At 68.4% G+C, this 228,175-nt stretch carries 215 protein-coding genes, 2 tRNA genes and 4 riboswitches (2 of these 221 only partly in view); of the genes, 127 read left to right on the top strand and 90 right to left on the bottom strand.

What is annotated here, in order from left to right; translation table 11 throughout:
* Positions 1-562, top strand: the 3' portion of a protein-coding gene (locus tag ACX80J_RS10020) for a thymidine kinase (RefSeq protein WP_459344678.1). The gene continues 224 nt to the left of window position 1, outside the view; only the last 562 of its 786 coding nucleotides appear in the window; its start codon lies off the left edge, out of view; its stop codon occupies positions 560-562.
* 220 nt (positions 563-782) lie between these two features.
* Here ACX80J_RS10020 and sepH read toward each other — a convergent pair whose 3' ends face one another.
* Positions 783-2,198 (bottom strand): septation protein SepH, encoded by a 1,416-nt coding sequence (sepH, locus tag ACX80J_RS10015; protein WP_459347652.1) that lies wholly within the window; start codon positions 2,196-2,198, stop codon positions 783-785.
* Between the two features lie 212 nt (positions 2,199-2,410).
* Between sepH and ACX80J_RS10010 the strand changes: the two genes are divergently transcribed.
* Positions 2,411-2,710, top strand: a complete 300-nt coding sequence (locus tag ACX80J_RS10010; RefSeq protein WP_459347651.1) for a DUF4193 domain-containing protein — start codon at positions 2,411-2,413, stop codon at positions 2,708-2,710.
* A 56-nt stretch (positions 2,711-2,766) separates the two neighbouring features.
* Here ACX80J_RS10010 and ACX80J_RS10005 read toward each other — a convergent pair whose 3' ends face one another.
* Positions 2,767-3,243, bottom strand: a complete 477-nt coding sequence (locus ACX80J_RS10005; RefSeq protein WP_459344675.1) for a DUF3093 domain-containing protein — start codon at positions 3,241-3,243, stop codon at positions 2,767-2,769.
* Between the two features lie 143 nt (positions 3,244-3,386).
* On the opposite strand from ACX80J_RS10005, the gene dut reads away from it, so the two are divergent.
* The 4 genes from dut to ACX80J_RS09985 all read left to right on the top strand — a co-directional run bounded on the left by dut (position 3,387) and on the right by ACX80J_RS09985 (position 5,941).
* A complete protein-coding gene (gene dut, locus ACX80J_RS10000) occupies positions 3,387-3,884 on the top strand; it encodes a dUTP diphosphatase (protein WP_459344674.1) in 498 nt (165 codons plus the stop codon).
* 94 nt (positions 3,885-3,978) lie between these two features.
* A complete protein-coding gene (locus ACX80J_RS09995) occupies positions 3,979-4,812 on the top strand; it encodes a DUF3710 domain-containing protein (protein WP_459347650.1) in 834 nt (277 codons plus the stop codon).
* A gap of 6 nt (positions 4,813-4,818) precedes the next feature.
* The gene (locus tag ACX80J_RS09990; RefSeq protein WP_459347649.1) at positions 4,819-5,184 is read left to right on the top strand and encodes a hypothetical protein; all 366 of its coding nucleotides are present in this window, start codon (positions 4,819-4,821) and stop codon (positions 5,182-5,184) included.
* On the top strand, positions 5,123-5,941 hold the full coding sequence (locus ACX80J_RS09985; protein ID WP_459347648.1) for a DUF3159 domain-containing protein: 819 nt from the start codon (positions 5,123-5,125) through the stop codon (positions 5,939-5,941). Before ACX80J_RS09990 ends, ACX80J_RS09985 begins: the two co-directional genes overlap by 62 nt.
* On the opposite strand, the gene ACX80J_RS09980 is transcribed toward ACX80J_RS09985, so the two are convergent.
* Both ACX80J_RS09980 and ACX80J_RS09975 read right to left on the bottom strand, forming a co-directional pair.
* Entirely contained in the window at positions 5,938-6,615 is a 678-nt protein-coding gene (locus tag ACX80J_RS09980; protein WP_459344670.1) for a potassium channel family protein, read from the bottom strand. The two genes, ACX80J_RS09985 and ACX80J_RS09980, sit on opposite strands and share 4 nt — an antisense overlap.
* A complete protein-coding gene (locus ACX80J_RS09975) occupies positions 6,612-7,286 on the bottom strand; it encodes a potassium channel family protein (RefSeq protein ID WP_459344669.1) in 675 nt (224 codons plus the stop codon). Before ACX80J_RS09975 ends, ACX80J_RS09980 begins: the two co-directional genes overlap by 4 nt.
* Before the next feature lie 102 nt (positions 7,287-7,388).
* On the opposite strand from ACX80J_RS09975, the gene ACX80J_RS09970 reads away from it, so the two are divergent.
* The 28 genes from ACX80J_RS09970 to ACX80J_RS09835 all read left to right on the top strand — a co-directional run bounded on the left by ACX80J_RS09970 (position 7,389) and on the right by ACX80J_RS09835 (position 43,622).
* On the top strand, positions 7,389-9,365 hold the full coding sequence (locus ACX80J_RS09970; RefSeq protein ID WP_459347647.1) for an APC family permease: 1,977 nt from the start codon (positions 7,389-7,391) through the stop codon (positions 9,363-9,365).
* A gap of 10 nt (positions 9,366-9,375) precedes the next feature.
* Positions 9,376-10,737 (top strand): class I SAM-dependent RNA methyltransferase, encoded by a 1,362-nt coding sequence (locus ACX80J_RS09965; protein WP_459344667.1) that lies wholly within the window; start codon positions 9,376-9,378, stop codon positions 10,735-10,737.
* 125 nt (positions 10,738-10,862) lie between these two features.
* Positions 10,863-12,836, top strand: a complete 1,974-nt coding sequence (gene dxs, locus ACX80J_RS09960) for a 1-deoxy-D-xylulose-5-phosphate synthase (protein ID WP_459347646.1) — start codon at positions 10,863-10,865, stop codon at positions 12,834-12,836.
* A 436-nt stretch (positions 12,837-13,272) separates the two neighbouring features.
* Positions 13,273-16,635, top strand: coding sequence for an Rne/Rng family ribonuclease (locus ACX80J_RS09955; RefSeq protein WP_459347645.1), 3,363 nt, complete (start codon positions 13,273-13,275; stop codon positions 16,633-16,635).
* 176 nt (positions 16,636-16,811) lie between these two features.
* Positions 16,812-16,924: riboswitch (TPP riboswitch) on the top strand.
* Complete coding sequence (gene thiD, locus ACX80J_RS09950) at positions 16,916-18,478, top strand: bifunctional hydroxymethylpyrimidine kinase/phosphomethylpyrimidine kinase (RefSeq protein ID WP_459347644.1); 1,563 nt, start codon at positions 16,916-16,918, stop codon at positions 18,476-18,478. (Overlaps the previous riboswitch by 9 nt.)
* Positions 18,479-18,631: 153 nt before the next feature.
* Entirely contained in the window at positions 18,632-18,940 is a 309-nt protein-coding gene (gene rplU / locus ACX80J_RS09945; protein ID WP_087073581.1) for a 50S ribosomal protein L21, read from the top strand.
* A gap of 57 nt (positions 18,941-18,997) precedes the next feature.
* A complete protein-coding gene (gene rpmA / locus ACX80J_RS09940; RefSeq protein WP_087073579.1) occupies positions 18,998-19,258 on the top strand; it encodes a 50S ribosomal protein L27 in 261 nt (86 codons plus the stop codon).
* Positions 19,259-19,374: 116 nt separating this feature from the next.
* Positions 19,375-20,958, top strand: a complete 1,584-nt coding sequence (gene obgE, locus ACX80J_RS09935) for a GTPase ObgE (protein WP_459344663.1) — start codon at positions 19,375-19,377, stop codon at positions 20,956-20,958.
* Positions 20,959-20,964: 6 nt separating this feature from the next.
* On the top strand, positions 20,965-22,122 hold the full coding sequence (proB, locus tag ACX80J_RS09930; RefSeq protein WP_301228342.1) for a glutamate 5-kinase: 1,158 nt from the start codon (positions 20,965-20,967) through the stop codon (positions 22,120-22,122).
* A gap of 48 nt (positions 22,123-22,170) precedes the next feature.
* The gene (locus tag ACX80J_RS09925) at positions 22,171-23,517 is read left to right on the top strand and encodes a glutamate-5-semialdehyde dehydrogenase (protein WP_459347643.1); all 1,347 of its coding nucleotides are present in this window, start codon (positions 22,171-22,173) and stop codon (positions 23,515-23,517) included.
* Positions 23,518-23,627: 110 nt separating this feature from the next.
* Positions 23,628-23,861: a hypothetical protein gene (locus ACX80J_RS09920; protein ID WP_459347642.1), complete on the top strand. Its 234-nt coding sequence runs from the start codon at positions 23,628-23,630 to the stop codon at positions 23,859-23,861.
* An 83-nt stretch (positions 23,862-23,944) separates the two neighbouring features.
* Entirely contained in the window at positions 23,945-24,601 is a 657-nt protein-coding gene (gene nadD, locus ACX80J_RS09915) for a nicotinate-nucleotide adenylyltransferase (protein WP_459347735.1), read from the top strand.
* Positions 24,602-24,698: 97 nt separating this feature from the next.
* The gene (locus ACX80J_RS09910; protein ID WP_459347641.1) at positions 24,699-25,604 is read left to right on the top strand and encodes a hypothetical protein; all 906 of its coding nucleotides are present in this window, start codon (positions 24,699-24,701) and stop codon (positions 25,602-25,604) included.
* Positions 25,605-25,631: 27 nt separating this feature from the next.
* Complete coding sequence (rsfS, locus tag ACX80J_RS09905) at positions 25,632-26,042, top strand: ribosome silencing factor (RefSeq protein WP_087073567.1); 411 nt, start codon at positions 25,632-25,634, stop codon at positions 26,040-26,042.
* Complete coding sequence (locus ACX80J_RS09900) at positions 26,039-26,719, top strand: histidine phosphatase family protein (RefSeq protein ID WP_459347640.1); 681 nt, start codon at positions 26,039-26,041, stop codon at positions 26,717-26,719. Before rsfS ends, ACX80J_RS09900 begins: the two co-directional genes overlap by 4 nt.
* A 95-nt stretch (positions 26,720-26,814) precedes the next feature.
* A tRNA-Ala gene (locus tag ACX80J_RS09895) sits at positions 26,815-26,887 on the top strand.
* 267 nt (positions 26,888-27,154) lie between these two features.
* The gene (locus tag ACX80J_RS09890; RefSeq protein WP_459347639.1) at positions 27,155-27,778 is read left to right on the top strand and encodes a GNAT family protein; all 624 of its coding nucleotides are present in this window, start codon (positions 27,155-27,157) and stop codon (positions 27,776-27,778) included.
* A gap of 306 nt (positions 27,779-28,084) precedes the next feature.
* Complete coding sequence (locus ACX80J_RS09885) at positions 28,085-28,969, top strand: hypothetical protein (RefSeq protein WP_459347638.1); 885 nt, start codon at positions 28,085-28,087, stop codon at positions 28,967-28,969.
* A gap of 1,491 nt (positions 28,970-30,460) precedes the next feature.
* Positions 30,461-30,907: a tRNA-dihydrouridine synthase gene (locus ACX80J_RS09880; RefSeq protein ID WP_459347637.1), complete on the top strand. Its 447-nt coding sequence runs from the start codon at positions 30,461-30,463 to the stop codon at positions 30,905-30,907.
* Between the two features lies 1 nt (position 30,908).
* The gene (locus ACX80J_RS09875) at positions 30,909-32,084 is read left to right on the top strand and encodes a glutathionylspermidine synthase family protein (RefSeq protein WP_459347636.1); all 1,176 of its coding nucleotides are present in this window, start codon (positions 30,909-30,911) and stop codon (positions 32,082-32,084) included.
* 6 nt (positions 32,085-32,090) lie between these two features.
* Positions 32,091-33,572: an APC family permease gene (locus ACX80J_RS09870; protein ID WP_459347635.1), complete on the top strand. Its 1,482-nt coding sequence runs from the start codon at positions 32,091-32,093 to the stop codon at positions 33,570-33,572.
* An 853-nt stretch (positions 33,573-34,425) separates the two neighbouring features.
* The gene (locus ACX80J_RS09865; protein ID WP_459347634.1) at positions 34,426-35,565 is read left to right on the top strand and encodes a hypothetical protein; all 1,140 of its coding nucleotides are present in this window, start codon (positions 34,426-34,428) and stop codon (positions 35,563-35,565) included.
* A gap of 204 nt (positions 35,566-35,769) precedes the next feature.
* Positions 35,770-39,120 carry a S8 family serine peptidase gene (locus ACX80J_RS09860; RefSeq protein ID WP_459347633.1) on the top strand — a complete coding sequence of 1,117 codons (3,351 nt, stop codon included), beginning with the start codon at positions 35,770-35,772 and terminating at the stop codon, positions 39,118-39,120.
* A gap of 140 nt (positions 39,121-39,260) precedes the next feature.
* The gene (locus ACX80J_RS09855) at positions 39,261-39,866 is read left to right on the top strand and encodes a helix-turn-helix domain-containing protein (protein WP_459347632.1); all 606 of its coding nucleotides are present in this window, start codon (positions 39,261-39,263) and stop codon (positions 39,864-39,866) included.
* A 7-nt stretch (positions 39,867-39,873) separates the two neighbouring features.
* The gene (locus tag ACX80J_RS09850) at positions 39,874-40,602 is read left to right on the top strand and encodes a B3/B4 domain-containing protein (RefSeq protein WP_459347734.1); all 729 of its coding nucleotides are present in this window, start codon (positions 39,874-39,876) and stop codon (positions 40,600-40,602) included.
* Positions 40,589-41,488: an EamA family transporter gene (locus ACX80J_RS09845; RefSeq protein ID WP_459347631.1), complete on the top strand. Its 900-nt coding sequence runs from the start codon at positions 40,589-40,591 to the stop codon at positions 41,486-41,488. The genes ACX80J_RS09850 and ACX80J_RS09845 overlap by 14 nt, the downstream gene beginning before the upstream one ends.
* Before the next feature lie 27 nt (positions 41,489-41,515).
* Positions 41,516-42,412, top strand: a complete 897-nt coding sequence (locus ACX80J_RS09840) for a dihydrodipicolinate synthase family protein (protein WP_459347630.1) — start codon at positions 41,516-41,518, stop codon at positions 42,410-42,412.
* A gap of 25 nt (positions 42,413-42,437) precedes the next feature.
* The gene (locus ACX80J_RS09835) at positions 42,438-43,622 is read left to right on the top strand and encodes an MFS transporter (protein ID WP_459347629.1); all 1,185 of its coding nucleotides are present in this window, start codon (positions 42,438-42,440) and stop codon (positions 43,620-43,622) included.
* A gap of 31 nt (positions 43,623-43,653) precedes the next feature.
* Here ACX80J_RS09835 and ACX80J_RS09830 read toward each other — a convergent pair whose 3' ends face one another.
* The 6 genes from ACX80J_RS09830 to ACX80J_RS09805 form a co-directional block, all read right to left on the bottom strand.
* Complete coding sequence (locus tag ACX80J_RS09830) at positions 43,654-43,905, bottom strand: hypothetical protein (protein WP_459347628.1); 252 nt, start codon at positions 43,903-43,905, stop codon at positions 43,654-43,656.
* A complete protein-coding gene (locus tag ACX80J_RS09825; protein WP_459347627.1) occupies positions 43,902-44,588 on the bottom strand; it encodes a hypothetical protein in 687 nt (228 codons plus the stop codon). The genes ACX80J_RS09830 and ACX80J_RS09825 overlap by 4 nt, the downstream gene beginning before the upstream one ends.
* A 119-nt stretch (positions 44,589-44,707) precedes the next feature.
* Positions 44,708-47,404 carry a LuxR C-terminal-related transcriptional regulator gene (locus ACX80J_RS09820; RefSeq protein ID WP_459347626.1) on the bottom strand — a complete coding sequence of 899 codons (2,697 nt, stop codon included), beginning with the start codon at positions 47,402-47,404 and terminating at the stop codon, positions 44,708-44,710.
* Positions 47,405-47,530: 126 nt separating this feature from the next.
* A complete protein-coding gene (locus ACX80J_RS09815) occupies positions 47,531-49,009 on the bottom strand; it encodes an MFS transporter (protein ID WP_459347625.1) in 1,479 nt (492 codons plus the stop codon).
* A gap of 68 nt (positions 49,010-49,077) precedes the next feature.
* Positions 49,078-49,929 carry an HNH endonuclease gene (locus ACX80J_RS09810; RefSeq protein ID WP_459347624.1) on the bottom strand — a complete coding sequence of 284 codons (852 nt, stop codon included), beginning with the start codon at positions 49,927-49,929 and terminating at the stop codon, positions 49,078-49,080.
* Between the two features lie 139 nt (positions 49,930-50,068).
* On the bottom strand, positions 50,069-50,422 hold the full coding sequence (locus tag ACX80J_RS09805; RefSeq protein WP_459347623.1) for a hypothetical protein: 354 nt from the start codon (positions 50,420-50,422) through the stop codon (positions 50,069-50,071).
* Between the two features lie 176 nt (positions 50,423-50,598).
* Between ACX80J_RS09805 and ACX80J_RS09800 the strand changes: the two genes are divergently transcribed.
* Positions 50,599-51,738, top strand: coding sequence for an App1 family protein (locus ACX80J_RS09800; protein ID WP_459347622.1), 1,140 nt, complete (start codon positions 50,599-50,601; stop codon positions 51,736-51,738).
* A 32-nt stretch (positions 51,739-51,770) separates the two neighbouring features.
* Positions 51,771-52,673: a methylenetetrahydrofolate reductase gene (locus tag ACX80J_RS09795; RefSeq protein WP_459347621.1), complete on the top strand. Its 903-nt coding sequence runs from the start codon at positions 51,771-51,773 to the stop codon at positions 52,671-52,673.
* 57 nt (positions 52,674-52,730) lie between these two features.
* Here the strand turns inward: ACX80J_RS09795 and ACX80J_RS09790 are convergent, their stop codons facing one another.
* Positions 52,731-53,777, bottom strand: a complete 1,047-nt coding sequence (locus ACX80J_RS09790; RefSeq protein ID WP_459347620.1) for an SDR family oxidoreductase — start codon at positions 53,775-53,777, stop codon at positions 52,731-52,733.
* A gap of 95 nt (positions 53,778-53,872) precedes the next feature.
* Positions 53,873-54,826, bottom strand: coding sequence for a LysR family transcriptional regulator (locus ACX80J_RS09785; protein WP_459347619.1), 954 nt, complete (start codon positions 54,824-54,826; stop codon positions 53,873-53,875).
* Between the two features lie 408 nt (positions 54,827-55,234).
* Between ACX80J_RS09785 and nrdH the strand changes: the two genes are divergently transcribed.
* From nrdH to nrdF, 4 genes are all read left to right on the top strand, one after another.
* Complete coding sequence (gene nrdH / locus ACX80J_RS09780) at positions 55,235-55,480, top strand: glutaredoxin-like protein NrdH (RefSeq protein ID WP_087073531.1); 246 nt, start codon at positions 55,235-55,237, stop codon at positions 55,478-55,480.
* Between the two features lie 38 nt (positions 55,481-55,518).
* Positions 55,519-55,992, top strand: coding sequence for a class Ib ribonucleoside-diphosphate reductase assembly flavoprotein NrdI (nrdI, locus tag ACX80J_RS09775; protein WP_459347618.1), 474 nt, complete (start codon positions 55,519-55,521; stop codon positions 55,990-55,992).
* Positions 55,989-58,148: a class 1b ribonucleoside-diphosphate reductase subunit alpha gene (gene nrdE / locus ACX80J_RS09770; RefSeq protein ID WP_459347617.1), complete on the top strand. Its 2,160-nt coding sequence runs from the start codon at positions 55,989-55,991 to the stop codon at positions 58,146-58,148. Before nrdI ends, nrdE begins: the two co-directional genes overlap by 4 nt.
* 97 nt (positions 58,149-58,245) lie before the next feature.
* Positions 58,246-59,220 carry a class 1b ribonucleoside-diphosphate reductase subunit beta gene (nrdF, locus tag ACX80J_RS09765; RefSeq protein WP_459344632.1) on the top strand — a complete coding sequence of 325 codons (975 nt, stop codon included), beginning with the start codon at positions 58,246-58,248 and terminating at the stop codon, positions 59,218-59,220.
* A 558-nt stretch (positions 59,221-59,778) separates the two neighbouring features.
* Here nrdF and ACX80J_RS09760 read toward each other — a convergent pair.
* The 4 genes from ACX80J_RS09760 to ACX80J_RS09745 all read right to left on the bottom strand — a co-directional run bounded on the left by ACX80J_RS09760 (position 59,779) and on the right by ACX80J_RS09745 (position 63,277).
* The gene (locus ACX80J_RS09760; protein ID WP_459344631.1) at positions 59,779-59,976 is read right to left on the bottom strand and encodes a helix-turn-helix domain-containing protein; all 198 of its coding nucleotides are present in this window, start codon (positions 59,974-59,976) and stop codon (positions 59,779-59,781) included.
* Positions 59,977-60,310: 334 nt separating this feature from the next.
* Positions 60,311-60,553 (bottom strand): YegP family protein, encoded by a 243-nt coding sequence (locus ACX80J_RS09755; RefSeq protein WP_459344630.1) that lies wholly within the window; start codon positions 60,551-60,553, stop codon positions 60,311-60,313.
* A 472-nt stretch (positions 60,554-61,025) separates the two neighbouring features.
* Positions 61,026-62,441 carry an HNH endonuclease gene (locus tag ACX80J_RS09750; protein WP_459347616.1) on the bottom strand — a complete coding sequence of 472 codons (1,416 nt, stop codon included), beginning with the start codon at positions 62,439-62,441 and terminating at the stop codon, positions 61,026-61,028.
* Between the two features lie 395 nt (positions 62,442-62,836).
* The gene (locus ACX80J_RS09745; protein WP_459344628.1) at positions 62,837-63,277 is read right to left on the bottom strand and encodes a hypothetical protein; all 441 of its coding nucleotides are present in this window, start codon (positions 63,275-63,277) and stop codon (positions 62,837-62,839) included.
* A 186-nt stretch (positions 63,278-63,463) separates the two neighbouring features.
* Between ACX80J_RS09745 and ACX80J_RS09740 the strand changes: the two genes are divergently transcribed.
* A complete protein-coding gene (locus tag ACX80J_RS09740) occupies positions 63,464-63,700 on the top strand; it encodes a hypothetical protein (RefSeq protein WP_459344627.1) in 237 nt (78 codons plus the stop codon).
* On the opposite strand, the gene ACX80J_RS09735 is transcribed toward ACX80J_RS09740, so the two are convergent.
* The 9 genes from ACX80J_RS09735 to ACX80J_RS09695 form a co-directional block, all read right to left on the bottom strand.
* The gene (locus ACX80J_RS09735; protein ID WP_459344626.1) at positions 63,682-64,536 is read right to left on the bottom strand and encodes a sigma-70 family RNA polymerase sigma factor; all 855 of its coding nucleotides are present in this window, start codon (positions 64,534-64,536) and stop codon (positions 63,682-63,684) included. The genes ACX80J_RS09740 and ACX80J_RS09735 overlap by 19 nt on opposite strands.
* 171 nt (positions 64,537-64,707) lie before the next feature.
* Positions 64,708-66,255: an amino acid permease gene (locus tag ACX80J_RS09730; RefSeq protein ID WP_459347615.1), complete on the bottom strand. Its 1,548-nt coding sequence runs from the start codon at positions 66,253-66,255 to the stop codon at positions 64,708-64,710.
* Between the two features lie 9 nt (positions 66,256-66,264).
* Positions 66,265-67,680, bottom strand: coding sequence for an aspartate ammonia-lyase (locus tag ACX80J_RS09725; RefSeq protein ID WP_459347614.1), 1,416 nt, complete (start codon positions 67,678-67,680; stop codon positions 66,265-66,267).
* Between the two features lie 8 nt (positions 67,681-67,688).
* On the bottom strand, positions 67,689-68,747 hold the full coding sequence (locus ACX80J_RS09720; RefSeq protein ID WP_459347613.1) for an asparaginase: 1,059 nt from the start codon (positions 68,745-68,747) through the stop codon (positions 67,689-67,691).
* A 60-nt stretch (positions 68,748-68,807) separates the two neighbouring features.
* Positions 68,808-69,536 (bottom strand): FadR/GntR family transcriptional regulator, encoded by a 729-nt coding sequence (locus ACX80J_RS09715; RefSeq protein ID WP_459344622.1) that lies wholly within the window; start codon positions 69,534-69,536, stop codon positions 68,808-68,810.
* 145 nt (positions 69,537-69,681) lie between these two features.
* Positions 69,682-70,536, bottom strand: coding sequence for an ABC transporter permease (locus tag ACX80J_RS09710; RefSeq protein ID WP_459347612.1), 855 nt, complete (start codon positions 70,534-70,536; stop codon positions 69,682-69,684).
* Positions 70,537-70,545: 9 nt separating this feature from the next.
* Entirely contained in the window at positions 70,546-71,442 is an 897-nt protein-coding gene (locus ACX80J_RS09705; protein WP_459347611.1) for an ABC transporter permease, read from the bottom strand.
* A 34-nt stretch (positions 71,443-71,476) separates the two neighbouring features.
* On the bottom strand, positions 71,477-72,673 hold the full coding sequence (locus ACX80J_RS09700; protein WP_459344619.1) for an ABC transporter substrate-binding protein: 1,197 nt from the start codon (positions 72,671-72,673) through the stop codon (positions 71,477-71,479).
* Positions 72,674-72,708: 35 nt separating this feature from the next.
* Complete coding sequence (locus tag ACX80J_RS09695; RefSeq protein WP_459347610.1) at positions 72,709-73,776, bottom strand: ABC transporter ATP-binding protein; 1,068 nt, start codon at positions 73,774-73,776, stop codon at positions 72,709-72,711.
* 134 nt (positions 73,777-73,910) lie between these two features.
* On the opposite strand from ACX80J_RS09695, the gene ACX80J_RS09690 reads away from it, so the two are divergent.
* The 3 genes from ACX80J_RS09690 to ACX80J_RS09680 all read left to right on the top strand — a co-directional run bounded on the left by ACX80J_RS09690 (position 73,911) and on the right by ACX80J_RS09680 (position 75,819).
* Positions 73,911-74,663, top strand: coding sequence for a FadR/GntR family transcriptional regulator (locus tag ACX80J_RS09690; RefSeq protein WP_459344617.1), 753 nt, complete (start codon positions 73,911-73,913; stop codon positions 74,661-74,663).
* A 4-nt stretch (positions 74,664-74,667) separates the two neighbouring features.
* Positions 74,668-75,357, top strand: coding sequence for a cache domain-containing protein (locus ACX80J_RS09685; protein WP_459344616.1), 690 nt, complete (start codon positions 74,668-74,670; stop codon positions 75,355-75,357).
* Between the two features lie 123 nt (positions 75,358-75,480).
* Positions 75,481-75,819 carry a nuclear transport factor 2 family protein gene (locus tag ACX80J_RS09680; protein WP_459347609.1) on the top strand — a complete coding sequence of 113 codons (339 nt, stop codon included), beginning with the start codon at positions 75,481-75,483 and terminating at the stop codon, positions 75,817-75,819.
* On the opposite strand, the gene ACX80J_RS09675 is transcribed toward ACX80J_RS09680, so the two are convergent.
* Positions 75,738-76,091: a glutamate-cysteine ligase family protein gene (locus tag ACX80J_RS09675; protein WP_459347608.1), complete on the bottom strand. Its 354-nt coding sequence runs from the start codon at positions 76,089-76,091 to the stop codon at positions 75,738-75,740. The genes ACX80J_RS09680 and ACX80J_RS09675 overlap by 82 nt on opposite strands.
* A 35-nt stretch (positions 76,092-76,126) precedes the next feature.
* On the opposite strand from ACX80J_RS09675, the gene ACX80J_RS09670 reads away from it, so the two are divergent.
* From ACX80J_RS09670 to ACX80J_RS09660, 3 genes are all read left to right on the top strand, one after another.
* Positions 76,127-76,753 carry a TetR/AcrR family transcriptional regulator gene (locus ACX80J_RS09670; RefSeq protein ID WP_459347607.1) on the top strand — a complete coding sequence of 209 codons (627 nt, stop codon included), beginning with the start codon at positions 76,127-76,129 and terminating at the stop codon, positions 76,751-76,753.
* Positions 76,750-78,366: an MDR family MFS transporter gene (locus ACX80J_RS09665; protein ID WP_459347606.1), complete on the top strand. Its 1,617-nt coding sequence runs from the start codon at positions 76,750-76,752 to the stop codon at positions 78,364-78,366. The genes ACX80J_RS09670 and ACX80J_RS09665 overlap by 4 nt, the downstream gene beginning before the upstream one ends.
* A 233-nt stretch (positions 78,367-78,599) precedes the next feature.
* Complete coding sequence (locus ACX80J_RS09660; RefSeq protein WP_459344611.1) at positions 78,600-78,794, top strand: YegP family protein; 195 nt, start codon at positions 78,600-78,602, stop codon at positions 78,792-78,794.
* A 138-nt stretch (positions 78,795-78,932) separates the two neighbouring features.
* Here ACX80J_RS09660 and ACX80J_RS09655 read toward each other — a convergent pair whose 3' ends face one another.
* The 5 genes from ACX80J_RS09655 to ACX80J_RS09635 all read right to left on the bottom strand — a co-directional run bounded on the left by ACX80J_RS09655 (position 78,933) and on the right by ACX80J_RS09635 (position 81,586).
* Entirely contained in the window at positions 78,933-79,715 is a 783-nt protein-coding gene (locus tag ACX80J_RS09655) for an SRPBCC family protein (protein WP_459347605.1), read from the bottom strand.
* A 126-nt stretch (positions 79,716-79,841) separates the two neighbouring features.
* Complete coding sequence (locus tag ACX80J_RS09650) at positions 79,842-80,132, bottom strand: alpha/beta fold hydrolase (RefSeq protein ID WP_459347604.1); 291 nt, start codon at positions 80,130-80,132, stop codon at positions 79,842-79,844.
* Positions 80,132-80,656: an alpha/beta fold hydrolase gene (locus ACX80J_RS09645; protein WP_459347603.1), complete on the bottom strand. Its 525-nt coding sequence runs from the start codon at positions 80,654-80,656 to the stop codon at positions 80,132-80,134. Before ACX80J_RS09645 ends, ACX80J_RS09650 begins: the two co-directional genes overlap by 1 nt.
* Before the next feature lie 46 nt (positions 80,657-80,702).
* Positions 80,703-81,104 carry a VOC family protein gene (locus ACX80J_RS09640; protein ID WP_459347602.1) on the bottom strand — a complete coding sequence of 134 codons (402 nt, stop codon included), beginning with the start codon at positions 81,102-81,104 and terminating at the stop codon, positions 80,703-80,705.
* 122 nt (positions 81,105-81,226) lie between these two features.
* Positions 81,227-81,586 carry a hypothetical protein gene (locus ACX80J_RS09635; protein ID WP_459344607.1) on the bottom strand — a complete coding sequence of 120 codons (360 nt, stop codon included), beginning with the start codon at positions 81,584-81,586 and terminating at the stop codon, positions 81,227-81,229.
* A 91-nt stretch (positions 81,587-81,677) separates the two neighbouring features.
* On the opposite strand from ACX80J_RS09635, the gene ACX80J_RS09630 reads away from it, so the two are divergent.
* Positions 81,678-82,268, top strand: a complete 591-nt coding sequence (locus ACX80J_RS09630) for a hypothetical protein (RefSeq protein WP_459347601.1) — start codon at positions 81,678-81,680, stop codon at positions 82,266-82,268.
* Positions 82,269-82,341: 73 nt separating this feature from the next.
* Here the strand turns inward: ACX80J_RS09630 and ACX80J_RS09625 are convergent, their stop codons facing one another.
* Positions 82,342-83,235 carry a ribonuclease Z gene (locus tag ACX80J_RS09625; protein WP_459344605.1) on the bottom strand — a complete coding sequence of 298 codons (894 nt, stop codon included), beginning with the start codon at positions 83,233-83,235 and terminating at the stop codon, positions 82,342-82,344.
* Between the two features lie 270 nt (positions 83,236-83,505).
* Here ACX80J_RS09625 and ACX80J_RS09620 point away from each other — a divergent pair, with 270 nt between their 5' ends.
* Together ACX80J_RS09620 and ACX80J_RS09615 are read left to right on the top strand one after the other, a co-directional pair.
* Complete coding sequence (locus ACX80J_RS09620; RefSeq protein WP_459344749.1) at positions 83,506-84,276, top strand: CPBP family glutamic-type intramembrane protease; 771 nt, start codon at positions 83,506-83,508, stop codon at positions 84,274-84,276.
* 21 nt (positions 84,277-84,297) lie between these two features.
* Positions 84,298-84,909 carry a DNA alkylation repair protein gene (locus tag ACX80J_RS09615; protein WP_459344604.1) on the top strand — a complete coding sequence of 204 codons (612 nt, stop codon included), beginning with the start codon at positions 84,298-84,300 and terminating at the stop codon, positions 84,907-84,909.
* 18 nt (positions 84,910-84,927) lie between these two features.
* Here the strand turns inward: ACX80J_RS09615 and ACX80J_RS09610 are convergent, their stop codons facing one another.
* The 3 genes from ACX80J_RS09610 to ACX80J_RS09600 all read right to left on the bottom strand — a co-directional run bounded on the left by ACX80J_RS09610 (position 84,928) and on the right by ACX80J_RS09600 (position 87,616).
* On the bottom strand, positions 84,928-85,689 hold the full coding sequence (locus ACX80J_RS09610) for a glycosyltransferase family 2 protein (RefSeq protein ID WP_459344603.1): 762 nt from the start codon (positions 85,687-85,689) through the stop codon (positions 84,928-84,930).
* Between the two features lie 43 nt (positions 85,690-85,732).
* Positions 85,733-86,638 (bottom strand): KPN_02809 family neutral zinc metallopeptidase, encoded by a 906-nt coding sequence (gene ypfJ / locus ACX80J_RS09605; protein WP_459347600.1) that lies wholly within the window; start codon positions 86,636-86,638, stop codon positions 85,733-85,735.
* A 72-nt stretch (positions 86,639-86,710) separates the two neighbouring features.
* Entirely contained in the window at positions 86,711-87,616 is a 906-nt protein-coding gene (locus ACX80J_RS09600; RefSeq protein ID WP_459347599.1) for an SGNH/GDSL hydrolase family protein, read from the bottom strand.
* A gap of 364 nt (positions 87,617-87,980) precedes the next feature.
* On the opposite strand from ACX80J_RS09600, the gene ACX80J_RS09595 reads away from it, so the two are divergent.
* Positions 87,981-88,838 carry a Rieske (2Fe-2S) protein gene (locus tag ACX80J_RS09595; RefSeq protein WP_459347598.1) on the top strand — a complete coding sequence of 286 codons (858 nt, stop codon included), beginning with the start codon at positions 87,981-87,983 and terminating at the stop codon, positions 88,836-88,838.
* A gap of 95 nt (positions 88,839-88,933) precedes the next feature.
* Here the strand turns inward: ACX80J_RS09595 and ACX80J_RS09590 are convergent, their stop codons facing one another.
* Entirely contained in the window at positions 88,934-90,487 is a 1,554-nt protein-coding gene (locus ACX80J_RS09590; RefSeq protein WP_459347597.1) for an MDR family MFS transporter, read from the bottom strand.
* A gap of 248 nt (positions 90,488-90,735) precedes the next feature.
* On the opposite strand from ACX80J_RS09590, the gene ACX80J_RS09585 reads away from it, so the two are divergent.
* The 7 genes from ACX80J_RS09585 to ACX80J_RS09555 all read left to right on the top strand — a co-directional run bounded on the left by ACX80J_RS09585 (position 90,736) and on the right by ACX80J_RS09555 (position 96,580).
* A complete protein-coding gene (locus tag ACX80J_RS09585; protein ID WP_459347596.1) occupies positions 90,736-91,512 on the top strand; it encodes a thioesterase family protein in 777 nt (258 codons plus the stop codon).
* Between the two features lie 122 nt (positions 91,513-91,634).
* Positions 91,635-91,919, top strand: a complete 285-nt coding sequence (locus tag ACX80J_RS09580) for a DUF427 domain-containing protein (RefSeq protein ID WP_459347595.1) — start codon at positions 91,635-91,637, stop codon at positions 91,917-91,919.
* A 122-nt stretch (positions 91,920-92,041) separates the two neighbouring features.
* The gene (locus ACX80J_RS09575) at positions 92,042-93,070 is read left to right on the top strand and encodes an aldo/keto reductase (RefSeq protein WP_459347594.1); all 1,029 of its coding nucleotides are present in this window, start codon (positions 92,042-92,044) and stop codon (positions 93,068-93,070) included.
* Between the two features lie 104 nt (positions 93,071-93,174).
* Positions 93,175-93,273, top strand: a riboswitch (TPP riboswitch).
* A gap of 38 nt (positions 93,274-93,311) precedes the next feature.
* Positions 93,312-94,157 carry a hydroxyethylthiazole kinase gene (gene thiM / locus ACX80J_RS09570; RefSeq protein WP_459347593.1) on the top strand — a complete coding sequence of 282 codons (846 nt, stop codon included), beginning with the start codon at positions 93,312-93,314 and terminating at the stop codon, positions 94,155-94,157.
* Complete coding sequence (gene thiE, locus ACX80J_RS09565; RefSeq protein ID WP_459347592.1) at positions 94,157-94,816, top strand: thiamine phosphate synthase; 660 nt, start codon at positions 94,157-94,159, stop codon at positions 94,814-94,816. The genes thiM and thiE overlap by 1 nt, the downstream gene beginning before the upstream one ends.
* Positions 94,817-94,961: 145 nt before the next feature.
* Complete coding sequence (locus ACX80J_RS09560; RefSeq protein WP_459347591.1) at positions 94,962-95,762, top strand: alpha/beta hydrolase; 801 nt, start codon at positions 94,962-94,964, stop codon at positions 95,760-95,762.
* 83 nt (positions 95,763-95,845) lie between these two features.
* On the top strand, positions 95,846-96,580 hold the full coding sequence (locus ACX80J_RS09555; protein ID WP_459347590.1) for a lipoate--protein ligase family protein: 735 nt from the start codon (positions 95,846-95,848) through the stop codon (positions 96,578-96,580).
* A gap of 30 nt (positions 96,581-96,610) precedes the next feature.
* Here the strand turns inward: ACX80J_RS09555 and ACX80J_RS09550 are convergent, their stop codons facing one another.
* The 3 genes from ACX80J_RS09550 to ACX80J_RS09540 all read right to left on the bottom strand — a co-directional run bounded on the left by ACX80J_RS09550 (position 96,611) and on the right by ACX80J_RS09540 (position 98,675).
* On the bottom strand, positions 96,611-97,240 hold the full coding sequence (locus tag ACX80J_RS09550) for an MBL fold metallo-hydrolase (RefSeq protein ID WP_459347589.1): 630 nt from the start codon (positions 97,238-97,240) through the stop codon (positions 96,611-96,613).
* Positions 97,240-98,325, bottom strand: coding sequence for an S-(hydroxymethyl)mycothiol dehydrogenase (locus tag ACX80J_RS09545; RefSeq protein ID WP_459347588.1), 1,086 nt, complete (start codon positions 98,323-98,325; stop codon positions 97,240-97,242). Before ACX80J_RS09545 ends, ACX80J_RS09550 begins: the two co-directional genes overlap by 1 nt.
* A 92-nt stretch (positions 98,326-98,417) precedes the next feature.
* Positions 98,418-98,675 carry a mycoredoxin gene (locus ACX80J_RS09540; RefSeq protein ID WP_301228099.1) on the bottom strand — a complete coding sequence of 86 codons (258 nt, stop codon included), beginning with the start codon at positions 98,673-98,675 and terminating at the stop codon, positions 98,418-98,420.
* A gap of 148 nt (positions 98,676-98,823) precedes the next feature.
* On the opposite strand from ACX80J_RS09540, the gene ACX80J_RS09535 reads away from it, so the two are divergent.
* From ACX80J_RS09535 to pgsA, 4 genes are all read left to right on the top strand, one after another.
* Entirely contained in the window at positions 98,824-99,126 is a 303-nt protein-coding gene (locus ACX80J_RS09535) for a chorismate mutase (RefSeq protein WP_459347587.1), read from the top strand.
* Between the two features lie 240 nt (positions 99,127-99,366).
* Positions 99,367-101,361: a threonine--tRNA ligase gene (gene thrS, locus ACX80J_RS09530; RefSeq protein WP_459344748.1), complete on the top strand. Its 1,995-nt coding sequence runs from the start codon at positions 99,367-99,369 to the stop codon at positions 101,359-101,361.
* A complete protein-coding gene (locus tag ACX80J_RS09525) occupies positions 101,361-101,972 on the top strand; it encodes an HIT family protein (protein ID WP_459344588.1) in 612 nt (203 codons plus the stop codon). Before thrS ends, ACX80J_RS09525 begins: the two co-directional genes overlap by 1 nt.
* Positions 101,972-102,592: a phosphatidylinositol phosphate synthase gene (pgsA, locus tag ACX80J_RS09520; protein WP_459347586.1), complete on the top strand. Its 621-nt coding sequence runs from the start codon at positions 101,972-101,974 to the stop codon at positions 102,590-102,592. Before ACX80J_RS09525 ends, pgsA begins: the two co-directional genes overlap by 1 nt.
* A gap of 33 nt (positions 102,593-102,625) precedes the next feature.
* On the opposite strand, the gene ACX80J_RS09515 is transcribed toward pgsA, so the two are convergent.
* Positions 102,626-103,081 carry a DUF7793 family protein gene (locus tag ACX80J_RS09515; protein WP_459344586.1) on the bottom strand — a complete coding sequence of 152 codons (456 nt, stop codon included), beginning with the start codon at positions 103,079-103,081 and terminating at the stop codon, positions 102,626-102,628.
* A 230-nt stretch (positions 103,082-103,311) separates the two neighbouring features.
* Between ACX80J_RS09515 and ACX80J_RS09510 the strand changes: the two genes are divergently transcribed.
* Positions 103,312-103,530 (top strand): hypothetical protein, encoded by a 219-nt coding sequence (locus ACX80J_RS09510; protein ID WP_459347585.1) that lies wholly within the window; start codon positions 103,312-103,314, stop codon positions 103,528-103,530.
* A gap of 48 nt (positions 103,531-103,578) precedes the next feature.
* On the opposite strand, the gene ACX80J_RS09505 is transcribed toward ACX80J_RS09510, so the two are convergent.
* A complete protein-coding gene (locus tag ACX80J_RS09505) occupies positions 103,579-104,832 on the bottom strand; it encodes an acyl-CoA dehydrogenase family protein (RefSeq protein ID WP_459347584.1) in 1,254 nt (417 codons plus the stop codon).
* 107 nt (positions 104,833-104,939) lie between these two features.
* Positions 104,940-105,560, bottom strand: coding sequence for an AmiS/UreI family transporter (locus ACX80J_RS09500; protein WP_459347583.1), 621 nt, complete (start codon positions 105,558-105,560; stop codon positions 104,940-104,942).
* Between the two features lie 37 nt (positions 105,561-105,597).
* A riboswitch (SAM riboswitch) is annotated at positions 105,598-105,710 on the bottom strand.
* 293 nt (positions 105,711-106,003) lie between these two features.
* Here ACX80J_RS09500 and ACX80J_RS09495 point away from each other — a divergent pair.
* From ACX80J_RS09495 to ACX80J_RS09485, 3 genes are all read left to right on the top strand, one after another.
* Positions 106,004-106,507 carry a universal stress protein gene (locus ACX80J_RS09495; RefSeq protein WP_459347582.1) on the top strand — a complete coding sequence of 168 codons (504 nt, stop codon included), beginning with the start codon at positions 106,004-106,006 and terminating at the stop codon, positions 106,505-106,507.
* Between the two features lie 26 nt (positions 106,508-106,533).
* Positions 106,534-107,346: a universal stress protein gene (locus ACX80J_RS09490; RefSeq protein WP_459347581.1), complete on the top strand. Its 813-nt coding sequence runs from the start codon at positions 106,534-106,536 to the stop codon at positions 107,344-107,346.
* A 275-nt stretch (positions 107,347-107,621) separates the two neighbouring features.
* On the top strand, positions 107,622-108,473 hold the full coding sequence (locus ACX80J_RS09485) for a hypothetical protein (protein ID WP_459347580.1): 852 nt from the start codon (positions 107,622-107,624) through the stop codon (positions 108,471-108,473).
* Between the two features lie 117 nt (positions 108,474-108,590).
* Here ACX80J_RS09485 and ACX80J_RS09480 read toward each other — a convergent pair whose 3' ends face one another.
* The 10 genes from ACX80J_RS09480 to ACX80J_RS09435 form a co-directional block, all read right to left on the bottom strand.
* A complete protein-coding gene (locus ACX80J_RS09480; RefSeq protein ID WP_459347579.1) occupies positions 108,591-109,388 on the bottom strand; it encodes an MFS transporter in 798 nt (265 codons plus the stop codon).
* A gap of 27 nt (positions 109,389-109,415) precedes the next feature.
* On the bottom strand, positions 109,416-110,093 hold the full coding sequence (locus ACX80J_RS09475; protein WP_459347578.1) for an MFS transporter: 678 nt from the start codon (positions 110,091-110,093) through the stop codon (positions 109,416-109,418).
* 27 nt (positions 110,094-110,120) lie between these two features.
* Entirely contained in the window at positions 110,121-111,233 is a 1,113-nt protein-coding gene (locus ACX80J_RS09470) for an MFS transporter (RefSeq protein ID WP_459347577.1), read from the bottom strand.
* A gap of 201 nt (positions 111,234-111,434) precedes the next feature.
* Positions 111,435-112,253 carry an NADPH-dependent F420 reductase gene (locus ACX80J_RS09465; RefSeq protein WP_459347576.1) on the bottom strand — a complete coding sequence of 273 codons (819 nt, stop codon included), beginning with the start codon at positions 112,251-112,253 and terminating at the stop codon, positions 111,435-111,437.
* A gap of 58 nt (positions 112,254-112,311) precedes the next feature.
* Complete coding sequence (locus tag ACX80J_RS09460) at positions 112,312-112,851, bottom strand: flavin reductase family protein (protein ID WP_459347575.1); 540 nt, start codon at positions 112,849-112,851, stop codon at positions 112,312-112,314.
* On the bottom strand, positions 112,848-114,191 hold the full coding sequence (locus tag ACX80J_RS09455; protein ID WP_459347574.1) for an NtaA/DmoA family FMN-dependent monooxygenase: 1,344 nt from the start codon (positions 114,189-114,191) through the stop codon (positions 112,848-112,850). Before ACX80J_RS09455 ends, ACX80J_RS09460 begins: the two co-directional genes overlap by 4 nt.
* 54 nt (positions 114,192-114,245) lie before the next feature.
* Entirely contained in the window at positions 114,246-114,641 is a 396-nt protein-coding gene (locus ACX80J_RS09450; RefSeq protein WP_459344574.1) for a MerR family transcriptional regulator, read from the bottom strand.
* Between the two features lie 407 nt (positions 114,642-115,048).
* A complete protein-coding gene (locus tag ACX80J_RS09445; RefSeq protein WP_459347573.1) occupies positions 115,049-115,249 on the bottom strand; it encodes a hypothetical protein in 201 nt (66 codons plus the stop codon).
* A 69-nt stretch (positions 115,250-115,318) separates the two neighbouring features.
* A complete protein-coding gene (locus ACX80J_RS09440) occupies positions 115,319-115,777 on the bottom strand; it encodes a hypothetical protein (protein WP_459347572.1) in 459 nt (152 codons plus the stop codon).
* 588 nt (positions 115,778-116,365) lie between these two features.
* Positions 116,366-116,719: a hypothetical protein gene (locus ACX80J_RS09435; protein WP_459344571.1), complete on the bottom strand. Its 354-nt coding sequence runs from the start codon at positions 116,717-116,719 to the stop codon at positions 116,366-116,368.
* A gap of 285 nt (positions 116,720-117,004) precedes the next feature.
* On the opposite strand from ACX80J_RS09435, the gene ACX80J_RS09430 reads away from it, so the two are divergent.
* Positions 117,005-117,238, top strand: coding sequence for a hypothetical protein (locus ACX80J_RS09430; RefSeq protein ID WP_459347571.1), 234 nt, complete (start codon positions 117,005-117,007; stop codon positions 117,236-117,238).
* Positions 117,239-117,380: 142 nt separating this feature from the next.
* Here ACX80J_RS09430 and ACX80J_RS09425 read toward each other — a convergent pair whose 3' ends face one another.
* Entirely contained in the window at positions 117,381-118,283 is a 903-nt protein-coding gene (locus tag ACX80J_RS09425) for a LysR family transcriptional regulator (RefSeq protein WP_459347570.1), read from the bottom strand.
* 159 nt (positions 118,284-118,442) lie between these two features.
* Between ACX80J_RS09425 and ACX80J_RS09420 the strand changes: the two genes are divergently transcribed.
* Positions 118,443-119,354, top strand: a complete 912-nt coding sequence (locus ACX80J_RS09420) for a DMT family transporter (RefSeq protein WP_459347569.1) — start codon at positions 118,443-118,445, stop codon at positions 119,352-119,354.
* 54 nt (positions 119,355-119,408) lie between these two features.
* Here ACX80J_RS09420 and ACX80J_RS09415 read toward each other — a convergent pair whose 3' ends face one another.
* Positions 119,409-120,008, bottom strand: coding sequence for a DUF1349 domain-containing protein (locus ACX80J_RS09415; RefSeq protein ID WP_459347568.1), 600 nt, complete (start codon positions 120,006-120,008; stop codon positions 119,409-119,411).
* Between the two features lie 152 nt (positions 120,009-120,160).
* On the opposite strand from ACX80J_RS09415, the gene ACX80J_RS09410 reads away from it, so the two are divergent.
* Complete coding sequence (locus ACX80J_RS09410) at positions 120,161-120,583, top strand: GNAT family N-acetyltransferase (RefSeq protein ID WP_459347567.1); 423 nt, start codon at positions 120,161-120,163, stop codon at positions 120,581-120,583.
* 125 nt (positions 120,584-120,708) lie between these two features.
* Here ACX80J_RS09410 and ppk2 read toward each other — a convergent pair whose 3' ends face one another.
* From ppk2 to ACX80J_RS09390, 4 genes are all read right to left on the bottom strand, one after another.
* The gene (gene ppk2 / locus ACX80J_RS09405; protein ID WP_459347566.1) at positions 120,709-121,563 is read right to left on the bottom strand and encodes a polyphosphate kinase 2; all 855 of its coding nucleotides are present in this window, start codon (positions 121,561-121,563) and stop codon (positions 120,709-120,711) included.
* A gap of 1,693 nt (positions 121,564-123,256) precedes the next feature.
* Entirely contained in the window at positions 123,257-123,967 is a 711-nt protein-coding gene (locus ACX80J_RS09400; RefSeq protein ID WP_459347565.1) for a hypothetical protein, read from the bottom strand.
* A 347-nt stretch (positions 123,968-124,314) separates the two neighbouring features.
* The gene (locus ACX80J_RS09395; protein ID WP_459347564.1) at positions 124,315-124,572 is read right to left on the bottom strand and encodes a hypothetical protein; all 258 of its coding nucleotides are present in this window, start codon (positions 124,570-124,572) and stop codon (positions 124,315-124,317) included.
* A gap of 167 nt (positions 124,573-124,739) precedes the next feature.
* Positions 124,740-125,252 (bottom strand): DUF4145 domain-containing protein, encoded by a 513-nt coding sequence (locus tag ACX80J_RS09390; RefSeq protein WP_459347563.1) that lies wholly within the window; start codon positions 125,250-125,252, stop codon positions 124,740-124,742.
* A gap of 403 nt (positions 125,253-125,655) precedes the next feature.
* Between ACX80J_RS09390 and ACX80J_RS09385 the strand changes: the two genes are divergently transcribed.
* Positions 125,656-126,231 (top strand): recombinase family protein, encoded by a 576-nt coding sequence (locus tag ACX80J_RS09385; protein ID WP_459347562.1) that lies wholly within the window; start codon positions 125,656-125,658, stop codon positions 126,229-126,231.
* Positions 126,232-126,288: 57 nt separating this feature from the next.
* On the opposite strand, the gene ACX80J_RS09380 is transcribed toward ACX80J_RS09385, so the two are convergent.
* A complete protein-coding gene (locus ACX80J_RS09380) occupies positions 126,289-127,164 on the bottom strand; it encodes a sigma-70 family RNA polymerase sigma factor (protein WP_459347561.1) in 876 nt (291 codons plus the stop codon).
* Between the two features lie 81 nt (positions 127,165-127,245).
* Here ACX80J_RS09380 and ACX80J_RS09375 point away from each other — a divergent pair, with 81 nt between their 5' ends.
* Together ACX80J_RS09375 and pdxS are read left to right on the top strand one after the other, a co-directional pair.
* A complete protein-coding gene (locus ACX80J_RS09375) occupies positions 127,246-128,022 on the top strand; it encodes an SDR family oxidoreductase (RefSeq protein WP_459347560.1) in 777 nt (258 codons plus the stop codon).
* 146 nt (positions 128,023-128,168) lie between these two features.
* On the top strand, positions 128,169-129,083 hold the full coding sequence (gene pdxS / locus ACX80J_RS09370; protein WP_087073377.1) for a pyridoxal 5'-phosphate synthase lyase subunit PdxS: 915 nt from the start codon (positions 128,169-128,171) through the stop codon (positions 129,081-129,083).
* 71 nt (positions 129,084-129,154) lie between these two features.
* Here the strand turns inward: pdxS and ACX80J_RS09365 are convergent, their stop codons facing one another.
* The 3 genes from ACX80J_RS09365 to ACX80J_RS09355 form a co-directional block, all read right to left on the bottom strand.
* Positions 129,155-129,964, bottom strand: a complete 810-nt coding sequence (locus ACX80J_RS09365; protein WP_459347559.1) for a MerR family transcriptional regulator — start codon at positions 129,962-129,964, stop codon at positions 129,155-129,157.
* Positions 129,965-130,094: 130 nt separating this feature from the next.
* Positions 130,095-130,811: a GNAT family N-acetyltransferase gene (locus ACX80J_RS09360; protein ID WP_459347558.1), complete on the bottom strand. Its 717-nt coding sequence runs from the start codon at positions 130,809-130,811 to the stop codon at positions 130,095-130,097.
* A gap of 25 nt (positions 130,812-130,836) precedes the next feature.
* The gene (locus ACX80J_RS09355) at positions 130,837-132,846 is read right to left on the bottom strand and encodes a M3 family metallopeptidase (protein WP_459347557.1); all 2,010 of its coding nucleotides are present in this window, start codon (positions 132,844-132,846) and stop codon (positions 130,837-130,839) included.
* 145 nt (positions 132,847-132,991) lie between these two features.
* On the opposite strand from ACX80J_RS09355, the gene ACX80J_RS09350 reads away from it, so the two are divergent.
* Positions 132,992-133,372 (top strand): VOC family protein, encoded by a 381-nt coding sequence (locus ACX80J_RS09350; RefSeq protein WP_459347556.1) that lies wholly within the window; start codon positions 132,992-132,994, stop codon positions 133,370-133,372.
* 253 nt (positions 133,373-133,625) lie between these two features.
* Here ACX80J_RS09350 and ACX80J_RS09345 read toward each other — a convergent pair whose 3' ends face one another.
* From ACX80J_RS09345 to ACX80J_RS09335, 3 genes are all read right to left on the bottom strand, one after another.
* A complete protein-coding gene (locus tag ACX80J_RS09345; RefSeq protein ID WP_459344556.1) occupies positions 133,626-134,024 on the bottom strand; it encodes a RidA family protein in 399 nt (132 codons plus the stop codon).
* A gap of 66 nt (positions 134,025-134,090) precedes the next feature.
* Entirely contained in the window at positions 134,091-134,861 is a 771-nt protein-coding gene (locus tag ACX80J_RS09340) for a type 1 glutamine amidotransferase (RefSeq protein WP_459344555.1), read from the bottom strand.
* Positions 134,861-136,132: a MurT ligase domain-containing protein gene (locus ACX80J_RS09335; protein WP_459347555.1), complete on the bottom strand. Its 1,272-nt coding sequence runs from the start codon at positions 136,130-136,132 to the stop codon at positions 134,861-134,863. The genes ACX80J_RS09340 and ACX80J_RS09335 overlap by 1 nt, the downstream gene beginning before the upstream one ends.
* 112 nt (positions 136,133-136,244) lie before the next feature.
* Between ACX80J_RS09335 and pdxT the strand changes: the two genes are divergently transcribed.
* The 9 genes from pdxT to ACX80J_RS09290 all read left to right on the top strand — a co-directional run bounded on the left by pdxT (position 136,245) and on the right by ACX80J_RS09290 (position 146,337).
* Positions 136,245-137,078 (top strand): pyridoxal 5'-phosphate synthase glutaminase subunit PdxT, encoded by an 834-nt coding sequence (gene pdxT, locus ACX80J_RS09330; protein WP_459347554.1) that lies wholly within the window; start codon positions 136,245-136,247, stop codon positions 137,076-137,078.
* A 2-nt stretch (positions 137,079-137,080) separates the two neighbouring features.
* Complete coding sequence (locus tag ACX80J_RS09325; protein WP_459344552.1) at positions 137,081-137,839, top strand: YebC/PmpR family DNA-binding transcriptional regulator; 759 nt, start codon at positions 137,081-137,083, stop codon at positions 137,837-137,839.
* Between the two features lie 36 nt (positions 137,840-137,875).
* Positions 137,876-138,445 (top strand): crossover junction endodeoxyribonuclease RuvC, encoded by a 570-nt coding sequence (ruvC, locus tag ACX80J_RS09320; RefSeq protein ID WP_459344551.1) that lies wholly within the window; start codon positions 137,876-137,878, stop codon positions 138,443-138,445.
* A 123-nt stretch (positions 138,446-138,568) separates the two neighbouring features.
* Complete coding sequence (ruvA, locus tag ACX80J_RS09315; protein ID WP_087073363.1) at positions 138,569-139,198, top strand: Holliday junction branch migration protein RuvA; 630 nt, start codon at positions 138,569-138,571, stop codon at positions 139,196-139,198.
* Complete coding sequence (gene ruvB, locus ACX80J_RS09310; RefSeq protein WP_459344550.1) at positions 139,195-140,310, top strand: Holliday junction branch migration DNA helicase RuvB; 1,116 nt, start codon at positions 139,195-139,197, stop codon at positions 140,308-140,310. Before ruvA ends, ruvB begins: the two co-directional genes overlap by 4 nt.
* Positions 140,311-140,410: 100 nt before the next feature.
* Positions 140,411-140,971 carry a preprotein translocase subunit YajC gene (gene yajC, locus ACX80J_RS09305; protein WP_459344549.1) on the top strand — a complete coding sequence of 187 codons (561 nt, stop codon included), beginning with the start codon at positions 140,411-140,413 and terminating at the stop codon, positions 140,969-140,971.
* 84 nt (positions 140,972-141,055) lie between these two features.
* The gene (secD, locus tag ACX80J_RS09300) at positions 141,056-142,795 is read left to right on the top strand and encodes a protein translocase subunit SecD (RefSeq protein WP_459344548.1); all 1,740 of its coding nucleotides are present in this window, start codon (positions 141,056-141,058) and stop codon (positions 142,793-142,795) included.
* Positions 142,792-143,808 carry a protein translocase subunit SecF gene (secF, locus tag ACX80J_RS09295; RefSeq protein WP_459347553.1) on the top strand — a complete coding sequence of 339 codons (1,017 nt, stop codon included), beginning with the start codon at positions 142,792-142,794 and terminating at the stop codon, positions 143,806-143,808. The genes secD and secF overlap by 4 nt, the downstream gene beginning before the upstream one ends.
* Positions 143,809-143,910: 102 nt before the next feature.
* Entirely contained in the window at positions 143,911-146,337 is a 2,427-nt protein-coding gene (locus ACX80J_RS09290) for a RelA/SpoT family protein (protein ID WP_459344546.1), read from the top strand.
* Here the strand turns inward: ACX80J_RS09290 and ACX80J_RS09285 are convergent.
* Together ACX80J_RS09285 and ACX80J_RS09280 are read right to left on the bottom strand one after the other, a co-directional pair.
* Positions 146,304-146,993 (bottom strand): hypothetical protein, encoded by a 690-nt coding sequence (locus tag ACX80J_RS09285; RefSeq protein WP_459347552.1) that lies wholly within the window; start codon positions 146,991-146,993, stop codon positions 146,304-146,306. The genes ACX80J_RS09290 and ACX80J_RS09285 overlap by 34 nt on opposite strands.
* A gap of 96 nt (positions 146,994-147,089) precedes the next feature.
* A complete protein-coding gene (locus tag ACX80J_RS09280) occupies positions 147,090-148,733 on the bottom strand; it encodes a DUF349 domain-containing protein (RefSeq protein ID WP_459347733.1) in 1,644 nt (547 codons plus the stop codon).
* A 486-nt stretch (positions 148,734-149,219) separates the two neighbouring features.
* On the opposite strand from ACX80J_RS09280, the gene hisS reads away from it, so the two are divergent.
* On the top strand, positions 149,220-150,548 hold the full coding sequence (gene hisS / locus ACX80J_RS09275; RefSeq protein WP_459344544.1) for a histidine--tRNA ligase: 1,329 nt from the start codon (positions 149,220-149,222) through the stop codon (positions 150,546-150,548).
* An 18-nt stretch (positions 150,549-150,566) separates the two neighbouring features.
* Here hisS and ACX80J_RS09270 read toward each other — a convergent pair whose 3' ends face one another.
* Positions 150,567-151,817, bottom strand: coding sequence for an APC family permease (locus tag ACX80J_RS09270; RefSeq protein ID WP_459347551.1), 1,251 nt, complete (start codon positions 151,815-151,817; stop codon positions 150,567-150,569).
* Between the two features lie 211 nt (positions 151,818-152,028).
* Between ACX80J_RS09270 and aspS the strand changes: the two genes are divergently transcribed.
* The 9 genes from aspS to hisF all read left to right on the top strand — a co-directional run bounded on the left by aspS (position 152,029) and on the right by hisF (position 160,010).
* Entirely contained in the window at positions 152,029-153,795 is a 1,767-nt protein-coding gene (gene aspS / locus ACX80J_RS09265; protein ID WP_459347550.1) for an aspartate--tRNA ligase, read from the top strand.
* Between the two features lie 160 nt (positions 153,796-153,955).
* Positions 153,956-154,097: riboswitch (FMN riboswitch) on the top strand.
* A gap of 110 nt (positions 154,098-154,207) precedes the next feature.
* A complete protein-coding gene (gene pnuC / locus ACX80J_RS09260) occupies positions 154,208-154,891 on the top strand; it encodes a nicotinamide riboside transporter PnuC (protein ID WP_459344541.1) in 684 nt (227 codons plus the stop codon).
* 35 nt (positions 154,892-154,926) lie between these two features.
* On the top strand, positions 154,927-155,970 hold the full coding sequence (gene ribD, locus ACX80J_RS09255) for a bifunctional diaminohydroxyphosphoribosylaminopyrimidine deaminase/5-amino-6-(5-phosphoribosylamino)uracil reductase RibD (RefSeq protein WP_459347549.1): 1,044 nt from the start codon (positions 154,927-154,929) through the stop codon (positions 155,968-155,970).
* Between the two features lie 38 nt (positions 155,971-156,008).
* Positions 156,009-156,662, top strand: a complete 654-nt coding sequence (locus tag ACX80J_RS09250; protein WP_459344539.1) for a riboflavin synthase — start codon at positions 156,009-156,011, stop codon at positions 156,660-156,662.
* Between the two features lie 38 nt (positions 156,663-156,700).
* Complete coding sequence (gene ribB / locus ACX80J_RS09245) at positions 156,701-157,408, top strand: 3,4-dihydroxy-2-butanone-4-phosphate synthase (RefSeq protein WP_459347732.1); 708 nt, start codon at positions 156,701-156,703, stop codon at positions 157,406-157,408.
* Positions 157,409-157,506: 98 nt separating this feature from the next.
* Positions 157,507-157,989 (top strand): 6,7-dimethyl-8-ribityllumazine synthase, encoded by a 483-nt coding sequence (gene ribH, locus ACX80J_RS09240; RefSeq protein WP_459344537.1) that lies wholly within the window; start codon positions 157,507-157,509, stop codon positions 157,987-157,989.
* Positions 157,990-158,060: 71 nt separating this feature from the next.
* Positions 158,061-158,324, top strand: coding sequence for a phosphoribosyl-ATP diphosphatase (locus ACX80J_RS09235; protein ID WP_459344536.1), 264 nt, complete (start codon positions 158,061-158,063; stop codon positions 158,322-158,324).
* A 57-nt stretch (positions 158,325-158,381) separates the two neighbouring features.
* Positions 158,382-159,227 carry an ATP phosphoribosyltransferase gene (gene hisG, locus ACX80J_RS09230; protein ID WP_459344535.1) on the top strand — a complete coding sequence of 282 codons (846 nt, stop codon included), beginning with the start codon at positions 158,382-158,384 and terminating at the stop codon, positions 159,225-159,227.
* Positions 159,228-159,239: 12 nt separating this feature from the next.
* Positions 159,240-160,010: an imidazole glycerol phosphate synthase subunit HisF gene (hisF, locus tag ACX80J_RS09225; protein WP_087073328.1), complete on the top strand. Its 771-nt coding sequence runs from the start codon at positions 159,240-159,242 to the stop codon at positions 160,008-160,010.
* Positions 160,011-160,111: 101 nt separating this feature from the next.
* Here hisF and ACX80J_RS09220 read toward each other — a convergent pair whose 3' ends face one another.
* Positions 160,112-160,753 carry a TIGR03085 family metal-binding protein gene (locus ACX80J_RS09220; protein ID WP_459347548.1) on the bottom strand — a complete coding sequence of 214 codons (642 nt, stop codon included), beginning with the start codon at positions 160,751-160,753 and terminating at the stop codon, positions 160,112-160,114.
* 81 nt (positions 160,754-160,834) lie between these two features.
* On the opposite strand from ACX80J_RS09220, the gene hisI reads away from it, so the two are divergent.
* From hisI to pyk, 11 genes are all read left to right on the top strand, one after another.
* Positions 160,835-161,275, top strand: a complete 441-nt coding sequence (gene hisI, locus ACX80J_RS09215; RefSeq protein ID WP_459347547.1) for a phosphoribosyl-AMP cyclohydrolase — start codon at positions 160,835-160,837, stop codon at positions 161,273-161,275.
* A gap of 4 nt (positions 161,276-161,279) precedes the next feature.
* Positions 161,280-162,833, top strand: coding sequence for an anthranilate synthase component I (locus ACX80J_RS09210; RefSeq protein WP_459347546.1), 1,554 nt, complete (start codon positions 161,280-161,282; stop codon positions 162,831-162,833).
* Complete coding sequence (locus ACX80J_RS09205; protein WP_459347545.1) at positions 162,830-163,651, top strand: Trp biosynthesis-associated membrane protein; 822 nt, start codon at positions 162,830-162,832, stop codon at positions 163,649-163,651. The genes ACX80J_RS09210 and ACX80J_RS09205 overlap by 4 nt, the downstream gene beginning before the upstream one ends.
* Before the next feature lie 172 nt (positions 163,652-163,823).
* Entirely contained in the window at positions 163,824-164,072 is a 249-nt protein-coding gene (locus ACX80J_RS09200; protein WP_459347731.1) for an HGxxPAAW family protein, read from the top strand.
* Positions 164,073-164,900, top strand: coding sequence for an indole-3-glycerol phosphate synthase TrpC (trpC, locus tag ACX80J_RS09195; protein WP_459347544.1), 828 nt, complete (start codon positions 164,073-164,075; stop codon positions 164,898-164,900).
* 128 nt (positions 164,901-165,028) lie between these two features.
* Entirely contained in the window at positions 165,029-166,393 is a 1,365-nt protein-coding gene (trpB, locus tag ACX80J_RS09190; RefSeq protein WP_459347543.1) for a tryptophan synthase subunit beta, read from the top strand.
* Positions 166,394-166,473: 80 nt separating this feature from the next.
* On the top strand, positions 166,474-167,274 hold the full coding sequence (gene trpA / locus ACX80J_RS09185; protein WP_459344746.1) for a tryptophan synthase subunit alpha: 801 nt from the start codon (positions 166,474-166,476) through the stop codon (positions 167,272-167,274).
* Positions 167,271-168,470: a prolipoprotein diacylglyceryl transferase gene (gene lgt, locus ACX80J_RS09180; protein WP_459347542.1), complete on the top strand. Its 1,200-nt coding sequence runs from the start codon at positions 167,271-167,273 to the stop codon at positions 168,468-168,470. Before trpA ends, lgt begins: the two co-directional genes overlap by 4 nt.
* 324 nt (positions 168,471-168,794) lie before the next feature.
* A complete protein-coding gene (gene gltB, locus ACX80J_RS09175) occupies positions 168,795-173,417 on the top strand; it encodes a glutamate synthase large subunit (protein ID WP_459347541.1) in 4,623 nt (1,540 codons plus the stop codon).
* Positions 173,410-174,867, top strand: coding sequence for a glutamate synthase subunit beta (locus tag ACX80J_RS09170; RefSeq protein ID WP_459347540.1), 1,458 nt, complete (start codon positions 173,410-173,412; stop codon positions 174,865-174,867). The genes gltB and ACX80J_RS09170 overlap by 8 nt, the downstream gene beginning before the upstream one ends.
* 48 nt (positions 174,868-174,915) lie before the next feature.
* Entirely contained in the window at positions 174,916-176,406 is a 1,491-nt protein-coding gene (pyk, locus tag ACX80J_RS09165) for a pyruvate kinase (RefSeq protein WP_459347539.1), read from the top strand.
* Positions 176,407-176,515: 109 nt separating this feature from the next.
* Here pyk and ACX80J_RS09160 read toward each other — a convergent pair whose 3' ends face one another.
* Complete coding sequence (locus tag ACX80J_RS09160) at positions 176,516-177,118, bottom strand: ANTAR domain-containing response regulator (RefSeq protein WP_087073309.1); 603 nt, start codon at positions 177,116-177,118, stop codon at positions 176,516-176,518.
* 137 nt (positions 177,119-177,255) lie between these two features.
* On the opposite strand from ACX80J_RS09160, the gene ACX80J_RS09155 reads away from it, so the two are divergent.
* Positions 177,256-177,337 (top strand) — tRNA-Leu (locus tag ACX80J_RS09155).
* Between the two features lie 34 nt (positions 177,338-177,371).
* Here the strand turns inward: ACX80J_RS09155 and arfB are convergent.
* Complete coding sequence (gene arfB / locus ACX80J_RS09150; RefSeq protein ID WP_459347538.1) at positions 177,372-177,794, bottom strand: alternative ribosome rescue aminoacyl-tRNA hydrolase ArfB; 423 nt, start codon at positions 177,792-177,794, stop codon at positions 177,372-177,374.
* Between the two features lie 66 nt (positions 177,795-177,860).
* On the opposite strand from arfB, the gene ligD reads away from it, so the two are divergent.
* From ligD to ACX80J_RS09135, 3 genes are all read left to right on the top strand, one after another.
* Positions 177,861-178,883, top strand: coding sequence for a non-homologous end-joining DNA ligase (gene ligD / locus ACX80J_RS09145; protein WP_459347537.1), 1,023 nt, complete (start codon positions 177,861-177,863; stop codon positions 178,881-178,883).
* Between the two features lie 143 nt (positions 178,884-179,026).
* On the top strand, positions 179,027-179,641 hold the full coding sequence (locus tag ACX80J_RS09140; protein WP_459347536.1) for a hypothetical protein: 615 nt from the start codon (positions 179,027-179,029) through the stop codon (positions 179,639-179,641).
* 78 nt (positions 179,642-179,719) lie between these two features.
* Positions 179,720-180,103, top strand: a complete 384-nt coding sequence (locus ACX80J_RS09135) for a response regulator transcription factor (protein WP_459344520.1) — start codon at positions 179,720-179,722, stop codon at positions 180,101-180,103.
* A gap of 80 nt (positions 180,104-180,183) precedes the next feature.
* Here the strand turns inward: ACX80J_RS09135 and ACX80J_RS09130 are convergent, their stop codons facing one another.
* From ACX80J_RS09130 to ACX80J_RS09110, 5 genes are all read right to left on the bottom strand, one after another.
* Complete coding sequence (locus ACX80J_RS09130) at positions 180,184-180,675, bottom strand: hypothetical protein (RefSeq protein WP_459347535.1); 492 nt, start codon at positions 180,673-180,675, stop codon at positions 180,184-180,186.
* Positions 180,675-180,854, bottom strand: a complete 180-nt coding sequence (locus tag ACX80J_RS09125; RefSeq protein ID WP_459310553.1) for a hypothetical protein — start codon at positions 180,852-180,854, stop codon at positions 180,675-180,677. The genes ACX80J_RS09130 and ACX80J_RS09125 overlap by 1 nt, the downstream gene beginning before the upstream one ends.
* Before the next feature lie 128 nt (positions 180,855-180,982).
* Positions 180,983-182,284 (bottom strand): alpha/beta hydrolase, encoded by a 1,302-nt coding sequence (locus tag ACX80J_RS09120; RefSeq protein WP_459347534.1) that lies wholly within the window; start codon positions 182,282-182,284, stop codon positions 180,983-180,985.
* Positions 182,281-185,010 carry a bifunctional lysylphosphatidylglycerol flippase/synthetase MprF gene (locus tag ACX80J_RS09115; protein ID WP_459347533.1) on the bottom strand — a complete coding sequence of 910 codons (2,730 nt, stop codon included), beginning with the start codon at positions 185,008-185,010 and terminating at the stop codon, positions 182,281-182,283. The genes ACX80J_RS09120 and ACX80J_RS09115 overlap by 4 nt, the downstream gene beginning before the upstream one ends.
* A gap of 165 nt (positions 185,011-185,175) precedes the next feature.
* On the bottom strand, positions 185,176-185,664 hold the full coding sequence (locus ACX80J_RS09110; protein WP_459347532.1) for a hotdog fold thioesterase: 489 nt from the start codon (positions 185,662-185,664) through the stop codon (positions 185,176-185,178).
* 172 nt (positions 185,665-185,836) lie between these two features.
* On the opposite strand from ACX80J_RS09110, the gene polA reads away from it, so the two are divergent.
* The 3 genes from polA (at position 185,837) to rpsA (ending at position 191,626) form a co-directional block, all read left to right on the top strand.
* Positions 185,837-188,485, top strand: a complete 2,649-nt coding sequence (gene polA, locus ACX80J_RS09105) for a DNA polymerase I (RefSeq protein WP_459347730.1) — start codon at positions 185,837-185,839, stop codon at positions 188,483-188,485.
* Between the two features lie 72 nt (positions 188,486-188,557).
* Positions 188,558-189,859: a GNAT family N-acetyltransferase gene (locus ACX80J_RS09100; protein WP_459347531.1), complete on the top strand. Its 1,302-nt coding sequence runs from the start codon at positions 188,558-188,560 to the stop codon at positions 189,857-189,859.
* A 294-nt stretch (positions 189,860-190,153) separates the two neighbouring features.
* On the top strand, positions 190,154-191,626 hold the full coding sequence (gene rpsA, locus ACX80J_RS09095; RefSeq protein ID WP_104117334.1) for a 30S ribosomal protein S1: 1,473 nt from the start codon (positions 190,154-190,156) through the stop codon (positions 191,624-191,626).
* 128 nt (positions 191,627-191,754) lie between these two features.
* On the opposite strand, the gene ACX80J_RS09090 is transcribed toward rpsA, so the two are convergent.
* The 3 genes from ACX80J_RS09090 to ACX80J_RS09080 are packed head-to-tail and all read right to left on the bottom strand — an operon-like array spanning position 191,755 to position 193,567.
* The gene (locus tag ACX80J_RS09090) at positions 191,755-192,894 is read right to left on the bottom strand and encodes a class I SAM-dependent methyltransferase (protein ID WP_459347729.1); all 1,140 of its coding nucleotides are present in this window, start codon (positions 192,892-192,894) and stop codon (positions 191,755-191,757) included.
* A gap of 27 nt (positions 192,895-192,921) precedes the next feature.
* Complete coding sequence (locus ACX80J_RS09085) at positions 192,922-193,323, bottom strand: hypothetical protein (RefSeq protein WP_459347530.1); 402 nt, start codon at positions 193,321-193,323, stop codon at positions 192,922-192,924.
* A 10-nt stretch (positions 193,324-193,333) separates the two neighbouring features.
* Positions 193,334-193,567, bottom strand: a complete 234-nt coding sequence (locus tag ACX80J_RS09080) for a hypothetical protein (protein WP_459347529.1) — start codon at positions 193,565-193,567, stop codon at positions 193,334-193,336.
* Positions 193,568-193,802: 235 nt separating this feature from the next.
* Here ACX80J_RS09080 and ACX80J_RS09075 point away from each other — a divergent pair, with 235 nt between their 5' ends.
* Complete coding sequence (locus tag ACX80J_RS09075; protein WP_459347528.1) at positions 193,803-193,985, top strand: hypothetical protein; 183 nt, start codon at positions 193,803-193,805, stop codon at positions 193,983-193,985.
* Positions 193,986-194,099: 114 nt separating this feature from the next.
* On the opposite strand, the gene ACX80J_RS09070 is transcribed toward ACX80J_RS09075, so the two are convergent.
* Entirely contained in the window at positions 194,100-195,767 is a 1,668-nt protein-coding gene (locus tag ACX80J_RS09070) for a RecQ family ATP-dependent DNA helicase (protein ID WP_459347527.1), read from the bottom strand.
* Positions 195,768-195,886: 119 nt separating this feature from the next.
* Here ACX80J_RS09070 and coaE point away from each other — a divergent pair, with 119 nt between their 5' ends.
* The 3 genes from coaE to ACX80J_RS09055 all read left to right on the top strand — a co-directional run bounded on the left by coaE (position 195,887) and on the right by ACX80J_RS09055 (position 200,450).
* Positions 195,887-196,921, top strand: a complete 1,035-nt coding sequence (gene coaE, locus ACX80J_RS09065; RefSeq protein WP_459347526.1) for a dephospho-CoA kinase — start codon at positions 195,887-195,889, stop codon at positions 196,919-196,921.
* An 82-nt stretch (positions 196,922-197,003) separates the two neighbouring features.
* Positions 197,004-199,079 (top strand): excinuclease ABC subunit UvrB, encoded by a 2,076-nt coding sequence (uvrB, locus tag ACX80J_RS09060; RefSeq protein WP_459344507.1) that lies wholly within the window; start codon positions 197,004-197,006, stop codon positions 199,077-199,079.
* Between the two features lie 252 nt (positions 199,080-199,331).
* Positions 199,332-200,450: a TerC family protein gene (locus ACX80J_RS09055; protein WP_459347525.1), complete on the top strand. Its 1,119-nt coding sequence runs from the start codon at positions 199,332-199,334 to the stop codon at positions 200,448-200,450.
* Positions 200,451-200,619: 169 nt separating this feature from the next.
* Here the strand turns inward: ACX80J_RS09055 and ACX80J_RS09050 are convergent, their stop codons facing one another.
* The 4 genes from ACX80J_RS09050 to ACX80J_RS09035 form a co-directional block, all read right to left on the bottom strand.
* Positions 200,620-201,936 carry an alpha/beta fold hydrolase gene (locus ACX80J_RS09050; RefSeq protein ID WP_459347524.1) on the bottom strand — a complete coding sequence of 439 codons (1,317 nt, stop codon included), beginning with the start codon at positions 201,934-201,936 and terminating at the stop codon, positions 200,620-200,622.
* The gene (locus ACX80J_RS09045; RefSeq protein ID WP_459347523.1) at positions 201,933-202,409 is read right to left on the bottom strand and encodes a GNAT family N-acetyltransferase; all 477 of its coding nucleotides are present in this window, start codon (positions 202,407-202,409) and stop codon (positions 201,933-201,935) included. Before ACX80J_RS09045 ends, ACX80J_RS09050 begins: the two co-directional genes overlap by 4 nt.
* Positions 202,410-202,474: 65 nt before the next feature.
* On the bottom strand, positions 202,475-205,018 hold the full coding sequence (locus tag ACX80J_RS09040; protein ID WP_459347522.1) for a DEAD/DEAH box helicase: 2,544 nt from the start codon (positions 205,016-205,018) through the stop codon (positions 202,475-202,477).
* Between the two features lie 39 nt (positions 205,019-205,057).
* Positions 205,058-205,696, bottom strand: a complete 639-nt coding sequence (locus tag ACX80J_RS09035; protein WP_459347521.1) for an MBL fold metallo-hydrolase — start codon at positions 205,694-205,696, stop codon at positions 205,058-205,060.
* Between the two features lie 27 nt (positions 205,697-205,723).
* Between ACX80J_RS09035 and ACX80J_RS09030 the strand changes: the two genes are divergently transcribed.
* From ACX80J_RS09030 to secG, 13 genes are all read left to right on the top strand, one after another.
* Entirely contained in the window at positions 205,724-206,188 is a 465-nt protein-coding gene (locus ACX80J_RS09030; protein WP_459344501.1) for a GntR family transcriptional regulator, read from the top strand.
* An 85-nt stretch (positions 206,189-206,273) separates the two neighbouring features.
* Positions 206,274-209,183, top strand: a complete 2,910-nt coding sequence (gene uvrA / locus ACX80J_RS09025; RefSeq protein ID WP_459347520.1) for an excinuclease ABC subunit UvrA — start codon at positions 206,274-206,276, stop codon at positions 209,181-209,183.
* A gap of 97 nt (positions 209,184-209,280) precedes the next feature.
* On the top strand, positions 209,281-209,982 hold the full coding sequence (locus ACX80J_RS09020) for an HAD hydrolase-like protein (RefSeq protein ID WP_459347728.1): 702 nt from the start codon (positions 209,281-209,283) through the stop codon (positions 209,980-209,982).
* Complete coding sequence (locus ACX80J_RS09015) at positions 209,969-210,637, top strand: lysophospholipid acyltransferase family protein (protein WP_459344498.1); 669 nt, start codon at positions 209,969-209,971, stop codon at positions 210,635-210,637. The genes ACX80J_RS09020 and ACX80J_RS09015 overlap by 14 nt, the downstream gene beginning before the upstream one ends.
* A gap of 101 nt (positions 210,638-210,738) precedes the next feature.
* Complete coding sequence (gene uvrC, locus ACX80J_RS09010) at positions 210,739-212,766, top strand: excinuclease ABC subunit UvrC (protein ID WP_459347519.1); 2,028 nt, start codon at positions 210,739-210,741, stop codon at positions 212,764-212,766.
* A gap of 100 nt (positions 212,767-212,866) precedes the next feature.
* The gene (rapZ, locus tag ACX80J_RS09005; RefSeq protein ID WP_459344496.1) at positions 212,867-213,766 is read left to right on the top strand and encodes an RNase adapter RapZ; all 900 of its coding nucleotides are present in this window, start codon (positions 212,867-212,869) and stop codon (positions 213,764-213,766) included.
* A complete protein-coding gene (locus ACX80J_RS09000) occupies positions 213,766-214,788 on the top strand; it encodes a gluconeogenesis factor YvcK family protein (protein ID WP_459347518.1) in 1,023 nt (340 codons plus the stop codon). The genes rapZ and ACX80J_RS09000 overlap by 1 nt, the downstream gene beginning before the upstream one ends.
* 10 nt (positions 214,789-214,798) lie before the next feature.
* On the top strand, positions 214,799-215,779 hold the full coding sequence (gene whiA, locus ACX80J_RS08995) for a DNA-binding protein WhiA (RefSeq protein ID WP_459310582.1): 981 nt from the start codon (positions 214,799-214,801) through the stop codon (positions 215,777-215,779).
* Positions 215,780-215,897: 118 nt separating this feature from the next.
* A complete protein-coding gene (locus ACX80J_RS08990; RefSeq protein WP_087073821.1) occupies positions 215,898-216,527 on the top strand; it encodes a superoxide dismutase in 630 nt (209 codons plus the stop codon).
* A gap of 280 nt (positions 216,528-216,807) precedes the next feature.
* Positions 216,808-217,818, top strand: coding sequence for a type I glyceraldehyde-3-phosphate dehydrogenase (gene gap / locus ACX80J_RS08985; RefSeq protein ID WP_459344494.1), 1,011 nt, complete (start codon positions 216,808-216,810; stop codon positions 217,816-217,818).
* Between the two features lie 12 nt (positions 217,819-217,830).
* Positions 217,831-219,081, top strand: coding sequence for a phosphoglycerate kinase (locus ACX80J_RS08980; protein ID WP_459347517.1), 1,251 nt, complete (start codon positions 217,831-217,833; stop codon positions 219,079-219,081).
* A 133-nt stretch (positions 219,082-219,214) separates the two neighbouring features.
* Positions 219,215-220,030, top strand: a complete 816-nt coding sequence (tpiA, locus tag ACX80J_RS08975) for a triose-phosphate isomerase (protein ID WP_459344492.1) — start codon at positions 219,215-219,217, stop codon at positions 220,028-220,030.
* 52 nt (positions 220,031-220,082) lie between these two features.
* Positions 220,083-220,334, top strand: coding sequence for a preprotein translocase subunit SecG (gene secG / locus ACX80J_RS08970; RefSeq protein WP_459344491.1), 252 nt, complete (start codon positions 220,083-220,085; stop codon positions 220,332-220,334).
* A 71-nt stretch (positions 220,335-220,405) separates the two neighbouring features.
* Here secG and pgl read toward each other — a convergent pair whose 3' ends face one another.
* The 6 genes in view from pgl to tkt are tightly spaced (at most 59 nt apart) and all read right to left on the bottom strand, a layout consistent with a single transcriptional unit that may run on beyond the window.
* Positions 220,406-221,218 carry a 6-phosphogluconolactonase gene (gene pgl / locus ACX80J_RS08965; RefSeq protein ID WP_459344490.1) on the bottom strand — a complete coding sequence of 271 codons (813 nt, stop codon included), beginning with the start codon at positions 221,216-221,218 and terminating at the stop codon, positions 220,406-220,408.
* The gene (locus tag ACX80J_RS08960) at positions 221,208-222,152 is read right to left on the bottom strand and encodes a glucose-6-phosphate dehydrogenase assembly protein OpcA (protein WP_459347516.1); all 945 of its coding nucleotides are present in this window, start codon (positions 222,150-222,152) and stop codon (positions 221,208-221,210) included. Before ACX80J_RS08960 ends, pgl begins: the two co-directional genes overlap by 11 nt.
* Positions 222,149-223,693 carry a glucose-6-phosphate dehydrogenase gene (gene zwf / locus ACX80J_RS08955; RefSeq protein ID WP_459344488.1) on the bottom strand — a complete coding sequence of 515 codons (1,545 nt, stop codon included), beginning with the start codon at positions 223,691-223,693 and terminating at the stop codon, positions 222,149-222,151. The genes ACX80J_RS08960 and zwf overlap by 4 nt, the downstream gene beginning before the upstream one ends.
* A 2-nt stretch (positions 223,694-223,695) precedes the next feature.
* Positions 223,696-225,345 (bottom strand): glucose-6-phosphate isomerase, encoded by a 1,650-nt coding sequence (locus ACX80J_RS08950; RefSeq protein ID WP_459347515.1) that lies wholly within the window; start codon positions 225,343-225,345, stop codon positions 223,696-223,698.
* Between the two features lie 5 nt (positions 225,346-225,350).
* Complete coding sequence (gene tal / locus ACX80J_RS08945) at positions 225,351-226,460, bottom strand: transaldolase (RefSeq protein ID WP_459344486.1); 1,110 nt, start codon at positions 226,458-226,460, stop codon at positions 225,351-225,353.
* A 59-nt stretch (positions 226,461-226,519) separates the two neighbouring features.
* A protein-coding gene (gene tkt / locus ACX80J_RS08940; protein WP_459344485.1) for a transketolase crosses the window boundary here: on the bottom strand, positions 226,520-228,175 show its 3' portion. The gene runs 531 nt beyond the window's last position; the window shows 1,656 of its 2,187 coding nt (coding positions 532-2,187); its start codon lies off the right edge, out of view; its stop codon occupies positions 226,520-226,522.

Here is a 228,175-nt window from a genome sequence, read left to right as displayed (position 1 = left end):
CATGGGGGCGCGGATCGACTACGTGATCTGCGACGAGGCCCAGTTCTACACGGTGGACCAGATCGACCAGCTCGCGCGCGTCGTCGACGAGATGGACATCGACGTCTTCAGCTTCGGCATCACGTCGGATTTCCGCACGCGCCTCTTCCCGGGTTCGCAGCGGCTCATCGAGCTCGCGGACCGCGTCCAGGTCCTGCAGGTCGAGGCGCTGTGCTGGTGCGGCAAGCGCGCCACGCACAACGCACGCACGGTCGACGGCGTCATGGTGGTCGAGGGCGACCAGATGGTCGTAGGGGATGTCGACCAGCCCCTCGACCAGGCCCTCGACCAGCCCCTCGACATGGACGGAGGGCCCGCGAGGGGACAGGAGCCGGGTGCGAGCCCGGCTCCGACCGTCGGCTACGAGACCCTCTGCCGGCGGCACCACATGCGCCGGCAGACGTCACGGACGTCGCCGTCGCTCTTCTCCAACGAGGTGCCGCTGCCCTTCGAGGAGAGGCCGGCCGGTCAGCACGGGACCAGGGGCCAGCTGCAGGGTGCGGAGCCCGGCGCCCGCTCCTGAGCTCCGCCCACCAGGGGGCACGGTCGTCAGGCGACGCGGGACATCAGGTAGCTCGGGACATCAGGCGGCGCAGGACATCAGGGGACATCAGGTGGCGCGGGACATCAGGGGACATCAGGTGGCGCGGGACATCAGGGGACATCAGGTGGCGCGGGACATCGCGTAGCGCCGGCGTCCGTTAGGGTAGCTCCGCCGTGGCGCCGGGCAGGTCCGTTGCCCGCTACTCGCCCTTGCGTCCGAAGACGATGTCGTCCCAGCTGGGGACGCTGGACCGCTTCGGCTTGACGCGGCGCTCCGGGCTCGCCTCTGCGCCCTTGCCGGTCTCCGTGCCGGAATCACCGCCCGTATCCTTGCCGGAGTTCCTGCCCGCTGGGCGGCTCCCGCCGGCGGATACCCCGCCACCGGACATCCCGCCGCCGGACATCCCGCCGCCGGACATCCCGCCGCCGGCCCCTCCGTCGGCTCCTTGTCGTGCTGCCGCAGGGGGCTGCAGCCTGCGGGCGGGCTGCGCGAAGATGCTGATCTCGCGCGTCTCCGTGCTGACACCGTCATACAGCCTCGGCGTGCCGTCGTCATGGAGCGTGGGGTCGGAGGCAGCGCCCTCGAGCACGTCGCCATCGTCTCCAGCGTTGACCACGCCGTCGTCGTTACCGCTGTCATTGCCGCTGTCGTCGTCCCTGCCGGCCGCCGACGACGGGGCGAGCGCCAGACCCTGGACCGCGTCGTCCTGGTCCTCCGCTCCGTCCTGGCCTGTGCCGTCCTCGTCCCGAGGGTGCGCGGCAGGGATCCCGCCCCGCGACAACAGCGCAGCAAGGGCGTCGTCGCCTTCCTCGTCGGCGCCCAGGCGCTGCCCGCGCCGCGACCGGAGGACGTCCAGCAGGCCGTCCTGGTCGGCAGGAGTCCCGTCCGGCGTCTCGTCCGCCTTCTCCGCCTCGAAATCGAAGACGCGGTCGGCCACCGCGCTGAGCCGGCGGGACGGCAGGGGGGTGTCGAGCGGCTCGAGCTCACTGAGCACCTGCGCCCACCGGTTGCCGTTGGTGACGGTCTTGCGGGTCGGGTTGTAGGTCCACTGGGCGGGTGGCTGCTCGCCCAGATCCACCTTGGAGCCCTCGGGGAGGTCGAAGGACGCCTCGACGTGCCATGAGCCGTCAGGACGGCGCCACGAGTCCCACTCGAGGGATCCGAGGTCCACCCCGTAGCTCTGCACCCGGAACGCGACCATGTCCCCGAGCAGGGCGGGGCTGTCACCGAAGGCGGATCGGTAGCCGTCGTGGCTCGGTAGCGGCGACGCCACCTCGACGCGCTGCGCGAGGTAGGCCACGTAATCGCGCTCGGCGCGGACCGGACCCTCGTAGCGCTGCACGTGCGCCAGGTCGAGGCCGGACTCGGCGGCGACCTGTTCCGCCGTCGCGCCGGAGCGGATGCGTGCCTGGATGTCCCGGGGCGTCAAGTGGACCGGAGGTTTCGGGGGTTTCCGGCGAGGTTCCTCCGGGACTGCGGGGGACGGCGCTTCCGGGCCGGCCGGGGTGCTCGCGGCCCGCAGCTCGTCGTCGATGGGCAGCCGGTAGGACGCGCCCTGCTCGCCGCTCAACAGCAGATGCTCGCCATCCACACCCACCAGGCGTAACTCCTGCATCTATTCCTCCAGCCGACAATGATTCCTAGGTGAAACTCTGCCACTGAATGGCAGCCATTCCTACTACGAGGGAAGGTGTGGCGGCCGTCGCCGTGGCAGCGGGCACAAATTCCGGGCTCCCGGCGTTATGGGAGCCGTGGAGGTACGTTGCAGGATGGCCCCACATGTGGCCGAATGGATGGCCGGAGATCAGGGAGTGGAAGAGAACAGGTATGGCGACAGACTACGACGCGCCGCACACGACGGCGGGTGACGAGGGCGACACCCAGCTCGACGAGTTCAAGGGGCACCTTCCGGTCCTCCGGACGGCACTGATCGACGAGGACGAACTGGCAGCGGCTGACTCGTTCGACCTGCCGGGGGCGGATCTTTCCAGCGAGGAGATCTCGGTGGAGATCCTGGCGGCGCAGGCGGACGAGTTCACCTGCGCCTCGTGCTTCCTCGTACGCCACCGCTCACAGATCGCGCTGAACAGGGGCGGGCAGCTGTATTGCATGGACTGCGAAGGCTGAGGGCCGCGCCCCGTGCCGCCCGGTAGGGGGCGCCGGGGCGGAACGCCCGCGAGGCGTCAGGCCGCGAGTGCTGCCGCGAGCCGCTCGGGGTGTCGTGACGAGACCAGCCAGTAGGGCGTGCGGTCTTCCGGGTCCGTGACCTCGATGCGGACCACGGGTGAGATCCAGCCGCGGATGCAGAGGTACGCGAGGCCGTTCAGGCCCGGGCCGCGCTGCTGGGTGGCATCCTCCCCGGTGAACCATTCGACGGACCCCAGGTACGTCCGTTCGATCGTCGCGCGGCCCACGGTCAGCGTTGCCGCGGTCACCGCGATGCGCGGCGTGGACAGGACCAGCAGCGTGAAGACGATCACCGCGACGACGGCGGCTGCCCCGTACCCGACGGCCATCGAGATCGGCGCGAACATCACGATCACGGCGGAGGAGAAGCCCGCCGCGATGAGCCAGACCCAGAACGACGGCCAGAGGCGCTCCTCGTACAGGACGGCCTGGTCGGGTGTGTTCTGGGGGGCTTCCCCTGGAGCGCTGGACATGGAACCAGCATTCCACCATTTGCGGACCGTCTCATCCCGGCGGGGGCCGGAAGGGGCCGGTCGAGGTCGGGCGGGACTGTCAGGTAGGCCTCGGGCAAAGGCGCTAAAGTGGGGGGCTGGTAACCGGATAGCTTGCGTGGGAGATGCGGTCAATGGGTACACAGCAGGACCTCCCGGTCCAGATCTTGATGCTCGACGACGGTCTCGAGCCGCCCGCCTATGCCACCGAGGGTGACGCCGGCGCGGACCTGCGGACCGCCGTCGACCTCGTCCTCGAGCCCGGCGAGCGGGCACTCGTGCCCACCGGAGTGGCGATGGCCCTGCCGCACGGCTATGTGGGCCTGGTCCATCCGCGATCCGGTCTCGCCGCGCGCCACGGCGTGACGATCGTCAATGCGCCGGGTACCGTCGACGCCGGCTACCGGGGCGAGATCAAGGTATGCCTCCTCAACACGGACCGGCATGAGGCCGTCACGTTCGCGCGGGGTGACCGGATCGCGCAGCTGGTCATCCAGCGCGTGGAGCGCGCCGCATTCGCCGTGGTGGACGACCTGCCCGAGAGCGTCCGGGGTACGGGCGGTTTCGGCTCGACCGGTGGGTTCGGCCCGCTCGATGCCACACCCGCGGTTGCCGGCGGCTGACCCGCCCGGCGCCGCACGGCACCACACCACTTTCCCCTCAGGGATCGCAGAAACGTCAGATACCTCGGACATGCCAGAAGGAAAGGGACCCGCCATGGCTTTTGGGCGCCTCAGGAAGAAGAAGCAGGACGACGCCGACGCGTCGGTGCAGCAGGAACCGGACGAAGCGGCAGGACCGGTCGACGAAGCCGTCGAATCCCCGGGCACGCCGGCTTCCGCCGACGCGGTGGCCGGTGGCCCTGCAGCGGACAGCGTCGGAGAGGCTCCGGCCGTACCGTCCGGCCACGTGTCCAGCACCGACTACGACCGGGCCGGACTGGGACCGTTCGACGTGTCGGAGAAGGACACCGACTCCGGTTACATCGATCTGGGAGCCCTCCGTATCCACGCCGCCGAGGGGCTCCAGCTGCGCCTCGAGGTCGAGGAACGCAGCAAGCGTGTCATCGCCGTGACCCTGGATCTCGGCGGTTCCACGCTGCAGCTCCAGGCCTTCGCTGCGCCGAAGACCGAAGGGCTCTGGGACGAGATCAGGGAGCAGATCGGCGCCTCCGTGGGGTCGCAGGGCGGAACGGTCGAGGAGCGCCCGGGTCGCCTCGGCACCGAACTCCTCGCCAAGCTGCCCGCACAGACGCCCGACGGCCAGGCCGGGTTCCGAGTAGCCCGTTTCGTGGGGGTCAACGGACCGCGGTGGTTCCTCCGCGGCGTCTTCGGCGGCCCGGCCGCCCTGGAGCAGGGCGCTGCGGCGGACGTCGAGAAGCTCTTCCGCAGCGTCGTCGTCGTCCGCGGCGACCACCCCCTCCCGCCGCGCGAACTGCTGCCGCTCCGGTTGCCGAAGGATGCGACCGCCGGCACGCCCTCCGCTCCCGCTCCCGTTCGTCCGGACCTGAACCCGCTGGAGCGCGGTCCCGAGATCACCGAGACCCGCTAGTCCGCCATGCCCGCCCGGCAGTACGCACCAGGTTCTGCCGACCCCTCGGGGCCGGTGGGCCGGCCCGCACCCGAGGCAGCTGCCGGACTGGCTGCCGCACTGCCCGAGCGCGGCAGGATCAAGGCGCGCGGCGTCATCGACAGGATCACCATCGCGCCCGTGACGTCCTCGCCGTCGTTCACCGTCCTCGCGAGGATCGACTGGAACGGTGCGGAGGAGAACGTGCGCATCGTCTGGATGGGCCAGCGCCGCGTCCCCGGCATCGAAGCCGGGGTCTCCCTGCGGTTCGAGGGCATGCTGAGCCGGGTCGATGGCACGCCCACCGTCTACAACCCCCGCTACGAGATCATCGGCCGCCCCGAGGAGTACTAATGAGGAACCCGACATGAGCCACCCGGCGAACGATCCCGGTGCCCGCCCCGAGCCCGAGGACGGCGTCGGCCGCCCGGCCGCCGGCAAGGCGGCCCCGACGGCGGCGGACCTGGCGACGCAGTACGCTGCGAAGTCCGGTGTGCGGCGCAACGATGCCGGCCAGATCGACGTCCTGTCCTCGATCGGCGGCGTGCAGGGACTGGCGGAGAGCATCGCGCCCGGGCTCGTCTTCACGATCCTCTTCACCATCACCACGGACCTTCCGGTGTCACTCGTGGCGGCGCTGGCGGTGTCCGCAGTCTTCACCGTCATCCGGCTCGTCTCACGGACGCCGGTCACCCAGGCCCTCGCCGGGCTCGTGGGCGTCGCCTTCTGCGCCTTCGTCGCCCTGCGGACGGGGAACGCCGAGGACTTCTTCCTCCCCGGTTTCTTCATCAACGGTGGCTACATCATCGCGATGGCCGCATCGGTGGTCTTCCGCTGGCCCTTCGCCGGGCTGCTCTTCGGCTTCCTCCGGAACGAGGGCATCGAATGGCGCAGGGACGCTGCCCGCGTCCGCGCGTACTCGATCGCCACCTGGATCATCGTCTCGGTGCTGGCCCTGCGACTCGTGGTGCAGGTACCCCTCTACCTCATGGAGAACGTCGCGGCCCTCGGCTCGACGCGCGTGGCCATGGGGCTGCCGCTCTACGCGCTCGGTATGTGGCTCGCGTGGATCGTCTCGCGCCCGCCCGTCTCCCCGGCCACCGGCTCCTAGCGTCCGGTGCCGTCGTTGCGGGCCGACAGTGCGACCCGCAGTTCGTCCTCGGCCGCGATCGCCGCGAGGAAGAACATCTCGTCGCCGCCTTCGACGACGTCGTCGGGACTCGGCGTGATGGGGGAGTCGTCCCGGAGCACGGCCACCACCGCACAGTCCTCGGGCAGGCGGATCGCGCCGATCGTCCCGCCGACGAGGGGGGAATCCTGCGGCACGGTGAACTCGACGATCGAGGAGACCCCCGTCTGCAGCGTCAGCAGGCGCACCAGGTCGCCGATCTCCACGGCTTCCTCCACGAGGGCCGTCATGAGCCGCGGCGTGTTGACGGCGACGTCCACGCCCCAGGAGTCGTCGAACATCCAGTCGTTCTTCGGATTGTTGACGCGACCGACGGTGCGGCCCACGCCGAACTCGCTCTTGGCGAGGAGTGAGACCACGAGGTTCACCTTGTCGTCGCCCGTCGCCGACACCACCACATCGGCCTCGTCCAGGCGCGCGTCCTTGAGCGTCGTGAGTTCGCACGCATCGCCGATCAGCCACTTGGCTCCCTTGAGCCCGCTGCGCCCGATCACCTCGGGCTTCTCGTCGATGAGCAGGATCTCGTGCTTGTTGCCGAGCAGTTCCCGTGCGATCGAGGAGCCCACGCTCCCGGCGCCGGCGATGACAACCCTCATTGGACTTCCTCTTTCGGTGCGGCGGCAAGGATGCGCCCGATCTCGTCGGTCGCCGTCGTCTTCATCATGGCGTGCAGGATATCCCCCTGCTGGTAGCTCGTCTCCGCCGTCGGCAGGATGCCCTCGCCGAAGCGGGTGATGTACGCGATCCGGACGCCGCTCGCGGCCTCGATACTCCTGAGGGACCTGCCGAGCCAGGCGTCGCTCAGTGCCAGTTCACCGAGGATGAGCCGCCCCGAGGTCTCGCGGAAGTCGCCGTTGATGGCCTGCTCGGGCAGGATCCTGCGCAGCACCTGGTCGGCGCTCCAGCGCACCGCCGCAACGGTGGGGATGCCGAGCCGCTGGTAGATCTCGGCGCGTCCCGGGTCGTAGATGCGCGCGACGACGTGGGGTACGTGGAAGGTCTCCCGGGCGACGCGGGTTGCGAGGATGTTGGAGTTGTCCCCGCTCGAGACCGCGGCGAAGGCGTAGGCGTTCTCGATCTCCGCGTACTTGAGCGTCTCGCGGTCGAAGCCCACTCCGGTGACCTTGCGTCCGCCGAAGGAGGAACGCAGGCGGCGGAAGGCACGGTCGTCCTGATCGATGATCGCCACCGAGTGGCCGGAATCGTCGAGCGTGTGCGCGAGGCTGACCCCCACCCTGCCGCATCCCATGATCACAAAATGAGCCACCGAGGGCACCCCTGATTCCTGCTGTAGATCCTGCTGTCCCGAGCCGTACCAGCATCAAGCCTAGTGGCTGGCGGGAGGCGCGGACGCGCTAGTCTGAGGCCTGTGCTGACTTTTCTCGAGGCCGTCAAGCGGGTGCTGGTGGGCAAGCCGTTCGCCAGCGACAGGCTGAGGAACAGGAGCCTGCCCAAGCGCCTCGCCCTGCCCGTCCTCTCCGCGAGTGCGCTCTCCTCGGTGGCCTACGCCCCGGACGAGATCCTGCTGACCCTCGCCCTGGCGGGAGTGGCGTCCGTCGCCATCTCGCCCTGGGTGGGACTCGCCGTCATCGCAGTGCTCCTCGTCGTCGTCGCCTCCTACCGTCAGGCCGTGCGTGCGTACCCGTCCGGCGGCGGGGACTACGAGATCGCCAAGCGGAACATCGGCCCGATCGCAGGCACCACCGTCGCCTCCGCGCTCATGATCGACTACCTCCTCACCGTGGCCGTCTCGGTCTCCGCCGCGGCCCAGTATCTCGTCTCGCTCGCCCCGGCGCTGGAGGACCTGCGCATCGCCCTCGCCGTCGCGGGTGTCGCGGTGCTCGTCCTGCTGAACCTGCGTGGCATCACGCGCGGCGTCCGTGCCCGCGCCGTCGTCACCTATGCCTTCCTCGCCGGGATCTTCGCCCTGTGTGCCACCGGGATGGTCCAGGCCCTCTCGGGGACGCTCGCGCGGGCACCCAGTGCGCAGTTCGAGATCGTCCCGGACGCCGCTCTCGATGCCGGGCTGGTCGGTCTGGCCGGCGCACTCCTCATCCTCCGGGCGTTCTCCGCGGGTGCCGCGGCGCTGACCGGCCTGGAGGGGCCGGCGTCCAACGTCCCGCGCTTCGAGGCGCCGCAGGGCCGGAACGCCGCGACCACGCTCCTGATCCTCGGCGTCGTCTCCTCGGCCATGCTCGCAGGCGTCCTCTACCTCGCGAACGCGACCCGCGTGCACGTGGTGCAGGACCCCGCCGCGCAGCTGCTGCTCGACGGTCGCCCCGTTCCCGACGGCTACATCCAGGCGCCCGTGGTCAGCCAGCTGGCGAGGACCGTCTTCGACGCCGGCTCTCCCGCCTTCTACCTCGTCGTCGCGGCGACGGCGCTCATGCTGATGCTCGCCGGTCACGCCGCCTTCAACGGCTTCCCCGTGCTCGCCTCCATCCTCGCGACCGACGGCTACCTGCCGCGCCAGCTCCGCACCCGGGGAGACAGGCTGACCTTCAGCAACGGGATCCTCGCCCTCGGCCTCGGCGCCGTCGTGCTCATCCTCGTGTTCCGCGCGGACGTCACCGCGCTCGTGCAGCTGTACATCGTGGGGGTCTTCGTGTCCTTCACCGGCGGCCAGCTCGGGCTGATCCGGCACTGGAACCGGATCCTCCACAGAACGGTGGGCAAGCAGGACCGCTGGAGGGTCCGCAAGTCGCGGGCCATCAACACGCTCGGCTTCGGCCTCACCGCGGCGGTCCTCGCCGTCATCCTCGTCACGAAGTTCGGGCACGGCGCCTGGATCGCGGTGCTCGCCATGGCGATCCTGTTCGCCGTCATGCGCAGCATCAAGAAGCACTACGACACGGTGGCCGAGGAACTCGCGATCGACGACGCCGTCCGGCTGCGTGCCCTCCCGTCCCGCGTGCATGCCGTGATCCTCGTCTCACACGTGCGCAAGCCGGTCCTGAGGGCGCTGGCCTTCGCGCGCGCCTCGCGCCCGTCGCGCCTGGATGCCATCACGGTCGACGTCGACCCCGAGCAGACCCGCCAGACGCTCGCGGACTGGGAGAAGCACGAGATCCCGGTGCCGATCACCGTCCTCGCCTCGCCCTACCGGGACACGATCACCCCGATCCTCGAATACATCCGGACGATCCGCAGGGACGCCCCACGGGACCTCATCGTGGTCTACATCCCCGAATACGTGGTGGGAAAATGGTGGGAGCAACTGGTCCACAACCAGACCGCCCTCCGCATCAAGACACGCCTGCACTTCGTGCCCGGCGTGATGGTCGCCAGCGTGCCGTGGCAGCTCGCGTCCTCCGACGCGGCCCAGATCTACCAGGACCTGAAGTAGGAAGACACCCATGACCGACGCCGTACCAGCCGCCGCCCCCACGACCACAGGGGCGGAGGAGCCCGCAGCACCCGGCAGCACGGCCGAGCTGACCATCGGACGGCCGGCGCACGGCGGCCACTTCGTCGCACGGCACGAGGGTCGCGTGGTCTTCGTCCGGCACGCACTGCCGGGCGAGGTGGTCCGGGTGCGCTTCACCGAGACGGACGACGACGCCAGCTTCTGGCGGGCCGACGCCGTCGAGGTGCTGCAGGCCTCGCCGCACCGGGTGGCCCACCCGTGGCCCGTCGCCGATGCCCTCAAGGCCTCGGCCAGGGGCCGCTCGGCGGTCGGCGGGGCCGAGTTCGGCCACATCGACCTTGCGGAGCAGCGCAGGCTCAAGGCGCAGATCTTCGAGGAGCAGCTGTCCCGCCTGGCGAAGACCGACCGGACGGTGACCGTCGAAGCCGCGCCCGGTGAGGCGGCGGACGGGCTGGCCTGGCGCACCCGGGCGGCCTTCGCCGTCGACGCCGCCGGGCGTCTCGCGATGCACCTGCACCGCTCGCACGCGGTCCTCCCGGTCCGGGACATGCCCCTGGCCGTCGCGGCGATCAACGACCTCCGACTGTGGACGCTGGACTTCACCGGCATCGAGCGGGTCGACGTCGCCGCGCCCTCGGGCGGGGGAGAGCCCCTCGTGCTGCTCGTTCCGGCCGCCGGCACGACGCCGCGCCGCGTCGCGGCCGTCGCGTCCTCCATCGACGGCGCCTCGGTGGGCGTGCTCGATGCGGAGTCCGGTCAGGTCCAGCGACTGAAGGGCCGGACGTGGCTCCAGGAGAGCGTCCTCGGCATCGACTACCGCGTGACCGGGGCCGGCTTCTGGCAGATCCACCGGGGCGCGCCGGAGGCCCTGGTCACGGCGGTGCTCGACGGGGTGCAGCCCGCGGCGGGGGAGCGCATCGCGGACCTCTATGCCGGAGCGGGCCTGTTCACCGTGCCGCTCGCACGCGCCGTCGGACCGGACGGCGCGGTGCTGTCGGTGGAGGGTTCACCCGGGACCAGCCGAGACGCCCGGCGCAACCTCCACGGGCAGGACCACGTGTCCATCGTGCAGGGCCGAGTGGACGCCGTGCTCGGCCGATGGACCGAACCACTCGACGCCGTCCTGCTCGACCCGCCGAGGGCTGGAGCAGGCAGGAAGGTCGTACGGCAGATCGTGCAGGCCCGCCCCCGCGCCGTCGGCTACGTGTCCTGCGACCCGGCGTCGTTCGCGCGCGACCTCGGCTACTTCCTCGGCGCCGGGTGGTCCCTCGACGCGCTGCGCGTCTTCGACCTGTACCCGCACACGCACCACATGGAGTCCTTCGCGCGGATCCTGCCGCCTCCGGCCTGAGCGCGCCGCGGGGCTCGAACCCGGCGGGAGCAAGCTGTGGATGGCACCGCTCCGAATCCCCGACGTTAGAGTTAACGGGATCGAGGGCGACGACCCGCCACACCGAACGAACCGAGGAGGCGCCGATGGGACTCTTGGAGACGATCCACGGCCCACAGGACCTGAGCAAGCTCAGCCATGCGCAGCTGACAGCACTCGCGAAGGAGATCCGCGCCTTCCTGGTCAGCAACGTCTCGCGCACCGGCGGGCACCTGGGACCCAACCTCGGGGTGGTCGAGCTGACCCTCGGCATCCATCGCGTCTTCGACTCGCCGCGCGACAGCATCATCTTCGACACCGGCCACCAGTCCTACGTGCACAAGCTCGTCACCGGACGGCAGGACTTCAGCACGCTGCGCCAGCAGGGCGGGCTGTCCGGCTACCCGTCGCGGGCGGAGTCCGTGCACGACGTCGTCGAGAGCTCCCACGCCTCGTCCTCCCTCTCCTGGGCGGACGGCATCTCCCGGGCCCGCGTTCTGGGCGGCGAAGGTGACCGCTACACGGTGGTCCTGGTCGGAGACGGCGCGCTCACCGGCGGCATGGCCTGGGAGGCGCTGAACAACATCGCCGCGGACAAGCGGCGCAGGGTCGTGATCGTGGTCAACGACAACGGCCGCTCGTACGCCCCGACCATCGGCGGCGTCGCCGACTACCTCGCCTCGCTGCGTCCTACCCTCGACTCCGTGCGCACCCACCGCGTCTACGAGCGCACCCTCGACTGGTTCAAGCAGCGCATGCAGACCGGCGGCCCCGTGGGCGAGTTCAGCTACAAGAGCCTCCATGCCATGAAGAAGGGCATCAAGGACTGGTGGGCGCCCCAGGGCCTCTTCGAGGACCTCGGCATGAAGTACGTCGGTCCCGTGGACGGCCACGACCAGTCGGCCGTCGAACAGGCGCTCCACCTCGCCAAGAACTACGAGGGCCCCGTGATCGTGCACGCGATCACGGAGAAAGGCCACGGCTACGCGCCCGCCCGCGCACACGAGGCCGACCAGTTCCACGCCGTCGGCATCATCGACCCGGAGACGGGCGAGCCGGTGGACGCGGCGGGCCAGCAGTCCTGGACGTCCGTGTTCGCCAACGAGATCGCGGACATCGCGGACGAGCGGCCGGACATCGTCGGCATCACCGGGGCCATGCTGATCCCCGTCGGACTGCACCGCTTCGCCGCACGGCATCCGGAGCGCGTGTTCGACGTCGGGATCGCCGAGCAGCACGCCCTCACGAGCGCCGCCGGCTTGGCGTACGGCGGGCTGCACCCCGTCATCGCCCTCTACGCGACGTTCCTGAACCGCGCGTTCGACCAGCTCCTCATGGACGTCGCCCTGCACAAGGCCGGCGTGACGATCGTCCTCGACCGGTCAGGGGTCACCGGGCCCGACGGCGCAAGCCACCACGGCATGTGGGACCTCGCGATGCTGCAGGCCGTTCCGGGGCTCCACCTCGCTGCTCCGCGCGACGCCACCCGGCTGCGGGAGGAACTGCGGGAAGCCGTCGCCATCTCGGACGCCCCGAGCGTCGTGCGCTACTCCAAGGGCTCCGTCGGCGCCGAGGTCGAGGCTGTCGAACGCCTGCAGGACGGGGTGGACGTCCTCTCCCGCAGGCCTGCCGGCTCGCGCTCCAACGACGTCCTGATCATCAGCGTGGGTGCTATGAGCGAACTGGCACTCGACGTGTCCAACCGGCTCGGCGCGCAGGGCATCAGCTCCACGGTCATCGACCCCCGCTGGCTCCTGCCGGTCCGCCGCTCGGTGATCGACCTCGCCTCCGAACACCGCATCGTGATCGTCATCGAGGACGGCGTGCGCGCCGGTGGCGTCGGGTCGAGGATCCGGCAGGAGATGCGGTCGGCGGGCGTCGACACCGCCCTCAACGAGGTGGGTCTCCCCGTCGAGTTCCTCGACCACGGCTCACGGAACCAGGTCCTCGAGCGGGTCGGCCTGACCGCCCAGAAGATCACGCACGACGTCGTTGCACAGGTCCTCGGAACGAAGGTGCCCGTCGCACGGCCCCTCGCCGGTGACCAGGCGCCCGCGACCGGTCAGATCCCCAAGCTCTAGTCCCAAGCTCTAGTCCCGAGCCGCCGTCCCGAGCCTTGATCCCGAGGCCCGATCCCGGGCGGGTCCGGTGCGGGTCGGGAGTCCCTTTCGAAGGGTGGTGTGAGACAATGGCGAAGGCTGGCGGGGGAACCACATTCCCACGCCGGTCCAGTGACAGGCTTCCGTTCCGAGAGCGATGCTTCCGTCCTACCGAGTCCGCCCCGTCGGCGGAAGTAGGCGGAATCCGCTGGCGGGACCCACCGTCGACAAGGGCGGCTGAGTTGGAAAAGCGCCACTGGTCTCCGAGTGATTCCGCACCCCAATGACGGTGTGACCCCGGACGACATGACAACGACTTCCGGTCAGCCGCCGGGCGAAGGGCCCGCGGCGGTCCGACATACCGCCCTGGAGGGCGCTGGAATGTGGCCGGTGCCGCAGGGGCTTGGAGCAGGCACCTATGGATCAGTCAGAACAGCTGGGGAACGAACAGAACGCACCGGAAGCATCAGCTGCCGGGCAGGACGCCCAGGAGCAGGCCGCACCGGTGAAGGCGCCGAGGAAGCGCCGTACCGCCAGCGCACCGGCCGGAGCGCCTCCCAAGGCGCCGGAGCCGTCACCCGAGGCGGCAGCGGCCGCCGAACCCGTCCGCAAGAGGGCCACCCGGGTCCGCAAGCCGGTCGTCGTCACCGACGAGACCGCAGCCGAGGCACCAACCCCGTCCGGGTCCGACGTGCCGATGGACGGCACGGCCGGTTCGCAGACCGTGTCCCCTACCGACGCCGCGCCCGCCCGCGCGCCCCGCACCCGCCGTCGTGCCGCGACGGCCGAAGCGGGCCCCGCTCGCCCGGTGGAGCAGCCCGCCCCCGCGGAGACCACCCCCACCGATGCGCTCGCCCCCGTGACCGCATCCGACGAGGCGGCGGTCGGGACGGCCCCCGCCGAAGCCCCGGCAGTACCAGCAGACGGCGCCGGGAATGCGGCCGGCACCGAGGCCGACTCGCCCGCCGAGGAGAAGCCGGCCCGCGCGCGCCGCACGACCAGGACCCGCAGCCGCCGGGCCTCCGAGCCCGTGCAGGTTGACGAGCCCGTGCAGGTCGATCAGTCCGCGCAGGCGGACGACGCGGAAGCAGCGGACGCCGGAGCAGCGACGACCCCCGCCGCGGGTCCCACGTCGACCGCCGCCACGGAACCCCAGGAATCGCCCGGCGCCGCGCCCGAGGACTCGGCGCAGGAGCACGAGCCGGCGGCCGAGAACCGCTTCGACCCCTTCGCCATCCCCGAGTCACCGCTGTCCCTCCTGTTCCACGCCCCGGACCTCAGCACCGTCTCCGTGCCGTCCGTCAAGATCACCCCACCCAGCGAGGAGGACAGCGAGGAGGAGGATTCCGAGGAGTCCGGTCGCCGTTCACGCCGCAGCCGCCGTAGCCGGAACCGCACCCGCGATGCCGCCCCCGCCGAGGCCGGCACGGACGACGCCGAAACGGAGGACTCCGACGACCGGTCCCGCTCCAACGGGCCCGAGGAGGGTGCGGGCGTCACCTCACGCCGTCGCCGCCGTCGTCGCCGTGGCGACCAGGACCTCGAGCTGACCGGCGGCGAGGACGATGATCCGCCCAACACCGTCACGCGGGTCCGGGCTCCCCGGCAGGCCAGCGAGCCCGTCTCCGACCGCGTGACCAGCGTCCGCGGATCCACGCGCCTCGAGGCCAAGAAGCAGCGCCGTCGTGAATCCCGCGACACGGGCCGTCGCCGCCAGGTCATCACCGAGGCCGAGTTCCTCGCACGCCGCGAATCCGTGGACCGCCAGATGATCGTGCGACAGCGCGACGACAGGATCCAGATCGGCGTGCTCGAGGACGGCATCCTGGCCGAGCACTTCGTGTCCAAGACGCAGCAGGACTCGCTGATCGGCAACGTGTACATCGGCAAGGTCCAGAACGTGCTGCCGAGCATGGAAGCCGCCTTCGTCGACATCGGACGCGGCCGCAACGCCGTCCTCTACGCAGGCGAGGTCAACTGGGACGCCGCCGGCCTGGAGGGCCAGCCGCGCCGCATCGAACTCGCGCTGAAGTCCGGTGATCCCGTCCTGGTCCAGGTCACCAAGGATCCCGTGGGCCACAAGGGTGCGCGGCTCACGAGCCAGATCTCCCTGCCCGGCCGCTACCTCGTGTACGTCCCGGGCGGCTCCATGACCGGCATCTCCCGCAAGCTGCCCGACGTCGAGCGCAACCGCCTCAAGCGCATCCTCAAGGACAGGCTCCCGGAGAACGCCGGCGTGATCGTCCGGACCGCGGCCGAAGGCGCCAGCGAGGAAGAGCTGACGCACGACATCAACCGCCTGCGTGCCCAGTGGGAGGAGATCGAGCGCAAGGCCGGCTCCACGAAGACCCTCGCACCCGAGCTGCTGTACGGCGAGCCCGACCTCACCATCAAGGTGGTGCGTGACGTGTTCAACGAGGACTTCTCGAAGCTCGTCGTCTCGGGCGAGGAGGCCTGGGACACCATCGAGGCCTACGTCATGTACGTCGCTCCGGACCTCGTCGGCAGGCTCGAGAAGTGGACGAGCGAGGAGGACATCTTCGCCGCCTCACGCATCGACGAGCAGATCTCGAAGGCCCTGGAGCGCAAGGTGTTCCTGCCGTCGGGCGGCTCGCTCGTGATCGACCGCACCGAGGCCATGACCGTGGTCGACGTCAACACGGGCAAGTTCACCGGCAGCGGCGGCAACCTCGAGGAGACCGTCACGAAGAACAACCTCGAGGCGGCCGAGGAGGTCGTGCGCCAGCTGCGGCTCCGCGACATCGGCGGGATCATCGTGATCGACTTCATCGACATGGTGCTCGAGGCGAACCGCGACCTCGTGCTGCGCCGCCTCGTCGAATGCCTCGGCCGGGACAGGACCAAGCACCAGGTCGCCGAGGTGACCTCGCTGGGCCTCGTCCAGATGACCCGCAAGCGCATGGGCACGGGCCTGCTCGAGGTCTTCGGAGAGGACTGCGAGCACTGTGCGGGCCGCGGCGTGGTCACCCACATGGAGCCCGTGGAGCACCGCAGCCACACCGCCGTGCCGGATACCCAGCAGCCGGCGCGCCAGGACAGGGTGTCGCGGAGCGAGCGCAAGCGGAACCGGGGCCGCGGCGGCCAGCAGCAGGACGAGAACGGGGTCCAGCCGGTGGCTCCTGTCGCGGACAGCCCCGACCGTGCGGCGAAGGCGGAGGCCGCACGTGCCGCCCTCGCCAGCATCGCTGCCGCTACGCACCACCATGAGGAGGAGCACCCTGCCGCGGTCGCCGACATCCAGGTGACGGAGGCGGTCCTGACGATCAACGGCGAGACGGTGACGCTGCCCCGCGCGGACAACCGCCGCCCGGCCGTCCAGGAGAGCCCGGAGGTGCCGGCAACCCGCCTGACGCTCGACAGCCTGAGCGAGGCCTTCAACAGGAGGCCCGCTGGCGACGATGCTTCAGCCGGGGGAGCCGACGGATTCCAGGCGCCCGAGGGTGGCAGTGAGGTCCGAAGTGAGGGTGGCGATGAGGGACGCAGTGAGGGCGGCAGCGCAGACAGCGCGCCGGAGACACCCGTCCGCACCGAGGTCCCCGTCGCGGAGGCGCCGGCCCGGCGAAACCGCCCGCGCCGTCGCGTCGCCCGCAGCGCGCAGGGCGCCGCGGACACCACGATCGAGACGCAGACCGCCGAGTCCGCCGCGCAACCCTCCGGCACCCGGCATGTCGCCAGGGCCCAGGCGCCTGTGCGGAGGCCGGAGGCCTCGGCGTCCGAGCCGCTCATCTTCGGCGTAGGTGTACCCGCCTCGGAGCTGTAGCAGCCAGGTGCCGGTGCATCCGGCGCGCGGAAGGCCGGAGTCCCCGCGGACTCCGGCCTTCCGCGTTCCCGTGGACGACCGGCTGCGTGGACGACCGGGTGCGTGGACGCCCGGCTGCCTGGACCCGCGGCTGTCCGGCCCGCGGCTGCCTCGACCTGCCCGGCTGCGCTAGGCTTGATCGCGACACGGGGTGCCCTGCCGGATGCAGGGCTGAGATCAAACCCGTCGAACCTGATCTAGCGGGCGCGTGCGCCCGACGCCTAGCGGAGGGATGTCACCCATGCATACTGCGGTTCCCACACCCACGTCCGGAATTCCCAATATCCTCAGCATCGCCGGCTCGGACCCGAGCGGCGGAGCCGGGATCCAGGCGGACATCAAGAGCATCAGCGCCAACGGTGGCTACGCGATGGCCGTCGTGACCGCCCTGACGGCGCAGAACACCCGGGGCGTCACCGGCGTGCACACCCCTCCCGCGGAGTTCCTCCGGCAGCAGCTCGACGCCGTCGCCGAGGACGTGTCCATCAGCGCCGTGAAGATCGGGATGCTCGGTTCCGCCGACATCGCGCGCTGCGTGGCGGGATGGCTCGACGACGCTCGCCCGCCCGCCGTGGTGCTCGACCCGGTCATGGTGGCCACGAGCGGAGCCCGGTTGCTCGACGACAATGCCGTACGCGCCGTGATCGACGTCGCCCGTCGCGCGTCGCTCGTCACCCCCAACATCGCGGAACTCGCCGTACTCGTCGGAGCCGAGCCGGCGACCTCCTGGCCGGAGGCACTCGCCCAGGGGAGCACCCTCGCGGCGCGGCTCGGCACGCGTGTCCTGGTGAAGGGTGGGCACCTGCCGGGGGAGCGGTGTCCCGACGCCCTCCTCCCCCCGCCGGGAGGTCCCGACGACGCGCTGGTCCTCGACGGGCGGCGCGTGGCGACGGTGAACACGCACGGCACGGGCTGTTCGCTGTCGTCGGCGATCGCCAGCCGGTACGCCGCCACCGCCGACTGGCCCACGGCCGTCCGCGAAGCGAAATCCTGGCTCGAGGGGGCACTCGAGGCCGCGGACCTCCTGGACGTGGGAGCGGGCAGCGGACCCGTCCACCACTTCCACTCCGCGGTCGACCCGCGCATGCACCACCGCTTCACCGACCTGGCCTGGCGGGACACCACGGCGGTCCGGAACGAGATCCTCGCGCTCCCCTTCGTCACCGGCCTGACGGAGGGGACCCTGCCCGCCCACGATTTCGCCTACTACCTGCAGCAGGACGCGCTCTACCTCCGCGAGTACTCCCGCGTGCTCGCCGCCGCCGCCGCCCTGGCTCCTTCGGAGGACGACCAGCTGTTCTGGCTGACGGCGGCGACGTCGTGCCTGCAGACCGAAGCGGAGCTGCACCGCACCTGGCTGGCGAGGGAAGCCGGGGCCCGCTTCGGCGAGGGCGAGGCGGGCCCCGTCACGCGGGCGTACTGCGACCACCTCGCTGCGGCCGCCGGACGCGGCTCGTACGCGGAACTCGTGGCCGCGGTGCTGCCGTGCTTCTGGCTCTACGCCACCGTCGGGGATCACGTGCAGGAGAAGGTGGGCGACGGCGTTCCGTCCGGCCCCCACCCCTACGCGGACTGGATCGCCACCTACGCCGATCCTGGCTTCGCCGCAGCCACCGCACGTGCGCAGCAGATCGCGGACGATGCCCACCGGCGTGCCTCGCCCGCGGAGAGGAACGCCATGCTCGCGGCGTTCAGGTGGTCCGCCACGTACGAACGGGACTTCTTCGACGCTCCGCGCGTTCACGGCCCCGGCGCTGGGCGGCGCGAGCCCGCTGATTTGCAGGAAGATGCTGTTCTGGCGTAATCTAGACCCTCGGTGCACTCGCCTGTTAACCGGCATGTCCGGCAGCAACGGTGCGGGATTTCCGGCACGAAGAGCAACCTCCAGGTTTGCTGCCGAGGCGCACCCAGGTTTTTTCATCAGAAGTCAAGATTGTCGAGAGAAGTGAGTTCCCAAGTGGTGTACGCGATTGTCCGCGCAGGCGGCCGCCAAGAAAAGGTTTCTGTAGGAGACCTCGTTACCCTTGACCGCGTCACCGGTCAGGCAGGAAGCACGTTCAAGCTTCCCGCCCTCCTTCTGGTAGACGGCGCCAAGATCACCTCTGCAGCGGAGGACCTCGCGAAGGTCACCGTCACTGCCGAGATCGTCGAGAATCTTCGTGGACCGAAGATTGTCATCCAGAAGTTCAAGAACAAGACCGGCTACAAGAAGCGCCAGGGTCACCGTTCGGAACTGACCCGCGTCAAAATCACAGGCATCGCGTAGTCCCTTCGGGCTATCGATCGGTCACGTACGAAACTTCAGCGAAGGCAGGCATAACTCATGGCACATAAGAAGGGCGCAAGCTCCACTCGCAACGGCCGCGACTCGAACGCACAGTTCCTGGGCGTCAAGCGCTTCGGCGGCCAGGTCGTCAAGGCCGGCGAGATCATCGTCCGCCAGCGCGGCACCCACTTCCACCCGGGCGCCAATGTCGGCCGCGGCGGCGACGACACCCTGTTCGCACTCGAGGCAGGAGCCGTTGAATTCGGTACCCGTCGCGGACGCAAGGTCGTCAACATCGTAGGTGCGGCAGCAGAGTAAATCTGCCTGCACACGATGCACAAGCATTCGGGTGGGGTGAGCCTCTACGGCTCGCCCCACCTTCTTTTAAGCCGGTTAGACTCGGCACAGTGAAGCATTTGTAGAAGGAGACCAACGTGGCGAGCTTCGTTGACCGCGTAGTCCTGCACGTATCCGGAGGCACTGGTGGCCACGGCTGCGTCTCCGTCCACCGCGAGAAGTTCAAGCCCCTCGGCGGGCCCGACGGCGGCAACGGCGGCGACGGCGGCGACGTCATCCTCCGCGTCGACCACCAGACCACCACCCTCCTCGACTACCACCACGCCCCGCACCGGCATGCCACGAACGGCGGCAACGGCATGGGTGACTGGCGCGGTGGCAAGAGCGGGGAGACCCTGATCCTTCCCGTCCCGGACGGCACCGTCGTCAAGACGAAGGACGGTGAGGTCCTCGCGGACCTCGTCGGTGAGGGCACCGAGTTCGTCGCGGCCGCCGGTGGTCAGGGCGGCCTCGGCAACGCTGCGCTGTCCTCCCAGAAGCGCAAGGCCCCGGGCTTCGCACTGCTCGGCATCCCGGGCGACGAGCGGGACGTCGTCCTCGAACTCAAGTCCATCGCGGACATCGCCCTCGTGGGCTTCCCCTCCGCCGGCAAGTCCAGCCTGATCGCCGCGATGTCCGCTGCCCGCCCGAAGATCGCCGACTACCCCTTCACCACCCTCGTGCCGAACCTGGGCGTCGTCGAAGCGGGTTCCACGCGCTTCACCATCGCGGACGTTCCCGGCCTCATCGAGGGCGCGAGCGAGGGCAAGGGCCTCGGCCACCACTTCCTGCGCCACGTGGAGCGCTGCGCCGCCCTCGTGCACGTGCTGGACTGCGCCGCCCTCGAAACCGACCGCGATCCGCTGAAGGACCTCGGCATCATCGAGCGTGAACTCGAGAAGTACTCGGTCGACATGAGCTACGCCGGGCCCGACGGTGACGTCGTCCCCCTGAACGAGCGCCCCCGCCTCGTCGCCCTCAACAAGGTGGACGTGCCGGACGGACGGGACATGGCGGACTTCGTACGTCCCGAACTCGAGGCGCGCGGCTACCGTGTGTTCGAGGTGTCGGCCTCCAGCCACGAGGGACTGCGCCAGCTGGGCTTCGCGATGGCCGAGATCGTCGAGAACGCGCGCAAGGCCGTCGCCAGCGCACCCCCGAAGGTCGCTCCGCCGGTGCTGCGCCCCCGCGGCGTCAACGCCGCACCGTTCAGGATCCGCCTCGAGGAGAAGGACGCCCTGCCCCTCTTCCGCGTGCTCGGCGAGAAGCCGGAGCGCTGGGTCAAGCAGACCGACTTCACGAACGACGAGGCCGTCGGGTACCTCGCGGACCGCCTGGCCAAGGTCGGTGTCGAGGAGGAACTCTTCAAGGTCGGCGCCAAGCCCGGCGACACCGTGGTGATCGGCGAGGGCGACGGCGTCGTGTTCGACTGGGAACCGACGATGATGGGCGGCGCGGAGCTGCTCGCCGGGCCGCGAGGCTCCGACCTGCGCCTCGCGGAGTACGTCCGGCCCACGCGCGAGCAGAAGCGCGAGGAGTACCAGGAGCGCAAGGACGCGAAGGCTGCGGCCCGGGCCGACCTCGAGGCCGACCGCAAGGCCGGCATCTGGACCGAGTCCGTGCAGAACCGCAAGCAGCCCGCTCCTGCCCAGCGGGAAGCGGACGCCGAGTCCCGGGACTAGGCGCCCGTGGCCCAGGAACAGTCGCAGCATCCGCTGGCGTCCCGTGCCGGCCTGCCCGCCGCGGGACGGATCGTCGTCAAGGTCGGTTCGTCGTCGCTGACGTCGGTCTCCGGTGGGATCTCGAGTGAGGCCCTCGTCGGCCTCGCCGATGTCCTCGCAGAGCGGCGGTTGGCCGGGACGGAAGTGATCCTGGTGTCCTCCGGGGCGATCGCCGCAGGGCTCGCGCCCCTGGGCCTCGCACGGCGGCCTGCGCAGCTGTCCACGCAGCAGGCGGCGGCGAGCGTGGGGCAGGGCCTGCTCATGGCCCAGTACTCGCAGGCCTTCGCCGCCCACGGCGTCACGGTGAGCCAGATCCTGCTGACCGCGGAGGACCTCGTCCGGCGGTCCCACTACGCCAACGCCCACCGTGCCATGGAACGGCTCCTGAACTTCGGCGTCGTGCCCATCGTGAACGAGAACGACACGGTCGCCAGCCATGAGATCCGCTTCGGCGACAACGACCGGCTGGCCGCCCTCGTCGCCCACCTCGTCAAGGCGGAGGCACTCGTGCTCCTGTCCGACGTCGACGCCCTCTACGACGGACCGCCGAGCGCGGGTGCGAGCCGGATACCGCTCGTCACCTCACCCGCAGACCTCGAAGGGGTCACGATCGGGCGGGCCGGCAAGGCGGGTGTCGGCACGGGCGGCATGGTCACGAAGGTCGAGGCCGCCACCATCGCGGCGTCCTCCGGAATCCCCGCCCTCGTCACGTCGACGGCGAACGCCGCCGCCGCGCTGCGCGGGGAGGACGTCGGCACCTGGTTCACGGCGACCGGCAAGCGGCAGCCCATCCGCCTGCTCTGGCTGGCACACCTCGCCCGGGTCCTCGGTACCCTCGTGCTCGACGACGGCGCCGTGCACGCCGTGGGGGAGCGGCGGCGTTCCCTGCTGCCGGCGGGAGTCGTCGGACTGTCGGGCGTGTTCGAGGCGGGCGATCCGGTGCAGCTCGTGAGCGGTGACGGAACCGTCGTGGCGCGGGGCCTAGTCAACTACAGTTCCGCGGAGCTCCCCCGAATGCTCGGACGCTCCACGCATGACCTCGCGGAGGAACTGGGCGCCGAGTACGAGCGCTCGGTGGTGCACGTGAACGACCTCGTGGTGCTGCAGGCCGCCGCCGCGTCATGAAGGACAGCGCCTGAGGCCCGGCGCCCTGCTTCTCGCTAGAATGCTGGGATGACCGACCTGAAGGCTGAGACGACCACCGGAACGACTCCTGGAACGACTCCTGGCCGGACCGACGCCGCTCCGGCGTTGTCCCCGGAGCAGCTCACGGAGGCCGTCCACGCGATCACGGACAGGGCGCGCGCCGCGTCCCGCATCCTCGGCAGGGCCAACCGCGCCCGCAAGGACCGCCTGCTCCTCGCCATCGCCGACGCACTGGTGGCACGGCGTGACGTCGTCCTCGCCGCCAACCGGACCGACGTCGAACGCGGCCGCGCCGCCGGGACCTCCGACTACCTGCTGGACCGCCTGAGCCTCGACCCGGAGCGCATCGACCGGCTCGGGGAGGCACTGGCACAACTGGCCGCACTCCCTGATCCCGTCGGGACCGCCGTGCGCGCCGAGACCCTCCCAAACGGACTCCGGATGCGGCAGGTCCGTGTGCCCCTCGGTGTCGTCGCGGCGATCTACGAGGCGCGCCCGAACGTCACGGTCGATATTGCCGGCCTCGCTCTGAAGAGCGGCAACGCCGTCATCCTCCGGGGCGGCAGTGCGGCAGCCGCCACCAACGCCGCCCTCGTGGGCATCATCCGCGACACGCTGGACGCGCACGGACTGCCCGACGACGCCGTGCTCACCATCGATGAGTTCGGCCGGGAGGGCGCCCAGGTGCTCATGGCGGCCCGTGGGCGGATCGACGTCCTGATCCCGCGTGGCGGGCGTGACCTCATCCAGTCCGTCGTGACCACCGCACGGGTTCCCGTGATCGAGACGGGGGAGGGGAACGTGCACATCCTCCTCGACGAGAGCGCCGACGAGGACATGGCCATCGACATCCTTCTCAACGCGAAGACCCAGCGTCCCAGCGTCTGCAACACGGTGGAGACACTCCTCGTGCATGCCGGCTCCCAGGCTGCTCCCGGCGTCCTCGCGGCGCTCGTGAGGGCCGGGGTGACACTCCACGTCGACGACCGGTCGCGTGCCCTCCTGCCCGAGGGCGTGGACGCGCTGCCCGCCACCGACGACGACTGGGGACGCGAGTACATGCAGCTCGACCTCGCGGTGCGGACCGTCGACAGCGTCGACGAGGCGCTTCGCCACATCCGTCGGTGGAGCACCGGACACAGCGAAGCCATCATCACGAACAGCCTGGCGTCGTCGGAGGAGTTCGTAGCGGGCGTCGACTCCGCCGCCGTCCTGGTGAATGCCTCCACCCGGTTCGTCGACGGCGGGGAACTCGGACTTGGTGCCGAGGTGGGGATCTCCACGCAGAAGATGCACGCGCGGGGACCGATGGGGCTGGCGGAGCTCACGACGACCAAATGGATCGTGCAGGGTGAGGGGCAGATCCGTCGCTGACCCCGGCCGGCAGGCTGGGGAGCGCGCGTCCCTTTACGCGTACCATTGGAAGAAATGCCCGCGCCGGGCCGAGACGGACCGGCGGAACCTGACCTGACAGAGGAACCACGATGCTCTACTCCCTCGGCAGCGCGCTGCTGGCGAACGAAGCCCTGGAACACACCGAGCTGCCCATGCCGGCCATCGCGTACGCGCTCATCGCCATGGGGGCCCTGCTCACGCTCATGATCGTGGCCCTGTCCTTCTCCAACGTGCGCAACCGCCACGAGGCCGTCGAAGAGCACCTCGACCCGCACAAGCAGCACGCCAACAACCACGACCACGGCGAAGCGAACCGACACTAGCAGTCCCGGTGGCGGACAGGATCGAGCGGGACGTGATGGGTGGCCTGCGGCATCGTGACGGGTCGCCCTGGCGCCTCGGGGTCATGGGCGGTACCTTCGACCCCATTCACCACGGCCACCTCGTGGCCGCGAGTGAGGTCGCATCGGTGTTCGATCTCGACGAGGTCGTCTTCGTCCCCACGGGCCAGCCCTGGCAGAAGGCGGACAAGGACGTCACGGCAGCCGAGCACCGGTACCTGATGACGGTTATCGCGACGGCGTCGAATCCGAGCTTCACGGTCAGCCGGGTGGACATCGAGCGCCCGGGCCCGACGTTCACGATCGACACCCTGCGCGATCTGAAGGTGCAGCGGCCCGACGCCCAGCTGTTCTTCATCACGGGTGCGGACGCCATGGCGCAGATCCTGACGTGGAAGAACGCGGAGGAGCTCTGGTCCCTGGCGCACTTCATCGGGGTGACGCGGCCGGGCCACGAACTGAACGGCCGCGGGCGGGACGTCAGCCTGCTGGAGGTACCGGCGATGGCCATCTCCAGCACCGACTGCCGGCGCCGGGTCGGTGAGGGCAAGCCCGTCTGGTACCTCGTACCGGACGGTGTGGTCCAGTACATCGCCAAGCACCGGCTGTACCGGGTGCCACTGGAGGACAGCCTGTCCTCGCGCGTCGAGGACGGGAACGTCCTGTCGACGGAAGGGGAGCACGGGGGGAACCCGAGCTCCGTACAACAACCAACTGGGTGAATCAGCAATGGGCAAGGCAGACGACAACGCACGGACTCCCGTGCCTTCGGACCGCGGCGACCGGGATGCAACGGGTCCGGTCGAAGGGGCGGTCCGCGTGGAGACCCCTACCCGCCGCCAGTTGCGGCTGCAGCAGCCGCAGGGCCGGGTAGCCGCGCCACCGGCCGGTTCGCTCGGCGAGCCGCTGCCCGGTGGGCGCAGGGACCGCCGGCGCCAGCTGACGACGCAGCTGGCAGCTGTCGGAGCGGCAGCGACGCCACCCGCAGGTGCCACAGCCGCGACAAACGGGGGTGCCACGGCCGCGACGGACGCAGGTGCCACGGCCGTGACGGACGCAGGTGCCACGGCCGCGACGGACGCAGGTGCCACAGCCGTGACGGACGCAGGTGCCACAGCCGTGACGGACGCAGGTGCCACGGCCGCGACGGACGCAGGTGCCACAGCCACCGCGAAAACAGGGCGTACGGCCGATGACATGAGCATCGAAGAGGCCCTAGCGGCACGCACGGCGCTCGTCGGGGACGCAGGAGGGCAGGCCGACGGCTCGCCGAGCGCCTTCCCGGTGGATCCGGCAGTGCTGGCGCAGCAGAAGGCGCTGGCCGAGCGGGCTGCTGCCCTCACTTCCCGCGCACGCCGTGCACAGGAAGTGTCGGAGCAGCAGGAGCAGAAGCCCGCGCCGAACGACCCTGCTGCGCCGGACAACCTGTCGATCGTCGCGCCGCCGGAGTTCGTCAAGCCTCCGGGTGCGATGTACGCCGTGCTGCGGGCGCCGTCGACCTCGCTCATACCCATCGTCCTGCCGGAGGCCCGGCAGGGTTCGGCCGAGAGCGAGGGGACGCCGCTCGGGGCACGGGATGCGTTCGGCCTGGAACCGCTCGACGCCATGACTGCTGGGCTGGGACGGCTCCGCCGCCTCCGCTACATCCAGTATTCGCTGCTCGGTGTGGGCGCGGCCGCGCTCGCAACCGGGATAATAATGACAGTCAGCTCCCTCAATGGGTGAAAATGCTGGCACCACACAAGGAGATCAGTGAGCGCTACCGAACAGTCCATTGGAATTGCCCGCACCGCGGCGCACGCCGCAGTGGACAAGATCGCCCAGGACATCGTCGCCATCGACGTGAGTGACCGCCTCGCCATCACGGACATCTTCGTGATCGCGTCGGCGCCGAGTGAGCGGCAGGTCAATGCGATCGTCGACGGCATCGAGGAGGAACTGTCGAAGCAGGGCCTGAAGCCCGTGCGGCGCGAAGGTCGCAGTGAGGGCCGCTGGGTCCTCCTCGATTACGCCGAAGTGATCGTCCACGTCCAGCACGAGGAAGACCGGGTCTTCTATGCCCTCGACCGACTCTGGAAGGACTGCCCGTCCGTGGACCTCCAGCTCGAGGGCGCGCTGCAGACCTCACCTCGGACCGCAGCGTCCGACGACGTCGCGGAGTGACGCGGTACCCCCACGCGGACCCCGCTGCCCGCCGCATCATCTTCTGGCGCCACGGGCGCACGGAGTGGAACCGCTCGGGACTGTTCCAGGGCCAGGAGGACATCGACCTCGATGAGATGGGTCGCGAGCAGGCGGTGCGGGCGGCGGAGGTGCTGGCGACCCGGCAGCCGTCGATGATCGTCTCCTCCGACCTGCGCCGTGCCGCCGACACCGCGGCGGCACTGGGTGAGCTCAGCGGCGTCGAGGTGTCCTTCGACGCACGGCTCCGCGAGACGGATGCGGGTGCGTGGCAGGGCTTGTCCTTCGCCGACATCGACGAGAAGTTCGCCGACGACAACGCGGCCTGGCGCGGGGGAGACCCCGAGGTGCGGGCGGGCGGTGCCGAGAACCGGCTGGAGGTCGGGGAGCGCATGCTCGCCGCCGTGACCGACGCCGTCGCCCGCATCGAGCCGTCGGAGACCCTCGTGGTTGTCAGCCATGGTGGATCCATTCGGGCGGCCCTGGCGGCCCTCATGGGGTTGCCCCCGCAGCGCTGGGGTGCCCTCGCCGGACTCTCGAACTGCCACTGGTCGGAAGTGCACGAGGTGGTGGGTAGGGCCGAGGCTCGCTTCTCCTGGCAACTGACCGAGCACAACGTCGGTCTGGGCTCGCTGCCGGTGGAGCCACTGGAAGGCTGAGGGCACCGGGCGCCCGATTTGGCGAAGCTCCCAGAATTTACTACACTGATCAAGTTGCTTCGGCGGGGTGAAGACCCCGGGAAGCGGCGAAGTACGGGGCTATGGCGCAGCTGGTAGCGCACCTGCATGGCATGCAGGGGGTCAGGGGTTCGAATCCCCTTAGCTCCACAACGAACCGCTGGAACACAGGGCAAAGGCCCTGATCCGGCGGTTTTTTGTTGCCTTCAGAGCGTACATGCCATCGTTTTGAGGACGGATTCCTTTGCTCCGATCCTCGTGCGGAGCTTCCTTAGCTGAGTCCGAATGGTGGGGGAAGGGACCTGACAGCGGCCCCGTGCTTATCATGGCGTAGCTCCGGCCCATCTTCGTGGCGCCCAGTAGCGGACCAAAGGTGCATAATCCTTCCGTTCATCCGGCTTTGGTTGGTCCCTCAGAGTGGGAGCGGGTCATCGAAACGGCCGGCGAGGAGAAATACCAATCGGCGCCGAGACCCAAGCTCTGACGTTCCGGCGGCAAGGCCCGTCCTTGTGTCGTCCCCTCAACCGCCTATTGGCATCCCGACCTCCGATTGTTTACCTAGGTTGCGCAGCTGAAGGTGAAGCTTCACAAAGACCTGAGCAGAGCAGATTTCGCCGCTCTCCGGCAGAGTTTCATGTCCTCGGCTTCCGAGGAACAGCGGTGGCGGCGCACGTCGGTTTCCAACGCCGCGTTATTTCGGTCGGCGGAAGTGACGTCCTGGTGGCAGGGACAGGAGGCGTGCCCGTTGATGAGCAGTCACGCGGCACTGGGCTCGGCGGTGGAGCGATGCGACACGCTCAACAGGCGATACGCGATGAAGGTCGGGTCGACTTCGGCTTCCTCGGATGCAGGCAAGAGGTGGTGCCGTTCTACGAATCGGCGGGGTGGATTCAAGTTCACGCGACGGAGCGCTCCTTGTCCCGCTTGGACCAGACTTCTGTCATCGTTTCCGACGGTTGGCCGGATCTTGTCTGCTCCGCGATGTGTGATGCGAGCGGGTGGCCGCAGGGCGACATGGACCTACGTGGAACGCGCTGGTAACCCAGCATCGCATCATTCCATCGGAGGATCGCTGAGCGTACCGGACTGGTGGGACGTTGTGGTGGTTTCCTCCTGCTTAGCCAACGTCGCCACCCGTAGGGTGGGCGAATGGATATCGGCGCTGATGTGCTGCTCGTAGGACCTCGTGGACGACGTCTGTGCCTGGAACTGGTGATGGAGTTGAACCCGTCGATCAGGTCCGCCGTCTTCTGGCTTGCCCACTATTTGGATCCCGGCAAGGGGACATCCCGGGTGCTGATAACCGCTACCTCCGATGGGGGCGCTGACCGGCCACCGAGACCGTCCATGATGGACCTCATCACGAGCTTTGCCTCGCTCGATGTGACACGGATCGCCGGTGGTGTGATCGACCGGGCGTTGGCCGCGGCGGTCGATACGTCTCGGCCCTGGCAGGAGCCGGACGGGGAGGACGTTCTGGCAGCGCTTCCCGAGGTGAAGGCCGCCCTTGCCCCGATCGCGCAGCACGTGATGACGGTGTCCCCCATGCAGTGGTGGTCGCAGGGCCGGCAGGTCGAGCAGTGGGCCATTGACTGGCGACCGGCAGATGATCCTGCGCCCCTGCCCAGGAACCCAGCGCGCGCCCTGTCCACGTGGGCCCGCGACACCCGTGCGGAGGAGGTCCGGGCAGAGAAGGAACGCCCCCGGGATCCTCGCGCCTCCTGGTCGGGGACGTGGTGGTCCTTCGCACACGGAAGCCTGCAAACGATCGGACGGGTACCCCTGGGACTGGACCTCATCGAGGACTCCTTCGGGGAGGAGCACGCCACGGTCATCCCCGTCCGCGGCGTCGGCCGCACCTACGAGATCCGCACCGCGGACGAGTGGGTATCACTGTGCCGCGAGTACCCACTGGAGGTCACGGCATCCCGGCGCCATGACTGGTTCCGGTGTACCGGTCACGACGGCAGATGGGTCATCCCGGACTGGGAGAAGGTCGCACAGCGGTGGGACGCGGTGCACCTGACCGCTCTGGCCTACCTCACTGGCGCTAATCGTGCACTGCAGGTCGACGCCGACGTCCACACGGTCCTCGCAGGGTGGAATCCCGATACGACAATATGGCTGACCGATGTCGCACGCGAATGGGAGGGCCCACGCCAGCACTGGCAACGCTCCACCTACGAGGAGGCCTGGACCAAGATTCTGGAGGATCCGATAAGTCACTCCTAAGCCTGTCCCGCTGATGGATCCCTCTGCGCTTCGCGTAGAGGGATAATGTAGAGGGATAATGTAGAGGGACAATGCGGCAGGTGTGGGACTGTAACCTATGTCTTCATTCCTTCGCGTGCTACCTGGCTTGGCAGCGCTGACGCTGTCCTTCCTTTCAGGGTATGTCTGGATGTTCGCAGGGCCATACAGTCCTTCCCTTTTCCCCATCGCTCACGCCGGCTTCGCGATTCTCTGTGCCGCTGTTCCTTTCGGCTTCGGCGTGATTGGTCGCAGGACACCGATCGGCGGACTTAAAGAGCCCATTTGACCATCCGTCAACGGACGCAAAGAGGTATCGGACTCGGCGCCGTAGATCCGCTTGTCGCCCTTGCAGTCAGATCAATTTTGAATACTGAAAATTTCTCGGAGCCAGGGGCATGCGGCGCGGCGCGATGGATCGTTGCTGCCACCCTTCCTTCTACGATGCCGCGGCTTTTAGTGTTCGGTTTCGAACTATCCGCCCCCAAGCGACCCCCGCGGATGCTCCTGCGAGAAAACCTCCGAACCAGGCGTATCCGGCCGTGCCGAGTGCGAACCACACGGCGATGAACGACACGAGCACGACAGAATTCATCCACCGCCGAGACACACCAAAACGCACCAACACGGCCCCCGCCAGCAATCCGGCAATCAGGACCGCAACCTCCAGCGGTACCTGCTCCGTCGGCACAAACACCATCACTGAAATTGAGGCCAACAACACCAGCCCGCTGAAGATCAACGCGCCCTTCCAAGGACGCCGAGGACTGCTTCTCATGAATTACCAGCTTCCAAAACTTGCTCTGTCAGTAACCAGGTCCGTTCCGAAAAATAGGTCCCCAAATTCGGCGGCGCCACCTGCACAAGCGTATCTACGGCGTGCCGGCGATCTGGGTCGCCGCGATCGTCTTGTTCTACTGGCTGAGGGGAAGGGCCGGCGACAACCCGGAGCGCCAGAAGGCAATGGAGCGCTGGAACCCCGTCGTCATCGGGGCGCGCATCGGCTTCTGCGCTGGGCCTGCTCTGGAAGGGTGCTCGAGCCGCCGTGCGGTAGGGCGGGGTGGCTTCCTCTAGTCACCGCACACATGGTGCTTACGCCCGGGCGACCGAGCATCCGAAGCTCGGGAAAGCGCACCCCGAAGGACAGACAGGGGAGCGGGTCGGCACCCGTTCACCTGGTTCTAGGCGGATGGCGGCCCCTTGCGGGTCCCGGGTTCGACCCCCGGCGATGGACTAAAGGCCCGGAAAGGGTCTTCCGGAACTAGCCGACGGGTGAGAGGGGATTAGCTGAGAGTGTGAGGCACACTACCGGTCCTCGGACCGGGCGGGTTCGAATCCCGGCGGGCCACCTCCTTCAACATAAGGAGGTGGCAGGCTCATCGATCAGCTTGCCGCCTTTTCTTTGCACGGGGAGACTTCACGATGTACCTGCACACATCCTGACCGAGCATCGACCTACCATCGAGAGTGACCATGAACAGTACCCAGAGCCCGACCGTGGGCACAACGAACCGCATCCGGCGTTCGGGTTCGCTCGCCCTTGGCGTCACCGCGCTGCTTGCCAGCGCCCTCCTCACAGGCTGCACTCCGGAGGGGGACGTCATTGACGAGGACTATGCCCAGGTGTGTCAGGACAGGACCACGCAGGAGCGCGTTGAGGACAGCAAGTGCAGTGAGGCGGGCCGTTCCAGCGGGACTTTCGGCTGGTACTTCCTGCCCATGATCATCAACAACTCCGGCCGCAGCACTGTCATTCCGCGCGTTGGGTCCCGGGTCTCGGGCGGCATCACCAATATCCCCTCGGGGGCGACCGCCAGAAGCGGGTTCTCCAGCGAAGGCCAGTCCGTTACACGCGGCGGCTTCGGCAACAGCGCGAAGTCCGGCGGCAGCGGCGGACGCTCCGGAAGCATGGGAGGCTGACGTGAAGCGCTTGCTGTCTACCCCGCGCCCGGACTGGAAGGAAAAGATCGCCAGCCAGGGCCTGCTCTACTCGACGACGATCATGCCCGACGGCTCGGAGATCGACTACTGGCACGAGGGCGCCTACTACCAGTTCGACCTCGCAGAGGTCGAGATGCTGGAGAAGGTCACCGAGGAGCTGCACGGCATGTGCATCGAAGCGGCCCGCTACCTTGCCACCGGCGCCATGGGCAACATCGGCATCAGCGCCGAAGCGATGCGGCTTGCTGCCGGTTCTCTGGCCCGCAGTGAGCCTGCCGTCTACGGCCGCTTCGACTTCTCCTACGACGGCGTGAACCCGCCGAAGATGCTCGAGTACAACGCCGACACCCCGACCGGTCTCATCGAGGCGTCCATCGCCCAGTGGTTCTGGCTGCAGGACGTCAAGCCCGAGAACGACCAGTGGAACGGCATCCACGAAGCCCTCGTCGCCGCATGGGACAAGCAGCGCTTTGGAATCGAGGGCCCGAGGCTGCATGTTGCGCACATCGAGACCGAAGAGTCAGGCGAGGACTGGATGACGGCCGCCTACATGCGCGACGTCGCCTCGCAGGCCGGTTGGGAGACCGTCGGTATCAACATGAGCGACATCGGTTGGGACGCCCGTCAGCACCGCTTCGTGGACCTCGACAACAAAGCGATCAGCACCATCTTCAAGCTCTACCCGTGGGAGATGATGATGAAGGAGGAGTTCGGTCAGAAGATCCTTGACTGGCCCGTGATGACCCGCTGGGTCGAGCCGGCCTGGAAGATGTTCCTGTCCAACAAGGCCCTCCTGGCCGCCCTCTGGCACCTCTACCCGGACCATCCCAACCTGTTGCCGTCCTACCTCGACGGACCGAACGGTATGGAGGAGTGGGTTGCCAAGCCCCTGCATGGCCGCGAGGGCGACAACATCCGCATCCACGCCAAGGGCGTCGAGATCGAGCAGCCCGGCGACTACGGAGCCGAAGGCTGGTGCTACCAGGCGTGGAGCCCGCTGCCCGACTTCGACGGCAACCGGCCGGTCCTCGGTGCATGGGTGGTTGACGGCGAGTCCGTCGGCGTCGGCATCCGGGAATCCGACGGCTACGTCACCGACTACTTCTGCCGGTTCGTGCCCAACATCATCGACGCGCCCGCGCCGAGCAACGGTTAGGCGACCATGACCATCTCACCCACGGGATCCGCGGTGCAGGGCAAGGGACTGTCCGCCGGGGACCTCGGCCTCGTCGGCAGTGTCTCCGTCGGCCTGTCCTCCACGGCGCCTGTCTACTCGCTGGCCGCGACGCTCGGCTTCATCGTCCTGGCCGTCGGCGTACAGGCCCCTGCGGCGCTCATCGTCGCCTTCGTGCCCATGCTGCTGATCGCCTACGCCTACCGCGAGCTCAACAGGGACACCCCTGACTGCGGGACGACATTCACCTGGGCGTCACGCGCGTTCGGGAAGTTCGCCGGCTGGATGGGCGGCTGGGCCATGGCCCTTTCCGGCATCGTGGTGCTGGCCAACCTGGCTCAGGTCGCCGGGCAGTACCTCTGGCGCCTGGTAGATCCTGAGATGGGCGACAACGTGCCGCTCGTAACCGCGACTGGCGGGGCCTTCATCGCCTCCTTGACGTGGACGAACTACCGCGGGGTGGACATCTCCGAGAAGATGCAGCGCACCCTGATCGCCCTCCAATACGCCGCTCTGGCGCTCTTCACCGGGTTCGCTGTGTACCGCATCTCCGCAGGGGAGGCCTTCGACTTCACCGCAGTGAGCCTCGCCTGGTTCAACCCGTTCGCCGTCGAGTCCTTGTCCGCCTTCACCTACGCCATCCTGCTGGCCCTGTTCATCTACTGGGGCTGGGACACCTGTCTGGCGCTGAATGAGGAGACATCCAACCCGCGGAAGACACCCGGGCGGGCTGCGCTCATCTCATCGGTCATTCTGCTCGCCACCTACGTCGGTGTCAGCGTCGTCGTCATGATGTTCGCCGGCACCGGAAGTGAGGGGCTCGGGCTCGGCAACGAGGACAATGCCGCTGACGTGTTCTACTCCGTCAGCGAGGCCGTCATGGGTGACTGGGCGTGGGTCGCCGTGCTCGCCGTCCTGATCTCCGCGGCCTCATCCACGCAGACGACGATCCTCCCGACGGCGCGCGGAACCCTGTCCATGGCAGCCCACCGGGCATTGCCGGAGCGATTCGCGACCGTCCACGCGAAGTACCTGACGCCCACGTTCTCCACCGTCCTGATGGGAGTGGTGGCGTCGGCCTACTACGTCGTCATGACACTGGTCAGCGAGGACTTTCTGGCCGACTCGATCGCGTCCCTGGGCCTGTTCATCGCCTTCTACTACGGGCTGACCGGCTTCGCCTGCGCCTGGTACTTCCGCCGCACCCTGCGCTCGAGCACCCGCAACCTGATGTTCCGAGGCGTACTGCCGCTGCTCGGAGCGCTGATGATGACGGCCGCGTTCATCCTCTCTGCTGTCGACATGCTCGATCCTGAGTACGGGAGCACTGTGTTCGCCGGTGTCGGCGGCACATTCGTCATCGGTGTCGGGGCGATGCTGCTCGGCGTCGCACTCATGGTCCTCTGGTACGCCAAGGCTGGACGCCGAAAGGCAGCCGACGAAGCCATTGCCGAGTACACCGCCGCCTAGCCAACATCATCGTCGCGACCGCCGGTTTGCCCTAACCGCCAAGGGCAGGAATAACCGGCCGCTTCGCTTCTCGCCCGGAGCCGCGGACCAGTGCACCGAAGTCCCACCAGTGCTGTTCGGGGAGCTTCCCGTCCCGCGCAACGGTCTGAGGCGGGCCCCCGAGGTTGACGGAGCGACGGGGCGGACGTGGACCGCAACGGCTGCGACACGCGCAATGATGTACTCAAAGAGACCTGACGGAGGTTGCTCTCACGAACGCCACACGAGGAGGCTCCCGCAGCGCCCGGTGACGAGGTCTCCTATGCCAGCTGCGTCGAGGTGACGGCCGCCGCACCGATGCACGCCGGGAACCCCGACTTCAAGGACTCACCCGACCCCGACGGGGGCGGCGTAGGATGCACGTCATGACGACGGGGGAGAAGTCAGGCAGGTTAAGGTGATCGAGGTCCTCGGGCTGGTCGCGCGCGTTGCTTTCGAAATTCTGCTCGAGGTGATGTGGTTCTGGGAGCCTCCCAGACGCAGAAGGTACGACGCTTACGTCCGGTCACTGCCCCCGGGTGAGCAGCCCCTGGCCCGCAAGCAGTGGAAGGCTGCTGACCGCGCGGGCAGCCCCGGACCAGGAAACAGCGGAACATGAGCCGTCTGTCGGACCTGCTCCACGATGCGAATACTGACAATCCGTCAGCCCGCCGGCTCCAGGCAAGCGAGACCGTCCTGCGCACCATCCGGGTCTTGCTCGACGAGTAGGGGCGACGCCACTGTGCGTGACCGCGGCCACGGGCAGTGCCCCGGCCCCTACGCGCACAGCCAGCCGGACTGCTGTTACTCTGGCGCCACCGGACCAAGGAGCACAGTGCCACCGACCATCGACCCGCAGGACCTGACACCGAAGCAGATCGAGCTGATCAACGAAGGCCGGAAGCTCGAGGGCATCGATCTCACCATGTTCGGCTACTTCGGAGGTCCCGAACTCCAGGGTGCGTGCATCGGCCGGATGCAGCTCGACGAGGACGGCCAGCTCCCGGCGTCCAACTACGACTCGCCCGAGGATCGGCTGGAAGCCCTGGTGATCGCGCAGCTCCTGCGCGGCGCCCTGCGCCAGGCGATTCCGATCGTGCTCGACGGGCTCTTCGACGACGTCTTCGCGATGCGTACGATCGAGGCTGCCGGCGGGGATCTGCAGGAGTACATCTCCTCGGCCGGAGCGAAGGTGGTCGATATGCTGCCGCCGGCATACCGGCACCACTACACCGCGGCATTCCTGCAGCGCTTCGCCGTCGTCGCGGCCGAGGTCGCTTCCGAGTTCGAACTGGGCTGGCACAGTGCCCGCACCTTTGCGCACGAGCTCGCCGTGTACTGCATCGCTAAGAAAGGTGTCCGGAACGCCGACACCGAGTACGGCGCGAACCTCGGAGCGGTCAACCTGGACCGGGCGACGGTCGGCCTTCTCGAGGACCGCACGGTGCTCGAACAGGCATACCACCCTGTACCGGATGGCGAGGAGCCCGAAGCGCCGGCCTGGTTCGTGCCCTACGATCCGGCGTCCCGCGTCAACGCCTACCTCTATCCGCAGGGCATGCCCACCACCGAACAGGTCGACCTGCTCGAGCACCAGGTCACGAGCGAGGTGCCGGAGAAGTACCCCGGCACTGCACGCCAGCGGGCGCTTCGTACCGGCGACCTGGTCGACATCAGCCCGTACGCCTCCCGCCAGTACTTCCTGTGCCCCGTCGCCGTCGAGAAGGAGGTTCTGGAAGTCCTCGGGTTCACGGACCTGCCGGACGAGGCCGAGTGGGAGGACCTGCTGCTGCACATCGCCTGGCACGGCGCCGCCGAGCACCCGACCTGGAAGAGCTACGACTACATCGCTCCGGGTTTCGATGGCGAGCACGCGTACGTCGCCCTGGTCGCCGGCACCGACGAGATGCACAGCCCGGTCCTGACGATCCAGTACCTCGGTGAGGTCGGCGACGAGACGGACTCCGAGGAGTGACCGCGCGCTAGCGCTGGTGTCCCTGGCAGCCCCACTCGGAGCGGCCCGGTCACCGATACGCAAGCTCCTGCCGCTGACCTGCGGAAACACTGCGGATTCATGCCGGTAGGACGGTGTCGTCTCCCGGATAGGCTTCGGCGGGGGACAGCATTCGGACTTCCCTGCCGCTGCCCACCATCGGTGGGATGACCACCGAGGACGCGCATGTTCACCCGCCCCCGCCGTATCACCCGAGGAGCGGCAGCGGCCACCATTGCCGCCCTGCTCGCCGGTCCGCTTCTGGCAATTCCGGCGTCCGCAACGGAAGCACCACCGGAGCCGATCGCCAACCCGGAAGTCCGTGGCACCGCGGTGCAGCAGCCGGTCGACCGCTTCATCGTGAAGTTCAAGGACCAGGCGCAGGCGAGCTCCAAGTCCCGCGGCAACGCCTACGGGGTGAAGGTCAAGGAGCTCGGCATCGCCGTCAGGGAGCTCAAGGTCATGGGCACCGGGGCGACCGTCGTGGAGACGAGCCGCGAACTCGAAACCGGTGAGGCCGAAGCGTTCGTCGCGTCCCTCGAAGCCAACAACTCCGTCGAGTACGCCGAACCGGACCAGATCCTGCAGGTCACCTCGCTCTCGCCGGTTGACCCGCTCTACAGCTACCAGTGGCCAATATTCGATCCTCTGGCCGGCATTGACGCCGAGGGCGCGTGGGGTGCCACGACCGGTAGAGGCATCACTGTCGCCGTCATCGACACCGGCATCACTCCACACGTCGACCTGAACGCTAATGTGCTGCCCGGCTATGACATGATCTCCGATCCGGCCAAGAGTCGCGACGGCAACGGGCGCGACCCCGATGCCACCGACGAGGGCGACTACGGCGAATCGGGGGAGTGCGGTACAGCCTCCTCCTCGTGGCATGGCACCCACGTTGCCGGCACCATCGCCGCGGCAGCTAACGACCAGGGTGTCGTCGGCATCGCACCAGGGGCGAAGATCCTCCCCGTAAGGGCTCTCGCCGAATGCGGTGGCTGGATGTCCGACATCGTGGACGGGGTTACCTGGGCTTCCGGAGGAGCCGTGCCAGGAGCGCCGGCAAATCCGAATCCAGCCAGGGTCATCAACCTCAGCCTCGCTGGCAGTGGACCATGTACCACCAGCTGGCAGAGCGCCATCAACGGGGCTGTCGGCCGCGGGTCGGTCGTTGTCGCGGCCGCTGGCAACGACAGTCAGGACGCCCTTCTCACCAGCCCGGCCAACTGCGAGCATGTCATCGCGGTCGCTGCATCGGGCCCGGATGGCGGCAAGGCCCCCTACTCGAACTACGGGGACATCGTCGACGTCGTTGCCCCCGGCGGCAACATGGACGTCGACACTCTCGGCGGCATCCTGTCCACCTTCAACATGGGCTCCAGCGGTCCGGTCGAGGACTACAGCGACCAGGCCTACGCTTTCTACCAGGGCACTTCGATGGCAGCGCCGCACGTCGCTGCTACCGCCGCCCTCATGCTCGCACTCAACGGCACCCTGAGCCCGGCGAGCGTTGAGAACATCCTCAAGGGCACGACCAGGCCGCTGCAGATCGAGTGCGAGTGGGGCTGTGGCACGGGCCTGATCAACGCGCGAGCAGCTGTTCAATCTGCAGATGTGGGCGAACTACCGCCCCCGGCTGAGCCCGGCACCGTCATCGACCCCGGACCCGTCGTCATCACGGGCACTCCGGCAGTCGGTGGGACTCTCACCGTAGAGATCGGCGCCTGGGAGCCCGCTCCGGTGGAGGTAAGCGTTCAGTGGTACCGTGACGCCGACCTCATTCCCGGAGCGACCGGCACCACCTACAATCCCACCGCAGCCGACGCCAGCCGGTCGCTGCACGTCGTCGCCACCGGTACCAAGCCCGGCTACTCTGACGCCACCAGAAAATCGGCATCCACCGGATTGGTTCAGCTCGGCAGGCTTATTTCTCTGTCGCCGCGCGTCAGTTCGACCGGCGCATACGTCGTCGGCACCACCCTGACGATCAACGCCGGCACCTGGCAGCCGGCGCCGGTCGCGATCCGCTACCAGTGGTACCGCGGCGCCGAGCAGATCCCGAACGGCACCAACGCCAGCTACACCCTGTCCACCGCGGACATCGGCAAGTCCGTCTGGGCAAACGTCACCGGAGAGAAGGCCGGCTACCTGCCGGTCACCCACGATACGGTTCACTCGGTCCCCGTCCAGACCGGCGGCCTCACGGCCGGCATCCCGACTATCACCGGGAACACCAGCGTCGGTCAGACCGTGACTGCGACCACCGGGGACTGGTCGCCTGTGCCGGAGTCATTCCTTTACGAGTGGCTCGCCGATGGCCAGTCCATCCCCGACAGCGGTAGCGGCAAGACGTACACGCTCCAGCCCGGAGACGTCGACAAGCACGTCAGCGTCAGGGTCACGGGCCTCAGGAGCGGTGCCATCCCCGCCTCGGCAACCTCAGCTGCAACCGCGCCGGTCAGTCGAGGAGCCCTGACAGGGACGGCGCCCGCCATCAAGGGAACACCCACCTTCGGTCAAACCCTCACGGTTGATGCAGGGATCTGGACCACAGGCACGGCGTTTGAGTACAGGTGGTTCCGCGACGACGGTCTCCTGGCCGACAAGACCGGATCGACCTATGCGATCACCCTCGAGGACCTCGGGCACAGGGTCTCCGTTCAGGCAATCGGGACCAAGCTCGGCTATGACGTACTGACGAAGGTTTCCGCTCCGACGGCGGCTGTCACCGCCGCATCTCTCACGGCCCCCGTGCCCACGGTCGCCGGAATAGCCAAGGTAGGCTCAACGCTCACGGCCACCACGGCAGCATGGACCGCCGGAACCACTCTGAAGTACCAGTGGTACCGCACCGGCGTCCCCATCACCGGGGCAACCGGCGCTACTCTCGCGCTGACCGCTGCCGACCTCGGCCAGACGATTACCGTCGGCGTCACCGGCTCGAAGACGGGCTACACCAGCATCACGCAATCCTCGGCACGCACGGCCGCGGTCGCCGCCGGCACTCTGTCAGCCACAAAGCCCACCGTCACCGGCACGACCAAGGTCGGATATACCCTCACGGCGAACACGGGCACCTGGACCTCGGGGGCGACCTTCACGTACCAGTGGTTCCGCACCGGCGTCCCCATCACCGGAGCCACCGGAAAGACGTACGCGCTCACCGCGGCCGACCTCGGCAAGAACATCAGCGTCGGGGTGACCGGCTCCAAGGCCGGCTACACCAACGCGACCGTGTACTCGGTGCGGACGGCGGCCGTTGTAGCCGGCACCCTGACCGCCCCGAAGCCGACCGTCTCGGGCACGACCCGGATCACTTACACGCTGACGGCCAACACGGGCACCTGGACCGCCGGGACGACGCTGCGGTACCAGTGGTACCGCACCGGGGTTGCGATCACGGGTGCTACCGCGAAGACCTACAAGCTCACGAGCGCGGACCTCGGCAAGACCATGAGCGTCGGCGTGACCGGCTCCAAGGCCGGCTACGCCAACGCGACGGTGTACTCGGTACGGACCGCGGCTGTCACCCGGTAGGAACATCGAGCATGAAGGCGGGTCCGGGCTCCCGGGCCCGCCTTCTTCGTCCGCTCGGCTCGCCGGTTCCAAATACAGGCCGACCCGTCTGGTGACTTGAAGCATTGAATACTGCACTCCTAGTGCAGTATGATGCACTTATGGAGGAAAGCACATCGGCCCTGGCCACGGCGATCGGTGATCGGGTGAAGGAGCAGCGGCAGTCGAGGCGCTGGACGCTCGACCAGCTGGCGGAAGCGGCGGGGGTGAGCCGGCGGATGGTCGTCAATGTCGAGCAGGGAGCGGTGAACCCGAGCGTGGGTACGCTGCTGAGAATCGGGGACGCGCTGGGCGTCGGGCTGCCGGCATTGGTCGAGTCACCGCGACCCAGGCCCGTGGCGGTCACCCGGACGGGTGAGGGTGCGGTTCTCTGGAGGTCGGAGGCCGGTGGCCGGGGTGTACTGGTGGCCGGAACGGAAGTACCGGATGTGGCGGAGCTCTGGGACTGGACGCTGGGTCCAGGGGATCGGCACGGAAGCGAGGCCCACTCGGAGGGCACGAAGGAACTGCTGCAGGTCTGGCAGGGGTCTGTCACCGTGGAGGTGGGGGACGAGTCGTTCGTCCTCGAGGAAGGCGACGCCGTGTCGTTCCCCGGCGACGTCGCCCATGCCTACGCCAACGGAGGCCTGGAACCGGCAAGGTTCTCCCTGGCGGTCTTCGAGCCCGGAGCAGGGTCAGGACACGGAGTGGAGGTAACCGGTGCGTGAGACAGGGATGCTCCAGGAGTTCCTGGACAGTGCTCGGGTGGACTCTTCAGTGTTCTCACTCCGGCCCGACTACCGCGCCGTCCTCCTGGCGGTGGACGGGCTGCTGCCGGGTCCCAGCGACGAGTCCAGTGACCTGCTGCTCCAGGCAGCGGAAACCTCGGCGCGGAAAGCGCTGGAGGAACTGCCGGTGGAAAACCTGCCTCAGGTAGCTGCCTGGCGTGAGGCCTACAAGTCGTTCGGGGCGAAGCCGCAGCGCACGCGCAACAGCCTGGAGTCGCTGCTGCGCCGCGCAGGGTCCGGGCTGCCCCGGGTGAACCGACTGACCGACATCTACAACGCGGTGTCGGTCCTGCACCAGGTTCCACTGGGCGGCGAGGACCTGGCCGGCTACACCGGTCCGCCCGGACTCATCCGTGCCACGGGCGTCGAGCCCTTCGACACCGTCGCCGGGGGCGATGAGGTGGTCGAGCACCCGGACCCGGGAGAGGTCATTTGGTGTGATGAGGCGGGCGTGACCTGCCGTCGCTGGAACTGGCGTCAAGGCCGCCGTACCCAGCTCACCGACGGCACAACCACGGCTCTGTTCATCCTCGACGCCCTGGCGCCCCTGACCGATGATGCCCTCACCGCAGCTGCCGACGACCTGACCGGCCACCTGATGGATCTCGGACCCGACGTCACCGTCGTCGGCCGCTTCATCGCCGAGGACGGGGAGCGCCGGCATGAGCGGTCCTAGGGCGGGTGCCGGGGTGCCGCCGTGGGGGCTCGCCGTAGCAGCGATCCTTTCCGTGCAGCTGGGATCGGCCCTCTCCGTGGACCTCATCCGGGAGGTAGGTGCCGGAGGTACCGCATGGCTTCGGCTGAGCATGGGCGCCGTGATCTTCCTGATCATCGCCAGACCACCCCTGTCGCGCGTGCGGCGGAGCGATGTCCCGGTGCTGCTGGGACTGGGGATCACCACCGGGCTCGTGACAGTCGGGTTCCTCGCGGCGATCGAACACATCCCGCTCGGCACGGCGGTCGCCATCGAATTCCTCGGCCCGCTGACCGTCGCCGCCCTGCAGAGCCGTTCCCTGCGTGCGTTGATCTGGCCCGGTCTCGCCCTGTGCGGCGTTCTCCTCCTCACCGAGCCCTGGCACGGCGCGGTCAACCTGACCGGCATCCTGTTCGCCGGACTGGCCGCCGTCGGGTGGGGCATCTACATCACGCTCACCCAGCGCATCGGCGACCGGTTCACCGGCATCTCCGCGCTGTCCCTGACGATTCCGGTCGCGGCCGTCACCGCCGCGGTCATCGGTATCCCGCAAGCGGTGGGGCACCTCAGCCCCGGTATCCTCGCCGCGGCAGCCGGTTTGGCCATCCTCCTGCCCGTGCTGCCCTTCGCCCTCGAGATGCTGGCGCTGCGCCGGATGACAGCGACCGCTTTCGGGACCCTCATGGCACTGGAACCTGCCATGGGCCTGGTGCTCGGGATGATCGTGCTCCACCAGCAACCCTCTGCCATCCAGTTCCTCGGGATCCTCCTCGTCGTCCTCGCTGGCGCCGCAGCACAACGCGGAGGCCGACGGCGAAGTCCCGCCGAGCACTTGCCCGGCGGGTCGACGCTGGACCCCATTCCCTGACGCCTCACCCATCATCGGAGCCGCTCCATGTTCACCGGCCTCAGCGCCTTCCCCCTCACCCCACTCGTCGACGACGAGGTCGACGAGACAGCCTTCGTGCGCCTGGTCGAACGTCTCGCGACAGCCGGCGTCGATTCCATCACGGCGCTCGGATCCACAGGCTCCTACGCGTACCTCACTACCGAGGAGAGAAGCCGCGTCGCCCAGCTGGCTGTGGAACACGCCGCCGGCACCCCTGTGGTCATCGGCATCGGAGCAGTACGGACCTCGCAGGTCCTCGCCAACGCGGCCAATGCGGAGAAGGCCGGGGCAACGGGCCTGCTCCTGGCGCCGATGACGTATCAGCCCCTCACCGAGGACGACGTCGTCGCGCTGTTCCGGACCGTCACAGGGCACTCCTCACTGCCCGTCATCGTGTACGACAACCCGGGCACCACCCACTTCACCTTCACCCCCGAGCTGTACGGGCGCATCGCCGAACTGCCCGGAATAGCCTCCATCAAGATCCCCGGCGTACCCGCCGAACCGGCGGAAGCTCGAACCCGGGTCGGGGAGATCCGGGCCGTCATCCCCGACCACGTGACCATCGGTGTCTCCGGCGACGCCCGCGCGGCCGCCGGACTGGCCGCCGGTTGCGATGCCTGGTACTCGGTCATCGGAGGGACCCTGCCGGTCCTCGCCCTGGGGATCACCCGGGCGGCCCGGGAAGGGCGGTTCTCCGATGCCATCGCCGAGTCGGAACGGCTCGCCCCGTTGTGGAACCTGTTCTCCGAGTTCGGTGGGAGCATCCGCGTCGTGGCCGCCATCGCCGAACACCTGGGGCTGGTGACCACATCCAGCCTGCCGCTGCCCCTTCAGGGCCTGCCCGAGGCCCAACGTCATCGTGTCGCCGCGGTGATCGATGAACTCGGCCTCGACCGGTAACCCTGGCGCCCGGGTGCCGGTGCGGATGAATCGTCGTCGCGGGGCGCTGGGCCGCTACGTCTTCGCTGCGACACTGGTCCGGAGTGCCGACGGCGGTGCCGTCGTCGCCATCGTCCTCCTCGCTCATGCCTCCGGGCTACCCGGGTGGCTGGCGGGAGTGCTGGGAGCATCCATCACCGCCCCCCACCTCCTCGGGCCCTTCATCGCCCGCCGGCTGGACACCGCCCGCGACGGACGCCGGGTCATCGCGTTCTCCGCCGTCCTCCACGGGCTGCTCCTTGCCGGCGCGGCACTGCTCATCCCCGTCACCTGGGCGCTCTGGCCGGCCGTTCTCCTGTTCGTCTCCGGGGTCTTCGGGCCGATGCTCACCGGCGGGATCAGCAGCCGCCTGCCTTCCATCGCCGGACCGGGGAAGCGCGACCAGCGCAGGGCACAGAGCTGGGACGTGGCGAGTTACGGGATCAGCGGCACCCTCGGTCCCGCGGCGGTGGCCTGGATCGCTGCTACATCCGATGCGCTGACGGCACCCTTGGTCCTCGCTGGAGCGGCGGTCCTCGGTGCCGGAGCGGTCCTCGTGCTTCCCCGCCAGGAACCACCCGATTCGGCGGTAGCGGTGCCGTCGCCGGGCCGGACACTCCGGCAGATGGGGAGAGACGGTCCTCTGCGGCGCACGCTGGGCCTCACCGTCACGGTCGCTTTTTCGGTTGCCGCGTTACCGATCTACGCGGTCGCCATCGCTCCCGCCCTGGGCGGCGCTTCGACGGCCGGACTCCTGGTCGCCGCGTACGGGGTGGGTAATCTCCTCGGGTCAGCAGGACTGATGGTCCGGCCGCTACGCGGCGACGCGGACCGGCTTATGAGCTCCCTGGCCGTCCTCGTGGCAGCAGCCTTGATCCTGGTGATTCTCGCCCCCTTTCTCGAGGCCTCCCTGGCGGCGTTCTGCCTGGCCGGAGTGGCCAACGCGCTGTTCTTCGCGGCAACATTGGCCGCCCGCAGCGAGTACGCACCCATCCGGTCCCGCGGCCAGATCTTCATCTGGGTGGGTGCCCTCAAGATCGCCGCCGGGTCAGCGGGAACCGCCATCGCCGGTGCAACGACATCCCCCGCAGCCTGGGCGCCACTCGTCCTCGCGGTAGCACTCACCGCACTGGCGACGACCGCCAGCGTCATCGACAGACGCCGGCTGCCGTTCCGTCGTGAGCAGGGGTAGTACCTGTCCGCCTGCTGATCGGGGCCCCCGGTCATGGTGCGTCCTCGTCGGCAGGTGGTGCGGACAGGGTGCCGTCGACGTCGTCGTGCAGGATGGCGATCGAGAGCAGGACCACTCCCAGATCGCCTACCCGTCGAAGCACCCCGTGGAGGGCGGCCTGATCGACGACGGCCCCGGTGAGCACGGTGGAGCATCCCGCACCCTGCGTGAGCGTGAAGCCCTCGAACCAGGAACCCCATCCCGCATCGAGCTGCGCTGCCAGGCGGATCTCGTAGCGGTTCATCGCACCAGGTGGCCGATGCCTTCGTCGTCCGCTCCCGCGCGCGACACCGATCCGTTCCGCTGCTCGGACCAGAGGGAGTAGCCGAGCCAGATCAGGGCGAGGCCCATGGGGACGGCAGCCATGCGCTCGAGCGCGTGGGGCAGGAACGCGCCGGCGATCGGCGTGGCCGCCGCGGCGGCGATCAGCAGGATGCCCGCTCCCCGCGACAGTACCCGGGCGCGGATGACGGCGATACCGAAGAGCAGCGCGCCACCCACGTACAGCAAGGCTCCGACGTTGGGGAGTGCGGCCAGCGGGCCCAGATCGGTCACGGCCTCGTACCGACCGAACAGCCCGACGATATCCACGGAGACCTGGGGCGCGTCGGCAACGAACAGGGGCGCGATGAACGCTTCGACGAAGGTGAACGAGGACTGCAGGATGAAGAAGAAGCCGAACATCAGGTACCCGATGAGCCCGAGCACCCCGAAGCGCCGTACCTGCCGCAGATAGATGGCTGTGATTCCGACGACGGCGAGCACCGCTTCCGCGAAACTCAGGATGTGGACGACCGCCCAGCGTTGCGTGGACAGCGAAGCGACCACGTCGGAGGGGTGGATGAATTGGATGACGATGTAGGCGAGTCCCGCCAGGACGGCGGCGATCGCGCCTCCGCGGGTAAGGGTGGACGGCGTGATGCTCATGGTGCGCTCCTCGTGTTCCGTGGCCGGGCGATCCGGCCACACCCGAAAGCTACGCAGCGATGTGGTGACGCGGCATCACCACATCCATGGATCTTGGGGTGATACCGCTGCAGGCGTCGCTAGATCAGGTCCAGCGATTCGGCCCGGCGGACGGCGGAGGCCCGGCTGCTGACCTCGAGTTTTCGATAGATGTGTTTCGTGTGGGTCCGCATCGTGTTGAGCGAGACGTAGAGTTCCCGGGCGATCTCCGGACCCGACAGCCCTGTGGCGAGGAGCCTCAGCACGTGGAGTTCACGGTCGCTCAGCGCCTCGGCGGGGTGCTCCGGGGCCAGGGCAGGGTCCGTATCGCGGAGTGCCTGGCTGAGCCGACGGACGTACCCGGGGCTGATGCCGGCGCCGGCCGCGGCGCGCAGGAGGGCCAGCATCGGTGCGCCCTCGTCGACGAAGAGCCGGAAGCCGCCCTCGGGTTCGGCCTGGACGAGGGCGCGTTCGAGGGGTCCGAGTGCGAGCGCCGTCTCGCCCTGCGCGTGGAAGGCGAGAGCCTGCAGCACGAGGATCTCGCTCAGGGTACCCATGCGCCCACCGCGTTCCGCCGAAGCCGCCAGCCTGCCGAGCAGGTCCTGCGCGTCGTCGAGTGACCTGCCCGGGGGAGTGACGGGGTGCTCCGCGATCAGCAGCCGGGCGAGGGTTACGTAGCCGAACTCGCGAAGATAGTCCGGCGCATCCGTGGACGCCAGCCCCTGCTCGTCCACCCAGGCCCGTGCCTCGGGAAGGCGCCCCAGTGTGATGAGGACGCGGGCGCGGAGCCCGCCGATGGGGCGGACATCGGGGAAGAACCCACGGCGGTAATGCTCTTCCGCGCGCGCCAGCGACTCGAGAGCGGGATCCGGTTCACCGTCGGCTTCCTGCACTCTCGCCATCGCCACGAACCACCGGTAGCGATGCTCGTGCGAGAGGGCGGTGTCGCCCAGGTCCGTGCTGGCCGCCAGGTGACTCCTCGCGGTCGCGAGGTCGTTGCGCTCGCGGTACATCTCGCTGATGCCCGCGTGGAGGTCCGCTGTCGGCTGACCGCCGTTGCAGTGCTCGATGGACTGCTGCAGCGCGGTCTCGTAGAGCGTCCGGGCCTCCCGCAGCCGGCCGAGCGGCAGCAGCATGTCGGCGATGACCATGGTGGTGCTCAGGGCGTCGGTCAGGTTGCCGGCAGCCTGGAGGCTCCTCGCGGAGTTCCCGAAGGCGGTGACGCCGGCCTCGAGGTCGCCGTCGGCCCACAGGACGATGCCCACCATACCGGCCGCGGCGCCCCGCCCCAGGTGGTCCTCGGGTTCCGCTGCGTCCAGCGCGCGCCGGGCATGGAGGGACATCCCGGCCTGGTCTCCCCGCGCCAGAGCGAGGGAGGCACGGTAGAGCGCGATCGTGACGGGCAGGGCCCGGAGTTCCTCGCCGGGCTCCGAATCGTGCCGAGGTGCTGTGCCGTCGCCGTCGTTCGCGAGGAGACGTTCTGCCTCGGTCAGTCGGCGATCGGCGGACGCGAGGTCACCGGCGACGAGCGAGGACCATGCGGAGAACACCCGGAGAACGGGCCTGCGCTTCTGCGCGTTCTCCGGGATCCTCACCAGCCAGCCGAGGAGGGTGGCATCCTGCCGGCTCCTGCGGACGCCGGGGATGGTTGTCTCGATGACCCGCGCGGCCCGCGGGAAGTCGGCGGCCTCGAACGCATGCCGGATTGCCTCGTCGGGCGACCCGTTGGACTCGTACCACTCACTGGCCAGGGTGTGGAGCTCCGCACTGTGTCCCGGGCCGCGCGCGAGCAGCCGCGAGCGCAGCACGTCGGCGAACAGGTGGTGGTATCGGTACCACTGCCGACTGTCGTCCAGGGGAACGATGAACAGGTTGGCGCGCTCGAGCGACTCCAGCATCTGGAGGCTGTCGGTCCGTCCGGTCACCGCGTCGCACAGCGGACCGCTGAGCCGGTCGAGGATGGCGGTCTGGAGGAGGAACTCGCGCACGGGGAGCGGCGCGTGCCGGAGAACCTCTTCGGTGAGGTAATCGATCACGAAGCGGTTGCTGCCGGTGAAGGCGTCGATGAAGCCGGGGACGTCGGTGCTGTCGCGCAGGGACAGTGCCGCGAGTTGAAGCCCTGCGATCCAGCCCTCCGTGCGCGTCGCGAGCGCTGTGACGTTCTCGTGCGTGAGGGGGAGTCCCATCACCCCGGTGAGGAACGCGGTCGCCTCATCGGGGGTGAAGCGCAGGTCGGCGGCGCGCACCTCGGTCAGGTCGCCGCCGGCCCGTCGCCGTGCCAGGGGCAGGAGCGGATCGGAACGGCTCGCGATGGCGACGTGCGTGGTAGGCGGCAGATGGTCGAGCAGGAAGACGACGGCCTCGCGGACGGACGGGTTCTCGATGACCTGGAAGTCATCCAGGAAGAGGATCATCGGCCTCCCGCAACGGGACAGGTTATTGATGAGCGCGGTGAGGGCCGCTTCGGCCGACGACCGCACGTCGTGCTCCTCCGGGCCGACGTCGGGGTCGGCGTCATGGAGTGCCGCAGTCAGGTAGGTAAGGAAACGGACGGGATCGTTGTCACCGTCGTCGAGTGACAACCACGCGACGCGCATCCCCGGCTGCTGCCGACGCAGCTGTGCGATCCACTCGGCGAAGAGGGCCGTCTTGCCGAACCCGGCGGGCGCAGAGACGAGGGTGAGACGTCGTCCTGCCTGGAGTGCGGCGGTCAGCCGGCCGGCAAGGCGGGGCCGGGAGATCGCCTGCGGGCGCGGGGACGGCACGAAGAGCTTCGTCGCCAGGACCTCCATCACCATGGGCTCATCCTAGGATGCGGGGACTGCGCGCCGGGATCGGCCGCGCAGGCCGCCGGTCGAGGGCCGCCGGCACGACGACGACCTACCGGAGGTGCGATGCGAGCGGCCGTTCCTCGCCACGCAGGGTCACGGAAGGGGAGCCGCTGCGGCCGCCCGCGCGTACGACGCCGAGATTCGGCGGTAGACCGGAGTCCCGAAGGCCACCAGTGCCGCGGCGATGATGATGATCCCCGCGGCCAGGAAGACCAGAGCGATGCCCCGGGAGGTGCCTTCACCGAGCAGCGGGGCCAGGTGGGCGCTGCCTGCCGTCGACCGGGCGTACGGGATGATCCAGAACTGGGCGATCGGCGCGATCAGGAACGCCGTGACCGGCGCTGCCGCGGATTCGAACGCCATGGCGAAGCCGAACACGCGCCCCTGCCGGTGCAGGGGAACGACCTGCTGGATGACCGTCTGTTCGGCGGCCTCGACGAACGGCACCAGGACCAGGTAGAGCCAGATGCCGAGGACGTACAGCCATGCCCATTCCCGAACCGTGAACAGCGCACCCACAATGCCTATCAGGACGGCGGCGATGAGCATGGTGCGCAGTGGGTTGGACCCGAGGCCGAATTTGCCGATCAGGGTGCCGCCCACGATGAACCCGGTGGCGCCGAGTGCGAAGTAGGTTCCCCACAGCTCGACGGAGAACATTTCCAGGCCGTAGGGATCCATCAACGCCATGTAGACGCCGCCCACGAAGTTGTTGAAGGTGGAGAACACGATCAATGCGAACAGTCCCGGAATCACCAGGATCGCCGCCACGGAGCCGCGGAGGTCGAAGCCGCCATGCGCGTCCGTCGCAGCCGCGCGCACCTCCTCGGGCATGCGCAGCGTGAGCAGGTGCGCGAACGCCAGCGCCGTCAGCACGAGGGCGACGACGATCGTCCAGCCCATCCCGACCAGCCCGACCGACAGCCCGGAGAGCACCGAGGTGATGACGAACATCAGTCCCTGCACCATGCCCACCAGCCCGTTGGCGTTGGCCCGCCGATCCGGCTCGATGAGGATGGTGACCGTGGTGGACAGGGCGATGTTCCGCAGGTTCTCCACGACCCCGCCGATCAGGATGATCAGGGTGAAGACCCAGAACCATGGCTGCCCCAGATCCATCAGCTCGACGGCGGGTGTCAGCAGGAACAGGACCCCGGACAGCGCGAACATCGCCAGCGTGAAGCCGGCGGCGAAGCGCATCACGGCCAGCTTGCGGTAGCGGTCCACGAAGGTGCCGAAGCTGATGCTGGACAGGGCGATCAGCAGCATGTAGGCCCCACCGATCACCCCGGTGGCGATCACGTTGCGCGTCTGCAGGTATGCCCAGAACGTCAGGGCGAACCACAGGTAACTGGTCGTGATGTTCGCGAGGCCGGTGTTCACCAGGATGCCCAGGAAGGCGCGGGACCGCTCCGCCGGACTCCGCAGGGACGTGTCGATGGCGCCATCGTCGTCCGGGTGCCGCACGGCATCGCCCGCGTCCTGCAGGAAGGGGACGGGCAGATCCTCGGGGAGGCCCGCGCCGCCTGGAACCGCAGCGGCCCTGGGCAGGGCCGGATCCTGCCCGGTCATGCGCCCCAGTGTACTGACAATCCGCGGGCACGGAAACGGCCGCGCTCGGCAGGATCAGGGGCCCAGGATCAGGGGCCCAGCATCCGGGTGGCGGACGCCTCTGCCTCGAGCTGCTCGTCGGTCAGCACGGATCCGCGCAGGAATCCGCTGGTCCGCAGCCGGGTCCTGATCTCCTCCACGGTGAGCGGTTCGGGCCAGCGGCTGTGGGCCACGACGTGGCAGTTCGGACAGAGGGGGATCAGATCGACGAGCGGATCGACCTCGTACCTGGAGTCCACGAGCTCCAGCGGTGTGATGTGGTGGACCTGGATCAGATCCGCGGCCACGCCGTAACCCTGTTCGAAGTCCATGCCGCACGCATGGCATGCGGAGCCTCGGTGGGCCACCGCCACCCGGCGCAGCTCGGGGTCGCGCTCGAAGCGGTTGACCACCACACGCGTGACCGCCGTCGACGGCAACGCTCCTGGGACGGGATCGAGTGAGCCGGGCTCAGGGGAACCGGCGGCCGCCCAGAGCGAGCGCACCGCCACCTCGGTCCCGCCGTCGACGGCGAGCACACCGAAGCCCCCGGTCAGGGCGGGGAGCCGCTCGATGAGCGTATCCAGCGGTACCTGGTCGCCGTGGGAGAGCAGGCTGTCGAAGTCGACCTCGATGCAGGATGCCGGCTCGTCGGGGACCGGTGCAGCCGCCGCGTCGGATGGAAGGCCCGCAAGGGTCCCATGCCCGATCAGCCCCCGCATGGCAGGACGCCGGCCGGTGACGGTCAGCCAGACATCCATGCCGGGGTCCAGCGGCGTCCCTGCCGGAACCATCCAGCGCTGTCGGACGACGCCGGTGCTCCGGACGGTACCGACGTCCGAGGCGTACGTGCCGCTCCACTCCGGCCGCTCGGGGTCCCACTCGATGATCAGTGCCGTCATGGCATCGAGTGTCCCACGGCCGGTGCGGCGGGCTCGGGGTCAGTCCCGCAGCAACCGGCGGATCGACTCGTCCCGGTCCAGAAGAATCGGAACGTCGTCGGAGGCCGGGGACGGCAGACCTGGTACCCCGGTCCCGTTGTCAGAGGGTCCAGGCCGGCTGGCCGTCCCACAGCCCGTATCCGTCGAAGGTGCCGATGATCTGCCGGATGCCGGGCGCCAGGACGGGGACGTTGTCCTCCACCGTGATCAGGGGGCCGTAGTGCCGCAACTCGGCCATCTCATTGGCGAAGTGGAGCGCCCTGGCGTGGTCGGCGGTGAGCGTGGCTCCGCCGGCCGCCACCGCCTCGAGGGCCGATTGGGCCTTACCGAAGCGGATGGCATGCGCCAGATCGGCCGCGGTGGTGCGGGGGTCGTGTTCCGCGCAGGTATCCCAGTCGTGCAGGACCCTTTCCTCGACGAGGCGCACACCCTTGTATTCCCAGCCTAATGCCATGACATCCCCACTGATCGTTCGCCTGATAGAACGTCCAGCGTCCCAGCCGCTCCTGGCCGCTACAAGATCGTCCCCGGCTGAAGTCGGAGTTGTTAGACGCCTGTGACCTGTTCCCCCGTCCTGCGCGACCAGCGGGAGGGCTCGTCCCCGGGGTGCCGCCATGCCAGACTGGGGGCATGTGTCCACGATCTGCGAAGTCGCACACCCCGTCCGCCGGCCCCAGAAGCAGTAATCCCGCGAAGCCGGGGCTCGAAGACCGCCACCTCGCGGTGCGCCTCGACGACGCCTGGCTCAAGTTCCAGACGCGCCTGGCGGTGCGGCGCGGCAGGGTCGACACCGTCATCCCGTACACCGGGTACGGCACGACGTCGTGGGTGCGGGTCCTGGCACGCGTCGTGCTCGGTGATCCGAGGGATGCGGGGCGGGCTGCACAGGCCGGCCCGCTCAAGCCCCTGAAAGAAGGCATGCGCGGCTGGCGCAACTTCACGAGCGCCCCCGTGGCCCACGCCGTCGTCCATGTCACCATCGGCGACACGGTGCACGACGTCGAGGCCGACCGCGGCGGTGTGGTCGATGCGCGCATCCCCGTGACGCTCGACGCCGGCTGGCACACCATCACCGTGCAGTCGGGCAATTCCCGCGTGGTGGATGCCCCGGTGCGGATCGTCGCGGACACGACGGATTTCGGCGTCGTCTCCGACATCGACGACACGGTGATGGTGACGGCCCTGCCACGCCCCTTCCTCGCCGCATGGAACACCTTCGTGCTCGACGAGCACGCGCGGACACCGACCCCCGGAATGGCCGTGCTGTACGAGCGGATCGTGCGGACGCTTCCGTCGGCGCCGGTGCTCTACCTGTCCACGGGCGCCTGGAATGTCGCGCCGACACTCTCCCGCTTCCTCTCCCGCAACCTGTACCCGGCAGGGCCCAAGCTCCTGACCGACTGGGGGCCGACGCGCGACCGGTGGTTCCGCAGCGGCCAGGAACACAAGCGGACGTCGCTCGAGCGGCTGGCCGAGGAGTTCCCCGGCGTCAAATGGCTTCTGGTGGGTGACGACGGCCAGCACGACGAGGCGATCTACTCCGAGTTCGCGCAGCGCCACCCGCAGAACGTCCGCGCCATCGCGATCCGCCAGCTGTCCGTCGGCGAAGCGGTGCTCGCGGGCGGACGCTCCAAGACCGGCGTCCAGCCCACACCGGGCATCCCGTGGATCTACGCGCCCGACGGGGCCGGGATGTCGGAGAAGCTCGAGGAGCTCGGCATCATCCACAGCGAGGTACGCTCGGCCGATTCACCGGAGGAAACGGACTGACCGATCCTGCGGCACCTACGAAGAGGACCCAGATGTCGCCACCCACCTATCCCGCCCTGTCCTACGAGTTGTACCCGCCCCGGAACGCCGAGGCAGAGGACTCCCTGTGGACGACCATCCGCCGTCTCGAGGGGACGCGCCCCGATTTCGTGTCGGTCACCTATGGTGCTGCCGGCAGCAACCAGGAGACCGCGATCGACCTCCTGCGGCGCCTGTTGACGGAGACGACGCTCAAGCCGCTGGCGCACCTGACCTGCGTCGGGACCAGCCGCGCCGACCTGACGGAGATCGTCGACCGGCTCATCGGCGGCGGGGTCCGCGGTATCCTCGCCCTGCGCGGTGACGCGCCCGAAGGACGGGAGAGCCGGCCAGGCGACGTCGAGCACGCGGACGAGCTCGTGCGGCTGATCCGTGAGGTCGAGGCGCAGCGGGTCGCCCAGCTGGCAGCCGGCAAGGTATCGGTCGGGGTGGCGGCCTACGCGACCCGGCACCCGGACTCGCCGAGCTTCGACCAGGACATCGAAGTGCTGCTCGCCAAGGAAGTGGCAGGGGCCGACTTCGCGATCACCCAGGTGTTCTTCCAGGCCTCCGACTATTCGCGGCTCGTGACGCGCGCACGGCGAGCCGGCGTCACCATCCCGATCATCCCCGGCGTCATGCCGATGACGAGTACCCGGCGCCTGAAGAAGCTGAGCGGGCTCGCGGGGATCGACGTCGACGAGGCCCTGTGGGGACGCCTGGAGGGCGCCCGCACCGACGAGGAACGCCTCCGGGTCGGCGTCGAGGCGACCGTGGACCTCGCACGGGCAGCGCTCGACGACGGCGCGCCGGGGCTCCACCTCTACACCTTCAACGAGCACTCCGCCGCGCTCGACGTCCTGGATGCCCTCGAGCTGGAGCGCCCACCGGAGGCCGGACTCGCAGCCTCGATGTAGCCACCGGATGTGGCCGGCCAGCAGTCGACCAGCGCTCGCGGACCTGCGCTCGCGGGTCTAGGAACCCTTGCCCGCGGCCTTGACGGCCTGTCCCACCGTCCCCGCGGCCCCTGCGACCACGGGGAGGGCGCCCTTGAGCTTGTCGCCGAACACGACTGCGCCCGCACCCACCAGGGCAGTGCCGAGGACCATCCGCTGCGCGGTGCGCCGTTTACCGCTCCAGCCACCCGTCACAGCGGCATTCGCCGGGTCCAGGGAGGGCCCGTACAGGTTGCCGGTCGAGTCCTCGGCCGGTTCCTTTTTGGACAGATGGCTGTTCTCCACCTGCACGGCCATCAGCTTCTCAAGCCGGGCCGGCATGAGGCGGTGCTGCCGGACCATGGAGCGGCCGATCCGGCCGACCGCCACCTCCCGGGTCGGTACCTCGACGACGTCGAGGATGGCCTTCGCGACGCGGTCCGCGCTGTAGACGGGCGGCATCGCCACCGCCCGGCGGCCGGTGTAGTTCGCGGCGTGGTTGAAGAACGGCGTGTCGATGGTGGGCGGGAGGACCGTGCACACGTGGATGTGCCTCTTCCGGTCCAGTTTCAGCTCGGACCGGAGGCTGACGCCGAGGGCGCGGACGGCCGCCTTCGACATGGAGTAGGCGGAAGTGTAGGGCTGGGGGATCTCCCCGACGATGGACGCGACATTGACGAGGACGCCGGAGCCCTGGTCCTGCATGCGCTCCAGTGCGGCACGGGCCCCGTAGACGTAGCCCATCACGTTGACGTCGATCACCCGCTCGAAGTCGCGCAGGGGCACCTCGAGGAACGGCGAGAAGAACGAGACGGCCGCGTTGTTCACCCAGACGTCGATGCGCCCGAACTCCTCGACGGCCCTGCTCGCGAGCTCCTGGACGGCCGCGTGCTCGGATGTGTCGGTGGGAACGGCGATGGCTCGCGAGCCCAGCGCAGTGCACTCGGCGACGAGTGTCTCGAGCGCTTCCACCCGCCTGCTGGCGAGGACGAGGTTCGCGTGGCGACGGGCGAACCGAAGGGCCGTGGCCCGGCCGATGCCGCTCGCCGCCCCGGTGATGACGACCACGCTGTTCTTGATCCGCATTGGGTTCCTCCTCGGAAGATCACGGGAAAACCAGCGGACCGGTGCCCGCTCCTGACCCGAAGGTACGGACAGTGCCGGACGGGCGCAACGGGAATTCAGGAGCCGGAGGGGCGTGCGTAGCCGGGAGCGGTGTGCTTGGGACCGATGCTCTGCCCCCGCAGGATATCTGCGAGCTGGTCCATGAAGAGCCGCACGCGTGCGTCGTCCGCGTCGCCCGTGCGCAGGGCGAAGATGCTGCGGGCCAGCCGGATCTCCGGGACGTCGAGCGCCACGATGCCCTCGGGCCGGTTGACCATGGCGAGTTCGGGCACCAGTGCTGCTCCGAGGCCCGCCGCGGTGAGCTCGAGGCTGGCATTGAAGTCGTCGCAGTAGGCCGCGATACGGGGATGGAGGTTGCAGCTCGCGAAGAGACGTTCGATGACCGTCGCGTCCGCGGTGCCGGGGTGGTGCATGATCCACGGCATGTCCGCGAGCTGGTCGGCGGTGACGCGCGAGCCGCTACGTATGCCCCAGCTCGCGGGCAGGATGACCCGGAAGTCGTCGTCGCCGATCCACTGGCGGCTCAGGGTCGACGGCCAGGCGAGTCCGGCCTGCCCGACCTGGTACACGAGCGCGAGGTCGAGATCGCCCCCGGTGCGCAGCCCCTGGATCGTGTGCGCCGGTTCCCCGACGAAGACGCGCAAGGACACGCCGAGCCGCTGCCATTCCGGCATGCGCAGCAGCCGAGGGAGTGCGAACGTCGCGAGGCTGGGGAAAATGCCGAGCCGGAGCTCATGGGCGGGACCGGTGCCGGCACGGGCGGTCGAGGCGAGCAGCGCATCGATATCGGTCAGGACCTTCGAGGCATGCCGGGACATCGCGAGGGCGGCGTCCGTAGGAATCGCACTGCGGGCGGCCCGCGTGAAGAGCGTGGCGCCCGTGTCCCGTTCCAGTGCCGACATCTGCTGGGATACCGCGGACGCCGTGTAGCCGAGGCTCGTGGCGGCGCCGCTGAAGGACCCGTGGCGGATGACCTCGAGCAGTGTCCGCAGGTGGACCGGGTTGACCACGTCGTACTCTCCTCGTCGGCTGATTCCTTCGCCCCAGTCTTCTACACGCGGCTGCCGCGACACGCCAGGGAAACGCGACACGGAAGTTTTTCAGCCTGTGCGGAAGTACTCCACAGCGTGTGGACCAGGTGCCTTTTCCGGCCCCGGATCGGCTCGTTTCCGCGCTTTCCGGAGCCCCGGATCTGTGGACATCGTGTGGACTACTCGCTCCCGTAATGACATACTTGTAATACATCATCTAGGGGTACGCACGAGTTGGTCGCACTAGATGTAGTATCGAGGGACAGAACAACCGCTGGACGGGCATGGGCCCGGAGGCGCGGAAATCCCCGGATTTCCTTCCCCTTTCCGGGGCCGCGCACCACCCATGACACAGCATGACAGCAGTAGAGAAAAGGGGACCAAGACATGACCGTTACGGTTTACACGAAGCCGGCGTGCGTACAGTGCAACGCCACCTACCGGGCTCTGGACAAGAAGGGCATCGCCTACCAGAGCGTCGACATCTCGCAGGATCCCGCGGCACTCGAGCGCGTCCGCTCGATGGGCTACATGCAGGCTCCGGTCGTCATCACGGACAACGACCACTGGTCCGGATTCCGTCCCGACAAGATCAACTCGCTCGCCGACTCCGTCGTGAGTTCGGTAGCCTGAACGGTTCCCCTCGGGGATCCGCTGGTGTGGCATCGGACATGGCCACGATTGCCGTGGAGGACCGGGCCGACTACCCCGATCCGGCACAAGCCGGAGGCGGGGAGGGTCCGGTCACCGATGCCCCGCTGATCTACTTCTCGTCGGTCTCCGACAACACCCACCGCTTCGTCGAGAAGCTGGGGGTCCGGGCCGCCCGCATGCCACTGCTCACCAGGGAGCCGACGCTGCGGGCGCTCAAGCCCTACGTGCTGGTCCTTCCCACCTACGGGGGGATCACCGGCAAGGGTGCCGTACCCCGCCAGGTGGTGAAATTCCTGAACAACGAGCAGAACCGCAGCCTCCTCCGGGGGGTCATCGGGGCCGGTAACACCAATTTCGGTGAGACCTACTGCCTTGCCGCCGACATCGTCGCCGCCAAATGCAACGTCCCCGTCCTATACAGATTTGAAGTCATGGGCACGTCCGAGGACGTAGACCGAGTTACCAGAGGATTGGAAGAGTTTTGGACATGAGTGTTGCAGAGACGGAGACGGGCACACCCGCAGCCGCGGTCAGCCGATTCAAGGACATGGGCTACCACGAGCTCAACGCAATGCTGAACCTGTACGGGCCGGACGGGGAGATCCAGTTCGACGCCGACCGCGAGGCCGCGCACCAGTACTTCCTGCAGCACGTCAACAACAACACGGTCTTCTTCCACGACCTCGAGGAGAAGCTCGACTACCTCGTGAAGAACGAGTACTACGAGCGCGAAACGCTGCACCAGTACTCCATGAACTTCATGCGCGACCTCTACAAGCGCGCGTACGCCAAGAAGTTCCGCTTCGAGACCTTCCTCGGCGCCTTCAAGTTCTACACCTCGTACACGCTGAAGACGTTCGACGGCAAGCGCTACCTCGAGCGCTACGAGGACCGCGTGTGCATGGTCGCGCTGCACCTGGCCCGCGGCAACGAGGAGCTCGCCATCCAGATGGTCGACGAGATCATCGACGGCCGCTTCCAGCCCGCCACCCCGACCTTCCTCAACGCCGGCAAGCGCCAGCGCGGCGAGCTGGTCTCCTGCTTCCTGCTCCGCATCGAAGACAACATGGAGTCCATCGGCCGCTCCATCAACTCGGCCCTGCAGCTCTCCAAGCGCGGTGGCGGCGTCGCGTTCGCCCTGACGAACATCCGTGAGGTCGGCGCTCCGATCAAGCAGATCGAGAACCAGTCCTCCGGCGTCATCCCCGTGATGAAGCTCCTCGAGGACAGCTTCTCCTACGCCAACCAGCTCGGTGCCCGCCAGGGCGCCGGCGCCGTGTACCTGCACGCCCACCACCCGGACATCAACCGCTTCCTCGACACCAAGCGCGAGAACGCCGATGAGAAGATCCGCATCAAGACGCTGTCTCTCGGCGTCGTCGTGCCCGACATCACCTTCGAGCTCGCCAAGCGCGACGAGGACATGTACCTGTTCTCGCCCTACGACGTCGAGCGCGTGTACGGCATGCCGTTCTCCGACATCTCGGTCACCGAGAAGTACTACGAGATGGTGGACGACGCCCGCATCAAGAAGACCAAGATCAAGGCGCGCGAGTTCTTCCAGACCCTCGCGGAGATCCAGTTCGAGTCCGGCTACCCGTACATCATGTTCGAGGACACCGTGAACCGGGCCAACCCGATCGACGGCAAGATCATCATGTCCAACCTGTGCTCCGAGATCCTCCAGGTCTCCGAGCCCACGACGTATCACGAGGACCTGTCCTACGACCAGGTAGGCAAGGACATCTCCTGCAACCTCGGCTCGCTGAACATCGCGAAGACCATGGATTCGCCCGACTTCGGCCGGACCATCGAGACCGCGATCCGTACCCTCTCGGCAGTTTCGGACATGAGCCACATCAGCTCGGTGCCCTCGATCGCCAAGGGCAACGACGCCTCGCACGCCATCGGCCTGGGCCAGATGAACCTGCACGGCTACCTCGCCCGGGAGCGGGTCCACTACGGCTCCGAAGAGGGCCTAGACTTCACCAACATCTACTTCTACTCCGTGGTGTATCACTGCATCCGGGCGTCGAATCTGATGTCGATCGAGACCGGTCGCCGCTTCGCCGGCTTCGAGAAGTCCAAGTACGCCAGCGGCGAGTTCTTCGACAAGTACACCGATCAGGTATGGGAGCCGGCGACGCCGCGCGTGCGTGAGCTGTTCGCCGACGTGCACATCCCCACGCAGGAGAACTGGCGTGCCCTGAAGGCCTCGGTCATGGAGCACGGCATCTACAACCAGAACCTGCAGGCCGTCCCGCCGACCGGTTCCATCTCGTACATCAACAACTCGACGTCCTCCATTCACCCGGTGGCGTCGAAGATCGAGATCCGCAAGGAAGGCAAGCTGGGCCGCGTGTACTACCCGGCGCCGTACCTGACCAACGACAACCTGGAGTACTACCAGGACGCGTACGAGATCGGCTATGAGAAGATCATCGACACCTACGCGGCTGCGACCCAGCACGTGGACCAGGGCCTGTCCCTGACGCTGTTCTTCAAGGACACCGCCACCACACGTGAGATCAACAAGTCGCAGATCTACGCCTGGCGCAAGGGCATCAAGACCGTCTACTACATCCGCCTCCGCCAGCTCGCGCTGGAAGGGACCGAGGTCGAGGGCTGCGTCAGTTGCATGCTTTAGGCAAGTAACGTCGCCAGGCCGGGCAGTTCGCCCGGCCTGGCACTCCAAGCACCACCGGTATCGCCGGCATTACTTACACCCAGACAAGGAACACACCATGAGCGAGAAGCTGAAGCTCGTCGACCAGGTCCAGGCCATCAACTGGAACCGCATCCAGGACGACAAGGACGTCGACGTCTGGAACCGCCTGGTGAACAACTTTTGGCTGCCCGAGAAGGTGCCGCTGTCCAACGACATCCAGTCGTGGGCGACGCTCACGCCGGAGGAGCAGCAGCTCACCATGCGCGTCTTCACGGGCCTCACCCTGCTCGACACCGTGCAGGCCACCGTCGGAGCCGTCAGCCTCATCCCCGACGCCGTTACCCCGCACGAGGAGGCCGTGCTGACGAACATCGCGTTCATGGAGTCGGTGCACGCCAAGAGCTACTCGTCGATTTTCTCAACGCTGGCCTCCACCAAGGAGATCGACGAGGCGTTCCGCTGGTCCACCGAGAATGTGAACCTGCAGAAGAAGGCGAACATCGTCACGGACTACTACCGCGGCGATGATCCTCTGAAGCGCAAGGTCGCCTCGACCCTTCTCGAGTCCTTCCTGTTCTACTCCGGCTTCTACCTGCCCATGTACTGGTCGTCGCGCGCCAAGCTGACGAACACGGCCGACCTGGTGCGCCTGATCATCCGGGATGAGGCCGTGCACGGGTACTACATCGGGTACAAGTTCCAGCGCGGTCTGGAGGGCGCCACGCCAGAGCGCCGCCAGGAGATCAAGGACTACACGTTCGAGCTGCTCTTCGAGCTGTACGAGAACGAGGTCCAGTACACGCACGACCTCTACGACTCCGTGGGCCTGGCCGAGGACGTCAAGAAGTTCCTGCACTACAACGCCAACAAGGCGCTGATGAACCTGGGCTACGAGGCGATGTTCCCGTCGTCGGTCACCGACGTGAACCCGGCGATCCTCTCCGCACTGTCCCCGAACGCCGACGAGAACCACGACTTCTTCTCCGGCTCGGGCTCCTCGTACGTAATCGGCAAGGCCGTGAACACCGAGGACGAGGACTGGGACTTCTGACAGTTCAGTGACAAGTCGGTTGGCTGGGCGCGCTGCGAGACGCGGGCTTAGTTGAAGGAAAGCGGAGAGCCGAGTTGGACGTCGTCCAGCTAGGCTCTCCGCTTTCTGCCCCACAAGGCATGCGCAATCGCTCCATCCGCTGTGTGGATGGACTACCATCTCGCCGTGGACAGCGAGGAGACCCGGAACGGCGGAGTCCGGGGTGCGGCCACGAGGGCCTCGGTTCAGGCCGCCGGCTGGAGGTTCAGAGCGCCGGCTGGACACTGCCGGAAGCCATGACAGGCCGGGGGTGAGCCCGACGAAAGCGGCGGTCGGGGACAAGCCGGTCTTCGCCTACATCGCCAGCCTGCCGCAACCTCAGCGCGGCATCGCCGAAGCGGTCGATTCCCTGGCGGCCAAGACGCTCCCGCACCTGCAGCGGTGCGTGAGGTGGGGCAGCGGCCCTCCGTCGAGGCGGACCCGTGAACGTCGTGTCCGGACACTCCACCCCCGCTACCGACGATGGCGACTCCCGATGCGCGGGTATCGCGCGCCCCGAGTTCGGCGACGAGCGGTGGATCAGTGCCCGGAGTTGACGTCCTCGAGGTACTGCTGCACGGCCGATTCGGTCACCCGATAGGAGCGGCCGAATCGGATTCCAGGCATTGCCCCGGACTGCACCAGACGGTACACCGTCATCTTCGAGACCCGCATCCGGGCCGCGATCTCCGCAACTGTCAGCAGGTTTTCCGTTGAATTGTTCTGCACCATCATCATGTCTGCTCCTTGCGCCTCGCTGAACACTTCCGTGTCTCTATCAACAGTGACCGCCGCCAGCGTGTCCTGCCTGAGTAGGTATTACTTGTTCCCTGGTCCACGCTGCAAGTAATTGCCAAAAGTGGTGAACGTGTACGTTCAGCCATTCTCGGCGGCCGCGCGTCTGGGCGGGACATTCCTCCCCGCAAAGAGGCAGAAATCAGATCTCGAAGCGGTTTGTCGTTCCGCAGCTCCGGCATATCTTGGCCGGGCGCTGCGAGCGCTTCAAGGATCAGACAATCTGGCCCCTATTGGGCATCGCCCTTCGCAGGCGGCCACACTTGGACTGAAGAATTTATGACGCGTCCGAGTACGCCGGTGAGGGGGCCCGCCTCGTTACTGCCTGACGGGACATCGGTGGGCAAAGGTCCGTGATCAGCCCCGTCCCGGCGCACTCACGGACCACGCGAATACCCTCGACCGCTGACGCTTTGTCCGGGAACTGCCCGGACACGGCTACGACCGTCCCATCGGACCCTTTCAGCCTGAATCTGAAGGAAACGCCTCCGTCCTGGAAAAGCTCGAACGTTCCAGCCATAACTACCCCCTAATCACCAGGCAGAGGAACTGCCCGGGTCGTTCATTGAATCCGGAACTCAACGCTGCGTTCCGGCTGGCCCGGAAACGGGATAGGGCTTGCCCTATGTGACCCCAGCCACACCCAATGCACACATAGTAGGGGCCTTATTTCGTACTGGCGAGTAATAGCGGTTGGGATTGATCGGCGCAAGCGCTTTCTCGGAGTTGATTACTAAGTAGCCTAGGGTTATTGCGCCGTTATTTGCTAAGCAGCCTAATCTTTCCAGTCGTTTTCGCTAAGCAACCTAGCATTTTGCTTTCTTGATTCTGTGCGTTTTCTCTACTTGCGTTCGACGGGTAGTGTCACGAGGAAGGAGGTATTCACTACTGTTGTTTGTATACTCTTCCGTTCCTTTACGGACGCAGGAGCAGTACTTGTCAGGAGGGGCTACCGGTTCCACGGCCCGAGCAGTCGTATGCCGGCGCGTGCGTCAGGCGGCGAGCTTGTCCAGCCGATGGGCGCGGAGCGCCTTGATGTGTCGGCGCATCAGCCGTCGGTACCGCCGCAACGACACATCACCCGCTTTGCCGCTGCTCCCAGGCGGAGGAGGAGCTGTCGATCTGTACAGGTGGCCGGTGGGAGTGCGGACGTCGATCGCGTGCCGGACAGCGGGGACGGCCTTCACCATCCAGCCTCGGAGCTCCTTTGTGTGGTCACAGGCTTCGCAGAGGCCGGCGCCGTTGGAAAGACTCGTGGGTCCGCCGTCGTGCCAGGGGACGATGTGATCGTAGTGGCGGATAGGCGCGTCACAATAGGGCGTTCTGCAAGAGGAGTCCCGAGCCTCGATGAACCGGCGCTGGCCTGCCGAGAAGAGCCGGGCCCGGGAGTCGACGGCGAGGAGCTCGCCGCTTCCGGGGGCGGTGTACAGGCGCCGGAGCCAGGTTCGGAAGTCCTCCCTGGAATCGGACAGGTGCGGAGTCACCAGCGTCCGAGCCCAACCGCTTGGAACGACGCCGTACCCGGCGAGCCGAGCCGGTTCGCTGCCTCCCTGGAAGAGCGTGCGGTCAGTCATGACGAGCTGGATCTCCACTCCGGATATGCCGCCCGGCGTACCGGTGGTCCATTCGACCAGCGCATCCGCCATGACCTGACCTCGGCTACGGGCATCCCCGTCGGAACGTAGGGAATCTGCGTGCCGGGAGAGCTCCGCGTACACCGCCACGCCTTCGGTGACGGGCAGCAGTGCTGTCAGGTAGGCCATCGTGTCGGGCGCGGGGCGCAGACTGACGTGCCGCTCACCGGCTGCGCGGCGCGCACGGTCCGTCACCGAGCGAGGATCCCTACGGTACGACGCCGTCCGGGCCGCGGCGACAATTACCCGGTCGCCGGCACCGATGAAGGTTCCCGTATCGGCCGACAGCTCGTCATCCACCGCACAGCGATCCGAGGCGCTGAGGCACGCCGTCTCCCTGACCAGGAGCGTCGCGCGCCATTCGTTTAGCCGGCCTGTCTCCAGCGCGGCCAGGGTATGCGGCATCTCCGTGGCGAGCGCCTTGGCCAAACCCAGCAGGCGGCTCCCGCGGGACGGGGACTCCCGGCGGGCGAGGGCGATCTGCGCGCCGACGCCCTGGCCCTGCTCCGCTGCGGGAACGCCCGCCTCGGCCTGGGTACGGCGCTCAGCCACATCGAACGCGACGGCGAGCCTGGCCTGGAGTGCGGCGACGGCAGACTTGAGGTCCTCGAGATCACGCACCTGGTCGATCAGCTCCGCGCTTCCGCTGCCGGGCCGAATGGACGCTACCGCGTCGATGACATCCCGCACGCCGAGCTGACGAACAGCGGAGCCTGATCCAGCGCCACAGCGAAGTGTGGCTGCCTGCCTCAGTGGTTCCTCGCTGCCGTCCATGTCCTATTTTCCCGCGTGCCACTGACATTTTGAGGTCCTCAGAGCAGCTGGCCGGCCGGGTCGGGTGCCGCGGGGGAGCCCGTCGTCGGACTGATGCCGACGAGCAGAGCGACATGGACTTCGATGAGGGCCGATGAAGCCGCCGGTCAATACAGTGATCCCATGCAGCGAGTCGTCGCCCTGGCCTTCGTGATCGACTGCACGGGCTGCTCCATTGTCCGACTCCTGTTTAGGGCCCGACCTCCGGGCCACAGGAGTAACACTGGCTGGTCGCGGCCCCGCAGAAGAGTAGTAAAAACGCCCACCACCGATAGAATCCGGCCACAGGAGCTCCCGCCGGCTCCCCAGAGAGGTGCGGCACCTGTCGTCGTGCCCTGCGTGTCCCTGCTGACGGTCTATCGGAGAAGGGAATCCACGGTGTCCTGGGAGTAGGGGAGGACTCCGTCGAAGGGCGTCAGGGTGAACCACTCGCCCTCGTGCCGGTTCGCGAAGATCAGCACGTCGGACGCCGTGTCGAGCGGATCGCCCTCGGGATACTGGCTGCCCGCGGTGCAGGTCACCGGCATCGACGAGATCCGTACTGTCCCACTCGGCAGATCGCCTTTCAGCACCTCGGCCACGTCCACCCGGTAGGAGTGCGCCTCGGCATCGTAGATCGACTCGGTCCCATCCCGTTCCGTTCCGACCCCGACGATCACCAGCTCCGCCTGGTCGAACCTCTCCTGCAGCGTCTCGAAGCGGACCCAATCGACGCAGGTCGTGCCCGAAGGGTAACCACAGCCGGCGAGGCCGGGGAGGAACAGAGCGATGCCGAGACTTATCGCGATAGCTCGCATGTGCAGAGGATATAGAGGGATGTGTCCCCGGAGCGGCGAGCCCTGAAATCGTGATGGAACAGTGCCGCACCGACACCGCTGCTGGCTGTCCGCGATCGGTCACATTTCCCCCTCGCCACTCGTCATACAAGTGCAGGGCATCGGAGCCCTGCCGGGGAAGCCCGCCTCAACCGAAGGATGATCACCATGAAGACGATGACCTGCAGCCAGCTCGGCGGCCCGTGCGACCACGCCCTCCGGGGTGACGACGCCGACGCGGTGATCAAGGCCCAGGACCGCCATCTCCGCGATGCCGTCCGGGCCGGCGACACCAGCCATGCGCCGGCACATGAGGAGATGAAGAGCCGGTGGCGTAGGCCGCTCGCCGCGATGGGCTGGTACCGCGACACGAAGAAGGCCTTCGCTCAGCTGTCGGAGGACTGAGCCGGTCCGTCCGCATGGCGGCGCTGCACCGCGGCCAGTGCTTCGGGGGCGGCCCGGAAGGTGATTCCGCTGACCCGGCCGCCGGCGACGGTGAAGTCGAAGACCACTTTGACCTCGCCGCGGTGGATCCACGCCGCACCTGGGCGCGAACCGAGGAACACCGCGAACGCCGTCTTGGCGGCGCCGTTGAAGAAGGAAGCCACTTGCTGGCGCCCCGCCATCCTCTGCGGGGTGCCCAGCGCGACAGCGGCGTCGTCGCCCGTGACGATCACGTCGGGAGCCAGCAGTTCGAGCAGGCGGCCGAAGTCACCTCCGCGCGCGGCAGCGAGGAAGGCATCGACGACCTGCCAGTCCGGCATTCTGGCGGGGGAGGGGCGGGCGACCTTGGCACGAGCCCGCGAGGCGAGCTTCCGGGCCGAGTCGGGGCTGGCGTCGAGGATGGTAGCGATGGTCGCGAAGTCGACGTCGAAGCTCTCGTGAAGGACGAACGCCACCCGCTCTCGAGGCGTCAGGCGTTCGAGCACCACCTGCAGGGCGAGGCCGACAGTGTCAGCCAGGGCCACCTCGTCGGCCGGATCCGGCGAGGTTTCGGCGGAATCGTAATCCTCGAGTTCGTCCTGAGGCACGGGCGTCTTCGCCCTCAGCCTGTCGAGGCACAGCCGGGTGGTGACGGTGGTCAACCAGGCCGGGACATGGTCGATGTGCTCAACGGACGACAGGCGCAGCCACGCCTGCTGGACGATGTCCTCCGCTTCGGCGTGGTCGGAGAGAATCCGCTCGGCCAGGCGGAGGAGCCGCGGGCGCTCGCCCTCGAACATCGCCGTCTGCTCGTGCATATCGACACGCTTTCTCCTCGTCCTTCGACATCCTAGGGAGAAAAGGGCGCCGTGGCACGAGCTGCAGCAGCAGGAAGGGCGACGTCGCCACCGGGGGGAAGCACGAACGGACGCAGAGTCCCCCGCGGTGCGCGGGTTCCTCTGCGTCCGTTCGCTCCAGCGATGCCGGATCTAGTCGCGGGCCTTCGCGCCAGGACCGGGACGGTTCGCCACCAGAGGGTAGGGGCCGGTGTGGCCGTCACGGACTGCCGCGAGTTCCAGCACGCGGTCACGGCACAGCCGCCAGCCGAGCATCAGCAGGGGGATGATGACCACCAGGGAGCCGATGGTCCACGTGCCCACCGGCGAGTCGAAGGCCATCAGGACCAGCACCGCCAGGAGGAAGGCGAGGGTGATCCACCCGGTGACGGGAGCGCCGGGCATGCGGAAGGCGGGGCGCAGCAGCTCGCCGCGCTTGGCCAGCCGTGCCAGCTGCATCTGGCACAGGACGATGACGCCCCAGGTGCTGATGATGCCGAGGGATGCGACGTTCAGCACGATCTCGAACGCCTGGGCGGGAACCACCGCGTTGAGGACGACGCCGAGAAGGGCGACGGCCGCGGTCAGGGCGATGCCGCCGTACGGAACGCCTGCCTTGTTCATCCGTGACGCGAACTTCGGGGCGGAACCTGCGACCGACATGGAGCGCATGATGCGGCCCGTGGAGTACAGGCCGGCATTGAGGGAGGACAACGCCGCAGTGAGGACCACCAGGTTCATGATGGCGTCCACGCCGTTCACCCCGATGGAGCCGAAGAACGTCACGAACGGGCTCTCGCCGGCCTTGTAGGAGGTGTAGGGCAGCAGCAGCGAGAGCAGGATGAGCGACCCGACGTAGAACACCGCGATGCGCACGATCACCGTGTTGATGGCCCTGGGCATGATCTTCTCGGGGTTCTCGGTCTCGCCCGCCGCGGTGCCGATCAGCTCGATCGAGGCATAAGCGAACACGACACCCTGCATCACCACGACGGCGGGCAGCAGGCCGTTGGGGAACATGCCACCGTTGTCCGCGATGAGGCTGAAGCCGACCTCCTGGCCGTCCACGGGAGTCCCGAAGATCACGAAGTAGATGCCCACGACGAGGAAGGACACCAGGGCGACCACCTTGATCAGCGCGAACCAGAACTCGAGTTCCCCGAACACCTTGACGCTGATGAGGTTCAGGCCCAGCACCAGGATCAGGGCGGCCAGGGCCCAGGCCCACTGCGGCACGTCCGCGATCGGCGCCCAGTACTTCCGGAAGAAGTTCATGTAGAGCGCGACGGCCGTGATGTCGACGATGGCGGTCATGGCCCAGTTGAGCCAGTACAGCCAGCCCGTGACGAAGGCGGCCTTCTCGCCGAAGAACTCGCGGGCGTAGGAGACGAACGAACCGGAGGAGGGCCGGTGCATGACCAGTTCGCCGAGGGCCCGGAGGATCATGAAGGCGAAGAAACCGCAGACCGCGTAGCTGAGGATGAGCGCGGGCCCTGCCGCGGCGAGGCGGCCGCCGGCACCCATGAAGAGGCCGGTGCCGATGGCGCCACCGATAGCGATCATCTGGACTTGCCGGGGCTTCAGGCCCTTGTGGTAGCCCTCGTCCTCGCGGTGGAGGGTCGCCTCGGAGGCGTGGGCGTGTACGGGGATCGTGTGGTCGGAGATGGCCGGTTGCTGCGTGGCCGGTTGTTGCTGTGTCATGACGGTCCTTTACTTGCTCAGGTTGGCGAGGCGCCGCGGGCTGAGGAGTTCGGTGAGCTGCTCGCCGGTGAGCAGCCCGTGTTCGAGTACGAGTTCTGCAACGCCCTTGCCGGTGGCGAGGGCTTCCTGGGCGATGGCTGTTGCGGTGGCGTAGCCCAGTTGCGGGTTGAGGGCCGTGACCAGGCCGATGGATTGTTCCACGGTGAGGCGGAGGTGCTCGGTGTTGGCCGTAATGCCCCGGACACAGCGGGCCGCGAGGGTGCGGCAGGCTGCTTCCAGGTGGGAGATGCTCTTGTGGAGGCTGTGGACGATGATCGGTTCGAAGGCGTTGAGCTGCAGCTGGCCTGCTTCCGCAGCCATGGTGATGGTGACGTCGTTGCCGATGACCTCGTAGGCGACCTGGCTGACCACCTCCGGGATGACCGGGTTGATCTTCCCGGGCATGATCGAGGAACCGGACTGCACCGCGGGGAGGTTGATCTCACCGAAGCCGGCACGCGGGCCGGAGGAGAGCAGCCGCAGGTCGTTGCAGATCTTGGACAGTTTCACGGCGACGCGCTTGAGCACGCCGGAGAGGTGCACGAAGGCGCCGACGTCCTGCGTCGCCTCGATCAGGTCCACGGCCGTGACGAGCGGCAGGCCGGTGATCTCCGCAAGATGCCGGCAGGCGGCCTCGGCGTACCCGGCGGGGGCGTTCAGGCCCGTGCCGATCGCCGTCGCGCCGAGGTTGATCTCATGGATCAGCAGGTCGGCTTCCGCCAGGCGGAGCCGATCCTCGCCGATCGTCACGGCGTAGGTGCCGAATTCCTGGCCGAGAGTCATGGGGACTGCATCCTGGAGCTGCGTGCGGCCCATCTTCACGACCGTGCGGAACTCGAGGGCCTTGGCAGCAAAGGCGTCTTCGAGCTCGGTGAGCGCTTCGAGCAGCTCGCGGGCGGCGAAGATCGTGCCCAGCTTGACCGCCGTGGGATACACGTCGTTCGTGGACTGGCTGAGGTTGACGTGGTCATTGGGGTGCAGCCGCGCGTAGTCGCCCTTCGGGTGCCCGAGGATCTCCAGGGCCCTGTTGGCGATCACCTCGTTGGCGTTCATGTTCGAGGACGTCCCGGCACCGCCCTGGATGACGTCCACCACGAACTGCTCGCTGAGCCGGCCCGCCATGATGTCGGCACATGCTTCCTCGATGGCCCGGGCGCGCTCGCCGTCGAGCAGGCCGAGCTCGTGGTTGGTGCGGGCGGCGGCGAGCTTCACGGCGGCCAGGCCCCGGACCAGATGCATGTTGGAGGACAGGGGCTGGCCGGTGATGGGGAAGTTCTCCACCGCGCGCAGCGTGTGGACCCCCCAGTACGCCTGGGCGGGGACGTCCCTGTCGCCCAGGAGGTCGTGCTCGGAGCGGAACGGGGCAGTGGAGTAGGAGTCGGTCATCGTGGTCCTTAGGGGGCTTCGTCGGCGGGCGTGGACAGGAAGTCGAGGGCCTGGAGGGTGCCGACGGTCCGGCCTCCGCCGAGCACCGCGGTCCGGGCGATCGGGGCCAGCGGTCCCGTGTCGACGCCGAGCGCTTCCAGTGCGGCGACGGCGACGGGCATGCGGGCGCTGTCCCCGCCGTCGGAGATCTTGACCGCCACGGCCCGGCCGTCCGGCAGACCGATCAGCTGGACGCCCTGGAAGCCGTCCTTCGCCACGGCACCGGGGACGAGCCGCATGAGCTCCGTGACGTCACGGTGCTCGCCGGCCACCATGTCGGGGTGCCGTTGCATGGCCAGTCCGACGGCGGCTTCCGCAGTCGGCGTGCCCACCGCTCCCTCCGCTTCCGCGGCAGCGCGGGCAAGAACGCCGAACGCGCGGGCCATGCCGCGGAGGGTCAGGGCGAACAGCGGGGTTCCGCAGCCGTCGGTGGACAGTTCCGAGGGCTGTTCATCCGTCAGGTCGGCGACGGACTCGGCCACCAGCCGTTGCAGGGGGTGGTCGGGATCGAGATAGCCCGTAACCGGCCAGCCGTTGATCACGCAGGTGGCAGCCATGGAGGCGTGCTTGCCCGAGCAGTTCTGGGTCAGCTGCGTCGCCGTCCCGCCCGCGCGGAGCCACTCGTCCCGCTCGGCGGTTCCGTACGGGAGGTCGGAGCTGTTGTCCAGCACGTCCGGGGCCAGTCCGTGCATCGCCAGGATCCGTCGGACACCGTCGACGTGCTGTGGAGCGCCGGAGTGGCTGGCCGCGGTGAGGGCGAGCAAATCGGCGGGAAGATCGAGCCCGGCACGCACCAGGGCGACGGCCTGGAGCGGCTTGAGCGCGGAGCGCGGGTAGAAGGGAGCCAGCGGATCGCCCGCTGTGAGGAGGGTCCGGGTGCCCGTGCCTTCCTCGGCGGTGGCGATCAGCGAGCCGTAGTGGATGCTCTCCACGAGCCCGTCGCGGGTCTGCGCGGCGAGGGGCACGTGCTGCGGAAGGTGATGCAACGCCGGTTCCGGGGCGGGGTCGGCTAGGGCAGGGAAGGGCATGGAGTCCTCGGGGGTGACGTTTTGGCGGTCGACTACAGGGTGACGGGCACGCTGGGAGACTTACGGACTGAGAATGGAGTCGAGGGCGGCGCCCACCGCGTGGAGGTGGCGGCTCATGGCGGCGCAGGCCTCCTCGGCGTCGCCCGCCTCCACGGCGGCAAGGATCTGCTGGTGTTCGCGGTCGGACGCGTGCTGACGGTCGGTCACCATGTTGAGGGTCTCCGACTGGTGCGCCAGCGCATCGCGGATGTTGGAGACGACGTCCTCGAAGACCTGGTTGTGGCTGGCCCGGGCGATCGCGACGTGGAAGCCGGAGTCGAGGGCGACCCAGGCTTCGGGATCGTCCTCGGCGGCCATGGCGGCCACGATGTCCCGTAGGGCTTCGAGCTCGTCAGGGGTGCGCCGTTCCGCGGCGAGCCCTGCCGCGGGTACTTCGATGTGGGGACGGGCCTCGGTGAGGTCCAGGGCGGAGTACTGGCCGAGCACCAGGTCCTTGGCCACGTGGTTCGCCAGCACGAACGTGCCGCGTCCCGTCCTGGTCACGGTCAGTCCGAGGGCGTTACAGGAGCGCAGGGCCTCCCGGACCACCGACCGGCTCACGCCGTAGCGCTGTGCGAGGGCGGCTTCCGAACTGAGCTTCGCACCCACCTCCAGCGCTCCGCTCTCGATGTCGCTGCGGAGAGCATTGAAGACGGCCTCGGCGGCACTGACGCGGGCCAGCGGATAGCTCGTGGCGGCCGGCGGATCGGCGGGCTGCTGTCCGGCTGTCCGGCTGTCTGACAGGTTCACACGAGAAATATGGCACACATCACACGCCCACGTCAATGCGGCCCGGGCGTACCGGCCTGCGAGGTCACCGCGCATGACGGAAACGGAGGTGCTTGCGCTCAACCCGCCTCCGAGGCCGCCGCCCGGGAGCCGAAGGGTACCTTCGTCAGCGTGCCGTCGAGGACGCCTTCGTGATGCCGGGCGACGCCTTCTTGCGGCTCCGGGTCGTCCCGATGGCATCACCGGACAGGCGCTGTGCGAGCCAGACCGGGACGACGGACGCGATGATCAGGACGACGGCGACGACGTTGACCACGGGTGCCTGGTTGGGACGGAAGAGATTGTTGAGGATCCACACGGGGAGCGTCTGCTGGCCGGCTCCGATGGTGAAGGTGGTGACGATGATCTCGTCGAAACTCAGCGCGAAGGCGAGGAGGCCACCGGCGACCAGGGCCGAGCGGAGCTGGGGGAGCGTCACGAGCCGGAAGGTGGTAAAGATGCCGGCCCCGAGGTCCGAGGATGCTTCCTCGAGGCTGCTGTTCGTCCTGCGGAGCCTGGCGATCGCGTTGTTGAACACGGTGACCATGCAGAAGGTGGCGTGGGCGATGATCACGGTCCAGAGGCTGAGGGAGACCCCGAGCACCGTGGTGAACAGGTTGTTGAGGGCGATGCCGGTGACGATGCCCGGGAGGGCGATCGGCAGGATGACGAGAAGGTTGATGACGTCCTTGCCGAAGAAGTCGTGCCGCTGCAGCGCCAGGGCCAGGAGGGTCCCGAGGACCAGTGAGATGGCCGTGGAGATGAGGGCCACCCACAGGGAGGTGGCGAGGGCTTCCCGGACGCCCTCGGACTGGAAGGCCCGCGACCACCATTCCAGGGTGAAGCTGCGCGGCGGCCACCCGAAGCTCCGGTCGCTGTTGAAGGAGTTGACGACCACCAGGAGCAGCGGCACGTAGATGAAGAGCAGGACCACCGCCGTGAGGGTACCGAGGGTGATGCGGGCACTTCGGGACAGTTTCACTCCGGGCTCCTAGAGATTGTTCAGGGCGCCGGTGCGCCGCACGATGAGGAGGTAGGCCATGATGACCGCGATGGGGATCAGTGCGACAGCAGAGGCCAGCGGCAGGTTGTTGGCGGCGCCGACGTTGGCGTAGACGACGGTCCCGAGCATCTGTGTCGTCCCGCCGACGATCTGCGCGGTGATGTAGTCGCCCAGGGTGAGGGCGAAGGTGAAGATGGTGCCGGCGATGATGGAGGGCACGAGGATCGGGAGGATGACCAGCCGGAGCGTGGCGAGAGGCTTTGCGCCGAGGTCGCTCGAGGCTTCGAGCAGGGAGTCCGGCACCCGTTCGAAGCCCGCATGGATCGGCAGGATCATGTAGGGGAGCCAGATGTAGGACAGCGCGATGATGACGGCCGCCTCACTGTAGCCCGGACTGTTGATGCCCAGCCATTCGAGCAGACCGCCCTCGGCCAGGACGTTGCGCCAGGCGTAGGCCTTCACGAGGTAGCTGGCCCACAGCGGCATCAGGATGGCGACGACGAGGACACCCCGCCAGCGCGGCGAGGCGACCTTCGCGATGAAGAAGGCGATGGGGAGCGCGAGCACCATGTCGATGAGGGTCACGAGGACAGCGATCCGCAGCGTCCGGAGGGCGATCGTCTGGTAGACGGGATCGGTGGTGACCTGGATGAGGTTGTCCAGGGTCCACGTGGTGGACACCTTCCCGGTGAAGGTGTCCACCGTCCACAGCGCGGTGATGAGCAGTGCGCTCAGCGCCGCGATGTAGACCAGGATGAGCCAGGCTGCCGGGGCGGTCAGGAGACCGGCGAGGCGCAGGCGCCCCCGCCGATACAGCAGTGCGGACAGTGCCTGCCGTGCGGGTCTCCCCGGGGCGGCGTCAGCTGGGCGTGTGTCGACGGACATGTCCCGACTCTTCCTTTCCTGTCGTCGTTCGGGGTCAGCCCTTGATTTCGGTCCAGGCCTTGGTCCACTCGGAGTAGTCGGTGCACTCGACATCCGTGCGGCCGTCGATGCAGTCGGCCACGGGCGTGGTCCAGTACCAGATCTGGCTCGCGTAGTCCTCATCGCCGGAGTGGTAGGTCTCGCAGTGCGACGTGTCCTTGGTCAGCTCGCAGGCGGCGGGGGTAGCCGGTGATTCTCCGAAGTACTCGGCCACCTGCGCGTTGATCTCGGGGCTGGCGATGTGGTCGAGCCACTTGTAGGCGCAGTTCTTGTGCTCGGACTCGGCGCCGATCATCCAGGTGTCGGACCAGCCGGTGGCACCCTCTTCCGGCAGCACCGTCTTCACATCGGCGCCGTCGGCCTGCGCGATGTTCGCGCCCACCTGCCAGGTGGTGCCGATGACACTGCTGCCGCTGGCGAAGGACTGCACTTCCTTGACGACGTCGGACCAGTATTCGCCGACGTGCTCGCGCTGGGCCTTGAGGAGGTCGACGGCAGCGGCCAGCTGATCGGCGTCGAGCGCGTAGGGGTTGGTGATGCCGAGGTCGGGATTGTGGGCCATCAGGTAGACGGCCGCGTCCGCGATGTAGATGGGGGAGTCGTAGGCGGTGACTTTCCCGGAGTTCTGTTCGGCGTCGTCGAAGACGCTCCGCCAGGAGGTGGGGGCAGGTGTCACCTGGTCCGCCCGGTACATCAGCACGTTCGCTCCCCAGCCGTGGGGAACGCCGTAGTTGACGCCGTCGACGGTGTTCCAGAGCTGGTCCTTCAGGAAGGGGTAGATCCCCTCGTAGCTTTCGACCAGGTCCACGTTCACGGGTTCCACATCGCCGCCGGCGATGAGCCGCAGCGACGCGTCGCCCGACGCGGAGACGACGTCGTACTGTCCGCTCCGCATCAGCGTCACGGCCTCGTCCGAGGTGCCGAAGGGCTTGAAATCGACCATGCAGCCCGTCTCCTCCTCGAACGAGGACACCCAGTCGACGGCCGGATCATTGGTGCCGTCCTCGACGTAGCCGGGCCACGCAAGGATCGAGAGGCTGCCTTCGCCCTCGCCGACCTCGGACTGCGCCGTGAGTTCGGGGGCGGATCCCTGGCCCTCGGTGGAGCCGTTGCTGGTGCCGCAGGCGGTGAGGGCGAGCAGGGTCGCCGTCGTGAGGCAGAGAAGGGGCAGGGATGACTGGGTGCGTGCCATGAAGGTGCCTTTCGGGTTGGGGAGGAGGGAGTGGGTCAGGATGCCGGCGGGAGCCAGACGACGTCCTGCTGGTTCCAGGACAGGACTGCCGGCTGGCCGACGGCGAAGTCTCCGCCTCTGCCGGCGGTCACGGGGATGAGTGCGACGGCGGTCGTCCCGTCGTCGAGGGTGCCCCGGACCTGCGTGGCGTGGCCCAGGTAGACCAGGGCGGTGACCGTCATCGCGATCCCCGTCCCGGGCCCCTCCGGGGGGAGGGTGCGTAACTGGATGCGCTCGGGCCGCACGGAGAACCGGTCGTCCCGGCCGTAGAGGGACCGGGCCAGGGTGCCGGGGAAGATGTTGGACGTCCCCACAAAGTTGGCCACGAATGATCCGTTGGGCCGTTCGTAGATCTCCTCGGGAGTACCGACCTGCTCGATCCTGCCCTTGTTGAACACCCCGATGCGGTCGCTCATCGTGAGCGCTTCCTCCTGGTCGTGGGTGACGAAGATGAAGGTGATGCCGAGCTCCTGCTGCAGCTCCTTCAGCTCGACCTGCATCTGCTGGCGCAGCTTGAGGTCGAGTGCACCCAGGGGTTCATCCAGCAGGAGCACTTTCGGCCGTACGACCAGCGCCCGGGCCAGGGCGACCCGCTGCCGCTGGCCACCCGACAACTGGGACGGGCGCCGGTCGAGGAAACCCCCGAGCTGAACCTGCTCCAGTGCTTCCGCCGCCCGCTGCCTGCGGACCGCCTTGTTCACGCCCCGGACCCTCAGTCCGTACGCCACGTTCTCCAGCAGGCTCATGTGCGGGAAGAGGGCATAGTCCTGGAAGACGGTATTCACATCCCGCTCGAAAGGGGCCCGCGCGGACACGTCCTTGCCCTCGAGTTCGATGACTCCTGCGGTCGGCAGTTCGAAGCCGGCGATCAGACGGAGGACTGTCGTCTTTCCCGATCCCGAGGGGCCGAGCATGGAGAAGAACTCCCCGGACCGAATCTCGAGGTCCACGGAGTCCACGGCGGTCGTCTCGCCGAACCGCTTGGAAAGGCCTACGAGCCGGATGGCCGGCCCTGCAGGCGCAGTCTTCCTGCGCGAGGTCTGAGGCATGGCTGCCGAGGTCATCCGAGGCCCTTTCTCTGCTGCCGAGGCGGCTGCTTCCGTGTGAAGCCCGTCACAAGCAAGGCGTCCGAGAAAGACTATAACTTCATATCTATTATGTATATACGAGTGTGTTAACTTCTCGTTACAGTGAAGCCATGGACCATCATCGGGCGTCGTCGAGGGGCTTATCGGCCGTCTTCGCACCGATCAGGACCGGAGGCCTCGCGGAAGAGGTCACCCGGCGGATCGAGCAGGCGCTCGAGACGGGCCTTCTGAGGGGCGGCCAGCGGCTGCCGCGGGAAGTCGAGCTCGCAGCGGCCCTCGGAGTCTCTCCCGTCACCGCGCGGGAGGCGCTGTCCATCCTCCGCGAGCGCGGGCTGATCACGACGGTCCGCGGCCGCAACGGGGGCAGCTTCATCATCGACGGCTACCTGCCCTCCACGGACCTGGCGCTCCAGAACCTGCAGGCGACGACGCGACTGCAGATCAACGACCTCGGGTTGCACTACGAGGCCATCGCCTCGGCCTGCGCGGGCATCGCTGCGCGTCGCGCCGATGCCGCCGACCTGCACCGCCTGCACCAATACCTGCGCCCGCACGAGGACACGCTGCTGTCCTGGCGCCTGGTCGATTCGGAATTCATGCTGGAGGTCGGTGCCATTGCCCGTTCGGCCCGCCTCGGCAGGGAGTTGGTCCGCATGCAGGCGGACCTCGGGACGCTCACGGTACTGCCCTACACCGACGACGTCTTCCGTGAGTCCTCGGTGGAGCACAGGAACGAGGTGGCAGGGGCCATCGGTGAGGGAGATGTCCTCGCCGCCCAGAACGCGACCAGGGACCTCATCCATTCGATGGTTTCCTGGCTACTCAGGCGGAGGGCACGTGAGCTTCCGATGACGAAAGGGTGAGGACGTGACGACGGAGCTGCTGCCCGCGGTGACGCGGATCCGCGCACGGATCGATGGCGTGCAGTCCGGTCTGGCCGCCTGGGCCGTCGAGTTGGGGCACCACCTGGCCGACGTCCGGGGCAAGGTCCACGGATCTGCCATCGATGCCCTCGCCCTCCCTGCCGTCGAGGCGATGCTGGGCGACGCCGACCGCTACATCACCGGGGCGGGATTCATCGCGGGGTCCGGCCTGGTCGCAGCCGACCGAAGCTACATCGCCTGGTGGCAGGGCCCGGACCTCGAACGGGTCGACGCCCTCGCCAACTTCAGCACGAGCTCCATGGACCGTTACCTCAGGGCGGAGTGGTTCCGTGTTCCCTTCGAGACCGGGGAACCGCATGCCACGGGCCCCTACATCGATTTCCTGTGCACGGACGAGTACGTCATGACCTTCACGCACCCCGTCGTCCTCCAGGCAGGCGGACCCGTTGCGGGAATCGTCGGGGCGGACATCTCGGTGCAGTCACTCGAAAGGATGCTGCTGGGATCGCTGACCGCCCTCGGACCCACGGCGACGCTCGTCAACAAGGGCGGACGCGTGATCGTGTCGGCCGCGGACGAGGTGGAACCCGGCGACCTCGTCGCCGAGGGCGATCTCACCACCTCGCTCGATGTCGGTGACCACCTCGTCCTGCTGCTGGACCCCGTCACCTGACAGGCGCCGCGGCCGTCCAGCCGCGCCTGGGACGATGACGCCGGCACCGGGACCCCGAGCGGATCCCGCTTGTCCGAGGGCGCCGGTCTGGACAGCCGCCGGTGGCATGGTCAGGATCAGTACATGGTGCTTCCACCCCGCGAGGCGGTTCTCCGATTCATGCGCGCGTTCCATCAGCAGGAGCGGGACGTCGCCGAGTCGATGATGGCCGACGACTTCGTCTTCACCAGTCCCCAGGACGACCACATCGACAGGAGTGCCTGGCTGGAGCGGTGCTTCCCGTCGGCGGGCCACTTCGACGGGCCGGCACGGACCCTGCAGATCATCGACGTCGACGGCATCGTCCTGCACCGGTACGAGTACGACGTCGCCGGCCGCACCTACCGCAACATGGAGGCGATCCGGGTACGGGACGGCATGATGTGCGAGGTCGAGGTGTACTTCGGGGGAGCTGTCACGTAATCGGGCCCCGCGGTCGGCCATCTGTTCCAGGCCTGGAAACGATAGCTGGCGAACCCCGAGTCGGCGGCGTTCCAGTACGGCGAATTGGCGGTGATGGCCAGGAGGGGCGGGAGCCACACCCGGATGCGGTCAGGGACGGCCACGCCTTCCTCCTCCGACTCGATCTCCACGTGCATGTGGCAGCCGCAGGTCAGCTGCTCCACTGCGGTGAGCCCGAACCGCTGCACCGTCTGCTCGGAGACGATCCGGTAGAGCACCAGCGTCCGGTGCATTTGTGCACCATTTGCAGTTGCGCAAGAATAAGGGCATGACTGAGAGCTCCGCCCCGTCGCTGCGGGAGCGCCAGAAAGCAGAAACATGGCTGGCCCTCCATCATGCAGCCGTCGCATCGGTCCTGGAGCGGGGTCTGGAAAGCTCCACCATCGAGTCCATCACCGAGCGGGCCGGCGTGTCACAGCGCACCTTCTTCAATTACTTCCCGTCCAAGGAGGATGCTGTGCTAGGCCTGCGGGCCCCCGTGCTGGATCCGGTGCTGCTGGAGGGTTTTTCCTTCGCGGGGGACGTGCTGGGCCAGGTCTCGCGCCTCCTCCTGGCGGTCGCGGGCAGTTCACACGAGGGGGTGGACCAGGTCCGGCGCCGTGAGCTGACCCGGCAGTACCCCCACCTGATCCACCGCCTGATCGAGCGCATGAACGAGGCCGAGACTCTGGTGCGCGGCGCTCTGGCCGGCCTGCTGGCCGACAATCCGGAGTGGGTCGCGGGGATGGAGGAGAGTGGCGTGGACGACGTCGCCCGCATCACCGTCATGACCGCCGCCATTCCCTTGCGCTTCACCGTCGCTTCCGGCGCCTACAGCCCCGCAGCCGGCCTGGCGCCCGAGGATCTCGGGCCCGCTCTCGCACTTTTCCATTCCGTACAAAGGAAACTTCTATGACACCTCCAGCCGTCCCCGCCGCGGCACCGGCCGAAGGAAAACAGCACATGGTGCTGCTCTTCATCGGCCTGATGCTCTCGATGCTCCTGGCCGCGCTCAACCAGACCGTGCTGAGCACGGCGCTGCCCACGATCGTGGGCGAACTCCACGGTGTCGACGAGATGCTGTGGGTCATCACCGTGTTCATCCTCGCCTCGACGGTGACCATGCCCATCTACGGCAAGCTCGGGGACCTGATGGGACGCAGGGCCCTGCTGATGGCCGCCATCGTGCTGTTCATGATCGGTTCGGTCGTGGGCGCCCTGGCGAACGACATGGCCGTGCTCATCACGGCCCGCGTCATCCAGGGCCTCGGCGGCGGCGGTCTGATGATCCTGTCGCAGGCGGTCATCGCCGACGTCGTTCCGCCTCGGGAACGCGGCAAGTACATGGGAATGATGGGCGGCGTCTTCGCCATCGCCTCGGTCGCCGGCCCCTTGCTGGGCGGCTGGTTCACCGAGGGGCCCGGCTGGCGGTGGGTGTTCTGGATCAACATCCCCCTGGGGCTGCTGGCACTGGCTGGTGCCGTGTTCTTCCTCAAGCTGCCTCGGCACTCCGGCAGGCCCCGCCTCGACCTGGGCGGCATGGTGCTGCTGGCGATCACGACGACCTGCCTGGTGCTCTTCGCCACCTGGGGCGGCAGCAAGTACGCGTGGAGCGACCCGATCATCCTCGGGCTCATCGCCGGCACGGTCCTCGGCGCCGTCGCGTTCGTGCTCGTGGAGCGACGGACCGCCGAGCCGATCATTCCGCTGCACCTGTTCAGGGACCTCAACTTCAACCTCGCCACGATTGCCGGTCTCTTCATCGGGGTGGCCATGTTCGGGGCGATCGGCTACCTGCCGACGTACCTCCAGATGGCTTTCAGCGTCAACGCGACCAAGTCCGGCCTGCTCATGATCCCGATGATGGGCGCACTCCTGGTGGCATCGGTGGTCTCGGGCCAGCTGGTCAGCCGCACCGGCCGCTACAAGTGGATGCCCATCGCCGGCGGCGTGCTGGTCGCCGTCGCCCTGGTGCTGCTCTCCACCCTGAAGCCCGGGTCGCCGCTCTGGGAGATCTGCGCCTATCTGGCCGTCATGGGCCTCGGGCTGGGCCTGAGCATGCAGATCATGGTGCTGATCGTGCAGAACTCGTTCCCGCTCCGCGAGGTGGGTACCGCTACCGCGTCGAACAACTTCTTCCGCCAGATCGGCGCGACGCTGGGCTCGGCAGTCGTCGGAAGCCTCTTCGCCCACCGGCTGGCCGACCTGCTGGTCGAAAGGCTGCCCGCCGCGGCCGCCGGGGGCGGGGCTCCGGGAGGATCGAACTCACTCACCCCGGCCCTGGTCGGCCAGCTGCCGGCGCCGATCAGGGAGGCCGTCATCTCCTCCTACAACGACGCCCTGACCCCGATCTTCGTCTGGATGGTCCCGCTGGCGCTGATCGCCGCCGTGCTGATGTGCTTCGTCCACGAAAAGCCGCTCGCTACCGCCGTCGAACACGACGTACTGTCCGAATCGATCTCCGAGGGCAGCATCCTGATCACGGCGGACGACGACGCGCCCGTCCCGGCCACCCGGTCGGCGCGCTAGCCGGGCGGAGCACTGGCCGGACTGGGCGAGGCGTCCAGCGGCGGCCGCGGCCCGTCCGGATCTGCCCCGCTGGAAGGGGGGATCAGGCCGTGAGTCACAAGGGCGGGAACGGACGGGTTTGCTGTTGCCTAAACGAACGGCAGCAGGTGTTAAAGGGGTGGCGCGCATTCCGCGGGGGCCCTCGGTCACCTGTTCCGGCAGGCTGGCCGTGCTTCAGGACAGAGGAGGCACACGTGGCAGGACGATTCGAGATCTATCACGAGGACGGGGAGAAATTCCGGTTCCGGCTCACGGGGGACGACGGGGCCACCCTGGTGACGAGTGAACCCTATGACGACAAGGACACCGCGGTGGCGGGGATCAACGGGATTCGGGACTGTGCCGCTTCGGCACTGATCGCCGACCTGACACTGGGACAGCCGTCCTGAGTCCCACGGGGCTCGTGCCCGGGGGACTCAGGACGGCGCCGGGGGTGGGTAGCTCGGGCGGGCGACCACCGGACTGCCGGGCTCCTGCAGAAGGAGCCCGGCAGCAACCGGTGCGTGCTCGCCGCGGGTGACCTGGGGTTAGAGCGCCCCGCCTGTCGTGCGGTTCCTGTCGGTCACGGACGCGTCGGTCTCGTCCACAGGGCGGAGCGTCTCCGTGGTGCCCGGTGAGAGACTCTCGTCCGGGCCGGTGTAGACCTCGGGGGTGCCACCATCGACGGGGGTGATGGTGACGTCTGCTGAGACGCCCTCGGTCTTCTCGGAGTTCTTCTTGCTCGCGGCGACACCGGCGACTGCTGCTGCAGCTGCGAGACCGACGCCCGCGGCGACCTTGCCGGACACTCCGGCCTTACCGCTGTCCCCACGTGAGGCCGCAGCAGCGTCAACGCCGGGCTGACCGACGGTGGAGCCGGCTCCTATGGACCCACGCCAGGCGCCTGTCGCATAGCCCTCGTCCTCGATGAACGCCTTGAAGCGTTCCAGGTCAGCCTCGGCCTGGTTCTCCACGACATTGAGCTTGTCGCCGATCTTCTCGACCAGGCCCTCCGGCTCGTACTCGAGCACGAGGTTGATCTGCGTCTGCCCGCCGCCGAGGTCCTCGAAGGACACAGAGCCAGCGTTCGTCGCACCCTCCGTCGCAGCCCACGACACCCGCGTGTCCGGCACCTGCTCCAGGATCCGGGCCTCCCACTGGCGACGCACGCCGCCGATCTCGGCAACCCAGGTCTGGCGCTCGTCATCGAGCTGCGTGATCGATTTGACCCCGCCCATGAAGTGGGGGAACTCCTCGAACTGGGTCCACTGGTTGTAGGCCACACTCACCGGTACGTTGACGAGGATTCTCTTTTCAACCTTCGTGCTCATAGCGACTCCTTCGGTTGTTGCATGAAACGGAGAACAGGAATGAGACATCATCCCAATTCATCAGCATGCTTAGCATAACGTCCGGAATCGATTGTTGGCGAGGCCCGGCGTAAAGGACCGCCGTCGTCAGTCTGTGAAGAACTCGATGAGGTGCGGTGCCACCGCCTTCTCGGAGACCTGGTGGGTCTGGCCGTCGAGGACGCGGTGCTGGGCCCCCGGAATCGTCTCCGCGACCGTCCGTTGGGCTGCGGCCATGGCGGGAGCTGCCTTTCCGCCGACCATGACCAGCGTGGGCACCGATATCGTGGCCAGCCGCTCGACCGGGGCATCGAAGTTGTTGGTGACCCTCGTCTCGTACGGCAGCGTGTTGGCAGCTGCGGTCTGGGATTTCCAGACTCCGGGAATGACGTGCAGCATCAGTGGAACGAAGGCCGGAGGCCGATCATCTTGACCAGGAAGTAGGACACCATCGCTCCGCGCCTGTTGTCGGCGAGCATCTGCTCGAGGCGGGCCGCGTGGTCCACGGGAACCCCGTCGGCTCTTCCGATGCCGGTGTAGGGTGCTTCGAAAATCGCCAGTTTACGGATCGGGATACCTGAGGCCGCCGTTTCGAGCGCCAGCGCGGCGCCGGAGGAGATGGCGTACACGTAGGGATTTCCTCCGGCCGCGGTCATGACGGCGGCGAGGTCCTCGATCTCCCGCTGCACGGCATAGGGTTTCGTGTCGCCGCTCCCGCCGCGGCCGCGACGGTCGTAGAAGAACACGGTGAACGACGAGGCCAGTTCCTCGGCGAGCTTGCGCGCGGGTCCGAAGGAGCGGCCGCAGAACGCTCCGTCCACCAGGACCACGCTCGGTCCGGTTCCGGTCCTCTCGTACGAGATCGGCGTTCCGTCCGCCGACCGAACCTCTGCAACGGTCGTGCTGTCCGTGTTCTGCTTCATGACGAGGGCCTTTCGATGAGAAGTCCCGGTGAGTGCAGGGCTTGTGCTAACTGAGCCAGTCGCTGCGGTTCCGGATCTCCTGCACGGCCCAGCCGTTGCCGTCCGGATCCGAGAAGTAGATGAAAGCGGACGCGTCGCCGTCTCCCATCCTCGTGACGGGAGCGACGTCGACTCCGCGCTCCAGCAACTCCGAGCGGGCTGCTTCGACATCCCGCACCACGAGCTGGAGACCGGAGACGGGCGGGCTTCCATCGGAACCCATTCCCTCCATGACCACCACGGAGCAGGATGATCCCCTAGGTGTGAGTTGGACGATCCGGACCCCCGGCGCGGGGGACACGTCATGGTCCAGGACGAAACCGACCTGGTCCCGGTAGAACGTCAACGAGCGGTCGATGTCGCTGCTGGGCAGGACGATCACTTCGAGTTTCCATTCCAGGGCGGTCATACCGGAACCCTACAGCCACTCTCACCGTCTGAACCGGGGATCGGGGCGAATATCGCCCTCCCGGACCGCCGACCGGAATTCTTCGAATGCAGCGCACACAAGGGCGAATGGCCGGGTCGGCGTCACTGGCCGGCCGTGCCGGCGTCGGACCAGCGGACCTGGCTGGTCGCATGGTGGGCCCGCACCAGCGTCCGATGCAGCTCGGCGGCCTGGCATGCGGCGGTCTGCAGCTCGAAGGCCGCCTCGAGCACGCCGTCCACGCTCTGCCTGTCGTCGGCATACTGCGAGCCCGCCTGCAGCTGCTGATGCCACCTCCCCAACCGGTCCAGCACATGCGCGATCCTCTCCTGCACGTGCACCAGTTCCCCCAGGGCGTCCGGTCCTTCGGAGGGGACGGCGAAGGCGGTGCCGGACGAAGCAAGCTCGCGGGCAGCGACGTGGAGCGCCAGTGCGCGTTCATATGTGCCGGGCTTCCTGTCCATCAGAACCCTCCCTGAAAGTGCTGGCCTAATCCTGGCTATGACCTTACTGTCGACCTCAAGGGGCGCCGTCCGCGCCCGTAGGCGGTAGGACATGCTGGTCTTCAAGGTCCATGTTGAAGCGGCTGAGGATGGGTTCGTCGTGACCTGTCCGGATGTCCCTGCGCTTCATCACCGGATCGCCTCGCTCTGGGACGCGTGCGACGTGCGGACCGTCCTCGCCGGGCTCAACGGGGTTCCCGATGATCTCGTGTGGTTGCAGATCAGGGCGCAGATCGGTGCAGTCACCGTCGTCTCCGACGTCCATCCACTGCACTGGGTCGCCTTCCACTCCGTTGCACGGCCGGCGCATCCCTCCTTCGATCGCGGGACCCTCGTCTTCGACCATGCCCTGACCGCCCTGCAGCACGAGGCCGATCAGGCCGATCGGGAAGGGCGTGCCCATGCCAGGGTCAAGGTGATCGTGTCGTTCCTGGACGGCACGAAGGTCCAGGTGCCCCGGGCAGGGGGCTACCCCCTCTCCGATGTCATGGACGGCACCCGTGCGACGCGGGACTTCAGCGGATGGCTCAGGTCCCAGCTGACCGGCCAGGTACACGCGGCGTCGAACTGGCATGCTCCTGTCGTCGGCCTGCAGGTGGGTGTCTTCGCTCCTGAAGCCGCCGATGCCCGGCGCTACCGCTGAACCGGGAGCACCGGGGGAGGCCCGTTCTGTCGTGGGGCCCCGCTGCCACCGCGTTCCCCGTGCACGGGCCCGCTCAGGCGACGGCAGCGCGGCGCGGAGGAAACGCGATACGGTCCAGGTCCGAGGCCGCGATGACGTCCGCGGCGCCCGCTGCTGCCCTCGCCTGATCCGCCAGCACGGCGACGTCGTCGTACCGGGACGAGAAGTGCGTGAGCACGAGTGTGCCCGCCCCGCCGGAGCCTGCTAGAGCACCCGCCTGGCCCGCGGTGAGGTGGAGGTACTGGTCGGCGAGTGCGGCGTCGTCGTTGCTGAAAGTGCTCTCCATGACCAGGAGGTCCGTGCCGTCGGCGAGCGCGGCAGCGCCGTCGCACACCGCCGTGTCCATGACGAAGGCGAAACGGCGCCCCGGGCGATGAATGCTCACGTCCTCCAGCCGCACGCCGACCAGGCTGCCCTCGCGCTGCAGGCGTCCTACATCCGGACCGGCGATGCCGGAGGCCGCGAGGCGCTCGGGCAGGAACGTCCGTCCGTCGGGCTCGGTCACCCGGTAGCCGTAGGCTTCGATGCGGTGGCGCAGCGGCTGCACGTCGATCCCGGGAGCGATCGGTCCCGCCGCACTGTGGGGGCGGAGCCGCAGATCGAGCCCCGGCGTCGCGAGGGAGACCAGCGCGCGCACCACGTCCTCGCCGGACGCGGGGTAGTGGAGGTCGACGGGGGAGCCGACGCCGTCGAGCACCATCCGGGACAGCACACCGGGCAGGCCGAAGCAGTGGTCGCCGTGGACGTGGGTCAGGCAGATCCTGGTGATGCGGCTCGCCGCGACGCCGGCCAGGGTCATCTGGCGCTGGGTGCCCTCGCCGGGATCGAACAGGATGCCCTCGCGCTCCCACCGCAGGAAGTAGCCGTTGTGGTTGCGGGTCCGGGTGGGCACCTGGGACGCCGTGCCGAGGATGACGAGCTCACGCATCACCCCAGTCTTGCACCGCGGGCCCTGCGTCGCCGTCCTGCGGTGCGGCCTTGCACGCGCTGGAATCCGGGCGCGGTGGGAAACACCGTACGGACGGGGCGGTCAGTGGACCGGGGAACGACCGGGCGAAAGAATAGGCGGACGACGACGAAGGGGCATGGTCACGTGGAGCAGCGCGGGCATCCGGCGGCGCCAGACCTGTCGGCCGGGCGCTCTCCGCGAACGGGCCGGGACTGGCAGCAGGGCGCATGGAACACGCCGTCGCTCGGGCTGGTGCCGGCCGCACTGGTGTCCCTCGCGGGCTTCACCCTGTTCGCGCTCCATCAGCCGCTGATCGGATATCCGCTGCTGCTGGTGGCCCTCGTGCTGGCCGTCCTCGTCTCCAGGGTGCTGTTCCGGGACCTCCTGCTGGTGGCATTCGGCGTGGCGGTCATGAGCCTGGTCCCGATCACTACCGACATCAGTCCCGTGCACATGGTCGTCATGGGCACGGCCATGATCCTCGCCGTCGGCGTCCCCTACGCCGTCTCCCGCTTCGCCTACCGGGACCGTGCCATCACCTTCCCGGTCCGGACCGGCCAGCGGTGGAGCCGCGCCGAGAGGTGGTACCTGCCCGCCGTCGTCGTCATGGGGTACGCGCTGCTCCCCGTCTACATGCTCTCCACCGGCGTGTACCGCAACTGGCCGGCGGCGTCGGAACCGGACGACGTCGTCCGCTTGTTCGTCGGCACCAACGGGCTCGGCATCTGGGACGAGCTCTTCTTCGTCTGCACCGTGTTCGCGCTCCTGCGTCGACACCTGCCCATGGCGCAGGCCAACGTGCTGCAGGCCGTGCTCTTCACCTCCTTCCTCTGGGAGCTCGGCTTCCACGCCTGGGCGCCGGTGTTCATCTTCCCGTTCGCCCTGCTGCAGGCCTTCACCTTCACGAGGACGCGCTCCCTCTCCTACATCGTCTGCGTCCACCTGCTGTTCGACCTCGTCCTGTTCCTCGTCCTCCTCCACGCCCACAACCGTGCGTGGATCGACATCTTCGTCTACTGACAGCCTGAGGACAGGAGCACCATGAGCGACCCCGCCGACTTCATCGACGAGTCCCTCCGGTACGAGGGCTCGGAGGAGCGTGCGGAGGACTACGAGCAGCGCCTCGGGACCGGTTTCGAGTACTACGGTGCGTCGGTGGGCGCCGTGCGCGGCACCATCCGCAACGCGGGACGCCGGTACCCGGACCTCGGGCACGACGACATCACCGCCCTCGCCTCCGAGCTGTGGTCCAGTCCGGTCTTCGAGCGCCGCCTCGCAGCCGTGGTTCTGCTGCAGTCATCGGTGCGCCTCCTGCGCCACTCCGACCTGACCCGCATCGAAGGCTTCCTCCGGTCCGCGCACCTCGAGGACCTCGTGGACCCGCTGGCCGTCGACGTCGTCGGGCCCCTGCTGCTCCGCCTTCCGGGACAGGACGGCGTCCGGGCCCGCGTGGTCCTGGAGCGGTGGGCGACGGCGGACGACGTGGAGCTGCGCCGCGCCGCCGTCCTGGCGCACCTGCCCGCCTTCCGGGCCGGGGCGGGGGACGACGCGTCCTTCCGGCGCACCGTCCGGCTGGTCTCGGGGGCACAGCGGGGCCGGGTGACGGCCGTCGAGGACGCGGTGGCCCGCGTGCGGGCGAGCGGTGCAGGCTAGCGACTCCTGCAGGACGCGCTAGCGCACGTCGATGGTGCGGATGAGCTTTCCGCGCAGGGCCGGCACGAGGTGGTGCACGCCCATCATGCTGATCCCGTACCGTCGTACGCGCCGCATCGACGTGGCCACCTTCAGCTGCGGGTCGATCCGCACCGCGGCGTACCCGAGGCGGTGGGAGACCCGGACGGAGAAGTCGATGTCCTCGTCGCGCCGATCGATCGACGTCCGCTCGAACCCGCCCGTGGCGACGTAGGCGGACGCGCGGACCGCCATGTTGTGGCCGGCGACGAAGCGCAGGTAGGCGGGGTCCAGGTGGGTGACGGCCATCAGGATCCTCAGGAACCGGAGGGCCCCGGACATCAGCAGGTCATCGCTCCACCGGTAGTACCGGTCGCGCAGGGGGAGGCTGGTGCCGCCCAGGAGTTGCACGGCGGCGTCCCGGGAGAACGTGGTACGGATCCGGGCGGCCCAGTCCTCCGCCGGCTCGCTGTCCCCGTCCGTCCGGGCCACCACGGTGAAGCCGTCGGCGATCGCGGCCCGGAACCCCGTGTCGCAGGCAGCCCCGGTGCCTTTCTGGGGCTCCGAGAGGATCCTGACGGCCAGGTCCGGATGGTCCGCGGCGAAGCGTTCCACCCGCTGGACGGTGTCATCGCTGGAGCCGTTGTCCACGACGTAGACGGAGAGGTGGGCGCTGTCCCGCTGTCGGCGCAGCGCCTCGAGGGCACGGGCCACGTCGGGTTCGTTGAAGACGGGGACGACGACGGCGAGCCGGTCACTCACGGGACTTCCTTCCCGTCCTCGAGCAGTGCCGCGGGAACGTGGGTCAGGGGTTGTCGAGGTCGGCTGCGGCGAGGGTGTCGCACGATCTCAGGTCGCCGGTCTCGTAGCCCTGCGAGAACCAGGCCTGCCGCTGCGCGCTGGAGCCGTGCGTCCAGCCCTCGGGGTTCACTCGTCCCGTGGCCGCTTCCTGGATGCGGTCGTCGCCCACGGACGATGCGGCGGACAGGGCGTCCTGGAGGTCCGTGGTCGAGAAGGGGATGAGGAACGGCTCACCGGACTCGGGGTCCGGCACGGACGTGGCGTGCGCGGCCCACATGCCGGCGAGGCAGTCCGCCTGCAGTTCCACCCGGACGGCGCCGGACTCGGCTCCCTGCGGGTCCTGCTGGGCGGCCCCGAGCGTGCCGATCAGGTTCTGGATGTGGTGCCCGAACTCGTGCGCCACCACGTACTCCTGGGCGAGCGGACCGCTGGAGGACCCGAAGCGCGTGACCAGGTCGTCGAAGAACGCCGTGTCGTAGTAGGTCTGCTGGTCCGTGGGGCAGTAGAACGGTCCGACGGCGCTGGTCGCGGTGCCGCAGCCGGTATCGGTGCTGCCCGTGAACAGCACCACGCCCGGCTGCGTGTAGGTGACGCCGAACTGGTCGAGGTAGGGCTGCCAGAAACTGTCGAGGCTCTCCGCCGTGCCGAGGATGCGGCAGTCCAGCTGCTCGTTCGCATCGGCGCCGGTCTGGCATGCGTTGATGGCGTCGACGGAACCACCGTCCTGTTGCTGCGTGGTTCCCGCGCCTTCCTCGAGGCCGAGCTGGTTCACGACATCGGGCCCGAAGATCAGCGACAGGATGAGGAGGAGGCCACCACCGAGACCGCCCCCGACGGCGGCGCCGCGTCCCCGTCCCCGCCGGTCGCTGACGCGGGAGGGATCGAAGCGGGCGTTGTCATTGAAACTCATGGCTCAACAATAAGCGGACTTAGCGTTGTCGTGGGCCACGACCCGGCGGGGTTGTGCTCCTCGAGCGGCCCGCTACTCGAGGGGCCGGCGTTCCCGGGGCCAGTGGAGCAGCGGGTCGACGGAGGTGTGCGCGACCCCCAGCTTCAGTGCCCTCAATTCCTGCTCGAGCACGCGTGCCGCCCGCTGGTGACCCGCAGACCCGAGGTGCACGTCGTCGGCAAGGAAGGCCTTCAGCTGGTGGGTGGTCAGCCAGTCCCCGGCCGATACGAAGGGGATGGCGCGCTTGTCGGCCAGGTCGGCGAGCAGGGCGTCGACCTCGTACCGGCGCCCGCCGCCGTCCCGGGCACTGCGGCTCAGGGTGCCGATCATCACCATGCGTGAGGACGGATACGTGCGTCCGAGTTCCAATACCAGGGCATTGGCGCTGGCGAGGATGTCGTCGTCGGATACGCCACGCGCGGCGTCGTTGCCTCCGCCCTGCACGACCACGAGTGCGGGATCCCCGTGCGGCAGCACCCAGTTCCCGCGGGTGAGTGAATCGTAGTAGTTCGCGTCGCCAGCGCCGTTCGCGGCGGCGAAGCCTGTTCCGCCTGCGCCCTCGAACTTCACGGAATAGCCGAGGTTCCGCAGGGCGATCTGTGGCCACGTATCAACTCCGCCGGCCTGTGAATCACCGATGAGGACGGCGGTGCGCCGAATGTCGGGCACCACGACTTCCGGGCGTCCCGTTCCGGGATTCCTGGCGAGACTGCCGGCCGGCAGCTGTGCGGGCTGCTGTGCCGGCTGCGTCCGGGCCCGCATCCTCGCCCTGGTCGGCTCCGTGGGGTTCCTCCCCGGGGCCTCCTCGCTCGCAGCATGCGCGGAGATGCCCGGAGGAGCGCCGGCGGGGGAGGCCAGGGCGTGACGGGTCTGCGCCGAGGTGGGCGACACGCAGCCTGCGAGGAGAGTGAGGGACACCCCGAGGGTCAGGAGAACCACGCGCGGTGAACCCCTCGGACGTGCCGGCGGAGGCCCGAGGACCCCGGTCGTCGTGCTGCAGTGCATTGCCATCCCCGTGCCCCCTCGGACTCCCCTCCAAGTCCTGCGCCAAGCTTACAAGCGCGCGAGGCGTGGAGTCGTCCTTGATCCGGCGGCGTTCCGGCACTAGCGGTACATCAGGGGCGCCACGCCGGGATGCGGGCCGGGCGGGATTCTCGCACCGAAGTGCGCGCAGGCCAAGACAAACCTCGCCGCGCCGCGCCGGGTTGTCAGGTGTAGGAGCTGCTGGAACGGTGGGGACCGGGCGGCGCCGCGGTCAAATCCCGTCGGCTGGCCTGCCGTCCCGGACCAGAAGGAGCAAAGGATGAACATCCTGCACGTAATGCTGGACGGACTCGAGCACGCGAAGTCGCTCGACAAGGTCGCCGACCCGATCGCGGCAGCAGTCAGCAAAGCCGTCAAGCCTCGCATGATCCGGAACGTGCTCAGCGGTACGGCCATCGGCCACCACCTCCATCCCATGCTGGTCGTCGTCCCGTCGGGTGCCTGGAGCATGGCCTCGTTCCTCGACCTCGCCGGGGGCAGGAGCTCCCGCAAGGCGGCCGACCTCCTCGTCGGCGTCGGCATCCTCTCCGCCGTACCGACCGCTATCGCGGGCCTGCACGACTGGTCCGACACCCAGGAGAAGGAACGCCGCGTGGGGATCGTCCATGCTGCCGGCAACTCGCTGGCCCTGACGCTGTACACCGCCTCGACGGTCGCGAGGGCCAGGGACAGCCGCACCCTCGGCGTCCTGCTCGGACTCGGCGGCCTCGGGTCGATGCTGTTCAGCGCCTACCTCGGCGGGCACCTGAGCTACGCGAATGCCGTCAACGTGAACCGGACCGCCGGGCACGAGGGACCGAAGGACTGGACGCGGGTGGCCAGCGACGCCGACATCGTCGAGGGCGGGCGGCAGCTCGTCGAGGCGAACGGCGTGCCGATCCTGCTGCTGCGCCACGGCGGCAGGCTGACGGCCATGGACAGCGTCTGCAACCACCTCGGCGGCCCCCTGCAGGACGGCCCCATCGAGGACGGCTGCATCACGTGCCCGTGGCACCAGAGCATGTTCCGGCTCGACGACGGCAAGAACTACCGCGGACCCGCTGCCGTCCCGCAGCCCGTCTACGAGACGCGAGTCACCAGCGACGGCTCCATCGAGCTGCGCCAGCCCGCGTCCTGACGCTCCGACCGACGCCCGATCCACGCTCCGACCGCACCGACGACGAAGCCCCACCGGGAGGACCCGGTGGGGCTTCGTCGTGGAGCAGCGGGCTCCTAGTGCACGGGCGCGGGAGCATCCCCGGTCACCTGGGGCGTGCGCACGAAGAACGAGGCGACGACGGCGAGCAGGAAGATGACCGCCCCGTACAGGAACGCCGCCCGGATACCGCCGGCCATCGCCGGAAGCTGCGCGGCGCCTTCGGCCGCCAGTGCCGTCGACTGGAGGGTCATCACCGAGATGAAGAGCGCGGTGCCCGCAGCGCCTGCCAGTTGCTGCGCCGTTCCGAAGACCGCACTGCCGTGCGAGTACAGGTGCGGCCTGACGGACCCGAGGGCCGAGGTCATCAGCGGGGTGAACATGAGGGCAAGCCCCACGCTGAGCAGCACGTGAGCCACGAGGACGAGGTGCGCGGGCGTCGTCTCGGTGACCCGGGTCATCGACCAGAACACCGCGCTGACCAGGAGCGCACCCGGGACCAGGAGGACCCGGGGCCCGCGGCGGTCGTAGATCCGGCCGACGACGGGGCCGAGCAGGCCCATGGCGAGGCCGCCGGGGAGGAGCAGCAGCCCGGACACCAGCGGATCCAGGCCGAGGACGCTCTGGACGTAGATCGGGATCAGGATGATGGTGCCGAAGAGGGCCATCATGCTCACCGCGATGGCGACGATCGAGATGGTGAAGTTGCCGGACGTGAACACCCGCAGGTCGAGCAGGGCCGCGTCCCGCCGCTGCAGCACGAGCTGGCGGGAGATGAAGGCGGCGAGTCCGACGATGCCGGCGACCAGGGGAATCCACGCAGGGAAGGCACTGCCGGCCGCGGCCTCCCCGAGCTCGCTGAGACCGTAGATGATGCCGCCGAAGGCCCCGGCGGAGAGGATGACCGACGGCACGTCGATCGACGATCGCCGCGGCTCGGTGACGTTCTGCATCCTGGCCGATCCGATGACCAGGGCAGCGAGGGCGATCGGCAGGACCAGCCAGAACATCCAGCGCCAGTCGAGCACGCTGAGGATGGCTCCGGAGATGGTGGGGCCCAGCGCGGGCGCCACGGAGATCACGATCGAGATGTTGCCCATGATCTTGCCGCGCGATGCGGGAGGCACGAGCGTCATGACCGTCGTCATCAGCAGCGGCATCATGATCGCCGTGCCGCTCGCCTGGACGACGCGGCCGACCACGAGGACGGCGAACCCCGGGGCCAGGGCGGCGATGAGGGTGCCGAGGCTGAACAGGCCCATGGCGGCCATGAAGACCGGGCGCGTGGTGAAGCGCTGGAGGAGGTAGCCGGTCACCGGGATGACCACGGCCATGGTCAGCATGAAGGCCGTGCTCAACCACTGGCCGGCACCGACGGTGATGCCGAGGTCCTCGACCAGGCGCGGGATGGCCACGCCCATGATCGTCTCGTTGAGGATCACCACGAACGCGGAGATGAGCAGGATGGTGATGACCAGCCTGTCGCGTGCCGGGAGGGCGCCCTCACCGGTGGCACCCGAGGAGGCAGTGCCGGAGGAGGCCGTGCCGGGCGAGACCGCAGGGCGGGAGGGCGCGACGCCTGCTCGGCTCGGAGTCGCGTCTGATACGCGGGACGGGGGACTGGAGGTCATGGGAATCCGCTCGGTTCGAAATGCTGTGCGGCGCCGTCGGATGTCCTCCGCGCGGCCGCGTTCGGCACCGGGCCCTTAAAGGTTGACCCGGTCAATCATTGAACCCCCGGCGTCCGGATCCTATTCCGGGACGCCCTTCCCGGTTCCACTAGCATGGGGCGGGTGCGTGCCCGGGACCGATGTCCAGGGCCTTTCCTCCGCTCACCGCGCAGGACGCGATCCCGGCCCGTCCGACGAAGGAGACTTCCGTGCCCGATTCTTTCTACCGTGATCTCGGCGGCGGGAGGTTCGAATCGACGATCCACGCCCAGGGCGCCTGGAACCCGGAAGAGCAGCACATGGCACCGATCTCGGGCCTCCTGACCCAGTGCCTGCTGGACTGCCAGCCACGGGACGGCATGCAGCTCGGCCGCCTGAGTTTCGACATCCTCGGGATGATCCCGGGCGGTGAATTCGAGGTCAGCACAGCCGTCGTCCGGCCCGGACGGACCATCGAACTGCTCGAGGCACGCATGGAAGCCGGCGGCAGGACCGCGATCGTGGCGAAGGCATGGCGCCTCGCCACCCAGGACACGGCAGCCGTCGCCGCCGTCGAGGACCCGATGATGCCGGGACCCGAGGCCGCGGGTCCGCACGAGGGCATGACGGCGTGGCCCGGAGGGTTCATCCGGTCCCTGGAGGTCCGGGTGGTACCGGGACACCGTCCCGGGCGGGGGCAGGTCTGGATCCGGAACACCTACCCGATGGTGGAGGGCAGGACGAGCGCCGACGTCGTGCGCCTCGTGGGCATGATGGACGCGGCCAACGGCATCGCCTCGCGTGTGGCACCCGGTGGCGACAGCTGGATGTTCCCGAACGTCGACCTGCAGATCCACCTCCACCGCCTGCCCGCCGGCGAGTGGCTCGGCCTCGATACGCGCGTCACGTTCGGCGCGAACGGCGTGGGACTCACCTCCAGCGTGGCGCACGACCTCGACGGTCCCTTCGGGCGGATCGAGCAGATCCTCACGGTCCGCAAGCTCTGACCGCCGCGCCCGGAATGCCCCGGCGCTCGCCGGGGTTGCACCGGGTACGGACGCCCTCGCCGCCGTCGGCAGGGAGCGGACAGCCTGCCCGCGCGACCTCACGTCCCCGAGGAAGAGGAACCATGCCGAAAGCAATCTGGAAAGACAGGGTCGTCGCGGAGTCGGCGGACACCGTGATGGTCGAGGGGAACCACTACTTCCCGCCGGGTTCCATCTCCCAGGAATTCTTCGTCCCCACGGAGACGCACACCGTGTGCCATTGGAAGGGCACGGCGAGCTACTACACCCTGGTGGTGGACGGCGAGCAGAACAGGGACGCCGCCTGGAGCTACCCGGAACCGAAAGAAGCGGCGGAGAACATCCGCGGTTACTACGCTTTCTGGAAGGGCGTCACCGTCCGCGAGTGAGCATCGGAGGAGGGGCGCCGTCCCACGACGGCGCCCCTTGCCATGCCGGTCGCAGGACAGCTGCGCCCGGTTCAGGATCCAAGGACACGGCGCCACACGGCGCACAGCAAAGGAGCAACCCCATGGAGTACCGGAAACTCGGTAACAGCGGCACCTCGGTGTCCCACCTCGCCCTCGGCACGATGACCTTCGGGGCGGAGTCGGACGAGGCGACGTCTCACGCCATCCTGTCCGACTACGCCGCGGCAGGCGGCAACCTGATCGATACGGCGGACGTGTACTCCGCCGGCACCTCCGAGGAGATCATCGGCCGCTGGCTCGCGAAGAACCCGGTGGAACGGGACCGTATGGTGCTCGCCTCCAAGGGCCGCTTCCCGATGGGCGCCGGCCCCAACGACCTCGGCCTGTCGAGGCGCCACCTCCGGCGAGCGCTCGACGCCTCGCTGGCCCGGCTCGGGGTCGACCACATCGACCTGTACCAGGTGCATGCGTGGGATCCGCTGACCCCGCTCGAGGAGACCCTCGGCTTCCTCAACGAGGCGGTCGTCCAGGGCAAGATCGGCTACTACGGGTTCTCGAACTACACCGGCTGGCAGCTCACGAAGGCCGTGATGACCGCCCGCCAGCGTGGCTACTCACTGCCGGTGACGCTGCAGCCCCAGTACTCGCTGCTCGTGCGTGACATCGAAGCCGAGATCGTCCCCGCCGTGCTCGACGCGGAGATGGGCATGCTGCCGTGGTCCCCGCTCGGCGGCGGCTGGCTGACCGGGAAGTACTCCCGTGACGCCGAGCCGACGGGCGCCACCCGGCTCGGGGAGAACCCCAAGCGCGGCATGGAGGCCTGGGAGAAGCGCAACGCGGACCGGACATGGGACATCGTCGACACCGTGACCGGCATCGCGGCCGAGCGTGGCATCAACGCCTCCCACGTCGCACTCGCCTGGGTCGCCGCGAAACCCGCCGTGACCTCCGTGATCCTCGGCGCACGCACGCAGGACCAGCTGGCCGACAACCTCGCGTCGTCGGGCGTCGTGCTGACGCCCGAAGAGCTCGAACGACTCGACGAGGTCAGCGCCCCCACCTTCGGGGACTACCCCTACGGGGCTCCCGGGCAGGAGCAGCGCAGCCGCAAGATCGAGGGCGGCCGCTAGCCAGGCGCAGCTGCCCGTCCCGGTGCCGGTCCCTCCGGTCACCGCCCCGGCACGCCGGGGCGGTGTCGGGGCTTGGAAGCATCCGCACAACGCGTTATCGTTCGAGCAGCGACACGGGGTGTCCCTCCACCGGAGGGGCTGAGATAAGACCCGTCGAACCTGATCCAGCTCATACTGGCGAAGGGATGTCCTGCCGGGCCCTGGTGTCCGTCCGTCCTCTCGCCCCAGCGAAAGGCAGCACATGACGGAATTCCCATCGGCAACCGCGGACCCCGCCCGCACGATCAGCGCCGAGGCCTGCGCGGGGCTGCTCGCGGACCTGCGCAGTGCCTCCCCGCTGGTCCAGTGCATCACCAACGCGGTCGTCACCAACTTCACCGCGAACGTGCTGCTCGCCCTGGGTGCAGCCCCCGCCATGGTCGACATCCCCGGGGAAGCGGCGCAGTTCGCGCCCGTGGCCTCCGGGGTGCTCGTCAACCTCGGCACACCCACCGAGGCGCAGCGCGCGGCCATGCTCGAGGCCGCGGAGGCGGCGGCCGCGTCGGGCACGCCCTGGGTGCTCGATCCCGTCGCCGTGGGGTTCCTGACCGTTCGCACCCGGACGGCCCAGCAGCTCGTCGCCCAGCGCCCCACCATCATCCGCGGCAATGCATCGGAGATCATCGCCCTCGCCGGCTCCGGCGGCGGGGGACGCGGCGTGGACTCCGTGGACGAGCCCGCCGCGGCGCTCGACGCAGCACGCCTCCTGGCATCGCGGTGGGGTTCCGTCGTCGCCGTCTCGGGGGCCGTCGACGCCGTCGTCCCGGCCGACGGCGCCGTCGTCCGGGTGGCCAACGGCACGCCGCTGCTGACCCGGGTCACCGGCGGCGGCTGCGCGCTCGGTGCCGTGATGGCGGCTTTCGCCTCGCTCACACCGGATCCACTGCTCGCGGCCACTGCGGCCACCGGCGTGTACACGCTCGCCGCGGAGAAGGCCGCGATCCTGGCGGAGGGCCCGGGAACCTTCGCCCCGCGCTTCCTCGACGCGCTCGCAGCGATCACCCCGGCCGATGTCCGCCAGGGCCTGGTCCTGCCGGAGGACTCCTGATGCCCCGGCCGGATCCGGCGTCGTACCTGCCGCTCTACCTCGTGACCGACACGGAGCTGTGCGCGCCCCGGGCGGTCGCCGACGTCGTCGCCGCGGCCGTGGCAGGGGGTGCGAGCTGCGTGCAGGTGCGGGACAAGCACGCGGGAGGGCGGGACCTGCTCGCGCTCCTCGCCGCGGTCGCCGACGCCGTCGCGGGCCGGGTGCCGGTGCTGGTCGACGACCGGGTGGACGTGTACCTCGCGGCGCGGGAGCAGGGCGCACAGGTGCACGGCGTCCACGTGGGCCAGTCCGACCTGCCGCCCGATCTGGTGCGGCGCATCGTCGGCCCGGACGCCGTCGTGGGCCTGAGCGCGGCGACCGCCGACCAGTTCGCCGTCGCCCACGCCCTTCCCGCCGGCACGGTGGACTACCTCGGCGTCGGCGCGGTGCATGCCACCGCCACGAAACCGGACCACCCGACACCGCTCGGCGTCGACGGCTTCGCTGCGCTGGCGGGCACGGCGCGCCTGCCCTGCGTGGCGATCGGCGGGGTCACCGCGGCGGACGCCTCCCCGCTCCGCCAGGGGGGAGCGGCAGGAATGGCAGTCGTGTCCGCGATCTGCGCGGCGCCCGACCCCGCACGTGCCGCGGGGCTGCTGCTGGAGGCCTGGGAGTCCTGAGGAGCGCGGGTGCGCACCGCTGCAACACCGGTGCGCACCCGGTGCGCACCGGTGCGACAGCGTGCGGCCCGGCACGGTCCGATAACCGATGGAGGCTCGGACGGCAACCGGGAGAGCGGGTGCCTGCCGCCCCTAGAATCGCCGTGTGGCAACGAGGAGGGACATCCTTGCCAGCATGGTGATCGTGCCGCTCCTCGTGGCGGAGACGGCGTGCGACGGAGGTTCCATGGACAGCGGACAGCCCACAGGTACCGCGGCGGGGGATCCCGCCGTCCTCACAGCGCGACCGGGCACGGCGGAACCGGGTACCGGGACGAGACCGGGGGTGCACGCCCTCGGCGTGGCGACGAGGCGGGACCCGATCGTCTTCGTCCCCGAGTCCGTGGACACCGACGAGCCGGTGCCCCTCCTCGTCGCTCTCCACGGGGCGGGCGGGGACCCGCAGGGCGGGCTGTCCGTCCTCCGCGCGGCCGCCGAGGAGCTCGGGATCGTCATCCTCGCGCCCGCCTCCCGCGCGGCCACCTGGGACGCCATCCGCGGCGGGTACGGTCCGGACACCGAGGTGATCAACAGGGCACTGCAGGAGGTCTTCTCGTTCGTCCCGGTCGATCCTGACCGGATCGGCGTGGCGGGGTTCTCCGACGGAGCCTCCTATGCGCTGGGCCTCGGGCTGGCCAACGGGGACCTCTTCAGCAAGGTAGTGGCGTTCTCACCCGGCTTCGTGCCGGCCGGGCCGCAGAACGGGCAGCCGGCCGTCTTCATCTCGCACGGCACCGAGGACGCCGTCCTTCCCATCGACGCCACGAGCAGGAGGGTGGTGCCCGCGCTCAAGCGCCGCGGGTACGAGGTGGTGTACCGCGAGTTCGACGGCCCCCATACCGTACCCCCGGCCATCGCCGTCGAGGCGGGGCTCTGGCTCGAGTGGACGCCCCTCCCGACGCCCTGACCGGCGCCGGTCCTGCAGGGGCGCCGGCTGGTGTCCGGGCGGTCCGCGCTCAGCTTCTCCCGGGCTCTGCCTACGATGGATGGATGAGCACTCCATGGCATGGCGCTGCCGAGCTGGCGCTCGTTCTCGACCCGGCCTCGGATGACGCGGCCGCAGAGCTGGAACGCGGCATCGCGCTGCTGCGCGACGTCGCCGTCGGAAGCAGGCCCCCGACGCTGCGCCTGTACCGCCCGAGTCCCACGGTCGCCTTCGGACAGCGGGACGCACGGCTGCCGGGTTTCGGTGAGGCGTGCGCCGTATCGACGAAGCACGGCTTCGTCCCGCTGGTGCGGCGCGCAGGCGGGCGCGCCGCGGCCTACCATCGGGGCTGCCTCGTGGTCGACCACCTCGAACCCGCCCCGGACCCCGTCGCCGGCACGCGGGCCCGCTTCGCCGCGTTCGGGGAGTTCTTCGCCGGGATACTGAGCGGCGTCGGACTCGACGCGCACGTGGGCGAGGTCCCGGGCGAGTACTGCCCCGGTGAATTCACGGTCCACGGGCGGGCCGACGGCGTCCCGGCCGTCAAGCTCGTCGGCACGGCGCAGCGCGTCGTCGCGGGTGCGTGGCTCTTCTCGTCGGTCCTCGTCGTGGAGGACTCGGCGCCCCTCCGCGCCGTGCTCACCGACGCCTACGCCGCGCTGGGGCTCGAGTGGCGGCCGGCCACCGCCGGAGCGGCGCAGGACCTCGCCGGCGGCGTGACGGTCGACGCCGTGGAGGACGCCCTGCTGGCGGCCTACGCCGCGACCGTGCGCCTTGCCCCCGCGTCCCGCCGCTCCTGACGGCGGGACGCGGGGACGGAGCCTACGGCATCAGTGTCCGCGCCGGATCCATTCCTCCAGGTGCGGAGCCTCGTCGCCGATGGTGGTGCTCTCCCCGTGGCCGGTCCGCGCGATGGTCTCCGGTGGCAGTGTCAGGAGCCGGGTGCGGATGGACTCGATGATGGTGGGGAAGTCGCTGTAGGAGCGGCCCGTGGCGCCCGGCCCGCCCTGGAAGAGCGTGTCGCCCGTGAAGACTGTTCCCGCCTCCGGCAGCAGGTAGCAGACCGAGCCGGGGGAGTGGCCCGGGGTGTGCAGCGCGGTGAGCGTGACACCGGCGACGTCGATCGTGTCGCCGTCGCGGATCCACTGGTCGGGGCTCAGTTCGGGGAACACCCTGTCCCAGAGTTCGCGGTCGCCCTCGTGCAGGTGGATCGGCGCGCCGACGGCGTCGAACAGGTCACCGACGGCGCGGATGTGGTCGTCGTGGGCGTGCGTCAGCAGGATCGCCCGGACCGTCCGCCCGTTCACCTGGTCGAGGATCGCCGCCGCGTCGTGGGGTGCGTCGATGACGACGCACTCCTCGTCATCGCCCACGATCCAGACGTTGTTGTCCACGTCCCACGTCCCGCCGTCGAGCGAGAACGTCCCGGACGTGACGAGGTGCTCCACGCGTGCCGCCATCAGAGCTCCACCACCGATCGGAGCACGGCACCGCCGTGCATCTTCCCGAAGGCCTCCTCGACCTGGTCGAGGCGGATGCGCTCGGTGACGAAGGCGTCGAGGTCGAGGTTGCCCTGCAGGTAGTGGCTGACGAGCATGGGGAAGTCCCGGCTGGGCAGGCAGTCGCCGTACCAGGAGGACTTCAGCGCTCCGCCCCGGCCGAAGACGTCGAGCAGGGGGAGCTCGATGGTCATCTCGGGGGTGGGGACGCCGACGAGGACCACGGTCCCGGCGAGGTCGCGGGCGTAGAACGCCTGCTTGTAGGTCTCGGGCCGTCCGACGGCATCGATCACGACGTCGGCCCCGTTGCCGCCGGTCAGCGCCCGGATGGCTTCCACGGGGTCCTCGTCCTTCGAGTTCAGGACGTGCGTGGCGCCCAGGCCCCGTGCCAGTTCGAGTTTCCGGTCGTCGATGTCGACGGCGATGATCGTGGTGGCCCCGGCGAGCCGGGACCCCGCGACGGCGGCTATCCCCACGCCGCCGCATCCGATGACGGCGACCGAGTCGCCCCGGGAGACGTTGCCCGTGTTGATCGCTGCTCCGATGCCCGCCATCACGCCGCAGCCGAGCAGGCCCACGGCCGCCGCGTCCGCCGCGGGATCGACCTTGGTACACTGGCCCGCCGCCACCAGGGTCTTCTCGGCGAAAGCGCCGATGCCGAGGGCCGGGGACAGCACGGTGCCGTCCTCGAGCGTCATCTTCTGGATGGCGTTGGCGGTGTTGAAGCAGTACTGCGGCTCACCCCGGCGGCACGCCCGGCACTCGCCGCAGACGGCCCGCCAGTTCAGGATGACGCGGTCGCCCGGCGCGACGGTGGTGACGTCGTCGCCCACCGCGCTCACGACGCCGGTGGCCTCATGGCCCAGCAGGAACGGGAACTCGTCGTTGATACCGCCCTGCTTGTAATGCAGGTCGGTGTGGCAGACGCCGCACGTCAGGATATCGACCAGTGCCTCGCCCGGTCCGGGATCGGGTACGAGGATGGTCTCGATGGCGGCGGGGGCATCCTTCGCCCGCACCACGACGCCCTGAACTCTATGCACCATGTCTTCGCTGTCCTTCCGCTGGGAACGGCGGCCGGGGAACGGGCCACCGGTCCCAGCATATGGCGGGAAGGACCGGCGCGGAGGGCCTCCGGCTAGACGGCGACCCTGGTCCGGACCTCGGCGGCGGACGGGTTGGTGGCCGTGCTGCCGTCCGGGAAGATCACGGTCGGGACGGTCTGGTTGCCTCCGTTGAGGGATGCGACCAGCTCCGCGGTGCCTTCGACCTCCTCGATGTTGATCTCGGTGTAGCCGATGCCCTGGGCATCCAGCTGAGACTTCAGGCGCCGGCAGTACCCGCACCAGGAGGTCGAGAACATGGTGATGGATCCGGCTTCTGGCGTGTAGTCCACGGTGCTCCTCAAATCTGCGTGCGCACGTGCCGCACGCGTCGATACGCGGGCGGCTGATCCGCCCGCATGGTACTCAACACCGCAGGAGGCGGTGCCATTCCTCCCCGCGGCAGGCGGCGACCGCCGGTGACAGCGGTAGGCTTCCGCCATGGCTGAAGCAGACGACGAGCAGAACGTGAAGCAGTTGGCGGCCGTCCGTGTCGCCATCAACGAGGTGGACGAGCAGATCGTGTCGCTCATCTCCCGCAGGGAGCGCCTCGTCCGCCGGGCGGGTGCGCTCAAGCGCGACGACGCCTCCGTCCGCGCCCCCGCCCGGGTGGAGCAGGTCATCACCAATGTGCGCGGCTACGCGTCGCAGCAGGGCGTGGACCCGACGGTCGTCGAGGAGACGTACCGGGCGATGATCGCCGCGTTCATCGAGTTCGAGATGAGGGTGCGCCGGGAAGGCTGACGCGCAGTGCCCGGTGGTCTGCGTCCATCGAACTGTCGATGTGCGCGTCGGTGCGACCGTCGGTCCGCCCGTGGATCTGCCCGTCCACCGGCCCCGTCGATCGGCGGTGTGTTGGTCGGCCCTGCGCCCACCCGATACGATCAGCAAGGCGGTCCCGGCCCTTGCCGGGTCCCGTCACGCCCGTTCGGGCGACCATTTTTCCCAGCACCGAGGAGACCGCCCGTGTCAGCGCCCCAGCCCATGAAACTCGTCGTCGACGGCGAAGAGAAGCAGGCGACGACGGGCACCACCGGCACCGAGCTGTTCAGTGAACGGCGCGACGTCGTCGTGATGCGCGTGGACGGGGAGCTCAGGGACCTCGACCAGGAACTTCCCGAGGGTGCCTCCGTCGAGGGCGTCACGCTGGAGGACCCGGCCGGCCTCGAGGTGCTGCGCCACTCCGCAGCCCACGTCATGGCCCAGGCCGTGCAGCAGCTGCGTCCGGGTGCCAAACTCGGCATCGGGCCGTACATCACCGACGGCTTCTACTTCGACTTCGACGTGGAGGAACCCTTCACGCCCGAAGAGCTCAAGCAGCTCGAGAAGATGATGCTGAAGATCGTCAACACCAACCAGCGTTTCGTGCGACGGGTCGTGTCCGAGGACGAGGCCCGCGAGGCCATGAAGGACGAGCCGTACAAGCTCGAGCTCATCGGCCTCAAGGGCGGGGCCACCGAGGAGGACGGGGCGTCGGTGGAGGTCGGCGCCGGAGAGCTGACGATCTACGACAACGTGGACCGCAAGTCCGGCGACGTCGTCTGGCAGGACCTCTGCCGCGGCCCGCATCTGCCGAACACCAAACTAATCTCCAACGCCTACGCGCTGACGCGTTCGGCTGCCGCCTACTGGCGCGGCAGCGAGAAGAACAAGCAGCTCCAGCGCATCTACGGCACGGCGTGGCCCACCAAGGACGCGCTGAAGGCCTACCAGGAGCGCCTGGCGGAAGCAGAGCGCCGCGATCACCGGCGCCTCGGCACGGAGCTGGACCTCTTCTCCTTCCCCGACGAGCTGGGCTCCGGACTGCCGGTGTTCCACCCCAAGGGCGGCATCATCCGCAAGGCCATGGAGGACTACTCGCGCCAGCGCCACACCGATGCCGGCTACGAGTTCGTGTACACGCCGCACATCACCAAGGGCCACCTCTACGAGGTCTCCGGGCACCTCGACTGGTACCGGGACGGCATGTTCCCCGCCATGCACGTGGACGAGGAGCTCAACGAGGACGGCACGGTGCGCAAGCCCGGGCAGGACTACTACCTCAAGCCCATGAACTGCCCCATGCACAACCTGATCTTCCGGTCGCGCGGGCGGTCCTACCGCGAACTGCCGCTGCGCCTGTTCGAATTCGGCTCCGTGTACCGGTACGAGAAGTCCGGCGTCATCCACGGCCTCACCCGGGTGCGCGGCATGACCCAGGACGACGCCCACATCTACTGCACGCGTGAGCAGATGAAGGACGAGCTCACCGGGACGCTCAACTTCGTGCTGGGCCTCCTCAAGGACTACGGCCTCGAGGACTTCTACCTGGAGCTCTCCACCCGCAACCCCGAGAAGTCCGTCGGTTCGGACGAGATCTGGGACGAAGCCACGCGTACCCTCGCCGAGGTCGCCGAGTCCTCAGGACTGGAGCTCGTGCCCGACCCCGGGGGAGCCGCGTTCTACGGCCCGAAGATCTCCGTCCAGGCACGTGACGCGATCGGACGCACCTGGCAGATGTCGACCATCCAGCTCGACTTCAACCTGCCCGAGCGATTCGAACTCGAGTACCAGGCCGCCGACGGGTCGCGCCAGCGCCCGGTCATGATCCACCGCGCGCTGTTCGGATCGATCGAGCGCTTCATGGGCGTGCTCACTGAGCACTACGCCGGAGCCTTCCCCGCCTGGCTGGCACCCGTGCAGGTGCTCGCCATCCCCGTCGCCGAGGCGTTCAACGACTACCTGTTCGACGTCGTCGACAAGCTGAAGGCCGAGGGCATCCGCGCGCAGGTCGACGCCGGGTCCGACCGCTTCCCGAAGAAGATCCGCACGGCGAGCAAGGAGAAGGTGCCGTTCGTGCTCATCGCGGGCGGCGAGGACCAGGAAGCCAACGCCGTCTCGTTCCGGTTCCGCGACGGCAGCCAGGACAACCAGGTGCCGGTCGACGAGGCGGTCCGGCGGATCGTGGAGGCGGTACGCAGCCGGGAGGCCACGGTCTGATGGAGGACGCGGACAATCCGGGCGGGACCGGCCCCTACGCGGGCGACGCCGCGGTAACGGACGATCTCGAACTGGCGGGTGTGCCCGACGCCTTCCAGCGACTGTGGACGCCGCACCGCCTCGCCTACATCAAGGGGGGGCAGGAGCAGGTCACGTCGGAGAAGACGTGTCCGTTCTGCCGTGCTCCTCAGCAGAGCGACGAGGAAGCGCTCATCGTCCACCGCGGTACCCATGCCTTCGTGCTGCTCAACCTCTTCCCCTACAACGCCGGCCATCTCCTGGTCTGCCCGTACCGACATGTGCCCGACTACACGGACATCGACGAAGCGGAGACCGCGGAGATCGCCGCCCTCACGCAGACGGCCATGCGCGTACTGCGGAAGGTGTCGAATCCCTCGGGCTTCAACCTGGGCATGAATCAGGGGGCCACGGGAGGCGCGGGCATCGCGGCCCACCTGCACCAGCATGTGGTGCCCCGATGGGGCGGGGACGGGAACTTCCTGCCGATCATCGCGCAGACCAAGGCGATCACGCAGACGCTCGGTGAGGTCCGCGAGCAGGTCGCGGCGGCCTGGCCGTCCTCGGGGACAGCTGCGGGATCGGCGTCCTGATGCTCAACAGGTACGCGCGCGGTTTCTTCACGGCCCTCTTCACGCCGCTGGCCCGCCTGTTGCTCAAGTGGGGCGTGACGCCCGACGCCGTGACCATCACCGGAACCATCGGTGTGTCCGCCGGAGCGCTGGTCTTCTACCCGCTCGGCCAGCTGTTCTGGGGCACGGTCTTCATCACGCTCTTCGTGTTCTCCGACATCGTCGACGGGATCATGGCGCGGATGAAGGGCCACGGCGGACTGTGGGGGAACTTCCTCGATTCGACGCTCGACCGCATCGCGGACGGGGCGCTGTTCACCGGCGTCGCCATCTGGTTCTTCACGGGCGGGGAGAACCCGGCCATCGCGATTGCAGCACTCGCCTGTCTCGTGCTCGGCATGATCGTCTCCTATGCCCGGGCGAAGGCCGAGTCGCTCGGCTTCACGGCCAACGTCGGGCTGGCGGAGCGCGCCGAGCGCCTCGTCTCCGTCCTGGTCGTCACGGGACTGACGGGCCTCGGGCTGCCCGAGGGAGTCCTGCTGGCCGTCCTCGTGGTCCTGGCGGCGGCGAGCCTCGTCACGGTCTACCAGAGGGTGAGGGTCGTCCGCCGGCAGTCGCTGGCGGCGAAGCCCGCGTCCTGACGGGCTCTGCTGCGCCGCGGCTGCCGGCAGCCGTCAGGAAGCCCGGCGGCGGGCGAAGGGGTCCCGGTCCACCGTGAGGCTCATCGCGTGTTCCACCGGGTCGGCACACAGGACGTCGTGCATGAGCGCCAGCCACTCGAGGGCGGCGCTCCGCTCCGTGAAGTACTCCGAGGGGTAGTCGGCCTGCTCGTAGGGCACGGACAGCATACGGTCCATCGGCCCCGCACCGACCATGGCGCACGCGAGGACGTCGCGGGCCGCGGTGAGGACGCGGCGGGCGCCGGACGAGATGCAGGACACCCTGTCGAGTTCGAAGTACAGGACGTACTGTCGCCGGCCCGTGAGGTCGAAGCTCTGTTCGAGGATCGCGATCGCGTCCGACTCCGATATCACGGAGTCCTGCCCGAACCTCAGGCGCACGGCACACCGTGCAAGCCTGGTGAGGCGGAAAGGGCGGGGAAGGTCGGTGCTGGTCTCGGTGCTCGTCATGGGGACTTTCCGCGGTCTCGTCGGGTCGATCCCCCCGAACCGACTCCCGTACACCGTGTGAGACCAGACGGATCGCCGGGGGAGCACCATTCTAGCCGCCGCCGGAGTCATCGCCCGAATCGGTGCCGACGCTGGAACGCGCACCCGCCGTACCCACCAGCGATGATTCGGGCGCGTCGCCCCCGTCTAAGGGAGGAAGCACGCACACCGATCTCCGGACAGGACACGCCATGACCTACCTGACAGGGTTCCTCCCCGACCTCCACATCGTCTCCGACCTGGACCTGCTGCTGCTCCAGCGCGGGGCAGCAGGCTCTCCCGCTCCGCCGACCGGGTCCCCTTCCCTGCCGCGGCCCTCCGCTGCGCTCGACGCCGTCCTCGACGAACTCGACCGCAGGGATGCCTGCCCGGTCGAGCGCCGGACGGGGGCCCGGCGGACGCCGCGGTGACCGCGCCCGGGGGTCCATCCTGCTGCGCGCCCGCGGACGCGCACGTCCTCAGGCTTTCGCGGGCGCGGCGACCGGCGCGGCCCCGATGGACCAGACGCGCGGCGGGACGGCACCGTTGACCGAGTGGTCGCCGATGATCCTCGCCTTGAAGACCCACGGGTTGTGGTTGGCGGCCGTGCGCGCATTGCGCCAGTGCCGGTCGAAGTTCTTCGCGGTGCTCACGCCGGAGGCGGCGAGCGCGTTGAAGACATCGGATGTCGCGCGGGTGGCGAGCGCTGACAGGATGACCTGGGCCTTCGCGGTCTCGAGTTCGGCGACGTCGTTACGGCGCTCGTCCTCGACCTCGTCCCCGAGGAATGCGCCCTCATAAGCGAGCTGCAGCGACCGGGCCGCCCGTTCGACGGTCGCGTCCGCCGCGTACGCCGCCGCGGACACCTCGCCGATGACCTGCAGGATCTGCGGGTCCGCCGCGAACGACGACGCATTGCCGTGGCTGAAGATCCTCGTGCGGTTCCGGACCTCACGGGCCACGTCCCGTTCGGCGGCCGTGATGCTGCCGGCGAGGACGGCGAGGAGCACGGCCTGGTAGAACGCGGTCTGGTACTTGAACCGGGTGTCGAAGTCGATGACGTTGACGGCGTCGACCCGGGCCCGGTCGAAGGTGGACGTGCCGGAGCCCGTGGTCTGCTGGCCGAAACCGTCCCAGTCGTCGCTGTGGGTCACCCCCGGCTGGTGCGTGCTGACCACCGCGATGACCTTGACCCCGTTGTCGGTGCGCTGCGCGAAGGTGTCGATCCAGTCCGCGAAGATGCTGCCGGTCGAGTAGTACTTGGTTCCAGTGACGCGGAAGGCGCCGGCGTCGTCCGGGTCCGGGCTGACCTTGGTGATGACGTCTCCGATGGTGACGGTGCCGACCTCCGTCCACGAGTTGCCGACGATCTCGCCGTCGACGAAGCGCTTGAGCCATACCTCGCGCTGGGCTCCGGTGGACACCAGGCGGTCCTCCACGAAGGCGAAGTGGGCGCGCAGGGCCTGTGGGATGTTCGAGTCGGCGGCCGCGAGCTCCGTGAGGAGGCGGAACAGCTGGGGCAGTGAGGCACCGGAACCGCCCGCGGACACCGGAACCCGCAGTGCTCCGAAGCCGGCGTCGATGAGTGCACGGATCTCCTCGCGGGGGAGCTCGTGCTCCTGCTCGCGGCGGGCTGCGCCCTCGGCGATGCGGGCGAACAGCGGGCGGAAGCGGGCGGCGAGGAGTTCGTACTCCGCGTCGGTGGCCGGCGGGGTATGGGTCAGCGTGGTCATGGTGGGCCTTTCGATGGAAGCGGGAAGTGAGATGGAAGCGGGAAGTGAATGGAAGCGGGAAGTGAGATGGAAGTGGGATGTAGGGACGGGTGCGGCCGGGGTCGACGTCAGGCGGGGACGGTGACCTGCGTGGGTGCCGGTGTTTTCACCGGGCGGGCGCTGACGGCGCCGGCGACGACGAACAGCACCGCGATGGCCCCGGCAACGGCGAGGGCGGGGCTCCAGCCGGCCGGCCAGGCGCCGTTCAGTCCGAGGACGGCCGGAGGAATGGTGCTGGCCGTGCCCACCAGGATCGCGCTCCAGCCGGTGATACGGGCCAGGCGCGCCGCATCGAAGGCCAGGAGCAGGAAGAAGAGCCCCCACAGCACAGCCCACGCGAGCCACAGCACCGCGCTGACCGGATCGTCGTCCAGGGAGGTGCCGGCGAAGACGACGGCGAGTACGGCGACGAGACCGCAGAACCATCCCACTCCCGAGGCGCCCAGCCCGGCGACCGATCCCAGTCCCACGTAGAGGTAGGTGAGCCCGAAGAGGAAGATGCCGCTCGCCGAGCCGATCGCGGCGGGATCGCCTGCACCCGCAGACGCGATCAGCGTCGCGATCACCAGCTGGAGCGTTCCGATGACCAGGTTGAAGTACCCGGAGTCGCGGGATGGAACCCGGCCGAGGAGGCCGAGACCGTTGATCAGGAGGGCCGCTCCGGACAGGAGGAGGCAGATGTACGACATGGAGGTCCCGTCGACGGGACGCGGAGCCCCGAGGCCCGCGCCGTGCTTGCCCCGGCGCTGATGCGCGGGACCGGATCTTCACCTGGGGCACCCCGCCACGGAGGGGGTTGCCGTCCAACGAGCCAGGGCTTCGCGTTGGAACTCTTGATCTGTAGGTACGAGACTAGGCGCTGGACCGGAGCGGCTGCCAGCACCGGTGCGTGACATGACCCTGCATGACGCCGCATGACGGCGCGCTCGGTGATGAACGACGTCGGGGGCCCGCTCGATGACGCCGGCGCCTGCTGGAGCCAAGCATCAGCATGACTTCTTCCGGCCCTACCTGGCAGGGCCCCGTGTCCCCTACCACTTTGGAGTGAGGAGGGGACGTAAGGCCCTAGCTGCTCCTCCCGCGACCGGCGACGATCGGAAGAAGCAGTGTTCCGCCCAGCAAGGGAATCATCATGGACGCATCCGCCACGTCCCGTGCGCGAGTTGTCGTCGTCGGGGTCGATGGCTCTCCGTCGTCGATCGCTGCGCTGCAGCTCGCCGTCAGTCTCATGCCCCTCGCCGGCGACACCCTCCGCGCCATCACGGCATGGCAGCACCCTCTCGCCTTCGGCCTGTACGCGCCTCCCGTGGAATACGACTACGAGGGATTCGCGCGCAAGGCCCTGGACCAGGCGCTGACGGAGGCGTTCCCCGAGGGGACTCCTTCCCGGGTCGGGGAGGTCGAGCGCGGGGTGGTGCGCGGCCTCGCGGTGGAGGTCCTCATCGACGAGAGCATGCATGCCGCGATGGTCGTCGTCGGCTCCCGCGGCCACGGCGGGTTCGCCGGACTGCTCCTGGGATCCGTGAGCTCCGCACTCGCAGAGCGGGCGCAGTGCCCGGTCCTCGTCTCCCACGGCGCCCTCCACCTGGCCGAGGGTGAGACCACACCCCTGCCACCTGTCCGGACGCTGGCATGAACCCGGCCGGCGTTCCGGTGAAACCAGTGATCGTTGGTTACGACGGGTCGGACGACGCGCGGCACGCAGTGCTCTGGGCGGCCCACTATGCGGTGGCAGCGCAGCAAGACCTCGTGGTGGTGCACTGCTGGTTCTGGCCGTTCTTCACCCACGACCTCGGCCCCGTGACGGGTATCAAGGACAGCGGGTTGCGTGGAGCGGCAGAAAGAACCGCCGCCGAAGGCATCGACCTCGCCCAACAGGCGGAGCCCAACCTTGCAGTGAGCGTGCGGCTCATCGCCGGATTCCCCGCCGAAGTGCTCACCAGACTCTCGGCGGAGGCTTCCCTGCTCGTCGTCGGAACCCGCGGACTCGGCGGGTTCGCCGGCCTGCTCCTCGGATCCGTCGGCCTCCACCTCGCAGCCGCAGCCTCCTGCCCCCTCATGGTGGTGCGCGAGGACCAACCCGAACCAGGAGATGTTCTGGTCGCCGTCGACGGGTCGCCGGAAAGCGACCGCGCTGTCATCGCCGCGGCGGATCTGGCGAGAACACTGCACGCATCGTTGCGTGTGCTTCACGTCAGACCCTACGCTCGCCACGCCCTGACGCACCTGCCCGATCCGGAGCATGATCCCGTCGTCCAGCAGGCCCTGAACATACTGCCCGACGACACGGACCTCACCGTCATCGAGGATTCCTTCGCGGAACCCTCCGTACCCGGAGTCATCGTGCAGCACGCCCGCAGGGCCGCGTGCGTCGTCCTCGGCGCGAAGGGACGTAACACTCTCGGCGCGCGGCTCGGATCCACCGTCCATGCCGTGCTGCATCACGCCCGCGGCAACGTCCTCGTCGTCCGCTAGGGCCTGCCTGTCGTCACCCAGCAACCCCGACTGGTCCATTGGAAGGGCCTCAGCGTTTCCACTCGGTGTAAGCGAGGGTGCTGTGGAGGCGAGTGACGTCACGTCGGCTGCAAGACTCGCGCAAACGTCTTCCAATGCATCAACCGGTGCGGTGGTTCACGGTCACGGTCAGCCCTTTTCGTCGTGCAACCTCTGCGTCCGCGCGGAACAAAGCGCGGGCAGAGCGTGCCTTTCGACCCTAGGCGGGGCCGTAACCTGCAGGAAGCATGGAGCACATGATTCTCCTGCCAGCGGCTGCGTACCGGCTTTCCAGTGCATCGGCCATCGGGGCACTGACTGCCTCCGCAGCCTCGTACTTCATCCCGGACGTTCTCGGGGGTCCGCCCGTCGCGCAGGGCAACCTCCGCGGAACAGCACTGGTGATCATGGTCCTCGCCCTTCCAGCGCTCGTCACCGCGATGTTCTTCACCCGACGCGACTCGGCGCGGGCACTTGTGGTGTGGCTGGGAGCTCTGGCGTACATCGTCTATCAGAGCGTCCTGTTTCTTTTTGCCACGCCCTTCAACAGTCTCTTCCTGATCTACATAGCGATGCTGTCCGCGGCGTTCTGGTCAATCGTCGTGATCGTTCAGACGGTGGACCTCGTAGCATTCCGCGCGCGGTTCGACGGCATGCTTCCCGTCCGCAGCATCGCCATCTACGTCGCCGTGCTTGCGGTTCTCAATGCAGCGGTGTGGTTGCGGGCCATCATTCCTGCTGTCCGCAGTGAACAGCCGGCCACTTTCCTCGAATGCTCCGGCGTAACCACGAATCCGGTCTTCATACAGGACCTTGCGATCTGGCTTCCGTTACTCATCTGCGGGGCCTGGTGGCTCTGGAACCGACAGCCGCTCGGCGAACTGGTAGTCGGTCCCATGCTCGTCACTCTGGTGCTCGAGGCCATCGGGGTGGCCACCGATCAGTGGTTCGGCGCAAGCGCTGATCCGACTACTCCCTTTGCCTCGACGGCCGTCATCCCCATGTTCCTGCTGCTCGCAGTGGTGGAAGCGGTCCCGCTGTACTTCTACCTGAAACACCTGAAGACCGCTGACCGTCCGACAGACATAGCCCTGGCGACGACGGCGTGAGGACAAGGGCCCGATGCGAGGGTAGATAACGGTTGACCGTCGCGCAGCCAGGGCGGGTGCCCTCGAGCTGTGGTCGATAGCCGGCAGGCGGCGTTCTGCTGCTCGACGAGCGCTCGTTCAGTGCTCATTCATGGTGCGCGCGTGTCGCGGGAGGAATGCCGTTGCTACGAGGGCGACGACTGCCAGGACAGTGCCGACGGTGAAGGCGGCGCGGGCACCATCGGCGACGGAAGCGGCGTCCGTGCCGCCGGCGTTCGAGCTGAAGACCGCGATGAGTACTGCCAGTCCGGCTGCGCCGCCGAGCTGCTGAATGGTGTTCAGCGCGGCGCTGCCGTGCGGGGTGAGGGCGCTGGGGAGGGATCCCAGCGACATGGTGAACAGAGCGACCCAGGCGAAAGCTTGTCCGGCGCAGACGAACACGTAGGTGGCCAGGACCACCCACATCGAGGTGTCTTCCGTGAAGGTCGTCATGAACCACCAGCCGGCACCGACGACGAGGGCTCCCGGAAGGGCGAGTCCGCGGGCTCCGATGCGGTCGTAGTAGCGGCCGACGAGGAGGGACACGATCCCGATCGTCGCTCCGCCGGGCACCATCAGGAGCCCTGTCTCCAGCGAACCGAGTCCGAGGGATTCCTGCATGACCAGGGGCAGCAGGGTGGCGAGAGCGAAGGCGCCCATGACCAGGAACGTGAAGACGATGACGGGTCGCGCAAACCCGGCGTAGGTGAAGATCCGCAGGTCCAGGACGGCCGTGCCGTGGCGCTGCAGGCGGAGCTGCCGCGCCACGAACGCCGCGATACCCGCCACCCCGAGCGGGATCGCGATCCAGAACGATGCTGAGAAATGCCCGTCACTGGATTCGCCGGCACTGGCCAGGCCGAACACCAGTGCGCCGAAACCGATCGCGGAGAGCACCAGCGACAGCGCGTCGAATCCGATGCGTCACGGCGTGGTCAGGTTCGGCATCTTGATCGCCCCGATGAGCAAGCCGAGCACCGACAGCGGCAGGATGATGATGAACAGCCACCGCCAGGAAAGCTGCGACATCACCAGGCCGGAGAAGGCGGGACCGAGGGCGGGCGCGACGGCGGAGACCGCGGTGACCAATGCCATCATCTGTCCCCGGCGGGAGGGTGCGACGAGGCCGATCGACGTCGTCATCAGCAGCGGGACCAGCACAGCCGTACCGAGTGCTTGCACGATCCGGCCGGTGAGCAGCAGCGCGAAGCCGGGTGCGACGGCCGCGATGAGGGTGCCGAGGGTGAACAGTCCGACGCTGGCGATGAAGATCGTCCGGAGCTGGAAGCGTTGCATGATGTACCCGGTGGTCGGGATGATGACCGCCAGGGTGAGGGCGTAGCCGGTGGTGAGCCATTGCCCGGTCGTCGCCGTGATGTTCAGGTCGTCCATGATCTGCGGCAGCGCCACCCCGACGACCATCTCGGACAGGAACGCCACGAATGCCGAGAAGACCAGGACGGAGATCGTCAGAACCTCGCCGGGCGACAATCGCTTGATTGGTGTGGGGCTGGCCACGATCGGGTCGGTGATCGCTCCTTGAGGGTCGGTGATCATGCCGATGGACCCTGTTGCGGGGGCGAGGTGCGTGTCATTACTCATAAGATGCTGGTTCCAGTGGTCGTGTCGTTATGTGAGTTTCGGAGGCTTGACTGCCCCCAGGATGAGGGCGCCGAGGACGGAGGCGAGACCACCGACGACAAGGGCTGTCTGCACACCTGCGCCGTCGACGAGGAGTCCGCCGAGGAACGCGCCGAGGGCGACCGCGACCTGGAACACTCCTGTCTGGAGTCCGCCGATGCTTTCCAGGCGGGCCGGTTCGGCCCGTGCGAGCCAGGTCGAGATGACCGTCGGCAGGGCGCCGAAACCTGCTCCCCAGAGCGCGGCTGCGGTGAAGAGCAGCACCGGGCTGCTGCCCATGTAGACGAAGGCGATCATCGCCAGGCCGAGGACGAGCGGGAAGATCAGTGCCGCGACGCGCAGCGTCCTGTCGGCGAGAGGTCCGGCGATCAGGTTGCCGCCCACGATCCCGAGCCCGTACACCAGGAGCAGGACAGCGAGCTGCTCGGGATCGAGTCCGCCGACCTCGGTCGCTGCCGGACGGATGTAGGTGAAGCCGGCGAAATGCCCTGCACCCATCAGGGCCATGGTGAACAGGCAGAGCAGGACCATGCGGGAGCGCAGTGTCCGGATCAGGGGCCGGAATCCGCGCGAGGGGCCGGTGAGCATCGAGGGCAGGGCGAAGAACTGGATGACCATGGCGATGATGCCGACGCCCGCGGCCAGCGCGAACACGGCACGCCAGCCCCAGATCTCACCGAGCAGCGTGCCGAGCGGGACAGCGGCGACGGTAGCCAGGGTCACGCCGACGTTGACGATCGTCAGACCCAGACCGAGTTTGGCTGCTGGAACCAAGCGCGCCGTGATGGAGATCGCCAGCGCCCAGAACCCGCCGATCGCGATGCCGAGCAGGACCCGTGCGGCCAGAAGGATCGGGTAGGTCGGCGCGATCGCGACCAGCACATCGGAGACGACGGCCAGCGCCGAGAGGGTGATCATCAGGTGCTGGCGGTCCATGCGCGAGAGCACGACCGGGATGGTGACACCGGCAACGGCCGCAACGATGGCGGTGATGGCGACGGACTGACCGGCCACACCCTCTGTCACTCCCAGATCCGCGGCAACCCGGGAAAGGAGGCTCGCCGGCAGGAACTCTGCCATCACGAGGGCGAAGACGCCCACGCTCAGCGAGGCAACGCCCGCCCACGAGGGTTTCTGTATCGGGCCCGCACTGTCGGACCGTGATCCGTGACCGCCGGTGTCGTGTGGTGCTGTTGCTGTTGCTTGGTGAGAAGTCATTCGGTCTTCATCCTGGCTTGCGTATGAGGACGCACCAGTAGGTGCGCATTGGTATGTGGAGGGGGAAGTTGCGGGGCCGCAGCGTCAGCTGTAGCAGGCGCGGTTGATGGCGACGAGGAACTTGCCGTCCGGCCTGCCGCCGGCGTCGATGTACCAGCCGATGGCCTCCATGGCCAGATCCCGGCGCTGCGGGACCCGCTCTTTCTCGGCGGCTGCCAGGAAGGAGGGCATCTCCTCACCCGTCCGATCCGTGCAGTAGACGGGGGCGCCGGGCTGCTGGCGCCACGACTCGGCGAGAACGCCGGCGTCGACAGCGTCGAAGCCGGTCTGCTCCACCAGGGACATCGCCACCTTCCGGTGGTCGTCGTGATCGGAGGCCACCGGGATGGCAACACGGCCTGCCGTACCGGCGTCAGTGGCCTTGGCGTCGAAGGACTGGGACGTGATGGCGTTCCAGGCCTTCGTGACGGGGCGGCCGAAGAGCTCGGACAACCAGGCGCTCTCGGGTTGCCCCTCAGCTAAGGCGGGGATGATGCCGTCGCGTGCCGGGTAGTAGTTGGACGTGTCGATGACGACGGCGGCCTCGGGAGCGCGCCGGACATGGGCGGCGATGTCCTCATTGCGGTTCAGGGGGACCGAGACGACGAGGACGTCGACGTCGATGGCCGCTTCGGACGCCGGAACGGCTCGCGCGCCGGTACTCAAGGCTCTGGCGTCGATGGTCTCCGGGCCGCGGGAGTTCGCGATCACCACGTCGTGTCCATGGCGGCTGAGCCGCCGGCCGATGGTCGAGCCGATCGAGCCCGCGCCGATGATTCCGATCTTCATGTGTCTCCCTCGTGCGATATCTGTCCTTCCATCATCAACATTGCCATTAGTGTGAAGGTCAAATGGGGGTGTCATAAATCCGAGTGCTGACGAACGTGGGGCCACTGATCAGTGGAAACGGTGCACGCACGCATCAGGCAGGGCGGAGCTCCTGGAGGGTCCGGTATCGGCCTTGGAAGTACAGCAGGGGGCCGGGATGGTCGTCAGGGGATGTTCCTAGTTGAATGACGCGTCCGAGCACGATGAAGTGGTCGCCGGCGTCGTGTTCGGCCCAGATCATGCAGTCGAACCAGGCCAGGCTTCCTTCAACGATCGGGTTGCCCTGTGCTGTCGGACTCCATGGGATACCTGCCCATTTGTCCGTGCCTCGTCGAGCGAACTGGTTCGACAGTGCTTCCTGGTCGCGGGCGAGGACGTTAGCCGTGAAGGAGCCTGTGTCGCGGATCCTCGGGTAGGTGGTGGAGGTCTTCATGACGCTGAAGGACACCAGCGGCGGGTCGACGGAGACACTGTAGAACGATTGGCAGGTGAATCCGATCGGTCCCTGGTCATCGAGGCCGGTGATGATCGTGATACCTGAGGCGTAACGGCCGACAGTACTGCGGAAAAGACTGGCATCAACGCCGGGGCTCTGGTTGTGAACGTGGCTGTGACGGCTGGGGGTCGTCGTCATTCGGCGTCATCCGTGAGTCGGCTGTCCACACCGTACTGGGCGGGGGCGCCGAGGTGGTCGCGCAGGGTGGTTCCTTCGTAGTCGTCGTGGAAGAGACCGCGCTCCTGCAGCAGGGGGACGACTTCGTCGACGAAGGTGTCGATCCCGTCCTCGTAGACATCGATGGACACCCAGAAGCCGTCGCAGGCGCCGGCCTCGAACCATTCCTGCAGGTGGTCCGCGGTGACGGACGCCGGGCCGACGGGAGTGGGATGGTAGTCGATGACCCCGTGGGCGAGGATGTCGCGGAGGGTCCATCCTTCGCGGGCGACCTCCAGCGCCTTGGGGGAGCGGGGGTCGAAGGGACTGGGCCGGGCTGCTGTCAGTTGGGCGGGCCTGAGTGGCTCGTCGATCTGGCTCGCATCGAGCGTGAGTCCCAGCATGGAGCCGAGATAGGGGATGAGGGCCTGGGCGGCTCGGTCGCCGAGGGTTACGCGGCGGTCCAGGGCCGCCCGCTTGGTGGCGGCGATGGCCGGCATGACCCCGGCGATGAACTTCACCTCGTCAGGGTTGCGACCCGCCTTGCGTGCCGCGTCGCGGACGGCTTCGCGTTGGGTGCGCGCGTCCTCGATGGTGAACACGGCGCCGATGACGGCGCTTGCGTACCGACCGGCAATCTCGAGTCCGTTCGCGCCTCCGCCAGCCGAGAAGACCACGGGTTGGCCCTGCTCCGAAGGTGGAATGGGCAGTGGCCCGCGCGAGGCGACATATTCTCCCTGCAGGTTGATGGCCTGGATCTTCTCCGGGTCGACGAACCGGGCGTTGGTCGCGTCCCTGATCCAGGCGTCCTGCTGCCAGCTGCCCCAGAGAGCCTGCGTGATCTGGATGGTTTCGTGCGCCCGCTGGTAGCGCTGGGGTCGAGGCGCAATCTCCTGCCCGAAGTTCGCAGCGGAACCAGGGTCGCTGGTGGTCACGGCGTTCCAGCCGGCCCGGCCGTGACTCATCACATCCAGGGCCTTGAATTGGCGGGCGAGGTTGTAGGGCTCGTTGAAGGTCGTAGAGCCGGTCGCTACGAGACCGATGCGCTCTGTCGCGCGGGCTATGGCCGCCAGGGTGAGCAGGGGTTCCAGGGTGAGCATGGGCGCTTCCTGTACGCCGTCTGCTTTGTAGGCCAGGAAGTCGGGCAGGAACAGGAACGCGAACTTGCCCCGTTCGGCAGCCTGGGCGTAGCGCACCTGGGCGTCGAAGTCGGTGTAATTGGCCGGATCCACGCCTGCGGCGCGCCAAGCGGATCCGTAGGCGCCGTATCCGTTGCCCAGCTGCAGGCCGAGGATCATTTTCGAAGATGAGGAGGAAGTCACCTACCCATGGTGCAACCTTCACACTAATGGCAAGGTCAAATCGTGGGCGTGCTGCTACGCCGGCTGTCGCTTGCGGGTGCCGCTCTTGCTGCCGGCGGCCTCCAGTGCCTGGACGTAGCGGGTGATGGCGTCCCTGTTCTGCGAAAGGACGTCGATCTTGTGGGTCATCCGGTCCCGCTCTTCTCGCAGAATGTCCAGGAGTTCCGGGTCCGCGTCGTCCACGACGACGGTCTGCGGCTGATTCAGGCACGGCAGGATATTGCCGATGATCCTGGTCGGGATACCCGAATCGATGAGTCCGCGGATCTTCGCCACTCGGTCCACAAGGTATTCGTCATACTCCCGGTAACCGTTGTCGAGACGGCGCGGTGTCACCAGGCCCTGCTCCTCGTAGTATCTGAGCATTCGCGCCGGCACGCCGGACCTTTGTTCCAATTCGCCTATGCGCACAATGCCACCTCTGAATCATGACCAACTCCGGGTCAACCTTCTCATCAGTGGAAGGGTAGCATGACGATCCCGGACTGATCCTTCAGCGGGTCAGTAGCTACGCTTCTCAATGACCCGCTTCTCCTGCAGGAGGGATCTCTCGATGGCTCAGCCCGAGCTGCAGCATCGGCGCGAGAGCGGCATGAACGTAGTGCTCGGTGGACGTCTCCTTCCCTTCCCAGAGCGCCGACCGGTTTCCCTCCATCTGGTCCGTTTCGTCGCTCGAACAACGGTCCGCTACCGAACCCAGCTGTTCAAGCGCTGGAACAGCAGGTGGTCCTGCCAGCTGCCTGCGATCTTCAAGTACCCGGGTGCAAGTCCGTATTGATAAAATCCTGTCCTGGCTAGGACGCTTCGAGAAGCAGCACTCATGACCGCGCATCCACTTGCGATCCGTAGGTTCTCCTGTAGTTGATGATCAAAAGCGTCGCCACGATGCAACAAACGATTCCGGCGGTCATGTCGCCCCATTCCGACCGCTCGGGGAGGGAAAAGAAGAAGAAGCTGAGGCTGCCCGCAGCGTTGATCAGAAGAAGAGCGATGGCCGCTAACCAGGTATTCTTCGGCATATCGACCACCGTAGTACTGCGGCGAGGCACAGCCCGGACGCGATCTTCGAACGGACGGCTGTCTCGTCCTCAGCTCACTTCCGTGAATCGGGTGCCGAGGGGGTCGGACAGCACTGAGAGGTCCAGGGGTTCAGGGTCTGTGGTGCCGACCCCGACCTCCGAGTAGTCGACGACAAACCAGTTTTTACCCTCGGCGAAATACACGGAGCCGTCAGATTCCGCAGCATCAGCCATCACTGTGAATGCGTCGTCTCGCGCGTCTGGTGATTCGAAATAGAAGATTTCGACGGTCTGCGTGCACTTCACCGACTCGGTGGGTATCTGTCCATCAGTGCCCATTACTGCGGTGGGTGAGGGCGGATTTTCCTGGCAGTCGAGTTGCCCGGCCACCGCCTGCCGGACTTCTTCCAGGGAGCTGTAGGACGGCAGACCATCAGCGGATGGTCTGTCCGCAGTGCAGGCCGAACATGCTCCAACGAGCAGCGTGAGAAGACCAGCGGTCGCTGTAATCCGGCGGTTGAGCATCATTGTGTCCCCCATAAAGTTGTGTAAAGCATCGTGGCACGGTCGGCAACAACGGGGAAGGGGCGCAAGAGACAGCCCGCTCTCTCGTCCTGTGAGCCGATCCTTGACCGGGCAGGCTGAGCGTGACCAGCTCAGATGTCGGGGAATGTTGTTGTGGGCCTTGGTGGCGGGTGTTGGGCCAGTCATCGACGACGTCGAGATGGGTACTGGTGAGGCCGTCCGACAGAGGGGTCGTGGCGCCCGAGGGCGCTGTCCAATAGGCATCGAGGTGGGCGAACTCGGCGCTGATCGCCTCGATCGCCGCCTTCTTGTCGTCAGAGGGGCGGTCGACCAGGGTCCAGGCGGCACGAGGATCATCGGGGGTGACCGGACGCGTCCCACTGCCCAACCGAGAGCCAGAGACCGTGTCGGGTCGTACCGATAATGCTGACGTGAGCGAGGTCGAAGAAGGGAGTCAGCTCTCCCTCGGGAGAGATATCGAGGGCGGTCGCTCCGCTGTGAACTAGCTGACGTGCATCGTGCGACCCCGCCACTCTCGCGGAAAGTCACACGTGAGTGGCCAGTCGAAGCCCACGGACGAGGCCGGAGTGCTCAGAGGCGGCCGGGGGAGACGACCGCCGTCACGGCGAAGACTGATCCGACGACCACCGCCATGATGCCGAAGAGGCGCGCGTAGAGGGGCGTCGAGAGGAAGGACCGCGAGTAGTCGGCGCCCATGGGCCGGTACTCCTTGATGGCAGATGCCATCCCGTCGGCGGTGCCGTTGATGTTCAGGCTCGCGCAGAGACCCAGCAGGAAGAACAGGGTGCCCACTCCCGCGAAAGCGAATCTCCGTGCTTCCGCGAGATCCATGACGAAGGTGACGAACAGCAGCACGAAGGCGAGGAAGATCAGGACGTACAGCGTCTTCGCGGGCTGCGGGAGCCTGCCGATGAAGGAGAACATGCGGCCAGCCTACGACGCCGGGTGAGAGGTGGGGGCTCGGGTGCAGGCTGGGCCGAGGTCGGGCACAAGATGATCGGCCCACAAACTCGAACCGCTAGTAGGAGCGCTTCACTAGCGGATGACGCAGGACAGGGCCGTGACGCACAACGACGTCTAGCACCTCCGCCCCGCGCTTGACGGTAGCCTGCGGAGACGAAAGCAAGTCCAGGGGGATGAGAAGGTGCATGCGGCTGCGCGGTCGGTCGTCAGGTCATTAGAACTTCCACATAGGAAATGGAGGTTCTAATGGAGCGTACTGACGCTTCCTACAAGTCGCCGGTTGTTCTGGGCGTACTGCTGATCGCGCTCCCGCTGCTCATGGGAGGAGCCTTCGCTGGAGCAGCTTTCCTCCTCGACCTAACGCCACTCGGCACTTCCGTCGGCGTTGCCCGCTCTGGCGTGTCCGGACTCCTCGCCGGCTTGGTCATCGGCGCGGCAAGCTTGCTCAATATTCGTCGCCACTCCGGGAAGAATCAGTAAGTGCAGCGTGATTCCAGGCCGACAGGGCGAGAAGGATCCGTGACTGTGACACTGCGGCGTTTTGCAGCGAGGGTGAGCAGTTCTACGTTTCACCGCTCGGCGAGTGCCTAAACGAACACCTACCCTCACGTTCAGGAAACCCTCAGCGATCTTCGGTGGTTGTGTGGTTCTGGAGTGTGGTGATGACTTTGCGAACGGCGGTGCGGTGGAGGGCTTCGGGTCGGCAGAGGATGTCGACGTGCCTTGCCAGTGGTAGGTCGTGGAGTGATTTCAGGACGATCCCACTGCTGGATGGTGGGGGTGCAGTGTGGCGGGGCATCAGCGCGATCGCAGAACCGGCCGAGACGATCGCGGCCGCTAATAGGAATTCATTGATGCGGTGTGTGACCTTGCAGGGTTTGCCGGCGTGAACGGCGATGGCTTGCAGGGCGGATTCGAGCGGGTACCCGTCCTGGACGGATACCCATTCCTCCTCGAGGAGGTCTGCGACACCGACGCTCGGGGCGCCAGCGAGCCGGTGCCCGTCCGACATGGCAATGTCCAGGGGCTCACGCACCAGCGGCAGGGCGGTGATCGTGTCCGGCCACTGACGGCTGTGTTCGAGGCGGTGCGCAATAACCAGGTCGTAGTCGGCGGTCAGGGCGGGAAAAGCGTCCTGTCCCACGTCACGGTCATGTAGGACCAGCTGCGGCGTCCCTTTGCCTGAGAGGGCTTGGAGCAGCGGGCCGAACCAGGTCAAACCGGCACTGGTGAACGCCGAGATACTCACCATCGCAGTAGGGTCCTGCACGTACCGGCTGACAGCCTGCTCCGCGGAGCTCATCGCGACACTGATATTCACCGCAGCCGACGCCAGGGCCTGACCAGCACCGGTCAAAACGAGGTTCCGTCCCCGACGCTCGGTCAGAGGAACCTCGACCCCACGTTGCAACGCCGTGAGCTGTTGCGACACCGCGGACGCCGAAACGTGGTGGGATCGAGCCACAGCGGCGAGGCTGCCCCGTTCACCCAACTCGCGGAGCAGACGTAACTGGTGAAGATCCATAAGCGAACCCTAAACCAGGAGTTCACCAAGTGCCCTCTCGTCTTACCGGTGTATCACCAGCAGACTGAGGATGTGCCTTCATCTCTACTGACCCGGACACCGGGAACCTCACTCACTGGTTATCGAAACACCCTTGGTGGGTTTCTTACTGCACGCAGGGTGGACCTGCTCCTGCTTCTGGTCGCTTTCGTGTGGGGTAGTAGCTACCTGGCGGCGAAGGCCCTCACGGATACCGTCGGGGTGACGGTGATTCTTTCCCTACGCTTCCTCATCACCACCGTGGCACTGGTGGTGATCTGGCTGTTCTGGAACCGGAGTCGAGCCGCACGCCACGAAACGATCGTTGGCGCGGTTTTAGGTTTCACCCAGGCCGCCGTGCTCATTCTGGAAACCCATGGGATCGCCGGCACCAGCGCCACGAACGCGGGGCTGATCATCAGTCTCGTCATCGTGTTCACCCCCGTCACCGAGAGCATCGCTTTCCGCGTACCACTGCCGCGCCCGGTGGTCATCGCCGGGATCGTCGCGGTCGTAGGCGTGTGCCTGCTCGTCTCCGGGAACGGGTTTGTGGCACCGACCCTCGGAGACATCCTCGTCCTCGCCGCGGCACTGGTGCGCGCAGTTCACGTCACCGCGGTCTCTGCCCTCACTCGAGGACGCGGGTTCAGCGCGCTCACGCTGACCCTGATCCAGAGCGCAGTTTGCGCCCTCATTTACACCCTCGCCGACTACCACGACGTATTCCACGCGGTGCGGAGCTTCGACACCGGGGAATGGATCGGCGTCCTCTACCTCGGACTCGCCTGCAGCGTGTTCGCTTTCCTCGTACAGACTTGGGCCATTCAGCAGACCTCAGCATCCAGGGCCAGTCTCCTCATGGGAACCGAACCCATTTGGGCAGTCCTCATCGGACTCAGCATCGGCCAGGAAACACTCCACCTCCTAGGCATCATCGGAGCCGGCCTCATCATCACCGGCACCTACCTCGGACTACGAGCCGAAAGCCATTACCGAACACCACTCGCACCAAACAAACCAGTAACCCCACACCCACTACCGACCCACTCATAGATCCATTGCCGTCTCGAGTACGCCCCGCGGATGGGGTTTGTGGCTCTAGTCGTGTCAGAGGTGCAGCGTCGTATCTGCATTGGTTCGGACCCATCGGGTGAAGGTGGTCGTGAGGTTGGCCCGAGTGGGAGAGGCGCAAAATGGGCCGGCTTCGGCACTCGCGGTTTCGCCAAGAGGTGCGACACGGATGAGCCGGAAAGGCTCATCTCCAGCGCGGGCTCTGATGGTGACGGCGTTACCGGCCCTGCTTAGGCGCACTGTGATTTCCCGATCAATCCACTCAGGGACAGGTGCTACTGACCAGTCAGAGACCCCATGTGTGACGACGGCCCCAACCTGTGGGATTCCATCGGACACCTCTACACCGGCTTTGATCCACACGGATTCCGAAACGTGAAGATAGATCCCCGCCTGGTCGAACTGCTCGGTGTAGTCCAGAAGAAATGAGACCTCCATCGCCCATTCTGCGGGCAGCGGTGCCAGCAAGGCATGCGCGCTGTCATGGACGAAGCCATATGAGGTGTGCCTCCAGGCGTCACTGTTCTCCGCTGCGGTTACCTGCAGAGTCTGACCATCAACGACCACACCTACGGGCGGGTTGCGCCACCTTCCCCGGCTCCAGTCATCGTGGGCTTCTCCGGTCGCTGGTGTCACGTCACATCCCCTAGTTCGATCATTCAATTCGTAAGCTCTATTCAAGCAGTGTCACATCCGACACAACGGCGAGGGTCCGCTGACCGATCCTCGAGCGGATACACGCGATACCTCGAGTACGAACGGGAGTTTGCGCTGTGTTTCGATGGATCATGACCACGATCGAGGTAGTGAAGGCTCAGGACCTAGTACTGAGCGACGTTCTCGCGCTCTACAACGCGGTGGAATGGCTTGCCTACACCAAGGATCCGGACGCTCTTCAAAAAGCACTCGAAGGATCGTCGACACTCGTGGCTGCCCGCGACGGTCAGATGCTTGTCGGATTGGCGCGCGTGATCTCCGACGGTGCTTCGATCTGCTACCTCCAAGACATCCTCGTCCGGCCATCACACCACAGGAGGGGCTTAGGACGTGCTCTTGCGGAGCGAGCCCTCAAACAGTACTCGCACGTACGGCAGAAGGTCCTCATCACTGATGACGAGCCAAAGCAAAAAGCATTCTACGAAGCTCTCGGTTACACGCAGACAGACGAATTCGCTGGAGGATCCATACGAGCTTTCGTGAGGTTTGACTGAAAGCTAAGTGCGACCGGGGATTCGCATACGCGCACCAATCGGCAGCTAGTGCAGGCGGATCTAGAATCCAACGACGAGACCCTTGTCGCAGCAATCGACGATTGCTCCCCTCAGCGTAATTTGGGCTAGGCAGATTCGTTTTCGCCCTTCGGCCCTTTTTCCGATGTCCCGATCTCGTAGCGCTGAGGCACGAACCGCTGGCGGTCCAACGGCGGCCGCTCGTAGGCCCGGTTCTGGCGCTCGGGCAACTCGATGTCCGGCAACTCCGGCTGCTCATACGGGAACAGCGACAACAGATGAGCTATCAGGTTGAGCCGGGCCTCCTTCTTGTTGTCGGCGTCCACCACCCACCACGGGCTGCGCGCAGTGTCACTGAACTCGAACATCTTGTCCTTCGCCTCGGCGTAGTCAACCCACCGGGCCTGTGCCTCAAGGTCCATGGGGCTCAGCTTCCAACGCTTGGCCGGGTTATCGATACGGGACTGGAATCGACGGCGTTGCTCGGAGTCGGAAAGGCTCAACCAGTACTTCACCAGAACGATTCCATCGGAAACTAACGCCTCCTCGAGCATGGGCACGGTATCGACGAAGTCGGCATACTGTTTATCAGTGCAGAACCCCATCACCCGCTCCACACCGGCCCGGTTGTACCAAGACCGGTCGAACAGCACCATTTCCCCTGCCGCTGGGAGATGGGAAATATAGCGCTGAAAGTACCACTGCGAACGTTCGCGTTCAGTCGGAGCTGGAAGTGCAACAACCCTGCACGAGCGCGGGTTCAACGCACCGCTGATGCGTTGGATCGTTCCGCCCTTACCGGCTGTGTCGCGTCCTTCGAAAAGAACAACCAGCCGCGTCCCGGTCTTGCGCACCCACTCCTGCAAGGCGACAAGTTCCTCCTGCAACCGCAGCAGCTCCTTCTCGTACTCCTTCTTGGACAGGACCTGGGGGCTCGCCTCATCAGACGTTCTCTTGACCACACTTCATATCCTGCCCCAGACCAAACCAATTCAGTGAGGTTCTTCCCGCTGAAAGATCGGCCTACGGGCAGTCAAGTCAGGCGCTGGCCGCTTTGGGGTCGCTTTCGTGAGCACATGGCCGAATTGAAGTATGTGCGAGACGTAAAGCGACTCCTTGAGCCCATCTTCGAGTCGATGCTCAGCCCCACAGAGTTAGGATCGTTGACGTTTCGGCTGGAGAGGGTCGCCGACGGTGCGAATGGCAGAGACCTTCCCGCCGACACCGTCATCAAGACGAACGACACTTGTGTCCGGTGGCAGGTGCTGGGCGAAGAGGGCGGATCTGGCAGTCTCCGCCTTGACGATGGCGTGGACGCGCTTGTTCGTTTTGTGCAGAGCGAGCTTCAAGACTTCATTGCCGAAAGTCATTTCGGGTGGGGAGAGCTTCGTATCCCCCAAAACCTGCCCCAGCCAGCTACGTTCGGGCCGCAAGTTGATCCTCCGGGAAGACGTGGCGGCTGAACCCCCCGCGCGCTTTTCGAGGAGATTGTGCTGGCAGCTTTACTATTCGGCTATGGCACAGGAATCTACCCGCCGCACCATCCGCCTGTTTCCTGACTACGGCCATCATTGGCCGCTGTGGGAGAACAGCACGCCTGAGCGTCCCCCAAGTACGCGATCGAACCTGCAGACTTCGGACTGTCAGAGCACCTCACGCAGAGGCTTCGCGCCTGGTATGACACGTGGGAGGCCCAGAGCTTACATCTTCGTGGTTGGAGTACGCCTGAGCACGAAGCCGCATGGAGAACTGACGGTGCAAACATAGCTGAGGAACTCCGAGCAGAAGTGAGAGCCTTCGCTGACGTGGAATACAACGAGTAGAACCCAACTCGCCACGACGTTGTCAGCGCACGCTGGGGATCGTTTTGCGGGACACCAATTCCTGCGGTGACTGCCAACCCGCCGGCCAACCTCTGTAGAGCCCGCCGTCCTTGCGAATTCTCGCTCGGCCAGGCGATGCCATGCAGCCCTGTCTCGCATGATTTTGCCCCCACCTCTTCGTCTGACCATGTCGTTCCGTTTCATACAATCCGAAGTCCTCGGTAACGAATACATAACGACTTCAAGGGCCACTGCGGATCCGCTGTTTATGGTGTCAGAGTGAAAGCTCGACTATGGGGGTCCCTTGATGAGCCGAAACGTCGGCATCTTTCTGCTCGCCGCGATCCTCTCTGGTATCTGGTTCGTCTCACTCGGATACGTCGATTCTGCCGCTATAACAAGGCGAGAGGGCAGCATTCAATCTGTCTGTCTCAATAACCTGCCTGAAGGATCGGTCCATACGCCTGAAGGCGGCTCCCCGCCTCGTACCGAATACACATATTTCCCGATGGGCATTGTATGCGAGTTTACGATGGCAGACGGGTCAACTCAAATAAGCAAATTTCCCAAATACGACCTCACAATCGGTGCAGCCCTTCCAGCGGTTTCGACCCTTGTTTGGTTCAGTCTGGTCCTTACGAGGCATCGGAAATCGAACGGGTTACATGCGTAGATTGGCATCGAGGTGGGCTCGGCCTTCTGACGGCTACGCGCCGTGCCCAGGTTGTAGCCCTGAGAACGCCCCTACACAAGGTGATACGTTGCGGTTGCCGATCCTTGTGCGTTCAGATTCTTCACGCCGCCCTACCAGGCGCGTGCTCACGGAAGGTGGTTATGCCCCGCCCGTTCCTGTCGCCATACCGATCGCTTGTAGTGCGATGGTCGGCATGCTGCCAAGGACTGTCGCGGCCGCCGGTACGCCAACCCGGTCAAGGAGGCTATCCCATCGTCCCTTGTGCTCTGTGTCCGCTTGGTTGGATGCAGCGTTCATTGTGACCCAAAGATCCCTTAGAGCCGCGGCAAAGTCGGCCTCCCCATAAAACTCGACGTCATCAAGGTACCGCCGCAGTAGCTTGACAGCTTCGTAAAGATGTCCGCGAACAAGGCCGTCTATCGAGTCGTCATCACTCAACAGCTCTTCAATCTCAACGAGTAACGCCTTTAGCTTTTCCTCGCCGCCGACGTCGATCACGGGTCCCATTGCGTCGATGGTCACCGCAAGCCCTTCTAGGGTGTTCATAACTAGGTCAGTAAACGGCAACTGCGCCTGCTTTGGCCCTTGCCACTGTTGCGGATAGTTCATCAAGGCTCCCGCCCAGCGTCGCAGGCTTTTTCTGTAGGAAGACGCACTGGGAAGGGTTTGCTCCAGTCGAGCGATGAGCATGTCTATTTCCGAGATCAGTCGCATGGCTCGGATGTGGTCATCGAAGGCCCGATCCGAATCGTCGCCGGCGGCGAGTTCTCGCGCTATGTAAGGAGCGAGTTCAGCATTGGACGACCAACGTACGAATAGCTCATGCAGCTCCGCTGCCGGGTTTCCCATAATGAGAGCCTATCTCTGCAGTAGCGCCATTTGGACGATGCCCCTCATTCCTTAGCAGAAGACCCGTTGAGTACGCCTCGTGCTTCACAGGCGGCCGAGGGGAGGTTGTCCTGCGTACTGGAAACCTACCAAACACTCGTCAATGACATCAGCGTGCGGAGCACACGCTTCTCTAGTCGTTGAAGAAAGCGAGGCGCCCAAACTGACGGAAGCCTTGCTAGGTCCCTGCGGAACAGGCGCGGCCTTCATGGTGCATACTTCCTAACCGTCCGCGGTCGAGCGTTCGTATTCGATACTTAGGCGCGCAGCTGTCCCCGATGGGCATGTCGATCAGCGGGCGCTGATAGCTAAGGTGCACCCCCACCCCTTTTAGGCCGCCTGAATTTCAGCGTCATGGCTGTGATGCTGGCAAGGAACGCGATGAGCATGAGGAAGCCCCACAATGTCTCCCCAGAGAGAAACAGGGTGACGGTAATGACGGCAGCGACGACCGCCCCAAAAATGCTTGTGAGGACCGCAAATCTATTGGTCTGTGACCAGTGCAGTTTCCTGTCCGGCCCGTTGCTACCTTGTTCCCCCATCTCGTGCCTTCCTTCGTAGGTCATGCCACGCTACTGCTCCCCACGGTCGTCAGCCAGGCGGCATCCCGCAGGAGGATCTCTTACCGGTCGCAGGGTATGACGCCGGACGACCAAAAACACAACGGAGCGGCCCTATTCGCAGGCTTGGCGCTGTCCGGCTTGTGCCATAAATCGGTCCTCTAGTGACTTTGTTACTCCTGAAGCAGACCTTGGTCACGGAGCAACTGTGCCGGCATCTCGTATTCGTGCCGGATGAGATGCCGCACGAACTTACCCAGCCCTGTGGCTTCCTCTGGCGTGACGTCGTCGTAGTCCTCTGGGTGGGCGCCTTCGTTGCCGAGCTGGTTGAGGTGATCGGCCCACTCCCATAAAGAACGGTGCAGATCTCCATCGTTCTTCATGTGCTTAAGGGCAGTTTTGAGATGTCTTTCCGCTTGAGCTTTTTCGCTGCCTTTGTCCTTTACGAACAGATGCAGTGCCGATCTAAACATCACGGCGGCCGCTCGATTCGCTCCTACGGCAAGGGATCGCATCCCTTCGTCGTAGGCCGAAGCTACGCTGCCATTGACCTGTGAGTCGAGAACTCCTGCTCCCGGCACCGGCCACCACATCAGCCCTTGACCTATGCTGTCCGTGACTACGACGGTCCCTTTTTTGCAGCCCTGACAGTGCACAGGGGTCAGCCTATGGTCGGGGTAACGCATACTCTCGCTCCCGCCGTACGACAGAGGGACCATCTTGCCAACATCGAAACTAGAAACCCTCCCACACCAAGGACAAGGACCTGTGGGGTCAGAGGGCGTTGGAAGTGAGTCAGGATTAGTACGCTTTTCGGCCATCTTGCAATCTTCGCAGAACCAAATGTCGGGTTCAGCATTCAACCGTTCGAAGAAACCGAAGCAACCCAGAGCATAAGGCCGGCCAAAATTGCCAAGACAAGAACCTGGACAGCATCACCACAAGAGCGCCCGTAAGCCGGTCGGTCTGCGCCCGTGCAGGCGACTTCGAGAAACGACAAGCAGTCAGCGCCAGTCGGACAGGGGGAGGAGCCTAAGACCTGCACGGTGAAAACGCACGCTCAGGCGCCTTATCTGCACCACTGATCTGGTGAAGATCGGGGACGCGCGCGTATCGACCGCTGGCCAGGACCTGACCGGCCAACGGCAGAGTCTGCTTGCACTTGGAGTAGAGGCCGAAAACATCCACGTGGATCACGGGTTCACCGGAACGAATCGGGCCCGTCCCGGATTACGCGAAGCACTGGCTTCCTGTCGTAAGGGCGACACCCTTGTTGTCACGAAGCTCGACCGATTGGCTCGCTCGCTACCTGATGCTCGCGACATCGCCGATGAACTCACGAGGAAGGGCGTGGCACTCAGCCTCGGCGGTAGCGCCTATGACCCCTCCGATCCGGTCGGACGGCTTCTGTTCAACATCTTGGGTATCGTAGCGGAATTCGAGTCGGATCTGATCCGTATGAGGACTCGGGAGGGCATGGCAGTAGCGAAAGCCAAGGGCCGGCTTCGCGGCAAGCAACCCAAGCTCTCACCTATTCAGCGCACACATCTGTTCTATCTCCATGACGCTGGCGAACACACACAAGTAGAGATCGCCGAACTACTCAGCGTTTCTCGCACTACCGTTCACCGAGAGCTCCAACGACGCGCTCACACCACAACGTGACTCCTCCAGAGTGTTCAGCAAAGGATTCTTTGACCGGACGCAAGCCGAACCCTCGCGCTATTCAGGTCCGAGAATGCCGCCCACGTCGAGGTGCTGCAGGCGCGTGGCATCGGCGAGGACGTCGAGGCGCGTGATCCTTCCGTCCACGATCGTGAACGCCATGATGGACACGACCCGTCCCTTCAGTACCGCGGCCACGCCGGGACGCCGGTCGATCAGGACGGGCATCGAGTGCGCAGCCAACCGTGCTGACAGGACGGCCTGCTCCGTGATGGCCCGCGCGCCTTCGATGACGTGGCTGCTCGCGCCGTAGTCCGCGCGCAGCACGGCGCCCTCATCGAGCAGGCGGAGCAGCGCCGTGTAGTCGCCGTGTTGGGCCGCGTCCAACCATGCGCCGACGAGCTCGCGCGCGCGTCGCGACGAAGGCGGGACCGTCGCCTGGGCACTCCTGACGCGCCGCCGACCACGGGAGGCGAGCTGGCGGACTGCGGCCACCGACCGGTCGAGCACCTCGGCGATTTCCTCGAACGGGCAACGGAAGACATCGTGCAGGACGAACGCCACCCGCTCGGCCGGACTGAGGGTATCGAGGACGATGAGGAGTGCCGCGCTCACCTCGTCGCTGCGCTCCGTTTCCATCGCCGGGTCCCCGTCCGGCGCGACCGGCTCATCCCGCCACGGCTCGACCTGCCAGGAACGTTCGCGTGCGCGGCGGGGTGCCCGCAGCAGGTCAAGGCTCACCCGGGAGACCACTGTCGTCAGCCAGGCATCGAGATTCTCGATGGAGTCGACGTCGGTGCGCTCCAGGCGCAGCCACGTCTCCTGCACCACGTCCTCGGCGTCGGCCCCCGATGAGAGCAACCGGCTGGCGATCGCCACCAGTCGTGGCCGGGCGTTCTCGAAGCGCCGAGCGAGAATTTCCTGATCGGTCATGTCACATCCTCGTGGTGGAAATCGTCACCCTACCGACGAGACACACAGCCTCGCCGGACTTATTGACCAGGGAGTCGGACGATGAATACACCCATCCTGGTGACCGGAGGTACCGGCACCATCGGCAGTCGGGTCGTCCCGATCCTGCGGACCGCCGGCCTAAACGTGCGCATCCTCAGCCGCCACCCGCGCCCCGGCGGGTCCGGCATCGAACACGTCGGAGGCGACACGGTCGCCGGTGCCGGCCTCCGACCGGCGCTGGAAGGAGTGCACACGGTGCTGCATCTCGCCGGCGGCGCCAAGGGTGACGACGTCGCGGCGCGCCATCTGGCGGGTGCGGCCCGGTCGGCCGGGGCACGTCACCTCATCCTGATCTCGGTCGTGGGCGCGGACAGGATGCCGATCGGGTACTTCCGCGCGAAGGCGTCGTCCGAGCGGACCATCGCGGAGTCCGGCATTCCGTGGACGGTGGTGCGCGTCGCGCAACTGCACGGTTTCGTTCTCCCCGTGGTGAAGGGTCTCGCCCGCATGCCGCTCACCCCGGCACCGGGTGGCCTGCGCTTCGAGCCGGTGCACGTCGACGAGGTCGCCGCCCGCCTGGCCGAGCTCGCCCTCGCGGAACCAGCCGGCCGTGTGGCCGATATCGTCGGACCGGACGTACTCGACATCGTCCAACTGCTCGCCGCTTACTCGGACTTCTTCGGCCACCGTCACCCGAAGCTGCCCATCGGCATACCCGGAGCGATCGGCCGCGCCTACCGGGCCGGCGAGAATCTCGCCGGCCCCGGGGCGCAGCGCGGGGTGCGCACCTGGGCGGAGTTCCTCGCCGAACAGGGTGCGGCAGCGCGACCAGCGTGATCGGGGAGAACTGGCGCAGAGGACTCCGGAAACAGCGCGCCTTCGGGGTGCCCCTGCCTCTGCAGGACGACGACGGCGCCGCCGGAGCGCCCGCTCCAGCGGCGTATCATGAAGGGTCAGCTTTTTTCTACCTTTAGGGGCAAGTCGTGTCCACCGTTGAAGACAATTCGGCAACCACAGCACAGACCGGTGGCAACCGGGTCAAGCGTGGAATGGCCGAGATGCTCAAGGGCGGCGTCATCATGGATGTCGTCACCGCCGAGCAGGCCCGCATCGCCGAGGACGCCGGTGCGGTAGCCGTCATGGCGCTCGAGCGGGTTCCCGCGGACATCCGCGCCCAGGGCGGCGTCTCCCGCATGAGCGATCCCGACATGATCGACAGCATCATCGAGGCCGTGTCCATCCCGGTGATGGCGAAGGCGCGCATCGGGCACTTCGTGGAGGCCCAGGTCCTGCAGTCCCTCGGTGTCGACTACATCGACGAGTCCGAGGTCCTCACGCCCGCGGACTTCACCAACCACATCGACAAGTGGAAGTTCACGGTTCCCTTCGTTTGCGGTGCGACCAACCTGGGGGAGGCGCTGCGCCGCATCAACGAGGGCGCCGCGATGATCCGCTCCAAGGGCGAGGCCGGCACCGGGGACGTCTCGAACGCCACGATGCACATGCGCAAGATCCGCTCGGAGCTCAACCGCTTGTCCTCCATGGCCGAGGACGAGCTGTACGTGGCGGCGAAGGAACTGCAGGCACCGTACGAGCTCGTCAAGGAGGTCGCCTCCGCGGGCCGTCTTCCCGTGGTCCTGTTCACCGCCGGCGGTATCGCGACCCCTGCGGACGCGGCCATGATGATGCAGCTCGGTGCGGACGGCGTGTTCGTCGGCTCGGGCATCTTCAAGTCCGGCAACCCGGCCGAGCGCGCCCACGCGATCGTTCAGGCGACCACGTTCCACGACGACCCCGACATGATCGCCAAGGTCTCCCGTGGCCTGGGCGAGGCCATGGTCGGTATCAACGTGGACGAGATCCCGCAGCCGCACCGCCTCGCAGAGCGCGGCTGGTAACAGCCACGCGAGCGTCGGAAGGACCGCAGCCACCCGGCTGCGGTCCTTCCTTTTTGCCGCCCCCCCGGGTGCTATCTGGTGAAGGGGACGGCGACGTCGCACACCTCCGCCTCGGGGTGCGCGGCGTCGAACGGGGCGAAGTAGATCTCCCGCGGGGGGAGCGACGGCGTCAGTCCCTCGCGCGCCAGCCACGCGTACACCGCGTCGTAGGCCTGCAGGATCTGCGGATACCGCACCTGCGCCTGGGTGATGCGGGTGAAGGCCTCCTCGCCGGCGGGCTCGACGAGAAGCTCGGCGGTTCGGCCGACGTCGTCCGGCGTGACGTCCTCCCGGACCGGGATCCCGTTCTCCACGACCCCGTCCGTCTCGTCGTTGACGGGGTTCCGGTAGATAGTGGTCAGGGGTCCTGCCCACCCGCCGAGCCGCTCGGCGACCGGCGCGAGCCGGGCGCACGACGACTGGATGAAGTCCGGGATCTCCTCCGGACTCACCCGTCGCCGCTCCGTCACATAGGTCCTGGCATCGCAGGCCCGCGTCTTCACATTCATGAGCTGATCCTTCCCCTCGGCGAGTTGCGACATCACGTAGGAGGCCAGGTGCCGCTGGGCGAGCACGGTCGCTTCGACGCCGGCCCAGTACGCGACGACGAGGTCCGCGCGCCTGCCGTCGTCCGCCGCCAGGACACGGGCAACCGTGTCGAGGGGCATGTCGAGTCCGCGGAGCAGGATGATCAGGCGCGCATCGGCGACCTGTTCGTCGGCGTAGTACCTGTAACCGTTCCGCGCATCGACGTGCGCGGGCGGGAGCAACCCGCTCTCGGCATACAGGCGCAGGGCCTTACTGCTCAGGCGCGTCCTGCGACTGAAGGTTCCGCTGCTCATCAGCGGCACTGCTACCTCCTGGGATGCCTGCGTGGCGGTGGTGCCACGTTCCGACCTTCCGCCCGGCCCCAGGGGCAGGGTCAAGGGATCCGATCCTGGTGCCCGTCGCACCGTCCCCGACGTGGCCCGGTCAGAGCTGCAGGGAGTAGGTCCTGCCGCGCCCCAGCAGCGTGAACCCGCGGCGGGCGAAGAACGGGTACCCCTCGGGCGTGGCATGGACGCAGAGGTCCACGGCCCCCGCGTCGCCCGCCGCACGCGCCGTCGCGCTCAGCAGTGCCGTGCCCAGCCCGCGCCGCTGGTCGTCGGGGAGGACCTCGAGGTGGTGGATCCCGCCGAGCTGGCGGAGGCCGGCCACCCCGTGCGGGTAGAAGGAGTACGCGGCACCCGTGACGGCGCCTCCCCGCTCGTCCCTCGTCACCGCATGCCAGGCCTGCGTCGGCTGGGAGCGGGCGACGCGCAGTTCCTGCTCCAGGGGTCCCGAGTAGTCGGGCACCTCGGTGGTGAGGACGGCGTCGTCGTCGGCCGACCGCACCACGGCCGCGACGGGCGCCGCCATCCACCAGGGCTGCCAGCTCGGGCTGAACCCGAGGGGGCCGAGCTCTGCGGCGTCGACGGCGCCGTTCAGCCAGACGCGGACGGTGGAGGCGCGCAGCCGCACGCCCTCGGCCAGCGCGGGTTTCACGGCCTGCGCGCTGACCGCGTCGGGGAACATCATCATCAGTTCGCGTCGCGCGGGCAGCCAGATCCACGTGGTGCCGTGCGTCGAGAAGGTCTTCCCGCCCGTCGCCGAGGCCAGCGCGGTGAACCAGGCCGTGTGCAGCCGCTGGCTCTGGGCGATGGTCACCATGCGGGTGCGCCACCCGCGACGCCGCTCATGCCAGGCCGCGGCGGACGAGCAGGGGATGCAGGTCCGCGTCCCGTCCGCGGAACGTGCGGAAAGCCTGCAGCGGGTCGATGCTGTTGCCCCTCGACAGCAGTTCACGACGGAAGTGGTCGCCGTTCCCGCGCGTCAGGCCGCCGGAGGACTTGAACCATTCGACGGTGTCCGCATCGAGCATCTCGCTCCAGATGTACGCGTAGTAGGAGGCCGCGTACCCGCCGGCGAAGATGTGCTTGAAGTAGGACGTGCGGTACCTCGGAGGCACGGGGGCGAAGTCGACCCCGGCGTCGGCGAGCGCCGCGGCCTCGAAGGCGAGGGGGTCCTCGACAACGGTGCCGGAGGGGATCGAGTGCCAGGCCAGGTCCAGCAGCGTCGCCCCGAGGTAGGCGGTGGTCTCGAAGCCCTCGCCCCAGGTTCCTGCCGCGTGGATGCGGTCGATCACGTCCTGGGGGAGAGCCTCGCCGGTCTCGTGGTGCCGCGCGTAGTTGGCGACGATCTCCGGCCAGAGGATCCACATCTCGTTGACCTGCGACGGGTACTCGACGAAGTCCCGGGGGACGGACGTCCCCGCGAACAGCGGATACGTGACATCGGAGAAGAGCCCGTGCAGAGCATGCCCGAACTCGTGGAACGCGGTCACCACCTCGTCGTACGAGAGCAGCGTCGGCTCGCCGGCTCCGGGCCTCGAGATGTTGAGGTTGTTGATGACGACGGCGCGCGTCCCGTCGAGGCGCGACTGGTCCACGAAGGAGTTCATCCACGCGCCGCCGCTCTTCGTGTCGCGGGTGTAGTAGTCGCCGAGGAACAGGCCGAGTCCCGAGCCGTCCTCGTTGAAGACCTCCCACACGCGCACGTCGGGGTGGTAGCCCACCAGGTCCGGACGCTCGGTGAAGGTCAGCCCGTACAGCCGGTTGGCGGCATAGAACACGCCGTCGTTGATCACGCGTTCCAGCTCGAAGTAGGGGCGCAGCGCGTCCAGGTCGACGTCGAACCTCGCCTTCCGGACCTTCCCCGCGTAGTAGGCCCAGTCCCAGGGTTCGATCGGGTGGCCTGCCTCGGCCTCCAGCTCGGCGGCTTCGGCCCGCGCATTGCGCACGGCCGGAGCAGCGAGCTCCCGCATCCGGTCCAGGATCGCCTCCAGCGACGGCGCCGTCTGGTTGTCCGTGGCGGCCGCGGCGTGCGTGTCGAAGCCGAGGAGGGCGGCGCGCTCCGCACGTAGGGTGGCCATGCGCGTGGCGATGGCGAGGGTGTCGGCGTCGTTGCCGCGCGCGCCGCGCTGGACGGACGCCTCGTGGAGCCGGCGCCGGACCTCGCGGTTGGTGAGCGACTCCAGGGCCGGCTGCGCGGTGGGCAGGATGAGCGTCAGGAGGTACTTGCCGTCGTGGCCTGCCTCCGCGGCTGCCGACGCGGCGGCGGAGATGGCATCGGCGGACAGGCCGTCGAGCTCGTCGGCGGAGTCGAGCAGGAGCGCCGAATCGTTCGTGTCCTTCAGCAGCTTCTGCGAGAACTCGGTGCTGAGCGCCGACAGCTGGGAGTTGAGTCCCCGGAGCGTGGCCTGAGCGGCGTCGTCGAGCTCGGCTCCTGCCCGCACGAAGCTGCGGACGTACTCCTCGACCAGGCGCGCGGACTCCTCGTCGAGCCCGTCGACCGGCACCTTCCGGAGGCGCTCGAACAGCGCGCGGTTGAGCTTGATGTTGTCCTCGTGCTCGGCGATGCGCGGGGCGACCTGCTGCTCGAGTTCCTGGATCGCCTTCGTCGCGTGGCTGGAGGAGTTGCTGAAGAACACGCGCGAGACCCTGTCGAGGGTCCTGCCGGCACGTTCGAGCGCGACGAGCGTGTTCTCGAACGTGGGGGCCTCGTCGGAGTCCGTGATCCGGTCGATCTCGGCCAGGTGCTCGGCGAAACCGACATCGAAAGCCGGCAGGTAGTGCTCGTCCCGGATGGCGGAGAAGGGTGGCAGCTGGTAGTCCAGGGTGCTGGGCTCGAGGAAAGGGTTGCTCATGGGAACCAACTTTTGCACGATGTCCTCCCTTGATGCACTACCCCGTCGGGTTCGGGCGGCCGGGCGCGTCCGACGACGGTGCCACGACGGCTCCGCGAGGGCGCGGATCCTTGACAGCGTCCGGCTCCACCGGAAGCCTTGCCGGATGGCACTCACAGCGGTCAAAGTGGTCTCTGTCCCCGTCTCGGACCAGGATCGGGCGCGCGATTTCTATGTGCGGTCGCTGGGATTCGTCGTGCTGTCCGACACGCTCATGGGGCCCGAGATGCGGTGGGTGATGGTGGCCCCCGCCGGATCGCAGACGGCGCTGACCCTGGTCACCTGGTTCCCCTCGATGCCGGCAGGATCGCTGAAGGGGCTCGTCCTCGAGACCGACGACGTGGACGGCGATTCCTCGCGCCTGGCGGCTGCGGGTGTGGCGGTCTCCGCCCTGCAGGAGGCGCCCTGGGGGCGCTTCGTGCAGTTCGACGACCCGGACGGCAACGGCATCGTGCTGCAGGAATCGGCGCCCATGGACGGCCGCTGACGGCACTTCCGCCCATCAAGGAGGGCCGGCAGGACACGGGCACCGGGTGACCCGGGGCGTGCAGCAGGCGATCTGGCGACGACCCGGGGCGGTCCGGAGGCTATCTGCCGGCGTGCAGCAGGCAATCCGGCAGTTGATCCGGGCCGGTCCGGAAGCTATCTGCGGGCGTGCAGCAGGCGATCCGGCAGGCGATCCGGCAGGCGATCCGGCAGTTGATTTGGCAGTTGATCCGGCAGCGAGAGGGCGGGCCCCGTCAGGGCATGACGGCGGCGACGGCACTGATTTCGACGAGGGCGCCCGGAACGCCCAGCCCGGCGACCAGGGCTGCTGTCACGAGTGCCGGTTCATCCGATGCGAGGTCCGACGCGATCGCTCTGTACCCGGCCGCAAGGTCGGCTCCGTCGACGAACAGCACCGTCCACTGCACGACGTCGCCGAGGGTCGCACCAGCGGCGGCGAGCGCGGTTGTCACGTTCTCCAGCGCGTGCACGGCCTGGACCGCGACGTCCCCTTCACCCTGGAGTGAGCCGTCAGCGGCGACGGAGTTCTGGCCGCCCACGTAGATCGTGGTCGCGCCGGCCGGCACGATCGCGACGTGGCTGAAAGCCGGACTGCGGACGAGTCCCTCAGGGCGCAGGCGTCGAACGGACATGGTCCACGATGACACAGACCGTTGCCGCACACCATGGAGCAGGCGACGCGCAACGCGGTGTCCCGCCTACCGAGGCCTTGCGGCCGCGTGCTCCCGGGCCAGGTACGCGAGGGAGTCGTCCACGCCGTCGTCCTCGAACGCGCCGAACTTCCGTTCCGCCGCGGTGCGCAGCAGGAAATCGGCGATGGCAGGGTTCTTGGGCAGCAGGGAGCCGTGGAGGTAGCTCCCCACGATGTTCCTGTAGCGGGCGCCCTCGTGGTGCTCCTCCGCGTTGTTCCCCGCGCCCTTGAGGACGGTCGCGAGGGGCCTGAGCCCGTCGCCGAGGAAGGTCTGGCCGCTGTGGTTCTCGTAGCCGTGGATGTCACCGAACTCGTCGCTCCGGGCGACGACGTTCCCGATCAGCCTCTCGGCGCCACCCCGCGTCTCCAGGTCGAGGACCCCGATGCCGGGGATGACCGTGCCGTCCTGGGTACGGAAGAAGTTGCCGAAGAGCTGGTAGAGCCCGCAGATGAGGAGCATGGGGGTGCCGTCCTCGGCGAGCCTACGCAGGGTGGGGGCGATGGCCTGGAGGTCGTCCTGGATCACCACCTGCCCGCTGTCCTGGCCGCCGCCGCCGACGATCAGGTCGACGTCGTCCGGGAATGCGTCCCCCGCGTTGTGCTCGAGGATCTCGGCGCCGTAACCGCGCCACGCGAGGCGCTGCTTGAGGACCAGGACGTTCCCGTAGTCGCCGTAGATGTTCATCTCCCGCGGATACAGCTGCAGGATGCGCAGGGACCCCTTGGACGGGTCGGCGGGTGCCTTCGTCAGGGCTCCGGCGGATGGGGCGTCGCTCATCAGGAAACCACCTCAACCTTCGTGATCTTGGAGAGCTCGCGGCGCACCGCGAGCATGGCAGTGTAGGTGCAGAAGATCCGCTTGGGCCGTCCGTCGGATCCGCGGATGAACTGCCGGAGCGCCTCGGTGATGTCGGGTTCGACGGCGCCCACGCGGACGTCGTCGTACTTCAGCCTCAGTGCCATGTCGTAGGCGCGGACGCCGCTGACCACGTCCACACCGCCGAGGCCGAGGGAATCGAAGTCGACGTCCCACAGCCAGGACATGTCGCGTCCGTCCGCATAGTTGTCGTTGATGGCGATCATCGTCGCGCAGCCCGCAGGGTCGAAGGACTTCAGGCCCAGCCGGAATCCGCTCGGATTCTTCACGAGGACCAGTTCGAGGGCCTGGCCGTCGACGACGAGGCTCTCGCCGCGGCCGAACGCCGGTTCCACAGCGGCCAGCGAGGAGAACAGCCTGCCGTTGTCCGCGGTCCCGCCGAGGACGGCGCGGGCCGCCGCCAGGGCCGCCGCCGCGTTGAAGATGTTGTAGACGCCGCGCAGGCGGAGATCGGTGCGCGTGGTCGTGCCCTCCACCTCGAACTCCGCCGAGTTGCCGTCGACCGATCGCAGGACGACGTCGGCCGGCAGGGCGGAGGCAGGAGCGGTGCCCGCGGCGCCGCGCAGTTCGTCGTCGTTCGGGAACGTGCTGCGGAGGGACGCATCGAGGCCGAAGTAGACGACGTCGGCCGCCGTGACGGACGACGCCAGGCCCGCGACGCGGGGGTCCTCGCGGTTGAGGACCACCGTGCCCGTGGTGGCCAGCGCGATCCGCTCGAGCAGGCGGGTCGTGGCATCGATCTCGCCGAACCGGTCGAGCTGGTCGCGCAGGACGTTCAGGAGGAGCGAGTACCGCGGTGGCACGAGCTTCACGAAGTGCACGGCGTGCGCCTCGTCGAGTTCGAGCACGGCGACGTCGGCCTTCAGGCGTCCGCGCCAGTCGACCTCGCCCAGCAGTGCAGCGGCGACGCCGCGCGTGAAATTACTGCCCGTGCGGTTCGTGAAGACGCTCAGGCCCTGACCCTCGAGCAGTTCCACGACCATCTTGGTGGTCGTCGTCTTGCCGTTCGTCCCGCTCACGACGACGACGCCGTAGGGGAGGTTCGAGAGCGCGCGTCCCATGAAGCCGGGGTCGAGGCGCTCGACCACCAGACCGGGGAACGCGGAGCCGCCGCCGCGCAGGCGGGAGGCGATGCGCACGGCCTTGCCGACGAGGACTGGAAGGGGATTCATGCCTACAAATTATCGCAGGCACGCCGGTCTTTCCGGGACGCGGACGGGAGGCGCTGCTCACGCCCGCCCGCACGGCGCCGGGAACCCGGGCAGGGCGACCTAGAATTGAGGGATGACTTCCCCGTCCTTCTCGGCCCCTCTACCCACGTCCGCGTCCGGTGCCGCCTCCTCCTCCGACGGTGAGGCCGGCGGGGCTACCAGAGCCCCTGGAGCCGCCGGTGCGTCGACCTCGCAGCGCCGTGACGTCGTCGTCGGCGTGCTCGCCGTGCAGGGCGACGTACGCGAACACGTCGCCACCGTCGAGTCCCTCGGCGGGCGGGCCGTTCCCGTCCGCCGCCCATCGGAACTCGCGGCGATCGACGGCTTGATCATCCCCGGCGGCGAGTCGACCACGATCGACAAGCTGACCCGTACCTTCGGCCTGGCAGAGCCGCTGCGCGAACTCATCGCGGGCGGGCTGCCGGTGTACGGCTCCTGCGCCGGCATGATCCTGCTCTCCGACGTCATCGCGGATCCGTCCACGGACAGGCTCGGCAATCCGCAGCAGACGCTCGGCGGCCTCGACATGGTGGTGCGGCGCAACGCCTTCGGACGCCAGCGTGAGTCCTTCGAGGCGGACCTAGACTTCCGGGGACTTGCCGCCACCGGCAGCGTCGCGGGCGAGGACCCTGTGCGGGCCGTCTTCATCCGTGCGCCATGGGTGGAGAAGGTGGGCGACGGCGTGCAGGTGCTGGCACAGGTGCCTGCCGCAGAGACACCGCAGGCGGGCCCTCCGGTGGCTGGAGAAGCGGCTGGAGAGCACGGAGCGGAGGCCGACTTGGCGCCGGTCGCTAGAATTGTGGCAGTGCGTTCAGGGAACCTGCTGGCCACGAGTTTCCACCCGGAAGTGACGGGTGAGCGGCGGGTCCACGAATTGTTTATTCGGATGATCAGAGGAGAAGCGTAAGCATGTCGGGGCACTCTAAGTGGGCAACAACCAAGCACAAGAAGGCCGCGATCGACGCCAAGCGGGCGAAGTCCTTCGCGAAGCTGATCAAGAACATCGAGGTCGCAGCGCGCGCCGGAGGTGCCGACATCGCCGGTAACCCCGGGCTGGAACTGGCCGTCTCGAAGGCGAAGAAGACCTCCGTCCCCATCGACAACATCAACCGCGCCGTGAAGCGCGGGGCGGGCCTGCTCGGCGAGGCCGTCGACTACCAGACGATCATGTACGAGGCACGAGGCCCCCAGGGTTCGGCCCTGCTGATCGAGTGCCTGACGGACAACAAGAACCGTGCCGCGTCCGAGGTGCGCGTCGGCATCACGCGCAACGGCGGAAGCATCGCCGATCCCGGGTCGGTGTCGTACCTGTTCGCCCGCAAGGGCGTCGTCACCCTGGCCAAGAACGGCCTCACCGAGGACGAGCTGCTCATGGCCGTGCTCGACGCGGGCGCGGACGAGGTCAAGGAGTCCGACGACAGCTTCGAGATCATCTCGGAGCCGCAGGACGTCCGCGCCGTCGTCGGCGCGCTCGAGGAGGCCGGGATCGAGTACGAGACCGACGAGATCGAGTTCGTGCCGTCCATGCAGGTGGACCTGGACGCCGACGGCGGCCGGAAGTTCCTCAAGCTGGTGGACGCGCTGGAGGAGCTCGACGACGTCCAGAACGTCTACTCCAACGCCAACCTCTCGGACGACGTGCTGGCCGAGCTCGAGAACGACGACTGACATCGCACCGCTCGGCAGCGCAGGGAGGGTAGCGCCGTGACCTACCGGGTCATGGGCGTGGACCCCGGCCTGACACGCTGCGGACTCGCGGTCGTCGACATCGAGCCGAACCGGCGCTCGACGCTCGTCGCGGTGGGCGTGATCGGCACGGAGGCCGGCAGGAGCCTCGACGAGCGGCTCCTGGTCATCTCGGACGCCGTCGACCTGTGGCTGGACCTGCACGAACCGCAGGCCCTCGCCGTCGAGCGCGTGTTCAGCGGAACCAACATCAGTACCGTGATGGGGACCGCGCAGGCGTCCGGCGTCGTCATCGTCGCCGCGGCCCGGCGCGGCATCCCGGTGGCCCTCCACACACCCACCGAGGTGAAGGCCGCCGTCACGGGCAACGGCCAGGCGGACAAGGTGGCGGTCACGAAGATGGTGACGAAGATCCTCCGGCTCGAGACCGCGCCTCGGCCCGCCGACGCCGCCGATGCCCTGGCGCTCGCGATCACCCATGCCTGGCGCAGGGGAGTAGGGCTTCAGGGCGCTGCTGCAGCCGGAGGCAGCGTGACTCCCGCACAGCGCATCTGGGCCGAGGCGGAGGCGCGGGCGCGACGACGCTAGCGCCCTTCCCGGTGTGGCTCCTCGCGTCCTGGCCGGGACGCCGGTACCGTTATCCATTAGAACGTATGTTCGACGCGGGCCCCGGCCCGCCGTCCCCGTCCCGCAAGTGCCTTGGAGCTCTTCATGATCAGTTCCCTGCGCGGAACAGTGACCCACGTGGGCCTGCACTCCGCCGTCATCGACGTCAACGGCTTCGGCATGCAGGTGCAGGCCACGCCGCAGACCCTCGCCGGGCTGCGCGTGGGCGAGCAGTCCACCATCGCCACCGCGATGATCGTCCGCGAGGACTCGATGACGCTCTTCGGTTTCGAGGACGCGGACCAGCGTGAGGTCTTCGAGACCCTCCTGGCCGTCAGCGGTGTCGGACCCCGTCTCGCCCTTGCCGTGCTGGCGGTCCACGCGCCGGACGCCATCCGGGTCGCCGCCTCCTCCGGCGACGACAAGGCCTTCAGCAAGGTGCCCGGCATCGGACCCAAGGGTGCACGCCGCATCGTGCTCGAACTCGCCGGGAAGCTGGTTCCCCTCGAGTCGGCACCGGGCGTACCGAAGCAGACCTGGCAGGGCCAGGTGCTCACCGCCATGATGGGCCTCGGCTGGTCCGAGAGGGATGCCGGGGCGGCCATCGACGCAGCCGTCGCCGACGCGCCCGAGGTCGCCGCGACGGGTGATGTGGGCCAGATCCTGAAGCTCACGCTGCGCCGCCTCGGGCAGGACGGCGCGCGAAGCTCTGCGCGGGCGAAGGTCGGGTCATGACGGACCCGCATCCCCAGGACGCGCCGCTCGTCGCGCCGGCCGCCGATCCCGAGGACCGGGCCATCGAGGCCGCACTGCGGCCGAAGAACCTCGACGACTTCGTGGGGCAGAAGCGCGTGCGTCGGCAGCTGTCGCTCGTCCTCGAAGCCTCGCGACTGCGCGGACGCAGCGCCGACCACGTCCTCCTGTCGGGACCTCCCGGCCTCGGTAAGACGACGCTCGCCATGATCATCGCCGCGGAGATGAACGCACCGCTGCGCATCTCCTCCGGTCCCGCGATCCAGCACGCCGGTGACCTCGCCGCGATCCTCTCGTCCCTGACCGACGGTGAGGTGCTCTTCCTCGACGAGATCCACCGCATGTCGCGGCCGGCCGAGGAGATGCTCTACATGGCGATGGAGGATTTCCGGGTGGACATCATCGTCGGCAAGGGGCCCGGTGCCACGGCCATCCCGCTGGAACTGCCGCCCTTCACACTCGTGGGCGCCACCACGCGTGCGGGACTGCTGCCCGGCCCGCTCCGGGACCGCTTCGGCTTCACCGGCCACCTCGAGTTCTACTCGACCGAGGAACTCGAGCTCGTGCTCCGGCGGTCGGCGATGCTCATGGACATGAAGGTGAATTCGGCGGCCTTCGCCGAGATCGCCGGCCGCTCGAGGGGCACCCCCCGTATCGCCAACCGCCTGCTGCGGCGGGTCCGGGACTGGGCGCTCGTGCACGGCATCGACCTGATCGATGCGCGGTCCGCAAGCGCGGCGCTCGACATGTACGAAGTGGATGCGCGGGGACTCGACCGGCTGGACCGCTCCGTCCTCACCGCCCTCATCACCAAGTTCAACGGGGGTCCCGTGGGTCTCTCGACGCTGGCGATCGCCGTGGGGGAGGAGCCCGAGACGGTCGAGACCGTCGCCGAGCCCTACCTGGTGCGGGAGGGCATGCTCGGGCGGACGCCGCGCGGGAGGATCGCTACGGCGGCCGCGTGGAGACACCTGGGCCTCGAGATGCCCCAGAACGTCGCCGCAGCCATGCCGGAGGACCTGTTCTCGGTGGCGCCCGAGGACCTGCTCGGCAGCGAATCGGCCCTTGACAGCTGGGCACGGCCGGACTCCTGACGCGGGATCGCCCAGCTTTCCCCTTTACACTGGTGTCTTCGAATGTGTGCCGGGGCACAGTCCTGCCGCCCACTCCCAGTCCCAGGAACGGAAATTCCCAGTGTTCGCACATGTAGTTGCCCAGACCGCCTCCGGAGATGCTCCTCCCTTCGACATCTTCTCCCTCCTCCTGCCGCTGGCGCTGGCCTTCCTGATCTTCACCATGTTCCGGCGCCAGCGGAAGGCGCAGAAGCAGGTGAAGGAGATGCGGACGAGCATGGAACCGGGCACGGAGGTCATGACGCAGTTCGGGCTCTTCGGCACGATCGTGTCGATCGACCAGGAGAACAACAAGGCGGTCCTCGAACTGTCGCCCGGCAACTTCGCCACCGTGCACACCCAGGCCCTGTCCAAGGTCGTCGAGCAGGAGCGCGTGGATGACACCCGCGTCGACGACACCCGCGACGACGCCCTTCCGGGGACGCCGGTCGCGGGGGACACGTCTTCGATCGACGCCGTCGACCGCACCCCCTCCGCCGGGTCCACCGCCGCCGGAACCGCGGGTACCACCTCGGGCGTCGAGACGCCGGAGGAGACCCTCGAGCGGCTGAACAGGCAGTCCGCGCAGGAAAGCCGCGACGCGCGGGATCCCCGCGACCCCAAAGCGACCCCGGACCACTAGCATTCCCAAGGCGTCGGTCCTCGCACCGCGCCTGTCAGAATCACCGCGGCCACGCGCCGCGCCACGAAATAAGGACACCCCACCATGCCTCGTACCGGTCCCGGGACGGCAGCCAAGCGGACACTAGTCTGGCTGGGCGCATTGACAGCACTGCTCGCAATCCTGCTGGGAGCGGGTTCCTACTGGAGCACCGCGAGCTGGAGCCCCCGGCTGGCCCTCGACCTCGAGGGTGGGACGCAGATGATCCTCGCCCCCCGCGTCCAGGGCGGCAGCGAGATCACTCCCGAACAGCTCGACCAGGCGGTGGAGATCATCCGCCAGCGCGTGGACGGCTCCGGCGTCGCCGAAGCCGAGATCAACACGCAGTCCGGGCAGAACGTCATCGTGTCCCTCCCCGGGACACCGGACCCCGAGACCCGTGACCTGATCCAGGCATCGGCGCAGATGGAGTTCCGGCCCGTGCTCGCGGGTGGCCCTGGACAGGCGGCACCGGCGGAGACTCCGACGCCCGACGACCAGCTCCCCAAGCCGGCTGCGGAGCCTAAGGACGCCAGTGACCCGAACTGGATCACGCCCGAGCTCTACAAGCAGTTCGAGGCCCTGGACTGCCTCGACCCGGCGGCCCTCGAGCCTGCCGAGGAGCCGGCCCCGGCCGACCAGCCCATGGTCGCGTGCGAACCCGACACGCAGGGCAAGTACATCCTCGGGCCCGTCGAGGTCCCGGGCACGGACATCTCCACCGCGAGCTACGGGCTGCAGCGCAGCCCGCAGGGCCAGGCGCTCAACACCTGGGCCGTCAATATCGACTTCAACGACGAGGGCACCAAGACCTTCCGCGAGGTGACCGAGCGCCTCTACGCGATCGGTACCGGTGATCCGCGGAACCAGTTCGCCATCGTGCTGGACGGCCGGATCGTCTCGGCGCCGACCACCAACGCGGTCATCGCGGACGGCAACCCCCAGATCAGCGGAAACTTCACGGAGGAATCCGCCGCGGCCCTGTCCGAGCAGCTCAAGTACGGCGCCCTGCCCATCAGCTTCGAGATCCAGAGCGAACAGCAGATCTCCGCGACCCTGGGAGCGGACCAGCTCCGGCTCGGCCTCGTCGCCGGGCTCATCGGGCTCCTGCTGGTCGCGTTGTACTCGATGTTCCAGTACCGCCTGCTCGGCCTCGTGACCATCGCCTCGCTCGTCGTCGCGGGTGTCCTGACCTACCTCGCGATCTGCATCCTCGGCTGGACCGAGAACTACCGGCTGTCGCTGGCCGGCGTGGCGGGCCTCATCGTCGCCATCGGCCAGACGGCGGACTCGTTCATCGTCTACTTCGAACGCATCCGTGACGAGCTGCGTGACGGCCGCGGCCTCATCTCCGCCGTCGAGAACGGCTGGCGCCGTGCCAAACGCACCGTGCTCGCATCGAAGGCAGTGAACCTGCTGGCGGCGCTCGTGCTCTACTTCGTCGCCGTCGGCAACGTCCGCGGCTTCGCCTTCACGCTCGGCCTCACGGCGATCGCCGACCTCGTGGTCGTCTTCCTCTTCACCCACCCGGTCCTCCGGCTGCTAGCGAGGACGAAGTTCTTCGGCGAAGGCCACCCGTGGTCCGGCCTCGATCCGAGCCGCCTGGGTGGCATCCCGCTCTACCGCGGCGCCGGCCGCCTGCGCGAGCCCAGCGCCGAGAAGCCCGTCGTCATCGCCCGGGCCAAGAACAAGGGTGCCTCGGCGGAAGCCGAACGGCGCATGACCATCGCCGAGCGCCGCCGCGCGGAGCAGCAGAAGGCCCTCGCGGGCCGCACCGGTTCTTCCCAGAAAGAGAACAACGAATGAGCCGCACGAGCTTCGCCACCTTCGGCAACGAGCTGTACTCGGGGAAGCGCTCCTACCCCTTCGTCGCCAAGCGGAACCTCTGGTTCCTCATCGCCGGCCTCGCCATCCTCGTCTCGATCATCATCCCGGTGCTCAAGGGCGGCTTCAACCTCGGGATCGACTTCCGGGGCGGGTCCGAGTTCACCGTCTCCGCGACGGACAACACGGACACCGCCATCGGCGAAGCGGCCGTGACCGACGTCGTCCCCGACGCCGTCCCGCGGGTCACCAACATCGCGGCGGACACCATGCGCGTCCAGACCGAGCGCCTGACGGACGACGAGACGCTCAGCGTCCGAGACAACCTCATCAGCGGCTACGGCGTGGGCGAGGACCAGGTGACCTCGAGCTTCGTCGGCCCGACGTGGGGCGAGGACGTCAGCCGCCAGGCCCTGATCGGCTTCGGTGTGTTCGTCCTGCTCGCCGCGATCCTGATGGCCATCTACTTCCGCACCTGGAAGATGGCCCTCGCCGCGATGGCCGCGCTCGTGGTGGTGATGGTCGTGACCGCCGGGCTGTACTCGCTCAGCAACTTCGAGGTGACGCCCTCGGCGATCATCGGCTTCCTGACGATCCTCAGCTACGCCCTGTACGACACGGTCGTGGTGTTCGACAAGATCCGGGAGAACACGGCGGACGGGGCCACCTCGACGCGGCGCACGTTCGCCGAGCAGGTCAACCTCGCGGTGAACCAGACACTTGTGCGGTCGATCAACACCTCGGTAGTGGCGATCCTGCCCGTGGCCTCCATCCTGTTCATCGGCTCGTTCCTGCTGGGCGCGGGCACGCTGCAGGACCTCTCCCTGGCCCTGTTCATCGGCATCATCCTCGGCACGCTGGGCACGATCTTCATCGCGGCGCCGCTGTACGCGGCCCTGCGGCTCAACGAGCCGGACCTGAAGAAGCAGGAGAAGAAGGTCCTGGACCGCCGTGCGCTCGAGGCAGTGTCTCCGGGGGCGCACCCGGCGCGGTAGCACAGCGTGCACCGGATCAGCCCCGGCTAGACTTGGAGAGGTCGCGTTACCTGTGGCATCTTGAATCCTTCCGGGATTCTGGATCGAGATTGAGGGACTTGAATGGCTGAAGCGGTGAATCCCGCAGTGCGGCCCGATGACGGGGGTACTGCGGCGCCAGGATCGCCTGGTCCGATCGCCACGGAGGGCCCGCGTCCGGGTCCGTCCCGTGGGCTCGTCCAGCCGGACCCGCCGGCGGTAGCGCCGGGATCGGCCCCGTCCGCGGCAAGTGCCGATCAGGTGGCGCCCGGACGGCGCGGGCGCACGCGGGCGCGCATCGCCCGGCTGACCGGGCGGGGCTCCTCCGGCTATTCGCCGGTCCTGGAACCGCTCCTGCGGACGGTGCGCGCGAACAACCCGAAGGAAGACCTCGACCTCATTCAGCGCGCGTACCTCGTCGCCGAACGCAGCCACGAGGGCCAGACGCGCAAGAGCGGCGACCCGTACATCACCCACCCGGTGGCCGTGGCCACGATCCTCGCCGAACTGGGCATGACCGGCACCACGCTCGCCGCGGCACTCCTGCACGACACCGTCGAGGACACGTCCTACACGCTCGAGGAGCTCAAGCGCGACTTCGGCCCTGAGGTCGCCATGCTGGTCGACGGCGTCACCAAGCTCGACAAGGTGTCCTTCGGCGACGCCGCCCAGGCCGAGACCGTCCGCAAGATGGTCGTCGCCATGGCCAAGGACATCCGCGTCCTCGTCATCAAGCTGGCCGACCGCCTGCACAACGCCCGCACCTGGCGCTTCGTCTCGCCTGCCTCCTCGGCCAAGAAAGCGCGGGAGACTCTCGAGATCTTCGCCCCGCTCGCGCACCGCCTGGGCATGAACACCATCAAGTGGGAGCTGGAGGACCTGTCCTTCGCGGCACTCCACCCGAAGGTGTACGAGGAGATCGTCCGGATGGTGGGGGACCGGACGCCGGAGCGCGAGAAGCACCTCAGCCTCGTACGCAACCAGATCGAGGAAGACCTGCGCGCCGTGAAGATCAAGGCGACGATCACGGGCCGGCCGAAGCACTACTACTCCATCTACCAGAAGATGATCGTGCGGGGTAAGGACTTCGACGACATCCATGACCTGATGGGAGTCCGCGTCCTGGTGGACAGCGTGCGCGACTGCTACGCCACCCTCGGCTCGCTGCATTCGCGGTGGAACCCCCTGCCCGGGCGGTTCAAGGACTACATCGCCATGCCGAAATTCAACATGTACCAGTCGCTGCACACCACGGTGATCGGCCCGGGCGGCAAGCCCGTAGAGATCCAGATCCGGACGCACGACATGCACCGCCGCGCCGAGTACGGCGTCGCGGCCCACTGGAAGTACAAGAACGGCAGCAGGCAGCTCGAGGCCTCCGACAACGGGGACATGGGCTGGCTGCGGAGCCTCGTGGACTGGCAGCAGGAGACCTCGGACCCGGACGAATTCCTCGACTCGCTGCGGTTCGAGATCAATGCGCGCGAGGTCTTCGTCTTCACGCCCAAGGGCGAGGTGATGGCGCTGCCTGCCGGGTCGACGCCGGTCGACTTCGCGTACGCCGTGCACACCGAGGTCGGCCACAGGACCATCGGCGCCAGGGTCAACGGCAAGCTCGTGCCGCTCAACAGCGAGCTCAACCACGGCGACTGGGTGGAGATCTTCACCTCGAAGGCCGAGGGCGCGGGTCCGAGCCAGGACTGGCAGGGCTTCGTCAAGAGCCCGCGGGCCAGGAACAAGATCCGCCAGTGGTTCACGAAGGAGCGCCGAGAGGAGGCGATCGACAAGGGCAAGGAGCTGCTGACGCGCGCGATGCGCAAGCAGAACCTCCCGCTGCAGCGCATGATGACGCACAGCGCCCTGTTGACCGTGGCCCAGGAACTCCGCCACCAGGACATCTCCGCCCTCTATGCTGCCGTCGGCGACGGCCATACGTCGGCGCAGAACGTCATCGAGCACCTCGTGGCGCTGATGGGCGGCCACGAGGGCGCCGAGGAGAACATCGCCGAGACGGCGGTGGCCACGCAGCCGCGCCGGCCCAAGTTCTCGGACTCCGGCGTCACGGTCCGCGGCGTCGGCGACGTCTGGGTGAAGCTCGCCCGCTGCTGCACCCCGGTGCCGCCGGACCCGATCATCGGTTTCGTCACGAGGGGTTCCGGCGTCTCGGTGCACCGCAGCGACTGCCGCAACGTGCAGGAACTGCGCGACCAGCCGGACCGCATCGTTCCCGTTGACTGGGCGCCGACGCAGTCGAGTGTGTTCCTCGTGGAGATCCAGGTGGAGGCTTTGGACCGCAAGAGCCTCCTCTCGGACGTCACGAGCGTGCTCGCCGAGAACCACGTGAACATCCTGGCCGCCAACGTGAACACGTCGTCGGACCGGGTCGCGATGTCACGGTTCGCGTTCGAGATGGGTGACCCGAAGTACCTCAACCACATCCTGAGCGCCGTACGCCGCATCGACGGCGTCTTCGACGTCTACCGGACCACGGGCTCCCAGCGCCGACCCTGACGCGCGCCCGGTTCCGTCCTGCCGACCCCCGGATGCTGGGCGGCGCGCAGCCTCGCCAGGGCACGCGTCTTGCCGGGCACCCGTGGCGTCGCGAGCAGTGCCGCCTCCACGAGCCGTAACGGGCAGTCGAGGTCCCGCGCCCTGCCGATGGCGCTGAGGATCCGGACGGCATCGCAGTCCTCCCCGTGGACGGCGATGTCCACCGCCGTACGCAGCGGGGTCGTCACGGACACACCTCCGACCCTGTTGACGTCGAAGGGGCCGAGCGCCACCTGGTGCAGGACCGCGGGCGTGAAGGGCGGCAGGGCCGTGGTGCGGCGGCGGTGGTCCGACACGAGGCTGATCAGCGCCGGCGGGGGTGCGCACCCGTAGATCCAGGCGGCGCACATTCGTCCCAGCGCCACCCGCGGGCGGAGAGAGCGCGGTATGCAGCGCGCTGCTGCCTGGGACCGCGTGGCCGGGTCCTCACGGAAGTCGCTGCGGAGGTAGGAGTCTCCGATGACGAGGCGCACGAGTCCTTCCAGCCTCATGGCCTGCAACTCGGCCGAGGTGAAGATGTCACCGGCGTGGAAGAGGGCACCTCCCGTGGAGGTTACGGGATCACCGTCCGCGCCCCGGAGACGTTCGGGCGGTGCAGCGCTGTCCAGGGGAGGCATTGCTCCAGCATCCCACCGCGTCGCGCACGCAAAAGCCCTCCGGCACCGATGTGGACAACGGTGACGGAGGGCCTTGGAACCGGCGCGGGCCGGGTGCTAGGAGAAGTCCTGGGCCGACTTCTGCAGCATCTCGAGCCACTGCTCGCGTGCGGCCAGCGCCTCCCGGGCGGATGCGATCTTCTTCGCGTTCCCTGCCCGTTCGGCGTCGGCGAGGTCTTCCTTGAGCTGGGCGATCGTCGCCTCGAGCTGGCTCAGCGCGCTGTTGGTGCGGGCCTTCGTCTCGGGGTTCGTCTTCTTCCAGTGGTCGTCGTCGGCGGCCTTCACGGCATCCTCGACCTGCCGGAGGCCGGCGTCGATGCGTCCCATGTCGGCGCGCGGCACCTTGCCCGCCTCGTCCCAGCGGTCGCGGATGGACTGCAGGGCCTTCTTCGCAGCAGCGAGGTCGCGGATCGGCAGGATCTGCTGGGCCTCCCTGAGCAGGGCTTCCTTCACCGTGAGGTTGCCGGCGTATTCCTCGTCGACAGCTTCATTGGCGGACTTGCGGGCCTCGAAGAAGCGGTCCTGGGCGGCCCGGAAGCGGGCCCAGAGGGCGTCGTCGTCCTTGCGGCTGGCGCGCTTCGACGCCTTCCACTCGTCCATGAGGTGCCGGTACTCGGCTGCCGTCTGCCCCCAGTCGGTGGAGCTGGAGAGCTGCTCCGCCCGCTTGATGAGCGCTTCCTTGGCCTGCTTCGCCTCGGCGTTGTCGCTGTCCAGCTGCGAGAAGTAGGCGCGCCGGTGCCGGTCGAAGACGGTGCGTGCGGACCGGAAACGCTTCCACAGCGCGTCCTCGGTGCCGCGGCCGAGCCTCGGTCCGTTCTTCTGCGCCGCCTTCCACAGCTCGAACAGTTCGTTCATGCGGGTGCTGCTGGCCTTCCACTGCACGGTGGACGGATCCCGGCCCGCCAGTTCCTCGGCCTCGGCGACGATCGCCTCACGGGCCGCGAGTTCCTTGGCCTTCAGCTCGTCCTGTACTGCGCGTTCCGCCTTCTCGAGGCCGCTGATGTCGCCGAGCAGGGCATCGATCCGCGCCTCGAGGGCGACGACGTCGCCGACCATCTTCCGTTCGCCGACCTGGGCACGCAGGTGCTTGGCCGTCTTCGCCATGTCCGACGATGGCGCCTTGGCCTGCACGCGCTGCTCGAGCAGGGCCACCTGGCTGACGACGTCGTCGTACTTGCGCACGAAGTAGGCGAGGGCCTCCTCGCGGCTCGCATCCGGGTACTGTCCCACCGGGTGCTCGGCGCCGTCGACCAGCAGGAAGACGTGCCCGTCGTCCTCGACGCGGGCGAACCGGGCGGCCTCCTCGAGGGAGGTGCTGTGCGCCAGGGGTGCGGCGACCGGCTGGGCGGCCTTCTTCAGCGGTCGGGGCGCCATCGCCGTGGGCAGCGGCGGGCGGGGAGCGGCGAGACGGGGCGACGGCGTGGTCAGTGGTGCGGGCTCGGGGGCCAGGGGGACCGACGCCTCGGGGGCATCCCCTGGTGCGTCTGCACCGGTTGCTGCGTCTGCATCGGGCACTTCGCCTGCGCCGGCCGGGGCAACCGGCTGTTCCGCCGGCTCGGCCGGGGCTTCCGGAGCAGGGGAGTGCGCGCTGGCACCGACGCCGGAGGCGTCGACATCGGTCGGCGCCGAGGCCTCGGCCTCGGCCGTACCGGCTGCGTCTGCCGCGGCAGCGTCGGCTTCCTCCGAGGGGCCGGACGTCACCGGCTCCGTCCCGTCCTGCGGGGAAGCGGCTGCGGTCACGTCGCCCGTGTCGGCGCTCGTGTCGGCACCTGTGCCCGTGCCTGCGGACGCGTCTGCGGACGTGGGGTCGCCGGCGCCGTCGCCTGCCACCGTGTCCTGCTGTGCGTCCTGGCCGATGGTCGTTTCGTCGGATTGCTGACTGTGTGTCACCGCTAGAAGTCTTTCGCTCGTCGGATGGCCGTGAGCAACGCCGGGGCCATTTCATGCAGGGTCTGGGAGTCTGCCCTGAGGTTACTTTACCCACTGGGTCGGAATCCGGGTTCCGGGGCGGAGGCGCCCTTCCTGCTGGACGTGCAGGGAACAGCCGCGCCTCCGCTGCTCCCGGCCGCCCGCGCTGACCGTTTTCCCGGGAACCCGACACGACACCTAGGATTGAGGCCGCAGAACGGACCGCTTCGCTGCAGGGAAGCGGGAACCGGCAACCCCGCGCAGGAGGAGAACCACCCCATGGCCCGCAAGGCATCACTGTCCGGCTTTCCCGAATGGCTTCCGGAGGAGCGCCTGATCGAGCTCCACGTGCTCGAGGTGCTGCAGCGGACGTTCGAGCTGCACGGCTTCTCCAGCATCGAGACACGGGCAGTCGAGACGGTGGATCACCTGCTGCGGAAGGGTGAGATCGACAAGGAGGTGTACGCGGTGTCACGCCTCCAGGCCGACGAGGCGTCCGCCTCCGAGAGCGGCCTCGCCCTCCACTACGACCTGACCGTGCCATTCGCCCGCTACGTCGTCGAGAACGCCGGCCACCTCGCCTTCCCCTTCCGCCGGTTCCAGATCCAAAAGTGCTGGCGCGGGGAGCGACCCCAGGAGGGCCGCGCCCGCGAATTCACCCAGGCGGACATCGACGTCGTCGGCGACGGCGTGCTCCCGTTCCGGTACGACGTCGAACTCGCCCTCGCCGTGGTCGAGGCCCTCGGCGCCCTCCCCATCCCGGACTTCACGCTGCGCGTCAACAACCGGAAGCTCGCCGAGGGGTTCTACCGCGGCATCGGGCTCGAGGACACGGCCGCCGTCCTGCGGAGCATCGACAAGCTCGAGAAGATCGGCGCGGACAAGGTGGGCACGCTGCTGCGGGACGAGGTCGGCGCGGACGACGACCAGGTGCGGCTCGCACTCGAGCTCGCCGGCATCCGCACGTCCGACACCTCGTTCGTCGAACGCGTCCGCGCCCTCGGCGTGACGAACGACCTCCTCGACGAAGGCCTCGAGGAACTCCAGCAGGTCGTGGGCGAGGCATCCCGACGGGCACCGGGCCGGGTGGTGGCGGACCTCAGCATCGCCCGCGGGCTCGACTACTACACGGGCACCGTCTACGAGACGGTGCTCAACGGGCACGAGGGCCTCGGATCGATCTGCTCCGGCGGCCGCTACGACTCCCTGGCCCGCAAGGGCAACCGAACGTTCCCCGGGGTAGGACTGTCGATCGGCGTCACGCGGATCGTCTCCCGGATCCTGAGCCAGGGGTTCGCCACGGTCTCGCGGTCCGTCCCCACCGCCGTCCTCGTGACACTCGCCGACGACGATTCCTGGTCGCAGGCACAGGACGTCGCGGCCGCGCTGCGGAGCCGCGGGATCTCCGCCGAGGTGGCAGCGGGCGCGGAGAAGTTCGGCAAGCAGATCAAGTTCGCGGACCGCCGCGGCATCCCCTTCGTCTGGTTCACGTCGCCCGACGGCTCGCACGAGGTGAAGGACATCCGGTCCGGGGACCAGGTGGCGGCGGACCCTGCAGCCTGGACGCCTCCCGCCGAGGACCTCCGCCCGGTGGTCGCGACCGCCTGACGTCGCGATCGCGGAACGTCACCCGCGCCGGGCTCCGACGACTGCGCGGGCGGCGAGCCCGACCGCGAGCACCCCGAGCATGGTGAGCACCGACGTCGCCGGCAGGGTGAAGGCCAGGACGAGGCAACCGGCTGCGCCGACGGCGTTCAGCCAGCGCGGCGAATACCACTGCCTCTCGGTGAGGGTGAAGGCCGCGATGTTCGCGATCGCGTAGTACAGCAGCACGCCGAAGCTCGAGAAGCCGACCACGGTCAGCACGTCCGTGGCCAGCAGGAGGACCACGACGACGACGGCCGTCGCGATATCGGCGACCCAGGGCACGGCGTGCCGGGCGGAGATCCGCGACAGCACCCGTGGCAGGTCTCCGCCCCGGGCCATCGCAAGGCTCGTCCTGCCGACTCCGGCGATGAGGGCGAGCAGGGCGCCCAGGCTCGCGAGGGCAGCCGCGAGGGTGATGACCGCTCCGCCCACACCGGCGGCTCCGCTCGATGTGGCTGCGTCGAAGACCTCCCGCAGCGGAGCCGTGGTTCCGGCGAGCCGGGTGGGCCCGAAGGCGTGCAGCAGGGACAGCGCCAGCAGCAGGTACAGCAGCAGCGTGAAGCCGAGGGCACCGAAGATCGCCGCCGGGATGTTCCTGCGCGGTTCACGGACCTCCTCACCCATCGTCGCGATGCGCGCATACCCGGCGAAGGCGAAGAACAGCAGGCCCGCCGCCTGCAGGACCCCGGCCGCCCCTGCGGAACCGGCGGCGGCCGGGCCCGAGGCCGCGGGGGAGGCGAACGCGACGACGATCACGAAGGCGAGGACCGGCACCACGAGCGAGACGATGACGCGCGTGGCGAGCGCGGTGCGGGTGACCCCCAGGAGGTTGACGAGCGTCAGCCCGACGACGGCGGCGACCCCTGCGGCCTTCGCGGCACCCGGCGCCGCATACAGGCCGAACGTGAGGGCCATGGCGGCGCAGGAAGCCAGCTTGCCGGTGACGAACGACCACCCGGCGAGGAACCCGGGCCAGGGACCGAGCTGCTCGCGCCCGTAGACGTAGGTCCCACCGCTCGTGGGATAACGCACGGCCAGGGAGGCGGTCGCCGAGGCGTTGCAGTAGGCGATGAAGCCCGCGATCACGACGGCCAGGGGCAGGAGCGCCCCGGCGGATGCACTGGCCGGGGCGAACACCACGAACGCGCCGGCGCCGATCATCGCGCCGATCCCTACGGTCGTGGCATCGAAGCCGCCCATGGCGCGGCGGAGTCCCGGTTCCTGGGACATGGATCTCCTCTCGATCGGGAGCAGCCCCGCCGGACAGGCGGGCGGGCGACGGGACGACAACGGGGACGGGACGGGGCGGATGAGGCCGGCGGCCTGTCGGTCTGTCCGGGCGGCCAGACCGGGACCGGTAAAGTTGGACGGGCTTGAACCAACTCTAGGCAGGTGCAGTTCCGCCTGCGACTCATCGAACTCTTCTGTGGGAAGGAATGCTGTGCTCCGCACGCATGAACTGGGCTCCCTTCGGCCCGAGCACGTAGGACAAACGGTCACCCTGGCGGGCTGGGTGGCCCGCCGCCGGGACCACGGCGGGGTGGCGTTCCTCGACCTCCGTGACGCTTCCGGCGTCGCCCAGGTCGTCGTGCGTGAGGAGGACGTCTTCTCGAGCCTGCGCAACGAGTACGTCCTCCAGATCGTCGGCAGCGTGCAGCAGCGGCCGGAGGGTAACGAGAATCCGGCACTGCCCACAGGTGCGATCGAGGTCATCGCGGACACCGTGACCATCCTCAACACGTCCGACCCCCTGCCGTTCCAGATCGACGAGCACGTCGAGGTGGGCGAGGAGGCGCGCCTGCGCCACCGCTACCTCGACCTCCGCCGGCCCGGCCCCCAGGCCAACCTCCGGCTGCGCTCCGAGGCGAGCCGGGTGGCACGCGAGCTCCTGCACCGGGACGGCTTCGTGGAGATCGAGACGCCGACCCTGACGCGATCCACGCCCGAGGGTGCCCGCGACTTCCTGGTGCCGGCACGGCTCGCGCCGGGCTCCTGGTATGCCCTGCCGCAGTCGCCCCAGCTGTTCAAGCAGCTCCTGCAGGTCGGCGGGTTCGAGAAGTACTACCAGCTCGCCCGCTGCTACCGGGACGAGGATTTCCGGGCCGACCGCCAGCCCGAGTTCACGCAGCTCGACATCGAGGCGAGCTTCGTGGAGCAGGACGACATCATCGCCCTCGGCGAGCAGCTGGTCTCCGCGCTGTGGAAGCTCATCGACGTCGAGGTGCCGCTGCCCATCCGCCGCATGACCTACGCCGACGCCATGGCGAAGTACGGCTCGGACAAGCCGGACCTCCGCTTCGGCCTCGAGCTGACCGAACTGACCGAGTTCTTCAAGGACACGGAATTCGGCGTCTTCAAGGCTCCCTATGTCGGGGCCGTCGTCATGCCCGGGGGAGCCTCCCAGCCCCGCCGGCAGCTCGATGCCTGGCAGGAATGGGCCAAGCAGCGCGGCGCCAAGGGCCTCGCCTACGTGCTGATCGACGACGACGGCAGCCTCCGCGGTCCCGTCGCCAAGAACCTGACCGAGAAGGAACGGGAGGGCCTCGCGGCCGCCGTCGGCGCCAATCCCGGTGACTGCATCTTCTTCGCGGCGGGAGACACGCCCTCCTCGCGCGCCATTCTCGGTGCGGCCCGCGTCGAGATCGGTCGACGCAAGGGACTGATCAAGGAGGGCGACTGGGCCTTCGTGTGGGTCGTCGACGCGCCCATGTTCGAGCCCGCCTCCGCCGCCGTCGCGGCCGGCGACGTCGCTGTCGGTGCCGGCGCTTGGACGGCCGTGCACCACGCGTTCACGTCGCCGAAGCCCGAATTCCTCGACACGTTCGATACCGATCCCGAGAACGCCCTGGCCTTCGCGTACGACATCGTCTGCAACGGCAACGAGCTCGGCGGCGGGTCCATCCGTATCCACCGGCGCGACGTGCAGGAGCGCGTGTTCGCGGTCATGGGCCTGAGCGCCGAGGAAGCCCAGGAGAAGTTCGGCTTCCTGCTCGAGGGCTTCAAGTACGGCGCGCCGCCCCACGGCGGCATCGCGCTCGGCTGGGACCGCGTCGTGTCGCTGCTCGCCGGTGCGGATTCGATCCGCGACGTCATCGCCTTCCCGAAGTCGGGCGGCGGGTACGACCCGCTGACGGCCGCTCCCGCGCCGATCACCGCGCAGCAGCGCAAGGAAGCCGGCGTCGACGCCAAGCCGAAGACCGAGGGCTGACCTCCCGCTCGACGCACCGATCCGAGGGACAGGGCACTCCGCACGGGGTGCCCTGTCCCGTATCCGGCCCGCGTGCCGATCCGGTCGGGATGATCGCTTCCGGACGAAATATGACGGAACGGCCGGTGCCGCGGGTCTCCTGTGAAATAATCAGGACCAGTACGTGCTCCGGGGTCGGTGTAAGTCCGAACCGGCGGTGATAGTCCGCGACCCGTCCGTCCTTCCGCACCCGCGGGAGGCGGACGGTTGAGCCGGTGGAATTCCGGGACCGACAGTCAAAGTCTGGATGGGAGAAGCACGAACAGCAGGGGTCTGCGGCTGCCCGATCACCGGGCGCCCATCCCGTCGCGCCACCGCCGTGGCGTCCTCCTGCTGCCATCGCCCGGAGCCGTCGTAACGGCGAAGGATCGGCATGGATTTTCTGCAGTGGCTCTTCGAAGCCCGCATCCCCGTAGGCGGCGGCTCGCTCCTGCTGCGCGAAGTGGTGGGCAACGTCTTCGGCCTCCTCAGCGCTCTCGGGGGCATGCGCCGCCGCGTCTGGGCGTGGCCCGTCGGCATCGTGGGTAACCTCCTGCTCCTGACGGTGTTCCTCGGATCACTCTTCGGCGCCGCGAGCGCCGCGAATCTGCTCGGCCAGGCCGGCCGTCAGGTCATGTTCATCGCCGTCTCGGTCTACGGCTGGCGGCAGTGGCAGGCCAGTCGGCACAGCGGGGGACAGGCGGTCACGCCCCGGTGGGCGGGCACCAGCACCCGATTCGGTATGGTCGCCTTCCTGATCGTCGGGACCTTCCTGCTGACCCCCCTCTTCCGCATGCTCGGGTCCTACGAGCCCGTGTGGGCGGATGCGTGGACCTTCGTGGGGTCCCTGCTCGCCACCTACGGCATGGCCAAGGGCTGGGTCGAGTTCTGGCTCGTCTGGGTCGCCGTGGACATCGTCGGGGTGCCCCTGCTCTTCAGCGCCGGCTACTACGCGAGCGCCTTCATGTACCTGTTCTACGGTGCCTTCACCCTGGTCGGTTTCTTCGTGTGGGCACGCGCCCAGGGCGCTGCGAAGCCCAGCATCGAGACCCTACTGCCGGACCCGACGCTGCGATGAGCACTCCGTCGGGACCCGCAGCGGAGTCGGAGGCTATGCTGCGCGCCCTCCGCCTCGCTGGCCAGGGCGTGCGCGGCGCCAATCCCCTCGTGGGCGCCGTCGTCCTCGGTGCGGACGGTGCGGTCCTCGGAGAGGGCTACCACCGTGGCGCGGGCACACCCCACGCCGAACCGGCGGCCCTCGCCGACGCCCGCGGTCGCGGCAACGACCCGCGCGGGGCCACCGTGGTGGTCACCCTCGAGCCGTGCAACCACACCGGCCGAACCGGCCCCTGCAGCGAGGCCCTCATCGGGGCGGGCGTCGCCCGCGTGGTCTACGCCGCCGACGACGTCAACGGCGCCGCGGCGGGAGGAGCCCACCGGCTGCGCAGTGCGGGCATCGACTGCGTCGGGGGCCTCGAGGCGGCGCGATCCCGCGACCTCAACGACCGCTGGACCGCAGCCCTCGCCGACGCACGCCCCTTCGTCACCCTGAAGTCGGCGCAGTCCCTCGACGGCCGGGTGGCCGCCCGGGACGGATCCAGCCAGTGGATCACTGGCCCGGAGGCGCGCGGCGACGGGCACAGGATCCGGGCCCTGGCCGACGCCGTCCTCGTGGGGACCGGGACCGTCCTCGCCGACAACCCCAGCCTCACCGCGCGGACGGACGGCGCGGAGGACAGCCGGGATGCCCAGGGCCGTCCACGCCTGCGGGTGGTCCTCGGGCAGGGGACGGTGCCGGATGGCGCCGCCATCAGGGGGCCGGGCTTCCTCCACCTGGCCACCCGCGACGTCCGTCTCGCCCTCGACGACCTGTACGGAAGGGGGGTCCGCCACCTGATGGTCGAGGGAGGCCCGCGTGTCGCCTCCGCCTTTCTGCGGGCCGGCGTCGTCGACGAGCTGTTCAGCTACGTCGCCCCGCTGATCCTCGGCGACGGCGCACCCGCCTTCCCGGAGCTCGGCGTCACCACGCTCGGCGAGGCGGAGCGCTGGCGCCTCGACGACGCCGGGGGCCCCGCCGTGCAGCAGCTCGGTGCCGACGTCCGGGTCCACCTGCGGCCTCCTCACCGAGCCCGGCCTGACCCTGCCCCACCCGCCTGACCCCACCCGCAATCCATCCACTCCCGAAGGAAGTACCAGTGTTCACAGGAATCGTGTCCGAGCAGGGCAGCGTGGTCTCACTCGAACTCGCAGCCGACGGTGAAAGCGGCCTCCTCGTCTTCGAAGCGCCCGAGACCGGCCGGGACCTCACGCCCGGGGCCTCCATCGCCGTCAACGGCGTGTGCCTCACGGCCGTCACCCTCGACGGCGGACGCGTCGGCGTCGACGTCATGGGGGAGACCCTCCGCCGGACCACCACGGGCGAGTTGCAACCGGGCGCGCCGGTCAACCTCGAGCGGTGTGTTCCCGCCGGGGGACGCCTCGACGGGCATGTGGTCCAGGGGCACGTGGACGGTATCGGTGTGCTGCTCGAGCGCGAGGACCTCGGCGCATGGCACCGGCTCCGCTTCGGGCTGCCGTCGAAGCTGGGGCGCTACGCCGCGGAGAAGGGCTCCGTGGCGATCGACGGCGTCTCGCTGACGGTCACCGCCGTCAGTGCACCGGACGAGACCGGGCAGTGGTTCGAGGTCGGACTGATCCCCACCACACTCAAGGAGACCGGCCTCGGTGCGAAGTCGATCGGGGATACGGTCAACCTGGAGATGGACGTGCTCGCAAAGTATGCCGAACGCCTGCTCGGCTTCGCCGCCGCGGACGCGCGGCAGCAGCCCGGCGCCGGGACAGGGCAGTAGTGGCCCAGGTGAATGCGGTGACGACAGGCAGTGCAGGGATGGAGGACGGCGCAGTGGCGGAGGACAGAGCAGTGACCGAGGACCAGGCAGTGATCCGCCTGGATCCCATCCGGGACGCCGTCGCGGCCATCGCCGCGGGACGAGCCGTCGTCGTCGTCGACGACGAGGACCGCGAGAACGAGGGCGACATCGTCTTCGCCGCAGAGGACGCCACCCCTGAGCTGGTGGGCTGGACCGTCCGCTGGACCTCCGGCGTCCTGTGCGTGCCGCTGCCGGGTGCCGACGCGGACCGCCTCCTCCTCCCGCCGATGACCGCCGTGAACGAGGACTCGAAGGGCACGGCCTACACGGTATCGTGCGATGCCGCGATCGGGGTCAGCACGGGCATCAGTGCCGCGGACCGCGCGCGCACCATGCAGGTGCTCGCGGATCCCGCCAGCGTCCCCTCCGACCTCACCCGGCCGGGCCACGTCTTCCCGCTGCGCGCAGCAGCCGGCGGGGTCCGCCAGCGGCCCGGACACACCGAGGCCTCCGTCGAGCTGAGCATGCTCGCCGGCAAGCGCCCCGTGGCAGTCATCGCCGAACTGGTGCACGACGAGGGCGACATGTTGCGCCTTCCTGCCCTGCGCCGTTTCGCCGACGACCACGGGATCCCGCTCGTCTCCATCGAGGACCTCGTCGCGTACCTGCGCGAGCGCGACACCTCCGACCCCGCCGACGGGCAGGCGGACACGGCCGGCGCCTGAACCAGCAGGGCGGAACGGGCGGCCGGCAGGCGCGCGGTCCGACCAGCACCAGCACCATTCAGCAGCACCACCCACCGAACACCACCCGAAGGAGAGCCATGAGCGGCCACGGAGCACCCAGCATCGACATCAGCGGACTGACCGCGGAGGGCGCCCCCCTTCGCCTCGCCATCATCGCGGCGAGCTGGCACACACAGATCATGGACGGACTGCTCGACGGCGCACGCCGCGCCGCAGCGGAGGCGGGAGCCGAGGTCACCGAGGTGCGCGTCCCCGGGAGCTTCGAGCTGCCCGTCGCCGCAGCCCGCCTCGCCCCGCACTTCGACGCCGTCGCGGCCCTCGGCGTCGTCATCCGTGGCGGCACGCCCCACTTCGAGTACGTCTGCCAGGCCGCGACGTCGGGCCTCACCGACGTGAGCGTCAGCACGGGCGTGCCGGTCGGTTTCGGCGTCCTCACCTGCGACACGGAGCAGCAGGGACTCGACCGCGCCGGCCTGCCGGGCTCCTCCGAGGACAAGGGGCACGAGGCGGTCTCGGCGGCGCTGGCGACGGCCGCCGTCCTGCGGTCGTGGACGCGGTGATCCCGGAGGTGTCCGTCACACCAGGGACCCGGAGCAACGGGTCGGCTCCGCGAGCCGATAGCCTAGGGGACGTGAAAACCTTTGATTCCCTGTTCGAGGAACTCAGCGCGAAGGCCGTGGAACGGCCGGCCGGTTCGCGGACCGTCGCGGAGCTCGACTCCGGCGTACACGGCATCGGCAAGAAGGTCGTCGAAGAGGCCGCCGAGGTGTGGATGGCCGCCGAGTACGAGTCCACCGAGAACGCCGCCGAGGAGATCTCCCAGCTGCTCTACCACCTGCAGGTGCTCATGATCGCGAAGGGCCTCACCCTGGAGGACGTCTACAAGCATCTGTAGCCGCGCATCCCGCCCGCGGCCCCCGCTTGCACCTCCTCCCTCCAGCGAAAGATCCCCATGCTCCGTGTAGCAGTTCCCAACAAGGGCGCCCTCTCCGAGGCCGCCTCGTCCATGCTCGCCGAGGCCGGCTACCGCCAGCGCCGCGACACCCGTGAACTCGTCCTCGTCGATCCCGAGAACGAGATCGAGTTCTTCTTCCTCCGTCCGCGCGACATCGCCGTGTACGTGGGCTCGGGAACCCTCGACGTCGGCATCACCGGCCGCGACCTCTTCCTCGACGCGCAGGTGAAGGCCGAGGAGCTCCTGCAGCTCGGCTTCGGAGCCTCGACCTTCCGGTTCGCAGGCCCCGTGGCGGACTTCTCGTCGGTCGAACAGCTCGAGGGCAAGCGCGTCGCGACGAGCTACGAGGGACTCCTGAAGGACTACCTCGCCGAACGCGGCATCACAGCCGCCGTCGTCCGGCTCGACGGCGCCGTCGAATCCTCGGTGCGCCTCGGCGTGGCCGACGCCATCGCCGACGTGGTGGAGACGGGCAACACGCTCCGTGCCGCCGGCATGGAGATCTTCGGCGAGCCGATCCTCAAGAGCGAGGCCGTGCTGATCGGGCGGGCCGGCGTGGAGCCCCCCGCCGGACTGGACGTGCTGCTGCGGCGCCTGCAGGGCGTCCTCGTCGCACGCCAGTACGTGATGATGGACTACGACATCCGCAAGGACCTCGTGGACGAGGCCGCCGCCCTGACACCCGGTCTCGAATCCCCGACCGTGTCACCGCTGCGCGACTCCGACTGGGTGGCCGTGCGCTCGATGGTCCGGCGGAACCAGACCAACCGCGTCATGGACGAGCTGTACGAGCTCGGCGCCCGCGCCATCCTCGTCAGCACCATCCACGCCTGCCGGATCTAGGAGAGGGCAGCCATGACCGTCGCAGTCCGTGTCATCCCGTGCCTCGACGTCGACGCCGGCCGCGTGGTCAAGGGCGTCAACTTCGAGGACCTGCGCGACGCCGGTGACCCCGTGGAACTCGCCCACCGCTACGACCGCGCGGGTGCCGACGAACTGACCTTCCTCGACGTCACGGCCTCCTCCGGGAACCGGGAGACGACGTTCGACGTCGTCGCCCGGACCGCCGAGGAGGTCTTCATCCCCCTGACCGTGGGCGGCGGAGTGAGGGAGATCTCCGACGTCGACCGCCTGCTGCGCTACGGCGCGGACAAGGCCTCGATCAACACGGCCGCGGTCGCACGCCCCGCCGTCATCAACGAGATCACCGGGCACTTCGGGGCCCAGGTCCTGGTGCTGTCCCTCGATGCACGCCGCACGCGCGACGCCAGCACGCCCTCCGGCTTCGAGGTCACCACGTACGGCGGGCGCAAGGGCACCGGTATCGACGCCGTGGCGTGGGCCCGCGAGGCAGCGGACCGGGGCGTGGGGGAGATCCTGCTCAACTCGATCGACGCCGACGGCACCAAGGAGGGCTTCGACCTGGAGCTCATCCGTGCCGTCCGGGCCGCCGTCGGCGTTCCGCTGATCGCCTCCGGCGGAGCGGGCAAGCCGGAGCACTTCCCGCCGGCGGTCCAGGCCGGAGCCGACGCCGTGCTCGCTGCGTCCGTCTTCCACTTCGGGCCCGTGGACGCCATCGCGCAGGTCAAGGCCGCCATCCGGGAGGCCGGGTTCCCCGTCCGCTGACGGACGGGACGGTCCGGCGTCCCGACCGGGGACCCTGCCGCGTCCCGACGGGCTGCGGAAGCCCCGAGGGGTCCCCGAAGGTCTCACGGTTGTCAGGGGTGTCAGGGTCCGACGTCGGCGGTCTCGAGCAGTGCGACGGCGTCGGGCTGGCCTTCGAAGGTGACCAGCGCCTGCTGCCGCCGGCCGTGGGCGTGCAGCAGCAGTTCCCCCGGGTCACCGATGATCGCCACGGAGACCGGCGCGCGTTTCGCGACGTGCCGCGGACCGCCCGGACGCACCAGGACGATGCCGAGGTCCGCGCCCCGGTACAGGAGCGCCGCCCGCTTGAGCAGTTCCTCCCAGAGGGCGTCCGCGTAGTCCTCGTCCAGCGCCCGCGGAGCCCACCGGGTGGTGGCACGGCGCACGTCCTCGGTGTGCACGAAGTACTCGATGAGGTTGGCGCTCCTGTCGATCGTACTGACGCGCATCGGCGAGAGCGCGGGCGGTCCGGCCCGGAAGCGGTCCACGAGCGCTTCATAGCCTGCCGGCGAGGCCGCACGCCCCGCCGTCTCCCGGACGAGCCGCTCCGTGAAACCGGCCAGCTTCGGGATGAGCCCGAGTCCCATGGCCGGGTTGTGCTCGCGCAGGTAGAGGTGCGCTGCCAGGTCGCGCGTCAGCCAGCCCTCACAGAGCGTGGGCGCGTCGTGGCCGGCTGCCAGAAGCGTTTCGGCCAGGACCTCGCGGGACGGGGCTACGTAGTGCATAGCTGCTGAAACTAGCATGTCGCGCCGGGGACGGGGTGGGCGCGCCGCGCGGCGCCGGGGACCGCACTAGAATCACAGGTGATGCCTTCCTCCACCTTCTCCCCGAACGACTCCTCCACTCCCTCGCCCCGGGGCCCTGCAGGGGAGCCGCCGCTCCTCGATCCGGCCATCGCCGACGCCCTCAAGAAGGACGACGCCGGACTGGTCGCCGCCGTCGTGCAGCAGTACGACACGCTCGAGGTGCTGATGCTCGGCTGGATGGACGAGGAGGCACTCCGGCGGACGCTGACCAGCGGCCGGGTAACGTTCTACTCGCGGTCCCGCTCCGAATACTGGCGGAAGGGCGACACGTCCGGCCACCGGCAGTGGGTGAAGGGCGTGGCCCTCGACTGCGACGGCGACGCCCTGCTCGTCACGGTCGACCAGGAGGGCGCGGCCTGCCACACCGGCACACGCACATGCTTCGACGGCCGGGCCCTGCCTGCCGAGACCGCGAGCCGAACCGACGCAGAAGGACTCTGACTCCATGCAGCAGCTGGGCACTATCCGCCCCACCCTCGAGGAATTCCGCGACCTGGCCCAGGCCCGGCGCGTCGTTCCCGTGCACCTCAAGGTCCTCGCCGACGCGCACACGCCGATCGGCATCTACCGCAAGCTCGCCGCCGGGCAGCCCGGGACCTTCCTCATGGAATCCGCCGCCGTCGGAGGTGTGTGGTCGCGTTACTCCTTCATCGGCTCCCGTTCGCGCGCCACACTGACCACCCGGAACGGGGAGGCGCACTGGCTGGGCGAGCCGCCGGCGGGTGTCCCCGTGGGCGGGAACCCCGTCGAGGCGCTCCGCCTGACGGTCGAGGCCCTGCGGACCGAGCGCTTCGACGAGCTTCCCCCGTTCACCTCCGGCATGGTGGGCTTCGTCGGCTGGGAAGCGGTCCGGCGGTGGGAACGGCTGACCAGCCCGCCCGAGGACGACCTCCTCCTGCCCGAGCTCGCGATGAACCTCGTCTCGGACCTGGCCATCCACGACAACTCCGAGGGCTCGCTCACCCTCGTCGCGAACGCCATCAACTTCGACGGCACCGACGCCCGCGTGGACGAGGCATGGCACGACGCCGTCGCACGGGTCCGCTCGATGCTCGCAAGACTCGCCGAACCCGCCGAACCCGCCATCTCGGTGATGGCCGAGGACGCGCCGAGCGCCGAGGCGTCCATGGGCCGCGTCCGCGAGTCCTGGTTCGAACCCGACTACCTGCGGGCGATCGAGCGTGGCAAACGCGCCATCGTGGACGGCGAGGTCTTCCAGGTGGTCATCAGCCGCCGCTTCGAGATCGAGTGCGACGCCTCCGCCCTCGATGTGTACCGCATCCTGCGCACCACGAACCCGAGCCCCTACATGTACCTGTTCAGCCTCGAGGACGCGGACGGGCGGGCCTACTCGATCGTGGGGAGTTCCCCGGAGGCCCTCGTCACCGTGACGGGCGACGAGGTCATCACGCACCCGATCGCGGGATCGCGGCCGCGCGGCAGGACCACCGAGGAGGACCGCGACCTCGCCGTGGAGCTCCGGGCCGACACGAAGGAGAAGGCGGAGCACCTCATGCTCGTCGACCTGGCCCGCAACGACCTGTCCAAGGTCTGCGAGCCCGGCAGCGTCGACGTCACGCAGTTCATGGAGGTGGAGAAGTTCAGCCACATCATGCACCTCGTCTCCACCGTGGTCGGCCGGCTCTCGCCCGCGAAGAGCGCCTACGACGTCCTGGCGGCGACCTTCCCCGCGGGAACGCTCTCCGGCGCGCCGAAACCCCGGGCCCTCCGCCTCATCGACGAGGTCGAGCCGCACCGCAGGGGCATCTACGGGGGAGTGGTGGGATACCTGGACTTCGCCGGGGACATGGACATGGCGATCGCCATCCGGTCGGCCCTCCTGCGCGAGGGCAAGGCCTACGTGCAGTCCGGCGGCGGGATCGTCGCGGACTCGGTCCTCGAGACCGAAGCACTCGAAACGGTCAACAAGGCCGCCGCGCCCCTCCGGGCGGCGCTGACCGCTGCGGGCCTGCGACCGGCGACCGCGGAGGCCCCGTGAGCACCTCCGAGCCTCCCGTTCCGCGCCGCTTCATGCGCCGCGGCGTCGTGGTGATGGGGATCGTCCTCCTCGCACTGGTCGCCTTCGGCTCGACCACCCAGACCTGGCTCACGGTGCGCCTTCCGCAGGACGCCGTCCAGACGCCCGACCTCACCATCCCGGGCAGCGACGCGTCGACCCCCGTCACGGCCTTCGCGCTCGTCGCGCTCGCCGCTGCCCTCGCCGTCTCGATCGCGGGTCGCGTGGCCCGCTGGATCATCGCCGTCATCCTCGTGCTCTCCGGCTTCGGGATCGTGCTGTCCAGCGCTTCCGTGGCCCTCGATCCCGAGGCCGCCGCCGAACCCGCCATCGGCACGGCCATCGGCGTCAGCGGACTCGCGGGAGCCGAGGCCACCGCGAGCGCCCTGCCCTGGCTCGCCGTGGGCGCCGGCGTCCTGCTGGTCCTCGCCGCCGCGTGGGTGGTGCTCGCCGGCCGGACCTGGGGTGTGAACAGGCGCTACGACGCCGGTGCGTCCCGGGCTTCGCAGGGGCCAGCAGGAGACGTCCGGCCCGACCCGTCGACCGGCGACGTGCCACCCGGCGTCGTGCCCGACGGTGCACCGGACTCCGACCGCTCCGAGCGTTCGGGCGTTCCATCGGGCGACCAGGCCGGGACAAGCGGACGGTCCGGCGCGACGGCGTCGCAGCCCGACCCGGAGGGTGACGCGCCCGGAGCGCCCTCCGGCACCGGGCGTCCGTCCACCGGCCGCGTGAGCGCCCACGCCGACGAGATCGACAGCTGGGACGAACTCTCGCGCGGCAACGACCCCACGGGCTAGCCGCCCGACGACAGGCTCGGCCGGTCTCCGCCACCTCTCCGGCGCCGGTCATCGTTCCGCCGGGCCGCCGCATCGATGGCAGAATGGGACGAGACCCGTTCGAAGGAGATTTCCCATGGCATCCGACACCCGTAACGCCGCTACCCGTAACACCCCCGCGAACCACGCCCAGATGGGCGATGAGACGATCGGTCACGGCAACAGCCCCGCTGCGTGGACGTGCGTGCTGATCATGCTCGCCGGTGCCGCGCTCTCCTCCTTCGCGTACGTCTTCGCCAGCACCGAGGGGAACCACGACTTCGGGACGCTGCTCTTCTGGGTGGGCATCGGCATCATGGTCGTCGGCCTCATCGTCGGCTTCATCCTGCGCAAGATCGGCTACGGCGTGGGCGGCTCGAAGCTCAAGAACAACGGCCACTAGATGACGGTCCTCGACGACATCATCGACGGCGTCCGGGAGGACCTCGCGGAGCGCCGTCGGGCCCTGCCCCTCGAGGACGTGAGGGCCACGGCCCTCGCGGCTCCCGCTCCGCTCGACGCCTTCCGGAGCCTCGGTGCGGGTGAGGGCGGCCCGCTGGCCGTCATCGCCGAAGTCAAGCGCAGCAGCCCGTCCAAGGGCGCGCTGGCCGACATCGCCGACCCTGCCGCCCTCGCCGCCTCCTACGAACAGGGCGGCGCAGCCGTCATCTCGGTGCTGACCGAGGAGCGGCGCTTCGGCGGGTCCCTCGCCGACCTCGATGCCGTGCGTGCCGCCGTCGGGCTCCCCGTGCTCCGCAAGGACTTCACGATCGACGAGTACCAGATCTGGGAGGCACGCGCCCACGGCGCCGACGTCGTCCTCCTGATCGTCGCGGCACTTCCCGACGACGACCTCAGGTCCTTCCTCGCGCTCACCCACCAGCTGGGCATGAATGCGATCGTGGAGACCCACACGGCGGACGAGGTCCGGCGCGCGGTCGCGGCGGGAGCCCCCATCATCGGCGTCAACGTCCGCAACCTGAAGACCCTCGACATCGACCGCGGCGTCTTCGCCGAACTCGCGCACCTCATCCCGCCCGGCACGGTGGTCATCGCCGAATCGGGCGTGCGGGACGCGGCCGACGTCGCCGACTACGCAGCCAGCGGCGCCCACGCCGTCCTGGTCGGGGAAGCACTCGTCCGGCATCAGGACCCCTCGGCGACCATCGACGAATTCCGCCGGGCGGGCAGCAGCGCCTGGAGCAGCAGAGGCGCAGCAGCGCGCGGCTGACACCGTTCGAACCTGCTGCGGCGCGGGGCGCGGCCCAGGACAGCAGGCAACGAACCGGCCATCACCGGTTCACCACCCGGAGGAACCACCGCCCGGGTCAGCACCAACAGGACAGGAACGCTGAAGTCATGACCGATACGCACCAGGGCACGGGCCACGACGGCGCCGAGGCCGGAGCAGCGGACACCATCGACGCCGGAACGGCCGAGGCTTTCCTCAGCCACGACCAGAGCCTGCGCCACGCCCCCGGTCCCTACTTCGGCTCCTACGGCGGACGATGGATGCCGGAGTCGCTGATCGCCGCGCTCGACGAACTGCAGGACACGTTCGATAAGGCCAAGGCGGACCCCGACTTCACGGCGCAGGTCGCCGACCTGAACAGGAACTATGCCGGCCGGCCGTCGCTCCTGACGGAGGCCCAGCGTTTCGCCGAGCACTGCGGCGGCGTGCGTGTCTTCCTCAAGCGTGAGGACCTCAACCACACCGGCTCCCACAAGATCAACAACGTGCTCGGCCAGGCCCTGCTGGCCAAGCGCATGGGCAAGACACGGGTCATCGCCGAGACGGGTGCCGGACAGCACGGCGTCGCGAGCGCCACGGCGGCCGCGCTGCTCGGCCTCGAGTGCGTGGTCTACATGGGCGCCGAGGACACGCGCCGGCAGGCCCTCAACGTCGCACGCATGCAGCTGCTCGGTGCGACGGTCATCCCCGTCACCAACGGCTCGCAGACGCTCAAGGACGCCATCAACGACGCCCTGCGCGACTGGGTGGCCAACGTCGAGACCACGCACTACCTCCTCGGAACGGCTGCCGGCGCGCACCCCTTCCCGGCCATGGTGCGGTACTTCCACGAGGTCATCGGCGAGGAGGCGCGCTCACAGATCCTCGAGCAGACCGGGAAGCTCCCCGACGCCGTGTGCGCCTGCGTCGGTGGCGGCTCGAACGCCATCGGGATCTTCCACGGCTTCCTCGACGACCGCGACGTGGCACTGTACGGCTTCGAGGCCGGGGGCGACGGCGTCGAGACCGGGCGGCATGCGGCCACCATCACGCTCGGCCGCCCCGGCGTGCTGCACGGAGCCCGCTCCTACCTCATGCAGGACGAGGACGGGCAGACGATGGAGTCGCACTCGATCTCCGCCGGCCTGGACTACCCGGGCGTCGGGCCCGAGCACGCCTACCTCGCCGACATCGGACGGGCGAACTACGAGCCCATCACCGACGCGGAGGCCATGGAGGCGTTCAAGCTCCTCAGCCGCACCGAGGGCATCATCCCCGCCATCGAGACAGCGCATGCCCTCGCCGGGGCCATGAAGGTCGGCCGGCGCCTCGCCGCCGATCTCGGGCCGGGGGAGCAGGCTTCGGACAGGGTCCTCATCGTGAACCTCTCCGGCCGCGGCGACAAGGACGTGGCAACCGCCGCGGGCTACTTCGATCTGCTCCCGGACGACAGTGCCGAGCAGGAAATCGCCCAGGAGGGTGAACAGCTGTGACCAGGCATTCCACGGACCGCCCGACCGCCCGCACGAGCGACCACGCGACCGACGCTCCCGTCGGCCGTCACGCCGGAACCATTGCGGACGGGTCGAAGGCCGCCGCCGCGATCGAGAGGGCACGGAGCGAGGGTCGCGCCGCGCTGATCGGCTACCTGCCGGCGGGCTTCCCCGACGTCCAGGCCACCATCGACGCCGGCATCGCCATGGCGGAGAACGGGATGGACCTCATCGAGATCGGCATCCCCTACTCCGACCCCGTCATGGACGGCTCCGTCATCCAGGAGGCGACGGTCGAGGCGCTGGCCAACGGCTTCACCGTCCCGCAGATCTTCGACGTCGTCGAGGGAATCACCCGCAGCACCGATGCGGCCGTCCTCGTCATGACCTACTGGAACCCGGTCATGCGGATGGGCGTGCGCAACTTCGCCGAGCGCCTCAAGGCGGCGGGCGGGGCCGGGCTGATCACGCCCGACCTGATCCCCGACGAGGCCGCCGAGTGGCTCGAGGCCTCCGAGGAGCTGGGCCTCGACCGTGTCTTCCTCGTGGCGCCCTCCACGTCGCCCCAGCGCATGCAGAACACCGTCGACGCCAGCAGGGGGTTCGTCTATGCCGTGTCCGTCATGGGCGTGACCGGCGCGCGGTCCTCGGTCGGCACCGCGGCCCGCGCGGTGGTCGATGCCGCCCACGGAGCCGGTGCCGAACGCGTGTGCGTGGGCCTCGGCGTCTCCTCGTCGGCCCAGGTCCGCGAGATCGGCGCCTACGCCGACGGCGTCATCGTGGGCACGGCCCTCGTGGCCGCCCTGCGCGACGGCGGAGTGGCAGCCGTCGCAGACCTCACGCGCGAGCTGAGCACCGGGACGCCCAAGGCATCCTCGTGATCGGCCTCGCTGCGTCGATCCCGAGCCCGCCCGCCGAGTGGGCGAGCTTCGGCCTCGGCCCGGTCACCATCCACGCCTACGCGCTGTGCATCCTGGCCGGCATCATCCTCGCGCTCATCCTCACGCAGAAGCGTTTCGTCTCCTTCGGGGGCTCCGCCGACGCCGTGTGGGACATCGCGATCTGGGCCATCCCGTTCGGCATCATCGGTGGCCGGCTCTACCACGTCTTCTCCTCGCCCGACGCCTACTTCGGACCCGAGGGTGACCTCGCCCGGATCCCGCAGATCTGGCAGGGCGGACTCGGTATCTGGGGCGCCATCGCACTCGGCGCCGTCGGAGCGTGGATCGGTGCACGACGCGCCGGGGTGAAGCTCTCGGCCTTCGCCGATGCCGGGGCACCGGGCGTGCTGCTCGCACAGGCCGTCGGCCGCCTGGGCAACTGGTTCAACCAGGAACTGTTCGGCGCGCCGACCACCCTGCCCTGGGGCCTGGAGATCGATGCCGACAACGCCAACTTCCCGATCGACCAGGAACCGGGCACGCTGTTCCACCCGACCTTCCTCTACGAACTCCTCTGGAACCTCGCAGGAGTAGCGCTCCTGCTGCTGCTGGCGCGGAAGTTCCGTCTCCGCGGCGGGCGCATGTTCTGGCTCTATGCCGCGTACTACACGCTGGGGCGCGTCTGGATCGAGACGCTCCGCATCGACGACGCCGAGATGGTCACGCTCTTCGGCGTGACGCAGCGGCTCAATGTGTGGACGAGCATCGCGGTCTTCGTGGTCTCCCTGGCCATCCTCGTGTTCCTCGCCGTCAAGCGCCGTCCCGTCGAGGCGCCGTCCGTCTACCTCCCCGGCCGGGAGCCGCAGGCCGACACCCCGGTAGAGGCATCGGCGGGCGCGGCATCGGATGCGTCGGGCGGCGCATCGGACGACGGGTCTGCCGGCGAGGCCGGGAACGCTGTCTCCGGTGCCCGCTCCGCGGGAACCGGTCCGACGGCGGAATCTGACGCCGGGGACACGCCCGGTTCCGCCGGGACCGATACCTCGCGGAACGGCGGTGTCCGGTCGACGGAAGCTGCCGAAGCAGGTTCGCCGCGCGGGTCCCGTAACGCTTCAGCCACAGGTGCCCACCCAGCGGACAAAGGGCCGAGTGCGCGGAATGATCGTGGTAATCTTTCCGAGACAAACGGCTCCTGAGTGACGATCCGCGTTCCGGGACCCCGCGAAAGCGGAGCCGCGGGACTCGGCCCCCGACAGCAGTCCCCGGGCCACCGCCCCTCAAGGACGCGACACCACACTGTTGTGGACCCTGGTGCGACGGCCGGATAACCTTCCTGTCCGCACCGACACCGCCCCCGACCGGCGCAGGACGACTACCCCATTGCCCGCCAATAGCGCCGGGCAGCGCCGGCCAGGCGATGGGCACACGATACAAGAACGGCAACCGCTCCCAGACAGCGGTGCCTGCGGGGCCAAGGCTGTCCCCTCCCGACGCTCCATCATGGGGGAAGGATCCTTTCGATGACTGCTTTGACGCCAGGAAAGTCGACCGGGACACAACCGGATACGATATCCTCCGAGGCCCCGGCCGTGGAGTCGCCCTTCACACGGTTCGCCTCCATCCCGGAGGCCACCGGCTTGTACAACCCGGAGAACGAGAAGGACGCGTGCGGCCTCGCCGTCATCGCGACCCTTCGCGGCGAGCCGGGCCACGACATCGTGGACGCCGCGCTGACGGCCCTGCGCAACCTCGAGCACCGCGGCGCCGTCGGCGCCGACGAGGGTACGGGCGACGGCGCCGGCCTGCTGACCCAGATCCCCGACGAGTTCTTCAGAGCCGTCGTCGACTTCCCGCTCCCTCCCGCCGGCTCCTATGTGGTCGGGACGGCGTTCCTCCCGGCCGAGGCGAAGGAGGAGGAGACGGTGCGCGCCGGCCTCGAGTTCCTCGCCGAGTCCGAGGGCCTGACGGTGCTCGGCTGGCGGGCGGTCCCCGTGGTCGCCGACCTCGTGGGTGCAATGGCCCGCGCCTGCATGCCGCACTTCGTCCAGCTCTTCCTGGCGCCCAAGGACGGTGACCCGGCCGACCTCGACGCGAAGGCCTTCCGGGTCCGGAAGCGCGCGCAGAACAAGTACGGCGTGTACTTCCCCTCCCTGTCCTCGAAGACGATCGTCTACAAGGGCATGCTGACCACGGCGCAGCTCGAGCCGTTCTACCCCGACCTGTCGGACGAGCGCTTCAAGACGCGCCTCGGCATCGTCCACTCGCGGTTCTCCACGAACACCTTCCCGTCGTGGCCCCTCGCCCAGCCGTTCCGGACCATCGCGCACAACGGCGAGATCAACACCGTCAAGGGCAACCGCAACTGGATGCGTGCGCGGCAGTCGCAGCTGGCGAACCCCCTGCTCGGGGACTCGCCGGAGGAGCTGTACCCCGTCTGCACGCCGGGTGCGTCGGACTCCGCGTCCTTCGACGAGGTCGCCGAACTGCTCACCCTGTCCGGGCGCCCCATCACGCACTCCATCATGATGATGATCCCGGAGGCGTGGGAGAACCACGCCACCATGGATCCCGCCCGGCGCGCCTTCTACCAGTACCACTCCATGCTCATGGAGCCCTGGGACGGCCCTGCCGCCGTCTCCTTCACGGACGGTCGCCTCGTCGGCGCCGTCCTCGACCGCAACGGCCTGCGCCCGGCGCGGTACTGGGTCACCGAGGACGGTCTCGTCATCCTCGCGTCCGAGGTCGGCGTGCTCGACGTCGAGCCGTCCCGCGTGGTCCGCAAGGGCCGTGTCTCGCCCGGCAAGATGTTCCTCGTCGACACCGAGGAAGGCCGCCTCATCGAGGACCAGGAGATCAAGACCGAGGTCGCTGCCGCCAACCCGTGGGGGGAGTGGGTCAAGGAGAACCTGATCCAGCTCGAGGACCTCCCGGACCGCGAGCATGTCATCCATACCAAGGCGTCGATCAACCGTCGCCAGCGCACCTTCGGCTACACGCAGGAGGAACTGCGGATCCTGCTCGGCCCCATGGCGAAGAGCGGTGCCGAGCCGCTCGGTGCGATGGGCTCCGACACCCCGATCGCCGTGCTGTCGAAGCGCCCGCGGCTGCTGTTCGACTACTTCGTGCAGTCCTTCGCCCAGGTGACCAACCCGCCGCTGGACTCCATCCGTGAGGAGCTCGTCACCTCGATGGGCGTCACCATCGGGCCGGACGGCAACCTGCTGTCCACCGGTCAGGTGCGCTCGAAGCAGATCGCCCTGAAGTTCCCCGTCATCAACAATGACGAACTCGCGAAGATCGCCAACCTGGAGACGGACGACGGCGACCGGCTGACCGTCCGTGTGCGCGGCCTGTACCGGCACGACGGCGGTGAGGCCGCCCTGCGGGCGCGCCTCGCGGAGATCTGCGAGCAGGTGTCCAGTGCACTGAACCGCGGTGTCCAGTACGTGGTGCTGTCCGACCGCGACTCGAACGCGCAGTGGGCCCCCATCCCGTCCCTGCTGCTGACCAGCGCCGTGCACCACCACCTGCTCAAGAGCGCCAACCGCACCAAGACCTCCCTCGTCGTCGAAGCCGGCGACGTGCGCGAGGTCCACCACGTCGCGGTCCTGATCGGCTACGGCGCCTCCGCCGTGAACCCGTACCTCGCGATGGAGAGCTGCGAGGAACTCGTCCGCAACGGCGACATTACCGGCGTCACGGCCGAAGCCGCCGTCGCGCACCTCTTGAAGGGCCTCGGCAAGGGCGTCCTGAAGATCATGTCCAAGATGGGCATCTCCACGGTCAGCTCCTACTGCGGCGCCCAGACCTTCGAGGCCCTCGGCCTGTCGCAGGAGCTCGTGGACGAGTACTTCCACGGCACGCAGACGCAGCTCGGCGGCGTCGGACTCGACGTCGTCGCGGCGGAGACCGCGGCCCGCCACGAGAGCGCCTACCCGCAGGACGGCATCGAGGATCCGCACCGCGGCCTCGACAACGGAGGAGAGTACCAGTGGCGCCGCGAGGGCCCGCCGCACCTCTTCAACCCGGAGACCGTCTTCCGCCTGCAGCACGCGACGCGTGAACGCCGCTACGACATCTTCAAGGCGTACACGCAGGGCGTGGACGACCAGTCGAGGGACCTCATGACGCTCCGCGGGCTGCTCAAGCTCCGCGGCGATGCCCGTGAGCCCATCAGCATCGACGGGGTCGAGCCCGTCTCGTCCATCGTCAAGCGTTTCTCCACGGGTGCGATGAGCTACGGCTCCATCTCGAAGGAAGCGCACGAGACACTCGCCATCGCGATGAACCGCCTCGGCGCGAAGTCGAACACGGGCGAGGGGGGCGAGGACGTCGAGCGCCTGCTGGATCCGGAGCGCCGCTCCGCCATCAAGCAGGTCGCCTCGGGCCGGTTCGGCGTCACGAGCCTGTACCTGACCAACGCGGACGACATCCAGATCAAGATGGCGCAGGGAGCCAAGCCCGGTGAGGGCGGACAGCTCATGAGCCAGAAGGTGTACCCGTGGATCGCCCGGACGCGGCACTCCACGCCCGGCGTCGCCCTGATCTCGCCGCCGCCGCACCACGACATCTACTCCATCGAGGACCTCGCCCAGCTCATCTACGACCTCAAGCGGTCCAACCCGAGCGCACGCGTCCACGTCAAGCTCGTCTCCGAGGTAGGCATCGGCACGGTCGCCGCGGGCGTCACGAAGGCCAAGGCCGACGTCGTCCTGGTGTCCGGGCACGACGGCGGCACCGGCGCGAGCCCGCTGAACTCGCTCAAGCACGCCGGCATCCCCTGGGAGCTCGGACTCGCGGAGACGCAGCAGACGCTCATGCTCAACGGGTTGCGCGACCGCGTCGTCGTGCAGGTGGACGGCCAGCTCAAGACCGGGCGCGACGTCGTCATCGCCGCCCTGCTGGGAGGCGAGGAGTTCGGCTTCGCCACGGCGCCCCTCGTGGTCTCCGGCTGCATCATGATGCGCGTCTGCCACCTGGACACGTGCCCGGTGGGCGTCGCGACGCAGAACCCCGAACTGCGCAGCCGGTTCAACGGCAAGCCCGAGTTCGTCGTCAACTTCTTCGAGTTCATCGCCGAGGAGGTGCGCGAGATCCTCGCCGAGCTCGGTTTCCGGACGCTCGAGGAGGCCATCGGCCACAGCGAGCTGCTCGACGCCCGCGAGGCGATCGAGCACTGGAAGGCCGACGGCCTGGACCTCGACCCGATCCTGCGCGGCAACGAGTCCGATTCCGGCGAGCCGATGCGGAACATGCTCCCGCAGAACCACGAGCTGGACCAGCACTTCGACAACAAGCTCATCGAGATGAGCGCCGACGCGCTGCAGCACCGCTCGCCGGTGCGCATCTCGGTCGACGTGGTCAACACGGACCGCTCGGTGGGCACCATGCTCGGCCACCAGGTGACGAAGACCTTCGGGCTCGACACGCTGGCGACCAACACCATCGACGTCACCCTGACGGGCCAGGCCGGGCAGTCGCTCGGCGCGTTCCTGCCGGCCGGCATCACGCTGCGCCTGCTCGGGGACTCGAACGACTACGTAGGCAAGGGTCTGTCCGGCGGACGCATCATCGTGCGCCCGGACCGCTCCAACGTGTTCCGCGCGGACCACAACGTCATCGCCGGCAACGTCATCGGCTACGGCGCCACGAGCGGCGAGATGTTCCTGCGCGGCCAGGTGGGGGAGCGGTTCCTCGTCCGCAACTCGGGTGCGACGGCGGTGGCCGAGGGCATCGGCGACCACGGCTGCGAGTACATGACCGGCGGCCAGGCCCTGATCCTCGGACGCACCGGCCGCAACTTCGGCGCGGGCATGTCCGGAGGCACGGCCTTCGTGCTCGACCTCGACCGCGCCCGTGTCAACAAGCAGAGCCTCGAGAACGGTGAGCTCCTGCTCGTCGACCTCGACGCCGAGGACATCGAGATCGTCCGGCGGCTGCTGATCCAGCACGTCGAGGAGACGGAGTCGAACCTCGCGGAAAGCCTGCTGGAGTCCTTCGAGGACACCGTTTCCCGATTCACGAAGGTCCTGCCGCGCGATTACGCCGCGGTACTGGACGCCCGCGCCACCGCCGTCGAACAGGGCCTCGACCCCGACGGCGAAGAGGCGTGGACCAAGATCCTGGAGGTAACCGGTGGCTGACCCACGCGGATTCATGAAGGTGCGCGAGCGCCAAACCCAGCCCCGACGCCCCGTCCCGGTGCGCATCATGGACTGGAAAGAGGTGTACGAGGCGCAGGAGAAGGGCGTGCTGAAGGCCCAGGCGGGCCGCTGCATGGACTGCGGCATCCCGTTCTGCCATCAGGGCTGCCCGCTGGGCAACCTCATCCCGGAGTGGAACGACCTCATGTTCCGCGACAAGGGACGCGAGGCGATCGAGCGCCTGCACGCCACGAACAACTTCCCCGAGTTCACCGGCCGGCTCTGCCCCGCGCCGTGCGAGTCCTCCTGCGTGCTCGGCATTAACCAGCCGCCCGTGACGATCAAGCAGGTCGAGGTGTCCATCGCGGACCTGGCGTTCGGTGAGGGCTGGGTGGAACCGCACCCGCCGGAGCGCCTGACCGACCGCACGATCGCCGTCGTCGGATCCGGACCGGCCGGGCTCGCTGCAGCGCAGCAGCTGACCCGTGCCGGCCATACCGTCGCCGTCTACGAGCGTGACGACCGCATCGGCGGCCTGCTGCGCTACGGCATCCCGGACTTCAAGATGGAGAAGGTCCACCTCGAGCGCCGCCTCGCCCAGATGGAGGCCGAAGGCACCCGTTTCCGCACCGGCGTCGACGTGGGTAAGGACATCAGCTGGGGCCAGCTCAGGCGCCGGTACGACGCCGTCGTCATTGCGACGGGTGCCACCCTGCCGCGCGATCTCCCCATCCCCGGACGCGACCTCGAGGGCGTTCACTTCGCGATGGACTACCTCGTGCAGGCCAACCGGGTCGTGGCGGGCGAGTCGGTCGAGGACCAGATCCATGCCGAGGGCAAGCACGTGGTCATCCTCGGCGGCGGTGACACCGGCGCGGACTGCCTCGGCACCGCCCACCGGCAGAAGGCCGCGTCCGTCACGACGCTCGCCATCGGGCAGCAGCCGCCCACGGAGCGGCGTCCGGACCAGCCCTGGCCGACGTTCCCCACGCTGTTCGACATCGCGAGCGCCCACGAGGAAGGCGGCGAGCGCCGTTACCTGGCCTCCACCGTCGAGTTCGTCGGTGACAACGGCGTGCTGCGCGGCATCAAGGTGGCGGAGACCGAATTCGTCAACGGACGCCGCGTCCCCAAGACGGGCACCGAGCGCGAGATCCCCGCCGACCTGGTCTTCCTCTCGCTCGGCTTCACGGGCGCCGAGCCGGCCGGTATCACCGAGCAGGTCCAGGCCGAGTTCGACGACCGCGGGAACGTGGCGCGCGACGGGTATTACATGACCAACACGCCCGGTGTCTTCTCCGCAGGTGACGCCGGCCGCGGCCAGTCGCTGATCGTCTGGGCCATCGCCGAGGGGCGCGCATGCGCTGCCGCCGTGGACCAGTGGCTCATGGGTTCCACCAAGCTCCCTGCACCCGTGGCGCCGACCGACCGCTCCATCGCCGTGCTCTGACCGGCCCGCAGACCTTACCCCCCACCCCAACACGACTAGGCTAGGTTCATGAGACGCGCAAAAATCGTTGCAACATTCGGCCCCGCAATCGCCAGCTATGAGAACACCCTCGCCGTGCTCGAGGCGGGCGTCGACGTAGCCCGGATGAACATGAGCCATGGCGACTACGCCGTGCACAGCACCACCTACGAGAACGTCCGCCGTGCGTCAGCGGAGCTCGGCAAGCCCGTCGGCATCTTCGCCGACCTGCAGGGTCCCAAGATCCGCCTCGGCCGCTTCGCCGACGGCCCCCACGCACTGTCACCGGGCGACGTCTTCACCATCACCGTCGAGGACATCCAGGGCACCCAGGACATCTCCTCCACCACCTTCAAGGGACTGCCGCAGGACGTCAACGTCGGCGACATGCTCCTCATCGACGACGGCAAGGTCGCGCTCCGCGCCACCGCTGTCGATGACGTGTCGGTCACCACCGAGGTGGTCGTCGGCGGCATGGTGTCGAACAACAAGGGCATCAACCTGCCCGGCGTCGCCGTCAACGTCCCCGCCCTCAGTGACAAGGACGAGGAGGACCTGCGCTGGGCCCTCCAGATCGGCGTCGACATGGTCGCGCTGTCCTTCGTGCGTGACGCCGGAGACGTGAAGCGCGTCCACGAGATCATGGACGAGGAGGGACGCCGGGTCCCGGTCATCGCGAAGATCGAGAAGCCGCAGGCCGTGGACGCCCTCGAGGAGATCATCGACGCCTTCGACGCCATCATGGTGGCGCGAGGCGACCTCGGCGTCGAACTGCCGCTGCAGGACGTGCCCATCGTCCAGAAGCGGGCCGTCGAACTGGCGCGCCGCTGGGCGAAGCCGGTCATCGTCGCCACGCAGGTGCTCGAATCGATGATCGACAACCCCCGGCCCACGCGCGCAGAGGCCTCCGACTGCGCCAACGCGGTGCTCGACGGCGCTGATGCCGTCATGCTGTCCGGCGAGACGAGCGTCGGCAAGTATCCGATCGAGACGGTCCGCACCATGGCGGACATCATCGAATCCACCGAACGCCACGGCCTCGAGCGCGTCCCGCCGCTGGGGAGCAAGCCGAGGACCCGCGGTGGCGCCATCACCCGCGCTGCCGTCGAGATCTCCGACCAGCTCGACGCCAAGTACATCTGCACGTTCACGCAGTCCGGGGATTCCGCCCGCCGCCTCTCGCGCCTCCGCCCGAAGAAGCCGGTCTTCGCCTTCACCCCCGTGCAGTCGACCCTGAACACCATGTCCCTCATCTGGGGCATCCAGCCGAAGCTCGTCGAGTTCGTGGAGCACACGGACCAGATGACGGCCCAGGTGGACCGGGTCCTCTTCGAGCAGGGCCTCGTCGAGGTCGACGACCTCGTGGTCATCGCCGCCGGGTCCCCTCCCGGGCAGGCCGGCTCCACCAACTCCATCAAGGTCCACCGTGTCGGAGACATCACGGACGCCGGACAGCTGCCCGACGGTCACACCTCCTTCATCAAGGAAGGCGTGGGCCCCTGGCCCGCCAAGAAGAAGTAGCCGAACCGCTTCCAGGTAACAGAAGACCCCCACCCGATCGGGTGGGGGTCTTCTGGTGTGCCGTTCTTCTGTTGTGCCAGCAGGCCCGTCGCCTGGCTACCGCGCGGCGTCAGTTGACCTGGTTGATGATCGTCTCGGCGACCTCGCGCATGCTGAGGCGACGATCCATGGATGTCTTCTGGATCCAGCGGAAGGCCTCCGGCTCGGTGAGGCCCATCTTCGTGGTCAGCAGGCTCTTGGCACGCTCGACCAGCTTGCGGGTGGCGAACTGCTCCTGCAGGTCGGACACCTCGGCCTCGAGCGCCTTGATCTCCTCGTAGCGCGACATGGCGATCTCGATGGCGGGGATGAGGTCGGCCGGGGTGAAGGGCTTGACCACGTAGGCCATGGCCCCGGCGTCGCGAGCACGGTCGATGAGTTCCTTCTGGCTGAAGGCGGTCAGCAGGACGACCGGCGCGATACGGGCCTTCACGATCTGTTCCGCCGCCGTGATGCCGTCCATGACGGGCATCTTCACGTCCATGAGCACGAGGTCCGGCTTGTGCTCCTGGGCGAGGGCGACGGCCTTCTCGCCGTTGTCGGCTTCCGCCACGACCTCGTAGCCTTCCCCACGCAGGATCTCGATGATGTCGAGCCGGATGAGCGTCTCGTCCTCGGCCACGATGACCCGGCGTGCGGGTCCGGCGGGCGTGGATTCGGTGGGTTCAGACACTGTTGCTCCTTGATGACGATGGCGTTCCGATGGGCCCGCGGAGGCATGCTCCCGTTCCCGGAAACAGCCTATCGGCATGTAGAGTGGATTCGCGCACCGGGCCCCGAGGAAGTCAGCCCAGGGCCGGTGCGGCTACGGCCCGAATGGCGGAATTGGCAGACGCGCTGCACTCAAAATGCAGTATCGAGAGGTGTGTGGGTTCGAGTCCCACTTCGGGCACCGGTCTTCAGCAGGGTCCGGCCGAGGGACCTCACTACTCCGCTGCGGGCCGCTGTCGCTGACGTTTCGTGGCTGACCGTTGGTCCTTCGCAGCCAGTCGCCGGCGGACCGAGCCCCGCGTGGGTCGGGTCGCCCGGCGGGCGGCCGGGTCGGGCGCAAGGGCCTCTGCCACCCGCTCGGTGAGCCTGGCCAGGGCGATCTCACGGTTGCGCAGCTGTGAGCGTCGCTCCGAGGCCGCCACGGTGATCACCCCGGACACGAGACGGGGTCCGAGACGCGTGAGCAGCCTCGTGCGCTGGCCGTCCGAGAGCGCGGCCGAGCGCGCGACATCCCACGAGAGCTCCGCGCGGCTGTCCGAGGTGTTGACGTGCTGGCCGCCCGGGCCGGACGACCGCGAGAACCGCCAGTCCAGTTCCGACGCGGGAATCGTGAGTGCGGGTGTCACCTCGAGATCCATGTACCCAGCGTCGCACGATCAGCAGCAGGGAGGTGCCCTCGGAGGTGCCGGGGGTAGATTGGGCCCATGGCCAGCGAAGCGATGATCCTCGATGTCGACGGTCCGGACGGCGTCCGTCCGGTCCGCCTGTCCAGCCCGTCCCGGGTGCTCTGGCCGCAGGCCGGGCTGACGAAGCTGGACCTCGCACGGTACCTCGTCGAGGTCGCGCCGGCCTTCCTGCGGGCGAACGGCGGGCGTCCCGTCTCCCTGCAGCGGTTCGGCGGCGACGTGGACGGCGAGTACTTCTTCAGCAAGAATCCGCCCAAGGGCGCGCCCGACTACGTGCGGAGCGTCACCGTCGTCTATCCCAGCGGCCGCTCGCACCCCCAGCTGGTCCTGGACGAGCCCGCGTCGGCCGTCTGGGCGGCCCAGATGAACACGGTCGTCTTCCACCCGTGGGCGTCGCGTGCGGACAACCCCGACCTGCCGGACGAGCTGCGGATCGACCTCGACCCGCAGCCGGGAACCACCTTCCCCGACGTCGTGGCGGCGGCCCACGAACTCCGTGCCGTCCTCCGTGAGGCGGGCCTGACCTGCTTCGTCAAGACGTCCGGCAACCGCGGCCTCCATGTCTTCGCGCCGATCGAACCGGTGCACGAGTTCCTCGAGGTCCGCCGGGCTGTGATCGCTGCCGCGCGTGAACTGGAGCGGCGGATGCCGGACCGCGTGACGACGGCGTGGTGGAAGGAAGAGCGGGGCGCCCGCATCTTCGTGGACTACAACCAGGCGAACCGGGACCGCACGATGGCCGGGGCCTACAGCCCGCGGGCGCTCCCGCACGCCTCCGTGTCCTGCCCCCTCACGTGGGACGAGCTGACCGGCGTCGACCCGGCCTCCTTCACCATCACCACCGTGCCGGAGCGCCTCCGGACGATCGGCGACCCGTGGGAGGACCTCCACGCCGAGCCGGGAAGCATCGACGTCCTCCGTGGCTGGTGGGATCGTGACGTCGAGGCCGGGCTGGGCGAGCTGCCTTTCCCGCCCGACTTCCCGAAGATGCCGGGCGAGCCTCTGCGTGTGCAGCCGAGCCGGGCACGGAACCGCGACTGATCCGCCCTGTCAATGGGCGTTCCGCACCCTCCCGCCCGGGTGCGCCCGGGACTGCGCTGGTAGAACAGGAATGAAAAGTTGCCGTGCCCCGGCGTCGAGCCGGGCCCGAGCCGTGCCGGCCCCCGCCCGGCCCTGGGAGACCCATGAAGAAGATCGTGCTGTCATCGACCCTCCTGCTGATCCTCCTGACCGGGTGCGGTGGCAACCCTGCCACCGACGAGGAGCCTGCCGGTCCCACACCCAATCCTGCCGAGACGAGCGCGCCGGCGTCGGCCCCCTCCGGGGCTCCGTCGGTGGAGGGCCTGGCCGATGCTGCGAGCGGCACGTTCTCCTTCCGGGTCGACCAGGCACAGGGTGACGTCGTCCTCCCCGCCGAGGCGCCGGAGGACGTCGAGGGGCTGCGCGGGCAACTGGGCCAGGAGCCGGTGAGCTACGTGCTGGTGACCGTCCAGAATCCTGACGGGGGAGCAACGATCGACCTCGACTCCGTCACGGTGTCCACCCCGGAAGGCCAGGACCTGCAGTTCCGCCCCGCATCGACAGTGATCGGTGAGTGGGGAGCAGCAGCGAACAGCGGGGAATCCTCGCCGGATGTCGCCGACCTGGTGGGGCAGTACAGCGGGGGAGCGATCCCCGGGGAGACGACCGACCTGCTGATGATCGGAGCGTTCCCCGAGGTGCCCGACACTGTGCGGACGGTGATGGTCCAGCCGGCCGGGGGTGAGCCCGTGGAAGCCACCGCCAATCCGGAGTCATAGGCTACTGCCTCGTGGACTCCGACCCCACAACTCGGCATCGCCTCCGCTGCGGCGATGCCGCAGAGTAAACTTCGAGCTATGCCGATCAAGGAGCCTTCCCGCACAGCGGTGGTCATCGAGGATGACGATGACGTGCGCGATCTGCTGCACACCGTGCTGACCGGATCGGGCTTCCTCGTCCATACCGCCCCTGCGGGACTCGCGGGCGTGGAGATGGTGCGCCGACTGATGCCGGACGTCGTCACGCTCGACGTCGGGCTGCCGGATATCGACGGCTTCGAGGTTGCGGAGCGGATCCGCAGGTTCTCGACCACCTTCATCGTGATGCTGACGGCACGGGCGGCACCGGCCGACGAGAAGCGCGGGTTCGAGGCCGGCGCGAACCGCTACCTGCGCAAGCCCTTCCGACCGGCTGAGCTGCGTCGGCACATCCAGGAAGGGATGGCGGCGGCGGGCGTCTGACGTGCCCGTCCAGTCCTCCGCGTTCCCGCCACAACAACTTCTTCCGACCGGCTTCCGCCCGGTTCGGTGACTCCTGGTGTTCAGTGGCTCCTTGCCCCGGCCCTGCTGACCAGCACGGGCTGGTTCACGGCGTCGGACGCGATACCCGTCACCACGGCGAAGACACCCTTGTGCAGATAGTCGATGACCTTCTCACCCGTCGGCCACAGGGCCGGCGCCGCCCCGGCGCCGGTCGCAACCTCCAGCGTCTGGTCGAAGGCGAGGCGGACGACGGTGTGGGCGGCCGTGGCTGAGGGACCTCGGATGCCCGTCACGGACCAGATCCCCCGGAGGGCACCGAGGGTGGCGCCGGTGAGCCAGTGCATCGTGTGGTTCCACACCGGGTAGTGGACCGCGTTGCTGGTGGGCCGGCCGCAGAGGATCCGCAGGGTCCGCGCGGGAATGTGCGAATCCGGACGGTGCGTGATGCGCTGCTCGACGAGTTCACCGACGGTCATGGCGGCCGTCCCCAGCAGGCCCGCCCCCATCCCGCGGAGGGCCGCCCGCGCGAGGACGGACCCGCGTTCCCCCACTAGTTGTCCTTCCCGCGGGCGTCGTCGTCGAGGTCGGTGTCGATGCCGTTGTTGTCGTCGTAATTGCCGGTATCGGTGCCGGTGTTGTCGCTGTCCTTGTTGCCGAGGTCGCAACCGCCGACGAAGAGGGCGCTGGCGGCGAGAACGGCGGCGAGAGTCTTCATCTTCTTGTCGGCCATGAGGGTTCCGTTCAGTGGTGCCGTGGGTCGGGCGGCGTTCTCGCCGTCGACAGTTCACGGTAGGCAGGCCGACGAGTGCGGGGCAACCGCCGGCGGCGGATGGAAGGGGCTTGCAATCGGTGCTCGGGTTATCCGGGCACGACGCCGTAGCGCTGCATGAGCCAGTCCAGGTTGTCCTGCAGTCCCGCCCTCCACGCCTCCCAGGTGTGGCCGCCGGGTACGGTCTGCAGCCGTACGTCGACCTTCGCTTGCTTCATCGCTGCTGCGACCTTCTCGCCCTGGGGCCGGTAGAAGGCGTCATCGGCTCCCACGGTGATGACACCTGCCGTGCCGGTCAGGGTGCGGGCCATGATCACATCGAGGGGATTCTGCGCGGCGAAGGCGGCGGCGTCGCCCGAGAAGTAGCGGGTGATCAGTGCGTCCTGGCCCGCCCCGATGGTCGGCTTGTCCTCCCCCGAGATGTCCAGGAACGTCGGGTAGGCATCAGGATGCCCCGTCGCGAGGGTCAGCGAGCAGGTGCCTCCGTAGGAGAAGCCGCCGATGGCCCAGTCCGTCGCCGCGTCCGTGCCCGCCTTCAGCGTGTCCTTCACCCAGTTCGGAACGTCCGTCGAGAGGTAGGTGCCTGCCCGGCCGTAGTTGCTGTCCAGGCACAGGGACGGCGTCGGTCCGGTGCTCGCCGTCGCGTCGGGCAGCACGACGATCGGCGCGAGACCCTTGTGGGTGGCGGCAAAGGAATCCATCACCGCCGGCAGCTGCCCTCCCGTGATCCAGTCCTCCGGTCCTCCCGGGTCGCCGTGGATCAGCACCAGCACGGGCACGGAGGCCGGAGTGGCGGCCAGGTAGGCCGGCGGCAGGTAGACGTACGCGGGCCCGGCTTCCACACCCGACACGGTGCCGGGGATCGTCGTCCGGTACACCTTCCCTGTGGCGGGCATGCCGGCCGGAGGGGTCCAGTCGGCGAGGGTGCTCAGGGGGCCGGCCGCTGCATCCGCGGGCCTCCGAACGCCCCCAAGTTCCGGGATGGCGCTCCCGCCGGTCACTGCCCCCAGCGTCGGATACGAGCCGTAGTACGCGTTGACGCCCGCTGCCACTGCGGCAAGGACCACGATCGGTGCGACGACGGCAAGGCATCGCTGCCACCAGCGCGGGGAGGCCCGGCCCTTTGCGACGGCGAGGACGACGCCCGCGATGCCCAGCCCGCCGAGCAGGTAGAACCACGCCGGCTGTGGCGCGCCCCAACTGTTCAGGACCTTCTCACTGACGAACCACACGACCGATCCGCCGACAGCTCCGACGGCGAGCGCCGGAAGGACGGCCCGGACGAGGAACCGACGGCGTCCGGCCGCAAGCCACAGCAGGGCCACGCCGCCCGCGACCGCGAACAGCGCCGGGGCCGGCCCGTCGATCAGGTCCCAGTCGAGGGGATTCATCGGGGTGCGGAAGTTGTAGAGCGTGTCGACGCGGGGGTCCCGTCGGGGGACGCAGCCGGCTCGGGCGGCGGCACGGGGTTCGGGCCGGAGGTAGGGCGGGAAGTCCCGTCGGGGGACACATCCGGCCGGAGTGCGCGGGCCGGTGGGACCGGTGCCGGGAACGTGGTCCGTCGGGGTGCTGCCGTGAGGAGCCGCCAGACATCGACCGCGCTGACGTCGGGGGCGTAGGCCCTGCCGACGGCCTGTCCGATCGACGGCAGGGTGGCCGGATCCTCATAGCACAGGTACAGCGGCACGTACCGGGGCCCGAACTTCGACTTGAACGCGACGAGGGATCGGAACCCGTACACCGGTTCGAGCGTGCGCCCGACCAGGGCGAGGACGCGGTCGAGGGCGTCGTCGGACACGTCCGTGCCGGTCCCAATGCCTGATCGGGCCAGGGGAGCGCCGGACAGGCTCAGTTGCGCATATCCCTCAGCCTGCAGGTCCAACGCCGCCTGCGCGATGAGCACCTCGATGCTGTGCTTGAAACCGGAGCCGCGGCGGCGCATGAAGTCGAGGGTCCATCCCGTCACCCGGCCGTCCTCGTGGATGGGCAGCCAGGATGCGACCGCGTGGACGGTGCAGTCGTCATCGAGGATGACCGAGCAGCGGACCGCCGGATCGCGCAGTTCGTCGATGCCGCCGAGCGTGAAGCCCATCTCCGGCAGGGCTTTGTCCGCCACCCACTCCTCCGAGATGCTGCGGATCTGGTCCAGGATCACGAGCGGTGTCCTTCCGCTGTCCACCCATTCGTTGTGCACGCCGATTCTCCGCGCCTGGTTGAGGGCGGTACGGATGTCCTGGAACTTCCTGCCCGTGAAGGCGAGGCTGCCGAGGTCGAGCACCGTCTCCTCGGCCACCTGAAGGCGTCGAAAGCCCACTACCTCGAGTGCCTCCGCGACCTCACCGGTCACCGAGTAGAAGCAGGGCGTCCAGCCCTGCGCATGGCAGTACCCGCAGAACCCCCGCAACGCACGGTCCCTGTCGGCGCGGGGGCCCACGGGCCCGGCGAGGGTGAGCGCCACACCGGATATCACCCTGTACGGCACGTAGGAGGTGCCGTCGAACCAGTAGGAGTTGCCCGGCCACAGGCCCATCCACGTCATGGACCCCCTGCCGTGCATCCTTGCGATCGCACGTGCGCGCTCGCGGTCGGCGTCGTCCGCCGTGCGCTGGACGGATCGGAACGAGCGCAGGAGCAGCACGGCGACCACGGCCCAGAAGGCGGTGCCGATCCATTCGTAGAGGATGACGGCTGCGCTGTCCGAGGGCAGAAAGGCGGGGTAGATGCGCAGCGTCGCAGCGACGGGCAGGAGACGCTGGGGGAAGTCGGCGAGGAGGACGGGCAGTGTCGCCACGGGGCTGAACTGGTCGGCGACCGCGAGTCCGGCGCCGACGTAGAGTGCGGCAGCCAGGACCAGTGCGAGGACGACGCGGGCGCTGATCGTCCGGTACGTGCCGGGGGCCGCCCGCAGCGTGAAGAGCCTCCGGCCGACGACGAGGAGCAGCACGATTGCGACGGGCTGCAGGGCGGGCACCACCAGGTCCGCGATGATCCGCTCCGGAGACGCGCCCTGAAGGAACGGAGCGAGTTCGCCGTCCGCGCCGTGGTGCAGGAAGGTCAGGAACATGTGGACGGACAGGAGTGCCAGCCCGGCCTGCACCAGGATCGTCCCCGCCCAGGCGAAGCGGCGGCCCCGCCGCAGGCCGTTCGCGAGGACGAGCAGGAGCACCGTCGGCAGGCACGACATCGTGATCCCACCGAGGCCCGCCCGGGCCTGCAGCTGCGCTTCGGCGCAGCGGTGCACGGCGCTTCCGGGCTCGCAGGCCGCCCTCACGGCGTCGGGGGTCGCGCCCTCGACGGAGGTGAAGAGGACTCCGAGGACGGCGAAGGGCCCCGTCGCGTGGGGGGACAGAGCGGCCAGTGCAGGGCCGACGGCTGCGGCGGCGCACACCAACGCGACGAGGACGCGGGACTCACGGATGGAGGGCGCGGCACTGCGGCGGGGCCGATGGCTGAGGAGGAACGGTCCCGCGGCGAGCCCGGCCAGGGCGGCGACGAGCAGCGCGACGGACAGGAGTGCGCCGTTGTAGAGGACGAGGGTCAGGGGGAGGAGCACCCCGAGGATCCGAAGACGGCGGCGCCAGAGGGGACCCATGCCGGCGGTCGCGGCCAGGGTCGCTCCGAGCACTCCGAATGCGGGTCCGCCCAGGGAGGTGCCGCCGAAGTCGTCGGCCCATCGGGGGAAGAGGGGCGCCACGGCAGCACCGAGGACGGTGACCCCCGCGAGTGCTGCGAGATGGGTCGCCACGACGGCAGCAGCGAAGCGGCGGGACCCCAGCCTGCCCTCAGCCAGGACGCCAGGGCCGAGGAGGGCCGCCGTCGTCCCGAGATAGGCCAGCGGGCTTGGCGCCCATGCCAGGGACAGGACGGGTGCGAGCGGGTTCTGCGCGATCGTGCCGGGATCGAACAGCACCAGCGGTGCGAGTCCGGCCGGCGGACCAGCCGGCAGCGACCGCGTCCCCAGCGCAAGGAGCCACAGGGCCACGAGGCCGGCCAATGCTCCGGGCGCCCGGCGCGCCAACGAGGCGGGGAACGACCGGAGGGCCGTTGCCCGGGTGGTCCGGGTGGCCTGCGTCCCGCGGACTGCAGCCGCTCCGCCGTCGTGCCGGTCCTGGCTCATGGTTCCCCTCGTGCGGACGCCGTTGCACCCGTGGGGTCGCGTCGGATCCCGCCGGGTGCGCGCCGTGGTGCAGCGCCGCCGTCAGTATCCGGGGAACCGCTGGACGCGCGCTGGACGGGAAATGGGAACGGGCTGCAAGCGGAGGAGGTGCACGGGGGGAACCCGTCAATCGCGGGCGTCCCGGATCATGTTCGTGATGCGGGCGGTGGAGAGCCGCCGCCCCTGCTCGTCCGTCATGATCACCTCGTGGGTGGTCAGGGTCCGGCCGAGGTGGATCGCCGTCGCGGTGCCGGTGACGAGGCCCGAGGACGCGCTGCGGTGATGCGTCGCGCCCACCTCTATCCCGACCGCCTGCCGTCCCGGACCCGCATGGAGTCCTGCCGCGAAGGATCCGAGCGTCTCCGCCAGGACCACGTGCGCTCCGCCGTGCAGGATGCCGGCGACCTGCTGGTTGCCCTCGACGGGCATGGTCGCGACCATGCGCTCGGCGCTCATCTCGGAGAAGATGATGCCCATCTTGACTGTCAGCGCCCCCACCCCGTAGCGGCCCAGCCAACCGTGCATCTCAGCGGGGATTCCGGCGGCGACGAGCTCGGCCAGCCGCTCCTCGGACGGTGCCTGGACGGCGTCGGGCTGGGTGCGGTTGTCTGTCATGGCAACTAGGCTGGCACCTGTGAGTGAAACAACCAAACCTGCTGCCACCTTGACCATGACCCCGCCCGCCGAGAGTTCCCCGGAAGGGTCCCAGGCCCCGGCCGGCGCGCAGGAGCCGGCCCGGCGCAGCGACGGCTCACGCAACAGGCTCCTGGTCATCGATGGACACTCGATGGCGTTCCGTGCGTTCTATGCGCTTCCGCCCGAGAACTTCTCCACCGACACCGGCCAGCACACCAACGCGGTCTACGGGTTCACAGCGATGCTCATCAACCTCATCAAGGACCAGAAGCCGAGCCATGTGGCGGTCGCCTTCGACCTGGACACGCCCACCTTCCGCTCGGAGGAATACACGGAGTACAAGGGCGGGCGCTCCAAGACTCCCGAGGAGTTCCATGGACAGGTCGACCTGATCATCAAGGTCATGGAGGCGATGCGCATCCCGACGATCTCCCTGGACGGCTACGAGGCCGACGACATCCTGGCCACGCTCGCCTACCAGGCGGCCGCAGCCGACTGGGACGTGCAGGTAGTCAGCGGAGACCGGGACGCCTTCCAGCTCGTCAATGACCGCGTGACCGTGCTCTACCCGAAGCAGGGCGTGACCAACATCCCGCAGATGGACGCGCAGGCCATCGAGGAGAAGTACTTCGTCCCGCCGCACCAGTACTCGGACCTCGCAGCGCTGGTGGGGGAGAGCGCCGACAACCTGCCGGGGGTACCCGGCGTCGGCCCGAAGACCGCGGCGAAGTGGATCAAGCAGTACGGGGGCCTCGAGGGGATCCTCGAGAACCTGGACAAGATCGGCGGCAAGGTCGGGGACTCTCTACGCGCCAACATCGACGACGTCAAGCGGAACCGGCGCCTGAACCGGCTGCTCACCGATCTGGACCTCCCCGTGGACCTCGACGCCATGGTCTCCCAGCACCCGGACCGCTCCGCCGTCGAGGACCTGTTCGACTCACTGCAGTTCAACACGCTGCGCAAGCGGTTGTTCGACCTCTTCGGGGAGGAGGAGACCGAGGACGAGAATGATGAGCAGAATGCCCCCGCGCACGTGCTGCTCGACGACGCCGCCGGGCTGAGGAAGTGGTTCAACACCACGAACCAGGCGCAGGCCTCCGTGGCCCTGGCGACCGAGACGACAGCGGGGGCGACCGACGTCGTCGGGATCGCCGTCGTCACCAGCCTGCACGCGGCCTTCATACCGCTCGAGCAGCTCGACGCCGAGGCCGAGAAGGTGCTGGGGGAGTGGCTGTCCGACACGGACGCGCCGAAGATCGTCCACGACTTCAAGGCCGTCTTCAAGCTGCTGTCCGCCCGGGGCCTGATGCTGGCGGGGGAGGTCGACGATACCGCCCTCTCCGGCTACCTCATCCAGCCCGACCGGCGCAGCTACGATCTCGCCGACCTCGCCCAGTACCACCTGCGCCTGTCCATCACGGCGTCGGCCAACGACTCGTCGGGCCAGCAGGCTCTCGACCTCGGCGGCAACGATGTCGCATCGCCGGCCGTGGTCGCCGCCTACGCCGCGCTGCGCCTCAGTGAGCACTTCGCCGGCCAGCTCGTCGAGCGCGGAGCCAACCAGCTGCTCGGTGGGCTGGAGCTCCCGCTCGCCGAAGTGCTCGCCCGCATGGAACTCACCGGCGTGGCCGTCGACGTCGACGGCCTCGACCGGCTCTTCGACGACTTCTCCAAGACCATCAGCGCTGCCGGCGCCGAGGCGTACCGGATCATCGGGAAGGAGATCAATCTCGGCTCGCCCAAGCAGCTGCAGACCGTCCTCTTCGACGAGCTCGAGCTCCCCAAGACCAAGAAGATCAAGACCGGCTATTCCACCGACGCCGATGCCCTGACCGACCTGATCGCCAAGACGGGCCACCCTTTCCTCGAGCAGCTTCTCGCCTACCGTGATGCCCTGAAGCTTCGCCAGACGGTCGAGGGACTCCGCAAGGCAGTGGACGACGACGGCCGCATCCACACCACGTACCTGCAAACCATCGCGGCGACCGGTCGGCTCTCCTCGACGAATCCGAACCTGCAGAACATCCCCGTCCGGTCCGACGAGGGCCGCCGGATCCGCGAGGTGTTCGTCGTCGGGCAGGGTAGGAACGGCGAGAAGTTCGAGAGCCTGATGACGGCCGACTACTCGCAGATCGAGATGCGCATCATGGCGCACCTGTCCGGCGACGAGGGACTCATCTCGGCGTTCCAGGAGGGCGAGGACCTCCACCGTTTCGTCGGCTCCCACATCTTCGGCGTCGCACCCGAAGAAGTCACCAGTGCCATGCGCTCCAAGGTCAAGGCGATGTCCTACGGCCTGGTCTACGGGCTGAGCTCGTTCGGACTCTCGAAGCAGCTCAACATCTCGGTGGACGAGGCGCGGACGCTGATGCGTGACTACTTCGAGCGCTTCGGCGCCGTACGCGACTACCTCCGCGGCATCGTGGAGCAGGCCCGCAAGGACGGCTTCACCTCCACCATCGAGGGGCGACGCCGTTACCTGCCGGACCTGTCCAGCGACAACCGGCAGCTCCGCGAGATGGCCGAGCGCGCCGCCCTCAACGCACCCATCCAGGGGTCGGCGGCGGACATCATCAAGAAGGCGATGCTCGGCGTCGACGACGCCCTGACGCGGCGCGGACTCGCATCGCGGATGCTCCTTCAGGTGCACGACGAACTCGTCCTCGAAATCGCGGAGGGCGAGTCCGAGGAGGTCGAGGCACTGGTCCGCGAGCAGATGGGCGCCGCAGCCGAGCTCTCGGTGCCGCTCGATGTCTCGGTGGGTACGGGAGCCAGCTGGCACGACGCCGCTCACTAGGAAGCAGGGCCCGACTGCCCCGCGGACATGGCTCTGGTCCGCGGGGAAGGCTCCCGGCTAGGGTGGTGAGGTGTGAGCGACGACACGAAACCTAACCTGCACACCGAGATCTTCACCCCCGGCGCCGACGAGGCTGACACGGCGGACGGCCGCTTCGCGAAGTGGCTCAACGCCGAGGGGATCGGGTTCCATGACGGGACCTTCGACCCCGAGGACATCCCGCGGTTCCTGACTGCATACCGGGAGGACCAGCGGGTGCTGTGGGGCGTCCATGACCCGGCCCAGCCCGCCGAAGCGCTCGGTGCCGACCATCCGGTAGCCACCTACGGCACCATGGTGCACCCGCTGAACGTCGGTGCCGGCCAGATCGATGCCCACCAGATCACGGCCGTCACGGTGCGGTCCAGCCACCGGCGCAACGGCATCCTGCGCACCATGATGACGAGGGACCTGCGTGAGGCGAAGGAGCGGGGCCTTGCACTCGCCATCCTGACCGCATCGGAGGCCACCATCTACGGCCGGTTCGGCTTCGGCTGTGCCACCTTCACCCAGAGCGTCGAGGTCGACGTCCGGGAGCGCTTCGAGGTGGTGGCGCCGAGGACGGGCACGACGACGCTCGTCGCGCGGGAGCACTCGGTGCGCCTCGCCGAACAGATCTTCGCGCGTTTCCACGATGCGACCTTCGGATCCGTCGCGCGCCAGTACGCCTACCCGCGCCGCGCGTCCGGCGAGTGGGGCAGGGAGCGGCCGGTCGAGGACCGGGCCGTCCGGATGGCGGTGCACTACGACGCTGCGGGAACGCCCACGGGGTACGTGTCCTACCGCTTCGCCGGCTGGGAGACGACGCCCTACACGATGAAGATCGTGGACCTCGTCGCGGCCACTCCCTCCGCGTACCTCGAGCTGTGGCGGTACCTGGGATCGCTCGACCTCGTGCAGCTCATCACCTGGGATGGAGCGCGGCGGGACGACCCGCTGCCCTGGGCGCTGCGGGACCGGCGCTGCTATGACGTGAAGGGAACCGAGGACGTCCTCTGGGTCCGCCTGCTCGACGTGCCGGCCGCGCTCGGGCGCCGGTCCTACCGTGGCAGCGGCACGATCGTCCTGGAGGTCGTGGACACGCTCGGGCTCGCAGGCGGCTCCTACGTCCTGACCGTCGTCGACGGCGTGGCGCAGGTGGAGCACGTCGAGGCTGCGGCGGCACCCGACGCCACCCTCACCATCAACGCGCTCGGTTCGCTGTACCTCGGGGGAGTGTCAGCCTCCGCCCTCGCAGCGGCCGGCGCCCTCGACGCCTCCGCCGACGACGCCGTCGAGCTCCTCGACACGCTGTTCGGCCGGTCCGAGGAGCCCTATTGCATCACGCATTTCTAGGACGCTCGACGGCGGCACGTAGGGGTTGTCCGTTCACCGAAGCCGCGCCGCGGGTGCTCGCTGCGCGGCTTTGACGGTGTTGGACCCCGAGGCTAGACTAGACAGGCGCGTAGTGCGTTCTGGTGGATTCCGGTGCAAGCCGGCGGCCCCAGAGCGCGGTACCACTCCTGAATCTTCCGAGGTTCTTTCCATTTCGTCCACATCCGGACATAGGAACCCGCTCCCGGCCCAGCTGGAATCGCGGTGTCCGTCATGACCGGAGCAAGTAATCTTCCACAACGGAGCCCCAACTACATGACCATCACCACCACCGAGAAGCAAGGTGCCCCCGTAGTCGCGATCAACGACATCGGCACCGCTGAGGACTTCCTCGCAGCGATCGACGCCACCATCAAGTACTTCAACGACGGAGATCTCGTCGAGGGTACGGTCGTCAAGGTCGACCGCGACGAGGTCCTGCTCGACATCGGTTACAAGACCGAGGGTGTCATTCCTTCCCGCGAGCTTTCCATCAAGCACGACGTCGATCCCGGAGACGTCGTCTCCGTGGGCGATCAGGTCGAGGCTCTGGTTCTCACCAAGGAAGACAAAGAAGGCCGTCTGATCCTCTCCAAGAAGCGTGCTCAGTACGAGCGTGCCTGGGGCGACATCGAGAAGGTCAAGGAAGAAGACGGCGTCGTCACCGGTACCGTCATCGAGGTCGTCAAGGGTGGCCTCATCCTGGACATCGGTCTGCGCGGCTTCCTGCCCGCGTCCCTCGTCGAGATGCGTCGCGTCCGCGACCTGGCTCCGTACATCGGCCAGCAGATCGAAGCGAAGATCATCGAGCTCGACAAGAACCGCAACAACGTCGTCCTGTCGCGTCGTGCATGGCTCGAGCAGACCCAGTCCGAGGTCCGTTCCACGTTCCTCAACAAGCTCGAGAAGGGCCAGGTCCGTCCGGGCGTCGTCTCCTCGATCGTCAACTTCGGTGCGTTCGTGGACCTCGGCGGCGTCGACGGCCTCGTCCACGTCTCCGAGCTGTCCTGGAAGCACATCGACCACCCCTCCGAGGTCGTCGAGGTCGGTCAGGAAGTCACCGTCGAGGTCCTCGAGGTCGATCTGGACCGCGAGCGTGTCTCCCTGTCGCTGAAGGCCACGCAGGAAGATCCCTGGCAGACCTTCGCCCGTACGCACGCCCTCGGCCAGGTTGTTCCCGGCAAGGTCACGAAGCTCGTTCCCTTCGGCGCGTTCGTCCGCGTCGAGGACGGCATCGAAGGCCTCGTGCACATCTCGGAGCTCGCTGTCCGCCACGTCGAACTGGCCGAGCAGGTTGTCTCCGTGGGTGACGAGCTCTTCGTCAAGGTCATCGACATCGATCTCGAGCGCCGCCGCATCTCCCTCAGCCTCAAGCAGGCCAACGAGGGCGTCGACGCCGACAGCACCGAATTCGATCCCGCGCTCTACGGCATGGCCGCCGAGTACGACGAAGAGGGCAACTACAAGTACCCCGAGGGCTTCGACCCCGAGTCGAACGAATGGCTCGAGGGCTACGAGACGCAGCGCGCCGCCTGGGAGGCTCAGTACGCTGAGGCCCAGTCGCGCTGGGAGTCCCACAAGAAGCAGGTCGTTCAGCACGCGTCCGACGACGCCGCTGCAGCGAACGAGCCTGTCGAGTCGAACGCGACGAGCTACTCCTCGGAGCCCGTCGCCGCTGACACCGGATCCGGCACGCTTGCGTCGGACGAGGCACTCGCAGCACTGCGCGAGAAGCTGACCGGAGCGTAAGCTTCCCGTCCGGCTGACTGACGCCACAGAAGGCCCCCGTCCACCAGGACGGGGGCCTTCTGCCGTTAACCGCCCTTGCCGAACCGATATCGACTGGTCCGGGTCGCGAGGGACTCCGGGCGGGCCGCCTACCGGCGGGTCGAACGGGTGACCGTGAACCGGGGCGAACGGGCGAGCTGGACCGTGGGCCCGATCGTCCGCTCGAGGACGGGCCGGTAGCGCAGGTGGCTGTTCCAGACCGTCCACAGCTCACCGCCCGGCGCGAGGACCCGCGCGCAGGCGTCGAAGAGCCGATGGGCGATGCCGGCATGCACGGTGCTGCCGATGTGGAACGGCGGGTTGAGGACGATTGCGCCCGCCGATGCGTCGGGGAGCGCGGACAGCGCGTCGTCCCGGCTCACCCTGATCCGATCGGCCACCCCGTTGGCTGCCGCCGTCGCCGCGGTGGAAGCGGTCGCGGACGCCGACTGGTCGGTCGCGTGGACCCGGAGGTGCGGATGGGCCAGCGCGAGGTAGGCGGAGATGGCGCCGTTCCCGCATCCGAGATCGATCACCTCACCGCTCCCAGGGGACACCAGTCCGCGGAGGTGGGGGAGCAGCAGCTGGGTGCCGGGGTCGAGCGCGGCACCGCCGAACGTCGCGCCGTAGGCCCGGAGTTCGAGCGGCCGGCCGAGGCCGACGTCGTACCGTGCGCTCCGCGGGAACGCGGACGCGACGGCGGGGCGCACGCCCGCCGCGACGAGCACGCGTGACTTCTGGCGCGCCAGGCCGGCAGTCACATCGTCGAAGTACCGACCGAGCACGGCGTTCATGGAGAGCGACATGTGCTTGAGCCTGCCCCCTGCGAGGACCTGCACGTCGGGCTGCCCGTAGGCCGCGATGGTCCACGCTATCTCGTCGAGCTCGTCCAGCGACCGGGGCAGCCGCAGCAGTACGGTGGAGACGCCGTCCAGCAGGGTCGCATCGAGGGGACAGGACCGGTAGGAGCCGTCCATACCCTGATCGGCGGCATTCAGGGCGAGGGCCCGTTCATTGACGATGCCGTCCTGGAACGCCCGGATCCCGGTTCCGCCGGTCAGGCCCGCGGCCCCCAGCGTCAGGGCCCCGTAGGAGTCGTTGATGGTGGCGATGCCGCCGGCGGGATGGCGACGGTCTGCTGCCGTGTCGAGGAGCAGGCGGTCGGCCGCGTCCACGGCGACCAGTTCGGGCGCCTCCACGTCGGGCCGACGGCGCAGGTGGTCGAGGTTGAACGGGCTCACTTCCACCATCCTAGATGCACGGGTCACCCGCTCCGGTCAGGGGGTGGATGGACCGCCGCCGTTGGTGTCCGGCTCCAGTCCGCCCGGCGGGTTGTCGAAGAGCCAGTCGAGGGCCCGACGGTCCGAACCGCTCCCTCCCGGCGCGCGGGGGATCCCACTGCCGCGCTGTCCGGCGTCGCTCGCGGGATCCGTGCTGTACGGAGCGCGGGGTGGCGGCGGCAGCCTGTCGATCAGTTCATTTGCAGTATGGGCGAGGAGGTCCCGCTGCAGCGGAGGAAGGATGAACGAGCCGTGGAGGTACGCTTCCACCTCGTACTCGCCGGCATCACCGCCCAGGCCGAAGTAGTGCAGCCACAGCTCACTGGCTTCGATCTGGGCATGGCGCAACGCCCGAAGGAGGCGTATTCGCTGATACTCGTGATCCGGCTGGTTCTCCACGGGCCACGCCTCAGTGCGAGCTACCGGCGGTGCCGTCGACGACGGACAGGGCCACCGTCCGTAGGTCCGCCCCGCTGCTCGCGGCCTCCGACACCATCCGCCGCATCGCGGTGACCCCGGCTCCGAGGGACCCGGGGATCGACTTCTTGACGGCTTCGGCGAGGTCTTCGACCGCCCGCCCGGCCTTCCCCTCCGTGAGCAGGAGGCCCTTGAGTCTGGCGAAGACGAAAGTCAGTTCTTCCATCGGAGAAGTCACGGTCCCAGCCTCGGCAACAGGTTCGATTTGAGTACAAAGGATCAGGATACACACGCATTTCCGGGCCGAATCCGCTGTTTCACCGTGCCCCGGAGGGTGTAGGAACAGCGATCCGGTCGCTTCCGCCACTGTCCGAACCACCCAGGAGTCCCTTGCCCGCCGGCATCTCCCGTGCCTAGGCTGGAATTACTAAGCACGCTTCCCAATGAGCCCAGGAGTTGACGTGACCGGATCATCAGGCCAGAACGCGCTGCCGCTGCCAGACTACGACCACATCCCGCTCGGAACCCTGCCGACCCGCATCACGGGACTCGACGAGGGCGGTCTGCGGGCCCTGATCGACTACGAGGAGGCGCACGGGAATCGACTCCCCATCAAGCTCGTCCACGCCCGAGGTGACCAGTAGCGCGGGTGGTTCCCCGGTCAGCCCGGCGACCTCCGGACCGCCGATCAACCCGCCGTCGCAGGGCGACCCCACCAACCCCGCCCAGCCCCGATAGTCCTCCGTTGCCGTGCCGCCTCACCGTCCGGGCGGCACGGCGGCCAGCAGGTCCTTCTCCAGCACGAGCTCGACCGACAGGGTCTTGTACCCGGCCGAGTCGAACAGGACGGTGATGATTCCCTCCTCATAGCCCATGACGGTCCCGCGACCCCACTCGGGGTGCTCGACCGTCGCGTCGACCTCGAACGGCACAACGTGCTCCCCGGCGGGGGTCGCCTCTGCCGGCTCCGGACCCGCAGCTGCTCTCTCCCGCGTGCAGTTGTCGCAGTTCCCGCAGGGCTCGGGCAGTTCCTCCCCGAAGTAGGACAGCAGGAACTGCCGGCGGCACCCTCTCGTCTCGGCGTAGCGGCGGGCCATCTCGACGCGTGACTGGTCGATCCGCTCCCGGTTCTCCGCCTGCTCCACCGCCCTGGCCGCCGCCTCGTCCGCGGGCAGCTTCCGGGCCCGGTAGCCCTTCACCCCGTCACCGATGCTCTCGGAGGCCGCGAGCAGGTTGAGGAGCCCGGTCAGTGTCCGCGGGGACAGGCCCGACAGCTCCTTCAGTTTCTTCATCTTCACCGGCTTGTCCTGAGCGGCGATGAGCATGAACAGGTTCCGGACCTGCGTCCGGTTGACGGACTTCGCAGCGAAGAACCGTCGTAGGGACAGGTCCTCCGGGCGGTAGTGCAGGACGGCCTGTGCGTCGAGCCCGTCACGACCGCCGCGCCCGATCTCCTGGTAGTAGCTGTCCAGGGAATCCGAGATGTCGGCATGGATGACGAAACGCACGTCGGGCTTGTCGATGCCCATGCCGAAGGCCGTCGTCGCGACGACGACGTCGATCGTGCCGTCGAGGAAGCCCTCGTGGACCGCCTCGCGCTCCTTCTTCCGGCGGCCGGCGTGATAGGCGTCGGCGCTCCTTCCGTGCTCCTGCAGTTCCGATGCCAGCGTGTTGGCCGCCTTCTTCGTCGCGACGTACACGAGCCCGGGCCCGGCGAGCGCCAGGACCTGGTCGCGGACCGCTCGCTGCTTCTCGTCCTCCTCGACATGCTGCACGACGTCGAGGGAGATGTTCGGGCGGTCGAAGCCCTCGGCCATGACCAGCGGGTCCTTCAGGTGGAGCCTCTCGACGATCTCCTTCTGCACGGGGCGGGAGGCTGTCGCCGTGAGGGCGATCACGGGCACGCGGAGCTCGCGCACGAGGTGGCCGAGCTGCAGGTAGTCCGGCCGGAAGTCGTGTCCCCACGAGGACACACAGTGCGCCTCGTCGACGACGACCAATGAGACATCGAGTGAGCGCAGGCGTGCGGTGACGTCGTCCCGGGCGATCTGCTCCGGGGCGAGGAAGAGGAACTTCGCCCGCGTCGATTCGTCGCCGTCCGCCGCGGCCTTCCAGGCGGCGTCGAGCTCGCTCTTCCTGATGCCCGAATTGATGACGTGCGCCCGGACATGACCGGCACGCTCGTTGATCGCGTCCGCCTGGTCGTGCTGCAGTGCGATCAGGGGGGAGATCACGACGGCGACGCCGGGAAGCGCCATCGCCGGCACCTGATAGATGGCCGACTTGCCGGATCCGGTCGGCATGACGCAGAGGACGCTGTGCCCTTCGAGCACGGCCTCCATGGCCCGCTCCTGGCCGGGTCGCAGGTCGTCCCAGCCGAAGGTGGACGCGGCGGTGTCCTGAAGGTCCTGAAGGGTGATGGTCACGGTACTCCTCGAAAGATAAGTCCCCTTAGCGTATTGAAGGGCTCCGACATACCCGTTCGCCCTCCGCGCAGGGGGCGGCGCTTGACAGCGGGCGGGGGAGATCCGGCTAGTCTGGCCTCATGCTGCGCATAGGACTGACAGGGGGCATTGCCGCGGGCAAGTCCGTGGTGGCCCGTTCCTTCGCCGGCCTCGGCGCCGTCGTCGTGGACGCCGACCTCCTGGCACGCGAGGCGGTGGAGCCGGGGTCGATGGGCCTCGACGATGTCGTGGCCGCGTTCGGGCCGCAGGTCCTGGCGCCGGGGGGCGGGCTGGACCGGCCCGCCCTGGGCCGTCTGGTCTTCGGCGACGACACGGCCCGCGCGCGGCTCAATGCCATCATCCATCCGCGGGTACGCGCACGGGCGGCGGAACTGATCGGCGCGGCGCCCGCCGGCGCCGTCGTTCTGGAGGACATCCCGCTCCTGGTCGAGACCGGCCAGGCCGCGCGCTTCCATCTCGTCGTCGTCGTGGACGCGCGGGACGACCTCCGGGTCCAGCGGATGGTCGGGGAGCGCGGCATGGAGCGCAGGGACGCCGAGCAGCGCATCGCCGCCCAGGCATCCCGGAGCGAGCGGCTGCGCGAAGCGGATGCAGTCCTCGTGAACGAGAGCGCGCTGAAGGATCTCCTGGCGGCGACGGAAGCGCTGTGGCACGAACGCATCCTGCCGTTCCGCGACAACCTCGCGGCGGGCAGGGCCGCGGCAGGGAGCCCATCGACGGTGGCGGGGCTCGCAGGGACGAGTGGGCTGGCGCGCCGCCTCCGGGCGAAGATCGCTGCGGCGCTTCCTCCGGATTCCGGGGCCTCCGTCGAGGCCGGCACCGCACCCGCCCGTTCTGCCGCACCCGCAGGTTCTCCCGGTCCTCCCGGTCCTGCCGAACACGACGACGTCGCCTCCGCCTCGGTGCGCGTGACGGTCCAACGGGCGGAGCAGCTGGTCGCCGCATCCGACGCTGTGGCAGCAGCGGGATTCCCGCGCGCCGCAGCGGCTGTCGGACGGGATCCGGCAGTGCATCGCGGAGCCGACCCGGCGACCGACGTCACGGTGATCGTGAGCGCCTCCGGCCCGGCGACCGACGTCACGGTGACCCTGAGCGCCTCCGGCCCGGCGGCCTGAACCGCGCGACCGGGCCGACGGCGCCGTTCAGCCGCCAGCAAATCCGGGGAGAAGTGTCAGAGGCAGGGACTACCGTTAACCCATGAGTCTTGCGCAGGATATCAAGCGTGTCGTGGCACCTTTCGAAGTCATCAGCGAGTACCAGCCGGCAGGTGACCAGCCCACGGCGATCAAGGAGCTGGCCGGGCGCATCAACGCGGGGGAGAAGGACGTCGTCCTCCTCGGGGCCACCGGTACCGGCAAGAGCGCGACGACAGCTTGGCTCATCGAGCAGGTGCAGCGCCCCACCCTGGTCATGGTGCAGAACAAGACCCTCGCGGCGCAGCTCGCGAACGAGTTCCGCGAGCTCCTGCCCAACAACGCGGTCGAGTACTTCGTCTCCTACTACGACTACTACCAGCCCGAGGCCTACGTCCCGCAGACGGACACCTTCATCGAGAAGGACTCGTCGATCAACGAGGAGGTCGAGCGACTCCGGCACTCGGCCACGAACGCGTTGCTGACCCGCCGGGATGTCATCGTGGTCGCGACCGTCTCCTGCATCTACGGCCTCGGGACGCCCGAGGAATACATCAACAAGATGGTCACGCTGCGCCGGGGCGACCAGATGAACAGGGACGAGTTGCTGCGGCAGTTCGTCGGCATGCAGTACACCCGCAACGACATGGACTTCCACCGGGGCACCTTCCGCGTGCGCGGCGACACGGTCGAGATCATCCCGATGTACGAGGAGCACGCGTTGCGGATCGAGTTCTTCGGCGACGAGGTCGAGAACATCTACACGCTCGATCCCCTGACGGGCAACGTGATCCGCGAGGAGGAGGAGATGTACGTCTTCCCCGCCTCGCACTACGTCGCCGGGCCCGACCGCATGACGAGGGCCATCAAGGACATCGAGGACGAGCTGCAGCAGCGGCTCGCGGAACTCGAGTCCCAGAACAAGCTCGTCGAGGCGCAGCGGCTCCGCATGCGGGTCACGTACGACCTCGAGATGATGGAGCAGATGGGTTTCTGCAACGGCATCGAGAACTATTCGCGCCACATCGACGGCCGGGACCCCGCGTCCGCACCCCACTGCCTGCTCGACTACTTCCCGGACGACTTCCTCCTGGTCGTCGACGAGTCGCACGTGACCATCCCGCAGATCGGCGCCATGTACGAGGGCGACTCCTCCCGTAAGCGGACCCTCGTCGATCACGGGTTCCGGCTGCCCTCGGCCATGGACAACCGCCCGCTGAAGTGGGACGAGTTCCTGGAGCGCATCGGCCAGACGGTCTACCTGTCCGCCACCCCGGGCAAGTACGAGCTCGGCAAGGCCGACGGCTACGTCCAGCAGATCATCCGTCCCACCGGGCTCGTCGATCCCGAAGTGGTCGTCAAGCCGACCAAGGGCCAGATCGACGACCTGCTCGGCGAGATCCGCAAGCGCGTGGAGGTCAACGAGCGCGTGCTCGTCACCACCCTCACGAAGCGCATGGCCGAGGACCTCACCGGGTACCTCCTCGAACACGGCGTCAAGGTCGAGTACCTCCATTCCGACGTCGATACCCTGCGGCGTGTGGAGCTCCTGCGGGAACTGCGCATGGGCACGTTCGATGTCCTGGTCGGCATCAACCTCCTCCGTGAGGGCCTGGACCTTCCGGAGGTGTCGCTCGTGAGCATCCTCGACGCCGACAAGGAGGGCTTCCTGAGGAGCACCACCTCCCTGATCCAGACCATCGGGCGAGCCGCCCGTAACGTGTCGGGGGAGGTGCACATGTACGCGGACCGCATCACGGACTCCATGGAACGCGCCATCGACGAGACGAACCGGCGCAGGGCCATCCAGGTCGCGCACAACCTCGAGCACGGGATCGATCCCACGCCGCTGCGCAAGCGGATCGCGGACATCACCGACACGATCAACCGCGAGGACGCCGACACGCGCGCCCTCCTCGAGGAGGCGGGCAAGAACCGGAAGCCGAAGAAGGGTGCGGGCCGCCACGAGGGGCTGGCCTCCGTTCCCGCGGAGGACCTCGCGGACCTGATCCAGCAGCTCACCGACCAGATGCATGCTGCTGCGGCCGAACTGCAGTTCGAACTCGCCGGGCGCCTGCGCGACGAGGTCGGCGATCTGAAGAAGGAACTGCGGCAGATGCAGTCGGCCGGGCACGCCTGAGCGGAGGACGGTGAGTCGCGGGAGACGCCGCGGGAGTTCCGTCAAGGAAGGCGGCGAAGGCGCACCGTGGCATGCGTATTCGCCGCGCTCCCACCTGCCCGGGTACCATTGGCGGTACGTAGGGGAGTATCCCAAGCGCTATGGACGTCAACACGTAAGGCATCGTTGCCCTGCCGGACGTAGCGGTCGGTCGGCATCACGCCGCGGCGGAGAGACTTACGGCAATCGACCGCACCCTCCGGAAGGTACTCCATGCCCGCATTGCCCCTGGCGTTCGAGATCGGCACGTTCGTCGTGCTCGGGATCATCCTGCTGTTCGATCTACTGCTCGTGGTCAAGCGTCCGCACGAGCCCTCCATGAAGGAAGCCGGCCTGTGGGTCGCCTTCTACGTGGGCCTCGCCCTCGTGTTCGCCGCACTCATGTTCGTCTTCACGGGGCCCGAGTACGGAGGCCAGTTCGTGGCCGGCTGGATCACCGAGTACAGCCTGAGCATCGACAACCTGTTCGTCTTCATCATCATCATGGCGCGCTTCTCGGTCCCCAGGAAGTACCAGCAGGAAGTGCTCATGGTGGGCATCATCATCGCCCTGGTCCTGCGAGGCATCTTCATCGCCCTGGGCGCCGCCGTGATCGAGAACTTCAGCTGGATCTTCTACATCTTCGGCGCATTCCTCCTGTACACCGCCTACAAGCAGGCCACCGACTCCGGCGAGGACGAGGAACACGCCGGGGACAACAAGCTCATCGCGAAGCTCAAGTCGGTGCTCCCGATGTCCGAGTCCTACGACGGCAACAAGATCCGCACCGTCGTCGACGGCAAGAAGCTCTTCACCCCCATGCTCATCGTCTTCGTGACGATCGGCCTGACCGACCTGCTGTTCGCCGTGGACTCCATCCCCGCCATCTTCGGCCTCACCCAGAGTGCGTTCATCGTCTTCACGGCGAACATCTTCGCGCTCATGGGCCTCCGACAGCTGTACTTCCTGCTCGGTGGGCTGATGACACGCCTCATCTACCTGAAGCACGCGCTCTCCGTGATCCTCGCCTTCATCGGCGTGAAGCTGGTCCTCCACGCCATGCACGTCAACGAGCTGCCGTTCATCAACGGCGGCGAGCACATCGAGTGGGCTCCCGAGATCCCGACCTTCGTGTCCCTGGCCGTGATCGTCGCGACCATCGTCATCGCCGTGATCGCCAGCCTTCTCCGCTCACGGGCCGAGGACAGGGCCGCGGCACGCTCGGGTAGTGTCGACGCCAGCTCCACCCCGGCAGTCGACGACCGCCTCGACGACCGCCTCGACGACCGCCTCGACGACCGCCTCGACGACCGCGCGACGGACCAGGCCGGCAACAAGGACAACCGCCGCTAGCAACGCCCCGGGGACGCCGCGTCCCCGCGTTCCGGATCGACAGGCCAGCACCGACAGGCCAGCACCGACAGAGGACCCCGCGCATTGTGCGGGGTCCTCTGTCGGTGCGGGGTCCTTCGTCCGTCCGAGCAGCCCGACGGGGCCGGCTCCGGAAGGACCGGCGGTGCCGCTACCGGCGTGTCATCGACAGGAGCCGCTCGAAGATCGCCTCGCCGTCGTCCGCTATCCCGTCGTGGTGGAACTCGTCCGTCTCCCACACCTGGAGGTTCCTCACGGCCGCTGCGGTCGCCAGGGAGAGGTTCCGGTCGACATAGATGTCGTGGCGGTAGACGGCGGCCGCGGCGGGAATGGTATTGGTCGCCAGGACGTCCGCGTCGTACAGCGCGCCCCAGTCGTCCTTCTCGGCGAGGAGGTCGGCGACCGCCCGCAACGGACGGAGCGCCGGGTCCTCCTCGAAGTACCAGGGGTAGATCATCTCCCCGGTCAGCAGGGGCTCCGCGGCATCATCGCGGAACTGGGGGTACTCCTCGAGCACCCGCTGCGCGGCCCATGCCGAGGCGGAGCCCTGGCAGTAGATCGACTCGTGCAGGAGGGCATAGAGCGGCTGCGATGCCCGGCTGACGATGCCGTGGACCTGTTCGAGGAACGCCGCGGACAGGCGGGGTCCGCCGGGGGTCCGCGTGAAGGCGTCCTCGAGCAGGTAGTGGAGGCCGTGGACCCTTGTGTTCCCGCCGAGGAACGAGCCGACCATCTGGAAGCGGCGTGCCGTGAGACGTTCGCCGCTGGGCAGGTACTCCTCCACGTCCTCGACGTGACGGGCGATCCGGGTGACGAGGTCCCGGTCCTCCGGGTACCAGGCGAAGTACTCGCGGTTGCGCTCCTCGACCCGGGCGAACGTCGCCCGGTACACCTCGTCCGGCCTGCCCGACAGGGGAGCCAGTCCTCCGGTGATGAGGGCGCGCTCGATCCCGGCGGGGGCCGCCGACAGGTAGGTGAGGGTGCAGAAGCCCCCATAGCTCTGCCCGAACACGGTCCACGGAGGGCTCCCGAGACGGCGGCGGATCAGCTCGGCGTCCGCCACGATCGAGTCGGCCCGGAAATGCGCCAGGTAGTCCGCCTGGGCCTGCGGCGTGGGCAGCGAGGCGAGCGTGGCGGCGTCGGCCGGCGTGGACAGTCCCGTGCCCCGCTGGTCCAGCATGAGGATCCGGAAGCTTTTGGCCGCGGCCTTCATCCAGCCGGAGAGCTGCGTGGTGCGCACGCCCCGTCCGCCGGGCCCGCCCTGCAGGAACAGCAGCCAGGGAAGCCGGGCGGCCTCGTCGTCGGTGTGCTCCAGCGAGGAGTACTCGCGGGCGAAGACCTCGATGTCCGCCGAGGTGGGATCCGCATGGTCCAGCGGCACGCGGAAGACGTGGCCGGTGGCGCGCAGGCCGCGCAGGACGAGCGTCCGGCCGACGGTGTGGTCCGCGGGCCCCGCCCCCTGGTTCACAGGGCGGCGACTTTCGCGAGGGCATCGCCCGTCAGCCGGAAGGTGCTCCACTTCGACTGGGGGCGGGCGCCGAGGCTCTCGTAGAAGCGGATGGACGGCTCGTTCCAGTTCAGCACCGACCATTCGACGCGCGCATAGCCGCGGTCGGCGGCGATCTTCGCCAGATGGGCGAGGAGGGCCTTGCCGTAGCCGGCGCCCCGCGCCTCGGGACGCACGTACAGGTCCTCGAGGTAGATGCCGTTGACTCCCTCCCAGGTCGAGTAGTTGAGGAACCACAGGGCGAAGCCCTGGATCTCACCCCGCGCCTCGACGACATGGGCGTAGATGGTGGGCCGGTCCCCGAACAGGGCCTCCTGGAGGGACTCGGTGGTGTTCTTCACCGCGTCCGGCTCGCGCTCGTAGATGGCGAGGTCGTGGATGAGCTGGAGGATAACCGGGACGTCGGCCGGCAGGGCTTCGCGAATGGCATTCATCCCCCCAGCCTAGCCAGCCCTGGCCCTGTCCCGCCCTCCGCTGACACGAGGGCCGACCGCTGCTGTCAGGCCGCGACCGGTGCTCCCACGCCGAGGATCCGGACGACCGGACTCCCCGCCTCGTCGGACGCGGCGAGGTCGATCTCGGCATTGATGCCCCAGTCCCCGTTGCCCTCCGGGTCCTTGAGGATCTGCCGCACCTTCCACGCGCCGGGAGCCTTCGTGATGAGGAGCAGGTTGGGGCCGCGTGCGTCGGGGCCGTCGTCGATGTCCTCGTAGTCCCCGAAGTACCCGTCCATCGCGTCGGCCCAGCGCTCGGCGGTCCAGCCCGAGTCGGCGTCGAGCACACCGAGTGCCTCGTCCTGCTCGTCGGCGAACAGCTTCACCCGCTGGAACATCTCATTGCGCACCATGACGCGGAAGGCCCGCTCGTTGGACGTCACCGACGGTGGCTCCTCGGGCAGGTCGACGGCGCCGACCGCGGCGCTGGGGGCGATCCCGGCGGCGAGCTGGGTCCACTCGTCGAGGAGGCTGCTGTCGACCTGGCGGACGAGTTCACCGAGCCATTCCAGGATGTCGCTGAGGTCCTCGCGGAGGGCCTCGACCGGCACGGTGTGGCGCAGGGCCTTATAGCAGTCGGCGAGGTAGCGCAAAAGGATGCCCTCCGACCGGGTGAGGGCGTAGAAGGCCACGTACTCGCCGAAACTCATCGCCCGCTCGTACATGTCCCGGACCACGGACTTCGGCGCGAGTTCGAAGTCTCCGAGCCACGGAGCCGACGAGCGGTACACGTCGAAGGCCTGCTGCAGCAGGTCCTCCAGCGGCTTCGGGTAGCTGACCTCCTCCAGGCGCGCCATGCGGGCGTCGTAGTCGATCCCCTCGGCCTTCATGGCCGCGACGGCTTCCCCGCGGGCCTTCTTCTCCTGGGCGTTCAGGACCTGGCGGGGCTTCTCGAGTGTCGCCTCGATGACGGACACCACGTCCAGCGCGTAGCCCGGCGCCTCGGGGTCGAGGAGTTCCAGACTCGCGAGGGCGAAGGGCGACAGGGGCTGGTTGAGGGCGAAGTTGGCCTGCAGGTGCACCTTGAGCCGCACCCGCCGGCCGTCCGGCTCCGGTTCCGGCAGTTTCTCAACGATGCCGGCCGTGACGAGCTCGCGGTAGATGCCGATCGCCCGGCGCATGAGGCGCAGCTGCGAGGCGCGCGTCTCGTGGTTCTCGGTCAGCAGCCGCTTGGTGGCCTTGAAGGGATCGCCCGGGCGCTCGAGCAGGTTCAGCAGCATCGAATGGCTGACCGAGAAGGAGGACGTCAGGGGATCGGGGATGCTCTCCACCAGCCGGTCGTAGGTGGGCTTGCCCCACGAGACGAAGCCCTGCGGAGGTTTCTTCCGCACCACCTGCCGCAGCTTCTTTTGGTCGTCCCCGAACTTGGACACGGCCTTCGCCATGGCCTTGGTGTTCTCGACGACGTGCTCGGGCGCCTGGACCACGACGGTGCCCGCGGTGTCGTAGCCCGCCCGGCCGGCACGGCCGGAGATCTGGTGGAACTCGCGCGCGTTGAGCAGCCGCGTCCGCACGCCGTCGTACTTGCTCAGCGCCGTGAGCAGGACGGTCCGGATCGGCACGTTGATGCCGACGCCAAGGGTGTCCGTGCCGCAGATGACCTTCAGGAGGCCGGCCTGCGCGAGCTGCTCGACGAGGCGCCGGTACTTCGGGAGCATCCCGGCGTGGTGCACGCCGATGCCGTGGCGGACCAGCCGGTTGAGGGTCTTCCCGAAGCCGGAGGAGAACCGGAACGCCGCGATGAGCTCGGCGATGCGGTCCTTCTCCTCGCGCGTGCAGATGTTGACGCTCATCAGGTTCTGCGCCCGCTCGATGGCCTCGGCCTGGCTGAAGTGCACCACGTACACCGGCGCCTGCCGCGTGGACAGCAGTTCCTCGAGCGATTCCTGCACGGGCGTCTCGACGTAGTAGTAGTGCAGCGGGATGGGGCGCTCGACGGATGTCACGGTCGCGGTGGGACGGCCGGTGCGTTCGGTGAGGTCCTTCTCGAAGCGGGTGACGTCGCCCAGCGTCGCGGACATCAGCAGGAATTGCGCCTGCGGCAGCTCGAGCAGCGGTACCTGCCACGCCCAGCCGCGCTGCGGATCGGAGTAGAAGTGGAACTCGTCCATCACCACGGTGTCGACGTCGGCGTCGGCTCCCTCCCGCAGGGCGAGGTTCGCGAGGATCTCCGCCGTGCAGCAGATGATCGGCGCGTCCTGGTTGACCCCCGAGTCACCGGTGATCATGCCGACGTTCTCGGGACCGAAGATGTCGCAGAGCGCGAAGAACTTCTCGGACACGAGCGCCTTGATGGGGGCGGTGTAGTAGCTGGTGCGGCCCTCGGCGAACGACTTCAGGTGCGCCGCGATGGCCACGAGCGACTTGCCCGACCCCGTCGGCGTCGCGAGGATGACGTTGTTGCCCGAGACGAGCTCCATCGCCGCTTCGTCCTGCGCGGGATAGAGAGCAAGTCCCCGCGCCGTCGCCCAGCCGGTGAAGGCCTCGTAGACCGCATCCGCTGGAAGGTGGCCGTCATCGTGCCGGGGCAGGTGCTCTTGGATCCTCATGGTCCGTTCAGCCTACCCGTGGCGCCGCTGCCGCCGTCGCTACCAGCCGCGCTGCTTCCAGTCCGCGAGGGAGCCGCGCTCTGCGCCGAGCGTCGTGCCCTTCCCGTGCCCCGGGTGCACGACCGTGTCATCCGGGAGGTAGTCGAAGATGCGGGTGGAGACGTCCTCGAAGAGCGAGACGAAGCGCTCCGGGTCGCCCTGCGTGTTGCCGACGCCGCCGGGAAACAGCGAGTCCCCCGTGAAGAGGTGCGCCGGGCCGGAGGGATCGCGGTAGAGGAGTGCCATGGAGCCCGGAGTGTGGCCCCGCAGGTGGATCGCCTCGAGGTCGAAGCCCTCGAAGGACCCGATGTCGCCGTGCCGCAGCGGGACGTCCGTCGGTACGGCGATGTCCGCGACGTCATCCGCACCGGCCGCGGTACGGGCTCCCGTCGCCTCCTTCACCTCGGCCAGCGCCCTCACGTGGTCCCAGTGCGCGTGCGTCGTGACGATGAGGGCAACCCGGGCCTCGGCGTCCGTGTCCTCCTGCGCGTCGGCGAGCAGTTCGAGGATGGCGTGGGCGTCGTCGGCGGCGTCGATGAGCACCTGGGCACCGCTCGACTTCGAGGTCAGCAGGTACACGTTGTTGTCCATCTCGGAGACCGAGATGCTGCGGATGGTCACATCGGCGAGGTTCTGCATGTGCCCAGTGTAGGCAGGCACCCCCGAGTGGAAGCGGCAGGCAGCGGCTCCGACGGCGGTAGGGTGCAGGGAGAGACGGCCGCCGGGCCCGTCGCCGAGCACGGAAGGACGGGCGTGGAGCAGGACATCCCCCGCTGGCTGAAGGTGGACCCCACGAATACGGTGCCGCCCTTCGAGCAGATCAAGCAGGCCATCCTGGCTGCCGCCAACTCGGGCAGGGCATCTGTCGGGACACGGTTGCCGCCGGTGCGCGCGCTCGCAGCACACCTCGGCATCGCCGCCAACACCGTGGCGCGCGCCTACCGGGAACTGGAGCAGGCCGGCGTCGTGGAGACCCGGGGGCGGGCAGGGACCGTGATCACGGCAGGGGGCGACGACGCCCGACGCCGGGTGGCGGACGCCGCGGACGTGTTCGCCGGAGTGGTGCGTTCCGCGGGGCTGTCGGAGAGCGACGCGGTGGCCATTGTGAGGGCGGCATTGCGCCGAGCGTGAACGGCCGCGCCGGAGGCGCCAGAACGGCGCGGGAGGAAGGTTGTTCGAACATGTCTTCGAACTCTTTTTCACCTACAGTTATCTGGTGTCTATAGCAAAGTCTCTTGAGCAGCACGCCCGCAATCCGGAGCCCGCTCCCCAGGACCTGTCCCGGCTGATCGTCAAGGGCGCCCGCGAACACAACCTGCGGAACGTCGACCTCGACCTCCCGCGCGACGCCATGATCGTCTTCACGGGCCTGTCCGGCTCGGGCAAGTCGTCCCTCGCCTTCGACACCATCTTCGCCGAGGGGCAGCGGCGGTACGTAGAGTCGCTCTCCGCCTACGCGCGCCAGTTCCTCGGCCAGGTGGACAAGCCGGACGTCGACTTCATCGAAGGCCTCTCGCCCGCGGTCTCGATCGACCAGAAGTCCACGAGCAAGAACCCCCGTTCCACCGTCGGGACCATCACCGAGATCTACGACTACATGCGGCTCCTGTGGGCCCGTGTCGGACGCCCCCACTGCCCCGTCTGCGGCGAGCTCGTGGCCAAGCAGACGCCGCAGCAGATCGTCGACCAGCTGCTCGAGCTCGACGAGGGCACCCGCTTCCAGGTCCTCGCCCCCGTCGTCCGGGCGCGCAAGGGCGAGTTCGTCGACCTCTTCCAGGAGCTGACCGCGAAGGGCTATTCCCGCGCGCGGGTGGACGGCAAGCTCATCCAGCTCAGCGACCCGCCGAAGCTGGGCAAGCAGTACAAGCACACGATCGAGGTCATCATCGACCGCCTCGTCGTCAAGGGCGGCATCCAGCAGCGCCTCACGGACTCCGTGGAGACGGCGCTCAAGCTCGCCGACGGCCGCGTGCTGGCCGAGTTCGTGGACCTGCCCGAGGACGACGAGAAGCGCCTCCACGCCTTCTCCGAGCACCTGGCGTGCCCCAACGAGCACCCGCTCGCGATCGACGAGATCGAGCCGCGCTCGTTCTCCTTCAACAATCCCTTCGGCGCGTGTCCCGCCTGCACGGGTATCGGCAGCAAGCTCGAGGTGGACGAGGAGCTGGTGGTCCCCAACCCGGACCTGAGCCTCGCCGAGGGCGCTATCGCGCCGTGGTCGCTCGGAACGGCGACCCTCGAATACTGGACCCGCCTGCTCGAGGGACTCGCCTCCGAACTCAACTTCGACCTCGCCACGCCCTGGCGCAAGCTGCCCGACCGTGCCCGCGAGGCCGCCCTGTACGGCAAGGACCACAAGGTCGTGGTGCAGTATAAGAACCGGTTCGGCCGCGAGCGGAAGTACAGCACCGGCTTCGAGGGTGCCATCCAGTACATCCAGCGCAAGCACGCGGAGACCGAGTCCGACAACGCGCGCGACCGGTACGAGGAGTACATGCGCGAGATCCCGTGCCCCACGTGCGGTGGCGCGCGGCTCAACCCGGCGTCGCTGTCGGTGCTCATCAACGGCCGATCCATCGCCGAGGTGTCCGCCATGCCCATGCGCGACTGCGCGGAGTTCCTCGACAACCTCGTGCTCACGGGTCGCGAGGCGCAGATCGCCAACCAGGTCCTCAAGGAGATCCAGGCACGCCTGACCTTCCTCCTCGACGTCGGGCTCGAGTACCTCAACCTGGAACGGGCGTCGGGCACGCTGTCCGGTGGCGAGGCCCAGCGCATCCGGCTCGCCACGCAGATCGGATCGGGACTCGTGGGCGTGCTGTACGTCCTGGACGAGCCGTCGATCGGCCTGCACCAGCGCGACAACCGCCGGCTGATCGAGACCCTCACACGGCTGCGGAACCTCGGCAACACCCTCATCGTCGTCGAACACGACGAGGACACCATCGCCGAGGCCGACTGGATCGTCGACATCGGACCGGGAGCGGGGGAGCACGGCGGTGAGGTGGTCCATTCGGGCCTGCTCGAGGACCTCCTCACCAACGAGAGGTCCCTCACCGGCGACTACCTCTCGGGACGCCGCAAGATCGAGATCCCCGCGAGGCGCCGCAAGATCGACCGTTCCCGCCAGCTGAAGGTCGTCGGCGCACGCGAGCACAACCTCACGAACGTCGACGCGACCATCCCGCTCGGCGTGCTGACCGCCGTGACCGGCGTGAGCGGGTCCGGCAAGTCGACCCTGGTGAACGACATCCTCTACAAGGTGCTCGCGAACAAGCTGAACGGCGCCAAGCAGGTCGCCGGGCGGCACAAGCGGATCGACGGCCTGGAGCACCTCGACAAGGTCATCCACGTGGACCAGAGCCCCATCGGCCGCACCCCCCGGTCCAACCCCGCGACCTACACCGGCGTCTTCGACAACATCCGCAAGCTCTTCGCGGAGACCACCGAGGCCAAGGTCCGCGGGTACCTCCCGGGCAGGTTCTCCTTCAACGTGAAGGGCGGCCGCTGCGAGGCGTGCTCCGGCGACGGCACCCTGAAGATCGAGATGAACTTCCTGCCCGACGTCTACGTCCCGTGCGAGGTCTGCCACGGGGCGCGCTACAACCGCGAGACGCTGGAGGTGCACTACAAGGGCAAGACCATCGCCGACGTGCTCGACATGCCGATCGAGGAGGGCGCCGAGTTCTTCGCCGCCTTCAGCCCCATCGCCCGGCACCTGAACACCCTCGTGGAGGTGGGTCTCGGCTACGTACGGCTCGGCCAGCCCGCCACGACGCTCTCGGGCGGCGAGGCGCAGCGCGTCAAGCTCGCGAGCGAGCTGCAAAAGCGCTCGAACGGGCGGAGCATCTACGTCCTCGACGAGCCGACCACCGGCCTGCACTTCGAGGACATCCGGAAGCTCCTGCTGGTCCTGCAGGGACTCGTGGACAAGGGCAACACCGTCATCACGATCGAGCACAACCTCGACGTCATCAAGAGCGCCGACTGGGTCATCGACCTCGGTCCGGACGGCGGCTCGGGCGGCGGCCAGATCATCGCGACCGGAACCCCGGAGCAGGTCGCCCAGAACGAGCGCAGCTACACCGGCACCTTCCTCAAGGAGATCTTCGACAAGGTCGGGTAGCTCCCCGCGGCGTGAATAGGCGTCGTGGATATACCGGGGAGGGCATGCGGAATGCGTGCCCTCCCCGGTGCTATGGCAAGCTTGCCCGGTGGCGAATATGCATGCACTGATACTCTTCGACCTCGACGGGACGCTCGTCGACCCTGCGGGAGCCATCACTGGAGGCATCAGTTCGGCGCTGCGGAGCCACGGCCTGCCCGTGCCCGACGACGACACCCTGCAGGCCATGGTCGGACCTCCCCTGGTGCACTCCCTCACCGCGCTGGGCGGCGTGCCGGCAGCGCACGTGCACGAGGTGATGGCCACCTACCGGGCGGGGTACGTCTCGACCGGCATGGCGCAGAGCCGCCCCTATCCGGGCGTCGCCCGGTGCGTGGCAGCACTCGCCGCAGAGGGAGTGGTGGTCGCCGTCGCCACCCAGAAGCCGGAATGGCTCGCCGAGGACCTCCTCGAGGCGCAGGGCCTGCGGCACCTCTTCGCCTCGGTCCACGGCTCCCCGCGCGACGAAGCCGCGACGGTCGGCGGCAAGGAACCCATCATCCGGGCCGCGCTGGAACACCACGGGCAGTATGCGGAGCAGGCGGCTCCTGGTCGGTCGGTGACGGGTCGGGCGGTGACGGGTCGGGCGGTGATGGTCGGTGACCGCCGGCACGACGTCGAGGGCGCCCGCGCCAACGGCCTGGCCTGCGTCGGCGTCGCGTGGGGGTTCGCCGCTCCCGGCGAACTGGAGGACGCGGGGGCGGCCGCCGTCGTGCGATCCGCCGACGAGCTGCTGGAGGTGCTCCGTGGGGGTCTATGACCTGACGCGCAGCACGACGCGCGGACTCATCGCCGGTCTCTGCCGGCCCACCGTCGAAGGACTGGGCAACGTACCGAAGGACGGACCCTTCATCGTCGCGGCGAACCACCTCTCCTTCCTCGACAGCGTGCTGGTGCAGGCGCTCATGCCGCGGCCGGTCGCGTTCTTCGCGAAGGCCGAGTACTTCACGGGGAGGGGAGTGAGAGGCGCGCTCATGAAGGCGTTCTTCGAGGGCGTCGGGTCCATCCCGGTGGAGCGCGGACAGCAGGCCGCCAGCGTCCAGGCGCTCAGGACGCTCCTGGACCTGCTGGAACAGGGGGACGGCGTCGGGATCTACCCCGAGGGGACCCGCTCGCGCGACGGCCGGCTCTACCGGGGGAGGACCGGCGTCGGCTGGCTCGCGCTCACCACCGGGGCGCCCGTGGTCCCCGTCGGCCTGCTCGGCACCGAGGCCCTGCAGCCCGCGGGGAAGAAGGGAGTCCGTCCGCAGCACTTCACCATGCGCATCGGGGAGCCGCTCGTCTTCGCGAAGACCGGGCCCGGCCACCCGCTGCCGGCCCGGCGCAGCGCGACGGACTCCATCATGGACAGCATCGCCGCGCTGACCGGCCAGGAACGGGTGCCGCACTACAACCAGAGCCCTCCGACCGAGTAGTGCTCAACGCTGCAGCGGCGCGGCCGGACCCGCGTCAGCGGTCAGCGGAAAGCGGTGCCCGCGGTCTCCGGCCGTTGCCGCGCCGTCCTAGGATGAAAGGCGTGGCGAACCCAGTAACCTACCGGCCGAAGACAGGCGAGATCCCGCTCGATCCGGGCGTCTACCGCTTCCGGGACGAGCACGGCAGGGTGATCTATGTCGGCAAGGCCAAGAACCTGCGCTCACGCCTGAACTCCTACTTCGCGAACCCCCAGGGCCTGCTGGCCAAGACGCGGAGCATGGTGTTCACCGCCGCGAGCGTCGAGTGGACCGTCGTCGGGAGTGAACTCGAGGCGCTCCAGCTCGAATACACGTGGATCAAGGAATTCAATCCACGGTTCAACGTCATGTTCCGTGACGACAAGTCCTACCCTTACCTCGCCGTCACCATGGGGGAGAAGTACCCGCGCGTGCAGGTGATGCGCGGCGACAAGAAGAAGGACACGCGCTACTTCGGTCCGTTCTACCCCGCGAAGGCCATCCGCGAGACCGTCGACACCATGCTCCGCGTCTTCCCGGTCCGGACCTGCAGCAGCGGGGTGTTCAAGCGCGCGGAACGCACCGGCCGGCCCTGCCTCCTGGGCTACATCGACAAGTGCTCCGCGCCCTGCGTCGGACGCATCAGCCCCGAGGACCACAAGGCCCTCGCCGGGGAGTTCTGCGACTTCATGTCCGGGGAGGCGAAGAAGTTCATCTCCGGGCTCGAGAAGAAGATGGCGGCTGCCGTCGCCGAGCTCGACTACGAGTCGGCCGCCCGCCTGCGCGACGACATCGCAGCACTCCGCCGCGTGTTCGAACGCAATACCGTCGTGCTCAGCGAGGACACCGACGCGGACATCTTCGCCCTCAAGGAGGACGAGCTCGAGGCCGCGGCGCAGGTCTTCCACGTCCGGGGCGGCAGGATCCGGGGACAGCGCGGCTGGGTGGTGGAGAAGGTCGAGGACATGGACACGCCCGACCTCGTGGAGCACCTGCTCCAGCAGGTCTACGGCGAGGGCAGCAGCAGCAACGAGCAGATCCCGCGCGAGGTCCTCGTCCCGGTGCTGCCCAGCAACTCCGACCAGATGCTCGAATGGCTCCGGGGCCTCCGGGGAGCTCGCGTCGACGTGCGGGTGCCCCAGCGCGGTGACAAGGCCACGCTGCTGGGCACCGTGGAGCAGAACGCCGCGGACGCCCTGCGCCTGCACAAGAGCCGCCGGGCCGGTGACATCACCACGCGGTCGGCCGCCCTGCAGGAGCTGCAGGAGGCCCTCGACCTGCCGCAGCCGCTGATGCGCATCGAGTGCTTCGACATCTCGCACGTGCAGGGCACCAACGTGGTGGCCTCGATGGTCGTCGTCGAGGACGGCCTGCCCCGGAAGTCCGAGTACCGGAAGTTCTCCATCACCGGCGACGCCGCACGGGACGACACCGCCTCCATGTACGACGTGATCCACCGCCGGTTCCGCAACTACCTCGCCGGGAAGGGGGAGCAGCGCGCGGCCGGTCCGGATCCCGACGTCGACCCGGTGGACGACGAGGCATCGGTCCTGGAGCACCCCGACGTCGATGCGCAGGGCGAACCCGTCCGGGACACCACGACGGCGATCTCCCGCAACCGTTTCGCGTATCCGCCCAGCCTCGTCGTCGTCGACGGCGGACCGCCGCAGGTCGCCGCTGCCTCGCGCGCGCTGGCGGACCTCGGGATCGACGACGTCTTCGTGATCGGCCTCGCGAAGCGCCTCGAGGAGGTGTGGATCCAGGACAGCGAGTTCCCGGTCATCCTTCCCCGGGCGTCCGAGGGCCTGTTCCTGCTGCAGCGGATTCGCGACGAGGCCCACCGCTTCGCCATCACGTTCCACCGTCAGAAGCGCGGCAAGTCCATGACGGCGTCGGCCCTCGACGAGGTCGCCGGGCTCGGCCCGGCGAAACGCAAGGCCCTGCTCAAGCACTTCGGCTCGGTCAAGAAGATTCGGGCGGCCACGCTCGAGGAGCTCGTGCAGGTACCGGGTGTGGGGCCCGCACTCGCCGAGACCATCCGCACGGCCCTCGCCGTCGACGACGCCGCCCCGGCCGTGAACATGACCACGGGCGAGATCATCGAAGATTAGCTAGGCTGAAGGCGCGGCCGCAGGAGCGCCGCTGAGACCGCACACCAGGGCAGGCCGGGAAACCGGGTGCCCCGTCGAGCCGGAACGGACGCACCACGATATGACTGAGGCCACGAGCCTGACTCCGGTCAAACCCACCGAGTCCGAGCTGCTGGTGGTGACCGGCATGTCGGGCGCCGGGCGCAGTACGGCCGCGAACGCGCTGGAGGACCACGGCTGGTACGTGGTGGAGAACCTCCCGCCGCAGATGCTTACGACGCTGACCGAACTCGTGGCGCGGACGCCGCAGTCCATCCCGAAGCTCGCCGTCGTCATCGACGTGCGCGGCAAGGAACTCTTTCTCGACATCAAGGCGGCCCTCGACGGCCTGCGGTCGGCAGGGGTCAACTACCGGGTGCTCTTCCTCGACGCGGACGACGCCGTGCTGGTGCGGCGCTTCGAACAGGGCCGCCGCCCGCACCCGTTGCAGGGCGACGGCCGCATCCTGGACGGCATCGCCGCGGAACGCGACGTGCTGAAGGACATCCGGTACTCCTCGGACATCGTGATCGACACGAGCGAGCTGAACGTGCACGCCCTCGCCACGAGCGTCACGGAGCTGTTCTCGGAATCCGGCCCCATCGTCCTGCGGCTGAACGTGATGAGCTTCGGTTTCAAGTACGGCCTGCCGGTGGATGCCAACTACGTAGCGGATGTCCGCTTCATCCCCAATCCCCACTGGGTGCCCGTCCTGCGCCCCCAGACCGGACTGGACGAGCCGGTCCGCGACTACGTCCTCGGCGCGCAGGGCGCGGGCGACTTCATCGACCGGTACGTGCATGCACTCGTCCCCGTGCTGGACGGCTACCGCCGCGAGAACAAGCACTACGCGACCATCGCCGTCGGGTGCACCGGCGGGAAGCACCGGTCGGTCGCCGTGACGGAGGAGATCGCCCAGCGACTGGCCCAGCTGCCGGGCGTGCAGGTCACCGCACACCACCGCGACCTCGGGCGTGAGTAGTGGCGCTGTTCTCGGGCCCCCTTCCCCTCGTCCCGCCGGCGGCGCGCAGGAAGGGTGAGGGCGGCGCAGGCCCGACCGTCGTCGCCCTCGGCGGCGGACACGGACTGTCCGCGTCGCTGTCCGCCCTGCGGCTCCTGACGCAGGAGCTGACCGCCGTGGTGACGGTGGCCGACGACGGCGGGTCGTCCGGGAAGCTCCGGAGGGAACTCGGGGTGCTGCCCCCGGGGGATCTCCGCATGGCACTGTCCGCCCTGTGCGACGACACCGACTGGGGCCGTACCTGGCGGGACGTCATGCAGCACCGCTTCGCATCGCGGGACGGGGTCGAGGGGTCGCTCGACGGTCACGCCATGGGCAACCTCCTCATCGTCACGCTCTGGGAACTGCTGGGAGACCCGGTGGCGGGCCTGCAGTGGGCCGGCGCACTCCTCGGGGCGCGCGGCAGGGTCCTCCCGATGGCGAGCGTGCCGCTCACGATCGAGGGCGACGTGCTCAGCGAGGTGCACGGCTCCCTCCGCGTCCGCACGGTCAGCGGACAGGCGCAGCTCGCGGTCGCCGCGGAGTCGGGGAACGTGAGCAACGTCCGGCTCCTCCCGCCGGAGGCTCCTGCATGCAATGACGCGCTGGAGGCCATCGAACTGGCCGACTGGGTGATCCTCGGGCCCGGTTCCTGGTACACCTCGGTGCTGCCCCACCTGCTGCTCCCCGAGCTCCGCAGCGCGCTGTGCCGCACCTCCGCGCGGCGGTGCCTCACGATGAACCTGAGCAACGACACCAAGGAGACGCAGGGCATGAGCGCCATCGACCACCTGAACGTGATCCGCCGGTATGCCCCGGATTTCACGGTGGACGTGGTACTCGCCGATCCCGCGGTGATAGGGGACCGGTCCGAGTTCGAGCGGGCCGTGGCAGGGATGGGAGGACGCGCCGTCTTCGGTACAGTGGGGGTCTCGACCGGTAAGCCCGTGCACGACCCGCTGAGGCTGGCGACGTCCTACAACGACATGTTTGGGGAGAACTAGGAGTGTATCTGTGGCCCTGACCGCCGACGTCAAAGAGGAACTGTCCCACCTCGACGTCAAGAAGTCCTCGGTCCGCAAGGCCGAAGTGTCCGCGCTGCTGAGATTCGCGGGGGGCCTCCATATCATCTCCGGCAGGATCGTCATCGAGGCCGAAGTGGACCTCGCCTCGACCGCGCGCCGACTCCGTGCCGCCATCGCCGAGGTCTACGGACACACCAGCGAGATCATCGTCGTCACGGGTGGAGCCCTGAAGCGGGGGAACCGCTACGTGGTCCGGGTGGTGCGCGACGGCGAGTCCCTCGCCCGCCAGACCGGGCTGCTGGACAGCCGCGGCCGTCCGGTGCGCGGGCTGCCGTCCGCCGTCGTCAACGGCTCGACGGCGGACGCCGAGGCCGTCTGGCGCGGGGCGTTCCTCGCGCACGGCTCCCTGACCGAGCCTGGGCGCTCATCGTCGCTCGAGGTGACCTGTCCGGGTCCCGAGTCGGCACTCGCCCTCGTCGGTGCGGCCCGGCGGCTGGACATCGCCGCCAAGGCGCGGGAGGTGCGCGGCGTGGACCGCGTCGTCATCCGCGACGGTGACACGATCGCCGCCCTCCTGACGCGCATGGGCGCCCACGACGCGCTGATGGTGTGGGAGGAGCGCCGGATGCGCAAGGAGGTCCGCGCCACCGCGAACCGTCTCGCCAACTTCGACGACGCCAATCTGCGCCGCTCCGCGCAGGCTGCCGTCGCCGCCGGCGCCCGCGTGGAGCGTGCCCTCGAGATCCTCGGCGAGACCGTGCCGGAGCACCTGCGCTACGCGGGGGAGCTGAGGGTGGCCCACAAGCAGGCGAGCCTCGACGAACTCGGCCGCCTCGCCGACCCGCCGATGACCAAGGACGCCATCGCCGGCCGCATCCGGCGCCTCCTGGCGATGGCGGACAAGCGGGCCTCCGACATCGGGATCCCGGGGACCGACGCGAATGTGACCCCTGACATGCTCGACGAGTGAATGAGTGCATAGGATGGAACGACAAGCCCGCTTCTGATCAAGCGGACCGCGTGCCGTCCGGATGCCCGGCGGCGCTGCGGACCGCGCGGGCGCCCCGGAACACTACATGGAGGACTACGTGAGCGCATACGTACTGCCGGATCTCGACTACGACTACGCGGCCCTCGAGCCGCACATCTCGGGCCGGATCATGGAGCTGCACCACTCCAAGCACCAGGCCACCTACGTCAAGGGCGCCAACGACGCCCTCGCGCAGCTCGCCGAGGCCCGCGAGAAGGGCGAGTTCGGCACCATCCCGAAGCTCTCCAAGGACCTCGCGTTCCACGTCGGCGGTGTCATCAACCACAGCATCTTCTGGAAGAACATGTCCCCCGAGGGCGGCGACAAGCCCGTAGGTGAACTCGCAGCGGCCCTCGATGACGCCTTCGGGTCCTTCGACGCGTTCCGCGCCCACTTCAGCGCCGCGGCGACGTCCCTGCAGGGCTCGGGCTGGGCCGTGCTGGCCTACGAGCCGCTGGGCAAGAACATCGTGATCGAGCAGCTCTACGACCAGCAGGGCAACGTGCCGGTGGGCACCGTCCCCCTGCTGATGCTGGACATGTGGGAGCACGCGTTCTACCTGGACTACGTCAACGTCAAGCCCGACTACGTCAAGGCTTGGTGGAACCTTGTGAACTGGGCCGACGTCCAGACCCGCTTCGAGGCGGCCCGGATCGGCGCGTCCGTCCTCATCACCCCCGGCCTCTAGGCGGGGAGCCCCAGGGCGGCTCCGGACGGGCTCGCCATGCCCGCCCGTCCGGGGCCCTCTGCGCGTCATCAGTGCGCGCGCAGCGCCGCGCTGAGTAAGGTGGGAGCCGTGCAGGGACATCTCCCGCACGGCTCCGGGGGCGCCACCCATGCTCCGCAGGGAGCCAGCAGGACCCGATTCACTTCGGCACGAAGGTGTGCCCGGTACCAGATTTATTCGTCGCCGGCGTCGCCCCAGAAGGCCCGTCCGGCGGCACCACCTATGAAGGAGATGGAAACCAGTGACTACTCGTGTTGGAATCAATGGCTTCGGCCGCATCGGCCGCAACTACTTCCGCGCGGCCCTCGAGCAGGGCGCAGACCTCGAGATCGTTGCCGTCAACGACCTGACGAGCCCCGAGGCCCTCGCACACCTGCTGAAGTACGACTCCGTCACAGGACGCCTGAAGGCCTCCGTGGAGGTCGACGGCGGTGACCTCGTGGTCGGTGGCAAGCGCGTCAAGGTGCTCGCCGAGCGCGACCCCGCGAACCTCCCCTGGGCAGACCTCGGCGTCGACATCGTCATCGAGTCCACCGGCTTCTTCACCAAGGCAGCCGACGCACAGAAGCACATCGACGCCGGTGCCAAGAAGGTCCTGATCTCTGCTCCCGCCTCCGACGAGGACATCACCGTGGTGCTCGGCGTCAACGACGGCGAGTACGACCCCGAGAACCACCACATCATCTCGAACGCGTCCTGCACCACGAACTGCCTGGGCCCCCTGGCCAAGGTGCTGAACGACTCGTTCGGCATCGAGCGCGGGCTCATGACGACGATCCACGCCTACACCGCCGACCAGAACCTGCAGGACGGCCCCCACAAGGACCTCCGCCGCGCACGCGCAGCAGCGATCAACATGGTCCCCACCTCCACCGGTGCGGCCAAGGCGATCGGCCTCGTCCTCCCGGAGCTCAAGGGCAAGCTCGACGGCTACGCCATCCGCGTCCCCGTTCCCACGGGCTCCGCCACCGACCTCACCGTCACCCTGGGCCGCGAGGTCACGGTCGAGGAGGTCAACGCCGCGTACAAGGCTGCCGCTGCCGACGGTCCCCTCAAGGGCTACCTCTCCTACACCGAGGACCCGATCGTGTCCTCCGACATCGTCACGGACCCGCACTCGTCGATCTTCGACTCGGGCCTGACCAAGGTCATCGGCAACCAGGTCAAGGTCGTCTCCTGGTACGACAACGAGTGGGGCTACTCGAACCGCCTGGTCGACCTGACCGAAATCGTCGCTGCCAAGCTCTCCTAGGCGGTCCCGTCCGTGGCTTACGCATCACTCGACGATCTCCTCGCTGAAGGAGTCCGGGGACGTCGCGTCCTCGTGCGCTCCGATCTCAATGTGCCCCTCGAGGGCGAGGTGCCTTCGCTGAAGGTCACCGACGACGGCCGCGTCCGCGCGTCCCTGCCCGTTCTGCGCAAGCTGAGCGAGGCAGGGGCCGCCGTCATCGTCCTGGCGCACCTCGGGCGTCCCAAGGGCGCCCCGGAGGAGAAGTACTCGCTTCGGCCGGCCGTCGACGCCCTTCGGGAGCTCGCGGATTTCCCGGTCACCCTTGCTCCGGACACCACGGTGGAGGGCGCCCGCAGCGCCGCCGCCGCCCTGCCCGACGGCGAGGTGCTCGTGCTCGAGAACGTGCGTTTCGACGCACGGGAGACGAGCAAGGACGATGCGGAGCGCTCCGCGTTCGCCCGCGAACTCGCGGACCTGGTCGGCCCTGACGGCGCCTATGTCGACGACGCCTTCGGGGCGGTCCACCGCAGGCACGCGAGCGTGTACGACATCGCTGCGCTGCTGCCCGCCTACCAGGGTGACCTGGTCCGGACGGAGCTCGTCGTGCTCGAGAGGCTGACGAAGGATCCGCAGCGGCCCTTCATCGTCGTCCTCGGCGGTTCGAAGGTGTCCGACAAGCTCGCCGTGATCGAGAACCTGATCGGGACGGCGGATCGCATCCTCGTGGGTGGCGGCATGGTGTTCACCTTCCTCGCCGCCCAGGGCTTCAGCGTGGGCGCCAGCCTGCTGGAGAAGGACCAGATCGAGACCGTCCGCGGCTACCTCGAGCGGGGGGCGCGCGACGGCACGCAGTTCGTCCTGCCGACGGACATCGTGGTGGCGGAGAAGTTCTCGGCGGACGCGGGCTCGAGCGTGGTCGCGGCCGACGCGATCGAGGCGGGCACGTACGGAGCCTCCGGGATCGGCCTCGACATCGGCCCCGTCACGGGCCGGGACTTCGCCGCGAACATCGCGGAGGCGAAGACCGTCTTCTGGAACGGGCCCATGGGGGTCTTCGAGTTCGAAGCCTTCGCCGGCGGTACGCGGGCGGTCGCGCAGGCCCTCGTGGATGCGCAGGAGAACGGCGCCCTCACGGTGGTCGGCGGCGGTGACTCCGCCGCTGCTGTCCGTGGCCTCGGCTTCGCCGACGACCAGTTCGGGCACATCTCCACCGGTGGTGGAGCGAGCCTCGAATACCTCGAGGGCAAGGAACTGCCCGGCCTGACCGCACTCGCCCGCGACTAGCGGGACGACGGCCACCAGGCAGGCGCAGGACCGGCACGATCAGCCGCCCGACGACCGGGCGCACAGGAATGGCGGGATCCGCAGGGCGCATGCCCTGCGGATCCCGCCGTCAACGAACAGGGAGAGTACGACGATGACCACCTCGACCAACGGCGCCTTCGACCGCCGGCCGCTCATCGCGGGCAACTGGAAGATGAACCTGGACCACATGCAGGGCATCACCTTCCTGCAGAAGCTGGCCTGGACCCTCGATGACGCGGGCCATGACTTCTCGCGCGTCGAGGTGTCCGTCTTCCCGCCCTTCACCGATCTCCGCGGCGTCCAGACCCTCGTGAAGGGCGACAACCTCGAGGTCGTCTTCGGCGGGCAGGACCTCTCGCCGGAGGACTCCGGTGCCTACACCGGCGACATCTCCGGGCAGTTCCTCGGCAAGCTCGACTGCACCTACGTCCTCGTGGGCCACTCGGAGCGCCGCACGCTCCACTCCGAGTCGGACGAACTGCTCAACCGCAAGGTGCACGCGGCCTACCGCCACGGTCTGGTCCCCGTCCTCTGCGTCGGCGAGGGCCTCGAGATCCGCCAGGCCGGGACCCACGTCCCGCACACGCTCGACCAGCTCCGCCAGGGCGTCGCGGGGCTCACGCCCGAGCAGGCCTCATCGCTGGTGGTCGCGTACGAGCCCGTCTGGGCCATCGGTACGGGCGAGGTCGCGGGACCGGAGGACGCACAGGAGATGTGCGCTGCCATCCGCGCCGAGCTGGGGTCCCTCTTCGACGCGGAGACGGCCTCGAAGACCCGACTGCTGTACGGCGGCTCGGTGAAGGCGGCCAACGCCGCGAGCATCCTCAAGGAGCGCGACGTCGACGGCGTGCTCGTCGGCGGTGCGAGCCTCGACGTAGCCGAGTTTGCTAGTATTGTCAGGTTCGAACAGCATCTGGTGACAGACTAGTTCCGTGCGCCGGCCGCTCCGCAGAGCGGCTACCGAGCCTTGAAAGGGCCCCGTGGAAATCCTTCGTATCATCCTGCTTGTCCTGCTCGGGATCACCAGCCTCCTGCTGACCCTGCTGATCCTGCTCCACAAGGGACGTGGCGGCGGTATGTCGGACATGTTCGGTGGCGGCATGACCTCGAGCATGGGATCCTCCGGCGTGGCCGAACGGAACCTGAACCGCTTCACCGTGACCCTCGGGCTCGCCTGGGGTGTCGTCATCGTAGCCCTGGGCCTCATCCAGCGCTTCGCCGGTGACTTATAGGGCGCACCCTTCCGATGCACGGAAAAGCCCCCGCTTCCGGATGGAAGCGGGGGCTTTTTTCGCGGTCCGGGTCAGCCGGTCTCCTCGTCGTCATGATCGATCAGACGGCCGGGCAGTTTCTGCGCGGCGTCCTGGTCGATCAGCCACAGGGTCTTCCGCACCCCACGGGCACCGGCGGCCGGGACCTGCACGTGACCCGCTCCGGCGAGGGCGAGCCCCACGGCGCCCGCCTTGTCACTGCCACTGACCGACAGCCAGACCTCCTGCGCGGTGTTGATGGCCTCGAGGGTCAGGGAGACGCGCTGCGGGGGAGGTTTCGGTGCGTCGGCGACCCCTACGGTCGTCTCGCCCTTCGTGCGGATTCCTGCCAGCTCCGGGAAGAGCGAGGCGATGTGCGCGTCCGGCCCGACGCCGAGCAGGAGGACGTCGAAGCGCGGCAGGCGCGGATCCAGCTGTCCCACACCGTCCGCATCGGCTTCGGCCCGTGCAGCGTCCGCCAGTTGCCGGGCGTAGTCCGCGGCGGCCGCATCCTCGTCGGGGAACTCGTCCTTCGAGCCGAACTCGTGGATCTTCACCGGGTCGACGGCGATGCGGTCGAGGAGCGCGGACCGCGCCTGGACGGCGTTGCGGTCCGGGTCCTCGGCACGCAGGAAGCGTTCGTCACCCCACCAGAAATGCACGTTCGCCCAGTCGACAGCCGTGTGCGCCGGTGATTCCACCACGGCCTGCAGGGCCGCCGTGCCGATCGAACCGCCCGTGAGGACGACGGTCGCCGTGCCACGGTCGCTCTGCACGTCGACCAGGCGGGTGATCAATCGTGCCGCAACGGCCGCCGCGAGGGAGGTCGGGGAGGGATGGATGCTGACTTTCGGTTCAGCGCTCACTCGTTCGCACACTCCTCAGGTTGGTTCGGGCAAGCCCCTCGGTGATGACTTCTCCGAAGACCTCGTCCGGGTCCAGCCGCCTCAGCTCTTCCGCAAGGCAGTCCCGCAGGCTCCTGCGGGGGAGGGAGATGCGCTGGACCGGCTGGTGTGGTTGGTGGAGTTCCGCGACGTCGTGGCCCGGACGGTGCAGCTCCACATCGCCGCCGCTCCTGGCCAGGCGCACGCGCTTGAGGCCCGTACCGGCAGGTCCGGACACGATGGTGACGGGGGCATCCAGCGCCTTGGCCAGCCAGGCGGCGAGCAACACGGTGCTGGGGGAGTCGGAGGCACCCTCGACGGTGACCACCGTGACGGGCTCGTCGCCCTCCAGCTGGTCCATCACGGCCGCGAGCTGGATGCGCCAGTTGGTCAGGCGCGTCCAGGCGAGGTCCGTGTCACCGGCGGCGTAGGTGGTGCTGATGTTGAACAGCGCGTCCGTCGGGTCCGCCTCGTTCGCTGAATCGGTGATCCGGCGGTGGGCGATGCTGCCGATCGACGTCCGGCATGCTGCCTCCGGCACCCCGTGCGGCCACCAGGCCACGATCGGCGCGTCCGGCAGCAAGAGCGCGGACACGAGGGACTCGTTCTCCTGGGCGAGCTCGCCGTACCCCCGGAGGACGACCACCTCCGATGCTCCGGCGTCGCCGCCGACACGGATCTGGCCGTCGAGCCGGGTGGGCTCGTCCGGCGATTCCTCGGCGAGGACGATGATGCGGCACGGGTGTTCGCGGCTCGCCTCGTTCGCCGCGTCGATCGCCTGCTCCTCGTAGCCGGACTTCGTGATGACCACGAGGGTCAGCACGCGGCCGAGCGCGACGACGCCGCCGCGTTCGCGCATCGCCATCAGTTCCTTCGACACCTTCGAGGTGGTGGTGTCGGGCAGGTCTACGATCATGGCCTTCTCCAGGTACGTCCGTCGGCTGCCAGCAGCTCGTCGGCGGACGCCGGACCCCAGCTGCCGGGTACATAGGGCTCGGGCTGGCCGTCGAGGGACGCCCAGTACTGCTCGAACGGGTCGAGGATCTTCCAGGACAGCTCCACTTCCTCCTGGCGGGGGAAGAGCGGGGGTTCGCCGAGCAGGACGTCGAGGATGAGGCGCTCGTAGGCTTCGGGACTGGACTCCGTGAAGGAATGGCCGTAGCCGAAGTCCATGGTCACGTCGCGAACCTCGGTCTGCGTTCCGGGTACCTTCGAGCCGAACCGGATCGTCACGCCCTCGTCGGGCTGTACCCGGATGACGACGGCGTTCTGTCCGAAGTCCTCCTCGTTGTGGTCGCGGAACAGGAGGTTGGGAGCCCGCTTGAAAACGACGGCGATCTCCGTGACCCTGCGCCCGAGGCGCTTGCCCGCGCGCAGGTAGAACGGCACCCCGGCCCAGCGGCGCGTGTTGATGTCGAGCCGCAGCGCGGCGAAGCTCTCCGTCGTGGAGTGTGCGGGGATGCCCTCCTCCTCGAGGAAGCCGTTCACGCGTTCCCCGCCCTGCCACCCGGCCTCGTACTGGCCGCGCGCGGACCGTCCGGACAGGTCCTTCGGCAGTGCGACGGCCGCGAGGACCTTCTCCTTCTCCGCGCGGAGGTGATCCGCGTCGAACGAGATCGGTTCCTCCATCGCCGTCAGGGCGAGCAGCTGGAGCAGGTGGTTCTGGATGACGTCGCGGGCCGCACCCACGCCGTCGTAATAGCCTGCCCTGCTGCCGATCCCGATGTCCTCGGCCATGGTGATCTGCACGTGGTCGACGTAGTTCGCGTTCCAGAGCGGCTCGAAGAGCTGGTTCGCGAAACGCAGCGCGAGGATGTTCTGGACGGTCTCCTTACCCAGGTAGTGGTCGATGCGGAACACCGCATCCGGAGGGAAGACCTCCTCGACGATGCTGTTCAGTTCGCGGGCGGACTCGAGGTCGTGCCCGAAGGGCTTCTCGATGACCACGCGGCGCCACTGGCCCTCGTCCGGGCGTGCAAGACCATGCTCGGAGAGCTTCTGGCACACCGCTTCGAACGCGTTCGGCGGGATCGAGAGGTAGAACGCGTGGTTGCCCCGGGTTCCCCTGCTCTGGTCCAGCTCGTCGATGCACTCCTTGAGGTTCTTGAACGCCTCGTCGTCGTCGAACTCGCCCCGGACGAAGCGAATGCCCGCGGAGAGCTGCTCCCACACCGTCTCCTTGAAGGGCGTCCGCGCGTACTGGGTCACGGACTCCTTGACCTTCTCCACGAACTCCTCGTTGCTCCAGTCACGGCGGCCGAAGCCGACGAGGCCGAAGCTCGGGGGCAGGAGCCCCCGGTTCGCGAGATCGTAGATGGCCGGCATGAGCTTCTTCCGGGCGAGGTCGCCCGTCACGCCGAACAGGACGAGCGAGGAGGGCCCGGCGATCCGGCTCAGCCGCCTGTCGCGCGAATCCCGCAGGGGATTGGCGGCTTTCGCCGCCGTGCTGAAAGGCATGCTCACCCGTTCCCGTGGGGTCCCCGGCCGGACACGGCAAGGGAGGAGATGACGTTGCGCAGCTGCTCGACACCCGCTGCGCGGTCCGTGAGGTGCAGGCGGAGGACAGGGCGTCCATGGTCGGCCAGGACCTGGGCGTCCCCTGTAGCCTGCGCGGAGATGAGCTCCCCGAAGGTGAAGGGCCGGTCCGGGATGGCCAGGTCGGCGCTGGTCGCCCCGGTCAGCTGCAGGTACGAGCCTATGGGCGAGCCGCCCTTGTGGTACTGGCCGGTGGAGTGGAGGAAGCGCGGACCCCAGCCGAACGTGACCGGACGGCCCGTCGCAGCGGCCAGCGGCGAACGGATCTCCTCAAGGGCCGCCTGACGGTGGCGGTCGAGGTAGGCCTGCACAGAGAGGTAGCCGTTCGCGGGCAGGGTGGCGAGGAGGGCTTCGAGGGCCTCGGCAACCGTGCTCGAGGAACCGAGGAGCTGCGCGTCTCCGCGCACCTCCACGGCACCGTCGACGAAGGCGGCGGGAACCGGCTCCGGCTGCGCGTCCAGCAGGCCGCGGGCCGCCTTCTTGGCGGCCTCGACGTCGGGCTGGTCGAACGGGTTGATGCCGAGCAGGCGTCCCGCGACGGCGACCGCGTATTCCCAGACGAACAGCTGGCTGCCCAGGCTTCCGCTGACCGTCACGCGCGTGCCCTCGGTCAGCTCGTCGCTCGGCGCCTCGTCGAACGGGGCGAGGAGCACGGGCAGGACGTCGTCGGCCACGTCGGCGAGCTCGGGAGCGCCCGTCGAGGCGACGACCGGCAGCAGGCCGGTACCGAGCTTGCCCGTGGACTCCGCGATGAGCTGTTCCGCCCAGTCGGCGAAGCCGGGGAGGCCGGAACCGGCGTCGGCGAAGACGATCTTGTCGCGGAGCGGGGTGGTCCCGCCGAGGACGGCGCCGAGCTGGAGGCCGACGTTGCCGGAGTCGTCGTCGCCGAGGAATTCGGCGCTGTCCTCGGCATCATCGAGGAGCGTCCCGATGTCCGCACCGGCGAGGCCCGATGGGACGAGCCCGAACGCCGTCAGCGCCGAGTACCGGCCACCGACCTCGGGGTTGGCGTTGAAGACCTTGCGGTACCCGGCCTTCCTCGATGCCTCGTCAAGCGGGGAGCCCGGATCGGTCACGATGATGATGCGCGAAGCGGCATCGATGCCGGCGTCCGTGAACGCCTGCTCGAACAGGCGGCGCTGCGAGTCCGTCTCCACGGTGGAGCCGGACTTCGACGACACGACGATGGCCGTGCGCTGCAGGTCCTCCTCGAGGGCCGCGCGCACCTGGTCGGGATCGGTGGCATCCAGGACGACGAGCGGCACGCCCGCTTCCTTCGTGATCACTTCCGGCGCGAGCGACGAACCGCCCATGCCGCAGAGCACGATCCGGTCGACGCCTTCCGCGTGGAGGTCCGCCCGGAGCCCGGCGATCTCCGGCAGGAGGGCGCGCGAGCCTTCGAACAGGTCGATCCAGCCGAGGCGGATCGAGGCCTCCGCCTCGGCGTCGGCGCCCCACAGCGTGGCGTCCTTCGCCAGCAGGCGGGAGGCGAAGCGGTCCTTCACGAGTGCGGGGACCGCCGACTCGACGGCGGCAAGGGCCGCGCCGGATGCGGTGAGAGCGAATGCGCCCATGGGTGTCAGCCCTTCGCTGCGTCGAGTGCGGTCTGGACGGTCTCGAGCAGTTCGGACCAGCTGGTGACGAACTTGTCGAGGCCCTCGGTCTCGAGCTTCTCGACGACCTCGTCGTAGGAGACGCCGATCGCGTCGAGCCTGTTGAGGATCTCGTTGGACTCGTCGTAGGTGCCCGTCACGGTGTCACCCTCGATGACGCCGTGGTCGGCCGTGGCCTCGAGGGTCTTCTCGGGCATGGTGTTCACGACGTTCGGCGCGACGAGGCCGGTGACGTACAGGGTGTCGGGCAGGTTCGGGTCCTTGACACCGGTCGACGCCCACAGGGGGCGCTGCTTGTTCGCGCCCGCGGCCTCGAGGACCTGCCAGCGCTCCGTGGAGAACTGCTCCTCGAAGATCTGGTAGGCGAGCCGGGCGTTGGCCAGGCCGGCCTTGCCCTTGAGCGCCGTGGCCTCGTCCGTTCCGATGGTGTCCAGTCGTGCGTCGATCTCGGCGTCGACGCGGGAGACGAAGAACGAGGCGACCGAGGTGATCTTGGACAGGTCGTGGCCCTTCTCCCTGGCCTGCTCGAGGCCCGTGAGGTAGGCGTTGATGACGGCACGGTAGCGCTCGAGCGAGAAGATCAGCGTGACGTTGACGCTGATGCCCTCGGCCAGTGTCGAGGAGATGGCCTCCAGGCCTTCGACGGTCGCCGGGATCTTGATCAGGACGTTGGTGCGCTGGACCTTCGCGTGCAGGCGCTTGGCCTCGGCGACCGTGCCCTGCGTGTCGCGGGACAGGCGCGGGTCGACCTCGATGGAGACGCGGCCGTCGGCACCGTTGGTGCGCTTGGCCTCCTCGGCGAAGATGTCGCAGGCCTGCGCGACGTCGTGGGTGGTGATGTCGAAGACGGCCTGGTCGACGTCGGCGCCGGCTTCTGCCAGTGCGCCGACCTGCGAGGCGTAGGACTCGCCCTTCTTCAGCGCCGCGGCGAAGATGCTGGGGTTGGTCGTGACGCCCACGACGTTGAGGTCCTCGATGAGGTGCTTGAAGGCACCGGAGTTGATGCGCTCCCTCGAGAGGTCGTCGAGCCAGATCGATACGCCGGCGGCCGAGAGGTCAGCTGTGGGTGTTGACATGATGTACTCCTTGTCCGCTTCCGCGGAATGTGTGCTGGATTCTGACGGAGGGTACGGAACTACTGGTGGTCGCCGGTCTCGGTGGCGCGGTGACCGGAGGGCATCGCCGCTGTGCCGTTGGACGCCAGGGGATCGGACGCGACGGCCTGGAGGGAGTCCTTCGCAGCGGCGACTACGGCATCGGTCGTGATGCCGAATTCGCGGTAGAGGGTCTTGTAGTCGGCGGACGCACCGAAGTGCTCCAGGGACACGCTGCGGCCGGCGTCGCCGACGATCCCGTGCCAGCTCTGCGATACGCCTGCCTCGACCGACACGCGGGCGCGGACGGTGCGCGGCAGGACGCTGTCGCGGTAGGACGCGTCCTGGGCGTTGAACCACTCCAGGCACGGCATCGACACGACGCGCGCCGCGATGCCCTCGGCCTCGAGGGCCTCGCGGGCTTCCACCGCGAGCTGGACCTCGGACCCGGTGCCGATCAGGATGACGTCGGGCGTGCCGTTCTTCGCCTCGGCGAGGACGTAGCCGCCCTTCGCGACGCCCTCGACCGAACCGAAGGTGTCGCCCTCGGCCGCACCCTCGCCCCGCTCGTACGTCGGGATGTTCTGGCGCGTCAGCACGATGCCGGCGGGGTTCTCGGTGTTCTCGAGGATCGTGCGCCAGGCGACGGCGACCTCGTTCGCGTCGCCCGGGCGGACGACGTCGAGTCCGGGGATGGCCCGCAGCGAGGAGAGCTGCTCGACCGGCTGGTGCGTGGGACCGTCCTCGCCGAGGCCGATCGAGTCGTGCGTCCAGACGTAGATCGCGGGAACGCCCATGAGGGCGCCGAGGCGCACGGCCGGGCGCTGGTAGTCGCTGAAGATCAGGAACGTGCCCGAGAACGCGCGGGTGCTGCTGTGCATCACGATGCCGTTGACGATGGCCGCGGCAGCGTGCTCGCGGATACCGAAGTGCAGGACGCGCCCGTACTCGTTGCCCGACCACGCCTTGGTCTGGCGGCTCGGCGGGATGAACGACGGCGATCCCTCGATGGTCGTGTTGTTCGACTCCGCGAGGTCGGCGCTGCCGCCCCACAGTTCGGGGAGCACGGGGCCGATGGCCGTGAGGACCTTGCCGGACGCGGCGCGTGTGGACATGTCCTTGCCCGCCTCGAACACCGGCAGGGCCGATTCCCAGCCCTCGGGCAGCGTGCGCGCCTGGATGCGCTCCAGCAGGGCGGCCTCCTCGGCGTGTCCGGCCTTCCAGGCGTCGAAGCCCTCCTGCCAGGTGCTGTGGGCTTCTGCGCCGCGCTGCACGATGCCGCGTGCGTGCTCCAGGACCTCCGGGTCGACCTCGAAGTGCTTCTCCGGGTCGAAGCCCAGGGCTTCCTTCAGGCCGGCGACCTCGTCCTTGCCCAGGGCCGAGCCGTGGATCTTGCCGGTGTTCTGCTTGTTCGGCGCCGGGTAGCCGATGATCGTGCGCAGCGAGACGATCGAGGGCTTCGAGGTCTCGTTCTTCGCGGCGACGAGGGCCGAGTAGAGCTCCTCGACGTCCTCGACGTACTCGCCGGTCTTGGTCCAGTCCACGCGCTGGGTGTGCCAGCCGTAGGCCTCGTAGCGCTTGAGGACGTCCTCCGTGAAGGAGATGTCCGTGTCGTCCTCGATGGAGATGTGGTTCTCGTCGTAGATCACCACGAGGTTGCCGAGCTCCTGGTGTCCGGCCAGGGACGAGGCCTCGGC

The organism is Arthrobacter rhamnosi (assembly GCF_054510975.1).
The sequence above is the reverse complement of the archived record's forward strand: the minus strand, read 5'-3'. Positions and strand labels throughout refer to the sequence as shown.

Coding starts and splice junctions, on each gene's coding strand:
- sepH (WP_459347652.1), bottom strand. CDS start 2,198: ATGCAGGAGTTACGCCTGGTGGGTGTGGATGGCGAGCATCTGCTGTTG.
- ACX80J_RS10010 (WP_459347651.1), top strand. CDS start 2,411: ATGGCGACAGACTACGACGCGCCGCACACGACGGCGGGTGACGAGGGC.
- ACX80J_RS10005 (WP_459344675.1), bottom strand. CDS start 3,243: ATGTCCAGCGCTCCAGGGGAAGCCCCCCAGAACACACCCGACCAGGCC.
- dut (WP_459344674.1), top strand. CDS start 3,387: ATGCGGTCAATGGGTACACAGCAGGACCTCCCGGTCCAGATCTTGATG.
- ACX80J_RS09995 (WP_459347650.1), top strand. CDS start 3,979: ATGGCTTTTGGGCGCCTCAGGAAGAAGAAGCAGGACGACGCCGACGCG.
- ACX80J_RS09990 (WP_459347649.1), top strand. CDS start 4,819: ATGCCCGCCCGGCAGTACGCACCAGGTTCTGCCGACCCCTCGGGGCCG.
- ACX80J_RS09985 (WP_459347648.1), top strand. CDS start 5,123: ATGGCACGCCCACCGTCTACAACCCCCGCTACGAGATCATCGGCCGCC.
- ACX80J_RS09980 (WP_459344670.1), bottom strand. CDS start 6,615: ATGAGGGTTGTCATCGCCGGCGCCGGGAGCGTGGGCTCCTCGATCGCA.
- ACX80J_RS09965 (WP_459344667.1), top strand. CDS start 9,376: ATGACCGACGCCGTACCAGCCGCCGCCCCCACGACCACAGGGGCGGAG.
- dxs (WP_459347646.1), top strand. CDS start 10,863: ATGGGACTCTTGGAGACGATCCACGGCCCACAGGACCTGAGCAAGCTC.
- ACX80J_RS09955 (WP_459347645.1), top strand. CDS start 13,273: ATGGATCAGTCAGAACAGCTGGGGAACGAACAGAACGCACCGGAAGCA.
- thiD (WP_459347644.1), top strand. CDS start 16,916: ATGCATACTGCGGTTCCCACACCCACGTCCGGAATTCCCAATATCCTC.
- rpmA (WP_087073579.1), top strand. CDS start 18,998: ATGGCACATAAGAAGGGCGCAAGCTCCACTCGCAACGGCCGCGACTCG.
- ACX80J_RS09925 (WP_459347643.1), top strand. CDS start 22,171: ATGACCGACCTGAAGGCTGAGACGACCACCGGAACGACTCCTGGAACG.
- ACX80J_RS09920 (WP_459347642.1), top strand. CDS start 23,628: ATGCTCTACTCCCTCGGCAGCGCGCTGCTGGCGAACGAAGCCCTGGAA.
- nadD (WP_459347735.1), top strand. CDS start 23,945: ATGGGCGGTACCTTCGACCCCATTCACCACGGCCACCTCGTGGCCGCG.
- ACX80J_RS09885 (WP_459347638.1), top strand. CDS start 28,085: ATGATGGACCTCATCACGAGCTTTGCCTCGCTCGATGTGACACGGATC.
- ACX80J_RS09880 (WP_459347637.1), top strand. CDS start 30,461: ATGAACAGTACCCAGAGCCCGACCGTGGGCACAACGAACCGCATCCGG.
- ACX80J_RS09870 (WP_459347635.1), top strand. CDS start 32,091: ATGACCATCTCACCCACGGGATCCGCGGTGCAGGGCAAGGGACTGTCC.
- ACX80J_RS09860 (WP_459347633.1), top strand. CDS start 35,770: ATGTTCACCCGCCCCCGCCGTATCACCCGAGGAGCGGCAGCGGCCACC.
- ACX80J_RS09855 (WP_459347632.1), top strand. CDS start 39,261: ATGGAGGAAAGCACATCGGCCCTGGCCACGGCGATCGGTGATCGGGTG.
- ACX80J_RS09850 (WP_459347734.1), top strand. CDS start 39,874: ATGCTCCAGGAGTTCCTGGACAGTGCTCGGGTGGACTCTTCAGTGTTC.
- ACX80J_RS09845 (WP_459347631.1), top strand. CDS start 40,589: ATGAGCGGTCCTAGGGCGGGTGCCGGGGTGCCGCCGTGGGGGCTCGCC.
- ACX80J_RS09840 (WP_459347630.1), top strand. CDS start 41,516: ATGTTCACCGGCCTCAGCGCCTTCCCCCTCACCCCACTCGTCGACGAC.
- ACX80J_RS09835 (WP_459347629.1), top strand. CDS start 42,438: ATGAATCGTCGTCGCGGGGCGCTGGGCCGCTACGTCTTCGCTGCGACA.
- ACX80J_RS09830 (WP_459347628.1), bottom strand. CDS start 43,905: ATGAACCGCTACGAGATCCGCCTGGCAGCGCAGCTCGATGCGGGATGG.
- ACX80J_RS09825 (WP_459347627.1), bottom strand. CDS start 44,588: ATGAGCATCACGCCGTCCACCCTTACCCGCGGAGGCGCGATCGCCGCC.
- ACX80J_RS09820 (WP_459347626.1), bottom strand. CDS start 47,404: ATGGTGATGGAGGTCCTGGCGACGAAGCTCTTCGTGCCGTCCCCGCGC.
- ACX80J_RS09815 (WP_459347625.1), bottom strand. CDS start 49,009: ATGACCGGGCAGGATCCGGCCCTGCCCAGGGCCGCTGCGGTTCCAGGC.
- ACX80J_RS09810 (WP_459347624.1), bottom strand. CDS start 49,929: ATGACGGCACTGATCATCGAGTGGGACCCCGAGCGGCCGGAGTGGAGC.
- ACX80J_RS09805 (WP_459347623.1), bottom strand. CDS start 50,422: ATGGCATTAGGCTGGGAATACAAGGGTGTGCGCCTCGTCGAGGAAAGG.
- ACX80J_RS09800 (WP_459347622.1), top strand. CDS start 50,599: ATGTGTCCACGATCTGCGAAGTCGCACACCCCGTCCGCCGGCCCCAGA.
- ACX80J_RS09795 (WP_459347621.1), top strand. CDS start 51,771: ATGTCGCCACCCACCTATCCCGCCCTGTCCTACGAGTTGTACCCGCCC.
- ACX80J_RS09790 (WP_459347620.1), bottom strand. CDS start 53,777: ATGCGGATCAAGAACAGCGTGGTCGTCATCACCGGGGCGGCGAGCGGC.
- nrdH (WP_087073531.1), top strand. CDS start 55,235: ATGACCGTTACGGTTTACACGAAGCCGGCGTGCGTACAGTGCAACGCC.
- nrdI (WP_459347618.1), top strand. CDS start 55,519: ATGGCCACGATTGCCGTGGAGGACCGGGCCGACTACCCCGATCCGGCA.
- nrdE (WP_459347617.1), top strand. CDS start 55,989: ATGAGTGTTGCAGAGACGGAGACGGGCACACCCGCAGCCGCGGTCAGC.
- nrdF (WP_459344632.1), top strand. CDS start 58,246: ATGAGCGAGAAGCTGAAGCTCGTCGACCAGGTCCAGGCCATCAACTGG.
- ACX80J_RS09760 (WP_459344631.1), bottom strand. CDS start 59,976: ATGATGATGGTGCAGAACAATTCAACGGAAAACCTGCTGACAGTTGCG.
- ACX80J_RS09755 (WP_459344630.1), bottom strand. CDS start 60,553: ATGGCTGGAACGTTCGAGCTTTTCCAGGACGGAGGCGTTTCCTTCAGA.
- ACX80J_RS09750 (WP_459347616.1), bottom strand. CDS start 62,441: ATGGACGGCAGCGAGGAACCACTGAGGCAGGCAGCCACACTTCGCTGT.
- ACX80J_RS09745 (WP_459344628.1), bottom strand. CDS start 63,277: ATGCGAGCTATCGCGATAAGTCTCGGCATCGCTCTGTTCCTCCCCGGC.
- ACX80J_RS09740 (WP_459344627.1), top strand. CDS start 63,464: ATGAAGACGATGACCTGCAGCCAGCTCGGCGGCCCGTGCGACCACGCC.
- ACX80J_RS09735 (WP_459344626.1), bottom strand. CDS start 64,536: ATGCACGAGCAGACGGCGATGTTCGAGGGCGAGCGCCCGCGGCTCCTC.
- ACX80J_RS09730 (WP_459347615.1), bottom strand. CDS start 66,255: ATGACACAGCAACAACCGGCCACGCAGCAACCGGCCATCTCCGACCAC.
- ACX80J_RS09725 (WP_459347614.1), bottom strand. CDS start 67,680: ATGACCGACTCCTACTCCACTGCCCCGTTCCGCTCCGAGCACGACCTC.
- ACX80J_RS09720 (WP_459347613.1), bottom strand. CDS start 68,747: ATGCCCTTCCCTGCCCTAGCCGACCCCGCCCCGGAACCGGCGTTGCAT.
- ACX80J_RS09705 (WP_459347611.1), bottom strand. CDS start 71,442: ATGTCCGTCGACACACGCCCAGCTGACGCCGCCCCGGGGAGACCCGCA.
- ACX80J_RS09700 (WP_459344619.1), bottom strand. CDS start 72,673: ATGGCACGCACCCAGTCATCCCTGCCCCTTCTCTGCCTCACGACGGCG.
- ACX80J_RS09695 (WP_459347610.1), bottom strand. CDS start 73,776: ATGACCTCGGCAGCCATGCCTCAGACCTCGCGCAGGAAGACTGCGCCT.
- ACX80J_RS09690 (WP_459344617.1), top strand. CDS start 73,911: ATGGACCATCATCGGGCGTCGTCGAGGGGCTTATCGGCCGTCTTCGCA.
- ACX80J_RS09680 (WP_459347609.1), top strand. CDS start 75,481: ATGGTGCTTCCACCCCGCGAGGCGGTTCTCCGATTCATGCGCGCGTTC.
- ACX80J_RS09675 (WP_459347608.1), bottom strand. CDS start 76,091: ATGCACCGGACGCTGGTGCTCTACCGGATCGTCTCCGAGCAGACGGTG.
- ACX80J_RS09670 (WP_459347607.1), top strand. CDS start 76,127: ATGACTGAGAGCTCCGCCCCGTCGCTGCGGGAGCGCCAGAAAGCAGAA.
- ACX80J_RS09665 (WP_459347606.1), top strand. CDS start 76,750: ATGACACCTCCAGCCGTCCCCGCCGCGGCACCGGCCGAAGGAAAACAG.
- ACX80J_RS09655 (WP_459347605.1), bottom strand. CDS start 79,715: ATGAGCACGAAGGTTGAAAAGAGAATCCTCGTCAACGTACCGGTGAGT.
- ACX80J_RS09650 (WP_459347604.1), bottom strand. CDS start 80,132: ATGCTGCACGTCATTCCCGGAGTCTGGAAATCCCAGACCGCAGCTGCC.
- ACX80J_RS09645 (WP_459347603.1), bottom strand. CDS start 80,656: ATGAAGCAGAACACGGACAGCACGACCGTTGCAGAGGTTCGGTCGGCG.
- ACX80J_RS09640 (WP_459347602.1), bottom strand. CDS start 81,104: ATGACCGCCCTGGAATGGAAACTCGAAGTGATCGTCCTGCCCAGCAGC.
- ACX80J_RS09635 (WP_459344607.1), bottom strand. CDS start 81,586: ATGGACAGGAAGCCCGGCACATATGAACGCGCACTGGCGCTCCACGTC.
- ACX80J_RS09630 (WP_459347601.1), top strand. CDS start 81,678: ATGCTGGTCTTCAAGGTCCATGTTGAAGCGGCTGAGGATGGGTTCGTC.
- ACX80J_RS09625 (WP_459344605.1), bottom strand. CDS start 83,235: ATGCGTGAGCTCGTCATCCTCGGCACGGCGTCCCAGGTGCCCACCCGG.
- ACX80J_RS09615 (WP_459344604.1), top strand. CDS start 84,298: ATGAGCGACCCCGCCGACTTCATCGACGAGTCCCTCCGGTACGAGGGC.
- ypfJ (WP_459347600.1), bottom strand. CDS start 86,638: ATGAGTTTCAATGACAACGCCCGCTTCGATCCCTCCCGCGTCAGCGAC.
- ACX80J_RS09595 (WP_459347598.1), top strand. CDS start 87,981: ATGAACATCCTGCACGTAATGCTGGACGGACTCGAGCACGCGAAGTCG.
- ACX80J_RS09590 (WP_459347597.1), bottom strand. CDS start 90,487: ATGACCTCCAGTCCCCCGTCCCGCGTATCAGACGCGACTCCGAGCCGA.
- ACX80J_RS09580 (WP_459347595.1), top strand. CDS start 91,635: ATGCCGAAAGCAATCTGGAAAGACAGGGTCGTCGCGGAGTCGGCGGAC.
- ACX80J_RS09575 (WP_459347594.1), top strand. CDS start 92,042: ATGGAGTACCGGAAACTCGGTAACAGCGGCACCTCGGTGTCCCACCTC.
- thiM (WP_459347593.1), top strand. CDS start 93,312: ATGACGGAATTCCCATCGGCAACCGCGGACCCCGCCCGCACGATCAGC.
- thiE (WP_459347592.1), top strand. CDS start 94,157: ATGCCCCGGCCGGATCCGGCGTCGTACCTGCCGCTCTACCTCGTGACC.
- ACX80J_RS09555 (WP_459347590.1), top strand. CDS start 95,846: ATGAGCACTCCATGGCATGGCGCTGCCGAGCTGGCGCTCGTTCTCGAC.
- ACX80J_RS09550 (WP_459347589.1), bottom strand. CDS start 97,240: ATGGCGGCACGCGTGGAGCACCTCGTCACGTCCGGGACGTTCTCGCTC.
- ACX80J_RS09545 (WP_459347588.1), bottom strand. CDS start 98,325: ATGGTGCATAGAGTTCAGGGCGTCGTGGTGCGGGCGAAGGATGCCCCC.
- ACX80J_RS09535 (WP_459347587.1), top strand. CDS start 98,824: ATGGCTGAAGCAGACGACGAGCAGAACGTGAAGCAGTTGGCGGCCGTC.
- thrS (WP_459344748.1), top strand. CDS start 99,367: ATGAAACTCGTCGTCGACGGCGAAGAGAAGCAGGCGACGACGGGCACC.
- ACX80J_RS09525 (WP_459344588.1), top strand. CDS start 101,361: ATGGAGGACGCGGACAATCCGGGCGGGACCGGCCCCTACGCGGGCGAC.
- pgsA (WP_459347586.1), top strand. CDS start 101,972: ATGCTCAACAGGTACGCGCGCGGTTTCTTCACGGCCCTCTTCACGCCG.
- ACX80J_RS09515 (WP_459344586.1), bottom strand. CDS start 103,081: ATGACGAGCACCGAGACCAGCACCGACCTTCCCCGCCCTTTCCGCCTC.
- ACX80J_RS09510 (WP_459347585.1), top strand. CDS start 103,312: ATGACCTACCTGACAGGGTTCCTCCCCGACCTCCACATCGTCTCCGAC.
- ACX80J_RS09505 (WP_459347584.1), bottom strand. CDS start 104,832: ATGACCACGCTGACCCATACCCCGCCGGCCACCGACGCGGAGTACGAA.
- ACX80J_RS09500 (WP_459347583.1), bottom strand. CDS start 105,560: ATGTCGTACATCTGCCTCCTCCTGTCCGGAGCGGCCCTCCTGATCAAC.
- ACX80J_RS09495 (WP_459347582.1), top strand. CDS start 106,004: ATGGACGCATCCGCCACGTCCCGTGCGCGAGTTGTCGTCGTCGGGGTC.
- ACX80J_RS09485 (WP_459347580.1), top strand. CDS start 107,622: ATGATTCTCCTGCCAGCGGCTGCGTACCGGCTTTCCAGTGCATCGGCC.
- ACX80J_RS09475 (WP_459347578.1), bottom strand. CDS start 110,093: ATGAGTAATGACACGCACCTCGCCCCCGCAACAGGGTCCATCGGCATG.
- ACX80J_RS09465 (WP_459347576.1), bottom strand. CDS start 112,253: ATGACACCCCCATTTGACCTTCACACTAATGGCAATGTTGATGATGGA.
- ACX80J_RS09460 (WP_459347575.1), bottom strand. CDS start 112,851: ATGACGACGACCCCCAGCCGTCACAGCCACGTTCACAACCAGAGCCCC.
- ACX80J_RS09445 (WP_459347573.1), bottom strand. CDS start 115,249: ATGCCGAAGAATACCTGGTTAGCGGCCATCGCTCTTCTTCTGATCAAC.
- ACX80J_RS09440 (WP_459347572.1), bottom strand. CDS start 115,777: ATGATGCTCAACCGCCGGATTACAGCGACCGCTGGTCTTCTCACGCTG.
- ACX80J_RS09435 (WP_459344571.1), bottom strand. CDS start 116,719: ATGTTCTCCTTCATCGGCAGGCTCCCGCAGCCCGCGAAGACGCTGTAC.
- ACX80J_RS09430 (WP_459347571.1), top strand. CDS start 117,005: ATGGAGCGTACTGACGCTTCCTACAAGTCGCCGGTTGTTCTGGGCGTA.
- ACX80J_RS09425 (WP_459347570.1), bottom strand. CDS start 118,283: ATGGATCTTCACCAGTTACGTCTGCTCCGCGAGTTGGGTGAACGGGGC.
- ACX80J_RS09410 (WP_459347567.1), top strand. CDS start 120,161: ATGACCACGATCGAGGTAGTGAAGGCTCAGGACCTAGTACTGAGCGAC.
- ACX80J_RS09400 (WP_459347565.1), bottom strand. CDS start 123,967: ATGGGAAACCCGGCAGCGGAGCTGCATGAGCTATTCGTACGTTGGTCG.
- ACX80J_RS09395 (WP_459347564.1), bottom strand. CDS start 124,572: ATGACCTACGAAGGAAGGCACGAGATGGGGGAACAAGGTAGCAACGGG.
- ACX80J_RS09390 (WP_459347563.1), bottom strand. CDS start 125,252: ATGCGTTACCCCGACCATAGGCTGACCCCTGTGCACTGTCAGGGCTGC.
- ACX80J_RS09380 (WP_459347561.1), bottom strand. CDS start 127,164: ATGACCGATCAGGAAATTCTCGCTCGGCGCTTCGAGAACGCCCGGCCA.
- ACX80J_RS09375 (WP_459347560.1), top strand. CDS start 127,246: ATGAATACACCCATCCTGGTGACCGGAGGTACCGGCACCATCGGCAGT.
- ACX80J_RS09365 (WP_459347559.1), bottom strand. CDS start 129,964: ATGAGCAGCGGAACCTTCAGTCGCAGGACGCGCCTGAGCAGTAAGGCC.
- ACX80J_RS09360 (WP_459347558.1), bottom strand. CDS start 130,811: ATGGTGACCATCGCCCAGAGCCAGCGGCTGCACACGGCCTGGTTCACC.
- ACX80J_RS09355 (WP_459347557.1), bottom strand. CDS start 132,846: ATGAGCAACCCTTTCCTCGAGCCCAGCACCCTGGACTACCAGCTGCCA.
- ACX80J_RS09350 (WP_459347556.1), top strand. CDS start 132,992: ATGGCACTCACAGCGGTCAAAGTGGTCTCTGTCCCCGTCTCGGACCAG.
- ACX80J_RS09345 (WP_459344556.1), bottom strand. CDS start 134,024: ATGTCCGTTCGACGCCTGCGCCCTGAGGGACTCGTCCGCAGTCCGGCT.
- ACX80J_RS09340 (WP_459344555.1), bottom strand. CDS start 134,861: ATGAGCGACGCCCCATCCGCCGGAGCCCTGACGAAGGCACCCGCCGAC.
- ACX80J_RS09335 (WP_459347555.1), bottom strand. CDS start 136,132: ATGAATCCCCTTCCAGTCCTCGTCGGCAAGGCCGTGCGCATCGCCTCC.
- pdxT (WP_459347554.1), top strand. CDS start 136,245: ATGACTTCCCCGTCCTTCTCGGCCCCTCTACCCACGTCCGCGTCCGGT.
- ACX80J_RS09325 (WP_459344552.1), top strand. CDS start 137,081: ATGTCGGGGCACTCTAAGTGGGCAACAACCAAGCACAAGAAGGCCGCG.
- ruvA (WP_087073363.1), top strand. CDS start 138,569: ATGATCAGTTCCCTGCGCGGAACAGTGACCCACGTGGGCCTGCACTCC.
- ruvB (WP_459344550.1), top strand. CDS start 139,195: ATGACGGACCCGCATCCCCAGGACGCGCCGCTCGTCGCGCCGGCCGCC.
- secD (WP_459344548.1), top strand. CDS start 141,056: ATGCCTCGTACCGGTCCCGGGACGGCAGCCAAGCGGACACTAGTCTGG.
- secF (WP_459347553.1), top strand. CDS start 142,792: ATGAGCCGCACGAGCTTCGCCACCTTCGGCAACGAGCTGTACTCGGGG.
- ACX80J_RS09290 (WP_459344546.1), top strand. CDS start 143,911: ATGGCTGAAGCGGTGAATCCCGCAGTGCGGCCCGATGACGGGGGTACT.
- ACX80J_RS09285 (WP_459347552.1), bottom strand. CDS start 146,993: ATGCCTCCCCTGGACAGCGCTGCACCGCCCGAACGTCTCCGGGGCGCG.
- hisS (WP_459344544.1), top strand. CDS start 149,220: ATGGCCCGCAAGGCATCACTGTCCGGCTTTCCCGAATGGCTTCCGGAG.
- ACX80J_RS09270 (WP_459347551.1), bottom strand. CDS start 151,817: ATGTCCCAGGAACCGGGACTCCGCCGCGCCATGGGCGGCTTCGATGCC.
- pnuC (WP_459344541.1), top strand. CDS start 154,208: ATGGATTTTCTGCAGTGGCTCTTCGAAGCCCGCATCCCCGTAGGCGGC.
- ribD (WP_459347549.1), top strand. CDS start 154,927: ATGCTGCGCGCCCTCCGCCTCGCTGGCCAGGGCGTGCGCGGCGCCAAT.
- ribB (WP_459347732.1), top strand. CDS start 156,701: ATGGAGGACGGCGCAGTGGCGGAGGACAGAGCAGTGACCGAGGACCAG.
- ribH (WP_459344537.1), top strand. CDS start 157,507: ATGAGCGGCCACGGAGCACCCAGCATCGACATCAGCGGACTGACCGCG.
- hisG (WP_459344535.1), top strand. CDS start 158,382: ATGCTCCGTGTAGCAGTTCCCAACAAGGGCGCCCTCTCCGAGGCCGCC.
- hisF (WP_087073328.1), top strand. CDS start 159,240: ATGACCGTCGCAGTCCGTGTCATCCCGTGCCTCGACGTCGACGCCGGC.
- ACX80J_RS09220 (WP_459347548.1), bottom strand. CDS start 160,753: ATGCACTACGTAGCCCCGTCCCGCGAGGTCCTGGCCGAAACGCTTCTG.
- hisI (WP_459347547.1), top strand. CDS start 160,835: ATGCCTTCCTCCACCTTCTCCCCGAACGACTCCTCCACTCCCTCGCCC.
- ACX80J_RS09210 (WP_459347546.1), top strand. CDS start 161,280: ATGCAGCAGCTGGGCACTATCCGCCCCACCCTCGAGGAATTCCGCGAC.
- ACX80J_RS09200 (WP_459347731.1), top strand. CDS start 163,824: ATGGGCGATGAGACGATCGGTCACGGCAACAGCCCCGCTGCGTGGACG.
- trpC (WP_459347544.1), top strand. CDS start 164,073: ATGACGGTCCTCGACGACATCATCGACGGCGTCCGGGAGGACCTCGCG.
- trpB (WP_459347543.1), top strand. CDS start 165,029: ATGACCGATACGCACCAGGGCACGGGCCACGACGGCGCCGAGGCCGGA.
- gltB (WP_459347541.1), top strand. CDS start 168,795: ATGACTGCTTTGACGCCAGGAAAGTCGACCGGGACACAACCGGATACG.
- pyk (WP_459347539.1), top strand. CDS start 174,916: ATGAGACGCGCAAAAATCGTTGCAACATTCGGCCCCGCAATCGCCAGC.
- arfB (WP_459347538.1), bottom strand. CDS start 177,794: ATGGATCTCGAGGTGACACCCGCACTCACGATTCCCGCGTCGGAACTG.
- ligD (WP_459347537.1), top strand. CDS start 177,861: ATGGCCAGCGAAGCGATGATCCTCGATGTCGACGGTCCGGACGGCGTC.
- ACX80J_RS09140 (WP_459347536.1), top strand. CDS start 179,027: ATGAAGAAGATCGTGCTGTCATCGACCCTCCTGCTGATCCTCCTGACC.
- ACX80J_RS09135 (WP_459344520.1), top strand. CDS start 179,720: ATGCCGATCAAGGAGCCTTCCCGCACAGCGGTGGTCATCGAGGATGAC.
- ACX80J_RS09125 (WP_459310553.1), bottom strand. CDS start 180,854: ATGGCCGACAAGAAGATGAAGACTCTCGCCGCCGTTCTCGCCGCCAGC.
- ACX80J_RS09120 (WP_459347534.1), bottom strand. CDS start 182,284: ATGAATCCCCTCGACTGGGACCTGATCGACGGGCCGGCCCCGGCGCTG.
- ACX80J_RS09115 (WP_459347533.1), bottom strand. CDS start 185,010: ATGAGCCAGGACCGGCACGACGGCGGAGCGGCTGCAGTCCGCGGGACG.
- ACX80J_RS09110 (WP_459347532.1), bottom strand. CDS start 185,664: ATGACAGACAACCGCACCCAGCCCGACGCCGTCCAGGCACCGTCCGAG.
- polA (WP_459347730.1), top strand. CDS start 185,837: ATGGCGTTCCGTGCGTTCTATGCGCTTCCGCCCGAGAACTTCTCCACC.
- rpsA (WP_104117334.1), top strand. CDS start 190,154: ATGACCATCACCACCACCGAGAAGCAAGGTGCCCCCGTAGTCGCGATC.
- ACX80J_RS09090 (WP_459347729.1), bottom strand. CDS start 192,894: ATGGTGGAAGTGAGCCCGTTCAACCTCGACCACCTGCGCCGTCGGCCC.
- ACX80J_RS09080 (WP_459347529.1), bottom strand. CDS start 193,567: ATGGAAGAACTGACTTTCGTCTTCGCCAGACTCAAGGGCCTCCTGCTC.
- coaE (WP_459347526.1), top strand. CDS start 195,887: ATGCTGCGCATAGGACTGACAGGGGGCATTGCCGCGGGCAAGTCCGTG.
- uvrB (WP_459344507.1), top strand. CDS start 197,004: ATGAGTCTTGCGCAGGATATCAAGCGTGTCGTGGCACCTTTCGAAGTC.
- ACX80J_RS09055 (WP_459347525.1), top strand. CDS start 199,332: ATGCCCGCATTGCCCCTGGCGTTCGAGATCGGCACGTTCGTCGTGCTC.
- ACX80J_RS09045 (WP_459347523.1), bottom strand. CDS start 202,409: ATGAATGCCATTCGCGAAGCCCTGCCGGCCGACGTCCCGGTTATCCTC.
- ACX80J_RS09040 (WP_459347522.1), bottom strand. CDS start 205,018: ATGAGGATCCAAGAGCACCTGCCCCGGCACGATGACGGCCACCTTCCA.
- ACX80J_RS09035 (WP_459347521.1), bottom strand. CDS start 205,696: ATGCAGAACCTCGCCGATGTGACCATCCGCAGCATCTCGGTCTCCGAG.
- ACX80J_RS09020 (WP_459347728.1), top strand. CDS start 209,281: ATGCATGCACTGATACTCTTCGACCTCGACGGGACGCTCGTCGACCCT.
- rapZ (WP_459344496.1), top strand. CDS start 212,867: ATGACTGAGGCCACGAGCCTGACTCCGGTCAAACCCACCGAGTCCGAG.
- tpiA (WP_459344492.1), top strand. CDS start 219,215: ATGACCACCTCGACCAACGGCGCCTTCGACCGCCGGCCGCTCATCGCG.
- ACX80J_RS08960 (WP_459347516.1), bottom strand. CDS start 222,152: ATGATCGTAGACCTGCCCGACACCACCACCTCGAAGGTGTCGAAGGAA.
- zwf (WP_459344488.1), bottom strand. CDS start 223,693: ATGCCTTTCAGCACGGCGGCGAAAGCCGCCAATCCCCTGCGGGATTCG.
- ACX80J_RS08950 (WP_459347515.1), bottom strand. CDS start 225,345: ATGGGCGCATTCGCTCTCACCGCATCCGGCGCGGCCCTTGCCGCCGTC.
- tal (WP_459344486.1), bottom strand. CDS start 226,460: ATGTCAACACCCACAGCTGACCTCTCGGCCGCCGGCGTATCGATCTGG.